The sequence below is a fragment of the Bacillus sp. FJAT-50079 genome, assembly GCF_018343515.1.
Taxonomy (GTDB): Bacteria; Bacillota; Bacilli; order Bacillales; family Bacillaceae_C; genus Lederbergia.
In genome coordinates, this window is record NZ_JAGYPD010000002.1 from 173,015 (window position 1) to 403,700 (window position 230,686).

The 230,686-nt window shown below is 37.5% G+C and carries 234 protein-coding genes, 3 pseudogenes, 1 CRISPR repeat array and 2 riboswitches (2 of these 240 cut by a window edge); of the genes and pseudogenes, 47 read left to right on the forward strand and 190 right to left on the reverse strand.

The genetic code is table 11. From position 1 onward, the window contains the following. Positions 1-1,025, forward strand: the 3' portion of a protein-coding gene (locus KHA95_RS04725) for an MFS transporter (protein ID WP_213136337.1). The gene continues 196 nt to the left of window position 1, outside the view; 1,025 of the gene's 1,221 nt are visible here — the last part of the coding sequence; its start codon lies beyond the left edge, outside the window; it ends in the stop codon at positions 1,023-1,025. Between the two features lie 137 nt (positions 1,026-1,162). Here the strand turns inward: KHA95_RS04725 and KHA95_RS04730 are convergent, their stop codons facing one another. Beyond that, on the reverse strand, positions 1,163-1,591 hold the full coding sequence (locus KHA95_RS04730; protein WP_213136338.1) for a hypothetical protein: 429 nt from the start codon (positions 1,589-1,591) through the stop codon (positions 1,163-1,165). A gap of 564 nt (positions 1,592-2,155) precedes the next feature. Continuing rightward, positions 2,156-3,250: direct repeats of the CRISPR family, unit length 32 nt; unit sequence GTTGCACTCTATATGAGTGCATGGATTGAAAT. Positions 3,251-3,404: 154 nt separating this feature from the next. Here KHA95_RS04730 and KHA95_RS04735 point away from each other — a divergent pair. The 4 genes from KHA95_RS04735 (at position 3,405) to KHA95_RS04750 (ending at position 5,762) form a co-directional block, all read left to right on the forward strand. Then, the gene (locus KHA95_RS04735) at positions 3,405-3,656 is read left to right on the forward strand and encodes a LapA family protein (protein WP_213136339.1); all 252 of its coding nucleotides are present in this window, start codon (positions 3,405-3,407) and stop codon (positions 3,654-3,656) included. Between the two features lie 191 nt (positions 3,657-3,847). Beyond that, positions 3,848-4,633, forward strand: a complete 786-nt coding sequence (locus tag KHA95_RS04740; RefSeq protein ID WP_213136340.1) for a YwqG family protein — start codon at positions 3,848-3,850, stop codon at positions 4,631-4,633. A 141-nt stretch (positions 4,634-4,774) separates the two neighbouring features. Then, on the forward strand, positions 4,775-5,140 hold the full coding sequence (locus tag KHA95_RS04745; RefSeq protein ID WP_213136341.1) for a hypothetical protein: 366 nt from the start codon (positions 4,775-4,777) through the stop codon (positions 5,138-5,140). Next, positions 5,124-5,762 carry an O-methyltransferase gene (locus KHA95_RS04750; protein WP_213136342.1) on the forward strand — a complete coding sequence of 213 codons (639 nt, stop codon included), beginning with the start codon at positions 5,124-5,126 and terminating at the stop codon, positions 5,760-5,762. The genes KHA95_RS04745 and KHA95_RS04750 overlap by 17 nt, the downstream gene beginning before the upstream one ends. A gap of 347 nt (positions 5,763-6,109) precedes the next feature. On the opposite strand, the gene KHA95_RS04755 is transcribed toward KHA95_RS04750, so the two are convergent. From KHA95_RS04755 to KHA95_RS04765, 3 genes are all read right to left on the reverse strand, one after another. Continuing rightward, positions 6,110-6,880, reverse strand: coding sequence for a YibE/F family protein (locus tag KHA95_RS04755; protein WP_213136343.1), 771 nt, complete (start codon positions 6,878-6,880; stop codon positions 6,110-6,112). Continuing rightward, positions 6,877-7,983 carry a YibE/F family protein gene (locus KHA95_RS04760; protein ID WP_213136910.1) on the reverse strand — a complete coding sequence of 369 codons (1,107 nt, stop codon included), beginning with the start codon at positions 7,981-7,983 and terminating at the stop codon, positions 6,877-6,879. Before KHA95_RS04760 ends, KHA95_RS04755 begins: the two co-directional genes overlap by 4 nt. 222 nt (positions 7,984-8,205) lie before the next feature. Continuing rightward, on the reverse strand, positions 8,206-8,499 hold the full coding sequence (locus KHA95_RS04765; RefSeq protein WP_213136344.1) for an RNA polymerase alpha subunit C-terminal domain-containing protein: 294 nt from the start codon (positions 8,497-8,499) through the stop codon (positions 8,206-8,208). 279 nt (positions 8,500-8,778) lie between these two features. Here KHA95_RS04765 and KHA95_RS04770 point away from each other — a divergent pair, with 279 nt between their 5' ends. Beyond that, positions 8,779-9,330 (forward strand): SMI1/KNR4 family protein, encoded by a 552-nt coding sequence (locus KHA95_RS04770; protein WP_213136345.1) that lies wholly within the window; start codon positions 8,779-8,781, stop codon positions 9,328-9,330. Between the two features lie 44 nt (positions 9,331-9,374). Here the strand turns inward: KHA95_RS04770 and KHA95_RS04775 are convergent, their stop codons facing one another. After that, complete coding sequence (locus tag KHA95_RS04775) at positions 9,375-10,223, reverse strand: TetR/AcrR family transcriptional regulator (RefSeq protein WP_213136346.1); 849 nt, start codon at positions 10,221-10,223, stop codon at positions 9,375-9,377. Positions 10,224-10,366: 143 nt separating this feature from the next. Here KHA95_RS04775 and KHA95_RS04780 point away from each other — a divergent pair, with 143 nt between their 5' ends. Together KHA95_RS04780 and KHA95_RS04785 are read left to right on the forward strand one after the other, a co-directional pair. Continuing rightward, entirely contained in the window at positions 10,367-13,456 is a 3,090-nt protein-coding gene (locus KHA95_RS04780; RefSeq protein WP_213136347.1) for an efflux RND transporter permease subunit, read from the forward strand. Between the two features lie 126 nt (positions 13,457-13,582). Then, on the forward strand, positions 13,583-14,107 hold the full coding sequence (locus KHA95_RS04785) for a DinB family protein (RefSeq protein WP_213136348.1): 525 nt from the start codon (positions 13,583-13,585) through the stop codon (positions 14,105-14,107). Between the two features lie 45 nt (positions 14,108-14,152). Here KHA95_RS04785 and KHA95_RS04790 read toward each other — a convergent pair whose 3' ends face one another. Continuing rightward, positions 14,153-14,995: an aldo/keto reductase gene (locus KHA95_RS04790; RefSeq protein ID WP_213136349.1), complete on the reverse strand. Its 843-nt coding sequence runs from the start codon at positions 14,993-14,995 to the stop codon at positions 14,153-14,155. Positions 14,996-15,157: 162 nt separating this feature from the next. On the opposite strand from KHA95_RS04790, the gene KHA95_RS04795 reads away from it, so the two are divergent. After that, complete coding sequence (locus KHA95_RS04795) at positions 15,158-15,538, forward strand: VOC family protein (protein WP_213136350.1); 381 nt, start codon at positions 15,158-15,160, stop codon at positions 15,536-15,538. A gap of 42 nt (positions 15,539-15,580) precedes the next feature. Here the strand turns inward: KHA95_RS04795 and KHA95_RS04800 are convergent, their stop codons facing one another. Next, positions 15,581-16,294, reverse strand: coding sequence for a hypothetical protein (locus KHA95_RS04800; protein WP_213136351.1), 714 nt, complete (start codon positions 16,292-16,294; stop codon positions 15,581-15,583). A gap of 712 nt (positions 16,295-17,006) precedes the next feature. Here KHA95_RS04800 and KHA95_RS04805 point away from each other — a divergent pair. From KHA95_RS04805 to KHA95_RS04825, 5 genes are all read left to right on the forward strand, one after another. Next, positions 17,007-18,332: an MFS transporter gene (locus KHA95_RS04805; RefSeq protein WP_213136911.1), complete on the forward strand. Its 1,326-nt coding sequence runs from the start codon at positions 17,007-17,009 to the stop codon at positions 18,330-18,332. Positions 18,333-18,463: 131 nt separating this feature from the next. Beyond that, positions 18,464-18,835 carry a replication termination protein gene (locus KHA95_RS04810; RefSeq protein ID WP_213136912.1) on the forward strand — a complete coding sequence of 124 codons (372 nt, stop codon included), beginning with the start codon at positions 18,464-18,466 and terminating at the stop codon, positions 18,833-18,835. A 34-nt stretch (positions 18,836-18,869) separates the two neighbouring features. After that, positions 18,870-19,931, forward strand: coding sequence for a DUF1835 domain-containing protein (locus KHA95_RS04815; RefSeq protein WP_213136352.1), 1,062 nt, complete (start codon positions 18,870-18,872; stop codon positions 19,929-19,931). A gap of 164 nt (positions 19,932-20,095) precedes the next feature. Continuing rightward, a complete protein-coding gene (locus tag KHA95_RS04820) occupies positions 20,096-20,989 on the forward strand; it encodes a type II toxin-antitoxin system SpoIISA family toxin (protein ID WP_213136353.1) in 894 nt (297 codons plus the stop codon). A gap of 44 nt (positions 20,990-21,033) precedes the next feature. Beyond that, positions 21,034-21,207, forward strand: coding sequence for a hypothetical protein (locus KHA95_RS04825; RefSeq protein ID WP_213136354.1), 174 nt, complete (start codon positions 21,034-21,036; stop codon positions 21,205-21,207). 272 nt (positions 21,208-21,479) lie between these two features. Here the strand turns inward: KHA95_RS04825 and KHA95_RS04830 are convergent, their stop codons facing one another. Further along, the gene (locus KHA95_RS04830; RefSeq protein WP_213136355.1) at positions 21,480-22,085 is read right to left on the reverse strand and encodes a hypothetical protein; all 606 of its coding nucleotides are present in this window, start codon (positions 22,083-22,085) and stop codon (positions 21,480-21,482) included. A 186-nt stretch (positions 22,086-22,271) separates the two neighbouring features. Here KHA95_RS04830 and KHA95_RS04835 point away from each other — a divergent pair, with 186 nt between their 5' ends. The 6 genes from KHA95_RS04835 (at position 22,272) to KHA95_RS04860 (ending at position 28,237) form a co-directional block, all read left to right on the forward strand. Beyond that, positions 22,272-22,589, forward strand: coding sequence for an ArsR/SmtB family transcription factor (locus KHA95_RS04835; RefSeq protein ID WP_213136356.1), 318 nt, complete (start codon positions 22,272-22,274; stop codon positions 22,587-22,589). 3 nt (positions 22,590-22,592) lie between these two features. After that, complete coding sequence (locus tag KHA95_RS04840) at positions 22,593-22,988, forward strand: SRPBCC family protein (RefSeq protein ID WP_213136357.1); 396 nt, start codon at positions 22,593-22,595, stop codon at positions 22,986-22,988. Positions 22,989-23,006: 18 nt separating this feature from the next. Then, positions 23,007-23,705 carry an FAD-dependent oxidoreductase gene (locus KHA95_RS04845; protein ID WP_213136358.1) on the forward strand — a complete coding sequence of 233 codons (699 nt, stop codon included), beginning with the start codon at positions 23,007-23,009 and terminating at the stop codon, positions 23,703-23,705. A gap of 59 nt (positions 23,706-23,764) precedes the next feature. Then, on the forward strand, positions 23,765-24,163 hold the full coding sequence (locus tag KHA95_RS04850; protein WP_213136913.1) for an SRPBCC family protein: 399 nt from the start codon (positions 23,765-23,767) through the stop codon (positions 24,161-24,163). Between the two features lie 128 nt (positions 24,164-24,291). Further along, a complete protein-coding gene (locus KHA95_RS04855) occupies positions 24,292-27,462 on the forward strand; it encodes an ATP-binding cassette domain-containing protein (protein ID WP_213136359.1) in 3,171 nt (1,056 codons plus the stop codon). A gap of 145 nt (positions 27,463-27,607) precedes the next feature. Beyond that, positions 27,608-28,237 carry a class I SAM-dependent methyltransferase gene (locus KHA95_RS04860; protein ID WP_213136360.1) on the forward strand — a complete coding sequence of 210 codons (630 nt, stop codon included), beginning with the start codon at positions 27,608-27,610 and terminating at the stop codon, positions 28,235-28,237. A gap of 328 nt (positions 28,238-28,565) precedes the next feature. Here KHA95_RS04860 and KHA95_RS23330 read toward each other — a convergent pair whose 3' ends face one another. Then, complete coding sequence (locus tag KHA95_RS23330; protein WP_481748410.1) at positions 28,566-28,775, reverse strand: site-specific integrase; 210 nt, start codon at positions 28,773-28,775, stop codon at positions 28,566-28,568. Positions 28,776-29,183: 408 nt separating this feature from the next. Continuing rightward, positions 29,184-29,263: riboswitch (ZMP/ZTP riboswitch) on the forward strand. 45 nt (positions 29,264-29,308) lie between these two features. Here KHA95_RS23330 and KHA95_RS04870 point away from each other — a divergent pair. The 4 genes from KHA95_RS04870 to KHA95_RS04885 all read left to right on the forward strand — a co-directional run bounded on the left by KHA95_RS04870 (position 29,309) and on the right by KHA95_RS04885 (position 34,118). Then, on the forward strand, positions 29,309-29,923 hold the full coding sequence (locus KHA95_RS04870) for a DJ-1/PfpI family protein (protein ID WP_213136362.1): 615 nt from the start codon (positions 29,309-29,311) through the stop codon (positions 29,921-29,923). A gap of 147 nt (positions 29,924-30,070) precedes the next feature. Next, positions 30,071-30,757, forward strand: a complete 687-nt coding sequence (locus KHA95_RS04875; RefSeq protein WP_213136363.1) for a hypothetical protein — start codon at positions 30,071-30,073, stop codon at positions 30,755-30,757. A 1,081-nt stretch (positions 30,758-31,838) separates the two neighbouring features. Further along, positions 31,839-32,017, forward strand: a riboswitch (Lysine riboswitch). 105 nt (positions 32,018-32,122) lie between these two features. Next, the gene (locus KHA95_RS04880; RefSeq protein ID WP_249316594.1) at positions 32,123-33,571 is read left to right on the forward strand and encodes an amino acid permease; all 1,449 of its coding nucleotides are present in this window, start codon (positions 32,123-32,125) and stop codon (positions 33,569-33,571) included. Positions 33,572-33,746: 175 nt separating this feature from the next. Further along, entirely contained in the window at positions 33,747-34,118 is a 372-nt protein-coding gene (locus tag KHA95_RS04885) for a hypothetical protein (protein WP_213136364.1), read from the forward strand. A 72-nt stretch (positions 34,119-34,190) separates the two neighbouring features. On the opposite strand, the gene KHA95_RS04890 is transcribed toward KHA95_RS04885, so the two are convergent. Continuing rightward, complete coding sequence (locus KHA95_RS04890) at positions 34,191-34,577, reverse strand: hypothetical protein (RefSeq protein ID WP_213136365.1); 387 nt, start codon at positions 34,575-34,577, stop codon at positions 34,191-34,193. A 341-nt stretch (positions 34,578-34,918) separates the two neighbouring features. Here KHA95_RS04890 and KHA95_RS04895 point away from each other — a divergent pair, with 341 nt between their 5' ends. Then, entirely contained in the window at positions 34,919-35,482 is a 564-nt protein-coding gene (locus KHA95_RS04895) for a DUF402 domain-containing protein (RefSeq protein ID WP_481748411.1), read from the forward strand. A gap of 266 nt (positions 35,483-35,748) precedes the next feature. Here the strand turns inward: KHA95_RS04895 and KHA95_RS04900 are convergent, their stop codons facing one another. The 19 genes from KHA95_RS04900 to KHA95_RS04990 all read right to left on the reverse strand — a co-directional run bounded on the left by KHA95_RS04900 (position 35,749) and on the right by KHA95_RS04990 (position 60,331). Then, the gene (locus KHA95_RS04900; RefSeq protein ID WP_213136366.1) at positions 35,749-36,060 is read right to left on the reverse strand and encodes a rhodanese-like domain-containing protein; all 312 of its coding nucleotides are present in this window, start codon (positions 36,058-36,060) and stop codon (positions 35,749-35,751) included. A gap of 34 nt (positions 36,061-36,094) precedes the next feature. Beyond that, positions 36,095-36,967 carry a metal-dependent hydrolase gene (locus tag KHA95_RS04905; RefSeq protein WP_213136367.1) on the reverse strand — a complete coding sequence of 291 codons (873 nt, stop codon included), beginning with the start codon at positions 36,965-36,967 and terminating at the stop codon, positions 36,095-36,097. Positions 36,968-37,216: 249 nt separating this feature from the next. Then, a complete protein-coding gene (locus KHA95_RS04910) occupies positions 37,217-38,230 on the reverse strand; it encodes a LacI family DNA-binding transcriptional regulator (RefSeq protein WP_213136368.1) in 1,014 nt (337 codons plus the stop codon). A 60-nt stretch (positions 38,231-38,290) separates the two neighbouring features. Then, complete coding sequence (gene alsK / locus KHA95_RS04915) at positions 38,291-39,208, reverse strand: allose kinase (protein ID WP_213136369.1); 918 nt, start codon at positions 39,206-39,208, stop codon at positions 38,291-38,293. A 57-nt stretch (positions 39,209-39,265) separates the two neighbouring features. Then, positions 39,266-39,943 carry a D-allulose 6-phosphate 3-epimerase gene (gene alsE, locus KHA95_RS04920; RefSeq protein ID WP_213136370.1) on the reverse strand — a complete coding sequence of 226 codons (678 nt, stop codon included), beginning with the start codon at positions 39,941-39,943 and terminating at the stop codon, positions 39,266-39,268. Positions 39,944-39,973: 30 nt separating this feature from the next. Further along, positions 39,974-40,921: a D-allose ABC transporter permease gene (alsC, locus tag KHA95_RS04925; RefSeq protein WP_213136371.1), complete on the reverse strand. Its 948-nt coding sequence runs from the start codon at positions 40,919-40,921 to the stop codon at positions 39,974-39,976. 13 nt (positions 40,922-40,934) lie between these two features. Further along, positions 40,935-42,449, reverse strand: a complete 1,515-nt coding sequence (locus KHA95_RS04930; protein WP_213136372.1) for a sugar ABC transporter ATP-binding protein — start codon at positions 42,447-42,449, stop codon at positions 40,935-40,937. A 30-nt stretch (positions 42,450-42,479) separates the two neighbouring features. Continuing rightward, positions 42,480-43,463: a D-allose transporter substrate-binding protein gene (gene alsB, locus KHA95_RS04935; protein ID WP_213136373.1), complete on the reverse strand. Its 984-nt coding sequence runs from the start codon at positions 43,461-43,463 to the stop codon at positions 42,480-42,482. Positions 43,464-44,025: 562 nt separating this feature from the next. Next, the gene (gene argF / locus KHA95_RS04940; protein ID WP_213136374.1) at positions 44,026-44,970 is read right to left on the reverse strand and encodes an ornithine carbamoyltransferase; all 945 of its coding nucleotides are present in this window, start codon (positions 44,968-44,970) and stop codon (positions 44,026-44,028) included. Further along, positions 44,958-48,071: a carbamoyl phosphate synthase large subunit gene (locus KHA95_RS04945; protein ID WP_213136375.1), complete on the reverse strand. Its 3,114-nt coding sequence runs from the start codon at positions 48,069-48,071 to the stop codon at positions 44,958-44,960. The genes argF and KHA95_RS04945 overlap by 13 nt, the downstream gene beginning before the upstream one ends. Beyond that, positions 48,064-49,119, reverse strand: coding sequence for a carbamoyl phosphate synthase small subunit (locus tag KHA95_RS04950; protein ID WP_213136376.1), 1,056 nt, complete (start codon positions 49,117-49,119; stop codon positions 48,064-48,066). Before KHA95_RS04950 ends, KHA95_RS04945 begins: the two co-directional genes overlap by 8 nt. Positions 49,120-49,192: 73 nt before the next feature. Then, entirely contained in the window at positions 49,193-50,347 is a 1,155-nt protein-coding gene (locus KHA95_RS04955) for an acetylornithine transaminase (RefSeq protein WP_213136377.1), read from the reverse strand. Next, complete coding sequence (argB, locus tag KHA95_RS04960; RefSeq protein WP_213136378.1) at positions 50,348-51,127, reverse strand: acetylglutamate kinase; 780 nt, start codon at positions 51,125-51,127, stop codon at positions 50,348-50,350. It lies immediately after the preceding gene. 24 nt (positions 51,128-51,151) lie between these two features. After that, a complete protein-coding gene (argJ, locus tag KHA95_RS04965) occupies positions 51,152-52,381 on the reverse strand; it encodes a bifunctional glutamate N-acetyltransferase/amino-acid acetyltransferase ArgJ (protein ID WP_213136379.1) in 1,230 nt (409 codons plus the stop codon). A gap of 22 nt (positions 52,382-52,403) precedes the next feature. Then, entirely contained in the window at positions 52,404-53,438 is a 1,035-nt protein-coding gene (argC, locus tag KHA95_RS04970; protein WP_213136380.1) for an N-acetyl-gamma-glutamyl-phosphate reductase, read from the reverse strand. A 234-nt stretch (positions 53,439-53,672) separates the two neighbouring features. Further along, positions 53,673-54,851 carry a DUF4317 domain-containing protein gene (locus KHA95_RS04975; RefSeq protein WP_213136381.1) on the reverse strand — a complete coding sequence of 393 codons (1,179 nt, stop codon included), beginning with the start codon at positions 54,849-54,851 and terminating at the stop codon, positions 53,673-53,675. 463 nt (positions 54,852-55,314) lie between these two features. Next, entirely contained in the window at positions 55,315-57,750 is a 2,436-nt protein-coding gene (gene parC / locus KHA95_RS04980; protein ID WP_213136382.1) for a DNA topoisomerase IV subunit A, read from the reverse strand. Then, complete coding sequence (gene parE, locus KHA95_RS04985) at positions 57,747-59,714, reverse strand: DNA topoisomerase IV subunit B (RefSeq protein WP_481748418.1); 1,968 nt, start codon at positions 59,712-59,714, stop codon at positions 57,747-57,749. Before parE ends, parC begins: the two co-directional genes overlap by 4 nt. Positions 59,715-59,917: 203 nt before the next feature. Then, a complete protein-coding gene (locus KHA95_RS04990; RefSeq protein WP_213136384.1) occupies positions 59,918-60,331 on the reverse strand; it encodes a CoA-binding protein in 414 nt (137 codons plus the stop codon). Between the two features lie 177 nt (positions 60,332-60,508). On the opposite strand from KHA95_RS04990, the gene plsY reads away from it, so the two are divergent. Both plsY and KHA95_RS05000 read left to right on the forward strand, forming a co-directional pair. Next, a complete protein-coding gene (gene plsY, locus KHA95_RS04995) occupies positions 60,509-61,090 on the forward strand; it encodes a glycerol-3-phosphate 1-O-acyltransferase PlsY (protein WP_213136385.1) in 582 nt (193 codons plus the stop codon). A 27-nt stretch (positions 61,091-61,117) separates the two neighbouring features. Beyond that, positions 61,118-62,245 carry a CapA family protein gene (locus tag KHA95_RS05000; RefSeq protein ID WP_213136386.1) on the forward strand — a complete coding sequence of 376 codons (1,128 nt, stop codon included), beginning with the start codon at positions 61,118-61,120 and terminating at the stop codon, positions 62,243-62,245. A gap of 56 nt (positions 62,246-62,301) precedes the next feature. On the opposite strand, the gene KHA95_RS05005 is transcribed toward KHA95_RS05000, so the two are convergent. The 8 genes from KHA95_RS05005 to KHA95_RS05040 all read right to left on the reverse strand — a co-directional run bounded on the left by KHA95_RS05005 (position 62,302) and on the right by KHA95_RS05040 (position 68,233). Then, complete coding sequence (locus KHA95_RS05005) at positions 62,302-62,589, reverse strand: HesB/YadR/YfhF family protein (protein WP_213136387.1); 288 nt, start codon at positions 62,587-62,589, stop codon at positions 62,302-62,304. Further along, the gene (locus KHA95_RS05010) at positions 62,586-62,918 is read right to left on the reverse strand and encodes a hypothetical protein (RefSeq protein WP_213136388.1); all 333 of its coding nucleotides are present in this window, start codon (positions 62,916-62,918) and stop codon (positions 62,586-62,588) included. The genes KHA95_RS05005 and KHA95_RS05010 overlap by 4 nt, the downstream gene beginning before the upstream one ends. A gap of 1 nt (position 62,919) precedes the next feature. After that, positions 62,920-63,360, reverse strand: a complete 441-nt coding sequence (locus KHA95_RS05015; protein ID WP_213136389.1) for an acyl-CoA thioesterase — start codon at positions 63,358-63,360, stop codon at positions 62,920-62,922. A 216-nt stretch (positions 63,361-63,576) separates the two neighbouring features. Continuing rightward, entirely contained in the window at positions 63,577-63,810 is a 234-nt protein-coding gene (gene tlp, locus KHA95_RS05020; protein ID WP_213136390.1) for a small acid-soluble spore protein Tlp, read from the reverse strand. Between the two features lie 36 nt (positions 63,811-63,846). After that, the gene (locus KHA95_RS05025) at positions 63,847-63,990 is read right to left on the reverse strand and encodes an acid-soluble spore protein N (RefSeq protein ID WP_213136391.1); all 144 of its coding nucleotides are present in this window, start codon (positions 63,988-63,990) and stop codon (positions 63,847-63,849) included. Positions 63,991-64,158: 168 nt separating this feature from the next. Continuing rightward, positions 64,159-64,287, reverse strand: a complete 129-nt coding sequence (locus tag KHA95_RS05030; RefSeq protein ID WP_213136392.1) for an FbpB family small basic protein — start codon at positions 64,285-64,287, stop codon at positions 64,159-64,161. 129 nt (positions 64,288-64,416) lie between these two features. Beyond that, entirely contained in the window at positions 64,417-67,134 is a 2,718-nt protein-coding gene (gene acnA, locus KHA95_RS05035; RefSeq protein WP_213136393.1) for an aconitate hydratase AcnA, read from the reverse strand. Between the two features lie 397 nt (positions 67,135-67,531). Beyond that, positions 67,532-68,233, reverse strand: a complete 702-nt coding sequence (locus tag KHA95_RS05040; RefSeq protein ID WP_213136394.1) for a thermonuclease family protein — start codon at positions 68,231-68,233, stop codon at positions 67,532-67,534. A 127-nt stretch (positions 68,234-68,360) separates the two neighbouring features. Between KHA95_RS05040 and KHA95_RS05045 the strand changes: the two genes are divergently transcribed. Beyond that, on the forward strand, positions 68,361-68,624 hold the full coding sequence (locus tag KHA95_RS05045) for a GlsB/YeaQ/YmgE family stress response membrane protein (RefSeq protein WP_213136395.1): 264 nt from the start codon (positions 68,361-68,363) through the stop codon (positions 68,622-68,624). A gap of 69 nt (positions 68,625-68,693) precedes the next feature. Here the strand turns inward: KHA95_RS05045 and KHA95_RS05050 are convergent, their stop codons facing one another. From KHA95_RS05050 to KHA95_RS05090, 9 genes are all read right to left on the reverse strand, one after another. Then, a complete protein-coding gene (locus tag KHA95_RS05050) occupies positions 68,694-69,326 on the reverse strand; it encodes a lytic transglycosylase domain-containing protein (protein ID WP_213136396.1) in 633 nt (210 codons plus the stop codon). A 110-nt stretch (positions 69,327-69,436) separates the two neighbouring features. Continuing rightward, a complete protein-coding gene (locus tag KHA95_RS05055) occupies positions 69,437-70,135 on the reverse strand; it encodes a 3D domain-containing protein (protein WP_213136397.1) in 699 nt (232 codons plus the stop codon). A 365-nt stretch (positions 70,136-70,500) separates the two neighbouring features. Further along, positions 70,501-70,686, reverse strand: coding sequence for a hypothetical protein (locus KHA95_RS05060; protein ID WP_213136398.1), 186 nt, complete (start codon positions 70,684-70,686; stop codon positions 70,501-70,503). Positions 70,687-70,707: 21 nt separating this feature from the next. Continuing rightward, positions 70,708-73,842, reverse strand: coding sequence for an AAA family ATPase (locus KHA95_RS05065; protein ID WP_213136399.1), 3,135 nt, complete (start codon positions 73,840-73,842; stop codon positions 70,708-70,710). Further along, the gene (locus tag KHA95_RS05070; RefSeq protein ID WP_213136400.1) at positions 73,839-74,984 is read right to left on the reverse strand and encodes an exonuclease SbcCD subunit D; all 1,146 of its coding nucleotides are present in this window, start codon (positions 74,982-74,984) and stop codon (positions 73,839-73,841) included. The genes KHA95_RS05065 and KHA95_RS05070 overlap by 4 nt, the downstream gene beginning before the upstream one ends. Positions 74,985-75,218: 234 nt before the next feature. Further along, positions 75,219-75,425: a PspC domain-containing protein gene (locus KHA95_RS05075; RefSeq protein ID WP_349305439.1), complete on the reverse strand. Its 207-nt coding sequence runs from the start codon at positions 75,423-75,425 to the stop codon at positions 75,219-75,221. A gap of 155 nt (positions 75,426-75,580) precedes the next feature. Then, the gene (locus KHA95_RS05080) at positions 75,581-75,724 is read right to left on the reverse strand and encodes a YvrJ family protein (RefSeq protein ID WP_213136402.1); all 144 of its coding nucleotides are present in this window, start codon (positions 75,722-75,724) and stop codon (positions 75,581-75,583) included. Between the two features lie 67 nt (positions 75,725-75,791). Beyond that, complete coding sequence (locus tag KHA95_RS05085; protein ID WP_213136403.1) at positions 75,792-76,013, reverse strand: DUF2922 domain-containing protein; 222 nt, start codon at positions 76,011-76,013, stop codon at positions 75,792-75,794. Between the two features lie 35 nt (positions 76,014-76,048). Next, on the reverse strand, positions 76,049-76,270 hold the full coding sequence (locus tag KHA95_RS05090) for a DUF1659 domain-containing protein (protein ID WP_213136404.1): 222 nt from the start codon (positions 76,268-76,270) through the stop codon (positions 76,049-76,051). Positions 76,271-76,427: 157 nt separating this feature from the next. Here KHA95_RS05090 and KHA95_RS05095 point away from each other — a divergent pair, with 157 nt between their 5' ends. After that, entirely contained in the window at positions 76,428-76,853 is a 426-nt protein-coding gene (locus KHA95_RS05095; RefSeq protein WP_213136405.1) for a DUF2621 domain-containing protein, read from the forward strand. A gap of 39 nt (positions 76,854-76,892) precedes the next feature. Here the strand turns inward: KHA95_RS05095 and KHA95_RS05100 are convergent, their stop codons facing one another. Beyond that, positions 76,893-77,723, reverse strand: a complete 831-nt coding sequence (locus KHA95_RS05100; protein ID WP_213136406.1) for an MIP/aquaporin family protein — start codon at positions 77,721-77,723, stop codon at positions 76,893-76,895. Between the two features lie 56 nt (positions 77,724-77,779). After that, positions 77,780-78,994, reverse strand: a complete 1,215-nt coding sequence (fdhA, locus tag KHA95_RS05105) for a formaldehyde dehydrogenase, glutathione-independent (protein ID WP_249316596.1) — start codon at positions 78,992-78,994, stop codon at positions 77,780-77,782. A 205-nt stretch (positions 78,995-79,199) separates the two neighbouring features. Here fdhA and KHA95_RS05110 point away from each other — a divergent pair, with 205 nt between their 5' ends. Next, positions 79,200-80,939: a sigma-54-dependent Fis family transcriptional regulator gene (locus KHA95_RS05110; protein WP_213136407.1), complete on the forward strand. Its 1,740-nt coding sequence runs from the start codon at positions 79,200-79,202 to the stop codon at positions 80,937-80,939. A gap of 49 nt (positions 80,940-80,988) precedes the next feature. Here the strand turns inward: KHA95_RS05110 and KHA95_RS05115 are convergent, their stop codons facing one another. The 5 genes and pseudogenes from KHA95_RS05115 to KHA95_RS05135 form a co-directional block, all read right to left on the reverse strand. Continuing rightward, a complete protein-coding gene (locus KHA95_RS05115; RefSeq protein ID WP_213136408.1) occupies positions 80,989-81,699 on the reverse strand; it encodes a cytochrome c biogenesis CcdA family protein in 711 nt (236 codons plus the stop codon). Between the two features lie 188 nt (positions 81,700-81,887). Continuing rightward, positions 81,888-82,415, reverse strand: coding sequence for a signal peptidase I (lepB, locus tag KHA95_RS05120; RefSeq protein ID WP_213136409.1), 528 nt, complete (start codon positions 82,413-82,415; stop codon positions 81,888-81,890). A gap of 102 nt (positions 82,416-82,517) precedes the next feature. Then, on the reverse strand, positions 82,518-83,126 hold the full coding sequence (locus KHA95_RS05125; protein WP_349305440.1) for an RNA polymerase sigma factor: 609 nt from the start codon (positions 83,124-83,126) through the stop codon (positions 82,518-82,520). Between the two features lie 327 nt (positions 83,127-83,453). Further along, positions 83,454-83,531: pseudogene (locus KHA95_RS05130) on the reverse strand (YneF family protein); the annotation flags it as partial. A 369-nt stretch (positions 83,532-83,900) separates the two neighbouring features. Beyond that, positions 83,901-84,068, reverse strand: coding sequence for a hypothetical protein (locus KHA95_RS05135; protein ID WP_213136411.1), 168 nt, complete (start codon positions 84,066-84,068; stop codon positions 83,901-83,903). A 190-nt stretch (positions 84,069-84,258) separates the two neighbouring features. Here KHA95_RS05135 and KHA95_RS05140 point away from each other — a divergent pair, with 190 nt between their 5' ends. Next, positions 84,259-84,618 carry a YhjD family protein gene (locus KHA95_RS05140; protein ID WP_213136412.1) on the forward strand — a complete coding sequence of 120 codons (360 nt, stop codon included), beginning with the start codon at positions 84,259-84,261 and terminating at the stop codon, positions 84,616-84,618. A gap of 61 nt (positions 84,619-84,679) precedes the next feature. Then, positions 84,680-84,832 carry a hypothetical protein gene (locus KHA95_RS05145; RefSeq protein ID WP_213136413.1) on the forward strand — a complete coding sequence of 51 codons (153 nt, stop codon included), beginning with the start codon at positions 84,680-84,682 and terminating at the stop codon, positions 84,830-84,832. A gap of 45 nt (positions 84,833-84,877) precedes the next feature. Here the strand turns inward: KHA95_RS05145 and KHA95_RS05150 are convergent, their stop codons facing one another. The 39 genes from KHA95_RS05150 to yneA all read right to left on the reverse strand — a co-directional run bounded on the left by KHA95_RS05150 (position 84,878) and on the right by yneA (position 115,001). After that, a complete protein-coding gene (locus KHA95_RS05150) occupies positions 84,878-87,253 on the reverse strand; it encodes a phage tail protein (RefSeq protein WP_213136414.1) in 2,376 nt (791 codons plus the stop codon). Between the two features lie 91 nt (positions 87,254-87,344). Further along, positions 87,345-87,641: a hypothetical protein gene (locus tag KHA95_RS05155; RefSeq protein ID WP_213136415.1), complete on the reverse strand. Its 297-nt coding sequence runs from the start codon at positions 87,639-87,641 to the stop codon at positions 87,345-87,347. Positions 87,642-87,709: 68 nt separating this feature from the next. Further along, complete coding sequence (locus KHA95_RS05160; RefSeq protein ID WP_213136416.1) at positions 87,710-88,081, reverse strand: hypothetical protein; 372 nt, start codon at positions 88,079-88,081, stop codon at positions 87,710-87,712. Positions 88,082-88,158: 77 nt separating this feature from the next. After that, positions 88,159-88,680 (reverse strand): hypothetical protein, encoded by a 522-nt coding sequence (locus KHA95_RS05165; RefSeq protein WP_213136417.1) that lies wholly within the window; start codon positions 88,678-88,680, stop codon positions 88,159-88,161. A gap of 26 nt (positions 88,681-88,706) precedes the next feature. Next, positions 88,707-89,096 carry a minor capsid protein gene (locus tag KHA95_RS05170; protein WP_213136418.1) on the reverse strand — a complete coding sequence of 130 codons (390 nt, stop codon included), beginning with the start codon at positions 89,094-89,096 and terminating at the stop codon, positions 88,707-88,709. Further along, positions 89,089-89,616 (reverse strand): hypothetical protein, encoded by a 528-nt coding sequence (locus KHA95_RS05175; RefSeq protein ID WP_213136419.1) that lies wholly within the window; start codon positions 89,614-89,616, stop codon positions 89,089-89,091. The genes KHA95_RS05170 and KHA95_RS05175 overlap by 8 nt, the downstream gene beginning before the upstream one ends. Then, entirely contained in the window at positions 89,609-90,004 is a 396-nt protein-coding gene (locus KHA95_RS05180; protein WP_213136420.1) for a hypothetical protein, read from the reverse strand. The genes KHA95_RS05175 and KHA95_RS05180 overlap by 8 nt, the downstream gene beginning before the upstream one ends. Beyond that, positions 90,001-90,297 (reverse strand): hypothetical protein, encoded by a 297-nt coding sequence (locus KHA95_RS05185; RefSeq protein WP_213136421.1) that lies wholly within the window; start codon positions 90,295-90,297, stop codon positions 90,001-90,003. The genes KHA95_RS05180 and KHA95_RS05185 overlap by 4 nt, the downstream gene beginning before the upstream one ends. Further along, a complete protein-coding gene (locus KHA95_RS05190) occupies positions 90,294-90,659 on the reverse strand; it encodes a hypothetical protein (protein ID WP_213136422.1) in 366 nt (121 codons plus the stop codon). The genes KHA95_RS05185 and KHA95_RS05190 overlap by 4 nt, the downstream gene beginning before the upstream one ends. Continuing rightward, positions 90,652-90,867, reverse strand: a complete 216-nt coding sequence (locus tag KHA95_RS05195; RefSeq protein WP_213136423.1) for a hypothetical protein — start codon at positions 90,865-90,867, stop codon at positions 90,652-90,654. The genes KHA95_RS05190 and KHA95_RS05195 overlap by 8 nt, the downstream gene beginning before the upstream one ends. Positions 90,868-90,930: 63 nt before the next feature. Next, on the reverse strand, positions 90,931-91,752 hold the full coding sequence (locus KHA95_RS05200) for a phage major capsid protein (RefSeq protein ID WP_213136424.1): 822 nt from the start codon (positions 91,750-91,752) through the stop codon (positions 90,931-90,933). 111 nt (positions 91,753-91,863) lie between these two features. Beyond that, positions 91,864-92,502: a hypothetical protein gene (locus KHA95_RS05205; protein WP_213136425.1), complete on the reverse strand. Its 639-nt coding sequence runs from the start codon at positions 92,500-92,502 to the stop codon at positions 91,864-91,866. A gap of 112 nt (positions 92,503-92,614) precedes the next feature. Next, the gene (locus KHA95_RS05210; RefSeq protein ID WP_213136426.1) at positions 92,615-93,565 is read right to left on the reverse strand and encodes a phage minor capsid protein; all 951 of its coding nucleotides are present in this window, start codon (positions 93,563-93,565) and stop codon (positions 92,615-92,617) included. Continuing rightward, a complete protein-coding gene (locus tag KHA95_RS05215) occupies positions 93,565-94,890 on the reverse strand; it encodes a phage portal protein (RefSeq protein ID WP_213136427.1) in 1,326 nt (441 codons plus the stop codon). Before KHA95_RS05215 ends, KHA95_RS05210 begins: the two co-directional genes overlap by 1 nt. Before the next feature lie 30 nt (positions 94,891-94,920). Beyond that, on the reverse strand, positions 94,921-96,555 hold the full coding sequence (gene terL / locus KHA95_RS05220; protein WP_213136428.1) for a phage terminase large subunit: 1,635 nt from the start codon (positions 96,553-96,555) through the stop codon (positions 94,921-94,923). Positions 96,556-96,653: 98 nt separating this feature from the next. Beyond that, complete coding sequence (locus KHA95_RS05225; RefSeq protein WP_213136429.1) at positions 96,654-97,061, reverse strand: nucleotide excision repair endonuclease; 408 nt, start codon at positions 97,059-97,061, stop codon at positions 96,654-96,656. 558 nt (positions 97,062-97,619) lie between these two features. Then, positions 97,620-98,180 (reverse strand): tyrosine-type recombinase/integrase, encoded by a 561-nt coding sequence (locus KHA95_RS05230; protein WP_213136430.1) that lies wholly within the window; start codon positions 98,178-98,180, stop codon positions 97,620-97,622. 171 nt (positions 98,181-98,351) lie between these two features. After that, a complete protein-coding gene (locus tag KHA95_RS05235; protein ID WP_213136431.1) occupies positions 98,352-98,768 on the reverse strand; it encodes a phBC6A51 family helix-turn-helix protein in 417 nt (138 codons plus the stop codon). A 148-nt stretch (positions 98,769-98,916) separates the two neighbouring features. Next, entirely contained in the window at positions 98,917-99,633 is a 717-nt protein-coding gene (locus KHA95_RS05240) for a DUF4145 domain-containing protein (RefSeq protein WP_213136432.1), read from the reverse strand. A 125-nt stretch (positions 99,634-99,758) separates the two neighbouring features. After that, complete coding sequence (locus tag KHA95_RS05245; protein ID WP_213136433.1) at positions 99,759-100,031, reverse strand: hypothetical protein; 273 nt, start codon at positions 100,029-100,031, stop codon at positions 99,759-99,761. Between the two features lie 138 nt (positions 100,032-100,169). Further along, positions 100,170-100,439, reverse strand: a complete 270-nt coding sequence (locus tag KHA95_RS05250) for a hypothetical protein (RefSeq protein WP_213136434.1) — start codon at positions 100,437-100,439, stop codon at positions 100,170-100,172. A gap of 96 nt (positions 100,440-100,535) precedes the next feature. Then, entirely contained in the window at positions 100,536-101,303 is a 768-nt protein-coding gene (locus KHA95_RS05255; RefSeq protein WP_213136435.1) for a phage tail domain-containing protein, read from the reverse strand. After that, positions 101,290-102,570: a hypothetical protein gene (locus KHA95_RS05260; protein WP_213136436.1), complete on the reverse strand. Its 1,281-nt coding sequence runs from the start codon at positions 102,568-102,570 to the stop codon at positions 101,290-101,292. Before KHA95_RS05260 ends, KHA95_RS05255 begins: the two co-directional genes overlap by 14 nt. Before the next feature lies 1 nt (position 102,571). Further along, positions 102,572-102,805, reverse strand: a complete 234-nt coding sequence (locus KHA95_RS05265; protein WP_213136437.1) for a hypothetical protein — start codon at positions 102,803-102,805, stop codon at positions 102,572-102,574. A gap of 277 nt (positions 102,806-103,082) precedes the next feature. Then, on the reverse strand, positions 103,083-103,304 hold the full coding sequence (locus KHA95_RS05270) for a hypothetical protein (protein WP_213136438.1): 222 nt from the start codon (positions 103,302-103,304) through the stop codon (positions 103,083-103,085). 136 nt (positions 103,305-103,440) lie between these two features. After that, positions 103,441-104,553: a hypothetical protein gene (locus KHA95_RS05275; protein WP_213136439.1), complete on the reverse strand. Its 1,113-nt coding sequence runs from the start codon at positions 104,551-104,553 to the stop codon at positions 103,441-103,443. Between the two features lie 43 nt (positions 104,554-104,596). Beyond that, on the reverse strand, positions 104,597-105,166 hold the full coding sequence (locus KHA95_RS05280) for a GIY-YIG nuclease family protein (RefSeq protein ID WP_213136440.1): 570 nt from the start codon (positions 105,164-105,166) through the stop codon (positions 104,597-104,599). 275 nt (positions 105,167-105,441) lie between these two features. Further along, positions 105,442-106,341, reverse strand: a complete 900-nt coding sequence (locus tag KHA95_RS05285; RefSeq protein WP_213136441.1) for a hypothetical protein — start codon at positions 106,339-106,341, stop codon at positions 105,442-105,444. 96 nt (positions 106,342-106,437) lie between these two features. Further along, a complete protein-coding gene (locus KHA95_RS05290; RefSeq protein WP_213136442.1) occupies positions 106,438-106,575 on the reverse strand; it encodes a hypothetical protein in 138 nt (45 codons plus the stop codon). A 267-nt stretch (positions 106,576-106,842) separates the two neighbouring features. After that, positions 106,843-107,358, reverse strand: a complete 516-nt coding sequence (locus KHA95_RS05295) for an NUMOD4 motif-containing HNH endonuclease (protein ID WP_213136443.1) — start codon at positions 107,356-107,358, stop codon at positions 106,843-106,845. A gap of 207 nt (positions 107,359-107,565) precedes the next feature. Continuing rightward, complete coding sequence (locus KHA95_RS05300) at positions 107,566-108,147, reverse strand: hypothetical protein (RefSeq protein ID WP_213136444.1); 582 nt, start codon at positions 108,145-108,147, stop codon at positions 107,566-107,568. A gap of 1,130 nt (positions 108,148-109,277) precedes the next feature. Next, on the reverse strand, positions 109,278-109,424 hold the full coding sequence (locus KHA95_RS05305) for a hypothetical protein (RefSeq protein ID WP_213136445.1): 147 nt from the start codon (positions 109,422-109,424) through the stop codon (positions 109,278-109,280). 49 nt (positions 109,425-109,473) lie between these two features. Continuing rightward, complete coding sequence (locus KHA95_RS05310; protein WP_349305445.1) at positions 109,474-110,382, reverse strand: tyrosine-type recombinase/integrase; 909 nt, start codon at positions 110,380-110,382, stop codon at positions 109,474-109,476. Positions 110,383-110,576: 194 nt separating this feature from the next. Further along, positions 110,577-110,792, reverse strand: coding sequence for a YneF family protein (locus KHA95_RS05315; RefSeq protein WP_213136447.1), 216 nt, complete (start codon positions 110,790-110,792; stop codon positions 110,577-110,579). Between the two features lie 76 nt (positions 110,793-110,868). Beyond that, the gene (gene sirA / locus KHA95_RS05320; RefSeq protein ID WP_213136448.1) at positions 110,869-111,306 is read right to left on the reverse strand and encodes a sporulation inhibitor of replication protein SirA; all 438 of its coding nucleotides are present in this window, start codon (positions 111,304-111,306) and stop codon (positions 110,869-110,871) included. A gap of 169 nt (positions 111,307-111,475) precedes the next feature. Then, complete coding sequence (gene tkt / locus KHA95_RS05325) at positions 111,476-113,479, reverse strand: transketolase (protein ID WP_213136449.1); 2,004 nt, start codon at positions 113,477-113,479, stop codon at positions 111,476-111,478. A gap of 109 nt (positions 113,480-113,588) precedes the next feature. After that, entirely contained in the window at positions 113,589-113,822 is a 234-nt protein-coding gene (locus KHA95_RS05330; RefSeq protein WP_213136450.1) for a DUF896 domain-containing protein, read from the reverse strand. 163 nt (positions 113,823-113,985) lie between these two features. Further along, complete coding sequence (locus tag KHA95_RS05335; RefSeq protein ID WP_213136451.1) at positions 113,986-114,666, reverse strand: YneB family resolvase-like protein; 681 nt, start codon at positions 114,664-114,666, stop codon at positions 113,986-113,988. A 14-nt stretch (positions 114,667-114,680) separates the two neighbouring features. Next, positions 114,681-115,001: a cell division suppressor protein YneA gene (gene yneA, locus KHA95_RS05340; protein ID WP_213136452.1), complete on the reverse strand. Its 321-nt coding sequence runs from the start codon at positions 114,999-115,001 to the stop codon at positions 114,681-114,683. A gap of 162 nt (positions 115,002-115,163) precedes the next feature. On the opposite strand from yneA, the gene lexA reads away from it, so the two are divergent. Next, positions 115,164-115,787, forward strand: a complete 624-nt coding sequence (lexA, locus tag KHA95_RS05345) for a transcriptional repressor LexA (RefSeq protein ID WP_213136453.1) — start codon at positions 115,164-115,166, stop codon at positions 115,785-115,787. Between the two features lie 40 nt (positions 115,788-115,827). On the opposite strand, the gene spoIIP is transcribed toward lexA, so the two are convergent. From spoIIP to KHA95_RS05370, 5 genes are all read right to left on the reverse strand, one after another. After that, the gene (gene spoIIP, locus KHA95_RS05350; RefSeq protein WP_213136454.1) at positions 115,828-116,922 is read right to left on the reverse strand and encodes a stage II sporulation protein P; all 1,095 of its coding nucleotides are present in this window, start codon (positions 116,920-116,922) and stop codon (positions 115,828-115,830) included. A gap of 164 nt (positions 116,923-117,086) precedes the next feature. Next, a complete protein-coding gene (locus KHA95_RS05355) occupies positions 117,087-118,175 on the reverse strand; it encodes an N-acetylmuramoyl-L-alanine amidase family protein (RefSeq protein ID WP_213136455.1) in 1,089 nt (362 codons plus the stop codon). A 160-nt stretch (positions 118,176-118,335) separates the two neighbouring features. Further along, positions 118,336-119,631, reverse strand: a complete 1,296-nt coding sequence (locus tag KHA95_RS05360; protein ID WP_213136456.1) for a purine/pyrimidine permease — start codon at positions 119,629-119,631, stop codon at positions 118,336-118,338. 138 nt (positions 119,632-119,769) lie between these two features. After that, complete coding sequence (locus tag KHA95_RS05365; RefSeq protein WP_213136457.1) at positions 119,770-120,249, reverse strand: hypothetical protein; 480 nt, start codon at positions 120,247-120,249, stop codon at positions 119,770-119,772. Beyond that, a complete protein-coding gene (locus tag KHA95_RS05370) occupies positions 120,239-120,622 on the reverse strand; it encodes a hypothetical protein (protein WP_213136458.1) in 384 nt (127 codons plus the stop codon). The genes KHA95_RS05365 and KHA95_RS05370 overlap by 11 nt, the downstream gene beginning before the upstream one ends. 321 nt (positions 120,623-120,943) lie before the next feature. On the opposite strand from KHA95_RS05370, the gene KHA95_RS05375 reads away from it, so the two are divergent. The 3 genes from KHA95_RS05375 to KHA95_RS05385 all read left to right on the forward strand — a co-directional run bounded on the left by KHA95_RS05375 (position 120,944) and on the right by KHA95_RS05385 (position 123,344). Further along, positions 120,944-121,342 carry a hypothetical protein gene (locus KHA95_RS05375; RefSeq protein WP_213136459.1) on the forward strand — a complete coding sequence of 133 codons (399 nt, stop codon included), beginning with the start codon at positions 120,944-120,946 and terminating at the stop codon, positions 121,340-121,342. Positions 121,343-121,543: 201 nt separating this feature from the next. Further along, complete coding sequence (locus KHA95_RS05380) at positions 121,544-122,251, forward strand: excalibur calcium-binding domain-containing protein (RefSeq protein ID WP_213136460.1); 708 nt, start codon at positions 121,544-121,546, stop codon at positions 122,249-122,251. A 220-nt stretch (positions 122,252-122,471) separates the two neighbouring features. Further along, positions 122,472-123,344 carry an AraC family transcriptional regulator gene (locus KHA95_RS05385; protein WP_213136461.1) on the forward strand — a complete coding sequence of 291 codons (873 nt, stop codon included), beginning with the start codon at positions 122,472-122,474 and terminating at the stop codon, positions 123,342-123,344. Between the two features lie 97 nt (positions 123,345-123,441). Here KHA95_RS05385 and KHA95_RS05390 read toward each other — a convergent pair whose 3' ends face one another. Beyond that, positions 123,442-123,954 carry a hypothetical protein gene (locus tag KHA95_RS05390; protein ID WP_213136462.1) on the reverse strand — a complete coding sequence of 171 codons (513 nt, stop codon included), beginning with the start codon at positions 123,952-123,954 and terminating at the stop codon, positions 123,442-123,444. Positions 123,955-124,186: 232 nt separating this feature from the next. Here KHA95_RS05390 and KHA95_RS05395 point away from each other — a divergent pair, with 232 nt between their 5' ends. The 3 genes from KHA95_RS05395 to KHA95_RS05405 all read left to right on the forward strand — a co-directional run bounded on the left by KHA95_RS05395 (position 124,187) and on the right by KHA95_RS05405 (position 126,052). After that, positions 124,187-124,579 (forward strand): DUF1259 domain-containing protein, encoded by a 393-nt coding sequence (locus tag KHA95_RS05395; RefSeq protein ID WP_213136463.1) that lies wholly within the window; start codon positions 124,187-124,189, stop codon positions 124,577-124,579. A 390-nt stretch (positions 124,580-124,969) separates the two neighbouring features. Further along, a complete protein-coding gene (locus KHA95_RS05400; RefSeq protein ID WP_213136464.1) occupies positions 124,970-125,326 on the forward strand; it encodes a response regulator in 357 nt (118 codons plus the stop codon). Between the two features lie 213 nt (positions 125,327-125,539). Beyond that, on the forward strand, positions 125,540-126,052 hold the full coding sequence (locus tag KHA95_RS05405; RefSeq protein WP_213136465.1) for a DinB family protein: 513 nt from the start codon (positions 125,540-125,542) through the stop codon (positions 126,050-126,052). 607 nt (positions 126,053-126,659) lie between these two features. Here the strand turns inward: KHA95_RS05405 and KHA95_RS05410 are convergent. Next, a complete protein-coding gene (locus KHA95_RS05410; RefSeq protein WP_213136466.1) occupies positions 126,660-126,875 on the reverse strand; it encodes a hypothetical protein in 216 nt (71 codons plus the stop codon). 177 nt (positions 126,876-127,052) lie between these two features. Here KHA95_RS05410 and KHA95_RS23335 point away from each other — a divergent pair, with 177 nt between their 5' ends. After that, positions 127,053-127,127, forward strand: coding sequence for a YjcZ family sporulation protein (locus KHA95_RS23335; protein WP_481748419.1), 75 nt, complete (start codon positions 127,053-127,055; stop codon positions 127,125-127,127). A 303-nt stretch (positions 127,128-127,430) separates the two neighbouring features. Here KHA95_RS23335 and KHA95_RS05420 read toward each other — a convergent pair whose 3' ends face one another. Further along, on the reverse strand, positions 127,431-127,571 hold the full coding sequence (locus tag KHA95_RS05420; RefSeq protein ID WP_213136468.1) for a hypothetical protein: 141 nt from the start codon (positions 127,569-127,571) through the stop codon (positions 127,431-127,433). A 65-nt stretch (positions 127,572-127,636) separates the two neighbouring features. Between KHA95_RS05420 and KHA95_RS23235 the strand changes: the two are divergent. Beyond that, positions 127,637-127,975, forward strand: a pseudogene (locus KHA95_RS23235) (M23 family metallopeptidase); the annotation flags it as partial. 9 nt (positions 127,976-127,984) lie between these two features. Beyond that, the gene (locus tag KHA95_RS23240; protein ID WP_349305446.1) at positions 127,985-128,320 is read left to right on the forward strand and encodes a hypothetical protein; all 336 of its coding nucleotides are present in this window, start codon (positions 127,985-127,987) and stop codon (positions 128,318-128,320) included. A 44-nt stretch (positions 128,321-128,364) separates the two neighbouring features. Here the strand turns inward: KHA95_RS23240 and KHA95_RS05430 are convergent, their stop codons facing one another. From KHA95_RS05430 to KHA95_RS05485, 12 genes and pseudogenes are all read right to left on the reverse strand, one after another. Beyond that, positions 128,365-129,057 (reverse strand): hypothetical protein, encoded by a 693-nt coding sequence (locus KHA95_RS05430; RefSeq protein ID WP_213136469.1) that lies wholly within the window; start codon positions 129,055-129,057, stop codon positions 128,365-128,367. Between the two features lie 213 nt (positions 129,058-129,270). Continuing rightward, positions 129,271-129,993 carry a peptidoglycan recognition protein family protein gene (locus tag KHA95_RS05435; protein ID WP_213136470.1) on the reverse strand — a complete coding sequence of 241 codons (723 nt, stop codon included), beginning with the start codon at positions 129,991-129,993 and terminating at the stop codon, positions 129,271-129,273. Positions 129,994-130,118: 125 nt separating this feature from the next. Then, positions 130,119-130,405 (reverse strand): annotated as a pseudogene (locus KHA95_RS23245) (phage holin). 119 nt (positions 130,406-130,524) lie between these two features. After that, on the reverse strand, positions 130,525-130,704 hold the full coding sequence (locus tag KHA95_RS05445) for a hypothetical protein (RefSeq protein ID WP_213136471.1): 180 nt from the start codon (positions 130,702-130,704) through the stop codon (positions 130,525-130,527). Between the two features lie 102 nt (positions 130,705-130,806). Continuing rightward, positions 130,807-131,577 (reverse strand): hypothetical protein, encoded by a 771-nt coding sequence (locus KHA95_RS05450; protein ID WP_213136472.1) that lies wholly within the window; start codon positions 131,575-131,577, stop codon positions 130,807-130,809. A gap of 131 nt (positions 131,578-131,708) precedes the next feature. Next, the gene (locus KHA95_RS05455; protein ID WP_213136473.1) at positions 131,709-131,960 is read right to left on the reverse strand and encodes a hypothetical protein; all 252 of its coding nucleotides are present in this window, start codon (positions 131,958-131,960) and stop codon (positions 131,709-131,711) included. A gap of 280 nt (positions 131,961-132,240) precedes the next feature. Then, the gene (locus KHA95_RS05460) at positions 132,241-132,837 is read right to left on the reverse strand and encodes a hypothetical protein (RefSeq protein WP_213136474.1); all 597 of its coding nucleotides are present in this window, start codon (positions 132,835-132,837) and stop codon (positions 132,241-132,243) included. A gap of 225 nt (positions 132,838-133,062) precedes the next feature. After that, on the reverse strand, positions 133,063-133,230 hold the full coding sequence (locus KHA95_RS05465; RefSeq protein ID WP_213136475.1) for a hypothetical protein: 168 nt from the start codon (positions 133,228-133,230) through the stop codon (positions 133,063-133,065). A 27-nt stretch (positions 133,231-133,257) separates the two neighbouring features. Continuing rightward, complete coding sequence (locus tag KHA95_RS05470; RefSeq protein WP_213136476.1) at positions 133,258-133,611, reverse strand: hypothetical protein; 354 nt, start codon at positions 133,609-133,611, stop codon at positions 133,258-133,260. A gap of 532 nt (positions 133,612-134,143) precedes the next feature. Then, on the reverse strand, positions 134,144-135,001 hold the full coding sequence (locus tag KHA95_RS05475; protein WP_213136477.1) for a hypothetical protein: 858 nt from the start codon (positions 134,999-135,001) through the stop codon (positions 134,144-134,146). A gap of 431 nt (positions 135,002-135,432) precedes the next feature. Next, positions 135,433-135,642: a hypothetical protein gene (locus KHA95_RS05480; RefSeq protein ID WP_213136478.1), complete on the reverse strand. Its 210-nt coding sequence runs from the start codon at positions 135,640-135,642 to the stop codon at positions 135,433-135,435. Positions 135,643-135,733: 91 nt separating this feature from the next. Next, on the reverse strand, positions 135,734-135,943 hold the full coding sequence (locus tag KHA95_RS05485; RefSeq protein ID WP_213136479.1) for a hypothetical protein: 210 nt from the start codon (positions 135,941-135,943) through the stop codon (positions 135,734-135,736). Positions 135,944-136,350: 407 nt separating this feature from the next. On the opposite strand from KHA95_RS05485, the gene KHA95_RS05490 reads away from it, so the two are divergent. Next, on the forward strand, positions 136,351-136,659 hold the full coding sequence (locus tag KHA95_RS05490; RefSeq protein WP_213136480.1) for a tyrosine-type recombinase/integrase: 309 nt from the start codon (positions 136,351-136,353) through the stop codon (positions 136,657-136,659). Positions 136,660-137,011: 352 nt separating this feature from the next. Continuing rightward, positions 137,012-137,233, forward strand: coding sequence for a tyrosine-type recombinase/integrase (locus KHA95_RS22880; protein ID WP_283248122.1), 222 nt, complete (start codon positions 137,012-137,014; stop codon positions 137,231-137,233). Between the two features lie 106 nt (positions 137,234-137,339). Here KHA95_RS22880 and glnA read toward each other — a convergent pair whose 3' ends face one another. The 8 genes from glnA to KHA95_RS05535 all read right to left on the reverse strand — a co-directional run bounded on the left by glnA (position 137,340) and on the right by KHA95_RS05535 (position 145,453). Continuing rightward, the gene (gene glnA, locus KHA95_RS05500) at positions 137,340-138,674 is read right to left on the reverse strand and encodes a type I glutamate--ammonia ligase (protein WP_213136481.1); all 1,335 of its coding nucleotides are present in this window, start codon (positions 138,672-138,674) and stop codon (positions 137,340-137,342) included. Between the two features lie 101 nt (positions 138,675-138,775). After that, a complete protein-coding gene (locus KHA95_RS05505) occupies positions 138,776-140,050 on the reverse strand; it encodes a methionine gamma-lyase family protein (RefSeq protein WP_213136482.1) in 1,275 nt (424 codons plus the stop codon). A gap of 13 nt (positions 140,051-140,063) precedes the next feature. Beyond that, positions 140,064-141,314 carry a GTPase HflX gene (gene hflX, locus KHA95_RS05510; RefSeq protein WP_249316605.1) on the reverse strand — a complete coding sequence of 417 codons (1,251 nt, stop codon included), beginning with the start codon at positions 141,312-141,314 and terminating at the stop codon, positions 140,064-140,066. A 110-nt stretch (positions 141,315-141,424) separates the two neighbouring features. Continuing rightward, a complete protein-coding gene (gene spoVK / locus KHA95_RS05515; protein WP_213136484.1) occupies positions 141,425-142,369 on the reverse strand; it encodes a stage V sporulation protein K in 945 nt (314 codons plus the stop codon). 408 nt (positions 142,370-142,777) lie between these two features. Next, positions 142,778-143,005, reverse strand: coding sequence for an RNA chaperone Hfq (gene hfq / locus KHA95_RS05520; RefSeq protein WP_213136485.1), 228 nt, complete (start codon positions 143,003-143,005; stop codon positions 142,778-142,780). Between the two features lie 28 nt (positions 143,006-143,033). Beyond that, on the reverse strand, positions 143,034-143,981 hold the full coding sequence (gene miaA, locus KHA95_RS05525; RefSeq protein WP_213136486.1) for a tRNA (adenosine(37)-N6)-dimethylallyltransferase MiaA: 948 nt from the start codon (positions 143,979-143,981) through the stop codon (positions 143,034-143,036). 97 nt (positions 143,982-144,078) lie between these two features. After that, the gene (locus KHA95_RS05530; protein ID WP_213136487.1) at positions 144,079-144,996 is read right to left on the reverse strand and encodes a VOC family protein; all 918 of its coding nucleotides are present in this window, start codon (positions 144,994-144,996) and stop codon (positions 144,079-144,081) included. 202 nt (positions 144,997-145,198) lie between these two features. Continuing rightward, a complete protein-coding gene (locus KHA95_RS05535; protein WP_213136488.1) occupies positions 145,199-145,453 on the reverse strand; it encodes a hypothetical protein in 255 nt (84 codons plus the stop codon). Between the two features lie 225 nt (positions 145,454-145,678). Here KHA95_RS05535 and KHA95_RS23340 point away from each other — a divergent pair, with 225 nt between their 5' ends. Beyond that, positions 145,679-145,762, forward strand: a complete 84-nt coding sequence (locus tag KHA95_RS23340; protein WP_481748420.1) for a putative holin-like toxin — start codon at positions 145,679-145,681, stop codon at positions 145,760-145,762. Positions 145,763-146,537: 775 nt separating this feature from the next. On the opposite strand, the gene KHA95_RS05540 is transcribed toward KHA95_RS23340, so the two are convergent. After that, the gene (locus KHA95_RS05540) at positions 146,538-146,807 is read right to left on the reverse strand and encodes a CotD family spore coat protein (RefSeq protein WP_213136489.1); all 270 of its coding nucleotides are present in this window, start codon (positions 146,805-146,807) and stop codon (positions 146,538-146,540) included. Positions 146,808-147,036: 229 nt separating this feature from the next. On the opposite strand from KHA95_RS05540, the gene KHA95_RS05545 reads away from it, so the two are divergent. Continuing rightward, a complete protein-coding gene (locus KHA95_RS05545) occupies positions 147,037-147,471 on the forward strand; it encodes a DUF2383 domain-containing protein (protein ID WP_213136490.1) in 435 nt (144 codons plus the stop codon). Positions 147,472-147,572: 101 nt separating this feature from the next. On the opposite strand, the gene mutL is transcribed toward KHA95_RS05545, so the two are convergent. From mutL to KHA95_RS05675, 26 genes are all read right to left on the reverse strand, one after another. Further along, positions 147,573-149,438 (reverse strand): DNA mismatch repair endonuclease MutL, encoded by a 1,866-nt coding sequence (mutL, locus tag KHA95_RS05550; RefSeq protein WP_213136491.1) that lies wholly within the window; start codon positions 149,436-149,438, stop codon positions 147,573-147,575. A 24-nt stretch (positions 149,439-149,462) separates the two neighbouring features. Next, positions 149,463-152,039, reverse strand: a complete 2,577-nt coding sequence (mutS, locus tag KHA95_RS05555; protein ID WP_213136492.1) for a DNA mismatch repair protein MutS — start codon at positions 152,037-152,039, stop codon at positions 149,463-149,465. A 220-nt stretch (positions 152,040-152,259) separates the two neighbouring features. Continuing rightward, positions 152,260-152,808 carry an outer spore coat protein CotE gene (locus KHA95_RS05560; protein WP_213136493.1) on the reverse strand — a complete coding sequence of 183 codons (549 nt, stop codon included), beginning with the start codon at positions 152,806-152,808 and terminating at the stop codon, positions 152,260-152,262. A gap of 212 nt (positions 152,809-153,020) precedes the next feature. Beyond that, entirely contained in the window at positions 153,021-153,449 is a 429-nt protein-coding gene (locus tag KHA95_RS05565; RefSeq protein ID WP_213136494.1) for a YlbF/YmcA family competence regulator, read from the reverse strand. Then, on the reverse strand, positions 153,450-154,982 hold the full coding sequence (gene miaB, locus KHA95_RS05570; RefSeq protein WP_213136495.1) for a tRNA (N6-isopentenyl adenosine(37)-C2)-methylthiotransferase MiaB: 1,533 nt from the start codon (positions 154,980-154,982) through the stop codon (positions 153,450-153,452). Between the two features lie 225 nt (positions 154,983-155,207). Next, the gene (locus KHA95_RS05575) at positions 155,208-155,675 is read right to left on the reverse strand and encodes a restriction endonuclease (protein ID WP_213136496.1); all 468 of its coding nucleotides are present in this window, start codon (positions 155,673-155,675) and stop codon (positions 155,208-155,210) included. A 16-nt stretch (positions 155,676-155,691) separates the two neighbouring features. After that, a complete protein-coding gene (locus KHA95_RS05580; protein ID WP_213136497.1) occupies positions 155,692-156,327 on the reverse strand; it encodes a DUF1349 domain-containing protein in 636 nt (211 codons plus the stop codon). Between the two features lie 333 nt (positions 156,328-156,660). Next, positions 156,661-157,629, reverse strand: coding sequence for a substrate-binding domain-containing protein (locus tag KHA95_RS05585; protein WP_213136498.1), 969 nt, complete (start codon positions 157,627-157,629; stop codon positions 156,661-156,663). A 35-nt stretch (positions 157,630-157,664) separates the two neighbouring features. Continuing rightward, positions 157,665-158,672 carry an ABC transporter permease gene (locus KHA95_RS05590; RefSeq protein ID WP_249316606.1) on the reverse strand — a complete coding sequence of 336 codons (1,008 nt, stop codon included), beginning with the start codon at positions 158,670-158,672 and terminating at the stop codon, positions 157,665-157,667. 51 nt (positions 158,673-158,723) lie between these two features. Continuing rightward, the gene (locus KHA95_RS05595; protein ID WP_213136499.1) at positions 158,724-160,205 is read right to left on the reverse strand and encodes a sugar ABC transporter ATP-binding protein; all 1,482 of its coding nucleotides are present in this window, start codon (positions 160,203-160,205) and stop codon (positions 158,724-158,726) included. An 81-nt stretch (positions 160,206-160,286) separates the two neighbouring features. Continuing rightward, the gene (locus tag KHA95_RS05600) at positions 160,287-161,297 is read right to left on the reverse strand and encodes a zinc-dependent alcohol dehydrogenase (RefSeq protein WP_213136500.1); all 1,011 of its coding nucleotides are present in this window, start codon (positions 161,295-161,297) and stop codon (positions 160,287-160,289) included. A gap of 39 nt (positions 161,298-161,336) precedes the next feature. Continuing rightward, complete coding sequence (locus KHA95_RS05605; RefSeq protein ID WP_213136501.1) at positions 161,337-162,497, reverse strand: glycoside hydrolase family 88 protein; 1,161 nt, start codon at positions 162,495-162,497, stop codon at positions 161,337-161,339. Between the two features lie 199 nt (positions 162,498-162,696). Beyond that, positions 162,697-164,166, reverse strand: coding sequence for an aldehyde dehydrogenase family protein (locus KHA95_RS05610; protein ID WP_213136502.1), 1,470 nt, complete (start codon positions 164,164-164,166; stop codon positions 162,697-162,699). Between the two features lie 68 nt (positions 164,167-164,234). Beyond that, the gene (locus KHA95_RS05615; protein ID WP_213136503.1) at positions 164,235-165,368 is read right to left on the reverse strand and encodes an iron-containing alcohol dehydrogenase; all 1,134 of its coding nucleotides are present in this window, start codon (positions 165,366-165,368) and stop codon (positions 164,235-164,237) included. Positions 165,369-165,447: 79 nt separating this feature from the next. Beyond that, positions 165,448-166,212 (reverse strand): enoyl-CoA hydratase/isomerase family protein, encoded by a 765-nt coding sequence (locus KHA95_RS05620; RefSeq protein WP_213136504.1) that lies wholly within the window; start codon positions 166,210-166,212, stop codon positions 165,448-165,450. Next, on the reverse strand, positions 166,205-167,407 hold the full coding sequence (locus KHA95_RS05625) for a CaiB/BaiF CoA transferase family protein (RefSeq protein ID WP_213136505.1): 1,203 nt from the start codon (positions 167,405-167,407) through the stop codon (positions 166,205-166,207). The genes KHA95_RS05620 and KHA95_RS05625 overlap by 8 nt, the downstream gene beginning before the upstream one ends. A gap of 67 nt (positions 167,408-167,474) precedes the next feature. After that, positions 167,475-168,485, reverse strand: a complete 1,011-nt coding sequence (locus KHA95_RS05630; RefSeq protein ID WP_249316665.1) for a LacI family DNA-binding transcriptional regulator — start codon at positions 168,483-168,485, stop codon at positions 167,475-167,477. A gap of 423 nt (positions 168,486-168,908) precedes the next feature. Further along, the gene (locus KHA95_RS05635; protein WP_213136507.1) at positions 168,909-169,637 is read right to left on the reverse strand and encodes an SIS domain-containing protein; all 729 of its coding nucleotides are present in this window, start codon (positions 169,635-169,637) and stop codon (positions 168,909-168,911) included. Positions 169,638-169,696: 59 nt separating this feature from the next. Continuing rightward, the gene (locus KHA95_RS05640) at positions 169,697-171,346 is read right to left on the reverse strand and encodes a DUF4127 family protein (protein ID WP_213136508.1); all 1,650 of its coding nucleotides are present in this window, start codon (positions 171,344-171,346) and stop codon (positions 169,697-169,699) included. A gap of 35 nt (positions 171,347-171,381) precedes the next feature. Continuing rightward, on the reverse strand, positions 171,382-172,722 hold the full coding sequence (locus KHA95_RS05645) for an FAD-dependent oxidoreductase (RefSeq protein WP_213136509.1): 1,341 nt from the start codon (positions 172,720-172,722) through the stop codon (positions 171,382-171,384). Positions 172,723-172,747: 25 nt separating this feature from the next. After that, positions 172,748-173,584, reverse strand: coding sequence for a carbohydrate ABC transporter permease (locus tag KHA95_RS05650; protein ID WP_481748412.1), 837 nt, complete (start codon positions 173,582-173,584; stop codon positions 172,748-172,750). After that, positions 173,574-174,503, reverse strand: a complete 930-nt coding sequence (locus tag KHA95_RS05655) for a carbohydrate ABC transporter permease (RefSeq protein ID WP_481748413.1) — start codon at positions 174,501-174,503, stop codon at positions 173,574-173,576. The genes KHA95_RS05650 and KHA95_RS05655 overlap by 11 nt, the downstream gene beginning before the upstream one ends. A 14-nt stretch (positions 174,504-174,517) precedes the next feature. Next, a complete protein-coding gene (locus tag KHA95_RS05660; RefSeq protein ID WP_213136510.1) occupies positions 174,518-175,204 on the reverse strand; it encodes a hypothetical protein in 687 nt (228 codons plus the stop codon). 54 nt (positions 175,205-175,258) lie between these two features. Beyond that, a complete protein-coding gene (locus KHA95_RS05665; RefSeq protein WP_213136511.1) occupies positions 175,259-176,539 on the reverse strand; it encodes an ABC transporter substrate-binding protein in 1,281 nt (426 codons plus the stop codon). A gap of 100 nt (positions 176,540-176,639) precedes the next feature. Continuing rightward, on the reverse strand, positions 176,640-177,347 hold the full coding sequence (locus KHA95_RS05670; RefSeq protein WP_213136512.1) for a response regulator transcription factor: 708 nt from the start codon (positions 177,345-177,347) through the stop codon (positions 176,640-176,642). Next, complete coding sequence (locus tag KHA95_RS05675) at positions 177,319-179,136, reverse strand: sensor histidine kinase (protein ID WP_213136513.1); 1,818 nt, start codon at positions 179,134-179,136, stop codon at positions 177,319-177,321. The genes KHA95_RS05670 and KHA95_RS05675 overlap by 29 nt, the downstream gene beginning before the upstream one ends. A gap of 430 nt (positions 179,137-179,566) precedes the next feature. On the opposite strand from KHA95_RS05675, the gene KHA95_RS05680 reads away from it, so the two are divergent. After that, the gene (locus KHA95_RS05680) at positions 179,567-180,988 is read left to right on the forward strand and encodes a vWA domain-containing protein (protein WP_213136514.1); all 1,422 of its coding nucleotides are present in this window, start codon (positions 179,567-179,569) and stop codon (positions 180,986-180,988) included. A gap of 656 nt (positions 180,989-181,644) precedes the next feature. On the opposite strand, the gene KHA95_RS05685 is transcribed toward KHA95_RS05680, so the two are convergent. The 43 genes from KHA95_RS05685 to KHA95_RS05895 all read right to left on the reverse strand — a co-directional run. Beyond that, positions 181,645-181,905 carry a stage V sporulation protein S gene (locus tag KHA95_RS05685; protein ID WP_213136515.1) on the reverse strand — a complete coding sequence of 87 codons (261 nt, stop codon included), beginning with the start codon at positions 181,903-181,905 and terminating at the stop codon, positions 181,645-181,647. Positions 181,906-182,045: 140 nt separating this feature from the next. Next, positions 182,046-182,843, reverse strand: coding sequence for a TIGR00282 family metallophosphoesterase (locus KHA95_RS05690; protein WP_213136516.1), 798 nt, complete (start codon positions 182,841-182,843; stop codon positions 182,046-182,048). A gap of 78 nt (positions 182,844-182,921) precedes the next feature. Beyond that, the gene (gene rny, locus KHA95_RS05695; protein WP_213136517.1) at positions 182,922-184,481 is read right to left on the reverse strand and encodes a ribonuclease Y; all 1,560 of its coding nucleotides are present in this window, start codon (positions 184,479-184,481) and stop codon (positions 182,922-182,924) included. Between the two features lie 324 nt (positions 184,482-184,805). Next, positions 184,806-185,849: a recombinase RecA gene (gene recA / locus KHA95_RS05700; protein WP_213136518.1), complete on the reverse strand. Its 1,044-nt coding sequence runs from the start codon at positions 185,847-185,849 to the stop codon at positions 184,806-184,808. Between the two features lie 450 nt (positions 185,850-186,299). Next, on the reverse strand, positions 186,300-186,644 hold the full coding sequence (locus KHA95_RS05705; RefSeq protein ID WP_213136519.1) for a nuclear transport factor 2 family protein: 345 nt from the start codon (positions 186,642-186,644) through the stop codon (positions 186,300-186,302). 59 nt (positions 186,645-186,703) lie between these two features. Next, positions 186,704-187,945, reverse strand: coding sequence for a competence/damage-inducible protein A (locus KHA95_RS05710; RefSeq protein ID WP_213136520.1), 1,242 nt, complete (start codon positions 187,943-187,945; stop codon positions 186,704-186,706). 21 nt (positions 187,946-187,966) lie between these two features. Further along, the gene (gene pgsA / locus KHA95_RS05715; protein ID WP_213136521.1) at positions 187,967-188,545 is read right to left on the reverse strand and encodes a CDP-diacylglycerol--glycerol-3-phosphate 3-phosphatidyltransferase; all 579 of its coding nucleotides are present in this window, start codon (positions 188,543-188,545) and stop codon (positions 187,967-187,969) included. A 52-nt stretch (positions 188,546-188,597) separates the two neighbouring features. Beyond that, complete coding sequence (locus KHA95_RS05720; protein WP_213136522.1) at positions 188,598-189,494, reverse strand: helix-turn-helix domain-containing protein; 897 nt, start codon at positions 189,492-189,494, stop codon at positions 188,598-188,600. A gap of 20 nt (positions 189,495-189,514) precedes the next feature. After that, positions 189,515-190,300, reverse strand: a complete 786-nt coding sequence (locus KHA95_RS05725; protein ID WP_213136523.1) for a DUF3388 domain-containing protein — start codon at positions 190,298-190,300, stop codon at positions 189,515-189,517. A gap of 388 nt (positions 190,301-190,688) precedes the next feature. Beyond that, positions 190,689-190,946 carry a DUF3243 domain-containing protein gene (locus KHA95_RS05730; protein WP_213136524.1) on the reverse strand — a complete coding sequence of 86 codons (258 nt, stop codon included), beginning with the start codon at positions 190,944-190,946 and terminating at the stop codon, positions 190,689-190,691. A gap of 73 nt (positions 190,947-191,019) precedes the next feature. Beyond that, positions 191,020-191,742, reverse strand: a complete 723-nt coding sequence (gene ymfI, locus KHA95_RS05735; protein WP_213136525.1) for an elongation factor P 5-aminopentanone reductase — start codon at positions 191,740-191,742, stop codon at positions 191,020-191,022. Positions 191,743-191,806: 64 nt separating this feature from the next. Continuing rightward, entirely contained in the window at positions 191,807-193,096 is a 1,290-nt protein-coding gene (gene yfmH, locus KHA95_RS05740) for an EF-P 5-aminopentanol modification-associated protein YfmH (protein ID WP_213136526.1), read from the reverse strand. Further along, complete coding sequence (gene yfmF / locus KHA95_RS05745; RefSeq protein ID WP_213136527.1) at positions 193,093-194,373, reverse strand: EF-P 5-aminopentanol modification-associated protein YfmF; 1,281 nt, start codon at positions 194,371-194,373, stop codon at positions 193,093-193,095. The genes yfmH and yfmF overlap by 4 nt, the downstream gene beginning before the upstream one ends. A 252-nt stretch (positions 194,374-194,625) precedes the next feature. Beyond that, positions 194,626-195,576 carry an ABC transporter permease gene (locus KHA95_RS05750; protein ID WP_249316672.1) on the reverse strand — a complete coding sequence of 317 codons (951 nt, stop codon included), beginning with the start codon at positions 195,574-195,576 and terminating at the stop codon, positions 194,626-194,628. Between the two features lie 9 nt (positions 195,577-195,585). Next, positions 195,586-196,626: an ABC transporter permease gene (locus KHA95_RS05755; RefSeq protein ID WP_213136529.1), complete on the reverse strand. Its 1,041-nt coding sequence runs from the start codon at positions 196,624-196,626 to the stop codon at positions 195,586-195,588. Continuing rightward, positions 196,619-198,154 (reverse strand): ABC transporter ATP-binding protein, encoded by a 1,536-nt coding sequence (locus tag KHA95_RS05760; protein WP_213136530.1) that lies wholly within the window; start codon positions 198,152-198,154, stop codon positions 196,619-196,621. Before KHA95_RS05760 ends, KHA95_RS05755 begins: the two co-directional genes overlap by 8 nt. A 66-nt stretch (positions 198,155-198,220) precedes the next feature. Next, entirely contained in the window at positions 198,221-199,312 is a 1,092-nt protein-coding gene (locus KHA95_RS05765) for a BMP family lipoprotein (RefSeq protein ID WP_213136531.1), read from the reverse strand. A gap of 550 nt (positions 199,313-199,862) precedes the next feature. Beyond that, positions 199,863-202,190: a DNA translocase FtsK gene (locus KHA95_RS05770; protein WP_213136532.1), complete on the reverse strand. Its 2,328-nt coding sequence runs from the start codon at positions 202,188-202,190 to the stop codon at positions 199,863-199,865. A 193-nt stretch (positions 202,191-202,383) separates the two neighbouring features. Continuing rightward, on the reverse strand, positions 202,384-202,599 hold the full coding sequence (locus tag KHA95_RS05775) for a YlzJ-like family protein (RefSeq protein WP_213136533.1): 216 nt from the start codon (positions 202,597-202,599) through the stop codon (positions 202,384-202,386). Then, the gene (locus KHA95_RS05780; protein WP_213136534.1) at positions 202,596-203,339 is read right to left on the reverse strand and encodes a ClpP family protease; all 744 of its coding nucleotides are present in this window, start codon (positions 203,337-203,339) and stop codon (positions 202,596-202,598) included. The genes KHA95_RS05775 and KHA95_RS05780 overlap by 4 nt, the downstream gene beginning before the upstream one ends. Positions 203,340-203,495: 156 nt before the next feature. Continuing rightward, on the reverse strand, positions 203,496-204,401 hold the full coding sequence (locus tag KHA95_RS05785) for an AEC family transporter (protein WP_213136535.1): 906 nt from the start codon (positions 204,399-204,401) through the stop codon (positions 203,496-203,498). A 131-nt stretch (positions 204,402-204,532) separates the two neighbouring features. Further along, entirely contained in the window at positions 204,533-206,200 is a 1,668-nt protein-coding gene (locus tag KHA95_RS05790; protein ID WP_283248126.1) for a ribonuclease J, read from the reverse strand. A 140-nt stretch (positions 206,201-206,340) separates the two neighbouring features. Beyond that, complete coding sequence (gene dapA, locus KHA95_RS05795; protein ID WP_213136537.1) at positions 206,341-207,219, reverse strand: 4-hydroxy-tetrahydrodipicolinate synthase; 879 nt, start codon at positions 207,217-207,219, stop codon at positions 206,341-206,343. A gap of 3 nt (positions 207,220-207,222) precedes the next feature. Then, positions 207,223-208,467 (reverse strand): aspartate kinase, encoded by a 1,245-nt coding sequence (gene dapG, locus KHA95_RS05800; RefSeq protein ID WP_213136538.1) that lies wholly within the window; start codon positions 208,465-208,467, stop codon positions 207,223-207,225. A gap of 28 nt (positions 208,468-208,495) precedes the next feature. Next, positions 208,496-209,551 (reverse strand): aspartate-semialdehyde dehydrogenase, encoded by a 1,056-nt coding sequence (gene asd, locus KHA95_RS05805; protein ID WP_213136539.1) that lies wholly within the window; start codon positions 209,549-209,551, stop codon positions 208,496-208,498. 150 nt (positions 209,552-209,701) lie between these two features. Further along, positions 209,702-210,295 (reverse strand): dipicolinate synthase subunit B, encoded by a 594-nt coding sequence (gene dpaB / locus KHA95_RS05810; protein WP_213136540.1) that lies wholly within the window; start codon positions 210,293-210,295, stop codon positions 209,702-209,704. Next, positions 210,295-211,194, reverse strand: a complete 900-nt coding sequence (gene dpaA / locus KHA95_RS05815) for a dipicolinic acid synthetase subunit A (RefSeq protein WP_213136541.1) — start codon at positions 211,192-211,194, stop codon at positions 210,295-210,297. Before dpaA ends, dpaB begins: the two co-directional genes overlap by 1 nt. Positions 211,195-211,554: 360 nt before the next feature. Further along, positions 211,555-211,797 carry a YlmC/YmxH family sporulation protein gene (locus KHA95_RS05820; protein ID WP_213136542.1) on the reverse strand — a complete coding sequence of 81 codons (243 nt, stop codon included), beginning with the start codon at positions 211,795-211,797 and terminating at the stop codon, positions 211,555-211,557. Positions 211,798-212,493: 696 nt separating this feature from the next. Next, positions 212,494-213,726, reverse strand: a complete 1,233-nt coding sequence (locus KHA95_RS05825; RefSeq protein WP_213136543.1) for a M16 family metallopeptidase — start codon at positions 213,724-213,726, stop codon at positions 212,494-212,496. Positions 213,727-213,777: 51 nt separating this feature from the next. Next, a complete protein-coding gene (locus tag KHA95_RS05830; protein WP_213136544.1) occupies positions 213,778-214,758 on the reverse strand; it encodes a polysaccharide deacetylase family protein in 981 nt (326 codons plus the stop codon). Between the two features lie 229 nt (positions 214,759-214,987). Beyond that, positions 214,988-217,105 carry a polyribonucleotide nucleotidyltransferase gene (gene pnp, locus KHA95_RS05835; protein WP_213136545.1) on the reverse strand — a complete coding sequence of 706 codons (2,118 nt, stop codon included), beginning with the start codon at positions 217,103-217,105 and terminating at the stop codon, positions 214,988-214,990. Between the two features lie 281 nt (positions 217,106-217,386). Beyond that, entirely contained in the window at positions 217,387-217,656 is a 270-nt protein-coding gene (rpsO, locus tag KHA95_RS05840; RefSeq protein WP_213136546.1) for a 30S ribosomal protein S15, read from the reverse strand. A 423-nt stretch (positions 217,657-218,079) separates the two neighbouring features. Then, the gene (ribF, locus tag KHA95_RS05845; protein WP_213136547.1) at positions 218,080-219,033 is read right to left on the reverse strand and encodes a bifunctional riboflavin kinase/FAD synthetase; all 954 of its coding nucleotides are present in this window, start codon (positions 219,031-219,033) and stop codon (positions 218,080-218,082) included. Positions 219,034-219,062: 29 nt separating this feature from the next. Continuing rightward, positions 219,063-219,959 carry a tRNA pseudouridine(55) synthase TruB gene (gene truB / locus KHA95_RS05850; protein ID WP_213136548.1) on the reverse strand — a complete coding sequence of 299 codons (897 nt, stop codon included), beginning with the start codon at positions 219,957-219,959 and terminating at the stop codon, positions 219,063-219,065. Positions 219,960-220,104: 145 nt separating this feature from the next. After that, positions 220,105-220,446: a 30S ribosome-binding factor RbfA gene (rbfA, locus tag KHA95_RS05855; RefSeq protein WP_213136549.1), complete on the reverse strand. Its 342-nt coding sequence runs from the start codon at positions 220,444-220,446 to the stop codon at positions 220,105-220,107. 15 nt (positions 220,447-220,461) lie between these two features. Further along, the gene (locus KHA95_RS05860) at positions 220,462-220,740 is read right to left on the reverse strand and encodes a DUF503 domain-containing protein (protein WP_213136550.1); all 279 of its coding nucleotides are present in this window, start codon (positions 220,738-220,740) and stop codon (positions 220,462-220,464) included. Further along, the gene (infB, locus tag KHA95_RS05865) at positions 220,737-223,013 is read right to left on the reverse strand and encodes a translation initiation factor IF-2 (protein ID WP_213136551.1); all 2,277 of its coding nucleotides are present in this window, start codon (positions 223,011-223,013) and stop codon (positions 220,737-220,739) included. The genes KHA95_RS05860 and infB overlap by 4 nt, the downstream gene beginning before the upstream one ends. 14 nt (positions 223,014-223,027) lie before the next feature. Further along, entirely contained in the window at positions 223,028-223,333 is a 306-nt protein-coding gene (locus tag KHA95_RS05870; protein ID WP_213136552.1) for a YlxQ family RNA-binding protein, read from the reverse strand. A 3-nt stretch (positions 223,334-223,336) separates the two neighbouring features. Continuing rightward, complete coding sequence (gene rnpM, locus KHA95_RS05875) at positions 223,337-223,612, reverse strand: RNase P modulator RnpM (RefSeq protein ID WP_213136553.1); 276 nt, start codon at positions 223,610-223,612, stop codon at positions 223,337-223,339. A gap of 11 nt (positions 223,613-223,623) precedes the next feature. Next, a complete protein-coding gene (gene nusA, locus KHA95_RS05880) occupies positions 223,624-224,754 on the reverse strand; it encodes a transcription termination factor NusA (protein WP_213136554.1) in 1,131 nt (376 codons plus the stop codon). Positions 224,755-224,805: 51 nt separating this feature from the next. Further along, on the reverse strand, positions 224,806-225,273 hold the full coding sequence (gene rimP / locus KHA95_RS05885) for a ribosome maturation factor RimP (RefSeq protein WP_213136555.1): 468 nt from the start codon (positions 225,271-225,273) through the stop codon (positions 224,806-224,808). 876 nt (positions 225,274-226,149) lie between these two features. Beyond that, positions 226,150-230,475: a PolC-type DNA polymerase III gene (locus KHA95_RS05890; protein ID WP_213136556.1), complete on the reverse strand. Its 4,326-nt coding sequence runs from the start codon at positions 230,473-230,475 to the stop codon at positions 226,150-226,152. A 67-nt stretch (positions 230,476-230,542) separates the two neighbouring features. Next, positions 230,543-230,686 carry the final stretch of a proline--tRNA ligase gene (locus KHA95_RS05895; RefSeq protein WP_213136557.1) on the reverse strand. It continues 1,557 nt past the right edge of the window, so 144 of the gene's 1,701 nt are visible here — the last part of the coding sequence; the start codon falls outside the window, past its right edge — the gene reads right to left on this strand; it ends in the stop codon at positions 230,543-230,545.

Here is a 230,686-nt window from a genome sequence, read left to right on the forward strand (position 1 = left end):
ACAGATTGAAATCACTTTTGGTAAGCTCTCAATTAAGTAAAACGACTATTTTATTCATCCTAGCATTTTGTCTTAGTTTTCAATTAACAGTTGGAATTTGGCTTATTGTTTATTGTATCCTATTCATCGCTTTCTTTGATGGATGGGCCATGCCGGCAACTAATGCTATGATTCCCAGAGTGGTCAAAGAAGCCGAATTATTGAAAGCAAACAGTATTATTTCAATGATTAATGAAACGGTTCAAATAGGTGGTTGGGCATTGGGAGGAATGCTAGTTACATTAATAAATGGCCAAAATACAATTTGGCTTACCTTTTCCTTATTTATCGTATCTACAATTATGATGATACGGATTGTAGATCATACACCTTTCCAAGTTAAAGTTGAGAAACAAAGAACAGTTGAAACGTTAAAAGCAGGTTGGCTTACGATATGGAAAAATCCGTTCTTTCGAAGCATCCATGTCATGATTTTTATAGAAGCAATGGCGAACGTAGTTTGGGTAGCAGCCATTCTTTATGTATTTGTAACTGAAGTATTAAAGGTAACAGAAGCATGGTGGGGATATATAAACACAGCGTTTTTTCTAGGTTTGCTACTCGGTGGAGTAATCTGTTCGAGATTTTCTGTAAAACTTGAAAAGAACATAAGAAAGACAGTGTTATACTCTTCCTTTGGTGTTTCCATTATAACGTTTTTATTTGGAATAAATTCAATAGCTTGGCTGGCATTAATAATGGTCGCTATAAGTGGATTCCTCGATCAAATAAAAGGGATCACCATACACACATATTTACAAAAGGAAGCATCTGCAGAAGATTTACCAAAGATTTATAGTGTACAATCTTCGATGATTTCATTGGTATTTGGAATATCGACATTAGCCTTTGGAGTAATTGTAGAGTACATGAGTGTCCAACTAACATTTCTCATTGCAGGATTCCTCTTAATTGGATCAAGTATTTATCTACTTGGCATAAAAAAACGATTCCCTAACGATTATATATTGGAAAAGGAAAATTAAGAAGCAAGAGGCTGCATTTGCAAATAAATGCAGTCTTTCGGTTTGTATTATATTGTATCTATTGAAACCGATTGAAGAAAAAAAGAAGCTGCTGCGATTACAAATAATCGAGCAGCTCAAGCAAAACCTTTAAGGCACTATACTACATTAAGTTCTTCAGCCGTAAAGTTAACCGATAATACAACTTCATTTTGTGCAGGTGCTGTCGAACGTGAAATACTTCCAACTAAGTTATAGGTGTATGTTCCTACCCCTGGCTGATCAAAAGCTGTAAAAGTAGTTGTCATTTCATCGAAATCTGTATCCAATACGTTTCTAATTGTAGCATTATTGGAAGTTCGGACAATTAGATATTGAACAGTATTTCCTCGAAGTGGTGAAGTGAGTACAGTTGACGAGCTAGTCTGTGACCAAATTGAAGCCATTAATCTAACAGTATCAGTAGGTTCATGTACAGTAATTGTTACCGTTGAAAGAATCGCTGATGTCCCATCAGAAGGTAGACTAGGTAGAGGGCTATAATTTGTCCCTAACGCAATCCCACAACATTTCCGTCGTAATCCCATGTTATTCCCCTCCTTTCTGATTGAACTACTAAAATAATATGAATTTATTTTTCTGTTGATTGTACAAACTTTAAAATGTGTTAAGGTCGATGGGGAATGGTAGCTATTCATGCTATATGAATAAGTATAATATCTATGAAACAACGATCATACTTTTTAAAAACTTTACAATTCAAAGAATATGGCGAGGGAGGCATAGAGAGTAACTAAAGTACAATTAATGGTAAAACACTGTAATTTAACAGGCAAACATACTATAATGATTAAAACTACCAATTAAGCTATTTAATGAAAGTAAAGCGTTGTAGGGCTCTTGTCGATCAGTTGTGGATTAGCATGTAGCAAATAGAAACAAATCTATTATTCATAGTGAAGAGGTTATTAGTGATACAACACCGCTTTTAGGTGCGGATCAGAAGCACACATGAAATCTCTGGGAGATCCGCACCCTAAAAGTGGATAGATTTCTAAATATATCTTGCTTTTCAGCTTAGCAAATGACATTTAATGGATTTAAACAATGCTAACTAAGAAGTTAATAACCTAAAATACCCTATTTTCGCAGTTGCACTCTATATGAGTGCATGGATTGAAATCGAGGACTATTTGAAGGATTTATTGAGGAAAGAATGTTGCACTCTATATGAGTGCATGGATTGAAATCTCTTGGATTCTCGCTTGCAGCTTGTACAATTCAGTTGCACTCTATATGAGTGCATGGATTGAAATGTCAATTTCCTCAATTTTGATACTTTGCAATTCGGTTGCACTCTATATGAGTGCATGGATTGAAATAAGGGTGTTGATATTTTACTTTATAGCAAGTCTGGTTGCACTCTATATGAGTGCATGGATTGAAATTGTTCGGGTCCAACTGTTAACTGTCACTTCCTTTCCGTTGCACTCTATATGAGTGCATGGATTGAAATCGTCCTGGTCCAAGTATCGACAGTGACCTCTTTGTTGCACTCTATATGAGTGCATGGATTGAAATTACCATCGCCCCATTCTGTTAAACGTGTTACACAGTTGCACTCTATATGAGTGCATGGATTGAAATGAATAATCCTCTAAATTCGCCGAATGTATCTTGAAGTTGCACTCTATATGAGTGCATGGATTGAAATACTTGATGAATGAGATTCTTTTCTAAGTTCTTTTGTTGCACTCTATATGAGTGCATGGATTGAAATTATTCTACCCCCCAACGACTCAACAGCTAATTCTAGTTGCACTCTATATGAGTGCATGGATTGAAATATTTTATACACCTACAATTTAAAAATAGGCATGATCGTTGCACTCTATATGAGTGCATGGATTGAAATATCCGTGCAAGCTGTTAAAACGGCAGTTAATACGTTGCACTCTATATGAGTGCATGGATTGAAATATGCTACCACCTCGAACATTCGTTTGTATTTATTGTTGCACTCTATATGAGTGCATGGATTGAAATATCGTCAGCATCGAAGTAACGCTGCAAAACACCGGTTGCACTCTATATGAGTGCATGGATTGAAATATTGATCTTTGGCAATCAATCAAAGAATCCGGTCTGTTGCACTCTATATGAGTGCATGGATTGAAATGCTGGATCCGTTGACTTGGCAAGCAATGCATGGGAGTTGCACTCTATATGAGTGCATGGATTGAAATTTCAATCCAGCGAGTGTTGCGTCTGATCCATTCAAGTTGCACTCTATATGAGTGCACTTTTCTTTTGCAATTTAATTACAGCGATATATTAATCGATTGAACTAGTAAGAAAATTGCTTTAAAATGACGTTAACACGGATAAACGAGGTGACTTATGAAAGGTCAATGGAACTTAATATTAGCACTACTGATTGCCTTAATCATTGCCATTTTTTCAGTTATCAATGTTGAACCTGTAACAGTTAATTATTTATTTGGTAAAGCCGAATGGCCATTGATCCTCGTTATTATTGGATCAGTTCTATTAGGAGCAATTTTAGTAGGTTTAATTAGTATGATGAGAATTTATCAATTACACCGAACATTGAAAAAGGAGAAAGGGGAAACAGATCACCCTTTAGAATGATGGAAGTCGTCGAAAATATTATATTTTCGACTTAAAGCAATCATTAAACTTTTTAATCATTATTATTCTTCCAAGCTATTTATAGAGCCTGTTTTGATTCATCTTTTTTTCAAAACAAGCTCTTTTGCTTTTTTCTTTAGTTATTAAAGTATCATGCTAGATTGATCAGTAATGAACGAGGGAGTGGAAAGATGAATTTACCGATGCAATTACAGCCGTATGCGGATGCTCTAATAGAGACAAAAAAATCAAGTTTAATTATTCGTGGGAAAATTGGAAAAGCAACACGGCAAGCAAGTAAGTTTAGTGGGGAGCCGTATTGGCTAGAAGCAGATGCTTATCCAACGAGTAAAAATGGCGATCCGCTTCGTTTACTTGCACAAATCAATTTCAACGAAATAGAAGTAGCCATTCCAAATTATCCAACAAAAGGAATTTTACAGTTTTTTGTCGCAAATGATGATGTATATGGTTTAGATTTCGATGATATGACGAATCAAGATACGTTCCGTGTTATTTACCATGAAAAGGTTGAATCCGATCAATCAAAGTGGATGACGGAGTTTCCCAGCTTTGAAAATGACGATGATTTTCCGATAGAGAAGGAATGCACGTTATCGTTTGAGCATTTCGAGGAAATTGTGTCGGGTAGTGATTATCGTTTTAACGCTATTACACAGGCTGATCAATTATTAGAGAATGAAAATTATGAGGCATATGATGAAATGGCCGAGGCGTATTTTGAACTGGCAAGTGGACAAGGTTCTAAAATAGGCGGGTATCCTTTTTTCACACAAGAAGATCCGAGAGCTTACGGGGATTATCCAACATTTGACACACTTTTATTGCAGATCGATACAGAAGATAGCCTAAATATCATGTGGGGAGACTCAGGTGTGGCGAATTTCTTTATCGCAGAAGAAGATTTAAGGAAACGTGATTTTTCCAAAATCCTTTATAATTGGGATTGCTATTAAATCAAAAAGGCTGAATGCAGATTCAGCCTTTTTTCTGTCTATATTTTAAATAAAATAAAAAGTATTGACTGTTCGTATACGAATGTATACAATTTAATCAGATTTATACGTATACATTCGTATACAAAAGGAGGTTTTTTTATGAGAGACGAAAAATTTAAAGAAAGAGGTCATCATCGTGGTGGGCGTTATAAAGGATATGATGGTTCATTGCAACACGGACCTAAAACCTTCCGCCGCGGGAGAGCCATTGCTTTTTTAGAAATGATGTATCTTAAACGTTCAACGATTAAGCACCAATTAGAAAAGCCCGAGTTTCACTCAATTCGACCTATTTTAATTGGCGAATTAAAGGCGATTGACATGGTAATTAATCAATTTATTCAATTATTTGACATACATGAAGGTGAAGTAACAGAAGCGGTTTATCACAAAAACGAAGAGACAGAAACTTCTAGATCAGATCAAAATGAGGAAGGGATGGAAAATGATGAAACAAATGAATAACTATATCGATTCCATGTTTTATAAAGAGGATAGGCTTTTAGAGGAGGTCGTTTTGTCTATAAAGGAAAATGGGATGCCTTCCATTTCTGTATCTCCTTCATCTGGAAAATTATTGACGATGCTTGTATCCATTTCTGGCGCAAAAAACGTCCTGGAAATAGGGGCTCTAGGTGGGTATAGCGGAATTTGCCTCTCTAGAGGATTCGACAAAGATGGCAAATTAACCTCACTTGAATTAGAAGAGAAGTATGCACAACTAGCACTGAAAAATCTAACGAAAGCGGGATATGGTAATCAAGTAACTTATATGACCGGACCAGCATTACAAAGCCTCGAACATTTAGTTGCTGACAAGAAGCGATTTGATTTCTTCTTTATTGATGCAGATAAAGGCAATTATGAAAATTATTTGGAATACTGCTTGCGACTAGCGGAGCCAGCGGCGTTAATCGTTACAGATAATGTACTTGCAGGTGGAAGTGTTGCAGACGAGAGTATAAAGCAAAAACGTTATACTGAATTAATGAAAAATTTTAATGAAGTGGTAGCTAATCATCCTCGATTAGAATCTGTGCTCGTTCCAATCGGTGATGGGATAACAATTTCAAAAGTAATTAAATGAAAATAATCGACTTAATGAAGTGAATGATAGTTAGGCGATAATATTCACAATGAGGCTCTCTATGCAGGTAATTACTGCATGATCGCTCCTAATGTTGGAATCTATACCGCAGGCCACTCTATCGAAGCAAAAGATCGGGATAAAAGTGGGTATGCAATACCCATTAAGTTTGGAAATGATGTTTGGGTTGACGGAAGTTGAGTGATTCTTCCCAGCATGAAGATTGCTAACAACTCTATCGAATCGTAGCCGGACAACCGGCAAAAATTCTCAGAAAGATAGAATGATGTACACGATAAAAAAACGCTTGGAAAAAAGATTCCAAGCGTTTCAAATGGTCGCCAAATTTATTTCGCTACTTTTTCCCGCATCCTTACTAGAAAATAAGCGTTAATCCAAGAAGCGATAGGAATGATTAAGGCAATCCCAATGCCAGCGCAAAGGATTGTAAGTATTTCCTCACTAAATACTTTTGAATTAATCACTTCTCCAGCGGAATAGGCAAGATCTTTAAACAATAAAAGCAAAGCCATATAACCGCCAATAAAAGCGAAAAATAATGTATTCGTATTAGACCCTAAAATATCTCTTCCGATATTCATACCAGATGTAAATAACTCTTTTCTACTAATGCTCGGATGATGGTTAAATATTTCTTGCATTGGCGAGGTAATGGCAATCGCCACATCTGTCATTGCTCCAATTGTACTCATAATGATCATCGCTATCCCAATTTTTACGAAATCGACGCCAATATAAAGGGAGAAGATGCCCAGTTCTTCCATTTCCTCTTCACGAAATCCTTGGATCATCGCTTTATCTGTAACAAGACCAATTAGTACAAATAAAATGAAAATCGTAATCAATGTTGAAATAAAAGCTGTAATTGTTTTACTGTTTACTTCATTAATATAAAATAAATTTATACAGCTAATGATCGTACACGCAATCATTGTTAAGGTAATGGGATTCATGAGCGAGCTTGTCATAAGAATAGTTGTAATAAGAAGCACCCCAAAGTTTAAAAATAAAGCAATAAAAGAACGAACCCCTTTTTTTCCACCAATTACAATCATCAATATGAATAAAATGGCTGCAAGCCATAGTAATACATTCATCCTTTTACCCTCTTTCGCTTAACAAAAAGAATCGAAGTATATAAACCGATCGGAATGGTAATGACAATGCCAATCCCACCGGCCAGTGCGCGCGCTAATTCCAATGAAAGATTGATGGAAAGGGTAAAACCGAGTGGAGAAGCATTTTTAAAATATAAGATCAACATCGGAATCGAGCCGCTTATATAGGCAAAAAATAAAATACTTGTCATCGTACCCATAATATCTTTTCCGATATCCAAACCTGACGCTTTTAATGCTTTCACGGAAATATGTTTGTCTTTTTCGTATAATTCGAAGATAGAAGAAGACATCGTAATCGCCACATCCATTACAGCGCCTAATGAGCCGATAATTAAGCCAGCCATAAATACGGTACGATATGGCCGGGTCAGAAATTGCATCTCTTCATAGCGAAGCCCATTTTCATTCGTAGCCCACAGCACAATATAAGTAATGAACAAGGAGATAAATGTTCCTAACAATGTCGCAACAATCGCAGCATATGTTTTTTCATTCACGCCATTTACAAGCAATAAAGAAATAACTGTAAATAAAATAACGCTAATGCTGCATATTAGGAGCAAACTGATTTGAGAACGATTCACGTACATATCCAATGCATAGGACAATATAACAGCATTAATCACTAAACTGATAAAAGAGAACATCCCATGTTTTTTTCCGACAATGAGTAAAACAAAGATAAAAATCCAGGCAACGATGACGATATATTTATCCCGTTTTACATCATTTATCGTTCCTATTAATTGGTCTGTTTCTTTATTTGGATTAATGGAAACAAATAATTCATTTCCAACAACGTACTCATGATCATATGCGCCAGATGATGAATATTCATTCATTAAGTGAATATGCTGCCCTTTTTCTTTTCCATTTTTGATTTCAGCAATGATCTCCTGAGTAAATAGTCGATCTTTATTATTATACATATCTATCGTTTCAGTCGAATCAATCAAATCGGCTTCAATAACTTTGGCAATCGGACGTTCATAAAAAGAATAATTATTGTAAACAAACAGAAGAGAAGTGACAAAACAAAGTGCAATGATGATATACAAAAGAAGATGTTTTTGATTCATTTTTATTAATCGCTTTACGTTCACATCCAAAATAAAACCTCCAATAGCAGGACGAAAACCAGTATCTAAAATGGGACAGCGCCTTAGCTAACAATGGACATAGAATAACAATAATATATTTGAGCGTCAAGGCAACGAGGGGGACAGGGGAGAGTGAGAAGGAAAATTACAGGTTTAAAATTAATCGCTTGGATCAAAGTGACAATCCAAACGATTGACTGCTTAGTTTCTAAATGATAAGTCTTTTTCTGCTAAGGCAGAGCTTAATTTAGGGATAGAAGCTGGACCCATTCCATGAAATGCTAATATTTCCTTTTCACTGTATTGAGCTAGTTTTTCTAACGTTGTAATCCCATTGTTTTCTAGCGCTCTTCTAGCTGGTGCCGAAAGCATTGAAAGAAATCCACTAGCCGGTTTTCGTTCTTGTTCGCAAGTTGGGCAAGTGGGACAATCAGTACTTTTATAATATGTATGACCATTTAAACAAACCCTTAATGTCTTTTCAGATGCAGTCATTATACACGACCTCCTTAAAATCATACATAATTGTACACTAACCAACGTGAATATGAGAAATAAGAAAGCCGCTTTTTACGAATGTATGAAAATTTGAAAAGATTTTATCCGGATGCAAAAGATAGTGGTAATATAAATGAAAGAACGTGCAAAGTTTGTTCAGCAAAAATCAGTTGAGCTTAGGCATTATCTAATGGGACAAGAATAACTTAGAAATCGACTCATACAAATGGAAAAAGCCGGTGGATGAATGAAAGTTAGCACTTGGAGGAATCTATGATGAAAAAAGAAGGGCGTCTCGTTAAGCAAACGCTGCATTCTTTGAAGAAGCGTTTAGAAGATAACTACCAAATCATTGAATTACAAAACGAGCAAGGGCATGTATTTAAAGCAACATGTACGTTCACCCCTCCTGCAAGCGAAAAGGATATCATCTATTTTGAAAAAGAAACTGGATTTATTTTGCCTGAAGATTATAAAGCTTTTTTACAAATATCAAATGGTTGTCGTTTATTTGATGATGTACAATTTGGTGGTGAAATAGAACTTTTTAGTCTAGAAAAGATCATTGAATTAAATCAAGACTATGATCCGTACGAAGGTTGTTTTGTGATTGCTTACATTTATCAAGACCATATCGTCATCCATTCTAATCTGTACTCACAAAATAGTAGAAATTATCTTTTTTGGAAAAGTCATATTGATCAATTGAAAGAAGCAATACCATTACAAATGAATTTCGAATTGTGGTTAGAACGATTTATCATCAGTCAAGGTGTAAAATTTTGGTGGTGGCCAATATATACTGCCGAAAATGCCTATTACAGTTAATTAAAAAAACAGCGGTAGCAAAAGCTTATGGCTACCGCTGTTAATTATGCTTGATCGATTTTACTTTCAAAAAAACTCCGCAATAAATAAGAAGCCTTTTTACAACTAGGATCATTTTCGATATTTTTGAGCAAGCCTTTTATCATTGCAGCACTTAATGTTGGCTCGATGATTTGTTGTTTTAATAAAACTAACGATTCTTTTTCAATCGATTCATTTAGCTTTTCAACGGTTTGATCCAATACTTCTAATAATTGATCCTCCAGCCCTTCATTATCTTTCGTTTGTTGAAACATTTCAATTAATTCATTGGAAATAAAGGGGATCGTCGTATGTTTTGCCAGCAGGTCTGTTTTTTCCACTAATGATCGTGCAAGTAAATCCAAATCTAAAGGTAGATTATAAAATAAAAATAACTCCGAATAGCTTTTTATAAAACCTTTCATTATATAAGTTAAATCATATTTTGTTTGTCCAATCTCTTCGCCATATAATCGTTGAATCATCGATAAGATGAGTTCTTCTAATTTCTGATCATAGTATCGAATTTTTATAATAAATTCTTCATTAAATGATTGGGTTTGCTCTTTAATGAAAATCTTCGCAAAATCAGAATGCTTTTGAAAAGACTGATACATGGCATAGTAAAAAGTATATAAAAGCTTACTATCATCTTTTGTGTTGTTGACCAAGTAGTCAATATCTGAGGTAAACTTTATCATAAAATGATCAATTAATGCTAAGATCAATTCGTCCTTTGATTTAAAAGATAAGTAGAAAGCGCCTTTGGAAATTCCGCAATGTTCTGTTATTTGTTGAACAGAGGTAGCTTTAAATCCTTGTTTTGCAAATAACTCGATCGCTTTCTCCATAATTAATTGTTTTTTAATCATTTTATTAAATCGCTCCTATTAGTTTATCAACAAAAAAATGACTACACAGTCATTTTTGCGGAAATATATCATTGACAACTGACTAACTAGTCATTATTATAAAGAAGTGAGTTCCATAAGTCAATATAGGGGTAGGTGTAGAAGTGAAAGGTTTAGTTAATTTTGTTTTAAAGAATAAATTAGCTGTTTGGTTGCTTACGATTATTATCGTAGCATCTGGAATGTACTCCAGTACACGAATGAAAACGGAGACGATCCCAAATATATCCATTCCATTCTTAATGGTGATGGACGTGTATCCAGGTGCGACACCTGAGCAGGTAATGGAAGATGTATCCGTGCCTTTAGAGAAAGTAGCGGAAAACCTTGATCATGTAAAAGGGGTATACTCTAATTCATATTCGAATATGGCAAGCATTCAAGTAGAGTATGATTATGGTATTGATATGGACGAGGCAAAACGTGAATTACAATCCGCTCTAGACTCTGTCAGCTTGCCGGAAGGGGCGCAAAAGCCGACAATTACAGCGATTAGCATGAATATGATGCCTGTCGTTGCATTAAGTGTAAGTAGTCATGATGAGGATATCGTTGATCTTACATCAACGGTGGAAGATGTTATCCTCCCGAAAATACAGAAGATTGATGGAGTTGCATCAGCAACGATTACGGGGCAACATATCGAGGAAGTAGAGCTTACGTACAACAAAGAAAAAATGTCTGAGCTTGACATCACTGAAGATGATGTAAAACAAATGATTCAAGCGAGCGACTTAGCCGTTTCACTAGGGCTTTATGAGTTTGAAGAAGGGGAACAAGCGGTAGCAATCGATGGTAAGTTCATGACCGCGAATGAATTAAAGGAAATGCTTATTCCTGTCACTCCTTCAGCAGAAAATCCAGCACCGTTTGTGAAGCTAGGTGATATTGCTACGATTGAAGTGATTGGTAAGGTCGAATCTGTATCACGAACAAATGGTGAAGATGCGATTGCGATTCAAATTATTAAAGGACAACAAGCGAATACGGTTGATGTCGTCAATGATGTGAAGAAGCTTATTGAGGAAGAGCAGAAGAGAATCGACGGTTTAATTATTGATGTAACACTTGACCAAGGTGAACCGATTGAACATTCAATTTCAACAATGATTGAAAAAGCGTTATTCGGTGGTTTAATCGCCGTACTTATTATTCTCCTTTTCTTACGTGACTTCAAATCAACGATTATTTCAATTATCTCGATTCCAGTATCGATTTTCATGGCATTACTCTTATTGCACTGGATGGATATCACGTTAAATATTATGACGCTCGGTGCAATTACGGTTGCGATCGGTCGTGTAATCGATGACTCAATCGTCGTCGTAGAAAATATTTATCGACGTATCCATTTAAAAGAAGAGAAATTAACAGGACGTGCGCTCATACGTGAAGCAACGATTGAGATGTTTAAACCGATTATGTCATCAACAATCGTCACGGTTGCGGTATTTGCACCACTCATTTTCGTTGGCGGAATGGTCGGAGAGTTGTTTATGCCGTTCGCATTAACAATGACGTTTGCACTTGGTGCTTCACTTCTTGTTGCGATTACCATTGTTCCAGCATTATCACATACATTATTTAAGAAAAAACTATATGGTGAAAAGACAGAGATTCGTCATAAAGAAGCTGGAAAAATGGCCAAGGGGTATAAAAAAGCACTCAATTGGTCGCTAAACCATAAAATTATTACATCGATCATTTCGATTGTGTTATTAATAGGAAGTTTAGCGTTAACGCCATTGATTGGTTTTAGCTTTATGGGCAGCGATGAAGAGAAAGTGATGTATTTGACGTACACACCTGAAACAGGTGAACTAATGGATGATACATTAGCAAATATCACCACGGTGGAGGAAGAGTTATTAAAACGTGATGACATTAACATCGTTCAATTATCTGTTACAGAAAATGGCGATGCAATGACCGCGATGATGGGTGGAGGAGCAGGCGGTGCTTTAATGTACCTGATCTTTGATCCTGACATGAAAGACTTCCCGAAAGCTCGTGAAGAAATTGAAGATTATGTGTTTAATATTGGCCAATCTGGTGAATGGAAGAGCCAAGACTTTAGTTCAATGTCAATGTCTACGAATGAGATTAGCTACTCATTTTACAGTGAAGATTTAGATAAACTGAACGAAACAGTTAAAATGGTAGAAGATGTAATGAATGAAAACAAAGGCTTGGAGAAGGTTTCTTCAAGTGCAGAGGATGCCTATGTGGAGTACACATTCAAGGTAGCCCAAGATGAGTTGCTTCAATACGGGTTAACGACAGGGCAAATCCTTATGATGTTAAACCCGACAAAAACAAAAGATGTATTGACGACGATTGAAAAAGATGGAAATACATTAGAGGTCATCGTTCAGCAAGAGCAAGCGAAACAACCAAAATCGATTGATGACTTATTAGCAACGGAAGTGCCAACAGCGCTCGGAACAACGATGCCACTTTCTGAGCTCGTAACAGTCGAGAAAGGCACAACACTAAATACACTTGCTCGTAGTAAAGGGGAATACTACGCAACGGTTTCAGCTACGATTATCGGTGATGATATCTCAAAAGCAACATCTGAAGTAGATAAAGCGATTGAAAAATTAGATTTCCCTAAAGGGGTCACTTTTGATGTTGGTGGCGTTGCTGCCGATATGCAGGAGACATTTACACAACTTGGTGTGGCCATGCTTGCAGCGGTCGCAATCGTCTATTTCATCCTTGTTGTTACATTCCGTGAAGGGGTTGCTCCGTTTGCAGTCTTATTCTCGTTACCATTTGCGGTCATTGGTTCATTTGTTGGTTTATTAATTGCAGGTGAAACAATCTCAGTATCTGTAATGATGGGTCTATTAATGTTAATCGGTATCGTTGTAACGAATGCGATTGTACTTGTAGACCGGATTATTCGGATGGAACGTGATGCAGATATGCCAATGCGTGAAGCCGTCTTAGAGGCTGGGGTAACTCGTTTACGTCCTATTCTAATGACAGCTATTGCGACAATCGGTGCATTAATTCCATTAGCGATGAACTCAAACGGCGGTGGTGGCTTAATTTCGAAAGGACTTGCGATTACCGTTATGGGCGGATTGATCAGTTCGACGTTATTAACATTAATTGTCGTACCAATTGTTTATGAAATCTTATCGAAGCTATTTAAGAAAAATCGTAAAGAATTAGAAGAGAATTAAACGAAGAGCCCTACAAGATGTTTCAATGTCTTGTAGGGCTCTTTTCGTTTTCTTGTCAATTGATCAATAAGTATGCTATAAAAGAAGCGAAGAAATAGTCTTGAAAGATGGAAAAGGGGATTCGAAATGAATTTTAAGATGAACGAAGCGATGGAAATTCTTGAACGAACACCAGAAACATTAGCCGTTTTATTAACAGGCATTTCTAAAAGTTGGTTTACATGTAATGAAGGGGAAGGGACCTGGAATCCATCCGAAGTAATTGGACACCTTATCGAAGCTGAAAAGTATAATTGGATCCCTCGATTAAACATGATAATTGATGAAGGAGAACGTGAAGCTTTTCCACCATTTGATCGATATTCTCATTTACAAAAAAAATCCGCATCTCCAATTGAACATAAACTAGATGAATTTAAATTAATAAGAGCTGAAAATACGAAAAAATTAAAAGCGCGAATACAAACCAAGGAACAATTAGAATTAACTGGTCTGCATCCAGATTTTGGGACTGTCAAATTAAGAGAGTTGCTTTCCACATGGGTTGTTCATGATTTAACACATATCACACAAATTGGCCGCGTGCTCGCCAAACGATACAGTGAAGATGTCGGACCATGGAAAGAGTATTTAAGTATTTTAAAAAAATAATAGCTAAAATCCGCATCACTAAATGTCGTGATGCGGATTTTAAATTTAAAACTCTTCATATGTAGCAGGGTCTTGATTTTTCAATCTACCATCAGAGTGAGATAATCCTGTAATCATTTCCATCTCCGCCTCATCTAAATTGAAATCGAAGATCGATAAATTTTCTAGCTGTCTAGTTGGTGAAGAGGATTTAGGGATTGGAATCGCACCGAGCTGATAATGCCAGCGCAAGATGATTTGTGAGATCGTTTTATTATGATGATCGGCAATTTTTTTCAGCTTTTCATTATCTAGCACTGCATTTGCTCGGGCTAATGGACTCCATGACTCTGTAAAAATACCTTTCTCTTCATGCCATTTTCTTTGTTCCGCTTGGTTAAAAAACGGGTGCAGTTCAATTTGATTGATGCTTGGTATTACACCGGTTTCCTTTTCTAAACGTTCTATATGCTCAGGTAAGAAATTACAAACACCAATCGAACGAATCAATCCCCATTTTTTCGCATCAATTAATGCTTGCCAAGCCTCTACATAATGATTTTGCTTTGGATTTGGCCAATGGATAAGGTATAAGTCATAATAATCTAATTGGGCCCGATATAATGATTCCTGAATGGCTGTAACTGCCTGCTCATAGCGATGATAACGACCAGGTAATTTCGATGTAACCAACAATTCTTCACGTGGAATGGCCGTGCGACGAACCGCTTCACCAACCGTTCCTTCATTTTCATAATTATAGGCAGTATCAAGCAGGCGATAACCATAATCAATCGCAGTTGTGATCGCATTCACACCTTCATTTCCCTTTAAATTATATGTACCTAAACCTATGACTGGAAAAACCAATCCATCATTCAATGTAACAGTTGGAATTGATTGAATCATCTCATTCACCCTTCCTCTCATAATAGCTAAAGATTACCACATTTTTATGATCTTTCATAATTGTTTGATCAATAGTAGACATTACAAAAAGAAGAGTCAAAATGGGGGACAAGTGAGGATCCCTACTGTAATATAAATATACAATTCGTGGAGGTGATCCGTATGATTAAACAAGTTGGACAAATTATGTTATACGTCAACAATCAAGATGATTCAATGAAATTTTGGACGGAAGTAGTTGGATTTCATCTTATTTCTGAAGAAAATAATGGCCAAGGGATGCGCTGGATTGAAATCGCTCCAACAAAGGAAGCAGAGACGAGCATCATTCTTCACAACAAAAAACTCATTGCCGAGATGCAACCGGAATTAAACCTAGACACACCTTCGTTAATGTTTTTCTCCGATGATCTTGATCGCCTTTATCAAGAACTATCTTCAAAAGGGGTTACTGTTGGAGAAATCATCGCTATGCCAGGAGGCAGAGTGTTTAACTTTGCTGATAATGAAGAGCGTTATTTCGCTGTTATGGAAAAAAGATAACATAAAAAAGTTGCTTACTATACATAAGCAACTTTTTTGTTCTTACCATGATACGATCAGCCAACCATCTTCTTGGAAAATTGAATAGCCAACATACTCTTCCAATGTTACCGATACTTCTTCTCCAGTTTCGGCTACGATATCAATATTTTCAACTAACCCTTCATATTCCTCGAAGCCATCGCGTGAAAATAATTGTTTTAAAATCTCAGCATTCTCTACCTCGCTAGCTGCAACACCCGTACTCATATGTACAATCGGTGTCCCATCTTTTACAATCGCGAACACATCACTATATGGAATCGCATATAACTTTGCGCCGTAACGTTCTGCTACTTCAATCCAATGCGAAAATTTATCCTCGTTCACCAACTCATAAACACTGCCATCAAGGGTAAACGTATCCTCATCATTTTGATTTTCAATCGGAGCCTCGCTTTGTTGATCTTCTTTATTCACTATATTTTCATCAGTATTCACAGTAATTGTCGTTGTATCAATTAATGGGACATCTTGTACAGACTCTATTGTATTCACTTCTGTTTGATTGTTCGTACGCATTTCCGTTGGCTGTAACAAGTCATTCTGTTCAAAATAAGAAGTCGCATGATCATGAGTTTCATCCATTACTGTTTTTACATGATCATTCGGAGTTAACGTTGCAGTAGCTTTGCTATGATCCTTATCATAATAAAATCCTCCAACGACCATGATTATTAAAATTGGAAAGATCATCGCATACAGTTTTCTTTTCACAATTAACTCCTCCTTTTAGCCTCTCTTATATATATAGACGATATAGATGAGAATAAGGTTTCATTTTCCTACAAATATATTTCATTTATTACAAAATGATGACAAACAATAAAGCAGTTCTAAAGATAAAAGGCAGCCAACCGATAAGAAATAAAGAAAGACAAGCACGAAGAGGCAAATACAAGCAACACTATGTACTAACAACACGATATGGTGAAATATGGAGCTCGCTCAATATTTTTGATATTCTATATGAATAGTGCACGTAAACCGTCTATAAGGGGTTTGAATGAAGGGGAATAGCAGATCCATTCGTGGAAGTTGACGTATGCTTATATCTTTTATGCAAGCTAAACCTATGAATTTACTAGCACTTGTTTAGGTGCTTTTTTAAAAAGTTAATAATTGACTGGAGAAATAAAGGATGGTATTCTACAAATAATGCATATCACATTTGTTTGTTTACCAAACAAATTAATTAGAAATAGGAGTGATTAAAATTTAGCACTCGAGATGTCGATGCCTCTTTTTTCACTTTATTGAAAGGGATTTCAGTATTTTGAAAATTACCATGACTAGTAAGAGTGCAATGTATTAATTTGTTCATGATTGTAGTAATTGTTAGTAGATTAAAAGTTTTGTAAGCACTCACTTATGCGCTTACTTGGAAAATGTTTGAAAGAGAGGAAAAAAATGATGTCCAGAAAAGAGTATTACAGATAACTTTCTCAAAAATAAGTTAGGCAGGAAATTTGGTCGTCGTCGATTTTTCTTACTAATTGGTTCACCTTTAATGTTAACTTACATCTTGCTGTGGGTAACAGGAATGAACTACTGGTATTACTTAGCTACATACTTACTATTTGAGATTGTCGCGGCACTCGTATTAATTCCGTGGGAAACATTGCCGTCTGAAATGACAAAAGACTTCAATGAAAGAACAAAATTGTCAACGGCTCGGATGTTTTTATCTGGTACAGGTACGTTTTTAGCTACTTTTATTCCTGGTCAATTAATTGCATTTTTTGGCGAAAATAATTCTTATGCTTATTTTATTAATGGTCTGTTTTTTGCTATATTATTTGCTGTATGTATCTTTATTTCGTATCGATCAACTTGGGAAGCTGAACTTACTCCTGAAGAAGAAGCAGCATTATTGGCAGAATCAAATAAACGAAAAACGTTTGGTGAGACAGTAAAATCTCTTGTTGGTGTATTACGTGATTATGTTTCAACATTTAAAATTAAAAGTTTCCGAAAACATTTGGCGATTTATATTTTCTCATTTACGGCAAAAGATGTATTTAACGCAGTATTCATTTTCTTCTGTGTGTACGCTTTAAATACTTCTGCTTCACTTGGCGCAAACTTATTGTCCTTAAGTATTATTGGGGTGCCGATGACGATTTTATCGGGATTTTTGTTTACAAGAATTGGACCTTCAAATTTATTTAAAATTGCTTATTCAATTATGATTGTTTGTTTATTAGGGTTCTGGGGTATTTATTTGATTCAGCCAAGTTCGATGATCATTTCTCTATTTATTATCGCAGGGGTTTATCAAATCGGTAGAAGTATGTTGGAGTTTACTCCTTGGAACGTTTATCCATTTATTCCGGATGTTGATGAAATCGTTACTAGACAAAGACGTGAAGGTCTCTTTGCGGCAGTTATGACATTCTTTAGAAAGACTTCCGTTGCAATTGCAACATTCTTTGTAGGAGCTCTACTAGAATGGGGTGGCTTTGTACAAGGAGCGGAAGCGCAAACACCTGAAGCAATCAAGACGATTGTATATACATTAGTTATCGGAACAATCGTACTACTTCTCATTGCGTTAGCAATCGCTTTAACTTTCAGATTAAACAAAGAAACACATGGAATTTTAGTTGATGAAATTGAGCGTTTAAAAAATAATGGGTCTAAACATGATGTCGATCCGAGAATAAAAGAAGTAGTTGAAGCACTTACTGGATATAATTATGATCAAGTATGGAACGATGATGTAGCAGTTGAAGGGAAAGTAAAAGTCTCTTAAAGCTTATAATTATACAGACTCCTGTCATATGATAGGGGTCTGTTTTTATTTTTGAATAAGGGCGAGAAAGGAACAAATTTCATGTATAATGAAAGTACGTGTTATTAGCACAATAAGGGGAGGGGATTGTCATCGCAACAAAACAAAGGGAAAGTACAGGTTTTTTAATTAAGCAGCGAGCATTCTTAAAGCTATACTTAATTACGAATATTGAAAATGGCAGATGGTACGGAATGAAATTATTGGATGAATTGCGAAAGGAATTTAAACCAATGGGATTCGAGCCACAACACCCTGAAATTTATCGAGCACTCCACGAACTCCTTGAGCAAGGAATATTAAAGCGAGGAAAAATAAAAAAAGAAGGGAGCAAATATCAAGAAATTGCCGTTTATTATATTCGCGATATTGAAAAGGCGAATGCATATAAGAAATTAATAAAACATGATCTAGATCGCGGATACCAACTGATTAAAAAAGCATTAGAAGATAATTACCATTAAAAATATCTGAATAATACATTTATTGAACGGGGTGATGAATATAGAGACGAAGGTAAATGATCCTTTTCTTTATTTTTTCTTTGAACCAAATATTGTGTTTGTTTACGAATTAAATACAGAAAATTATGTAACATTATTAGAGGTGCGTGAATCGGAGAGCTGGAAAACATTCGAGCTTAACGATAAGCAGACGTTCCCAACATTTGATCACCAACTGAGCAACCCACTTGAAGGAAAAGCATACATGCTTGAGCAAGCTGACATGTGCGAGATAGTCAAAATCATCAACCAACATATTCATAAGAACCGTCGTCTATCAAAAAGTCAGGTTCCCGTTCATCTAGCTTCCTCCGAGGCGGCGGCTGGACTGCTGCGATTTTCACTGGCATATCCAAAAACAGTGATCGGATTTCCTGATATGTTTTCAATCGGTCCGCTCTGGCAACTTAGCGAGAAGCGCGGACAAACAGCCAGATCTGAATGGTTGTATGAAAATATTAATTTCGAGGATGACCAGAATGAATATGAAATTAGTTTTATGAATACGTTATTAGCGCTCGAGGATATTCCAGCACATGTACCTATTTATATTTGGTATGCTGAAAATGCTGATGAACAAATCGGAGTTCGTTATATGCTGCATCGATTACGAGAAAAGCTTAATCCCATTTTTCTTATGAATAGCGGGAAACAATATACAAACCAGCTAGAACCGGAATCAATCAAACTTTTATTCGAGCAAAGGAAAGACAATATGCCGTTATCGAAAACAGAACGATGCCAATGGCAAAATAAGTGGCAAACACTCGCTCGATCCAAGGACATTTTGCATATTTACAGCAACGAAAGGATTAAGGGCGTTCCTTCAGCCCAATACGACCCATTGATCATTAATACAATTGAAAAACTTCACAGTGAACAAGACAGCAAAACATTTATTAAAACGAACAGAGTAATTGCAGAAATAATAGAAACGAATGAATATGTAAACATCTATTATTTAGAATATCGAATTCGCTTCCTCATATATAGTGGGAAGCTTGAGTTAAAAGGCATTCCAAAATCAATGCATCATTACTCTGTGAAAACCCGTTGAAACCAGAATCACTGTTATCAGCGGGTTTTCATCCACTTGGAGAAGGGTTTGGCTGCTATTTGCAGGGTACGAACATTTGTTTTATAATAAAGAAAAGGATATAAAACAACCGCTTTAATGATCAAGATGTAATAATGTGAAGTAATGACAAAGGAGGGATGGGATTGGAAGCAAACTGGTATATGATTACGATTTGTTCCCTTCTTTTACTTGGGATTGCCTTTAGCATCGGTTTGTACATATGGAGTCGAGAATTTTATTTAAAGCACCGGATAGCTATTAGGAAAATATATTATGGAACCGTTATTGCCACCTCGTTTTTCTTGTGGGCATTTAATGCGTTTCCTAATGTTGGAGCTGAATTAGAGTATTTAATTGCTCTTGTCGTTAGTATTGTTGCAATTGATTTATTTATTTTTCAAACACCAGATATTACGAAATTCATGTCTAATGAGTTAAAACAAGAAAGCTTAGTCGAAAGTATTAATAAAAACCGAGGAACATTTATTGAATTAAGCGAAAAGTTAATAAAAGTAAATGAGTTGATGCCAAAAAGTGAACAAAAGTGGCATTTGGAAGAATTCGAATTTACTCCAGAAACATATGAAGAATTTGTTCTCTCTTACTTAAGAAATTTCACTTCATCTTTTCATCTTGAGGTATACTCCTATATGGTTGAATCTTCTCCTAACGAAGATCTGTTTCAAAGAAACATAGCGTCCGTTTATGAACAAATTCGGCTAGACCATGATTTTACCCTTAGAGGAGTGGGGATGAGGAAACAGCAAGTAATCAAAACACTCTTAGACGGAGAGAATATCGAAATTCTCGAAAAGGAATGTTCCTCTGTGTTATTCCCTTATTTCGGTGAATATTATAACTTGCTTTTTGTCGTGAGCTCTAGAAAGGGGAATGAAGTTACAGGCGCAGACGCCTCCCTTATGTTAAACATGCTTTATACGTTCGATATGTGGTTACTATCAAAGGAAGATGAGTTTTTAACTGGTGATGAAAGCGAGGAACCAGAACATAGCATAGTAGATGGAAATGGACAATAGGCTATGTTATAATTATATTACTAAGAATAAAGGAGTGTGGAGAAATGTCCGTTCAAATGCGAGCTAAAGATGCAGAAAAAGATCAAGCGAAGAACACATTCCGCCACGGTCAAATGCCTCCTAGAAATCCTAATAAACGACCGACAATTATTAATATGAGTCGTTCCATCGGCCGAATGAAAGCCAATGACAGAGATGCAATCATGCGAGCACGATAGACAAGAGAAGGTAAATCAATGACCTTCTCTTTTTTTATGTTATTTTTTCAAGAAGTCGCATAAGCTATACTGACAAAGCGAAAGGATGTGCCCAAGATTGAAATCAACTCAAAAATCATTAGCGCCCAGAAATCCTAATAAACGACTTTGCGTAGCGAGAAACATTACCTTTGCTGTCCAAAAAGAAAACGAACACTGGCTAAGATTATTCGCAAGGAGGGCGTAAATACCTTAAAGAAAACAACCTAATAAATAGAAAAACCTCATTCGATTTAGTCGTGATCCGTCCATACGACTTTATATAAGAAGGCCAACTCCGTTTCTTCCATGCCCATGGGCAGTTCGCCATTTTCGTTTCCGACAGAACGCAGCTCGTTTTTCGTTGTACCTAGCCACGCCGCTAAATAAACAGGTTTATTTTTCTCTAAAGTGACCTTCTCGCCGATTAGCTTATTAAAAGAGGATACTGTCATCGCATTATTTGAATAATTCGTTGTAACATGCCCAGAAGGTACACCAGCTATTAATTTTATAGGGTGATTTTTATCCATCGTGTTGCTTATTGCAAAAGAAATGATGCTATCATTAAACGTAGCTTCGGGTCCCTTCGAAGTCGTAAGCAACTCCTCCTTAAACTCGCCGTTTTCATATACCTCTACGGAAAATTGTAAATCATCCTCTACCTTTAAAGTACCTGTTAACATAAAAAATTCAATCCATCCCACATCTGTTTTACTTATGAGAAAACTTTCCTTTTCACTCAAATTATATGGCTTAATCGTTAATTTTGATGACGTTTTTTCTTTTTCTGCACCTACACACCCCGTTAAAAGCATGCCGAGCACCGCAAACAAACAAAATAGCTTCACATTTCTCATTTTTCACACTCCGCAAATCATTCGTTCCACTCATTATTTCAGATGATCGCTTTATGCTCAATAAGCTTCTACATAAATTGTCACTTATAAATAACAATAATACTTAGATGGTTGACTAGACACCTTTCAGTGTCATATAATTACGACACTGAAAGGTGTCTAATTCAGAAAAGTGGAGGGAGGATTTTGAATAATACTTACCAGCGTGATGTTTATGTCGCTATTGCAGATCCAACGAGACGAAAATTAATACGATTGTTAGCAGATTCAGATGAGTTACCCCTATACGAATTAACTCCTCACTTTCAAATAGGGCGTACAGCTGTTTCCAAACATTTGGCGATCCTTAAAGAAGCTGATTTAGTAACCAACCGGAAAATTGGTAGAGAAACAAGGTATCGATTAAATGCAGCTCCTTTGCAGGAAATTAAGGATTGGTTATCTTTTTATGAGAAGTTTTGGAATGAAAGAGCGATATTACTAAAAAATATATTGGAGGAATAAACCATGGCGGATTTATCATTAGACTTTCAATTTAAGAGTTCCATCAATAAAGTATGGGATGCTTTAACACATTCAGATACTCTTGCACAATGGGTAATGGAAAATAATTTCAAACCAATCGTAGGATATAAATGTCAGTTTCGAAATGAACAAATAGGCTTAATCGTAGATAGTGAAGTGTTGGTAGTGGACAAGCCTTATAAATTATCTTACACATGGGTAGGTGGACCAATCAACACGATCGTCACATGGACATTGAAACAAGAGGGTGAAACAACTCATTTACATCTTGACCATTCAGGCTTCGAAAAAGAAAATCAAGCATTCCATGGCGCGAAATATGGTTGGGCAAGTAAAGTAAACGAACTGAAAAAAATATTAGCGGAAGAGATGGCTTAATTTAAAGGAGTAAGTGAAATGAGTTTTTTTAAAGATACATTTTCCATATTCAAAAAAAGAGAACTTGCATTTTTAGAAAGGAATAAAGAATCCGACAGTGTGTATACTTTTTTATTCGAAAAAGAAAATGAGTTAACGTGGAGTGCGGGGCAACATGGTTTATTCACAATTACCCATAAGAAGATAAAAAACGCTATACGACCATTCAGTGTAGCATCTTCTCCAACAGAGAATGTTATTCAAATTACTACAGAAATTAGCGATAAGCCAAGTGAATTTAAAAAGGCTTTGCTGGAACTAGAAAAAGGAATGAAAATTAAAATGAGTGGACCAGTAGGATCTTTTTATTTAAAAGATAACAGTCCATCTCTCTTAATTGCTGGTGGCATTGGCATTACACCGTTTCGGGCAATGGTCAAACAATTAGAGGCAGAAAATAATGGAATCGTGAAACAAGTAAAACTACTCTATTTAGATAGTGAAAAACCCTATATATATAAAGATGAACTTGATCAAACGTCAATCAATGTAACTTACCTTAAATCGAGGGATGAATTATATGGAGAAATAGATGCATTTATTACCTCAAATAAACATAATGGCAAATACTTTATTGCAGGTTCGAAGTCAATGGTAGAGTCGATTACCAATCATTTGAAAAATAATAATATCCCAAAACGGAATATTAAGAAGGATTCCTTTTGGGGGATTCATTGATCGCGGATTTTTTTAAAACGTATTAAGTTGAAAGCTACGTAAAAAAATTAGGAGGAATAATCATGGCAGAATTATCAATGGATTTTCAGTTTACAAGTTCGATCGAAAAAGTGTGGAAAGCATTAACTGATTCGGATACTCTTGCAAAATGGATCATGGAAAATGACTTTAAACCAGTCGTTGGACATACATTTCAATTTCGAACAGAACCGACAGAATGGTGGAGCGGGCTAATTGAAGGCGAAGTGCTTATTGTGGACCCACCAAATCGGTTGTCCTATACTTTCGCCAGCGGAGAGGAGCACACGGTTACTTGGACGCTACAAGATGCAGGGGACGGAAAAGTGAATCTCCATCTCGAACAAACCGGAATTTCAAGTGAGCAGGGAGCAGAAGGCGCGAAGTATGGATGGATGAACTGGTTCGAAGGGTTTGAAAAGGTGTTAGAAGATCTGTAAGGTCAAACATATAGAAAAACAAATGGCTCGGTATCCGACCGGGCCGTTTGCTTTTTTTGTATTAATATTAGATTTAAAGTTGTCTACATGGCCATACTTTTATATAGAGATTGGAGAGGATATCAAATATGAAAATCAATCAATTGATTGCCAATAATATTAACCGTTTAGATGCTGGCTTGCCGGAAGATCAATCGTTAGGAATTGCCGGTTTATCCGGTTCTGGTAAAACAACTTTCTGTCAAACGATTGGCGAGGAATCGAAGAAGCGTCTCGTTTCCTTATTGCCTAAGGCGGAATATCAGTATTTATTTCCAAATATAATGGAAACGAATTTTAGCGCCATTAAAATGAAGGAAATGCCTCTCGTTCTCTTTCTCGGCAAATCATCTATTTCTTCCAATCCACGGTCAACGATTGGCACCCATACTGGCGTTTTTAAAGAGATTCGTGAGCGGCTTGCCGAAAAGTTTCATCTTTCTCCAGAAGTTTTTTCTTTTAATAATGAATTAGGCTGGTGCCCTAAATGCAAAGGGCGCGGTACGACCCAAAATGTCGAGTGTAAAAAATGTGAAGGTAGGCGTTATAAACCAGAGGTTGAACAATATAAGATAGAATTATTGGGGCAACCACACCGTATTTCCGATATTAACAACTTAAGTGTTGAATCGATTCTTGCTCTTTCAGATGAATTACATATTAGTGAAGCTAAACAACATATTCTTGAAAACATCATCAATATGAATATTGGTTATTTAACATTAAATCGAATTATGGGAACATTGTCAGGCGGAGAATTGACACGGCTTTACCTGGCTGAATTTATGGCAGCAAGTGAAAATACCGTAATTATTATTGACGAAATCTCCGTAGGACTTGATCACCAAACGCTATTAAAAATTTTAGAAGAGATTAAACAATTGGGATATAACAACCAAATTTGGCTGATCGATCACTCTGACACCGTGTTAGATACAGCGAATGAGCAATTATTTTTTGGGCCCGGAAGCGGTAAATACGGTGGAAAAATTGTCGAAGAATCACCGCGTCCAGAACCAATCTATTGGGAACGTAATCAGGAAGCACCAGCAGAATACTATCAATTTCAGGATCTATATTGCCGTAATATTCAAATGGCCCAATTTCAAATACCTAAGAACAGACTTGTAACCGTAACTGGTGAGTCCGGCTGTGGTAAATCTACACTTGTTAATGAATGTATTGCCAAAGATTTTTTGAAACGATATCCAAAAGATAAGCTGGTCATGGTCGGACAAGATCGAAACCAATCGATTACGAGCCGCTCAACAGTTGCAACATTTCTTGATATTAAAAGGAAACTCACAAAATATAGTGATGAGATTGATGATATTTTTGAGCGCTCAATTGAAGATATTATTGAAGAACTCCCAAATGAAGACATCGCATATAAACGCCTAAGCTTATTAATTAAACTTGGATTAGGTTATTTGACATTAGAAAGAAAAACACAAACCTTATCAACCGGTGAATTCCAATGTGTTCACTTAGTTTCTGAACTATTCGCGAACTTCAGAAACCCACATACGCTGTTTATATTTGATGAGCCTTCAAAAGGATTATCACAAAATATATTAAACCAATTTATTGATAGTATTAGGAACATTCTCCAAGATGAATCTGTCAGCATCATTATGATTGAACATAACGCCTATATGCTGGAAAGCTCTGATTTTATCGTTGATTTTGGCAAAAGGCAGCTTGAGCCTGTTAAACATCTTGCTGCTGTCAGTCACGATGATTATTTTCGTCAAAAACAGGATGCGGATAAAACCGAATCACTGCGTATTTCTTCAGCACTCCAGCGGCAAAAGGGGATTGATTACTTAGAAGAAAATCATATTGGGTACTTTAAACTTGCAGAAAACGTCTATAAGGGTGGCATTTTAAAAAGCTTATCATCCATGGCCCGTTTGATTTACGGCGAGTACGAATCTGAGACGATTGCACCAGTTATCGCCATTGATCTTGAAAGGCATTTGTATAGTCAGTATAGCTTTCTTTATGAGATAGGTGGATTAATCAACCATATCGTAGCGGCGCATCCGACAAATAAAGACACAAGAAGCTTTGATTTTTATCATCAAGAAAATCATTGTCCATCATGTTCGGGACGTCTTAAAATCGAAATCTTTGATAAAGAGCTTGTGATTCAAGACAAAAACCTTCCATTCTGGGATGGTTTATTTTATCCGGAAATCATGGAAGTATTAAAATTTTATCAATATCCTAAATTAGAATTCTTATTTGAAGAAATTAAGAATGAACTTGGTCATGATCTGACAAAAAGCTATAATGAAATGTCCGATGAAGAAAAACACACTTTTTGGTATGGATATTTTGAAAAGTCATTTTATGATAAGAAAGGCAAGGCACGCAGAACATGGGTAGGTTTTAATACGATCCTTGGTATGTATATTGTCGTTTCAAAATCAGTGATTAAAGAGCAGATGAAAGCCTCTAAAGAAATGATTACATGTCCTATTTGTGAGGGGACAGTTTTAAATCACCGTAAACCTCTTACATTTGGAGGCACAGATATTCGTGAAATGATTAACGAGCCGATTGACCAAGTATTGAAAATAGTAGGAGATCTACCAGTACTCGTCAAATTGAAGTCAATTGTAGGTGGCGATATGATTTTAATAGAGGATGTCTCTTTACTATCTAGGAAGACACAAGTCGCGCTGAAAATGCTTGAACTCGAGTTAGCAAGTTTTGTTGGTTATGAAATGGTATTACAAAATGTCTTACCATTCTGGGACACAATCAAAGACAATATCGAATCCATTAGCAGCAAAAACAAAGTGACCATTTGTGATTTTCCAAATATATACGAAACAAGAGAAACAATTATTGATAAATATTTCACAAACGGTAAATACAAAAAACTGACATACGTTTATGAAGCATTTGGCTATAAAAAAATCGTCACCCAAATCAATAAAATTAAAAAAAGCCATCCATGCCCATTTTGTAAAGGGAAAAAGGTGATTTCAGAAGACAATCTCCACGATGGTGTATACAAATTAACGATCCCATGTGTGAGTTGTGAGGCAAGTGGCATCAACGATGAAGGTCGGACCGAAATCGTCGAAGGCGTAGATGTGCAAACGTGGCTAACAGGCAAAGTAAAGGACGTGGTAGATGGAAGCTTATACACAGAAGCGGTTGCAGACATTCCAATTTTCAATCGTATTCGCGAGTTGAATAAACAGGATATGATGGCGGTTTATCAATGTCTCGAGCAGAATGATTAAATTTATTCGCTTCAAGGATTACACTATAAGAAAGATAAAGAAACCATAAAGGGAGACTTTATGGTTTCTTGTAATGTGCCAGTACATTTTAATACAACGGATTTTTTGAAGCGAGGCAATATATATTTATAAAGGAGATCGAGGTATGACAGAATTTTGGGTATCAAGTTTTATTGAAAATCAAATGATGTGGGGGTTTGAACCTTCAGATTCCGCAATGTTAACTAAGGACTTTTTCCTTGAGAAGAAAGTTAAGGATATATTGATTCCTGGTATTGGCTACGGCAGAAATGCCAAGGTTTTTATTGACAACGGAATAAATGTAACAGGTATTGAGATTTCAAAAACAGCGATTGAATTAGCATGGCAGAATGGGCTTGATCTCAATATTTATCATGCTTCAGTAACCGATATGCCATTTGATAACAAACTTTATGATGGTATATTTTGTTACGCACTTATTCACTTATTGAATAAGCAAGAAAGAGAGAAGCTTATTAAAGATTGCTACAACCAATTAAAGCCAAACGGGTATATGGTTTTTATCACTATTTCAAAAGAAGCTCCGATGTTTGGTAAGGGTAAACTACTGGGGAAAGACTATTTTGAGATTATGGAAGGCGTAAAAATGTTCTTTTATGATTCTGACTCGATAAAAGAAGAATTTGGAAATTATGGACTGATAGAAATTTCGGAAGTTGTTGAGCCCCATAAGAATATGGAACATAAGCCTCCATTTAAATTCACAATGGTAAAATGTAAAAAAGAAGGGTAAATGTGTTTGCAATTTATTCTGAAGTAATGAGGGAAGGGAAGCCAAAGGGCTTCCCTTTAAAATTCTCCATTATGCAAATTGTTATCTCAATATAGTTAAAATGGGTGAGGATGAGAAAAAACACGGGGTTACACAAAGAAATTGTTATATCAATATAATTCAACATTAGAGATTTAATCAATAAAAACAATTATGATAGATCATTGATGAAATCACGAGGGATAATATAAAAATAAATCTTTTTAATAGTTAGTAAAGATTTTCGAGCAAAAGGTTATATTTCGTCTGTTGGATAGAGGAATTCACACAAACAAGTTATTTTAAACGATTAAAAAGAACTTAATGAAATTTGATCTTGCATAAAACAACGCACACTAGACGATGCGAGTTCATATAAATCTATAGATCGGTAGTTAGAAGTCAAAAACTCACCGTAAAGCTTTAAATCGAACGCGTAACTAGTTAAGGTGTTCATAGAATAGTTTTTCGCAACTTGTAAATACATAAGATAATCATCCGTAGTTTGAACGTAAATCATAATTATTAGACCTACCGGGAATTATTCAGTCCAACCCAAGACATTAAATTCGAAACCATTTATTATGAGAAGAACCCTGAGTGTTATGAGAATTTTGAATATGATAGTCAACTTGAGCCTAGTTAGGCGACTATAATCTCGATCCTGAAGTTGATTTAAAGATAACATCATATGATACAAAAAGGGCATTCGAAAAAATACTTAAAACTAATCGCCTTACAAAGAGGATTTCGCTGAGGATTACATAAATCCACCCTAGGAGGGCCCTTGTTTAACAAAAATGAATTTTAAGTAATATAAATATGGTTGTTAAAAAGTGTACCTAAACTAACGGGGCAGTTTAATTAAAGAAAGAAAGTATAAGATGTATTATACTGAATATTACGACACAAACCTATTATAGGTGTTTTTGGTATGTATAACTGCCGAAATGTGGATTACCACGAGGGAATACAAACTTATAATAGCCGTACGCCAGGGCAAAGCATTAGAATTTATCAAATGCTTTATATTATTTTAGGGGAGACGATTAAATGGAAAATGTTAAAACTTCCAGGAATGTTGCGATTTTGATTTACGAAAACGTCGAAATTTTAGATTTTACAGGACCATATGAAGTTTTTATCACAGGGAGTAATAGAGGAAAAGATTTCAATGTTTATACAGTGGCTGAAAAAGAACATCCAGTCATTACTTTAGGGAAGCTTAGTATAAATCCTAAGTATTCAATTGAAAATTGTCCACCTCCAGATATTCTTATCATTCCAGGGGGATGGGGTTCCAGAAAGGAAATGAAGAATGAAACAATAATAAATTGGATAAATACAATTTCTACTGAGACAGAAATTGTATTATCTGTGTGTACTGGGGCTTTAATCCTTGCAAAAACAAATCATATAGATGGTTTAAAACTCACAACGAATCGTTTGGCATTTAATGAATTAAGAGAAGTAGCACCTAAATCTTCTGAACTATTGGAAGAAGTCCGATACGTTGACAATGGAAAGTTTATTTTTTCTGCTGGTGTATCAGCAGGTATAGATGCGTCCTTATATGTTATAGAAAGATTATTTGGAGAAGAAAGAGCATTAAAAACAGCAACAATAATGGAATATGAATGGAACAAGAATCACTTTTACTCTTATTAAACTAAAGGGTGGTTTAATTGAAGATCGTTGAGATGCTTAAACGACTCTTTTTTCTTCTTCAACTAAAGGAACAGGTTAGTTAAAGAGTGATGTTTAACTATTGTTAAACAATCCATTGTAAAAATAAGAAAATAATCGAGGTTAATTATGAGTGTATTTTTAAAATCTGATAAAATACGTACTAATAATAGAGTAGGTAAAAAGCAAATAGCATATTCTGTTTTATTTTCATTCATTTTTGGATTTACATTGGGAATCGTTGCTAAAATACTCGATTCACCTATAATTCCTAATGAAGTCTCAATTTTAGGTTACATCGGAAGTAACTGGGGAATGTGGATATTTATTTCCACTTTGATAGCTGTATATTCATACACGCCTAAATTAGCCGCAACACGTGTTTTTATATTCCTTATTTCATTACTACTTTCGTACTATATATATACAATATTGTTTCTTGAACTTTTTCCATTAAAATATATTATTTTTTGGTGCATCCTTGCATTACTATCAACGATTCCAGCCTATATAATATGGTTTTCTCATGGTAATCACTTGATTTCCAATATTATTACGGCGTTACCAATTTCTTCAATTGCATTTGAAGGATATAAAATCTATCGTTCTACGGTAAACTATTATGAAAAATTCATGCAATACGAAAATGTTCTTATGAGTAAGGGAAACTATTTTTATATGCTTGGCACTGAAATATTATATGCTTTAATGATAATTATCATTTTACTTCTGGTTCCTAAAAGGAAAAAGCAATGTTTATATATTATTCCGTTTTCTGTAATAGTATTTTTTGTTTTAGTGACAATAATACCTTAATTGTTCTTATTCTACGAACGGGTGCGATTGTTCAACAGGAGCAGTCGCTTCTTGAGATTATTTCTTGGAATAAGATTGGTACTTTTAAATCCCTATGATCCAGTTAAGAAATGTAAAAATCTAAGCAGATATCATAAAGCAGTTTAATGGTAACTACAGCAAACGAAGCATCAACATAAATGGTTTAAAATGTATATGTAGACAATATTATGTTGATGTTGAGTACAACAGGAATATTAATGAGAGATTAAAGACAATTAAAAATGGATAGGGAGAAATCATCACAATCAACTGTGATTTAATAACGATTCAGAACCGTACGTATTACAATATATAAACGTAGAAAACTTAACGGCAACAAAATAATCAATCAATAAATTTTTTTCACATTTATTGATTGATTACTTTATAAATTGGTTAGATGTATTTCCAACAAAAGAGAACGATGCTGCTGAACTTTATATTTGGCCTGAAGTAATATTCCAAAGAATTTAAAATATCCTAACAATCACTAAAGATTTGTAAGAAGGGGAAGTTTGTGTCGCTAGACAGGAAACTCCTACTTTTACTTTTGTTGTCTTCTAGTTTACATAATATACATTATCGGAAGTTAAATATAAATAACAAATCTTATCTCAATAACTAAGTATACTATTATCATTGAGATAAGATTTGTAAAATCAATTAAATTAATCTTTATTTGCATCATGGATCTTTTATTATTCAAGAAACTTATTCATCATTAACAATGATCCGTCTCAATCGTTTGCGTAGTTTTCTTTGCGCTTAAACAATGAAACTGTTTGCATGCTTTCCGATACTTAACACAAATTATTAATTATATTTCATCACATTCTCACTTCAAAAATTTCTCCTCCCTCTTGTTTTTCCATTACCGAAACAAATGTTCGGACACATTAAATACATCAGATGCTAACTCAAAACCTACACCTCCCCCCCTCTTTTTCGCTTCTACACGCAATCATTAGACAATTTCAAACTTTAGAAAACTAGCATTTACCATTGCTTTATCGCTAATGTTTAGCTATACTTCTACTGTCAATTAAATATTCCCATTTGCCTATGGGATAGAGGCTGCGGTTTGTAAAAGTAGCACGGACGAGATTCAATGACATTTATGACTCCGTGTGAAAGGATAAACTGCCGAAGTTTGGGTATATCATTGTATATTCAAGTTGGTAATGTTTTCGAAAAGGAACATTATTGTCACGTTATTAGACGTGGAGTGCTATCTTCGGAAGGATTAAACGGACTTATCAAACAGCCGTCGATCTTTTTCGATTGGCTGTTTTTGTTTGTCCAAAAACCAGGTAGCCTTTCCGTCATTAAAAGGAGTGTAGAGTTTTGTCACAACAATCACAGTCATCCAACCCCACTCAATTAAAAAGAAAACTTAAAGCTCGGCACCTAATGATGATTTCCCTTGGTGGATCGATTGGAACAGGAATATTCCTTGCAAGCGGTGGTGCGATCCATCAAGCAGGACCAGGTGGAGCATTAGTTGCCTATGCGGCGGTCGGAATTATGGTTTACTTCTTAATGACGAGTCTTGCTGAGATGGCCGCTTTCATGCCTGTCGCAGGTTCGTTCAAGGAATACGCAACGAAGTTCGTTGATCCAGCATTTGGTTTTGCGATTGGGTGGAATTATTGGTACAACTGGGCGATTACGATTGCTGCGGAGCTTGCCGCCGTCGTATTAATAATGAAATTTTGGTTTCCAAACAGCCCTTCATTCATTTGGAGTGCCCTTGCACTCATTATTATGTTTGGCTTTAACTACCTATCAGTCAAAGGGTTTGGCGAAGCTGAATATTGGTTTTCGTGGATTAAAATTATTACCGTCATTCTCTTTATTATCATAGGATTTTTAATGATTTTTGGATTAATGGGTGGAAAAGCGATCGGTTTCACGAATTTCACGATTGAAGATGCACCATTTAATGGCGGTTTCTTTGCAATCCTCGGTATTTTCATGGCTGCTGGATTTTCCTTCCAAGGAACAGAATTGCTCGGTGTTGCCGCTGGTGAAAGTGAAAATCCAGAAAAAAATATTCCTAAAGCGATTAACTCTGTATTTTGGCGCATTTTACTTTTTTACATTTTAGCGATTTTCGTCATAGGAATGATTCTTCCTTATACAGATGCACGTTTGCTAAACGAATCTGTGTCTGTCAGTCCCTTCACCCTCGTTTTTGAACGAGCAGGCTTTGCCTTTGCCGCATCTGTGATGAACGCGATCATTTTAACGGCTGTATTATCTGCTGGTAACTCTGGTATGTATGCATCTACTCGTATGCTGTGGGACTTAGCACGCGATGGAAAAGCACCAAAATTTTTAAGTAAATTAGATAAAAGAGGCGTTCCGGTAAATGCCTTGATCATTACCGCTTTAGTTGGTTCCTTTGCATTTTTAACAACCTTCTTTGGTGATGGTATTGTCTATATATGGTTGCTAAATGCGTCCGGAATGGCTGGATTTGTTACATGGCTTGGGATTGCTATTAGTCATTATCGATTCCGTAGAGCTTATATTGCACAAGGTGGCGATATAAGCAAGTTACCATATCGTGCTAAATGGTTTCCAGTCGGTCCGCTCTTAGCGTTGATACTTTGCACTTTCATTATTTTAGGCCAAAACTATCAAGCTTTTATTGGCGGCGAAATTGATTGGAATAGTGTGTTCATCTCTTATATCGGCCTCCCTCTTTTCTTCATCGTTTGGATCGTTTATAAAGTAAAATACAAAACGAAATTAATTCCTTTAAAAGAGTGTGATTTTGAAGGAAAATAATTCAAGGAGTTGAATGAGATCATTCAACTCCTTATTTATTTTAGAGTCACTAAATTGACCAACAGGAACGAATGTTCTATAATTAAGTTAGAATAATATTAATCAAGACGCCGCTCTACCACACTCAACTTTGAAAATTACTAATGTTCGAATGAATTAATTAGGAGGGTTTTCGATGGTAACAAATAATTTTATTCAAAAGGCATTTTCTGAAGTGATCTTTGCCGAACGGGTTCATCAAGTTGCGTTTAAGAAATGCAACAATGACCCAGAATACCATGCTGCTAGTGAAGAAGTCGGCCGTCTGCTTAGACAATTAGAAGAAACGTTATCTACTGAAACACAAAGTGAACTTCTTAATGATTTAGAGTCTGCATGGGGCTATATGTACTCCTTCTTACTTGAGTATAGTTACTGTCAAGGCCTAGAGGACAGTCCATTTATTCATAATGAGCTTAAGAAATACGGTGTTTCCATGATCAAGGAAAATGTGAAATCTAGTTATTTTCGCCCACCATTCCATGTTTCTCTGATAATGAGTTCTTAATACATTTTCGCCTGCTAAACAAAGTAAAAAGAAGTCCAAATCACTGGACTTCTTTTTTTATTCAAGGAGTAATTAGATTCTTTTCTTTCTTAACAATGCTAGATCAAAAAAAGTTAAGCCTAAGGAACAGCCTAAAGCTGTAAATAAAAATCCGTAATGATCATTTTTTGCTGGCTGAAAAATAAAGTTTAATAAATAATTTATTGTACCAAGTAAAACAAATAAAATAATAAACTTTACAATTCTTTTTCGTACTTCATCCTTATGTAATTTGCCTATATTTTTCATTGCGGCCATTATTAAGTACGTAACATATGCGATAAGATAAATAATAAAACCTATTACAAATGAATGAGCAAATGGAAGAGTAATATTTTGATATACAATTAATAACGTAATGATTAAACCTACGAAAAATAAAATAAACAAGACAATGTTTGCTAAATTGTATTTCTTCATCTTCTCTCCACCATCATCATAAACTGAGCACTCTTTTCAACATCTTAAAGTATAACACACATAAGACCGTTCCCGCTGTGAGGTTTTGAACATATCATACCTTTTGTCTTAAGATGTCTTACTTCTCCCCTTTGTTATCAGCCACTAAGTCTAATGGTATGATTGTCATAAGAATGATTAAGGTGGCGGATAATAATGAACCGTTTCAACATCTTTTTGATCACAGTTGATATGTTGTAAATAAATTAGTTTATATTGAGTAAACATAGTTTGTGCTTAAACAAAAGGTGCAGATTATTTTGTTAATCTATACATAATCATTTAAATGGATTTAGGATGGAGTGAATAAAATTTTGTTTAATTTAACTACACATCAATATCAATGGGATGAAATTATAGAGAGAAAAATACGATATGATTCTAATGTCGTGGAATATAAATGTAAGCTTTTAAATGCACAAGATCAAAAACTTGTGTTATTTCACATTATTGAAGACTCCTTTACAATGTTAGCCGGTCAAAATAAATTAACGATTCCTAAAGGAAGTTATACAATAGCTTATTATTGGGAAAATCGTCCATATAATTTATATTTTTGGAGAGATAATAAAGGGAATTACCTTGGCTCCTATTTTAATATCGTAAAGAATACATGTATAAACGACAATATGGTAACATTTGAAGATTTAATTATTGATATTTTAGCACTTCCAAATGGTAAATACTTTATTTTAGACGAAGATGAATTACCTGAGGCACTGAAGAATTTTGAGAATGGTTCAGTCCAATATGCTCTAAATTTATTAATCGAGTCTATGGATACCGTTCTTTCTCAGATTATTTCAGATTCCGAAGGGATATATAAACATGAAAAGTTTGTTCCATTATTACAAGTAGGCGAATAAGCGTAATTAAACTAAAGAAAACATTGTAAATCAGCACTTGCCTGACCGCCCCCCAGGAAGTGTAAAACTTGCTGCAAAAGATGAGGAAGATCGTTCAATCTATGGAGTCGCACATCTTATCACAAAGGTTTCCACTTTTAAGGTACCTGATGATGCCGAAATATATTTAAATCAACTATCAAAAAATCTTAATAAAGAGATGACCCCAACAGGTAGAGTTCACTCTGCCTGTTCGGGTGCAGTAAAAAGCATTGCTGAATTTTTTACTAACTAATACTCTCTTTCCATGCCGTCATTCCGCCTTCAAGCAATGTAACAGCATACCCTTTCTCTTCTAAAATTTCTGCACATTTGCGTGCGGAATTGCCTGTTGTACAGGTTATAATGATCTCTTTATCATCTGGTAAAGCAATTGGCTGATTCTCAAAGATCATATGTTTAGGTATATTTAACGTTTCGATGTTTTCATTTTTGATATGTTCTTTTTCAAACTTTTCCTTTGCTCGCACATCTAAAATACATATATCTCGACTTTTTTCCATTTTTGCCCGGAGTTCTTTTGCTAATATTGTTTTCATTTTTATCACCTCTTTGTATTTCCCCACTATCAATTTACTGTTCAAGCATTTCAATGTATTCAAATAAAAATGATTGGCCGTTTCGATAAAAACGCGGATCGTAAAGTCCTAGTGTTTCACCGTCATCTACGAGGACGACGATTGGCGCCCACTTATAAAGTGTTTTTGCTTGTGGGAGCTCTGTAAATAATCGATCTACATCCGCTTCTTCATTCGACTGTAATACATATTGAAGCTGCTTTTCCCGAAAGTAGCCATCTTTATATATCGTAACTACATCATCTTTTTTCGTGATCACTGAGTAATTCCACGGAATGAAATCCGCTGATAGTGCGACTTGATCATATGTACCTCCATATTGCTTATATATTCCATATCCTTGCACACTTTGAACAACGACATGAAGGACGATAAGCAGCCATGCGACTTTAAAATAATATGGTGATTTTTCCTTATTTCTTCTCGATAAAACAAATGCAGCGCCGATAATCAACCAAAAGACAAAATCGATGATGGGAATTGTGCCGAACGTAATTCTTATTGCGGAAAATGGCTCTAAGTACCCTGTCCCCCATGCATTGAATAAATCACTTGTAATATGTATAAACACAGCCAGCCATCCGAGCAAAAGTAATTTCATATCCTTTACTTTAAAAATGACCTTGCATATAAAATAAAAGAGTAACGCCCAAATTGGTGTTAAAAAGATGGAATGAGTGATTCCTCTATGCCACATTTGATATTGCCCGCTATGGTCCCACATTTGTGAGATGACATCGATATCTGGAATTTGGCTAGCCCCAATTGCTGTCACAAGATAGGCTGTTTTTTGTTTACGATTCAATGCCCGCTTATCCACGGCCCCATACAAAGCTAATCCAAATAATGTATGTGTAATTGTATCCACACACTCCCCTCCTTCCCTTCTATTATAATCGTTTAGTCGCTGATGGGAAGCGAAATAAGAGGCAAAAGTAAATCATGTAGGGAGCGCTGATTGTTTTATATTGTGTTGTTAGCACATAATGTTATTAGAACTATATTTACTCTCAAGTCATCTGAGGTTCAATTATCTTTAGGTCAAAAAAATTACCACAGCAATGCTGTGGTATGCTTCAATCCTGTTAAAATGCTATCAATTGCTGATGTTCATTCTTCATATGCTAGATGCGGAAATATTTAAAGCCGTTGATTCACGTTCAATTAGTTCAACTGGTAGCGTAATAATACTATTCTTGTAAGACTGATTTTGTTCAATCGATTCAATTAGCTTTTGAGCAGCTTGTTGCCCTAGTAGTTCTTTATTTTGGTTAATTGAAGTAATCGATGCATATTTAACCATGCTAATATTATCATATCCTACAATTTTCACATCTTCAGGGACCTTTAACTTGCGTTCATTTAGAGCTAATAGCGCTCCATATGCTAGCCAATCAGTCGTTGCAAAAATCCCATCATATTTAAATTCATCATTATTAAGTAAAAGTTCAATTGCATTTTTCGCAATATCAATACCCACTTCTACTTTTAAAATATTCTTTTCTTTAAATGTTCGATTTTTTTCGGAGAGTGCTTGAATAAAACCTTTTACCCGGTCTTCTGTTGTAAAAGCATCACGATAATCTCGAATGAGAAGAATGTTATTACATCCTTTTGATACTAATTCATTTCCCGCTAAATATCCGCCTTGAACATTATCTGAAGTTACGATCGTCACTTGGTGCTTTTTCGGCTTTCGATCAATACAAACGATTGGTAACCTCGTTTTTTCTTGTAACAACTGATCACTACCTGATAAATAGATTAAACCGTCAACGCCTTTAATTTCTAGTTCTCGAAAATATTGGAGCTCTTTATTTTCATTCTCTGCTGAATTACAAATAAATACTGAATATCCTCTCGGATCACAATAGTTTTCAATCGCTAATACAATTTTCGCAAAGAACTCATTTGTAATATCAGGAACGAGCACACCAATAGTTTTTGATTTACTCGTTCGTAAACTTTTAGCAACAGCATTCGGACGGTAATCATATTCCTCGACAATCTTAAGCACCTTTTTTCTCGTATCTTCAGAAAATCTACCGTTATTATTTAGCACTTTTGATACTGTTGCACTTGATACACCAGCTAGATTAGCGATTTGCTTAATCGTTACTTTTCTGCCCATGATCATCATGCCTCATCACTGTAATCTTTTTACTTTACTATACTACACTTTACAGTAGACTTACATCTTTAACAGATCATAAATGTGACTTGCTGCTCCGAGAACACCAGCAGCATTTACATCTTCGGCATATTCAATCACTAAGCCTTCCGCTGGAAATGGTCTTCGGCATGATTGACGTATTTTGTCCTCGAGTTTTTGCCGGGGGAAATCATCCATACCAATGACCCCACCGCCAATAATGATAAGATCAGGATCAAAAATATTTGCCTCCGTGGCAATTGGGACAGAAAGTGCTTGAATAAAATCATCGATAATTGGGTGATCACTATATTTTGTGAAGATTTCATGAAACGCTACATCTTGAAAGTATTTTTGATGAAGAGTAACTAACCTCTTTCCTGAAGCAATATTTTCTAGACAGCCAACATTTCCACAATCGCATACATCCATATTTTGATAAATTGGTATATGACCTAATTCGGCAGCGGCGCCATTTTTACCTCGTAAAAATTGGCCATTAATATAGATGGAATTACCAAATCCAGTCCCAATATATAAGCCAATAATAACTTTTTCTTTTGATATATTTCTTTTAGCGATTTCATATTGCAGCAAATGATTGACATCATTATCAATATATATTGGTATGTTTAAAAAGTTTTCCAATGGATCGACGATATTTACATTTGCTAGTGACTCCATACTCGTCGTCGTGTAAATTCGTTTTTTATCTCGGCTTACGACGGAAGGAAAACCTAGACCGATCGCAAGGATTCGGTCATTTTGAATATTGGTTTGTATATAGTTAACTAAGAAATTTTGTAACGATGCAATCGGTTCTTTTTCATCGATAACATCGACTGTTTTTTTCTTTAAAAAATAATGAAGTGTACCATCAGGGGTAACCGCACCAATACGTGTATGCGTCCCACCAATATCAACCCCGATGACATACGTTTTACTCTTATTATCCATGATCTAGATTCCCCTCTTTATATGCTTCATCGTAGGAGATGAGAGGCGCTTGCCTGATTATGATATACCTACTTCTGTTTTAAATGTATCGGTCATCATATCCCATGCTTGATTCAAATCATCATTAAGACTGAATAAACCAGAAGTTCCAACAATTAATACCTCTGCTCCTGCATCCACAAGCTGTTTAAACGTATTCTTATTACATGAGCCATCGATCGTAATCAAATAGTTATAACCATATTTTTCTTTCCATTCTTTGGCCTTTTTAATTTTATCAAGCATTTCTGGAATGTATTTTTGACCGGCAAAGCCTGGGTCAACAGTCATAATCGTTAGTTTATCAACATGATGGATATATGTTTCGATCGCTTCGATCGGTGTTTCAGGATTTAATACGACACCTAATTTCCGGCCTCTTCCTTTTATCTTTTGCATCTCGCGAAATGCTTTGCCATTAATCGTTTCTGCATGGAGACTAATATAATCTGCCCCAGCATCAATCGTCATATCGACAAAGTCTTCTGGATTTTTGACCATTAAATGTGCATCAATCGGTATTTTAGAAATCTTTTTTAACTGTTCAATAAAAAATGGGGAAAGAGTAATATTTTTCACAAAGTGGCCATCCATAATATCTACATGATAAAAATCGGCTCTTTCGTTTAATACGTCTACTTGTTCTTTAAACTTCGTCAGATCCATACACATTAACGATGGTGAAAATTTTTGCATTGTCTATCAACCTTCCTGTTTCATAATCTTCTATTCTTTCTTCCCACCAAACAATCGGTCTAATGATACCGCTCCAATGATCAATGATCCCATTACAATTTGTTGGTAGTAAGTAGAAACGTTCAAAATGTTTAATCCGTTATTAATAACACCGATAATAAGTGCCCCCATAACGACACCGTAAATTTTACCTTTGCCTCCAAAGAAACTTGTTCCACCGATAATAGCTGCTGCAATTGCAAACAGTTCAAAACCAGTTCCAGCAAGTGGTTCTGCTGCTCCTAAACGTGCGGTTAGAACAACCCCTGCTATCCCGGCACAAACTCCAGAAATGATGAATACAACAATTTTATGGAGGTTAATATTGATTCCAGAGAACCAAGCAGCTTGTTCATTCCCACCAAGAGCATAAATATTTCTTCCCATTTTCGTTTTATTCGTTACAAAAGTAAGGACTAAAGCTAAAACGATGGCGATAATGACCGGTATCGGAATGATCCAAATCCAACCGGCAACACCTTGTGTAAACTCAGTTGGTAAACCGTAAACAGGACGCGCATCGGAAATAATTAATGTTAGTCCTCTAAAAATTGATAAGGTACCTAATGTAATAATAAACGGGTGTAAATTGGTTTTTACAACTAAAAATCCATTAATAAATCCTAATAACGCACCAACAGCAATTCCCCCGATTAGTATCGCTAAAATAACAGGCACACCGGCAACAAGTAATTTTGCTGTAATCATTCCAGTTAAAGCCATAATTGAGCCAACTGAAAGGTCAATTCCTGCTATTAAAATGGTAAAGAATTCACCAGCACCAACAATAATATTAATCGAACTTTGTAGGATGACTTGTGTTAAATTCGATACCGTAAAAAAATATTTTGGTGAGAGGATTCCAAGAACAAGGATAATTAATACTAATATTCCGAATGTCCCAAATTTCTCCCAGATTTTATTGAATTTTTTTTGCATGTCTTCCCTCTCCTTAAGATGTAGCTAACGCCATAATTTTCTCTTCGGTTGCTTCGTCACTCATTAAGATGCCGTTAAGTCTCCCTTCATGAAACACAGCAATCCGATCACAAATCGCTAATAATTCTGGAAGCTCAGAAGATACGACTAATACACCTTTATCTTTTTCGGCTAACTCGCGCATAATTTTATAAATCTCACTTTTTGCTCCCACGTCAATTCCTCTAGTTGGTTCGTCAAATATGAATAAATTAGAATCTGCCGCCAACCATCTGCCAATAATTACTTTTTGCTGGTTCCCACCTGATAACTCAGTAATATTTTGATTAACAGATGAACATCTTACAGATAAATTCTCCTTTTGCCGCTCAGCCCAAATCAGCTCTTGCTTACGGTTCACTAAACCAGACAATCCACCAAGTTTTGTATCGTTTAGTAATTTGGAAATCGACACATTTCTCCAAATTTCAAAGTTAGGGAAAAAGCCTGTTTCTCTTCTATTTTCAGTAATATAAGCAATTTTATTTTTCACTGCTTCATACGGATTTTTCAATTTTAGTGACTTACCATTTAAAATAACTTCTCCTTTTTTAATTGGTTCGGAACCAACAATCGCATCCATTAATTCGGTACGTCCTGAGCCAATTAAACCAGCAAAACCTAAAATTTCTCCTTTTTTTAGTTGAAAACTAATATCTTGTACTTTTTCATCTTTTCTCGTTAAGTGTTTTACTTCAAAAATGATTGGAGCGTGTTCAGAATCAAACTGTTGACTACCTTGATATCTCGATTGAAGCTCACGACCAACCATTAGTTTTACCATTTCTTCTGTCGGTGTTGTAGCTATATCCTTTGTCGCGACAAATTTTCCATCTTTTAAAATCGTAATTCGATCACCAATAATTTTAATTTCTTTTAACTTATGAGAAATATAGACAATGCCAACGCCTTCGCTTTTTAACTGTCTCATAATAGTAAATAGTTTCTCAATTTCACCATCGGTTAGAGACGATGTAGGCTCATCCATAATTAGAACTTTCGTATCTGCCGCAAGTGCCTTCGCAATTTCTACTTGTTGTTTTTCAGAAATAGATAATTGACTAACTAGCTCATCAGGTTTGCGATTTAAACCAACACGCAGTAAAAGTTGTTCCGTCGTTTTCTTCATTAAATCATAGTCTACGATTGATATTCCGAAAGCCTTCTTTGTCGGGATTTTCCCGACAAAGATGTTCTCGGCAATCGATAAATCATCAATTACACTTAATTCTTGATATATAATACCAATCCCATTTTCCGCAGCCTCTTTTGGAGATAGTTGTGTAAACTCTTTATCACGAATGGTCATCTTTCCATCAGTCGGTTCATACACACCACATAGTATTTTCATCAACGTGGATTTTCCCGCACCATTTTCCCCTAACAACACATGGACTTCACCAGGTAATAGATTGAAATCTACATCTTGCAATGCGGGAATTCCGGAAAATTCTTTTGTGATTTTTTCCATTTTCACCATGTATTCCATGTTAGACACTTCCTAAACTCGTATTTCGGATTATTCGTTCACTATATATGATGGAACGGTTACAAACTCTGCTTCTTCATCAACGGAGATTATTTTTCCTTCCTTAATCGCTTTTACTAATAATCTTAAGCTCTCTTTACCAATTTCCGCTGAATCTTGAGCAATTGTAGCTGTTAATTCGCCAGCTTTGACAGAGTCAATTGCTTCAGGGGCGCCGTCTGTTCCAACGACAATAATTTGATCTTTTTTACCAGCATTAACAACAGCTTGCTGAGCACCTAATGCCATCGTATCGTTCGCAGCGTAAATCGCTTTCAAATCAGGATATCTTTGAATCATGTTTGTTACTACGTCTAGCGCTTTGTTACGATCCCAGTCAGCTGGCTGACTTGCAACTAGTTCGATTCCTTCCGTTGCATCGAATACACTTTTAGCACCATTTTTTCTCGCTTCACCAGACGCGTTTCCTGCTTTTCCTTCAACGATTGCAACTTGTCCACCTTGAATCGTTTCGACAATAAATTTACCAGCTTGTTCGCCAACTTTTTCATTATCTGTCGTTACAAATGCGTTTACATTCCCACCCGCACTATTTAACTCTTCCATATCTACTCTTTCGTCAATATTAACCGTTGGAATCCCTTTTTTATGTGCATTAACAACTTGAGGGATAAGGTTAACTGGTGATAATGGGGCAAAGCCAATGCCGTCATAGTCTTTATTCAAAAGGTCCTCAAACATTCTTAGCTGCCCTTGTGAATCTTCTTCAGATTGTGCCGCCAATATTTCGACTTTTACACCAAGAGCTTCCGCTTCTTCCTTAATCCCTTCTTCCATTGTTGTCCAGAATGGATTAGATAACGTTTTCAAAATCATTGCTACTTTAATTTCTTCATTGTCGCCTTTTGCTTCCTCTTTTCCACTTGTTTCCGTGCCTGCTGGCCCACTATTACAACCCGCTAACAACACAATACTTAATACGAATGTCATTACAGAAAATAATATTTTTCTCATCTTTTATACCCCTTTTTTGATAGATTCATAATTAAGTTAGAGCAATCTTATAATGAATATTATGATTCGTTAACCTAGTCCTACTCACCTCCTTTAATTAGGGGACGCTGTGCCAAATGGTGACGCTTTCTTAAAAAGCGTAATTTGGTTAATCGATTAACCAATTGGGTTATGTGCAACATTTTAAAAACTTAATACTTAACATAAAAGTTTTTCCGCTTAATTACACATTGTAAAACGCTTACACAGAAACCATTGGTTTTATCGACTATTTCTCCATACGTTATTTAGCTATAAGGTTAATCGATTAACCTTATGTAGTAAACTATATATTATAGACTTTAGTATGATTAATCGATTAACCAATCTCTTAGTTAGGATATTAATTCATTTATGTTTCGTTGTCAATAGATTATTAAATTAATATTTTTTATTTTATAGAAAATTATTAATTTAATAGAAAATAAGTTCCAAACGTATAGATAGACTTGATTATTAATTTTTCATTCTTCCTAAAATAAGCTTAGCCGTCTCGATTAAATTGAGACGGCTAAGCTAGACCCTATTCCATCAAAGCAACCATCAATGCTTTTTGTACATGCATGCGATTTTCCGCTTCTTCAAACACGTATGATTGTGGGCCATCAATCACTTCTGCTGTTACTTCTTCGCCTCTTTTAGCAGGGAGGCAATGTAAAAAGATCGCACCTTCGGCAGCAAAGCTCATTAGCTCGCTATTTACTTGGTATGGTTGGAAGGCTTTTATTCTTACTTCTGCTTCCTCTTCCCAGCCCATACTCGTCCAGACATCTGTGTAAACGGCGTCGGCATTAGCGACAGCCTCTTGTGGGCTGTTAGTTACTTCGATTTTGGCTCCTGTTTGCTTCGCGATTTCTTTCGCTTTTTCTACGACTTCTGCTTTTGGCTCATATCCTTTTGGAACAGCGACAGAACAATCGACACCTGTTTTTGCACAGCCGAGCATTAACGAATGGGCCACATTGTTTCCGTCACCGACATAGGCTAATTTTGTTCCGGCTAGTGTGCCTTTCACCTCATATAATGTGAGTAAATCCGCTAAAGCTTGGCAAGGGTGATAATCATCGGTTAAGCCGTTGATGACAGGAACGGCGGAGTTTGCAGCCAATTGCTCAACTCCTTCATGACTATACGCGCGAATCATAATTCCATCAACATAACGCGACAATACTTTTGCCGTATCCTCGATTGTTTCGCCTCTGCCAATTTGAATATCATCACGACTTAAAAAGAGGGCATGCCCGCCTAATTGGTTCATTCCGACTTCAAATGATACACGTGTTCTCGTTGACGATTTTTCAAAGATCATCGCAAGCGTTTTTCCTTTTAAATAATGATGAGCTTCGCCTGCTTTGTTCATTTGCTTCAGTTTTTTAGCGAAATTTAATATATTCATAATTTCTTCTGTTGAAAGGTCCATTAATGTAAGCAAATGCTTGCCTTTCAAGCTCGTCATTATCGTTTCCATTCGATCACCTTTTCCTTTTTTACGACTTCCTGTTGCCACTCTTGGAGTGATTGTGGACTGCTATGTTGTTCATTCCATGCTGCTAAAAAGACGCGTAGCGTATCTAATTCTGTTATGACGTTTAGTTGTGCAGCAGATGCCATTTTTCTTAGCTCGCTTGATCCATTGATACTGATGAGAAGGGCGTGGCGATGTTGTTTTGCCCATTCGGAAAATGCCAACTCTTCATTATATTTAACATAAGCGATGTTGTATTCGAAAAGCAAGTCTAATAGGACTTGTGATTGATCACCATCAATTAAAGCAGTTAGCTCGTTTTTATGAGCGACTTGGTTATTCCATTTGATCGCTTTAGCAAGCGCTTCTTCATAATGTTGACCAAATGCGATCAATTCTCCCGTCGATTTCATTTCAGGTGTGAGGAGCGGATCTACACCTTCCAATTTTCCAGTTGAGAATATCGGGTTTTTAACTGCGTAATAAGTCGGATTAATTTCGAATTTTTTCACTTCGCTAGCGTTTGTTAGGATTTGAATGCATTCGTCAATTAAATTGATTCCTGTAATTTTACTAATGATTGGAACCGTTCGTGATGCTCGCGGATTCACTTCGAGCACATATACTTGCCCTTCATAAATGACAAACTGAACATTAAAGATTCCTTTAAATTGCAGTTCCTCCGCCATTTGCTTCGCATATTGATGTGCGGTTTCCATATGATTAGCAGCAATCGTTACAGGCGGTGTTACAGCCATACTGTCTCCGGAGTGGACGCCTGCTTTTTCAATATGCTCAAAATATCCTGGGATAAAAATGTCGTTCCCATCTGACAGTACATCGATTTCCATTTCAGATCCACGATAGTAAGCATCGACCAGCACAGGATACTGAACTTGCGGTAGATATTCCCTTAAGTCAGTTTCATTTTGAATAATAATCATGCCTTGACCACCGATCACGTACGACGGACGCAATAAGAGCGGATAACCAATTTCGCTTACTTTTTCAAATAAATCGGCTTCATCGATTGCTGTTACACCAGGGATATGCGGGATATTTAACTGCTGAAGCAAGGAATAAAAACGTTCGCGATCTTCAACGATATCGATTTGATCTTGTGTAATCCCGAGTAACGGAATGCCGTTTTCCTCTAAATCCTTCGCTAAATTAATCGCGGTTTGCCCGCCGAATTGTACAATGACGCCGTCTGGTTTTTCATGATCTAATATGTTTAATACATCTTCCGTACGCAATGGTTCAAAATAGAGTCGATCAGCAATTGAAAAGTCTGTACTCACCGTTCCAGGGTTATTATTAATCATGATCGTTTCATAGCCAGCCTTTTTCAATGCGAGCGTTCCTTGTACCGTGCAATAATCAAATTCAATTCCTTGGCCAATACGAATCGGACCAGATCCAATCATAACTATTTTCGGCTTTTCTGTTTCGATCACTTCATCGCCTTCCGCTGCCCATGTTGAATAAAAATAAGGTGTTTTTGCGGCGAATTCCCCAGCACATGAATCAACCATATGATATACCGGTGCAAGATCGGCCTCTTTTAATTTCTGGCGAAGCGTCTTTAATGGTACTTCCCATGTTTTCGCTAGCCATTCGTCGGAAAATCCGTTATTTTTCAGCTGGGATAGAAGACTTGGCGAAACCGCATCGATCGTTGCTTTTTTCGCTTCATGCTCCATTTCGATCAATCCTTCAACTTGCTTTAGGAAAAATAGTTGAATTTTCGTTTCGTCATGAATGTCTTGAATCAATACACCTCGTCGCAACAATTCTAGGATCGAAAAGAAACGACGATCATCAGGCAATAAGACGGAATGCCATAATTGTTCATCAGTTAGAGCTGATATTTCTGGCATTTCCAATCCGATCGTTTTTAATTCCAATGATCGTACCGCTTTTTGCAAGGCAGCCGGTAAATTGCGTTCAATCGCCATAATTTCCCCGGTCGCTTTCATTTGCGTACCGAGCTTTCGATTCGCACCGTAAAACTTATCAAACGGCCAACGCGGCATTTTCACAACCGTGTAATCGACAACAGGTTCAAAGCTGGCAAATGTACTACCTGTGACAGGGTTGATCAATTCGTGGAGTAAATAGCCCATGCTTAGTTTAGTTGCAATTTTCGCAATCGGATAGCCGACAGCTTTCGACGCCAATGCAGATGAACGACTTAATCTTGGGTTTACTTCAATGAGATAATATTGCGAGCTATGAGGATCTTGCGCAAACTGAATATTGCAGCCCCCGATAATTTTTAATGCACGAATAATTTTCACAGCGGATGTGTAAAGGGCTTCAAACTCCTTGTCGCTTAGAGATTGTTGCGGGGCAATCACAATCGAGTCTCCTGTATGTACACCGACAGGATCAAAGTTTTCCATGCTGCAAATTGCGATACACGTATCATTTTCGTCTCTCATCATTTCAAATTCTAGCTCTTTACATCCAGCAATGCTTTTCTCAATTAAGCATTGGGTAATCGGACTTGCTTCAAGTCCTTGGGCAACGACGCGAATTAAATCTTCTGTCGTATCGACAATCCCACCGCCACCGCCGCCAAGCGTATACGCGGGTCTAACGATGACAGGGAAACCTGTTTGCTCAGCAAACTTGACCGCTTCCTCTACCGTATGAATAATTTCACTTTCAGGAACCGGCTCGCCTAATTCATGCATGAGAGCACGAAATGCTTCGCGATCCTCTCCTTGAATAATCGATTCTGGCGTTGTACCCATTACTTCGACTTGAAGATCTTGTAAAATACCTCGTTGATACAGTTCAACGGTTAAGTTTAATCCCGTTTGCCCTCCAACTGTTCCTAGAATGCCATCGGGTTGTTCTTTTTTAATAATTTCCGTAATGCTTTCTACTGTGAGTGGTTCAAAATAAACGGTATCAGCAAATTGTTCGTCGGTCATGATCGTCGCTGGATTATTATTCACTAATACGACTTCACAGCCTTCTTCCTTTAAGGCGATACATGCTTGTGTACCGGCATAATCAAACTCTGCCGCTTGACCGATCACAATCGGCCCTGAACCAATCACTAACACTTTTTTGATCTTATTTCGTTTAGGCATAAACACGAACTCCTTTGACTTGCTCTAGCTGTTTAATGATCGAACGGAACATTTCCATTTCTAACTTTGTATGCTTCCCATGTGGGTGAAATTGAAAGGTTTGAATTGAATAATGAGTATGAATCAGTCCTTCTATCGCCCCATCTTGTACAGATTGATATGAAGCTTGAAAACCAGTATGCTCCAAACTTTTCTCGTCTATTTCATATCCATGGTTTTGCTTTGACAAATACACTTGATTGGATGCAAGATGAACAATTGGTTGTTTAAAGCTACGATGACCATGTTTCATTTTCTCGATTTTTGCTCCAAAAATGACAGCAAGCATTTGATGACCGAGCCCAAAGCCGATCGTCGGAAAAGTTTTGGCTAATTTTTCATATACAGAGAAATGTTCTTCCCAGTCAAGTGGGTGACCAGGACCTCCAGAAAAGACGATTCCATCTGGATTGATCACTTCTACTTCATCGATCGATACATATGGAGAAGCGACTGTCACCTTCACATCCGCAGCGACAAATGCATCGATTAACGAATGCTTCAAGCCGAAATTCAAGACGAGTACATGCTTCTTTCCGCTTGGATGAACGACTTTATGAAGAAATGAAACATTCTTTGTGTTGTTTTTCGTTTTTACTTGTTCCGTTCCTTGCTCAGTGACAAGCAACTGTGCTGGCATTTCACCACCGTTGCGAAGTCGCTTCATAATCGCTCTTGTGTCAACCCCTGTTAATATCGGCACATTGTGTTCCATGCAATAATGAGCAAGATTTTGTTTATCCAATGTGGCTTGTGGCCATTCCTGCTGGGTAATGATCGCTGCGGCTTGAATGCCATTGCTTTCGAATTGATTTGCTTCAACGATACTATTTAAAACACCTGGATACGTGGAGAGGACAATTTTACCTTTAATTGCCGGGTCAGTTAAAAATTCTTGAAAATTTCCCATCCCCGTATAATGGATTAATTCCCCATAACTCTTTTGTGTTTCGCCATTCCATGTACCAATAAACGTTTCTTCGTTTGCAAGCTTTATGGAGCCTTTCATTTGAACCCTCTCCCGCACAAATTGTATTTTTATATTCACTCATGAATTTTTATACACACGATACAAAAAAATATTACACTAATTGTTTATATTTAAGTAATGTTTTGTTAATGATTTGAATTGCCTCATCGATTTCTTCATGTGAAATCGTAAGTGGAGGTAAAAAGCGGATAACATTTGCTCCAGCTGTCAGCGCTAGTAAACCATTCTCTCTAAGGGCCGTAACAAAAGGATTGACCTCTGAAGAAAATTCGATACCAATCATCATCCCTTTATGGCGTACGCCTTTGCACTCTGGAAATTCGAGAAAGAGTTCCGCTAATCGAATCGCTAAATAATCTCCCTTTGCATTGACAGATTGTAAAAATTCTTCATCAAAAGCAATATCCAATGTTGCTTTTGCCGCTGACATCGCGAGTGGATTCCCACCGAATGTCGAGCCATGACTTCCAGGTGTAAATGCAGCAGCTACTTTCTCGTTGCTTATCATCGCCCCTGTTGGAATACCATTGCCCAAGCCTTTCGCACTCGTAATAATATCCGGTGTAATCGAATAATGCTGATAACCAAACGGTTTGCCTGTTCTGCCAATTCCTGTTTGCACTTCATCGATAATGAGCAATGCGTCATTTTCTTTACAAAGCTTCTCGACAGCGCTTAAAAACTCACTTCCAGCAGGATGAACACCGCCCTCACCTTGAATGACTTCAAGCATCACCGCCGCTGTCTGATCATCGATTTCCTGCTTTAGCGCCTCTATATCATTAAATGGTAAATGAACGAATGTTTCCGGCATCGGACCAAATCCTGTTTTTACTTTATCTTGACCAGTAGCTGCCATTGTTGCTATTGTTCGTCCGTGAAACGATTGATGGAAGGTAATAATTTTATATTTGCCGGTAAATTTTCGAGCAAGTTTAATTGCCGCTTCATTGGCCTCTGCTCCACTATTGCAGAAAAACACCTTTGCACCAGCGGATGATTGAACAAGTTTTTCTGCTACTTCTTCTTGGAGGGAGCTCTGAAATAAGTTGGATACATGCCAAAGCTTTTTCATTTGTGTTTCAACTGCCGCTACGACTGCTTCATTGCAATGTCCAAGATTACAAACGCCAATTCCAGATGTAAAATCAATGTATTCTTTTCCTGTTTGATCGTATAATTTTGCTCCGTTGCCAGAAACAATTTCTACGTCCCATCTTCCGTAATTATTAAACAAATGACTCATTTATAAAACTACCTCCACTTCTTTGCGTATCATTGTGCCAACGATATTCTCCCCGTCCAGCAATGGAGCTGTTCCACTTACAATGACCGCTTCCGCCATTCCACCATCTAGTCCATGGATCGCCGCCATTACTTTCGGGATCATGCCTCCATAAATAACTCCACTATCAATCAAGGCGAGTAATTCATTTTTTGTTGTTTTTTCAATTATTTTCCCATCTTTTAAAACGCCGGGAACGTCGGTGACGAATAATAATTTTTCTGCTCCAACCGCCACTGCAATTTCTCCTGCTGCCGTATCTGCATTAATATTGTAGCAATGCTCTCCATCAACGCCAGAAGCAATCGGGGAGATAACGGGGATGAAATCGAGCGCAAGTAATTGTAAAATCAATTGTTGATTAATCGTTGTAATTTCTCCAACATAGCCAAGTTGGTCACGATCTTTCGCTTTCGCTTGAAGCAATCCGCCGTCCGCTCCATTAATACCGATAGCGGAAATGTCCTTTTGTTGAAGAGTGCGAACAAGCTGATTAGCGATCGAGCCGGTTAAAACCATTTCGACCACATCCATCACTTCATTCGTCGTTTTTCTTAATCCATTGACGAATTCAGATTCGATGTTTAAGTCATTAAGCATTTTATTAATCGCTGGACCGCCGCCATGAACAATAACCGGCTTGTATCCAAGTGATTGCATCTGCTTAATGCTATCGTAAAAATCATCTGTTAGAGACTCGATCATACTGCCACCACATTTTATGACAACAATTCCGCCCATTTTCCGATTCCTCCTGTTAGTTACTCATGTGCGATAACTGGCGTTTATGCGAACATAATCATAGGTTAAATCACAGCCCCATGCTTTTCCCGTTCCGTTTCCTAAATGCAAATCAATCGCAATGATCACTTTTTCATTTTTTAAATAATCGACAAGCTGCTCTTCCTCATATGGAGCTGGTTGGCTTTGGACTAATAATTGGTTCGTGCCAAGTGTAATATCAATCGTCTCTGGATTCAGCTTTGCTCCGCTTTTGCCAATGGCCATCATGACGCGGCCCCAATTCGGATCTGATCCGTATACCATTGTTTTCACTAGATTAGAACCGACAACCGATTTTGCAACGATGCCAGCATCGACATCATTGTCAGCACCTTCGACATGTACTTCGATAAGTTTGGTTGCTCCTTCGCCATCACGAGCAATCATAATCGCTAAGTCCTCACAAACTTGTTTAAGCATCGCTTTAAACGAACTCCATTCTGGATGTTCTGGTGTGAGTTCAGCATTCTCTGCTAACCCACTTGCCATTACGAGCACCATATCGTTTGTTGACGTATCCCCATCAACCGTAATTCGATTGAATGTTTGATCGGTTACATCTCTTAATGCTTGTTGCAAAACAGGATGAGCGATATTCGCATCAGTCGTAATGAATCCAAGCATCGTCGCCATGTTTGGAGCGATCATTCCTGATCCTTTTGCTGCTCCGGCCATTGTAATTGTTTTACCCTCGATTTCAATTTGATAACATGTTGATTTCGGGCATGTATCTGTCGTTAAGATCGCTTCTTGAAAGTCAAGCGCTGCATTTTCGCCGTTGTCTAATGACAAAGATTCAATCCCGGGAATGATTTTATCCATCGGCATAGGTTCACCTATGACTCCAGTTGATGCGACAGCAACGTGATGGGCTTGTAATTGAAAGGTTTCTGCAACTTTATTTCGCATCGATATCGCGTCTAACGTTCCTTGTTTTCCCATGCACGCATTCGCATTACCACTATTAATAATGACCGCTTGAATCTTTCCTTCAGCCGCGATGCTGTCCTTCGTTACTTGCAGAGGCGCGGCTGTAATTTGATTTAATGTATATACTGCAGCCGATTCTGCTGGAACTTCACATAAAATCATTCCTAAATCTTTTCGTTTTCTTTTTACTTTCGTATGGATACCAGCCGCAGTAAACCCAAGTGGGGAAACAATGCTGCCTTCATTGATTTTCTTTAGTTGTTGACTTTGCTTCGTTTGCATTTTGCTCACTCCTCATTGGGTGTTATGGATAAAGCGGGCTCATCGTTAAACCAGCTGTTTCTTCAAATCCTAATAAAATATTTGCATTTTGAATCGCTTGGCCAGCAGCGCCTTTCATCAAATTATCGATGACTGAAACGATCGTTACTCTACCTGTTCGTTCGTCAAGCGTGATGCCAATGTCACAATAGTTGGAGCCAGATACTTCCTTCGTTGCTGGAAACACGCCTTTTTCTCTTACTCGAATAAATGGTTCATTTTCATAATGGTTTTTATACAGTTCATATACATCCGCTTCCGTCATTTCCTTCTTCACGGATCCATAGATCGTCGCCATAATTCCCCGCGTCATCGGAACGAGATGGGTGCTAAATGTAATCGGAGAATGAAGCCCCCAGCTTTGCAGCACTTGCTCGATTTCCGGGATATGCTGATGTTGATTCACTTTATATATTTTAAAATTTTCATTCAATTCACTGTAAATCGTACCTAGGCTCGCTGTTTGCCCCGCGCCTGAAACCCCGGATTTTGCATCAATGATAATCGAGTCTTCAACGAGCAGGCCCGATTGAGCGAGCGGGGCAAGACCAAGCAATGTCGCTGTCGGATAACAGCCTGGATTTGATATAAAGTTTGCCTCTTTCACTTGCTCGCGGTGGAATTCAGGGATTGAATAAATCGCTTTTTCAACCCAGTCGCTTGGAGCTGGTTTTTTCTTATACCAATTTTCATATTCATCTGAATTTTTCAGGCGAAAATCACCAGATAAATCAATAACCGTACAACCTTCTTTAAGCAGTTGTGGTGCTAATTCAGAAGCAATCCCAGTCGGAACGGCTAAAAAGACGATATCCGTTTCCTTCGCAACCTTTCCCGGGTCAATTTCCTCCAATCTTAATGGAACGATTCCTTGTAAATGAGGATAATGTCCCGTAATGAAAGAACCTTGCTGGGAAGAACTGTATACGGATGTTGCTTTCAAGTGTGGATGTGTATGAAGAATTCGCAACAACTCCGCTCCTCCATAACCTGTTGCACCAATAACGCCTGCTCTCATTTTTTTCACTCCTATATAACAATCAATCATTTTTAATTTGAAATTGTAAATAAATACATATTTTTGTATAAACACTGAATAATATATGATGTTTTCTATTATACTTTGAATAAAAATAAATTCAATAGTATATTTATTTATTTTCGCAAAAAGTGAAACATTGGAGAAATTCCTTTTAATCATCAACAGCCACGCTTAGCATAGCTGTTGATTACCATCCCTTTATTTCACCAATTAATCATTCAATAGCGTTTCCGGCACAATTCTAAATCCTTCAATGATTGTATCTTCATCCACTTCTATTAATACACAACGTTTTCCGTTATAATTTACTTGTTTTATATACTTTAAGTCTTGCGGGCTGATTGTAATATTCGCTACTTTTGTTTCTATTTTGATTGATTTTGATGTGTATTTAGGGATAATTCCACTCGCTTTTAATTCATAATTTTCGTCATCAATGATCTTTTGGAAGGCCGTTTCGACTTGATCCGTGTCTATATGTTCTATACCGCTTACCCGTAACACACGTTCCACGTCTTTATAATCCAACGTTGGCACTTCTTTATCTTCATCTTCCTCAACATCCATCATTCGGTTAATTTCTTCATACACATTAGATAATGTATTTGTATCGACGACTTCACCAACCACTTCTTTAACAATTTCCTCGAAAATGGCTTTGTCATCTTGCGCAGTCATGACCTCCTCACCATTAAGTACCGTTTCTATAAAGTGGTAATCTGGTTGATTTACCTTTCCGGATGAATAAAGAATATGATTGACGTCTGAGTAGCCTTCGGTAAAACAAGGAAACAGAAAACCGGCGACAGGTGATGCCAAATTGATGATTGCGTCCACCGACACATTTGATTTAAATTCCTTTTCAATATAATCAAACACAAGCGACTTCTTTGATTGTATTGTTTGGTTAATGCTGCAAAGAATAAATGGTCGATCATACACTTCATCCAAAGCGCTTGTTTCTGCCTCTTCACTGCCCTTTTTTGTCGGTTTAAAATATTGCCCACGAATAAATGTGACAACCATATCTTTTTCATACTGAACATCTTTAAACATTTTTTCCACGATTAAAAGCAGTTGCTCTTTCCAGTCTTCTATATCTTCTTTTTGAAGGCTTTCATAAAGAATGCTCTGAGTATGGTCGACCGCTTCCTTTTGAAACCTGACCTCAAATAATTTTTCATCCACATTCCCGGAAAGCACTTTTTTAAAATTTTTCATAAAAAGTTCTTGCTGCTCCCGATCCAACAGCGAAAATGGCTGGCTCTCCTCATGATAAATTTCACTGCTATCCTGTCTTATGTATACATTAAAAATATCTTTCACTTTTAATAATTCATTGTCTAATTTTAAATGCTTGCGAATATCCGCTATATCCTTCTTATTCATTAAAACGTTCAACTCCATAACAATTTAATATGATTTCACCATTATACATCATTCAAGGAAGGTATTTTATCGAAACATTAAACGATGAATGTCAGTTAATATTTAAGTAGAAATAAATCATTCAGCTAACCGATAATTTCCCCTCCCAACGGACGCTTTCCACGAGCACGCCTTCATTCTCTGACCAACAAGTTGTTGCCAGACGCGGCGGCTTTAGGCCTAGTTTGTTTAAATGCGTTCTTATGGAATCTTCAACTCGCGCTATTCCCGCTGGAGTCACCGCTCTTCACTCTAATCAGAGGAGTGTGAAATCATAACTTCAACTTACCTTAATATAATCCAAAGCTAGCATTAGTAAAAAATTTATATACAACTAAATAAAAAAGACGATTTACATTGAGTTTTTAAGTAAATCGTCTTTTTTATAGGTATTATTGGAAATCCTTATATCCGGGACTCCCTTTTAAGATGATGGTTCATCTTGTTCATTAACCCAAAGCTCAATCGTACGGCCACTTTCCGCTTCATCTAGAATAAACGAACCATTTGAATATCGGTCGTTATAGCGGATCGATGATACATTTACTTGCTCTTGTACTTCTTTATCTGTTTGAATCGTTACGTCCTGATTTTGACCAACGAATTTCATTCCAATAATCCGATGCGGATTGTTTTTCAATTCTCTAAGCATGATGACGCCACGTTTATTGCGTGTCGTTTTTTCAAATTCGCTTAAACGCATTTTTTTCACAGCCCCGCGTTGCGTTGCAATCAAAATCGCCAAATCATCCGCTTCATGGAACACTTCACCATTTATAATAAAATCATTTTCTTTCAAATTCATTGCTTTTACACCAGCCGCCCTCACCCCGACTGCTCCTACTTCTTCTTCAGAAAACCATAGTCCATATCCTAAATGAGTCGCTAAGAAAATATCTTGCTCCCCGTCCGTCACGTGAACATCGACGAGCACATCTTCATCCCGAACATTTAATGCGACGAGTGGTCGAGAATAACGCTGAACTTGGTACAAGGATAGCTCTGACTTTTTAATCATTCCGTTTTTCGTTACAAACAGGAGATACGCGTCTTTCTTAAATTCTTTAATCGGTATCGCTTTAATGATTTCCTCATCCTTATTAATGGCCATTAAACTCGCAACATGCTGCCCAAGATCTTTCCAGCGAATATCGGGTAGCTCATGGACAGGGAAATATAAATAGTTTCCTTTGTTCGTAAATAATATGATCGTGTCAATCGTATTTAACTCAGCTTGCAATAATAGTCGATCGGTTTCTTTCATCGCTAGATCTTGACCATTCGATGCCGTATACGAACGGAGGCTCGTCCGTTTTAAATATCCTTCCTTCGTCACCGTAACAATGACATCTTCATTCGGAATCATTACTTCCATATTAATCTTAATTTCCGTAATTTCATCCTCAATGATCGTCCTACGCTCATCCGAGTACTTCTTTTTAACCTCTTTTAATTCCTTTTTGATGACGCTTAATAATATCTTTTCATTATTTAAAATCGCAGTTAGCGTTTCAATCGTTTTTGAAAGTTCTTCTTGTTCAGCTCTTAGCGCGGTAATGTCTGTATTCGTTAAACGATATAATTGTAGGGAGACGATCGCTTCTGCTTGCGCTTCTGTAAATTGAAAGGCTGCAATTAAATTATCTTTTGCGTTTCTTTTATCCTTGGAAGCACGAATCGTTGCAATTACTTCGTCTAGAACAGATAAAGCTTTCATTAACCCTTCAACGATGTGCTGGCGTTGCTTCGCTTTCTCCAAATTATAACGTGATCGATTCGTCACGACTTCTTTTTGGTGATTGATGTAGGCGTCTAACAACTCTAATAAACTCATTAACTTCGGACGTTTATTTTCAATCGCAACCATATTAAAGTTATAGGCCACTTGCAGGTCACTGTTTTTAAATAAATAGTTTAAAATGCTCTTGGCGTCTGCATCTCTTTTTAATTCGACAACGATGCGCATTCCGGTCCGGTCTGTCTCATCACGTACTTCTACAATGCTTTCGAGCTTTCGATCAAGCCTAAATTCATCCATTTTTTTTACGAGATTCGCTTTATTGACATCATACGGAATTTCTGTAATGACGATTTGCTGGCGTCCGCCACGAATCGTCTCAATCTCTGTTTTCCCGCGAACAATGATTCTACCTTTCCCTGTTTCATATGCCTGCTTAATCCCTTGTATCCCTTGAATAATTCCGCCTGTTGGGAAATCAGGGCCTTTTAACACTGTCATTGCATCGTCGACAGTACAAGCTGGCTTTTCCAGTCTCATAATGACCGCATCTATAACTTCACCAAGTTGGTGCGGAGGGATGTCGGTCGCATACCCAGCGGAAATTCCTGTTGAACCATTGACGAGCAAGTTCGGAAAACGAGCAGGCAAAACTGTCGGTTCTGATGATGTATCATCGAAATTCGGTACAAAATCAACGGTTTCTTTATCGATATCTCGCAATAATTCAGAGGCCACCTGGGAAAGCCTTGCTTCGGTATAACGCATGGCAGCAGCCGGGTCACCGTCCACACTTCCGTTATTCCCATGCATTTCAATCAGCATATTTCTTACTTTCCACTGCTGACTCATCCTTACCATCGCATCGTACACAGATGAATCCCCATGCGGATGATAATTACCAATTACATTTCCCACCGTTTTGGCCGACTTTCTAAAGCCCTTATCTGCGGTATTTCCTTCCATATGCATCGCATATAAAATGCGCCGCTGCACGGGCTTTAAACCATCCCTTGCATCTGGCAATGCGCGCTCCTGAATAATGTATTTACTATAACGACCAAAACGATCGCTAATGACATCCTCCAACGGCATGTCTTGAAAGATTTCTAATGTACTCATGATAACGGATGGCCTCCTTCCGTTATGTAGTGTTCATTATCTAATATGCTATGATCTTCTTCCAGACCAAATTGAACATTATTTTCAATCCACTTTCTTCTCGGTTCCACTTTATCACCCATCAATGTCGTTACTCGTCTTTCTGCTCTTGCTGCATCATCAATTAAGACACGAATCAGCGTCCGAGTCTCGGGATTCATCGTTGTTTCCCATAATTGATCCGCGTTCATCTCTCCAAGCCCTTTATAACGTTGCAGCATATACCCTTTGCCAACCTTCTTCGTCGCACTTTCAAGATCTTCATCTGTCCATGCGTATTCAATCACTTCTTTTTTTCCACTGCCTTTACTTACTTTATAAAGAGGGGGTAGAGCAATATATACTTTGCCTGCTTCAATGAGAGGTTTCATATAGCGATAGAAGAACGTCAATAAGAGGACTTGAATATGAGCACCGTCTGTATCCGCATCTGTCATAATGACGATTTTATCATAATTAATTTCTTCTATATTAAAATCAGGACCTACGCCTGCACCGATTGTATGGATAATCGTATTGATTTCTTCATTTTTAAAAATATCTTGTAATTTCGCTTTTTCTGTGTTGATGACTTTCCCCCGCAATGGAAGCACCGCTTGGAAGCGACGATCCCGCCCTTGCTTTGCTGATCCGCCTGCGGAATCACCTTCCACTAAGTAAAGCTCATTACGTTCTGGATTTCTCGATTGCGCTGGCGTCAATTTTCCCGATAAAAGCGCATCCGTTCTTCTCCGCTTTTTTCCGCTTCTCGCTTCTTCGCGCGCTTTTCGTGCTGCTTCGCGTGCCTGTGCTGCTTTAACTGCTTTTTTGGCAAGCAACGCACTAACTGCATGATTCTCAGCTAAAAAGTATTCCAAATGCTCAGAAATGACCGCATCCACCGCAGATCTCGCTTCACTCGTTCCTAATTTACCTTTCGTTTGCCCTTCAAATTGGAGCATGCTTTCAGGAATTCTTACAGAAACAACAGCACCGAGTCCTTCACGAATGTCAGACCCTTCCAAATTCTTCTCTTTCTCTTTCAGCAATCCGGTTCTCCGAGCATATTCATTAAACACTCGCGTCATCGCTGTTCTTGCGCCAATTTCATGTGTTCCCCCATCCCTTGTCCGAACATTGTTGACAAAGGAAAGCATGTTTTCCGCATATCCATCGTTAAACTGAAAAGCAAACTCCACCTCGATCTCGTGCACCTTGCCTTCAAAAGAGGCAACTGGATGCAATACGTCTTTTTCTTCATTTAAATATTCAACAAATGCCTCAATCCCGTTTTCATAGTAAAACACATCATGATGATCATGACGCAAGTCGATCAACTCGATCTTTAAGCCTTTTAATAAAAACGCTGATTCCCGCAATCTTTCACTTAATAAATCATAATTGTATACGGTTGTACTAAAGATCGAAGGATCCGGTTTAAAATGGATCGTTGTTCCTGTTTCTTTCGCTTTACCGATTTTTTCGAGCGTTGTTTTCGGTTTTCCTCCATTATGAAATTCCTGCTTAAATAGATGACCATCCCGTTTAATCGTAACGGTTAGCCACTCTGACAAGGCATTGACGACAGATGCACCAACACCATGCAATCCCCCACTCGTCTTATAGCCGCCTTGGCCAAATTTCCCTCCCGCATGGAGAACCGTTAAAATGACTTCAACGGTTGAGCGTCCAGTTGGGTGCATTCCCGTTGGCATGCCGCGCCCCTTATCTTCTACACTGATGCTATTATCTTTATGAATCGTAATTTTAATTTCATTCCCGTGACCAGCTAATGCCTCATCTACGGAGTTATCGACAATTTCATATACTAGATGATGCAGTCCTTTTGAGTCCGTAGAACCGATATACATTCCTGGACGTTTCCTCACTGCTTCTAATCCTTCTAGAACTTGAATGGATTCATCATTATATTCAACTTCAACAATATTTTTTGCCACACATATTCCCCTTTCAAACCAAACAACGCTCAACAAACACCCGTTCGCTTTATTATATCATATTTCAGGACACATATATCCCATTTTATATCTGAGCGCCCCCTTTTGGCAAATACGATAAGAAAAACGTGGAAAAAATGAGGAAAAAAACAAGTGCATGCAAACATACACTTGTTTTTAAACGATAAATATTATTTTGTTAATGCATGTTCCACTTTAATACAGCGATCCATCACAACGGTGTAACCTTTGTCTTTTAAATACTCATAAGCCTCTTCATTTTCTACCCCGCTTTGTGCCCAAAACACATCTGCGTCAATTTCCGCAAATTCTTTAGCGATTTCCGGCAGAAACTCTGAGCGACGGAAAATGTTGACGATGTCGACATGCCCTTCAATTTCTTTTAAGGACGAAACCGCTTTTTCACCAAGCACTTCATCAAGTTGAGGATTGACTGGAATAATTGTATATCCGGCCTTTTGCATTGCTTCTGATATCATGTAAGACGTTCTTTCTGGATTTCCGCTTAAACCAACAACCGCAATTCGCTTTGATTTTTTTAAAATTTCTCCTAATTGTTCACGAGTTGGATTTTCAATTGCCATCTTAATATTCCCCTTTCAGCATCATCACTTTATGCTTCTATCGTAGAACAGGATACAGATTGTTGCAAGCTTTCAGATTTTCGACAACTTCTGGCATTTGCTTAAAATATTTTTCCATTTTGGAGAATCTTCGTGGTACAATTGGTTGACAAGATTCAGGCAGGAGGAGCCATTGACATGATGTATGCACTTATCATTTTATTAGCTTATTTATTAGGATCCATTCCATCCGGACTCATCGTCGGAAAAGTATTTTATGGGATTGACATCCGGGAGCATGGGAGCGGGAATCTTGGTGGTACAAATACATTCCGAACACTTGGCAAAAAAGCTGGTATTACCGTAACGCTTGCAGATATTTTGAAAGGAACGTTAGCCACATTTCTACCTGCGATTTTTGGATTGGACATTCACCCGTTATTCATCGGTATTTTCGCCGTCATCGGGCATATGTTTCCTATTTTTGCGGGTTTTCGCGGCGGAAAAGCGGTTGCGACATCTGGTGGGTTGCTTTTAGGGGCTGCGCCCATTCTTTTTTTCGTCGTAGTCGCAGGTTTTCTTATGACGTTAAAAATATCTAAATACGTTTCATTATCTTCGATGATAGCAGGGATTATAGCGGTAGTTTACAGCCTTTTGTTTGGGGACGGACCGCTAATTGCCGTAACGATTGCATTAGCAGCGTTTGTTATTTATCGTCACCGGGCTAATCTAAAGAGAATTAAAGACAAAACAGAACCAAAAGTAAAGTGGATTTAAAAATTCAAAGAAAGTGAATGAAATGAATTGAAAAAGCAAACAGTTGTTTTCGTATTTATTTTATTGATTTTCATTATTGGTTTACTCGTTTTTCAAAAAAATCAAGCAGAGCCGCTTCAGCAGCATGAAGCGCATCTCCATCAAAAGAAAGCGACCAATGTCGGGTTAAAATCATTTTACACAGAGGCAACAATTGGCGGAATCGGAGATATTTTAATCCATGACTGGGTGTATGAGGATGCGAAAACAGATGGTGGCTATGATTTTCATTCCATGTTCTCACCCGTACGTACTTTGTTGCAAAAGCCCGATTTTCTTATCGCAAATCAAGAGTCGATCCCTGGGGGCACTGAAATTGGAATTACGAGCTATCCATCGTTTAACAGCCCCCATGAAATCATCGACGCGCTCATGGATGCCGGCGTTGACATGGTAACAACGGCAAATAATCATACTCTTGATCGAGGAGAACGCGCCATATTAAGTGCGATTGATTATTACGAGCAGAAAAACCTGCCTTATACAGGATCATTTAAAAGTCCTGAGGATAAAGAGGAAATGCGAATCATTAATGTAAGTGGAATACGTATCGCCGTTCTAGCCTATGCAACCCACTTCAATGGCATTCGCATTCCTGAGGGAAAAGATTATCTCGTAAGCGTGCTCGAGCCAAATCAAGTACTTGCGGACATCGAAAAGGCAAAGCAACAGGCCGATGTTACCCTTCTCGCCCTGCACTGGGGAGATGAGTACGTGCGTCAACCGAACGCAACGCAAAAGGAGCTGGCTAAACAGTTTATTGAAGCGGGTGCCGATATTATTTTAGGTCATCATCCGCATGTCCTCCAACCGATGGAGTGGATTGAGCAATCAGATGGAAAGCGTGGTCTAGTCATCTATTCGCTAGGAAATTTTTTATCTGGACAAATATGGGATTATAAAGATGTCGGCGGAATGGTAGAAATAAAAGTTAGAAAAGAAATCGAAAATGGTGAAACGACCACATCGATTGAACATGTGGAGTTATATCCGACGTTTACGGCTAGCAAAAATTTTCGTAATTACGAAATTTATCCTCTAGACGCGGCAAGCGAAAAAGGATTGACTACGCATAGCAACGAAGAAATTAAAGAGTTTTTTCAAACTGTTAAATAGACATCAAAGTTTCTCAAGATACAAATAAAAAGACTGCCCATGTAGGGGCAGCCTTTTTATTTGTATTCGTAAATCGGTCCATCCAAGTTTTCATCTACATCTACAAGTAAATCATGACCATCAAAATACCAAAGGTCTTCTTCCTCAATAAAATAAATAATTCCATTTACTTCATGTTTTATAGCGATATCAATCGGATTTTCTGTCGTAAAGCCAAGTGAGAATCCAGTTTGAATTGGACTTGACCCTCCATATCTTACGTGAAAGCGTAAAAAATCACCTTGATTTAAAGATAATTCTGATTGAAACCACTCTGATGCACGATCGGTTAATTTGATGTTCATTGTAACAGCCTCCAGTTTTCATCCATTTTTATTACAAAAACACCTAATTGCTTCTTTTCTCCTAATAAGCGAAAGATTTCTGTTTGTTTACTTCCAAGAAGATCATAATGTGAGTACCCATCAACTCGATGGTGAATCCATTCTTTTCTCAATCCGTGCCCTTGTCCCCAGCGAGCAAGCTTGTCTAGATCTTTACAACCTACTTTTGTTACTGTGTTCATATTTGGAAAACGGTCGTCTAACCAATAGTGAGTTATAAATGCGAAATGACCTTCATCAATGGCTTGCTTCCAAATAATGATTTCTTTACGAGTAATTCCAAATGCCATGTTATTTTACCCTTTCAGGCTGTGTTTGTTTTTTCGCCTTCTCATATGCTTCATGCCAATTTGGATATAATCTTTTTAATGATACAGGGCGGAAGTTTTCCCTTTTTACACACACATGCTTCGTATAGCCTGTTACAGCAAGATTGCCTTCTCCAGTATAAATTTCATAACCATATGTAACTCGGATCCCGTCATAGTTTTCAATCCATGTTTTTACATGCGCTTTATCACCATATTTCAATGGTTGCTTATATGACGCCTGTACATCAATAACCGGAGCGAGAATCCCATCCTTTTCCATTTCTGCATACGTAAATCCAAGGTCTTCAATTAATTTCGTTCGGCCAATTTCCATCCAAACGAGATAATTGGCATGATAAACGACACCCATCTGGTCCGTTTCCGCATATCTTACAGCAATCGTTGTTTCCGAAATTAACATTTCTTTTTCCACCTTATTCCTTTATGTATACATCCATCTTATCATTTCTCCGAATTTCTCAAAAGAAAAAAGCTTATAGACAAAGCTCCTTGAATTTACGCTTGAATTGGATAGACTTTTTATGAGGCTGTACATTTCACGGTAAGTTTGCGTTCACTAGCTAATATTTTAAATTTCTCGAACGATAAAATAAGAACCGGCAATGCCGGTTCTTATTTATTCATATTGATTTTGTTGTGCAGCTTCATCCTTTATTTCTTCTTTCATTCCTTCGATGCTTGCACGACGTCTTTCATTTTTTTCTTGGATTTGTTCATGCTGTTCAGCACTATCGGAAAACTGCATCGATTCTTCTGCTCTTTCAATGTTTTCAATCGTATTGTGTACCATTTCCTGCAATTTTTCTACGTTATCACTTCGGTTATCTGGCTTTGGTCTATGATTATCCATTGTCAAAAATCCTCCCGTCATGATTTTGATTTACACTTATTCACCTTTCGTTTGAATCACGATTGGCTCCCTACCCGTTTTATCAGCCATTTTCTTTCCGTTATTGCTTTTTGACGCGTATTCCTTTTCTCCAAGATGATCTGGAGTAAAGTTTTGTTGGCTTTTTTTCGGATTGCTCACAAGCCACTCCCCCTTCCTTCTCTCATTATTGCCTCATTCGACCGGATTATCCCGCATGAATAAGAAGTAAATTTCCCATTTAAAGGAAGGTGTGAAGTTTGTGGGACATTTAAGTGTATAGATTGCAGGTATAACGATTAAGCGTCGTTAGCGATAGCAATGAAATAATTATGCATTCCCTTTATGTTTTTCTTCCAGCTTTTCTTCTATCCGTTCCATTGCTTCAGCATCATTTAATAAAGCTTGCTTATTTTCTTGAATAAGCTCTGAAAATGATTTTCTTCCTGGTCTTCTCAACATTTTCACCCCTTACATGATGTCCTATTATTAAGTATTGGCTTAAAGCAGATCGATTAAACCGAATGTTCTAACTTTTTTACACAAAAAAAGAAAACACTTTGCATTTTGCAAAGTGTTCTCCTATTATTACTCAGCAAGCTTACCGCGTAATACCATCGGTAAAATACCACCATTACGGTAATAATCAATTTCGATATCAGAATCAAAGCGAACAAGCACTTCAAATTCCTTTTTATTGCCGTCTTCGTCCGTTGCTGTTACGTTCACAAGATCACGAGGTTTGATGTTCTCATCAATTTGAACATCAATCACTTCTTTTCCTGTTAAGCCAAGCACTTCTGCGTTCTCACCTTTTTTAAATTGAAGTGGAAGCACACCCATCAATGCAAGGTTAGAACGATGGATTCGCTCAAAGCTTTCAGCGATAACTGTTTTGATACCTAATAATGTCGTTCCTTTTGCTGCCCAGTCACGTGAAGATCCCATTCCGTAATCTTTACCAGCTAATACAACAAGACCTGTTCCGTCTTCTTTGTAGCGCATGCATGTATCATAAATTGAATCAACTTCTCCTGTTGGCCAGTAAGTGGAGAATCCACCTTCAGTTCCAGGAGCGATTTCGTTTCGAATACGAATGTTCGCAAATGTTCCACGCATCATGACTTCATGGTTGCCTCGGCGTGATCCGTAAGAGTTGAAATCACGTGGCTGAACTCCATTATCAAGCAAGTATTTGCCTGCTGGAGTATTTTTACCAATTGCACCTGCTGGTGAAATATGGTCCGTTGTAACAGAATCACCGAATTTACCAACAACACGTAAACCAGTTAATGGACTGATCGTGTCTAATTCCGTTGATAAGTTCTCGAAGAACGGTGGGTTCTGAATATATGTTGAATCATTATTCCAAGTATAAAGTGGCTCGTTGCTCGTTTTAATTTCATTCCAACGCTCGTTATCATCGAACACACGCTCATACTCTTTACGGAACAATTCAGGAGTAACCGTTTGTTTCACAACTTCAGCCACTTCCTCTGTTGTCGGCCAAATATCCTTCATGAATACATCATTGCCATCACGATCTTTTCCAAGTGGCTCATTGTTTAAGTCGACATCAACTGTTCCTGCTAATGCATAGGCTACTACAAGTGGTGGTGACGCTAAGTAGTTTCCTCTCACAAGCGGATGAATTCTGCCTTCAAAGTTACGGTTTCCAGATAATACGGATGTAACTAATAAGTCACTTTCTGAGATGGCCTTTTCGATTTCATCTTTAAGTGGTCCAGAGTTTCCGATACAAGTCGTACAGCCGTAGCCGACTAAATCAAAACCAAGCTTAGACAAATATGGCATTAAGCCCGCATCACGCAAATAACCTGTAACAACTTTTGAACCTGGTGCCAACGAAGTTTTTACATAATTAGGCACTTCCAGTCCTTTTTCGACCGCTTTTTTCGCAACTAAGCCCGCACCAAGCATAACATAAGGGTTAGATGTGTTCGTACAGCTTGTAATCGCAGCAATTGCAATCGCACCCGTTTTCATCGTTGCTTCGTCGCCGTTGTTGAACGTTACTTTTACTTCTTTCGTAATTTCCGCTGGCTCAAGACCAAAGCCTTGGTTGCCGATCGGAGCACGCAACGCTTCTTTAAATGCTTTTTGCATTTGTGAAAGTGGAATTAAATCTTGTGGACGTTTTGGTCCGGAAAGATTCGCTTCAATTTCAGATAAGTTAATTTCTACAATATCTTTATAAACTGGGTCTTCTTTATCTACCGTAAAGAACATATCATTTTCTTTTAAGTAAGCTTCAACAAGCTTGATTTGCTCTTCTTCACGGCCTGTAAGACGTAGATAGTTGATTGTTTCATGATCAACAGGGAAAAATCCGCATGTCGCTCCGTACTCAGGCGCCATGTTAGCAATCGTTGCGCGGTCAGCCAATGGCAAGTTCGCAACCCCTTCTCCGTAAAACTCTACGAATTTACCAACAACACCGTGTGAACGCAACACTTGCGTTACTTTTAATGCCAAGTCTGTCGCAGTTGCACCGTTTGGCAATTTTCCTGTTAATTTCACACCAACTACTTCAGGAATTGGGAAATAAGACGGCTGACCTAGCATGCCTGCTTCCGCTTCAATTCCACCAACACCCCAGCCAAGTACACCGACACCGTTGATCATTGTCGTATGTGAATCCGTTCCAACGAGTGTATCCGGATACGCCTCTAGATCACCCGTTGGTGTTTCAATCGCATGAACGACGTTTGCTAAATACTCAAGGTTTACTTGGTGAACAATCCCCGTAGCAGGCGGAACCGCACGGTAATTATCAAATGCTTTTTGCGCCCAGCTTAAAAATTCATAGCGCTCCGCGTTTCTTTCGAATTCAAAATCCATGTTAATTCTTAGTGCTTCTGGTGAACCATAAGTGTCAACTTGAACAGAATGGTCGATAACAAGATCAACAGGAATTTCCGGATTAATTTTTTCAGCATCTCCGCCAAGATCTGACATTGCTTTTCTTAATGAAGCAAGGTCAACAACAGCAGGAACACCTGTGAAGTCTTGTAAAATAACACGAGACGGCTTAAAAGGAACTTCACCATCTGTAACTTCATCTGTCGCCCATTTCGCAAGATCCTCAACATGCTCCTTCGTAATTACACGACCGTCCATTTGACGTAAAACAGACTCTAACAATACTTTAATTGAATATGGCAAATTGGAAACCTTTGCCACACCTGCTTCTTCTAGAGCTGCCAAGCGGTAATAATGATACCGTTTACCGTCGACATCAAAAGAAGAACGAGCGTTGTACACATCGTTTTTTGCTTGTGTCATGCTTTTCCCCTCTTTTCACAATACTTTTTCATTGTTTCATCTCATTTTGTTGATTAGACTCATTCATAACCTTCATTATTATTTTATAATAGTAAGTGATATAAGTAAATAATAAGAAAGTTATCGTTTTTGATAAGATTTCCTTATCAAGGGTTATGTAGTCTAACATCAATTACGCCTCGGCGTAATTGCGTCTAGATTTTTCCGAACTTGTGCCGTAGGATGCGGCAAACTTAGGTTGCCTTCCTTAGCCCCTCTAAAAATCTGTGACATTCACCTGAGGCTTAATTTGAATCAGCAAATCTTTTTGCTGATTCAAGTTAAAATCAACCGCTTTTAATCATACCAAAAAATTCTGATAAAGAAAATGATTTGCCTATATGATACAACTTTTCATTTATCTTTTTGATGCTCGGAATCCGGCTTCTTGCGCTTCTTCCTCGGTACAAAACCATTGTTCTGGGATAACTTGCTCATAATATTGGCCCGACGGCAAATGATAAATTTTTTCCTTCTTACTATTAATATTCCCTTTAATTTTGCACTTTTCGTCGACTTCGCTCACTTGCTTACTTACCTCTTGTTCACTGTCTTTAAACCCTTTATCATGGACGTAATTTTCAATTGACCAAATTCCGACCGCTTCCTGTCGTGCTTTATCTTGGGCTTCTTCGAAGTCGTCAACATACTTAATATCAGGCGGGAAAATAGCGACTCTCGCATATCCTGTTTCAACTAGCAAACGGTTGAAGTTGATCCCCTCGATCCAAACATATGCTAATACCCGACCGTAACGATCTCTTTCAGAAACGTCAAGCTCAAGTTCAATTTTTTTACCTACTAACATCTTTTTAGTGAATTCTGATGCTTCCTCACCAAAGGGCTGGACACCAAGCTGCGGATGCTTCGTTTCCGGAGTATCAATTAAAATCATTCGTACTTTTTCCTTTTCGCCGTTTTTCAATTGAACTTCTATCGTATCTCCATCAACCGCTCGTAAAACCGTAGCACTGATTCGTGAGGAATCATCATCGTTTGAACAAGCAAACAAGAATAAGATGACGGTGATGATTTGGACGATCAACACGCTTTTCTTCATTAAATACACCTTCTTTATTTCTTTTATCCTTCTTTAATCTACATGAAAAAAATGTTTATCCTTTCTAATATCCGGCAATAATAATAATGAGCAACAAAAGAAGCACTCACTAAAGGAGATGAAATACATGGGCTTTCTATTATACCTTATTGTAGGTGGCGTAATCGGCTGGATTGCAGGCTTGATTCTTGGTAAAGATATTCCAGGTGGTATTATTGGTAATATTATTGCTGGTATTATTGGGGCTTGGCTCGGCGGCGCCATTTTTGGCAATTGGGGTCCTGATATTGCTGGTATAGCTATCGTCCCTGCACTGATTGGTGCATTAATATTAGTGTTTGTTTTAAGTCTCATTTTAGGCTCTATGGCCCGCGGACGTCGACACAGTTAATAAAGAAAACGGAGGCAATTTGCTTCCGTTTTTTCTATTGAAAATGTAGCACGTAGTCCACTCAAAATATTACTGGATATTTTGGACATTCACAGTAAGTTCTTCCTTATACATATTTGCAAAGTAAAGAACATCCTCGACATACTTCTCACTATGATTGTACGCATAAACCGCGTCTCTTAGCTTCCCTTCTGCCGCACCATACTTCGATAGAAAATTGGCTGCACTAAAAATCGCATCTTCTATATCCCAGGGATCTGCTTTTCCATCTCCATTCGCATCAACCCCATAACCACCATATTTTTGAATGATCGCAGGATTCACTTTATCTTCCTCTGGAATATCTCCTAATCCGAGCCCACCACAAGAAGGGTGTGACCAACCAACAAACGTACAAGGCATAAATTGCATCGGTCCTTCTGCACCAGCTGGTGAAAGCATTGGATCCATCGTGGAAAAAATCGTTTCAACCCGATGATGAGCTGCAAGTAAATACGCCGGAACGCCAAATTCTCTTTCAGCTGCTTCATAAATTGGAATAAACTCTGATGGGACAAGCGTCTGCTTCACTTCTTGCTTTTCATTATTCGTATCGTAATAAATAGCAATTAATAAGAAAATGATTACGGGTATTAAAAATAAGACGACGCGTTTTCTCGCTGCTTGCTGCTGTTTTTTGCTGTTTTTGATCGCCTTCTTCATTTACATCACCTTTCGACACCATTCATGAATCCATTATGGAAAAGTTAGCGCCATTTCGCAAGTATAAGCAAATATGAAAAAAATCCGGCTATACAAAGCCGGATTTTTACTTATTGTAACACTTTTATTTTTACGGTTTTTACTCCAAATGCAACCGCTTCTTCATGTGATGGAATAAATAAGTCAATTTTATTTCCTTTTATGGCACCACCAGTATCTCCGGCAATCGCTGTTCCATATCCTTCAACATATACTTTGCTTCCTAAAGGAATGACTGTCGGATCGACTGCAATCACTTTTTGATTTGGATTTGTACGCAAATCTTGCCCTGTTGCCGTAATTCCTGAACATCCTTTACAATGAGCCGTATAGGCGGTAGCTGTTACCGTCATTTCTACTCCTTGTTCCTCAGATAGTTGGATAACCTCTTCTTTATTTAAATCTCCATTATTTTGAATGATCAGTGTATCCCCAGGGTGAATCAACGCAGATGTAAGTTGATTCCATTGTTTTAAATCATCTACTGTAACTTCATATTTAATAGCGATATCCCATAATGTATCTCCCTGAGAAACGATATGTTCTTTACTTGCATCCTTCGGTGTTACATTTAATTGCTCGTTCGGATGGATGATATCAGATGGTAGATCATTCCATTCTTGCATTTGTGCAACTGTTACCCCGTACTCTTGAGAAATGTTCCATAACGAATCCCCATTTTTAACTTCGTGGGTCGCTGCCGAAGCTCCACTTGCTGCCATTCCTACAATCGATACCGCCGTCACAAACGCCGTCATTTTTTTTCTCATCTTTTTCCTCCCTTTGTTAGTCAGATTGAAACTAACAGATCCAATCTTAACAAAGGGATATGTCAGGACAATAACAGAGAGATGTTCAATTATTTACAGTTATATTTCACTCATTACTCTAACAAAACTGACATTCAAGTGAAAACATGCTATGGTAATGATGAAAAGGAGTGAAGTGCCATCAGTATGACAATCATTGCTTCGATGTTGTCCGGCATTATGTTCGTCTTGTTCACAGCCGGAATCATTGCATTTATTATGTATAATAAAAATCAAAAAAAGAATGACCAAAAATAAAAGTATAGAAAAAGGAATAACTCCCTTAACAAAGGGAATTATTCCTTTTTTGTATAGCTAACTTCTCATTAAAACGTCCGCTTCCACTTCTTTCGAAAGACCGTATTCATCGCGATTGAAGCAATCATAATCACGATTAAACAAATTCCAATGAATGTATATCCAAGTTGGATGGCAAAATAAGAGAAAACCGCTAAGCTGATTGTAATAAACCAGCTAAAAAAAAGAGTTGCAATAAAAAACGTCTTTTCCAATCAATCCACCACCTTTAGCGATTAACTCGTAAATAAAAACCGCGTTTTACTTCCCGTTTGGCTTGCTATCACTTCTAATTGAGCATCAATTCTTTCCTTTAATTCTGGCACATGCGAAATGACGCCAACGAGTCGGCCGCTGCTTTGGATATCCATTAACGCTTCAATGGCATGATCCAATGACTCTGGATCCAACGTACCGAAGCCTTCATCAATAAACATCGTTTCCAACGACACCCCACCTGCATGCTGTTGAACAACATCGGCAAGACCGAGCGCCAATGCCAATGATGCTTTAAAGCTTTCACCGCCAGAAAGAGTTTTCACATGCCGTTCTTGGCCTGTATATTGATCAAAAATAAGCAATTCCAAACCGCTTTGCACATTTCCTTTGGAACGATCGGTTTTTCGTAAAAGTCGATAGCGACCGCTCGACATTTTTGTTAATCGCCCATTTGCCGCAACGAGAATACCATCTAAAAATGACGCAAGCACATAACGTTCGAAAGTAAGCTTAAACGCATTATCCCCCTTTGTCACATTTGATAATTCACCGATGAGGTTATATTGCTCTTCAAACGTTTTTAATTGACGATTGATTTGCGCAACGGCCTGCTCAATTTCTTCGTTTTGTCTTATTTGCATACTCATTCGCGCATGCTGATCAGATGATTGAGTAAGTTCAAGCTCTGTTTCTTTTAAAGTCTTTTCTAATTCAACGACATCCGGTTTCTCTTTCCCTTTCAACCTTTGCTCATAATCTGCTAGACGATCTAATGTCGAGCGATATTGTTCGTAATACCTTTGAATTGCTTCTTCGATTTGATTGATTTCAGCTTGATCTTTCTTCGCTTCTGCGTACATTTTATACGATTCGAACTCTTCTTCCTGTAACATGCGTACGAAAATGTCACGTTCGATTTTCAATGCCTTTTCGGCGTCGTCAATATGTGTTTGTAAGCTTTCAGTCGCTCCATTTAATTGAGCTAACTTTTTACTTACATCTGTAAATTGATTGCGTGCTTCATTTAATGAAGCATCTAAACTTTTTCGCGCTTGTTCGATTTGTAAGAGCTTTTGATCAAATGCTTCCTTCATTCGCAACGGTTCAGGAATCGTCTTACTTAAACGATTTAGTAATGCGGCAGCTTCTGCATGCTCAATCGCTAACTTTTTTTCAGCATTCATTGATTGCTCGACCAACTCGTTGATTTCTTTTATCGCCACTTCTAGCTGATTCATCTCCGTAACGAGGCGAGGAATTTGTTCGACCTTTGTCAACGCTTCGGTTCTATTTCTTTTAAGCTTCGCAAATTTTTGTTCATACTCTTGATGAAAGAAATCAATTTGCTCAAATGTAAATCCTGGAATGAGTTTCTTCAATTGTTCGATCTTTTTGTTTACTTGTCCTTGCATCATTTCCCATTCTGTTTTTACTTGGAAATATGAGCGTTCCATTTGTTGTAATTCTTTTTCACCTTCGTCGACTGCTCGCTTTGCCGCTTGCAAGTCTTCTTCACTTCGTTCTGATTGTGCTAACTGAGCCGGATTTGGATGATGTTCAGCACCGCATACTGGACAAGGTTCACCATTTTCAAGCTTACTCGCCAAATGAGCGGCCTGCCCTTGCAACCATTGGCTTTCGATCGTCGTTAACGTTGCTTTTGCATCTTCTACTTTGCTTCTTATATTTAGAAGCAACTGATCTTTTGCTCGAAGCTGCTCCTGCCCTTTTCGCGCCTTTTCATCGTCAGCTAAAATATCAGCCAATCCATCAATGATGGTCCCTGCTTCGGCTTCTTGCTTTTCATATTCCATGATCGCTATCCGTAACGGTTCAATCGGCGCAAGCTCCGCTTTTTTCTGTTCAAATTGCTCGTTTATTTGCAGAAGCCTCTGCCGTTCCCCTTCGATTTTCCGGCGCAGCGCTTGTAATCGCTTATTCTGCTTTTCTACGTCAGCTTGCCTTTCCGCAAATGAGTATACATCATCACGCATATGCAGCATATTCGTATGTTCTGTTTGTAACTCTTCACTTCTTTCTTGTTTTCCTTCTTCTAATTCAAGCAGATGTTTCTTTTTTTCTACCTCTTGCTCCACTTGTTCGATCTGTTTCATTTGAGCTTCTAACCTTGCTTTATAACCATCTATATCACGCTTCAACCGTTGGCAAAGTCCCTCTTGATGATGGAGCTTATTCGCTTTATAAGCCAACGCGACATCACGTTTTAACGATTGAAAATGATCCTTTTTTGCTTCCAGTTCATTTTTACTAACCATTAATTGGTCGCGCAAAGTCATTTGTTTTAATAGATCTTCGGCTGCATCCACTTTCCGTTTCGCTTCATCGCGTGCCTTTTGCTGCTGGGTGATGTTTTCAGAAATGGCAACTAACTCTTTATTCATTGTCACTTGAACTTCTTGGAGCAACGCTAAAACTGTCAGATCATTTAACGGTTGTTCCATTAATGCCACTTGTAAGCCCTCATGGCCGTTATGTGCCACTCCTTTTAAAATACGTGAGCGTTCCGCAATTCCAAACTCTACCTCTCTTTTTAACGAGTTCGCCCGATCCTTTAATTGATCTTCGACTTTTTTATATAATTCCGTGCGAAATAAGCGCTGAAGGATTACTTCTTTTTCTTTACTGTTAGAAGTTAGTAATTTTCTAAAATCACCTTGCGGAATCATTAATATTTGACGGAATTGATTCGCATCAAGCTGAATGATTTCATTAATTTTCTCATCAGTTTCCCTAATGTTTGAAGCAATTAGCTTCTGCTCGCCACGCTCATCGATCACATATAATTCCGCCGTTGCATTAACAAGTGTATAGCCATCTCCCCGCGCTTTTTTCTTTGCTTGCTGTGGCGTACGGCGAATAAAATACGTTTCATTTCTAAGCGAAAATTCCAGTGACACTTCTGTGATAAGATCATCTGGAGCAAACTGACTTCGCAAATCAGCACCGACTCGATCGTCCCCACTTGCCCGTCCATAAATCGCAAAGCTAATCCCGTCAAAAATCGTTGTCTTTCCAGATCCTGTTTTTCCGGAGATGACGAACATCTTACGATTGCCAAGTCGAGAAAAGTCAATCACTTCCTTGCGGGCATATGGTCCAAATGCTTGCATCGTTAATAAAATCGGCTTCATACTTTGACCACCTCTTTTTTGGCAAGTTCGATCATTTCAGTCATTAAATCACGCTTTTGCTCTGTGAATTCTCTCGTCGTCATCTCATGATAAAACTGAGAAAACAAGTCAAGCTCTGATTGGCGCTTGCTCTCTGTGAACTCCAATTGCTGCATATTCCGCAGATCAATTTGATCAATTTTTCTTTCTAAATGCAATACATTCGGATACACCTGTCTTAATTTACCGACCGGATCTAAAATCGCTCCTTCATCAAGCAACGTAATTTTAAAAAAGTCATCGGTCTTTTGCTGTCCATAAAAAGCCGGATCAAGCAACTCATCAATAAAGCCAGTGATTTCCCTCATATCTTGCTTAGGCCGTAAATATTTCTCTTCAATTTCATAACTGCCATTTTCATTCATCGTTACAATCGAGACGCTTTTTCGATGATTCACTTCGGAAAATGAATATTTCATTAACGAACCAGAATAGCGAATCGTTTCATGACGAATCGCATCAGGGCTATGAAGATGGCCTAATGCTGAATAAGCGAACGGAGCGAAGCAATCTGCCGATACACAGCCGGATCCACCAACGGAAAGTGTCCGTTCCGAATCACTTGTTTTACCACCAAGGACAAATGCATGACCAACGAACACATTCGGCTCGTCCGGCCGTAAGTTTTGTTCAATTTCACCTATGATTCGCCTCATCGCTGCATCATGTGACGTAATCGTTTGATCATCAAACCATTCACGAACGATGCCTGGCTCGACATATGGAACCGAATAAAAATTCACGCCGTGTAAACGTACCGGCTCAAAACAATTTTCAATACTTCCTTGAATATGTAAATGACGATGTTTATACCAAGAAGATCCAAATGAGAGACGCTGCGCACTATCGTGATTGCCAGCAATAGCAATTACTGGGGTTTCCAATTCAATATTCAATTTATAGAGAACTTCTTCTAATAATATGACCGCTTCAGTCGGTGGAACCGAGCGATCGTATAAATCGCCAGCGATAATGACCGCATCAGGCTTTTCTTCAGCAACGATCTCAATAAATTGATCCAAAATAAGCCGTTGATGCTTCGTCATATATATACCATGAACAAGCTTACCGAGATGCCAGTCAGCCGTATGAATAAACTTCATGAAAACCACTTCCTATTATTCTTTACCTATCATTATAGCAAATTGTTTCCTCGCAAAAAAAGAAACTAGGTATTTTCCAAGTAGTTTAGATGGCAGATAGATAATTCGGGCATTGCTTTGAAGGCTTGAGGGATTGCACGACTTTTATTGTGGCACCATTCTTCCCCTTGAATAATGCACATAAAAAAAACGCAGAGCAATCAGCGCCCTGCGTTTTCCATAATTACGAAACTTTCAAAGTGACGGTTTATCCCTTAGCTCCCATGCTAAAAATAGATACACCCAAATCGAGACGGAGGAAGTAAAAATGAAAATGAGCCTCACAATGAAAGAGGATATTCCGAACAAATTCGCTATTCCTCCACATATTCCTAATAACGCTTTATCCGTTGAGGACTTTGTTAGCTTTTGCAGCATCTTCATCTCTCCTTTACGTTTCATCTGTTTTTTAATCCGTTCTTATCCAAACGTGATCTATCTATTCTTATATACGAGACAAGTCGTTAAATGGTTTCCCTTGGAACATAATTACAAATTTTAAGACGAATCTTCCTACGAATTCGTCTTAAAAATACTTTTTAACTACTCATGATCGCTCATTTTATTTTTCCCATCCGCTCAGGTAAACCTTGGATTGTTTGAATGACAGCTTCGAGCTTCGTTTCGATCCGATACAAAAGATAAAACGTAACGAGTGCCGGAAATCCAACTTCGCTTAAGAACGGGAGAAATTGCTCCATGATCATTCAACTCCTCTCTAATTAAAATTGTCCCAAAAGCGACCCTTTCGCTAATGGGACAATTTCATTACTCGTTGATCTCAAAAACAGTTACATTTCTTTCCACGAGGCGCGCACTTTTGATTGCTTCATACATATACCCATCACTATCAATAAACACACCTGAAGCAATGATACTTTCCATCGACGTTTTGACCAGTTCTGGGTCAACCGGCTCCTGTGGATGATCGATTGAAATTGTCGCTGTTTTCCCCTGCTCACTTTCGAAAATCAGCTCTAATGTCTTCATGTTCTCACCTCGCTTTAACCGACTTTTTCCCTTACTTAATACTCATCAATGCTTGAAAGGTCGTTTCTTTCGATTGCCCATAGCGGCTGTGATGATAACGCGCCAATCGCTTGTGCCGCTTCGTATAATTCACTGGCATCGGCACTGCGACGCACATTTTGAAAAGTTTTGCTTTTAAATATCGGCTTGTTATCCTCATCCATGCCATGATCAAACACAAGTTTAAGTCGTGTTGCTTTTAAATAAGCTTCTGCCATGTCTTCCCCCCCTTTCACCTTCTATATAGGTGTTTCAAGGGGAATCGGACACCCAAAATTCAATTTCTTCATAAAATGATCGCAAGCAAGGAACTTGTCTCGCTTTCAATATCGGCTATAATATAGATAAACTGCCAATGTAATAGGAGTGGAAAAAATGCTGGATGGTTGGTTTTTAGTCTTTATATTATTTTGGGTCGTTATACTAATCTCTCTCATGGCGATTGGCGGATTCTTTATGTTTAGAAAGTTTTTAAAAAGACTCCCTAAACAAGATGGCAAATCAGATATGGATTGGGAAGAATATTACGTAGAGAAAACGAAAAAACTGTGGACTTCAGACGTAAAGGAATTGCTGGAAGAGCTTGTCAGCCCTGTTCCTGAGCTGTTCCGGGATGTAGCAAGACAGAAAATTGCCGGGAAAATCGGGGAAGTTGCCTTGAACGAGAAGGCAAAAAAAATTGATTTAGATATCGTCATTAAAGGATATATTTTAGCCACACCAAAACGCGATCATAAATTTCTTCGCAAAAAACTAGATGAATTAAAAATTGATCTTGCTCCTTATGAGCACTTATTTTAAAAAACAACTCTCAAATGATGAGAGTTGTTTTTTAATGTATCATAACGGTCTCGTTGTCGTTTCTTCCAATACCTTTGTTTTTCCTCCCTTCGTTAAAATATGGGCGCTGATGAATAAAACAATAATGAGAAAAGCAAGAATCCAAAAAAGAATCGTTTGAATTCCATTAAAAACTTGTTGATAAAATAATGCAGCAAATGCCCCTCCAAGCAAGGGACCTACGACTGGGATCCAAGAATAGCCCCAATCTGACGAGCCCTTTCCAGCGATCGGCAAGAAAAAATGCGCGATTCTTGGACCTAAATCACGGGCAGGATTAATCGCAAAACCTGTTGGCGATCCAAGTGATAGTCCAATAGCGAGAATAAGAAGGCCAATGATTAAAGGATGGAGTCCTTCCGTAAATTCATTGGCTCCAATTGCCAAAATACCTAAGACAAGCGCAAATGTACCAATCATTTCACTAATTAAGTTGGCAAGCGGATTTTTGATCGCTGGACTTGTTGAAAATACAACTAATTTAGTTGCTGCATCGTCCGTTTCTTTCCAATGCGGTAAGTAATGTAAATAAACGAACACTGCACCGATAAATGCACCGATCATTTGTGCTATCACATAAGGGAGCACATTCGACCAAGGGAAGGCATCAATCAACGCTAAACCAAGCGTCACAGCTGGATTTAAATGTGCTCCACTAATGCCGCCAACTGTATAGATCGCAATCGCTACCCCAAGTCCAAACCCCATCGTAATCACAATCCAACCAGACTGCTGTGCTTTTGTTTTATTTAATACGACTCCCCCTACTACACCACAGCCAAATAGGACTAAAATCATTGTCCCGACTAATTCACCGAAAAAAGCTGACATATGCAGCCCTCCCAAGAAAGGCATAAATACGTTTTCTTAACCGAATGAATGTTTTCTTATTGCGCAATCATTCCATGTGGGTCGATGACAAACTTCTTCGCTGCCCCTTTATCAAATACTTCATAACCAGTTGGCGCTTCATCTAAACCAATAACAGTTGCATTCACTGCTTTGGCAATTTGCGCCTTGCCGCTTAAAATCGATTTCATTAAGAAATTATGATACTTCATCACTGGCGTCTGCCCTGTGACAAAATGATGCGCTTTCGCCCATCCGAGCCCAATGCGAATTTTCAGTGTGCCAACCTTAGCATCTTCATCAATACCGCCCGGATCACCGGTCACATATAAACCAGGAATCCCTAACTTACCCCCTGCCCGCGTAATACTCATCACCGAGTTAAGGACAGTTGCAGGTGCTTCCCCACTTCCCGGTCCGTGTCCGCTTGCCTCAAATCCAACCGCATCAACAGCACAATCTACTTCAGGAACACCAAGAATTTGCTCAATTTGCTCACCTAAATTATCATGATCTCTAAGGTTAACCGTTTCACATCCGAAGCTTCTTGCTTGCGCTAAACGCTCTTCGATTAAATCTCCTACAATCACCGTCGATGCACCTAATAATTGGGCAGAGTGAGCAGCCGCAAGTCCGACAGGCCCCGCTCCTGCAATATAAACAGTTGATCCAATGCCAACACCCGCACTATATGCCCCATGAAACCCAGTTGGGAAAATATCTGAAAGCATAGCTAGATCAACGATTTTCTCCATCGCTTGTTCTTTATTAGGGAACTTTAATAATTGAAAATCTGCGTAAGGAACCATTACATATTCGGACTGTCCACCGACCCAGCCTCCCATATCGACATAGCCGTATGCAGAGCCCGGACGATCTGGGTTCACATTTGTACAAATATGTGTATCCTGCTCTTTACAATTTCTACAACGACCACAAGCGATATTGAATGGTACAGATACTAGATCGCCCACTTTCATAAATTCTACATCTCTGCCAACTTCAATGACTTCACCGGTTATTTCATGACCTAGTACAAGCCCACTTGGAGCAGTCGTTCTTCCACGAACCATGTGCTGATCACTGCCACAAATATTCGTAGCAACCACTTTAAGAATGACACCATGCTCACATTTTCTCCCTACATTAAAGGGATTTACACCTGGACCATCTCTTAATACGAGATCTGGAAACGAAGTTGTTTCAACCGCTACTTTACCTGGCTCTTTGTACACAACCGCACGATTCGACAATGATATAACCTCCTAAATGATTGTTAATGCTTACACTTTATTTAACATGCAATTTTCGTGCCAACTTAACAACCATTGTTAACATGCATGAATAATAAAAAATTACATAGACTCGTATCATTTTCTAACAATTCAGTGTATAATTTTAGGACAACCAATGCATACAATCACTGCGCATTATATTATTCATGTGAGGTGAATACGTTTGCTGCAACAAAAAGTGGATGAAGAAAAAATGATTCAATTCTCTTGGAAACGCTGTCTTGAATTTGGCCTCAACCCCTCAGAGCTCCCTCAAGATCAAGTTCTTAATGATCAACAAATACGACAATTATTAGCAAAAAACAAAGAGCTAACGGATGCGGCGATTCCGATATTGGAAAAGTTTGCAACTATTTTAACCCAAGCTGGGCATATGGCTTCACTTACTGACAAAAATGGAACGATTATATACACACTTGGTGATGAGTGCTTTAAAAAACAGGCTAGAAAAATGCAAATGCAAGTCGGGGCTAATTGGCTAGAAAATAACCGAGGCACGAATGCGATTGGTGTGGCTTTACTTGAAAAAAATCCGATTAGAGTACATGGAGACCAACATTTTTATATTACAGCCCGCTTTCTCTCATGTGCGGCATCACCGATTTTCTCTCCGTCCGGCCAAATCATCGGTGCGATCAACATTAGTGGAAAAAAAGAGCTATTTAATCCATATCATTTCTTACTCTCGCAAATTATTGCAGATGATATTCGCAACTGTTTGTTGCTTCAGCAATCAAAAAGAGACCAACAGCCTCCGATTGCAGAACTTGAATATACCATTAATAAATATGTTAGTTACCCTTACGTCTCTCTCGATCATGAACAGCGGATTGTGAGGGCGAATCGTCATGCAAAAAAAATACTCGGAGAAAGCTGCATCGGTAAAAAAATCGAGCGCTATCAACATTCATTTACAATCGAGCCTATTATACATGATTCGACCAGCAAGCATTTCATTGCTGTTCAACAAAAGCTGATCAATTATAAAGATTTATATACGTTTGCCGATATTAAAGGGAGCTGTACCAAGATCACACAGTTGAAAGAATTGGCAAAGAAAGTAGCAGCTACCGATATGTCGACATTGCTTTTCGGTGAAACTGGAACAGGAAAAGAGCTGTTTGCACAATCGATTCATACATCAAGCTTTCGAGCGCATCAACCGTTTATTGCCGTCAATTGTAGCGCCATTCCTGAATCACTAATTGAAAGTGAGCTTTTCGGATATATTGGAGGGGCATTTACAGGGGCACATTCAGAAGGAAGGAAGGGGAAATTTGAGGCTGCACACCGTGGAACTCTTTTTCTCGACGAAATTGGCGACATGTCCTTACGTGCCCAAGCTAGCCTGCTTCGCGCTTTACAAGAAGGTGAGATTACAGCTGTCGGCAGTCACATAAGCAAAAAAGTGGATGTAAGAATCATTGCTGCAACGAATAAAAATCTATTAGAAGAAATCAGTTCAGGAAATTTTCGAGCGGATCTATATTATCGCTTAAGAGGGATCCTCCTTTCACTCCCATCATTGAGAGAAAGAAGCGATATCATTGAAATTGCTAAAAGCATCTTAAAAAACAGTGGAAAATATTTATCAGAAGATGCCAAGAACCTTATTTTGTCATACTCTTGGCCTGGTAATATTCGTGAGCTATCAAGTGCGCTTGTGGAAGCAGCATTTTTAGCTGAAGGTGACATCATTTACTCCAAGGATTTCCAATTGGAAAAAGAGGGGGTTCGATCAACTGATGAGCCTTTAATTCAATCGTTAAAAGAAATAGAGAAAGAAACAATTAGGGACTATATAAGACTTGCACAAGGTAATATTTCCCATGTCGCTGAATGGCTTCAAATTAGCCGCAATACTCTTTATCGTAAAATGAAAGAATACAATCTGAAGCTTTAGTTTTCCCATAAAAATAATCCCTCACTTCATTGTGAGGGATTCTCTTTTTTTAAAATCCAGTAAACCCGCCGAAAAGCCCCGACAGAAGGCTGATGATTAACGTCATTGCGTCAAAAAAGAGCAAAATTCCAACTAAGATCATAATCACTCCGCCAATTTTGACGATTTTAACATTATGTTTGCGAATCCAATTCAGCTTGCTTATAAAGAAAGACAATATGAAAAACGGAATGGCAAAACCGAGCGTATAAGCAAGCATATAGATAACACCAGAACCCGGATTAGCCGCTGCTAACGTTAAGACGGCTGCTAAAATCGGACCCGTACATGGTAACCAGCCCGCAGCAAATCCCATCCCAATTAATATCGAGCCAAGAAAGCCCGCTGGACGATTCTTGAACTGAATGCGGCGTTCTTTCATTAGAAATTCCGGCGAAAGAAAACCGGCAACGATTAATCCAAATAAGACGATAAAGATCGCACCAATTTGACGAATTAAATCTTGATAATTGCTAAATAAGCTACCGATAAATGACGATCCAAATCCAAGCGCAACAAAAATAACCGAAAAGCCTAGTAAAAAAAAGAAGGTATGTAACATGCTTCGCCGTCTAAACATCGCATGATCATCCCTTATCTCTGAAACAGACATTCCGGTAATATAGGATAAAAATGCGGGATACAATGGAAGGACACACGGCGAAATAAAGCTTAAAAACCCTGCCCCTAATGCTAAAAACAAATTAATATCCCCAGTCATAAATTACAACTCCCACCACGTATTTATATGTTCAAAAATGGTCAAAAGACAAACGTTCGAAATCCAACTTGGATTCGCGACCATAGCTTTGAACACCCTACCATTCCTCATTCTATCAGATAACGATCGATAAGAACCGTAGAAGGCTTGTGAAACTTTTGTGGCATTTGGAATATAAAGCAATTAATTTATTGCTCTTGCTTATATCCCAACACTTCTCCTACAATCTGCTCAAAATCAATCATCTCTCTAGACCCACGCAACCAATCATCCCCCATTACGAAATATTGATTCTGTTCAAGAGTTAATTCTTCCATCGATGGTTCAAATAGATCAGGATGAAAGTGATCTAACCTTCCAATTTCCTTTAGCACTTGTTCATATTCATCCTTCTCATACCCAAGCCGATGCGCCTTTCCGTAAAAGGCATCAAGTCTACGGCGATCAATAAAGATTTGTCCTTTTTTAATCGAAATCGTTTCACCTGGCAAAGCGATCACCCTTGCTACAAGCACGTCATCATTCTGTTCGTACAAAATCACTTCTCCTCTTTTTATCTTTTTCTGCTGATAAGCAGTTGGATCGATTACAAGCTCATGTGCATAAAAGTCGTGATTACCATAATCCATCGTGTCTAACCGATCATCCAAAATGAGCAAATGTGATTGGTTGGCCTCTATAAATGAAATCGTTTGAGACGTTTTCTCATCTTTCATTACACTATTTCCACTCCAAAAAATCGCTTGATCATTCATTACTGTGAAGAAAAAGAACGCAATGAAGATGGCTGCACAACAAGAAAGAATGATCGGAAGAAATCAAGATCTCTTCTTGCTATGACGCAACTTAATTTTCACTAAGCTGGCGTTTCTAGTAACTTCCGATCGCTCGACATGCCGTAATATTTCAAATTCCTGATTATATTCATCCATCACTTTTCCCCTCCTCAGCATCTCTACCTTCAATGCAGCAAAAGCCCTTGCCATCGTTGACTTCACTTTCGCTTCTGTCCATCCTAATATATAAGCCGTTTCTTTAATTGAATGTTCATTGATTTTTCGCAAAATGATCACAGCTTGGTAATGAGTTTTCAATGTCGATAATGCCTCATACAGCTGTACGATTCGATCATTTTTTACGATCTGATCTGCGGGCAAAATCGCATTGTCATCAACAACATCCTTTTTCCCGAGACGGAAAAAGTGAATTAGCTTTTTTCTTCTTAAATAATCATATGTTACGTTTCTTGCTATTTTTACAAGCCACGTCAAAATGCTCGCTTGATGATTGAACGTATGAATATGTTTAAACGCTCGATAAAATGATTCCTGTGTTAAATCTTCCGCTACTTCCTTTTTCCGAACATGAAATAAAATATAGCGATAGATAAAATCACTATATTTAAAATACACTTGCTCCCAATCCACCACCCCATCTCCTCTTACTTAAAAAGACGAATCATGTTAGCAAAGGAATCGATTTTCTCCCTTATTCTTTTTCATAAAAAATACTCACAATCATTGGGAGGCATAGTATAGAATTATAATTTCTAGATAAGACTTCCTAATTTTTACAAAATAAAAAACCACTCTCCTTGGTATTGTTTCCAATAGAAAAAGTGGTTTTGGATTCGTTTGATGAAAGATAAAGCAATAAATAAGATGTATGTTAAAAATTCACTCTATAAATAGATGAAATAATAATTTATTTCATAAATGCTCATCGATCATACAAAAACTTAACGAGAGTGAAGCTTACTTCATCTGCTTATTCATTGCTTGCATCATTTGATTAATTTTCTTTTGGGATGGTTTCATTCCCATTTGCATCAAATGCTTGGTATATCAACGTTTCTTTCAATTTTAGAAAATTCTATTCATCTATGAAAAATATACCTTATTGGCATTATTTTGTCTAGCGTTATTGATGAAAAATAAATTAATATTTTAATAAAATGGTTTAGCATTCACGTTATTATGATATTGTCCTCTCACTTATAAGAGCCAATAATCCAACTATCGAATAATTTACCCACCACAATAGCAAAAATGAATATAGGATCACCTTGATTTCAAATGTTACGTTAATTAACACTTCTCATTCCAAATCCAATCCATATTCATCTTTTAATGTTTGAACTGTATCACTATATATTTTTTCAAATTGATCAATTTCATTTTTGTTTGGTTTAATATTAGAATTTAGTATATTGATTGCACCGAACAAGTTAAGCAATTCATACTTAAACTTGAAATTATCTTCATTTGTGCATATTCTTCACCTTGGTTATATATTTTTTTATCTATACCAAATGTGTTTGAACAACCAACTAACAATAAAAGTAAAATACCATATAATCGTTTTTTCATGTTACAGCACTCCCTCCAATTTACCTAGCACATTCGACATAAAAGGTGGAAATCCTTTTAAATATTGGTAATTCATAATAATATAATCGACTTCAATTTTACAATGAAAATTAAAAAAGCAACAACAAACACTTGTTCCTATTTTATTTTCATTGTAAAATGAAATCATCTTGTAAAAAGGATGATGAAGATGATGATGATTCCAGATCACGACCAAGATATTATTAATAAAGCCATCTATTTACCTTTACTTATCATTAACTTAAATCGAGATTTACTCATAGTTGAAAATAGTACATTTAAACTAAAAACAGCTTATCTTAATTTAATCGACAAAACTTTAAGATCAATTCAACTTGAGCTTGCACAAGTGAAACGGTACATGTATCGAAATAAAATTAAAGTAGAGCGTCAAGAAACAGATAAAATGGGAACACACTACTTAATTGTCTATAATGGTTATCAACAACCTAGCCTTTATGCGAACAACGTGTTGAAAAGCACATCCGATGAATTGTTAAATGAATACATGAATAAAAATGATGATTGAAACTAAATCAAATTTGGAACGTATAGATTAATAAGACAATTTTATTTAAGGGGGAATTGACATGTCGATTAATAAAACTAGAAGTTTTCTTTATACTCTTGCAAAAATTTTAGGAGATGTAAATGCGGTTAAAAAGGGGAAAGTTGGGAAAAGGATTATGAGAAGAACTGCTGGAAGGGCAACTGGAAAAGCGTTGAGGAAGCTGTTTAAATAAAAAAGAATCGCCTAAAATTAATTAAGCGATTCTATATATTTAAAGTTATTTTCCGAGCCTTTTAAGCCCTGTTAATTGTGCTTTCGCAACATAGTTAGCGATCTTTTTCATTTCCTGATCGCTCATGTTTCCGTCAACGTTAAAGACAAATTCATTATTGATATTAACGTCTTGGTTATTTGTTGTGCCTGTTGATAATGCTTCCATGTTAGCAAATATTTTATCGGCAATTGTACCAAGAATTGGTTTAGTCAAAGGTAAAATGGCTTCTGCTCCTGCTTCGCCACCAACCATTAAGTTGTTGCCATTCATCCCGAAAACAGTAGGATTGAGCATAAGTCCACCTTTAGCAAACCATTGTAAGCCAATTTTCGGAACGCTTGGGGGATTTAACGAGAAACTACCTGTCAATGTAAATCTTGGTAATTTAGGCATCTTAATTGATGGGAAACTTAACGATAGCCCGCTGAAAAAGCCTTTGATTTTATCAATTACGCCACTTATTAAATCACGTGCCTTCGTGAATGGATTGACTGATAACTCTGGGAATTTCAAGCTTAAATTAGTAAAAAAGCCTTTGATTGCTGAAATCACTGCTGATATTACATTTCGTGCTGTTTCAATAGGGTTTGTCATGGCGGATTTTACTAAATTAAAAATTGAAGTTGCATTACTTAGTAAATTCTTAAAATAATTTATGACACCAGAAACTAGATTTTCACTTATTCTAATCGCATCGTCACCAAGACCTTTAAAAAATCCTGTAATACTACTCCACATATTTTTAAATAGATTAATTGAACCTGTACCAAATGATTTGAAGATCGTTAAAATTCTTCCCATCATCATCAAGTTCGCTAGATTCCATATAAATTCGAGTGCTCCCGATAAAAGCTGCTTCGTTCCTTCCCATAAACCTTTCCAGTCACCAGTAAAAAGGGATGCGAAAACCTTTATCAATCCTAAGATTGTGTTTAGCGCTCCATTAATTACACCTTTTACATTATCCATAACCATTTTTATTACAAATTCTATTGCAGGCATTAAAAAATCAACAACTGCCTTTATTGCATTAAAAACATTTGAAAAGGCTTCTTGTATTTGCGCTCCATTTTCAGCCCAAAAATCCTTTATAATTTGCACTTTTTCTTGAAAAAATGCGACTGTTGCGCCAAATAAATTTAAAACAATTTCTTTAACCGTTGAAAAAACTGCATTGACACCATTTCTAAATGTTTCGGAATGGTTATAAGCCAAAATAAACCCTGCTACGAGTGCCGCAATTCCTGCAACAATTAAACCTATCGGGCTTGCAATTGCTCCAATAACTGTGCCTAACACTGAAAAGATTGGGGATAATGCGCTTATTGCTGTCATTAATTTACCAACAATTAACAAAATCGGCCCGATTGCAATTGCTCCCAAACTACCAAATAAAGTTACCTTTTTAATGATTTCTTGGATAGATGGGTCTAAATTATCAAACCATTGTTTAATGTCTTTGATTTTGTCGATAAATCCCCCGACCATAGCGCCGAACTTTTCGCCTGCTTGTTCAGCCTTTGCACCCATTCCGTCTATGTATTCAATGACTTTTGGTATATTTTCTTTGATAGTAGAGAAAAACCCTCCACCTTTACCACCTGCATCTAAAAATGATGCTCCTAAACGACCAACTGCCGCCCACATGTTGGCGATTCCTGCGGTAAATGATTCCTCACCAAACGTTTTTGCCGCACCACCGATATTATTTTCGATGGCGTTCATTAACATTTCGCTTGATATTTTACCTTCGGATGCCATTTTAAAAACCGCATCTGAGGTTACTCCTGCTTCTTTCGCAAGCCACTGATAAACTGGCAAACCTCTATCAGATAATTGTTGTAATTCACCATTATAAGCCTTATTTGATGTTGTAACTTTGTTTAAAATACTACCCATTTCACTCATTGATGAGCCTGCAATAGCCGCCGCATCACCTGTTAAACTTAAATATCTGGTTAACTCTTTTCCTGTATTAACTCCTGCGGCAACTGCATTTGCGGCTGTTGTTGCGGCTTCGTCCATACCAAACGATGTGCCACGAACAGCATCAAGTGCTGATGTCATGATCGCTTCTACACCTTTGGCATCATGACCAAGACCTGTTAATTTTGCCCTAGCTGTATCAATGCCGACTAAACGACTAAACCCTTTTGCTAATGTAATTCCTGCTAAGGCTGTTCCTGCCGCCACTGCGGGCATAGTGATAGATTTGGTTAAACTTGTTCCAACTTTTGTAAATCCTTCACCGATCGACTTGGTTTTTGCGGCAAAATTCTTAGCAAGACTATCTGTCTTTTTACCAACGTCATTTATAGCCTTTGTAAATGAATCTGTCTTAGCTATGATTTCAGCAACTAAACTAAATTGTTGTGCCATTTTCTCACTCCTTTATAATAAAAAAATCCAAAAAAAATAAGGGGACATCCAATTGAATGGACATCCCCTTATTTGATTGAATTTTAGTTTTTTACATATTCTTCAATTGTTCTTTTGCTTTTCTAATGCCTTCAAAATCAGTATTCGTATTTTCAATAAGTTCATGCTCTTGTTCTTTCTCAAAATATTTGAAAAATTCTTCTCGCCCTTTATTATCCATATTTGGATGTGAAAGCAAGGAAATTTGCGCTTGCATTAAATACTCATTCCTTTGAGAATCCCGAATAATTTCTTGATTTAAAATATGTTCATCAAGAGGAAAATCAAGAATCTCATTTCTTGTCCATCCGTATTCTTTCGCATAAAGATTTACTATTGAAAGCATCATCTTTTGATAGCTTGTAAAAAAGCTTTCTTTCTTCTTTTTAGAAAGAGAATCAGAATTAGCCTTTTCGCTTACTTCTGATTCTTCATGAAGTTTTTTAAATATCCTACAATCGTTTCAAAGTTATTAACTGCTAAAACTGATTGAATTAATAAGATAAAATCATCAATTCCACCATCAAGAATTTTCTCTAAATCAATCCCACTTGCAACGCTTAAAAATGGTGGTAGTGTTTCGGATGCGGACATAATCAACATTGGTGCTTTTTCAAGCATCGCTGTCGTGTCTAAATCCCTTGCTTCACCTTCTTCATTCATAAAAATATCTTTAAAAACCTCTGGCAAATTATTTAATGTCATTGCCAATGCTCCAATTCTACGAACTGGAATCTTTTTAACCTCGAACTCTTCACCATTAAAATTTAATTTTACTGAATCTTGCATTTCTCATATCCCCTTTTAATTTGTTTCTGTCTTTAATATTTTTTTAAATTTAGCTAAAATTAAAAAAGAAGAAGATTTTACTCTTCTTCAACCGTTCCTTCTTGTCCAATGCGGAAATAGTTTCCACCTTTTGAGCTGTCACCTGTTAACGGCAACGCTTTAAACTCAACCTCGTATTTCACTACATCTTTACCATAAACACGCTCAAATGCACCTGTTGGGAAAGCTTTAAAGATTGTAAGATCGTAATCTGTATCTGCCCCTGCATCTTTCGGATGAACCTTGATTTCGACTGCTTTATCTCTCATACGTTGATGAATTTTCCCATCGGTTAAACCGATTGTTGTTGCACCATTTTTAATTTCATCCAATGCAGGCAAAGCCATTTTTAATTTATCGAAGCTCTCCTCTTGGAAAACAACTTTCAAACTGACTGCCCAACTGTCGAGATAAAGATCATATAAACCTAACTCATACGTTTCAACATCAAGGTATTGTGGCTCGGCGGTAAAAGTAGCCGCATCGCCTTGTAAGCCCATGTCTTGACCGCCGATAGTTATATCAGCAAGCCCAAAACCTACTTTAATTTCATTGCTCATTTAATTCACTCTTTCTTTTCTTCTTATTATTTTTTAATTAGAAAAACGAGTTCAAGGACAAGTTCCTCATTCTCGTTTTTATCTTTGTACAGATAATTAACATCTGTCCTTGCATAACTATGTAGAACCCTTATTTCACCCAAATGATAATTTTCCTTTGAATGAAAAAGTTCCATTATTTCATTACCTAAAACGCTACCCTCTTCATATGTGGAAGTCCTAAATTTAATTTCGACAACTTTTTCTCTTGTTGGTGCATATAAATCTGGTGGATAGCCACCAAGATCAATCACACTTACAATTAAATCTGGCTCATCTGGATAAAAGTTGATGAATAGATTTTCGCCGAACGTTAAGTTTTCAGCTTTAACATTTTCTGAAATATAATCCTTAACATTATCAAGAAGATTACCCATTAGTAGCACCAACTTTCGACAAAGCTTCTTCCCAATCACCAATAAAGAAATATGAATTTATTAAACTTCCATCAACATGATTTTTAGCCATCTTTCCGATAAAAGTAATTTCAAACATATCTTTTTCCTTTTTAAAGGTTCTTTTAAATCCTTCTTCTGGTGAGATGTAAGCTTCCAAGATACACAAGTCATACTCTTTCGAATCCGTACCTTTTGGATGCACAATAAGCCTTTTACCTTCCATATTCACATTGGAAGCATCATCGTACAAACCATGTTGATGATCTTTTAAAGTTTGCATATGCATTTTTAAAGTTTCATAGGATTGATGCTCAATCGAAACGGTAAAAGTGACTTCGTAGCTTTCAAGTATATATCTTTGGGTTTCTGCCAATGCGCCACCAAACATAGGCTTATATGTAGGAATAGCTGAAAATACACCATCACTTGCCATTGCAGGAAGCTTTATATCATCGTATGTAATTTCGCACAATCCAAATGGAATATTAATACTATTCAAAGCCCTTCACCATCGCTTCAAGTATATGTTTCATATACTTTTCCGAATATGTAAAAAGTGGGGTACTTAAATATTTACGACCTACGGACATACCATCAAATCCACTTTTCCCTCTTGATGTAGCACCTAAATTATAAAAATCTTCGTGCATCTTTAACGCATATTCTTTGTTGTAGCCGACTTTTGCTTTGATCTCTCCACCACTATTGACTGCGGGTTCAACCGTACCATTTTCCATAAGTCCACCTTCATCGAGTGGAGCAAGTTTCTGGGAAACTGAAAGCAAATCCTCTGCCACTTCGTTCACACCAACTTCAATATTGGTAACTGTTTCAAATGCAAATCTTTGCAATTCCTTAGAAAAATCTTCAAGTTTAATATTTTTCATACAAAAATCACCTTTTTCACAACTTCACCAATGGTATTTCGAGTGATTTTCAAAGAAATGATTGTATACTCCAAGCCTTCGTATTCAACTTTATCATCGACTTTTACATCAACATCTGGCGAAATAATAATTTCTAATTGAGAAACAACTTCTTTGGCTGATTTATCTTTCACCAATTGATATTTTTCTTTCACTCTGCATTTAATAAATTGCTCATTCTTTTTAATAGGCTTGCCGTAACCATCCCGTCCAATTTCGTAAATGATAATACAATCTTGATATAACGTGATCATAGGATTTTTCCCACTTTTTTATAGATGTGCTTTTTTAAGAATGTATAAGCAATTGGTGAAATAACAGATTGATTCATTGAAAAAGATAAATCTTCAACTTTGTATGAAGTAACTCCCTCACGTTGAAGTCGTGAGCGCTCCTTATCGAAAGTTGCTAGAAAGATCGCTTGCTCAAATATGGCAAATTGATAGATTTCTAATTCTTCTGTTCCCTTACGCAAATCAAAGACACTATTAATCATCGTTTCAGCTTTGTTTAACAGGCTTTCTCGTTCATCATAAAGTGTTTCATCCCATGCATCGGCTTCGGTGTGACTTCTAAAATATTCATCTGCCTTGTCAATTAAGATTTCATCAATCATCTTTCTTCACCCTCTTATCAGATGAAGGCTTCTTTTTTGTTGCTGTTTTAGGCTTTGTTTTTGGTTTTTCTTCTTTGGGTTTTTCTTCTGCTTCTTCAATATATAAAGAAAATCCGTCACGATCTTTGTATAAGATTTCCCAAGCTTTTTGGGTAACCTTAATTATTTCATTCGCATTGTTTAATACTTTTATTGTTTTTGACTTCATCTTTTCACCTCCAATGTAAAAAGGAGGGAAAAGCCCCTCCAAATTGTTATTAATTACTTTCAATTAAGCTTTTTTAAGAACTGAAAAAGCATCTTCTCTTGTTACAACGTGTGCAAAGTGTGCAATTACACGTAAAGCGACCATATCTTGTTCCGCAAGGTTTAAATTCCCAATTGTCGCTTCTTCAAGTAATTTATATTCAATGTCACCTTTGATTCCAACAACTGAATATTTAAAGTCTCCTGTAATTGCTGTTGTATCAGCACCAACACCAAATGAATATTCTACTGGCTGTCCGTATAGCTCATCGCTCATTTCTTGAGTGATTGCAGGAACATAAAGAGAATTTCCATTTGCATCTTTCAATTTTCTGAAACGGTTTTTAGTAGCATGTTTTGTAAGGAAACCATTTACATTATAGCCATGCGATTCCACCAAACTCATCGCATCGGAAATATCTTCATGTAAGCCTTGACCTGCTGTATCTCCTTCTGCAACTGCTTGCGCTCCTGCACCTGCAACAATGTTAGCAATTGCTTTTGCATCGAATAAACGTGCGAATTGCTCATTAATGTCATCTTTGATTTCTTCGAAAACATCAACGATACTTTCATTAACTAGCTCGCTTGAGAATGGAACGATGATTGCATATTTTTGAGTTTTCAATGTGACTGACTCAAATTCTGCATCTTCGTTTGTACCGATTTTTTCACCTTCACCTACTACATAAGCATTTAAGCCATTCAATACAGGGATGATTTTTTCTCCTGATTTCATGGCTTCAATTTTTGATAGGTTCATAACGGCTGAACCCTTTTGAACTCCTTTTACAACTTCATTGCTTAATTCGGCTTGAAATACGCCTTGTGCATTTTCTTTTAACATTTACATAAACTTCCTTCTCTAATTTTTTCTGTCATTTCTTTGAACGACAAAAAAGCCACCCAATAAAATTGGCTGACTGTTTCCTTTTTATATTTTTTTAATGAAAGTTAATTAAAACTTTCTTCCAAGACTTTTAATAAAAGCCGTATTGTTTATAGGCTCTTGTTCGCTTGGATTATTGCCTTTATTCCCGAAATCTTCAACAACTTGCTTTTTGAATAATCCTTTGGAAACTGCTGATTCAATCCATTTAATTTTGAATAAATCGTCACCCTCTGGGATTAAGTCTTGAAATTCTTCTGGGACTTCATTTAATCGTGATTGAAAAATATCATTGAATGCTGTTTTGTATTTTTCAAGTTCTGCATTTACTTCATTGTTGGTTTCTGTGACATTTTCAACTTCTTCAATTTCATCAACTTTAACATCATCTGTTTTAGGCTCTGCTTGGCTCTCATTTTTATCATTTATTGATTTCTTAATTTCTTCCAATTCAGCTTTAACCTGTTTATATTTATCGTTGATTTCCTTGAATCTTTGATAAGGAACTGCTTTTTCATCTGAATCATCTTCATCCTCATTATCATTCGCATCTTCACCATCATTTGTGTGGTCTTTGTCTGATTCCTCGATTAATTCAGTTTCATTTGAATCATCTTCAACCGTATCTGTTTTTACATCTTCATCTGATGAGTCGGTTGATTCTTGATCTTCTAGTTCCTCAATATTCTCTAAATATTCTTTTGCCATTTTCATAATCTCCTTTGCATTGACATTTATTTACGTGGTTGAGTCCACGAATGCAATTAGTGATAAATTAACTAAAGCTTTTAATGTCTTCATAGTTTTGGACAAAGAAATATCACGCTTTCTTTTTACGTGATTGATACTCAATTTTATTTAGTTCGCTTATGCTCAAACTTTGATATTTTTTATCAACTGTTTCACCTTTACCCCTTAAACTAGAAATATAGGGTAAAAACACATGTTTGCAATTTGGATGCAATGTTGGAAAACCTTGATTTGGTAGGGTTTCAATACTTGGATAGATTTCACTTTTTCCACTAATTGAAAAAACTTTATCCTCGTAAAGCGAACACCAATCGCTTGCACCATGATTAGAAATTTGAATTAGGTCAAGATTTTCATTGTATGTGTCGCTGTTTTCTTGGTATTCTCTCAACCTGTTCATCGTACCTTGATTATATAGAATCCTGCTTTTCGTTCTTATCAACATGTCGCTGTATCGCTCAATAGTCCAATCTTTACGCCCTGCATCAACGAATGAAGAAACACCACTTTTTAATAGTTTTTCTTTCAACTCTTTTTTAATCTTCTTTTGGCTTGTTCCATCCTCAATCATCGCTGTGAGCAACTCTTTAGCATTTTCACGTATAATTCTTTTAGCTTGAACGCTCATAAATTGAGTTCTTTTCGCTAAATCTCTATAAAGATCATTTTGAGCCTGTTTCAAGGCTTGTTTATGGGCATGTTTAGAGCCTTTAATTTTTTTTACACCTTGCAAATCGACTGCTACGGTGTCGATATTTTTTAAAGACAACAAATAATAAGAAGGAAATACATTTTTTACATATTTCAAAGCATCTGCATCAAGCTTTTTCAGATGTGATTGAATCTTTTTTAATAATCGCTGCGATTGCTTTTCATTTAATCCTTGATTAATTTGTTGTTGTAGATGTTTTAAAATTAATGTGTAGGCGATTATATATTTAATGATGAGATTTTCTGTTTCTTTGTCAATTTCTTCAAGGGATTCGTATTCTAAATCATCTAGATTATTAAACTCTGCCATTATTGATCGATCTCGATTTCATCAATATCTACTGATTCACTGTTCATAAACGATAATCGTTGACGCTCGTTTTCTTCATTAATTATTTCAAGAAACTCTTCTTCAACTTCTTGTGAAGTGTAATGAGGATTTAATCTTGCAATTGCTGATTTTATACTAGTTGCGCCCGAAACGATTTTAAGTTGTTCAGTTTGCATCTGGTTATATTCATCGTTTGGCATAGATGCCGTCATTTCAACGGATGGCAAAGCAGGCGTATATTTTGCTCCTGTCAAAACATCAAGTTGTTGAGCTTGGAATAAGACTTTCTTAATCCCTTGTTCGAAATACTTCAATGAATTTTCAATGACTGTTGAGGTTCTGAAAGCTTTCAACTTAATAGATAATGCTGAACTATTGGCTGATTCCTTCGTTAACCCATATAAATTCGCATTTAATGGCGAAACATAATGGATCGCTTTCATGATTACTTCATCAAGAAACTCAAAATTAGCTTTCAATTGTGATTCCCAAGTTAAATATTCTGGTTTTTGCTCGCCATCTTCGACAGGAAGAAATAATGAATTTTCACCTTTTACAAACTTGTAATTTTCATCAAGTAAACTTACACTTCCAACAATTGAAGGGTTCGTATGCTTATCTAGAATTTTACTAATTTGTGAAACCCTGTGATTATACTCTTCAAATAAAGGCTCTAGCCCAAAAAATAAGCTATAACCAAAAAAATCACCATTATGACGACTAAATGGAATGTACGTCAAAGGCGATTCTTTCAAATATGTATTCACTTCTGAAACTTCAACATCTGCGCCAATTTCATTGTTATTGTAGAAACTCTTTTTAGTAATGCACCAATATTCACCGTTACGCTTTTCATAAATCTCTTGATAAAGGAATGTATCTTTTCCTTCAACAACTGGAAAAGCAATTGTTTCCTTTACGATCTTTCTCTGATTAAAGGGATCTAATTGTGGAAAGTAGTATTCTGGTTGAATAAAAGTGATACGACTCTTTCCTTCATCTAGATAGTTTTTTAATACTGCCCCACCTTTTACCGCAACTGTAATCGCCATTTCAGATAGTAAAATGTTAAATTCATTATCAAAAATTAAACGATCAATTGCTGTTGATGCTTCTGGATTGTTTTTTATAATCGCTGAAATATCATCCTTAAATGATAAATCTCTGAACAACTTTGCTATTTCGGCAGGAAGAGGAATTGCAATATATTTTCCTGTTGTTTTCTTGAATTGTGGTTTATTTCTATATAAATCCCACATTCTTTGATAGCGCCTGTGACGCTTATCTTTAAAATTAATGCTCAATTTTTAACCTCCTTTTAAACACAAATAAACCTATAACCAACTTGGTTTAGGTCGAACTTGTTTCGGTTTCTTTACTTTTTCAATCAATTCCCACGCCCCTGTTAGTGAATCTGGTGCATCATCATGACTTGCTTTTGGGTTCCAGTCCTTAACTTGGCTGTTATATTCCTGTGAATCTCGATTAAATTTTATAATCCCATTCGCTATATCTGGCTGTAATTGCATAATCCTAACTTCCTTTTTTGTGCGTGGCTTGACTGGTTTAATGCGAATGTGGAAGATACCCTCAATTTTAAGCCGCTTCTTCAAATCTTCAAGAATATACTCTTGAAATAAAACGCTCTCAAATGCCAAAACATCAATAAAATCTTCATATTGCTTTACTTTTTCAACGATAAGATCAATCAATTTATCTGGTGTAATTCTTCTGATTTCACCATTGACGACATATTTATATCCAGTAATTTTGTGCTTACTTAATATCGTAATTGCGCTGTAATCGCCATTTCTTTTTCCCATTGCAGGGTCAACGAACATAACGCTGTTACATTCATTCAAATCTGGTAAACTATCAAAGTATTTTATGTTATTAAATATGTAATCTTCTGCGCCTCTAGGTTGACACATCATTTCTTTATAAAATGAGGATTCACCATCATCAACTAACTTTTTCATTAAGTGATAATAATTGAACTTTTCTTCCCATAAAACACGAGCGCCTTCTAACATTTCATCTTTATGGGCAATAAAAAAATCATGGGCAGTTTGCTCACGATTTTTATCTTCTAAACTTGTATATAGTTTTCGCCATTCCGCCCACAAATCCGATCTTTCAGCCCAATTTAAAACAGACTGGAAGAATAGTTGTTTATAACCTGTTGTTTCTGGTGAAAGAAGCTCTGAAAGTATATCTTCTTGATGTAACACTGTCCCGACAACTAATGTTCTTGTATTTTCATCTCCTGCATTCAACAATGAATCTTTATATGTATTTGCAAGTTTTTCTCTTGCCGAATCACTCTCTGCAACATCATCTTTAATTAAATCATCTGCTAAAATTAAAGACGGTCTATGCTCCTTGTATCTCACACCTCGAATAGAACCATCAATCCCCCGAATCATCATACATGTATCGTTGTTCAGCCAAATTTCATTAAATGCCCATTTGCTTGATGATTTTAGCTTTCCAAAATCTTCAATAATGGCATCATTTGATGTTAATTCATCTTTGATCATTTGAAGGAAGGGAACTGCAATATCTTCGGTGGCACTAACGAGTAAAATGAATTGAAGTTTTTTATATAAAAGGATGTGTAAGGGGAATAAAAAACTTGATAAAGTTGATTTTCCGAAACCTCGAGGAACACCTACAACCATTCGTTTTCCTTCATTTTCAATCAACCAATTTAATTCTTTCATTAATGATGTATGAAATTGTGAAAATGGTTTATTGAAGTATTTTGGGAAATAGGCTTGTGCTAAATAGGATATGTTGATTTCTGCTAACATTTTTCTTAGTCCATCTTGTCCTGTTAAAGGGTAGTTGTTGATTAGGGTTTCAATTTCTTCACTTGTAAAATGTTTTTCAAGATATTTCATTAACAATTTTAAATCTTGTTCTTTTATGGTTGCTTCCTCCTTTCGATTAAGTTTTTTGAACGACAAATAAGCCCATTCGAACAATCTAAACAAAGGAAAGGGAGAGAGGAAACCTTTGAAGATTGCTCGAATCGGCTTATTTGCTGATTTTTATTTGATTGTTGTTAATTGTGATTATTGCTGTTAGGTAAAGGTTCAACTTTTCTAAAAAACACTTTATCGATATTGTATTTTGCTTCTAATTTATTAATTATATATGACTCATATATCTCTCGGTCTAAAGCGTCTGGTACGAAAAAAACAGCAATTTTATAAACTTCATCGAGATTAAAATTAATTACAGTAGTTCCATTAAAATGACTTCGTATTCTTTGTCTTAATTTAACTGTTTGCCCACAATACAAAAGTTCCCCATTTTTATTGAAAAACATATAGATTCCTGCCACATCTCTAGGAATTTTTCTGTAATCAGTAAAACCATATATACTACTTAGTTTTGGCTCTGAAATATCTCCAAGTTGTTTTTGCTTTAAGATAAATACATCTGTTTTAGGGATTACGATTTTAATCATTTGATTCGCTCCTTTTTATTAAATGTACCATATATGGTTAATTAATAGGATTGAGTCAAAGTTTAGAAAATGGTGCAAAAATTTGTGGGTGGTGGTGTGAGCGAAAATACGTTCGCAAAACTATCCCCCACCCCCTCGATAATCTCTCTTCTAAATTCAGCCAACTTCACAAACACCTCACTTCACCTTATACTTCTTGTGTGTATTGTGTATGCTGTGGCTTGTGCTGTACTTGGCTTATCATGGATGTACTGTATCTCTTGTACGTATACTATGTATGCCTATGTACATGTGTGTGTTATATGTGTATGTACTGTACCTTGTACCTTGTACCTTGCATAGCTTATGTGTAGTATATATGTCCTACACTACACACCACGCACCTGTTACACTACACACATCACCTACCTGTCATAGCTGTATCACTCCACGTACCTTCACACCTACTTCATCTACTACTAATTAAGTAACCCTATAATGTACCTTATAATATACTTCTATAAATGATGCTGTCTGGTGATTTGATTTCAAACTATAACAGATGGGAATTTAATAAAATTAAAGTACAAAATTATTTAAGCTTTTTTCAATTTCCTCATTTGTGATTCCGATATAAGTCAATGTAATTTCTGGATGAGAATGATTTAAAATCATTTGAAGCTGTGCCACATCTTTGAATTGCTTATAATGCCAATAACCAAATGTCTTTCTCATTGTATGAGTACCAATGCTTTCAAGGTCTGCAAACTCGCCTGCTTTAATTAGCTGTCTGTAAGCTTGTGTCGCTGAAATAGGCTTATCACCTTTCCTAGAAGGAAACAACCAATCACTCTCAATTATTTTAATGTAAGCTTGAATTTCATCATAGATGTTACTTAGATTAATTTCTCTTTTTTTCTTGGTTTTACCTTCGTAAATGAGTACCCTTTTCTTTCTTTTCACATCTGATACTTTAAGTTTTAATAAATCACCTATTCGCAATCCAGTATTAATTCCAATGAGAAATAAAATATAATCTCGCTCTGAACAATGTCTCTTCAAACTCCATTTCATATCTTCTAACTGCTCCAAGCTTCTGATTGGCTGAACATCTTTGATTTCTTCTTTTTTATTAATCATGATATTCTCCTTTCGTAAACTCAATAGAATCAACGTTTTGAATGTACGATTTATTTATTAATATAAGTATATCATGAAAATGTTTATAAAACCAATAGAATCAATGAAATGAATGTAAGTTTTTATGTAATATCTTACATTAGATAAAATCAAACTTTTATCAAGTTATTATTAATGCAAAGGTTCTTGATCTTGCTTTTCTTCTCTTTTCTTTTTAAGTAAATCCAAAAGGTAGTTTTTATCATTGGAATCATCGGATTTAATGGTGATCTCTTGCACTTGATTGCTGTTCCAACCTGCATACTGTAATAAAATATTGGCGCAATGGTAGCGGGTCATATCATTTTTCGATGAATCCCTTAATTCTTCCAACACTTTAATGTTGGCTTCTGCATTGCCCTTTACTTTTTCTTTAAGGATATTGTTCTTTAGCTCCTGCATTTCTTGAAGTTTAGCTTTAAAATTATCTTTAGACATCCATGTATACATTGTCTTTCTTGATACCCCAACTTCTTTGGCAATCGCTGTAATTGTATGACCGCCTTCAACAAGCATTTCAATAGCCTTTAGCTGTCTTTCTTCCAACATAATTATCACTTCCTTTCATTAATAATTCATAGTCAAATTTCTGGAAGCTGTTTCCATTTGTGCGGGTTTACTCTACTAAAACCCAAATTCAATCCAAAAATAAAACACCCATTCAACATGGATGTTTTAGTCAAAGATCGAACACATATTAAGAATTAACTTTATTTTTATCCCTTTTCGCTATATGTTCAATAAATCCTTTAGGTAGTCTATGATAAAACTTCTCCGCTTCTTTCACATCTGTAATTAGCTCTTGAACAATAATGTTTAATAAATCGAATAAATATATTACATCTTCTCTCCGTTCATCTAAATTAATACTACTAGGATGAACGCTATTATTTCCATACCATCTAACAGCATCTAATCCTTGTTGTATTTTAGTAGATACTCCTAATTTCACAATTGATTTTATTTTGTCATTTAAGTCACCTTTTTCACCTAGATGCTCTAATAATAATTCAATCGCAAGCCTTAATAGCGCTGATGATGATCTCGGAGAAATATTAAATACGTCAGATGCTTCTGTGTATAATGATTTAACCCCACTGGGCATATCTGCTAATGGCTTAGGTATACTCCCGACAATTGGATAGACCATTTTATCATTATGCCAAAAGGAAATGCCATCACATTCTGGACATGCTGTTGAAGAATACTCATTCTCGTTATTCTTAGTTTCACTTTCGATTGAATCAACTTTAATAAAACCTCGTCGTGCTCCATAATCATAGGTATCTATCCGTGGTATGTTTTCCTTATAGAGTATTCTTTCTAAAGTGTAATGATACTGAGGACAATAAGTATGACAATATGGACAATTATATTTATTCTCTTTTAAAGAAGGAATAGCTTCCTTTTTCATAGAATCACCCCACCTGTAATATGGTTCCATTTTACCATATGTCTTCTATTAATGAGAGATTTCACCTTAACCAACCTTGACCTTTAATCTCAAAAAGTCACACTCGATTGAATGTGACTTCCTAATTAATCTCTAATATTTGTAGCAATTTTAAATTCACTGATTATCTTTTCCATTTCCATTCTCATAAATAAACTCAAATATCCTTTTTCTTGCCCATAAGGAATGCTCTCATCCAAACTAGTAATTACATCAAAAGAAAATTGGGCTTGATACTTGTTTGTTTCTTCATGTTTCCCAATATCAATTTTAACCAACTCACCTGTAAGCTCATCTTTAAAATATTTTTTCACTGCTTCCAAGTCCTCTGTAATAAAATCAACTGCTAAAATAGCCACCTTCAACACCCCCATCAAATATTTACCTACACTTCCAATATTCGACAAGCATGTAAAAAGTCCTCTATTTCCCCAATTCATTATTTAATCATATTTTTAATTAAGTAAATCAGAAAAGCCCCCAATTTAATGGATGCCCTAAACCAATACCACAATTTCCGATACTCTTAATTTCCTTTTTAAATGTCTCTCTTGAAAATTAATAAAGCCATAATCCCTTAATATCTTTAGCATTGCTATCCTTTTGTTCTCAAACTCTTCTAATCCATCTTGCTTGCACAATATATAGTAATCCTGATCTTCTCTATTTGCTCTGACAACCTGATTTAATAAATGAAACTCTTCTCTGTTAAGCATCGGATATTGCGACCAATCTAAAATCCAATTTGGCTCTAAATAAGTTTTCATCAACCATCCTCCTAAACATCGTCTTATAATGACAATATTCTGCAAATGGTTGGAAAGTCCTCTTTATACATAGATGTTTTATGCTATTATGTGATCTTAAAATCTGTATCTGCTCACATACCTAAATCTAATTTCACAAGCACCTGTTACCTTAAATCTATTCGTACCTAAGAAAAGTCTAGGAAACTCACCAATTATTTTATCATAACGATAAACACCAATTGCATCAGTTTCTATTATTTCTCTTTCACAATCTATATAAATATCTTCTAAATCCGTTAAATCACGTATTTCAAATATACTATTTCCGTCATCCAAGCTTTCAATAACGATATTTCCATATCCATTTTTCTTTAACGATATTTCCATAAATGTATCCAGATGACCATTATTTGAGACTGTTATTGTTTTGTTTGTTGTTATTACTTCTAGATTAGTAGTTATTAATGGAGAATATAGGTTTGAGGAATCGCACCTTACAGTTAATGTGAAATATCCCTCATTTAATCCATTATGTATAATTCTTGGTTCACCAATAAATATACAATTATAAACCCTATCTTCTTTCCCTTCGAAATATAATGGTTTATAATGATTTGCAAATAACCACTTTATGATATTATCAATTTTACTTTCCGAAAATTTATCCTCAAAAGCAACAACCATATCAAACTGTATGGGAGAATCTTCTACGCTGTGTAATGCAGGTCTATCGCTTCCCCTAATTCGTGTTTCGTTTAATTCTCTTTCTGCAATAAATGTTTCATCAAACATCCCGCCGTCAAGAACAACATGTATCAAACCATAAGTATCCGACCATATTCCATCGAAATTGAAGCGAATTTTATCTTTAATTGTTGACATTTTTCTCAGTCCTTTTATGCCCCTTTAATTCTTCAATTCTGTTTTCAATTAAGACAACAATTTTATATAGCAGCTTGCTTGAAATTTCATTTTTTCTAATCGATAAAATACCATCAGCATCAACATTAAATAAAATTTTTTCCATAAAATTGTTTTCTTTTTTCTCAATAACCCATTTACTCAAAATCTCGTTCTGTTCATTTAAATTCCCATCATCTTTAAGAATCCCCATAAATTCAGCCCAAAACTTCAATTCTTTATCAATGCTCATTTCACGTAATCCCTTTTTCTCAACAACCGCATAAGCTTCTTCTGTACTATGCTTTAAACGATGTCTCATACTTCCTACTGCTGATTCACTATATGGCTTGCAAGTATCTGGCAATTGGCTGTAAGGCGTTAAATATTCATCATCTCTATCACGTTGAAAGAATTTCATAATATTCAAGAATTTAATTTGATCTTTTGTTAAAATATCCTCATGTGAATTTGAAAACCAATCTAGAAAGTGTGAGTAAAAATAATCATCCTTCATATGAAAATGATTCATTTCATCACTTAAAAATTCAATCAAACTGGAATCCCCATCTTCGCCACTCAAAACAGTGTCAAAGCTCTCAACAACGGGCTTAAGCCATTCAACTTGACCATCTTTTTTAACGCTATAATTATTATTAACTTCGTTTGCATAATTTTTTACATCTGTTTTTATTATTTTATTTACATTATCATGAAGTATTGAATATTCTCTAGTTCCTGCTGTCGAAACCTTTGACCAATCAAAATATTTATCCTTCGGCTGAAATGTCATTACAGTTCTTGTAACCGAAAGCATAATTTCACTCATAAAATCATTTTCCTCATTATTAAAAAGCCACTTATAACTATGCCAAATCGAATATATAAAACTTTTTGATTTCTTAGAATTAGGCTCATGCCTTTTACCCTTTTTCACAAAATATTCTTCAACAAATTTAACTCTATATTCTTTTGTTTCATCTTGTATCGGACTTTCCTTTTCCTCAACCTCTTCAATAATTGGTACTGGAAAATTCTCTGGTAAAATCTCAATTTCATTATTTATGTAATTTCCATTTTCATCAATTACTACATTTTTATAGGTTTTATTAAACCTAATATCTGTGATGGTTCCACGAGAAACCCCAAATTTATCAGCTATCTTCTGTTGACTTATTTTCCCGCCAAAACCTGCTAATAATCTTTTAATTTCAATAACATCTTCTGTACTTAGTTTTGCTTCTGCCAAGTTAATCAACCTTTAAAAATGACAAAAGAAATTCTTCAAGCTTTTGCTCATCCACATCAAAACCAGTTGAAACGGTAATGAATGGATATTTTTGCTCGATTACTTCTGCTAATTTATTAAATTTATTTAAATCATTCTCAACTTCATTTACTTTATCAACAAATTTACCAAAATTAAAATTATCGCTAACTTCTATTTCATATAATTTTCGATATTCATTAATTAAATTTTTCAATTTAATTTGCCCCTTTTTTATTTAGTTGTATATTAAGTTGTAATTTTAAATTAAAAAACACACGAAAAGAGTAAAAGGAAAATTCATGAATTTTCCATATTGATTTTTTGAAGGACTGGCATAATTCTTGAGCAAATGTTTGCCTTTTACTCTGGTTCATGTGTTTTAGGAGGAATAATCATACTAAAAAAATATGATTATTAGCCGTTTCATTTATTTAGTGACGCTAAAACAGCCGATTGTACCTATCGCATGGTAGGTAGTAACGTCAAGATCATTAAAAATTTTCCATTTTCTTTGTTAAATTATTAATTTCTTTTTTTACTTCTTCATAAGCCTTCGCAAGCTCAATATTTTGCTTTCTTAAAAATTCAACTTCCATTCTTAATGAATTGATCTCATTTCTCTGGGATTCGATCAATACTTTTAAATCCCCGATCTCTTCAATTTGAAGAAGAGCTATTTCTTTAAGTTCTTTTAATTTTCTTTTTCCGAACATTTTCTCACCCACTTTTTATAAAATTTTCAACATAAAAAGCGCCTGCATATTTGCAAGCGCCTTGATTATTTATTTAAAAAACCTCTTGTATTTACCCTCTCAATAGACAAAACATCTATGGAAAAAAGATACTCTTTTAACCAATATTCTTTAATTTCCATACCTCTGAAAATACACTTTTCCAATTGTCATAGATTTTATTTTCGATACGCTTTAATGTATTCTTAAAATTCGCTTCCGACATTTCCATTCTTTCAGCAACATATATCTTTTTTAAATAAGCCTTGCCGTCTGGCGTCCACCAGAACGATTCAACCTTTTCATTTTCAATCTCACCTTTAACAATTGAATAAACTTTCAACATAAATTCCTTTTGGCTTTTCGTTAAATATCCATCAAAAGCATCTGCTCCAATAAATTTTAAGCTCTTACCTAAAATCATCATCCACGCTTCATTTTCTGCATCATCACTAAATTTAGGTTTTATGTAGTGGCTTTCTTTGCCATTTCTAATACGTTTCACACCTGTCTCTTTCATTTGCAATTCGATAAATTTAGTTTGTAATGCAAGATTTAAATATTTTACGATTTCCTTTTCATCACGTTCAACATCAATCTTTTTTAATCCATGTTTTAAAGCTTCTACAAAAAATGGAAGCAACTTCTTTTTAGTTTCTTTAAAATCCCTTTTAAACTCTCGGCTGTCTTGGCTTAACTTTCTAAACTTCTTACAAAGATAGAATAATTCATGTGATTGTCCGCCATAATGCCTTTCAAGTTTCCCTTTATTCTTCCAAATTGAATCAAAATTATAGTTTTCAACCTCATCAATATCAACACCTAACCAAGGATTATCTTTTAAATCCTCCAACCAATAGCTTTCAGTATCATCTGCCTTAATTACGTTATAGCCTTCATTGTCGTCCCAATCTTTCAAATTAGCATGTTTATTTTCATCGAAAAAGTAATCCTTCAACTTGTTTTTATTTCCAAACAATGCCTTATAATCTGCTTTGTCCTCTGCATCCGATTGATATTTATATCGGAAATTCCTTTCCCTAAAACAATCCTTTAATAAAGATGCTCGAATTTTAATGGCAATATAAATTAAGCCATCAACATCAAGATTTTCTTTCCCTTCATCGTAGCCATACTTCATTAAATCCATATCAACATATCCCAAAATCTTTTGAATAACATCATTGTTTTTGCCTGCTTTAAAATCTTTAATTAATTCTTTCATACTCATTTTTAAAATTTCCCCTTATTTTTATATTATTTTTTAAAACGAATTAACCAATCTTTACCCATTTACCAAGTTCATAATTGTAGCCCTTGTCATCTTCAAACGCTTCGAGATAATAAATCCAGTAACACTCGATTTGTCTTAGCTCATCAGCATCATCAACAATCTCCAAAACTTCCCATTTAAAATTGCCCCAACCATATTCACGAAACGCTTCGGCAATTTTTGTATTATAATTTAAGCTTTCCGCATCAAAACTTGAATTTTTATGCTTTGTCATCCTTTGTGCCAACGTCTGGGATGTACTGCCAACATATTTTTTCCCATTAATTTTGTTAGTGACGCAATAAACCACACCTTCAACGTAAAAGCTTTCATCATATGGCTTTCTTTGCGAATCACGCATAATCTCTTTATCTCTTTTTGCTCCAACAATATAATAAATACAGTTTCCTTCTTTAGTTTTTTGCACAAAGCCATATTTTTGTATTAGTGTTTTTAAAATTGCTTGCTCGGTCGTTTTAGCAAGAAAACCATATTTTTCAAAATAAGCCTTTTGCTTTTCATTTCCAAATTTTTCAACCAATTGTTTCTTTGTAAATTTCTCTTTTTTCAATTTAAATTTCCCCTTTTTATATTTGATTTTTTTCACACTTCAATGAAAACGCCTTCATTACTTTTAATGTGAAATAGCCCTTCGATAAAATGAGAAGGGTTTGTGTTTGTGTTTTTGTGTTTGTTATTTATAAAGTGTTTTTCAAAAGGTTGGTTTTAGTCTAATATATAATAATATTTATTTACTTAGATATTATAAAATTAAATATAACATTCATATAAATATATTATTTATTATATATTCCCTTATATCCTACCTTTTGGATTTTAAAACTATTAAATTACTTTCTTTTCTTTTACATCTTTTGCTTTAATCAATTGACGTTTGCTATACTTTTTCTCCTCTTCTATATAACTTTCAACGCCATTGCAGATGTAGATGTTTGCCCCTTCACCTTCTTCCGCACCAACAACAAATGGAGCAGGAATGCATTTGATAAGATTATGCCTTTTTAAATAATCCAATGCTTTATCTCTTTTCTTTTCTGTAATTCCTGTTTGCTCTGAAATCTTGCTCAAACCAATTTCAATATTTCCACCTGCTACATCACATTTATGCTTTAAAAAGCTGTAAATGTAAAAAGCAGATGTGCCTAAATTTTTATTTGTTATGCATTGCATAAACACTCTAAAATCAACATGGTGCGTGTTGTCAATATATCCAAAGAATGTTCCAAGACCATGTTCATCATCATCTTCAAGACAAAATATAGGATATTTAAACACCTTTCTATTTGACCATGTTTTTGTTTTTAAGCTATCAGCATAAATAAATTGAAGTATATCTTCATCAAACCCTGCTAAAATTGGTGCTTCCTTGAATGGTAATGTCTTAGTCAATCCCATCTGGTCTAATACACCATTCTTTTTGATTATGTAATCAATTTCCTTGCTCTTAGGTGAAAAGCCTATGACCTCTTTAAATGCCCCTGTATCTGTTAAAGAATCACTTAATTCACCATATTTGGCGTTACGATAAAACCATGACACCAAATACAAATATGTATAAGCTACATCAACATGAGTTGATTTTCTTTCCTTATTTTTTTTCGTCAATGCTTTTTCTTTTGATAGCCTTGCAAATAAATCATTTGGCATAAACACTTTTCCATATTTCCTATTATCAGTTGTGAATTGCAATCTTTCACTTAGTTTCTCATAATTTAACTTTGCCATTTCGATTAACTCCTGCTATATTGATTATCCTTGTTAATTGCTTAACATTGTAGTAATTACCTACATTTATTTCATTTCTTGTAATGCTTGATTCAATTATGGTGTTATATAAAACAACCAAAATTCAACACCTTCTTTAGTGAAGGCTTTTGTGATAAATTCAAAACCTTTATCGTATCGTAAATACTTCATTGTTTTTTTGTTGTAACAAAAGAAAAAATCTTGTGCTGTCATCTTGTAATAAACTCCTTTAATTAACATTTTAGGGGTGTCATTTTGAGCATAATTTATACCCTTTTTGACACTACCTTAATTTAGGGGTATCAAAAAGGGTATTTTTCTTGCTGTTTTTGACACCTCACCAGTGTCATTTTAGGCAATTTTTACGCCCTTTTTGACACAGTATAAATAGATGAAAATACTAAATAGATTAATATGTATCTTCAATCCTTCGCTAACGCTCGTTCAAGTTCAAAACCTTGGGGGCAAGCCCCCATTTTTTTATCTAAACGAATAGTTATCAGTAAGATAAAGCTCCATCAAATTCACTTTCAATGCTTTGTGAATCGTTGTTATACTAACATCATACATTTCTGCTAATCTCTCCATGTTCCACTCTTTGTTGTAAGGAATATATAATTTATGAATTTCAGTAACATCTTCTTCATATAAAATGCTTTCACTTCCGAATAAGCCTATTTCCCAAGCGTGATTGATATTTTCTTTCCTCGTATTCCATTCTAAATTAGATACATGATTATTTGTTTTTTCTCCATCTTTATGGTTTACGTCAATTTTATTTTCTAGATTGGGAATAAAAGCTTCTGCAACAACTCTATGTAAATAATGTGTTCGATACTTTCCATTTTCATCTTGTTTAAGTTTTACTGTTTCATAACCAGAACCATTTACAGTTGGTTTAAGGCAACTACCATCCTTCTTTGCTTTTCTTCTTACACGACCTAAATTGCTAACCTCATAGGCACTTGCACCCTCAATTGTTTTCCATAGTTCCATATTTAATCCATCCTTAATTGTTTTTTTTGAGAAGTAAAATACCCCTCATTAATAAAGCCCATAACTAAACACTTTTTTCCGCATTGAAAATTTTTTTATTTAAACGAAATGTGTAAACAAAATACTCTCCCTAATTATTAGTGCGTTATTTTTCAAAAATAAAAAAGAATGAACATGATCGTTCATTCTTTTAACGTTGCTTAAACATCATTGAACTTCTTTTAATATTGCAAGAACTTGATCAACTTTTTCAAAGCCATCTTCCATCATTGATTCACCTTCATTAATCGTATCTTGATTATTGCCATCTTCAATACCTTCAACTATTTTATAACTTGCAGAAGACATGGTTGAAAATGCATCTATCGAAAGTGAATGTATCTCCTTGAATCTTTCTGGTACATCTTCTTCTTTCACTACTTCTTTAAGATACATAACTAATGTTACGAAATTTCCTGCCTTCAAACTTAAAAGTAAATTAAAGTCTTCCTCCTCAATTATAGTAGGATCAGATTCAACATAAGATACTATCTTATTCATTTCTTCTACATAATCATCAAGATTCGAATAAAGCCCCGAAAGCATTTCTACATACTTAATTTCGTCAACTGTTAGCTCTGCTTTTTCTACTACATCAACTGCTTCTTTATCCACTTCTTGTTCTTCAACATCAACCTCTTCTTTAGGCTGTTCAGCGTCAACCTTTTCATCATTTTCTTTGCAGCCCACAATAACGAATGTAAGCAGCACTAATAATAATGATAATAATATCTTCTTAATTTCCCCCAACTCCTTCCACCTTTGTTAAATTAAGGTTAATAACCTAATCCAAAAGTACCACATTATCCGTATATTATGAATACTTTAAAAATAAATGTTTATTACTTTACATTAATGAAGTTTTAAAACTTCTTTTAAAACTTCATTCACAAAAAAATCAACATTCTTTTAAACATCTTTAAATCCCCTATTGCTTACAAAGCTTGTCAATCGTTTAAATGGGTGTTTAAATTATAATTTAAACGGTTGAAATCGCCAAAAACCCATTAATATCAATGGTTTGCAGATTTCCTTAATCTGCTGACAATATACTATTTACAGAAATTTAAGCAAAAGCCAAAAATCAGATTAAGAGAATGAAAATATCGTTTAATTATTTCAGTTTTCTTTATCACACTTCCAAATCAAACCACCCCCTCAAAAGCCCCTATTCCCCTTCTAAACCATTCCAATATGATTCGTATCCATAATCCATAATATCTTGAAAGCCCTCTAAAGCTCCTAAATTGAGTAATTGGATGCACCTCGCATCTATACATTGCAATTGCATATTTATACATTGTAATTGAATAATATTTTTAAAGGTTTTATGATCTTTGCACTTGACTTTGATTTTCTGTTTTATCAGCGTGGATTGAGCCATGAAACGGCTTGGAGCAAAGTTGCTACCTACATTCAAGATAAAAAAGATTATCAAGAACAAAGATAGCGACTGCAATATCAGCTTAGGCTTATCGCCCTGTATCCGTATTGTTATGCACCCTATTTGCCGTTGGATTGCTCCAAAACAAGCCTACTGCATCAAGTAGCCCTAACAGTTCAGATCAACTTACAATCGTCTATGGCTTGTCCTATACGCTTACAATGAGCGTCTACCCTTCCTAACGACAGCACTAAGGTAGCTTTCACCATTCAGACACGAAACGAAATAGGGAACGTTTTTATGTGTCCTAGTGTTATTTATTGCATCGGCTAACACTTAACCTTTCCAGTTTATTTTCAATTGGTGTAAATTGGCAATCCACCAATGAAACACCCTACCTAAAAAAGGCAATACTTAATAAGCCTTGCAATATCTCATTTTTTTGATAATATTGAAGGTAGGGAAATTCCATATTAAGTTATGGGATTGAAAAGTTTTACATCGGCTTGTTAGTGCTACCAACACTAGCAGGCTTTTTTATTTCATTTAAAAATGCATCCCATCCATAAACATAGATGTTTAACAACGCTAGTCCAATGATGCTGAAAGGGATAAAAGCAACGAGGAAGATAAACGCTCCCATAGGCTTAAAACACCTCCTTTCTGGCTCTTGCATCAAGCCCTGCATACTTTCATGATTTATCTCCCCTTTTATTTAAATTCATGAGTGGGCTTGACGGCATTGCCTTTTTAATGAGTTCAAAATCTTCAAGTGATTGTAAATATCTTTGTGTAGTTGTAACATCCGAATGACCTAGCAACTTGGATAATGTATAAATATCAATTCCGTTTAAAATACATTGGACGGCAAAAAAGTGTCTAAAAGTATGTGGTGATACTCTTTTATTTTTAATTCCTGCCCTTTCACCTGCTTTTTTAACAAGATTATCCAAACCAACATGAGAAAGCATATCTCCTGCATATGACAAAAAATAATAATTATCATTAAAATATTTGCCTCGAAAATATTCGATTCTTTTTCGTTCATATCTAATGAGTATTCTTTTTAGAGCAGGGCTGACAAAAATCATTCTCTCTTTATTGCCTTTTCCATTTACTAGAATGGAAGTTTCATGCACACTTCTTGTTTCAAGTCTCCTGATCTCTATTGCTCTTAATCCACAATCTGCAAGCATCGCAATGATCGCTTTGTTACGGGCTTCAAGATAATTTTTATAAGTGAAGGCATCAATCATGTTTTGAACTTCTTTTATCGTAAATCCTTTTAATAATTTCTTCGGTACCTTTGGCATTTCAACATTTGATGCAATATTTTCTTTCAAATATCCCTCTTTTACACACCAACTAAAAAATGCCTTGATCATCTTAAACATAGAAACAATACTTTGTGGTTGTAATCCATCTTTGTGTTTCGTCCTCACATAAGCTTTTAAATCGTGGGTGCTGATGCTTTCCAATTCTGTAATGCCACGCTTTTCTATTAAAAACTTTTTTAGCTGTTTATGCTCCTGAGCTTTATTTTTCATCGTCTTTTTTGTGTATCTTTTTGCTAAGCAATAATACTCATATTCCCGCAACACGTCTTCAAACAACAAAAAAGATCACTCCTCCCATTGGTTTAGTTTCCAATGAATAGAATGATCTTTTGAATGTAATTTGAAAGATTCACCATAATTTCGTTAAAAATCACGATGAAAGATTCACCAAGCAAGCAAATTATTGATGAGTAATCGAGATTTCAAACCTCTCCAAACCCTTATGTATCAAGGGATTATTACTTCATCTGCTTATTCATTGCTTGCATCATTTGATTAATTTTCTTCTGGGATGGTTTCATTCCCATTTGCATCATCATCATTTTAAGCATTTGTTCGTTGATTGGTGGATTTTTCTTTAGATACGTCATCATGTATCTGCGGGCAATGAAAAATCCGAGTGCAACACCAGCAAGAAGCGCTAATACACCCGTTAAAATATACGGCCACACCATATGAATTTCCTCCTTCAAGTTGTCTACACCTCAGTTTACTAAATACCCGCAAATAATACAATAACACACACCTATTTCATACAAACTTTCTTTCTTTTATTGGCTTTATCCAGCCATATCGATTGTTTTCGAGATCAACGGCTAGGAAACGACCATCAAATTTGCGCAAAGCCTCGAAAAATACTGATTCGGACTCGAAGCCACCATTCGCATTTACTTTTAAGCTCCGCTCCCCAATTAATAATTCAGCATCTTTTTTTCCTTTTGGAATACCAACATAATAACTTTTTCCTTTAATATAAAAATTTTTGCTTTGGACGGAATCAGCAAAATGGCGATGGAGATCTAAATGCGGCAATGGCTTTGTTATGTATTGTATTTGTTTTTTCACGATGTTTTTCATCTCACCGTGCTCGTAGCGATCAGCAACAAATAGTTCATAAAATTTATTCTCTCGACCATAAAAATAATTAGCAAACTCATCTTTTATTAAATAAATAAAGTACGTTCTCATACGCGGTCACTCCCTAGTCGTTTTTTTATCCATATTGACAAGGTTTCATGTAATAATATAGGACCTACTTTTTTATATAGTTCGTGATTTTTTCTAATTTTCCTTCAATTGCGCAAAAAAAAGGAGAAAACTTTATATGTAAAAGTTTTCCCCTTTTGGATGATCGATCTTATTGTAATAAAGATTTCACGCGTGCAACAACGTTTCCAACGCTAAAACCAAATTCTTCAGCAATTTTTTCACCAGGTGCAGACTCTCCAAAGCGATCAATTGCTAATACATCGCCTTCATCACCAACATATTTATGCCAGCCAAGTGATGAGCCCATTTCTAATGCGAAGCGCTTTTTAATTGCTTTTGGCAATACTGAATCTTTATATTCTTGTGATTGCTCTTCAAATTTATCCCATGAAGGCATGCTCACAACCGATACTTGAATATTTTCAGCAGCTAATGCTTTTTGCGCTTCAACTGCAAGACTTACTTCTGAACCTGTCGCTAGTAAAAGTGCATCCGCTTGGTCGTTCGCAGCAGGAGATACAACATATGCCCCTTTGGCAACGCCTTGCTTCGCAGTTTCTGCTGTGCCAGGTAAAGTAGGTAAGTTTTGACGAGATAATACTAGAGCTGTTGGTTTGTCTTTCGACTCTATCGCAGAACGCCATGCAGCCGCAACTTCATTTGCATCGGCTGGTCTAATAACTGAAAGTCCTGGCATTGCACGAAGTGATGCCAATTGCTCAATCGGCTCATGTGTCGGACCATCTTCACCAACAAAAATGCTGTCATGTGTAAATACATATGTCACAGGAACTTTCATCAATGCTGCAAGACGAATTGCCGGACGTAAGTAGTCAGAGAAGACGAAGAATGTTGCTCCAAATGTGCGAAGTCCGCCATGAAGGGCAATCCCGTTCATTGCTGCCGCCATTCCAAATTCCCTTACACCAAACCAAATATTTCTACCAGCGTAGTTTGTTGCGCTGTAATCTGTTTCGCTGCCCATCATTGTTTTGTTTGAGCTCGCAAGGTCAGCTGCTCCACCAAATAAAGTTGGAAGATTTGGTGCAATCGCGTTCAATACTTGACTGCTTGATTCACGAGTAGCAATGCTTGATCCTTCTTCATAAACAGCGACATCTTTATCCCAGCCTTCAGGAAGCTCACCAGAAATCGCTAATTCAAGTTGAGCTGCAAGCTCAGGATGCTCTGCTTTATAAGTAGCAAAAAGTGCGTCCCACTCTGCTTCTTTTTCTTTTCCATTTTTCACAATCTTTTCTTCGAATTCATCGTATACTTCAGATGGAACATGGAAATCTTCCTCAAATGTCCATTTGTAGTAGTCTTTTGTCAGTTTCATTTCGGCTTCGCCAAGTGGTGCACCGTGAGAAGCAGATTTTCCACCTTTATTTGGTGAACCGTATCCAATAACCGTTTTCACTTCAATAAGCGTTGGTTTTGATGTTTCTTTCTTCGCTTCTTCGATTGCTTTTGCGATTTCGTTCATGTCATTTCCATCTTCAACGCGAACGTAATGCCAACCATACGCTTCAAAGCGACCTGCTACATTTTCAGAGAATGATTTATCCAATTCTCCATCAAGTGTAATATCATTTGAATCATAAAGCATGATCAATTTACCAAGCTCTAAGTGAGCAGCAAGTGATACAGCTTCAGATGCAACACCTTCCATTAAATCTCCATCACCACATAGTGCATATGTATAGTGATCAACGACATTCATATTGTCTTTATTGTATACTTCTGCCATATGACGCTCAGCCATTGCCATTCCGACTGCCATTCCAATACCTTGTCCTAGTGGACCAGTCGTAGCTTCAACTCCAGCTGTATAACCGTATTCAGGATGTCCTGGTGTACGGCTTCCCCATTGACGGAAGTTTTTAATATCATCCATTGTCACATCATAGCCAGATAAATGAAGCAGGCTATAAAGCAACATCGAACCGTGACCTGCTGATAATACAAAGCGATCGCGATTAAACCATTGCGGATTTTTTGGATTGTGATTCATAAAACGACTCCATAGTGTATAAGCCATTGGAGCTGCGCCCATTGGAAGACCCGGATGTCCAGAATTAGACTTTTCAATTGCATCGATTGAAAGTGTCCGAATCGTGTTTACTGCTAATTGATCCACTTCTTTAAACATTGACAACAACCTTTCTTTCCTTGATATGTCCTCTTCTATCATAGTTGTTTTTTGTCGATTTAACAACATATTTACGATAATTGTGAAAGAAATCTCATTTTTAACACAATTAATGAAGTCTTTTCTTTTCTTGAATTTCTTTAATTTTCTCTGGCGTTACATCTTCTCCCGCGGCATCGATGACACGGACATTTTCAATCGTTCTTTTTATCGATGAGCGAAATGTTTGTAAATATTCTGCACGTAAGCTTGATTGTTCCTTTGCTTCTTCCGCAGTTAATTTCCGTTCTTTCGCTAATTTAGCCAACTCATTAATTCTTGCCATTTTTTCTTTTGGCAGCATCGCGATAACTCCTTTTCTTTTACTTTCCATACGAAATCGAATACACGGTTAAATATACACAAAAAAAAGACGTATCACAACTGATCCGTCTTTCAGCCTGTTGACAAACGTCGCATCTGTCATAATCCATTTCGCTCGACTTCGCAAAGGCTGACAAGCATTTTTAATCAGCCTGAGGTGATTCCTTTTCATTGTTTATCCTTTCCTGTTCGCGAACGTATTCTTGGTATCTGCGATGAACGGTTGCTTTAGAAACATCAAAGCCAAATCCCCTCATCGTAGCAGCGATCTCTGCGAACGTAAGCTCATTTTTCCGCAAGCGAACAATCTCTTCGATCGGAATTTCCTTGCGTTCACGACCATCCAGATTCCCACGATTTTTCAAGTTCTTTTCAGGTCGATATCCACGCTCAACCGCCCTTTTCATTCCTCTGCGAATTTTAAGATTATGAAGCTTGCGTTGGTATTCTTCCACCATGCTCACGATATTAATAACCATTGAGTCTGTTTCAGACAAATGCAGCTCCCCGTGGTGAGAAAAACTATATACTTTCACCTGTTCTTTCATTAGACAATGCAATAAAGCGATCTTCGCGTTCCCTCGCCCAAGCCTCGTTTCATCTTGAATAAGAATCGCATCAATCGGATGTTGTTGGATTCTTTCGAGCATATCCAAAACCCCTGAGCGATCGAGATCATAGCCACTCGATTGATCGCAAATAATAGAATCAATCTCAAATCCCCATTTACTTGCAGCTTCAGTCAATTCCTCTTCTTGTCTTTTCAGTGAGGTTTCTTGCGTTTCTTTATTTGTACTTACTCGACAATAAATAATGGCTTTCAAAAAACACACGTCCTTTATTCTGTTTGAAAAACGAGATGGTTACTATCTAGCTGATTGATCAGTGACGCAGGAATTTTTAACTCATCACCGCTTTTTAACCATTGATACGTTAATTGATTTTCTTTTTCTATTGTTTTCATGACATCCATCGTTGGAATGCCTAACTGAGTCGCATAATGTTCTGAAATCGACCAGAGTGAATCACCATCTTTGATCGTAATAAAAAATGAGCTATCTTCATTATTGCTGGAACTAAATGATAAATAAAGTGCCATAGCCAACATCAAAAAAAATAAAATAATGACAAAAGAGTACTTTTTCCAAATGAACATCATTGATCATTCCTTCTTTCTCGAATGTTTGTTCTTATTTATTAATTTTATTGTAAGCGAACATTCGTTTGTTGTCAACAATTATTCGAACCTACGTTTGTACAGAATGTAAGATCGTGTTATAATGAAAATAAGACAAAATATAACGATAATGGAGTGTGAATATTGATGAAATTATCAAAGCGGCAACAAGATATTATGGATTTCATAAAAGATGAAGTAAAGACAAAGGGCTATCCACCATCTGTTCGCGAAATTGGTGAAGCTGTTGGTCTTGCGTCGAGCTCAACGGTTCATGGTCACCTTGCTCGATTGGAAAGCAAAGGCTTTATCAGACGTGATCCAACAAAACCGAGAGCGATCGAAATTTTACAAATCGAAGAAGACAATATCCCACGCCAAAAGACGATCAATGTGCCGCTCGTTGGTAAGGTAACTGCTGGTTTACCAATTTCCGCTATTGAAAATATCGAAGAATACTTTCCATTACCAGAGCATCTTGCTTCGAGCGATGAGCAAGTCTTTATGCTCGAAATTGTTGGTGAAAGTATGATTGAAGCTGGAATTCTAAATGGCGATTACGTGATCGTCCGTCAGCAACAAACAGCGAATAATGGCGATATCGTCGTGGCCATGACGGAAGATGATGAAGCAACGGTGAAACGATTTTTCAAAGAGAAAGATTACTTCCGTTTGCAGCCTGAGAACTCCACGATGGAACCGATTATCGTGCGTGATGTTTCCATCCTTGGAAAAGTAGTTGGCTTATATCGTCAAGTCATTCATTGATCGGAAAATTGTAAATAGAGCCTTTCATATAAGTGAGGCTCTATTTATTTGTACTTGCTTCAACCGCTTGCTCCCAGTAATACTCACTGATCACCTCAGCTAAGGCGTCGACTGTTCGATATAACTCCTCTAACGTATTATCGACTCCCCCAATTTCAATGACTAAGCTTTTTTCGTATAAATCTTGGTTATATATTCCGTTATTATATTCATTTCGCGGTTTTTCAAAAACTCCCCTTGATAGAGTAGGATATTTTTTCTCTAGCTTATTATGAAGCTTTTCCGCAAAGGCAATATTTTTTTCGTAATTCGAATGACCTAAGCCGATAACGAAGTATGGTTTTGCGTATGATTGACCATTGATCGTCGTCGTTGTCACATCTTTTCTTTGCGAATCACGATGAAGGTCAAAAATTAATTCAACCTGATCGTTTTTATTCATTGCATCTACGACCAATTCCCTCGCTACATCGTAAGACTGATAATATTGCATGTTTCTTTGCGATAGTATGCTTTGCACATCAGTGGTGTCTACTAATGTTTTGATCCCTTTCTCCTCAAGCTTTTCTCCTAATCTTTTTCCTAGCAATGTGACGTTTTTCTCTTTATTTGAGGCACTATTTGGATTAGTTACACCTGGCAGTAAAGGTAAAAATGATTCGCGTGTATGTGAATGATAAATATATGCTTTGTAATCATCTGTCAGCGCAAGCGTCTCTGCCCTTTGCTTTTCAATATCTTCCTCTGTTTCGTCCCATTCACCAAAATCTGGTGGTGGCGGTGATTCAATCGGCAAATTAGTAAAATCGCTCCCTTCTCCCGCGATTAAAATCTTTGGACTGGACGCATAAAGGCCTGGAATTTCACTAATTAAAAAAGTTTTCATATCGGTTAAATTAATACTTGTCAGCAGCTGCAATGCATCCTTTCCAAGTGAACGCTTCGGATTAAAAGGAAGCACCGAATGCAGGGAACGATTTTCCATGGACATCATGTATAGAAAAGACTCTGTTTTTGTTTCATCGTTACCAATAAAAGAAAAGAAACTAATTTTTAGGCTTGAAAAAGCGATGACCGAAATAAAACAAAAGATTGCAATAATAGAGAGTGAGGATCTTGCTACAATTTTTAACATCGGCTTCCACCCTTGCTACGTTTGTTACTAATCATTTATATGAATGAAAGAAGAGACTATGATAAATAAATAAAACTAGTAGAAATAAACCAAATAAAATACGAGATGGCTTCACAATCGTTTGATTACGATTTTGTGAAGCCATCTCGCATTTATTGAAAATATTAATGAAAATAATTAATTAGACCTTGAACAATGGATTCTGCTACACTTTGTTGAAAATTTTGTGTCTGTATGATCTGAATGTCGTGCTGATTCGTAATGAAACCGAGTTCTAATAAGATCGATTGGTTATGATTGTTTCTCAGCACATAGAAATCTCCGAACTGTACACCACCATTTTTCAAAGTGGATTGAGCTACGAGTTGTTGATGTATAGAGGTTGTTAAATCCCTGTCTGCTGGGTGGTAATAATATGTTTTAACCCCATTTGCCCCCTTATTTTCATGTGCATTATAATGAATACTTATAAACACACTATTTGGAAACGACTGGCTTAAATTAACCCGTTCACTTACATGCAAATGTCGATCCCTAGTCCTTGTCATGATCACATCCGCTCCAGCATTTCTCAATTTTTCTGTAAGTAAATGAGCCATGCTTAAAGTGAGGGTTTTTTCTAAAATTCCGCCAATTCCAATGGCACCAGGATCATATCCCCCATGACCTGCATCAATGATAATTGTTTGACCAGCAAGCGACCCGCTATTATTAACAGACTTCGTGCTATGCGGGCTAGCTGATAGTAAAGTAGATGATGCCGAATTAGAAACAAGCCATCCTGCTATCCAAGCAGATTTCCCATTTTTCATACGTATATGTTGCCATTGGCCTGCTGTTTCAATTAACTGGAAAGTTTCCCCATAAGTAGCGTACCCAATGATTGTAAATTCTGTGCTCGGACCACTTCGTAAGCGAACACCATTAGCATTCACTGTTACTTCCGTTGAAGTCGATATGGGTTGAACCGCCGCTTGTCCAGATTCTTGATAGAGATAGTACGCCGCAATCCAACCAGTTTGCCCACTAAACTCTATTTTCGCCCAATCATATTTAATTTCTGATACATGGACTGTAGTTCCCCTTGGCAATGACGCGATGACATCCGCATAGATAGACGGTTCGGTTCTTACGTTTAATGAACTAGCACCAATCTTGTATGTATCACTAGCATACGCTTCTTCATAAGAACTAAAGTATAATAGAAAGATGATGCCGAATAAAAAAATAGAGAGAGTGTTTCCCTTAGTCATGATAACCTCCTCTTAACAAGAATTACTTTTATTATCTTGTTATTTTAACGAAATGACCATTCGACAAAATTCCTATTTATTATACATGTCGAATAAATAGTAGGAGGTATTAGAAACTTTCGTATGATAACATTGGGATAAATTTGAAAATAATCGATATTTAATGATTTTTGCTATTTTTTTGGTCGAGCTTTTCCTTAGCGATAAATGCTTGTTCTAAAATAATGGCGATGACGCTCCCGCAAACTAGTCCATTATTTACAAGTACCTCAAGTGCAGGTGATAAGCTCTTTGTCGCTTCAGCTGGAATGAACATTAATCCAATTCCAATTAGGAGCGAAACTCCCGCTACTATATATGCACGTTCTACATGTTGAACGCTGCTTAGTTCTTTTAATGCTAAACCAAACATACTGACGAAAATGACAAATGTAACGGCATAACCAATTGGTGCTGGAATCGCTGCAATCAGATTCATTACAAGCGGAAATAAGGATACAGCAATAACAAAAAAGCAACCAATTAAGAAAGGAAGGCGTTTTTTTATTCCTGTTTGTTCAACGAACCCAGCCGCACCCGATATGGGAACCGAACCGATTGCTCCAAACAAGCCGCTAAAAAAATGATTGATCCCTGATACGAAGCTTGCCCGTAAATAGCGATTCGGATCATTTTTGTAATGTACAATGGCAGCCATTAATCGGATTGAGACAATGGCATTCGTTAATAATAATAAAGTTAACAACGCTGAGGTGATGATTGTTCCCATGTCAAAAAGCGGAGGGCCAAAAGGAAGTAATTTCGGAAGTTGAAATAGGCGGTCGGCTTTTTGAATCGGATCTGCTTGTTGAAAAAGAAGAAATAATAGCCAGCCAATAACAATACTAATCATGATTGAATAGCGTTGTAAAAGCATTTGTTTATTTTTCCCTAGCCAAAACGTAATGCAAACGACGATCACGCTTAAAAATAAAATCATCGGCTTTATTTCAATATTTTCAGCCGTAATGCCTAGCATCCCTTTCATAAAAGAGCCGCTTAATTGAAAAATTAAAAGGAATAAGTAAACAAACGTAATCGTCGGTGTAAATAAACGGGCAATCTTATCGATCAGTTTTAATAGCGCCAATAGAATAAAAAATACCCCACTGATGATCATTCCACCGCTTAATGTTTGCAGCGCAATCGTGTTTGAGCTGTATAAAATAGACACTAAGCTTGCATAAATAGTGAAAATTCCCCACCATAACCCGGCTGGACCTTCATGAATCGGTAACTTATGACCAAAAAGTCCTTGAAGGATGCCAGCTAAACCTAATATAAAGATCGTTCTTTGCATAAATCCAGCCGTTTCGACCGGTGATAATTGAAACAAATCGGCAATCGCAATGGGGGCCGCGATCGCTCCTGCTATCATAAATAACATCCACTGTAATCCGGATAAAAGCCATCTCATCCATTCCCCTACTCTCTTCCATTTGTCCTAATGTACGTTTTATTGTCATTTCTATACGTAGTCGGAGTTTTCCTTTATATAAATAAGAAAAATGCAGCCGTAATCGCTGCATTTTCTATGAAAATCTTAAATTTATTGTTATTTAAAAACCGTAGAAATGATTTCATCCACAGTCATTTCACTATCCACTTCATATGTGCCAGGACGTAGTCCATTTGCGAGCCCTTTGTTTTCCACTTCTTTAAAAAAGCCGATTGCACTATCAATGATATTTGCCTTTTGAAGCGCTTCTCCGACATCGATACTCGTCATTCCCGAAGAAACCGTTAGAATCGTTCGGTACACAACCGTTTCTGATTCTTCTTCTTTTCCTTCTTCTTTTTCTTCTTCCTTCGGTTCTTCCGCTTTTTCATTGGCCGCAAGCTGTTCATTCCATTCTTCTTCCGTTAGAATCTTATATCCATTAGCGGCAAGTTTACTTTTCATCTCCGCTTCAGTCAGCTTTTCAACAGTAGGCTCGCTTTTTACTTTTTTAGGACTAAGAAAGTAGGCAGCCCCACACATACTTGTAGCAATAAGCAAACCGATTGCAAAACTACGTATTGAATTAGCCTTCATTTGCTACCATTCTCCCTTCATCCTTTTCTTTCATATAGGGAGAGAGCAAGCTCGTTACTTCATCAACTGTCAACTGCTGCTTTTCAGCGATTGTCTCAATCGAATAGCCTCGTTTATATAAGTATAACAACGTTCGCAGTTGAAGTCGGTACTCCGAATCAATCGCAAGTAAACCAGCCTCTTGTACAGTAATTTCACCATCTATTTCCAGCTTACGAATTTGCTCTTGTAATTGATGTACTTCATCCATAACTGAAAAAGTTAGTTGATCCACTTCCTTGTCCGTTTTTAACGATGATTGCTTCTCCTTCACAAACACCACAATTAAAAGCAAAATCGCTGTTCCAAATAAAATAGCTAATACCCATTCCATCCTTCTATAAACCTCCTAGCAAGAAAAACGTTTAATTTGCGCTTTTATATTATACATAATTTCAATTCTAATTAAATTTAAAACTCAAAAACACTCCAATAGTCTTAAATATGTAACAGAAAAAGGGAGGAACTCGTTCATTTTTTCGACCCACCATTCACACTTTACCTTATAAATCCCTTAACGTCTATTAGAGAAGCAAAACGTAATCAAAATGTAATTTTTCTCATTTCAAAACAGATTGCTAGGCAAAAAGACGGGTTATATTCCTGCATTCTCATTAATAGAATGAAATACTTATTGTTTCAGGAGGGATATCATATGAAAAAAAGCAGTGTTTTAACCGATGAAGCATTAAAAAATTATTATGAGCTTTATAAAAAGAAAAAGGAAATTGACGAAGAAATGGATCATTTAAAAAGAGTATTCCATACTTATTTTGATGATCACATAGGAGCTAATCATAAAGGTGAAATCACATTAAATGGCTATAAATTACAAAGACAAATAAGAAAAATGGAAAAATATCATGATGAGACCACGATTAAAAGACTAGAAGATTTAAACATGCATGAACTCATTCAGACGATTAAAAAACCGGATGCGACAAAAATTAAGTCAGCCCTCAGTCTAGGATTATTACGGGAAGAAGACCTTGATGGCTGTATCATAACAACACTTTCTCCTGCTATCTCTGTTAAACCAACAATTCCTAAATAATGATTTACCGCCTCTATGAATTAGGGGCATATTTTTTTCTTCCAAAAAGAAAATTTCCAATTTTACCATCCGTTTGCTTAATTTGTATGTTTATGGCAAAATAAAGGTACTTTCTACTATGTATGGAGTAACGCCATAACAATTTTTTTGTGATTCGAATAGGCACATAGACCTAATCATAACATTCAACGAGGTGTAGATATGGAAGCTATTATAGTCATTGGACTTCTCCTATTTGTAGGGGCATTATTTTATCTTATCTATCATTTTATTAGAAAGATCAAAAATCGAGAACGGACACTATCTAAAAAAATATTTTTCCCAATTTTGATTGGGGGATTTCTTTTATTTATAATTGGTGTTTTTTCTAATGATTCAGACCTTCAAAATCAATTGAATGAGGCACTCGAAAAGAATCAAGTTTTAACCGCTGAAAATGAAGAGTTTAAATCTACGAATCTAACTCTTGAAGAGGCAAATGAAAAGCTACAAAAAGAATATGAAGAATTAACTTCAAAACTAGCTGACTTTGATAAAATGGAACAAGAATTAAAAGAGCAAGCCGAAGCGTTCCAAAAAGAAAAAGAAGAGCTACAAGCGGCGATGGCTGAAGAAAAAGGGGCACTTGAAAAAGAAGTCAACGATTTGAAAGCATCGAATGCTACTTTGAACACAGAAGTAGAGCGTTTAAAAAATCAAGTCGCAAGTAGGAGCTCGAATTCAACGACAAGTGCCGCATCGACAAGCTCGAATTCCTCCTCGACAGCAAATGCGAGCTCAAGCGGAAGCAATGTCTATTATAAAAACTGCTCAGCTGCAAGAGCCGCTGGCGTCACACCATTATACCAAGGCGAACCTGGGTATGCGAGTCATCTAGATCGTGATGGCGATGGAATCGCCTGTGAATAAAGCTGCAAGTTAAGTACATTTATCATTACTCCATACAAAGATTAGTACTCACTGTCGCTTTTTAGACAGTGGGTTTATTCTTGTAAAAAAATAGAAAACGACGAGTTCCTTTTTTGTATTTGATACAATACATATTAAAATTAGTCCTACAAAATAGTGCACGAGATGTCGGACGTATATCTTTCATTCTTGCTATTCTTTGGATAAAGGAGGTCGTACAATGGATTCGCTTAAACAGATGAACGAGGCAATTAAATATATCGAAGAAAACCTTTCGGGCGAGATTGACTATAAAGAAGTCGCTAGGTTAGCATATTGCTCTGAATATCATTTTAAAAGGATGTTTTCTTTTCTTGCTGGTATTTCACTTTCCGAATATATCCGCCGCAGACGTCTCACTCTTGCAGCATTTGAGCTTAATGATGGCAATCAAAGGATTATTGATGTCGCAATGAAATATAGATACAACTCTCCAGATTCTTTTACGAGAGCTTTCCAGCAATTGCATGGAATTACACCATCTGAAGCAAGATTAACCGGTCAATCTCTCAAAGCCTTTCCACGTATGAGCTTCCAATTATCAATTGAAGGAGGACGCGAATTGAATTACCGTATGGAAGAAAAACCAGCATTTCGCATCGTTGGGATAAAAAAAAGAGTGCCGATTATTTTTCAAGGAGAAAATACAGAAATTACAGCAATGTGGAAAACATTAAACATGGAGAAGATTAATGAATTGAAGGATTTGTCGAATGTAGAACCACACGGCATCATACAAGCGTCAACCAATTTTTCTGAAGGTCGGATGGAGGAAAAAGGAGAGTTGGATCATTATATAGGTATAGCAACAACAAAGGCATGTCCAAAGCATTTCACATATCTAGAAGTTCCTGCTGGTACTTGGGCCGTATTCAAATCCGTTGGTCCTTTTCCGCAAACATTGCAAGAAACATGGGGGCACATTTATTCTGAATGGTTCCCATCCTCAAATTATCAACAATTCGAAGGTCCAGAAATCCTGTCTATTAAAGGTAAAGATTTAACATTGCCGAACGTTAACTGTGAAATATGGATGCCGATATTGAAAAGATAGGGCGAAATTCAATATTGAATCCCATTACATGATAAAAGCATATCCCCCTTTGTTCAAAGGGGGAATTTACATATGATTTACGATTGAGTAATCGGATTTATTTCAACCGTTTTTCTATTTCTGCTGTTGGAAAGTAATCACCGTATTCATTCGATGCTTTTTCTGTTCTTTGCATACTAATTGTTCCGACATCTACATATTCAATCGTCAATACTTCCCAACCCTCATAATCTAATAATTCATCAGAAAGCTGGCTATATCTCGTAACCGCCAAGTCTTCAGCGGAAAATAAGTCGGACGGAGCAACATTGATAACGGCTTTTATTTCACCGTTCTCTAATGACGCACTTACTAACGTGTCCCCCTCGCCCATTCCGTAATATTCAATCGTTTCTTTCAAACCCTCTTCCGTTATCGTTTGGGAGTTGTCCTCTTGCTTCGTTTCTACCGTTGTTTTCTCAGTTGACACTTCTTCCTGACCTTTATCTTCTTTTTGCGTTTTTTCAGAAGTTGTTTCTTGTTTTACATCCGTTTTTTCTTTTGGTTCTTCAGCATTACAAGCTACTAATGCCAAAAGGATTGCTGATAACATAAATACTAACTTTCTCATTTAATTACCTCCAAAATATTATACTGGAATATTGTCTTATAACCGAAAGGGATTTGCAACAATTAAATATTCACTTCGTAAAAGCAATTTGATACGAAAGGAGAAACAAAATTATGATTGCAACTCAAAATCCAACATCTATCTAGCGAGGACTTTGGTCATTCCATATCCTTCTACGTTCTAAGAGTGCCCTAATTTCATATAATGTAGAAAAACCTTGAGGTGTCTCTATATGGATGATCTACAACATCTTTGCCATCAGTATGCCCAGATTGTTAATGGAAAGCCTAAAATAGATCATGGGGTTTGCTCAGTAGAAATCGGACGCAATCTTCATTTGACTATCCAAGGTCGTGTAAGTAGAAGTGCACTACCAGCCGGGATCACCTTTGAATCGTTAGATTATGCAGGAAATGCACTAAATCTTGGGGAAGTAGCAGTTCTACAAGATGAATTACCCTTATTTATTACTATTCTCGTAAAAAATCATTTAATCGTAAGCGCAGTCCATAATCACTGGATTTTCACGAATCCGACTATTTTATATGTTCACTTTCAGTCGGTAGAGCCGCCATTGTCATTCGCACAAAAAGTGGCCGAGGCTTTAAAAGTATTAAAAGGTTAATACGGCATATGTATGAATAATATTTGCTCCGTGGTTCAAATCAAGCCCTTTATTTAATTGTTTCACAAGGCAAACGATACAACTCAAGTGGCTTTAATAACAGGGGCCATACTATTACTAATTGGCAGGATAATAAAACTTGTATTTTAAGTCTGAGCCGGACATTTAGTCTGTTTTTTTATTTTGTTCCTGCTCCATTTCAGCCCCCTCCACCTATTCTCTGCCCAGCAAATGATAATAGGTAATTAAACCCGCATCTTAATTCCTATTAAGTGTGAAGTATGCTAATATCTTAATGGGCAACGCCATGAGTTTAAAACGATCCTAGTTTCATACTAGTTACCGAATGTTCCTCACTTCATTGCTCGTTAATAAGAGAGGGGTGAAAAATTGAATAAAACTGTACTGATTATAGACGATTCAAAATTTATGAGAAACTTCTTAAAAAGAAAACTTGTAAGAAATGGCTTCAAAGTCATTGCTGAAGCAGAAAGTGGAGAAGAAGCGATTAAGCTTTATAAAGCCCACTTCCCATCCATTGTATTATCAGATATTACATTACCGGGTATAAATGGCATTACAACCCTAAAAGAGATTAAGAAATTCAACCCCACCGCCAATGTTATTATGTGCTCCTCTCTCGGTTATCAAGATTTGATCATTGAAGCTTTAAGAAATGGCGCTATTGATTTTATCGTCAAGCCATTCTTTGAGAACCTGATTCCCATCTTAAATAAAATTAAATAAACGATTTCATCTAATCTTTGCCGGGCAAATCCGACCCGGCTTCCTCATCTAGCAATCCTCCCCATGTTATGAATAAGTGCCATATCATTGCTCAAGAATGCCGTTATAATATAGAAGTAGTAATAATAGACTCGTAATAAAGGAAAATACTTTTATCGTAGAGAATATATACAGATTAGGAAAAGTATTCATTCTGCCTAAGGGGGAATTCGCATGTATAAATTAGTAAATAATCTTTATGATACGAGAAATAACCTAGTAAAGGAGATTGCTTTATTAAGCGATACTCAATTAAATAGTAAGCCTGATATGAATAAGTGGAGCATAGCACAAGTTTGCCATCATTTAGTTTTAGTAGAAGAAGCATCTATAAAGGCTATTGCATGGGGGTTAAAAGAGACTAATAGTAATCAATGCGAACGTAAAAATGTTCCCGCAATATTATTGGATAGAACGAAAAAAATGAAAGCTCCAAAAATCGTTGAACCAGATGTAAAACCATTTGAAGTTCAAGAAATAATTGATTTGTTAAACGATTCCAGAAAAAAATTAATTGCTTTTCTTAGTACTATAAAAGATAAATCCATATTGGAGAAAAAATCAGTGAAGCATCCGGCTTTGGGTGAATTATCTCTCGATCAATGGATTGAACAAATATATGTGCATGAACAGCGACATACAGAACAAATAAAAGAGTTAAAATTACTTTTAGAGGCAACCCCCTAAATTTTGCATAGTAAAGCCCGGTTAGCGCCGGGCCTCTATAAAAATAAAAAAAACGACCCGTCCACATTTGAAGTGATCCCTAAAAATTGGACGCGGTTATTGTAAGCAATCGTTGTCGTCCTCTAGATGGCTGGCAGGATCTTTAATTATATTTCAAATCCTTCCTCTCCTTATTCCCGGCTTCATAAGAGATTGATCAACCGCTCAACAGAATAATCACTATAAATAATCACATAAAACATATATGCATAGACGATATCATATCCGATTAAATCGTCAGAGCTAATTTGTGATACATAATTCTTGAAGAATACAGGCATACGATTCTTATTTCATCCAATAAATCATCTAATTTCTTAATAGTATCAATATCCCCAAGGTAATAAGTAATTGTTCCGATAAAGTAATTTTTTTTGTAGTTTCTAGCATGATCAATATCATTTTCAGTAATGATATTGATTTTCTCTACATTTTGTGACGATGCTGTATATTTCATTAACGTTATTTTGTCTTTTGGTATATCTTAAATCATGACTTCTGATTTTCGACCCGAGTGTAATGGAATATGAATTCAGTAAATCCTTTATTCTTACAAATTCATTGACAGCTAATTCCAATGACCAGCAATTCTTGCAAAGTCTCGTCTTTTTTCTGCTGGAATCGAAATTTTCTTTTTCAAGTGGATTCGCTCTAATTCTTTAAGGGCTTTTGCTCGTAATTGGCTAGATATAGCAAGTGGCGCTGATTCTTCATAACCAGCTCTATTATTTAACTTCAATTTTTCTATTAACGATCCATTTTTGGTGGATGGATTTGAATTCACCCTTTACTTTTTTCTAGTTAATACACCCATTTTTCCCTTGACCTAGCTCAATTACCCATAACGAGCATAAGCTGAATTAACAATCGAAAGGCGGTGAAGTTTATGGGATTCTACGGTGGTGGCTGTGGATATGGTGGCTATGGTGGTGGATTCGACGGTGGCTGTGGAGTCGGTGGTATAGGCAGTGGTTTTGCTTTAATTGTTGTCCTCTTTATTCTACTAATTATTGTCGCTTCAGCATTTATTTGTTAGATAATATTTAGCCTCCATGCCAGATCTAGAGCATAACTAGGCCACATTCAAAGCTAATACGTTTCTCCTCGAGAAGAGCGCTTACGCCGGGCACTCTTCTTTACTATTCACTGTTACACTTAAATCGTTTAACGTTGTCACTCTAGGCAAGTCTAGTTGTATCCCGGTGTATTGCGTTTTGATTACTCTTAATGTAATCCCTTATAGTTGCATAATGTTCGAACTACGATTTTATGGTCTCCCCAAATTCGTTCGTGATTGTAAGTGCCACAAACATCTCATCTGGGATTCCTTTCCTCGTTTCTAAAACGCATAGACTTTCTTGCTCTGAGACCACAGCATTCTTTTTAAAACCCATTTTGGCAAAGACATTACATAATTTTCTTCTCCCGCCTTAAAAGTTACCAGTATTTCTCCTTTTTCATTAAAATCAATGTCATTCATTTTTCTCCCCCCCTTATGTCGTCAAGAACTGTGCAACAGGGCAAACCACATGTGGTGGTGGATATGGGAACTATGTTTTAATTAGGCATGACGGCACTAGCTTTACGACTCGTTATGCGCATTTAGAATCTGTATATATGAATGTAAATCAAAAAGTAGAACAAGGGCAAATAATTGGGAAGATGGGAAATACCGGGGACGTATCTGGTCCAACTGGAATACACTTACATTTTGAAGTAATGATCAATGGTGTTCATCAAAACCCTTTGAATTACGTCCAAACAAACAACTATTCTGGATGGGTTGAAACTACATCTAGTTGGATTTACACTAATACTTCAAACGGCCATATACATACTGGTTGGCTGAATAACGGAAATAATTGGTATTATCTTAATCCTTCAACAGGATTAATGGATACTGGATGGGTACAAGTTGCCGGTGTATGGTATTATCTCCATCCACAGAAGCAAACTGATGGTACACCGCAAGGGGCTATGGCTACTGGATGGCTTCAGAACGGAGGACATTGGTATTATCTCGATCCTTCAAATGGAGCGATGAAAAAAGGTTGGATTCAATATGGGGGTAAATGGTATTATTTGACTACGGTAAAAACAGATAAATATCCGGAAGGAGCAATGCAAACTGGATGGATACAAGATGCTGGTTCATGGTATTATCTAAATACTGGCGGAGACATGCATACTGGTTGGCTTAATAACGTTAGTACAATAAATTCAATTTAACCAAAGCCCGGCGCAAACCGGGCCTTTTGTTATTTATCATTTCATTACATGTAAAATACAGTTAGCCAATCATCTTTTATTCTTATTTCGTAACCAGAATGATCATCCCATTTTACACTAACAGTTGCACCTGTTTTTACCACAAAATCAATATTATCCTTAATACCTAAGTTATATCCTTCATCTGTAAGAAGATCTTTTAATAAGCCAACGTGTTGGACTGAAGCGCGGATTTCACCCAAGAAAATATATGCAAGAGGTTTACCATCTTTTACAATAACAAAGTCCTCTCTATAAGCCGCGTACAGTTTGGCACCATGATTTTTTGCAGGAATTATTAACCGAAGAAGGTTTGAATACTTTTCTTCATCCATGGTAAGTGTATATAAGGTACCATCAATTATTATCTCTTCTTCTTTTGATGTATTTTTTTCTGCTGTTACCGTCTCCTGCTTCGATTCTTTATCAACTCCTTTTATTGGTTCCGTGGTTCCCTCTTTTGAAGTAACTGGCTGAATTTCATCATCCTTAATTACATCAACAGGGTTTTCAAGACCGTCCCCTTCTGCTTGTTCAACTTCAGTACTTTCACTAATAGCATCATCGTTAATTTCAATTAATTCATCTTCTTGCTCTTGCGTTGCTGTTTTTTTACTTTGGGTTCCGTCATAGTGAAATGCTCCGACCGCTAATAAGAAAACTGCCATAAAAATAATAAAAGACCATTTCTTTTTCATTATTACATCTCCCCTTTTTATCTTATACCTATTAGACGGGGGATGAATGGAAAAGGTTTCATTTTTTACCAAAATTATTTCATTTGTATTACAAATGTTTCTTTTATATTTCTACAAATGTATTTGGTAAGTTGTAAATGAGGTTTTAAAATGAAGGATAAGAGGTTAATTATAAGAAATATGCCCGGTCATCGCCGGGCCCTTTGTTATTTATCACTTTTTACTAGCTATCCAATGATCATGATAAACCGTCAACACTTTAGCAAACGCAATAAACGTTTCGTAATCGACCTCACCAGGCTTTGGATTTTTTATTTTTTGTGCTTGTTGGAAACGCTGAACACCTTTTTCCCTCCAATGGTCGAAATGCTCCCTCTCAAAATCCTCACGTGAAATATGGCCAAGTGCAGCTAAAAATCCATTAATTAATTTTACTGAATCGTATGTATTGCCTTTTTTGATTGGCAAATTAATCATCCTTTCATCTTTTTTGATATTAAAATATTTACCTGCAATTACATCTTTAAAGTTCCAAGTATCACCCGGACAATTTTTCCAAGAGTAATCAGGACATTCTTGATGTCCAAGAATACGTGTTAATTTCGGCAAAGTGTTTTGCAGTTCTTTTACGAGTAAATAAACCGACTGCATCTGCTCAGTCGTCGGAACTTCCTTTGCACCCTCTTTTCGAAAATCACCAACTACACAAATACCGATTGATCGTGTGTTTGTATCACCTGCATGATAGGTGCGTCGATCAAGATCGTCACACTGGTATATAGTACCATCAGGCATAATTACAAACGGGTAAGCAATTCCCGGCCAACAATTTGTATCAATATGCGTATTTGCAAACCCTTGAGGTGTAGAGCCTCTAAGTTGCATGGCGGTCATCGAGTGGTGAATGACGATTGTATCTTTTACACCAGTTCCCACAAGTGGATAGCGACCGTTTCTGCGAATTGTACTCCGAATATCTTAATATTTTGGCAGATCCTTAATTGCCATGATTTATCCTCTCCTTAATGTAAATAAAAAGAGCAACGAATTTATCGTTACTCTCAAGTAAATTTGCTATCATCCCGTGGTCTGTCGTAACGTAAGGCTTGTCTACTGTCGCCGATCCCTTTGACAGTCGGATCCGTAACAGTATTAAATACACTGATAACGACCAAAGCCAGTAAATATGGATTGCTATACGCTTGTGCGATTAAATCCCACAACGTGCGCCATGTAGTCACATCAGCAAATGACAGTCCTACATAAGCAGGATTGGTGTCAATGTAGCTAATATGATTTGTGCAATAAATACAGGGTTTTTAGCCCTTACTTTCCAGTTTATTTTCATATCAATTACCTCCTAAAATGAATTTTTCTATCAATAAATAAAAGAAGCTACCTCCACCCAATAGGGTAAAAAGTAACTTCCACCAGTTTGATAAGTTAAAATTTTTCTTTGCAAAGAATTCATCTACCATGCGATTGTTTATAGTGGTAAGCATTTCCTTTTTGTTCACTGTTCCCTTCTTTGATCGTACGTTCAACACTGTCCATTTTATTTGTAAGTCCTGACATCGTAACTTCAAGCGTCGTTATTCGTTGTTCGTGATTTTGCCAAATGGGCATGTTGTCCAACTCCTTGGTCATTGGTTACCCCCTTCCTTTATCTAATCTATTTACACAAAAACCAGAGATAATTAATCACTACACTATTCATATAGCAAACTAGATTCTGAAGATTAATTAACTTTAATTTTCCAGTCTTCTCCTCATATTTAAACTACTCGATCTTCCTTTTAAGCTAGTTATATTTTTATTGATTACATAGATTAAAAATGTAATTATAATTAACATCACTAAAGTAAAATAAAATAATAACTGTAATTTTATGTTACCTTTGCAATAGTTAGCCAACAGCAGAATAATCACATAGACTGGCCCAATAATCCTCATCAAAATTTTCTTTTTGTTTGCAATTGATATATATAGCTTTAATAATTTTGGTTTTTTTTCTTGAATAATACTGTAAAATGTTAAATTGTTATAACTATTATTTACTTCCAAAAATTTACAGTTATTGTATTCATCACAAATTAAAATGGTTTTTCTATTAATCCTTCTAGAAATAAACCACATTTTATCCCTAATATTATCTAAATAAATATAATATCTAACCTTAAAGCTAACAAACTCAACAATAAACATAATAATCAAATATAATGGGAAAACAAAAACAAAGGTAAGAGCATAACAATAAAAAAAATAATAAAACAGTTGTTGTATATCTTTTATTTGAATACCTTGAAAAAACATTACTGCAGCGATAATTAGTGAATATACTAAGGTAATAAATAAAATATTGGAAGCTTCGATATAAAATTTTTTTACGTTTGATGTTAATATTTTTTCGACTGGTCGAATATTAATATGATCAACAAACATTCTAAATACGCCAACAATAATCGGCACTATGCCCAAGAAGTTAAAACTAAAATTTTTACTTACTAATAAATCGAACAATAATCTTCATCTCCGTAATAAAAGTAATGTATAGAACATTATACCTAAATTACAGTCTTAGAACAGTTCATTTTACCTATTTCATCTGCAAGTCGTCTTATTTAATTAAAAAGCCCCACATAACAGATGCTCTATCTTCTTAAATAAATTTTTGTAATTTCAGACCCAAAATCTATACGATTAATGATAAGTGGTCCTGAGATAACACTACCATCGCTGAATTCTATTAATGATATTTTTCTTTTTTCCCTTAAGGCTTTTCTAAGAAATACTATTATTTCATCTTCTTCTGTTTTTACAAAGACATTATTTTCATCTAAAATATAAAATCCATCTCCGATAATTTCTTGATTATCGATAACAACTTTAGCAAATTTTTTCACATTACCCCCTCCTCTCGTCTACCACATTCGACAAAAGGAGAAGTAACCCTTCTTTCATAAAAAAGCAATGATGTTTTACCTAAGATATTGAACTATATCTGTTCCAATTTGAGTTAAATTACAGTATGTCAAGTTTTTTTCACCATTGAAGGCTTCTATGAAACCTTGTCTTTGTAATTCAATCACGGAATGCATGACTCTTTTGTAACTTTGTTGATTAGTCATTCCTTTGACTTGACAATATGCACTTGTAAATTCATGATGCCAATCCGATGTTATCTTAGATCTTAGCTCCAATCGAAGTTACAGATTGGAGTGTTATCGGTGGCCATTTTTCATAGTCTGCAATAATCGATAAAGATTGCGGAGTCAATCTCTCAATTTGGGCTAAAGCATATTTATGCTGATCGAACAATTCTTCAAAATCGCTATTAATTATTACAAACTTCAGCACCGACGACAAATGCACCATTAGCTCTTCATCAGGTGGGAAATCTTCAATTATCCTAATAATTTTATTAAAAAGAGTATTTCCCTGCGGATTTGTTATAAATTCTTTCAACATTAATATGGCTTGATCCTGATCATCAATTTTATTTAAATATTGCTCAATAAGATGCGCTTTTTTTGCTTCATTTATTTCTTGATTAACTTCCTCATTCCAATTTATGATAGTTGATATTGCTTCGCCGATATTACCAAATAGAGATAATCCCTTATTTCTTAGAGTTTTCAAGCCTTTCTCTCTTTTTATCTCATCTAATTCTTGCTGTGATAATTCGGTTTGTTGCAATCTTTGGTCTAAGCTTTTGCTTTTTACATGAAGATAACTTTCTGTATTTTTGGCAATATAAATTAATTCTTGATCCCTTTCCATTTAGCCCATCTCCAATTAACATATTAACAGAAAATTTAACATGTTATTGGAAATGAAACAAGTTGCACCTACTTTCATTTATTTTTTTAGTTATAATTTATGGATTTCTTTTAATAATTTGCTCTATTTTTCCTAAGAGCAATGATTCACCTTTACTATTTTTATCCACCGATATCCTCCCCCCCCCCCTTCAAAACAATATAATAACCAACTGACTATCAGCCCCTAGAATTTTCCGTTTCTCGCTCTATCCTGTTCGTTTAACTCTTCGACATCTTTATATACCACCTTCGCTATTTCCTTTCCATCCATTGTTACATTTAGCTGTGGCTTCCCGATTAATTCTAACGCTTTTTTATACCCATCGTTAAAACCTTCTATATATCCCGGCATCGTGAATCCTCCTAATAAAAAAAGCGCCTATTTCGCGCTTAACAGTCCATCAATATAATTTTTGATCTCTTGAATTTTTTCGTCCGTCACCCGTTGGATTTCAGCCGATTTTTCATTAAGTGAATCTTGATAATCACTGTTAAGCTGTTGCTGTAAATACTCCCTTGTCTCTAACTCCAACCTTTCAATTTCCCCTTGGGTTAAATCCGATACATCATTCTTTATCTTTTCACTTTTCCCCGATTGGTAGGCTTCGATTTCTGATTGATAAGTTCCTTTCAACGCCGCTGCTGCATCCTCGATGTGATAGGCTAGTGCAGCTCCTACTCCGGCACCAACAAGAAATAATACAACTGTTGAGATTAGTATTTTTACTTTCATCGCTTTGCCCTCCTTTTATCTAGTATATGTGTTGCGAGATTTCATATTCGTTTATTTACCCTTTCAAGGCAAAATAAAAAAACCTCAAAGGAGGACTTAAAATAATTTATAAATCAAATACACGATTAAAATCAAAATAGGCACAGACATACATAGTCCATAGTCCCCACAAAAGACCTTTTAAAAATTTACTTTCCTTTTCTGTTTTCTCCATGATCTTCCCACCAAGCATTACATCCTTACCTGGATTTTACATCAATAATTGTTCAAACAAGAATACATCATTCTTTATAAGGAATGACATATGATGCAAGTCGAAATAAAAACACCTACTCAGCTAGGTGCCCCATGTCGATCAACGTTTGTTCTTCCCTCAGTTTCTTATAATTTTCTTTGAAAAATCTGTATTGCTCTTCGTTATTGTTAAATCGAAACAGTTTATGATAAAAAGAAGAACTTCCGGTTTAAGCGGTGCGCCTAAATTGTCTTTATGACGATTCATAAACTCAGAAAGTATATTATCTAATTCACCTTATGAATAATCTCCTACGCTTTCTTTATTCGTTATGTTAAGATCGATTAAAACCTCGGAGACCATACTATGAAATGGATACTTATGATGAACTTCTAAATATCCATTTTTTCCAGTAATATCACAAGTGTAATTCGTTGCTTTGAGGGAATCTTCCTTCCAGTCATGTAGCAGTTCCCTTAAGAATTTATTTAAAGTTGTTACTCCTCCTTTCCAGTTATGGTGGTATTCTCCTCGTACGTCTTCGTAACTACAAAGCCGACATCTATGGCCCTTTAAGAAACTTCCGAACGTTGTTTCCGATTCATGACCTCGTTCGCATCTCACCATTATTCCTGATCTATTATTTTCATATTTCTTTGATATAAGTTCGTGCCCAAATGATTCTATATACCACTTAACATATTCGTAGGTATATTTAACGACCCCTGCACAATAAGGGCACCTGCTTTTATTGTTATAAAAATTAATAAAATTTGTTGTGTAGATATGACCCTTGTCGCATTCGATCTTAAGCTTTGATAGATTACTTTGGTAATCGCTATTCAATAATTTGTAGCCTGTTCCACTCTCAAATTCTATGTGGTTTTTGATAAAATCGATAGTATGCCGTTTGTTATCGGCCCTCTTTTGGATTGCACACTGCGGACATCTCCCCCCGTCAAAAAACTTACTCATATCAACTTCATACTTATCGTGAAATTTTTCGCATTGCAGAACAGCTCTTTCTTCCGTTACGAAGTCAACAAATTTATAATTTTCTTTTTTAACCTCTTTTTTAAATCTATTAATTCTATCTTCTCTTCTGCACATCCGACACTTGCTTTCATTTTTCAAAAAACATGACCATTTGGACATCGCATGTCAATCATAGAAATATTCATTCGATATTCAGACAATATTCCAAATCCGTTATAAGTGTTATTTAGATAGTCTCGAATTTTATCGGTAGTCCATTTATTATCACACTTGGAACAAAAGAGACCATCCCTTTTAATCATCTTCCATCTCTTTTGGAGTAGGTGTCCTGAAGGGCAGACTAATTCAAAATATTGCATTTGATTAACGTATTCACTGGTTAATAATTTGTATCCCTCTGACTCGACATGCAATTTTATCTTATCTGCCATTTTCATTTGAATTAAACTTCCTATCAATCTGATGAAAATGCTATTTACCATATTCTGTATCTAAAACAATTTGAATATCTGTTCGATCTTGTTCTGGAGCACCATCTATTGTCCTACGTTAATTATATATCAAACTCGCAAATATACGATGTATCGGCTTTATTTCAAACAATCCCCCCCTCCTATTAACATCATATAAATATCAGCAATCGCTTCTTCGTTATTCAAATCTTCTTTAAGTAATTTTTCGTTTTCCTCTACCAATTCCATAAATGCCATGGCTGTCATTTCAGTTTCTTCTCTTAATCTATCAAATTCACTTGGCTGTGGACTTTCATTTCTTCGCGTTTCTAATTCCTCGTTACCCATTTTCTAAACGTAAAATCATAGACAGGATCACATAAAGAGCCCGTCCATCCTCTGACGACAAGCTCATCGTCTTCCCACTCGCTTAATGCTTCTACGACTTTTCCGCTTCCATCAATTCTGAAATACTGCAAGTTATCACCACATAGAAATAAACTCCATCAAGGCTCACCCAGCCATTAGATCCTTCAAATAATGATATGTCACCATTATTAGCAATAAAAATCTTACCGAAGCCCGTATTAGTTGGAACTGGAAACACGCGAGCATCGGGTGGAATATGCCCACTCGATAGCCTAAACATCGGACGGACACTCCCCTTTAGGTGAACCCAACCTTGACGATCTTTAACAAAGCCTGCTGGGGCATACCCTGATCCACGATTGACCCAGAAGTTCATAAACGAGGGTGAAGTGTATGAATTTTGCGCTATCCTCGCGATATTTAACGTCTCGCCTACCAGTGACATCGAAGGGGACCCGAGCTTGCCGCTGCGATGCCACTGGTGATTGTTATCTCCTATACGATGGTAGTTTTCATCGTCACGCTTAAGGCGCATGTCGCCGCCGCACATCAATCTCACCGTTAGCAAATTTCGTACGTCTCCGAATATGAAGGGTTTAACAGCTTAAGACCCCAGCAAGTGTATTTTTTATAGCAAATTCACTTAGCGTCGAATCTCCCCCCATATCCGATGCGTAAACCCCTGTCTTGTCTAGTTTAAAGGAGGATGATTTTGTAATTGATAGCCATGTTAACCCCTACTTTGGAAATATAGATATTAAAGATTTGAAACCAATGATCTATCAAAAATTCATTAACGATAAAATTGAATCTGGATTATCGACCGAAACAGCAAGGCGAATACACAATTTAATGAATCAAGCTTATAAGCGAGCTGTGTTAAATGGATATTTAGAAAAGAATCCATGTGCAGGTGTACAAATCAAGCGAAGAGAAGTAAAACAGTTAAAATATCTAGAGCCTGAATTCGTTGCCCCCTTCTTAAAACACGCTTAACATCTATGGTTTATTCTTTAAGGTTTTGTTTGAAAGCGGACTGAGAAAAGGCGAAGCCGCCGCTCTTCAGTGGTCTGATATTAACTGGAAAGAAAATACGATAACTATTAAGCATACTCTCGATTTTCAACCAGACGAGGATGAAGAATTATTTGGAGATACTAAGACATATCATTCGAAACGTGTCATACGATGCGGCAATCAGTGATGTCGGATTTACAAGCACATCTCAAATATCAGAATCAACGTAAATTGTATTTAGAGGACGTTGATCACCACAACCTAAATTTAGTTCTTTGTAGGGATGATGGTACCCCTTTGCCAAATATTCCTTTTATAACGCTTTTAAATCTTGTTTAGTTTAAAAATAGATGGTCCAAAGCTTCCGATTCACTCTACACGCCATACACACGCTGTTATGATGTTAGAGGCTGGCGCTGACATGAAAATACTTCAAGAAAGGTTTGGTCACGGAAGTATGCAAATTACATCAGATATATATTCTCACGTGTCAAAACGAATTGAGACAAGGTCAATCGAAAAGTTCGAGACCGATATGAGGGAAATAGAATGAAATTTATTGGTCAATATATGGTCAAGTTGAAATATTTGACCAAAATACTATCCGTTTGTAATATACAAAAACCGCCAGAGCCTTACAGCTCCAACGGTTCTCCTTTTTAATACAACGTCATATATTGCTCCCTTTCCCAAGGGTGTACTTGTGTTCTAAATCGTTCCCATTCGACTTCTTTTGTTTCGATGAAATTGTCAAAAATATGGTTGCCAAGCGCCGCTTTAATGATTTCATCTTGTTTTAATTGTTCTAACGCCTCGTAGAGGTTTGCCGGTAAATCGAAGACCCCTTCTTCACGTCTTTCCCGTTTGTTCATATTATAGATGTTTTTATCTACGGAAGGTGGCGGTGTAAGTCCTTGTTCGATTCCGCTTAATCCTGCTTTTAATAAAACAGCCATCGATAAATAAGGGTTGGCAGTCGGATCGACGCTTCTCACCTCGAGCCGTGTGCTTAATCCACGTGAAGATGGAATTCTTACTAACGGGCTTCTGTTTTGAGCAGACCAAGCGATGTAGCATGGAGCTTCATAGCCTGGTACGAGCCGTTTATACGAATTGACGGTCGGATTTGTAATGGCGGTAAAGCCAGGGGCATGCTCAAGAACGCCTGCCATAAATTGATATGCAGTTTCACTCAAATGTAGCTTTCCACTTTCTTCGAAAAAGGCATTTTGCCCATTTTTGAACAAGGACATATTGAAATGCATCCCTGATCCAGCAACACCGAATAATGGTTTAGGCATAAAGGTTGCATGCAGCCCATGATTGCGGGCAATTGTTTTAACGACAAGCTTAAATGTTTGAATTTGGTCACATGCTGCAATTGCATCTGCATATTTAAAATCAATCTCATGCTGCCCTGGTGCTTCTTCATGATGCGAAGCCTCAATTTCAAAGCCCATTTCCTCAAGTTCTAGTACAATGTCACGGCGGCAGTTTTCACCAAGATCCGTTGGAGCAAGGTCAAAATAACCGCCGTTATCGTTTAATTCCAGTGTTGGTTTTCCATTGTCATCTAACTTAAATAAGAAAAACTCAGGCTCTGGTCCAAGATTGAATTGAGTGAATCCAAACCCTTCCATTTCTTTTAACACTCGCTTTAAATTGCTGCGTGGGTCTCCTGCAAAAGGCTTTAAATCAGAGTTATACACATCACAAATTAAGCGAGCGACTTTGCCTTTCTTCGCTGTCCATGGAAAAATGACCCATGTATCTAAATCTGGATACAAATACATATCCGATTCCTCGATGCGAACAAATCCGTTGATGGATGAACCATCAAACATCATTTTGTTATCAAGCGCTTTTCCTAATTGGCTGATCGGTATTTCCACATTTTTTACCGTACCCAAAATATCCGTAAATTGCAATCTGACAAACTTCACATTTTGTTCTTCAGCAAGTTGTATGATACTTTCTTTCGTAAACATTCCCATCGCCCTGTCATTGCCTCCTAAGTTGAAAAAAAACATAATACAAATTTTACAAAACTTTTTTAAAAAAAGACAGCTTTTTTTTAGCTGTCTGCAAATTTTTTTCAATTAAATGTGATTAAACCTTTTTCTACCAATCTTTCAATAGCGATGACGATGGCAATTTTTACATGGGCGTATGTTAATCCACCTTGGACGTAAGCCGTGTATGGCGGACGAATCGGTCCGTCAGCTGATAATTCGATACTTGAACCTTGAATGAACGCACCTGCGGCCATAATGACTTCATCCTCATAACCAGGCATTGCGCTCGGATACGGCGTGACATACGAGTCAACTGGTGCGGCAGATTGAATCGCCTGGCAAAATTCGATCATGATTTGTGCATTCGGAAACTGGACGGATTGAATTAAATCGGTTCGTTTGGCATCCCAGCTTGGCGTTGTGTTCATGCCAATTTGCTCTAATAATGCCGCAGTGAATACCGCCCCTTTTAACGCTTGACCAGTAATATGTGGAGCAAGGAAAAAACCTTGATACATTTCGAGCAAGCTATATAATGATGCACCTGATTCTGCACCAAGTCCTGGTGATGTCATTCGATAGGATGCCGCATTGACCCACTTCTGCTTTCCAACAATATATCCTCCCGATTTGACGATACCACCACCTGGATTTTTAATTAGCGATCCAGCCATTAAATCGGCACCGACGTGGCAAGGCTCAAGCTCCTCCACGAATTCTCCGTAACAATTATCAACAAAAACAACGACCTTAGGATTAATCTCTTTTACGAAATCAATCATTTCTTTAATTTGTACAATTGTAAACGATGGACGATCCGCATACCCCTTCGATCTTTGGATCCCAATCATTTTCGTATTTGGTTTCATTGCTTGTTGGACAGCTTCAAAGTCGACTTCACCTGACTTTGTTAAATCAATACAAGCATAATCAATGCCGAATTCCTTAAGCGATCCATTATTTTCTTCCCCTCGTAAGCCAACAACTTCCTCCAATGTATCATATGGCTTCCCTGTAATGTATAAAAGCTCATCACCAGGCCGAAGTACACCGAATAATGCGATCGATATTGCATGTGTTCCTGAGACAATTTGCGGACGAACCAAACCCGCTTCCGCCCCGAAAACATCGGCATAAATGTTCTCCAATGTATCTCTGCCGATATCATCATAGCCGTAGCCCGTTGAAGGCGTGAAATGTGTATCGCTTACCCGATGTTTTTGAAATGACTTTAATACTCGATACTGATTGACTTCAATCATTCGATCAATTGCGTGGTGAACTTGAGAAATTTGCTGTTCAATTCCTTCCACTAGTTCACTGATGCGCTCATTTGTTTGTAAAAAAAGACTCATGTTGCTAACTCCTTCAAATTCCATATAATTTTACCGCCCCTAAAACGGGATGGTCTTTTAACACGTATCCCTTACACATATACGCGTCTTTCTCCTCTAAAAAAACGAGCTCTCGCATAATCGTCTCCGTTTTCAAAACGGACAATAATCTTCCTTCTGTTGAGGGGACGAGCATATGATAAAATTCCATTGATGCAACGGCTTGTGCCTCAATTTTTTTCTTTAATTGCTGACGATCTTCTTCTTTAAAAGCGCTCATAATAAAAACATCGCCCGCGCTCGGAACGAACTCATGATGAATTTGGTCCGCTTTATTATACACCGTTAATTGCGGAACGTGGTCAATCTCAAGCTCCTTTAATAATTGTTGGACCGTCTGCTCATGATTTTCATAATCCGGGTTTGAGCTATCGACAACATGTAGCAATAGATCGGCTTCTCTCGCTTCTTCAAGCGTCGAACGAAATGCTGCAATGAGGGCTGTTGGTAATTCTTGAATAAATCCAACCGTATCGGTGATGATTGCTGAATATCCGCTTGGTAAAACTAATTTTCTTGTCATCGGGTCCAATGTCGCAAAGAGCTTGTCTTCTTCATACGAATCTGCTGTCGATATGCGATTAAATAATGTTGATTTTCCTGCATTCGTATAACCAACAATCGCAATTTGAAACGCTCGATTTCGTTTTCTTCTTTCACGATAACGTTCACGATGTTCAACAATAATATTCAATTGCTTTTTAATTTCATCAATTCTTCTACGAATATGTCTTCGATCTGATTCAAGCTTCGTTTCACCAGGACCTCTCGTTCCGATTCCACCGCCTAATCGCGACAGAGCTATTCCTTGACCAGCAAGCCTCGGCAGTAAATATTGGAGCTGGGCGAGTTCTACTTGCAGCTGTCCTTCCTTAGACTTTGCACGTTGGGCAAAAATATCGAGGATAAGTTGTGTCCGATCGATCACTCGTCCCTTTAGCTGTTCTTGAAGATTACGTAATTGACTTGGTGATAATTCATCATTAAAAATGATTAAATCCGATTCTAGTTCTTCTTCAAGTGCTTGTAGTTCTTCTAGCTTTCCTTTTCCAATGTATGTAGCCGGATGATGCTTAACTTGTTTTTGGGTGAGCCTCGTTACAACTTCACCTTGCGCCGTCGCTGTCAATGAAGCTAATTCCTCCATTGAATATTGGAAATGGCGATCGGTTTCATCCGTTTGACTGCCAACTAAAATTGCTGTTTCTTTTTGTGATATCGGCAAATACATCCCCTTCTTTCCGTTAATCCCACTCACATCATAGCAGAAAGCATGAGTGATGACGAGCTTGATGTGTTGACGGCAACCCTTGAAGGACTGCCGTTTTATCTGCATTATTCGGTTTCTTGAAATTGAAAATCGTCGCTTTGAAGGGACGATAACATTTGGCGATCGAGAAGAGGTTCATGGAGCAATCGCATGGACTGGGCACGGATCGCCTTTTCAATCACGTTGCGAATATATCGTCCATTCGCAAAACCGGTTGGATTGATCGCTTTCGCATATAAAAGATGGTCTTTTAATTTTGCTTTTGCCTCCTGGCTTAGCGTATATTCTTTATCGAGAAGCATTCTATTACCAATTTCCATTAATTCATTTACAGTATAATCCGGAAAATTGAAAACGAGTGGAAAACGCGAATGGAGACCAGGGTTTAATTTTAAAAAATGATCCATTTCTTTTGAATACCCAGCAAGAATAAGAATAAACTCGTTTTGTTTATCCTCCATATGTTTGACAAGCGTATCGATCGCTTCTTTACCAAAATCTTTTTCTCCACCGCGACCAAGGGAATAGGCTTCATCAACAAATAAAATCCCACCAGATGCCTTTTTTATCAAATCTCGTGTCTTTTGAGCGGTATGACCAATATATTCCCCAACAAGATCTGCCCTTTCTGCTTCAATTAAATGACCTTTCGGGAGGACATCCATCTTTTGGAATAGCTTACCAATCAGACGGGCGACTGTTGTTTTACCTGTTCCGGGGTTGCCTTTGAACATCATATGGAGCACTTGTTTTCCAGGCTTGAGCCCAGCTGCATTTCTTTTATGATTTATATAAATCCAAGCGTATACTTCTTTCATCATGTTTTTTATTTCGCTCATGCCAACGAGTTCATTCATTTCCGCTTCAATTTCATGTAAAATCGCATGTTCATGTGATAATGAATTCGATGATATTTTTTTCGGTGCGTTCCGTTTTGTTTTTTCCCGTTTGTTTACATTCATCATAATGCTTATCTGTCCATTGTTTTTCATGCGGATTGATTCATCCATCCCCATCACCTCACATTCGAAAACAGTATACGCCCAGATTCGTAAAATGGTTCCAATGTGTGTATCAACTCATTATATTCAGACGTACAACCTGTCATGCCGAGCGATAAGAAAAGCGCAAGCGCCCATTTAGCGACTTACAAACCGCGCATCAAGGGTGTTGCTACGGCAACTGGCCACAGGACGTGGCGATGACCCCTACTCGTCGAGATAAAGGAACACAGTGAGCACGAAAAGAAAGCCGATATTGACTTACCACAATTAGAAGAGTAAACGCTGGACAGCTGGAGCTAGACAGAAATAGCATGCTTTAATAATAATGATTTTAAGGATTTAGTATACTTTTTTTATTTCTGATCAGCAAAAAGCGCGCATATCGAGTGTATGCGCGCCTTCATTTTCTTATCGTTATTCTTCATAATTAATTTGAACGTTTTTTTGAGGTGAGAAAGTAGATATGGCATGCTTATAAACGAGCTGCTGCTTCCCTTCAGACTCAAACAAAACGGTAAAATTATCGAATCCTTTTACTTGACCTCGCAGCTGAAACCCGTTTAGCAAAAATACCGTGACAGAAACGCCTTCTTTGCGAAGTTGGTTTAGGAATTGATCTTGAATATTAATCGGCTGTTTCATTTTATGTCCTCCTCTATAATCTCTATACTTATGTATTCGACTTAATTTGCAGCTTTCCTGCAATAAAATCAATTATTTCCGCTATGTTTATCAATTGTTCCCTTTCTTTGGTCATATCAAACCATGAAGCAGATATTTTATTTCTAAACCATGTGAGCTGGCGCTTCGCATAATTTCGGGAATTCTTTTTTAATAGCTCAATCGCCTCATCAAACGTGATCTCACCGTCCAAATACGCATATAGCTCTTTATATCCAATCGCTTGAACAGATTGGACGTTTTTGATCCCCGCATCGTATAAACGTTTGACTTCTTGTAGAAGCCCTTCGTCAAGCATGATGTCTACTCGTTTGTTAATCCGATCATATAAGATTTCTCTTTCCATCGTTAAAGCGATGATCGCTGCATCATACAACATTTCAGAAGTTTGATGGACTTGCGCATCACTCATCGTTTTTCCTGTTGAATGGTACACCTCCAATGCCCGAATCACTCTGCGATAATTATTCGGATGAATTTTCGCTGCACTATCGGGATCAATCGCTTTTAGTTGTTCATATAATTGGTCTCCATTCCCCTTTTCAACTTGCGCTTCCAGCTTGCCTCTATATTCCAGATCTCCTTCACTATCAGTAAATTGATAATCATACAACACTGCTTGAATATAGAGGCCTGTCCCGCCAACGATGATTGGCATTTTCCCTCGCCCATGTATTTCTGTTATTTTTTTGCGGACAAGGGATTGGAACTCGGCAACGGAAAAAGCTTCCTCGGGCTCCTTAATGTCAATCAGATGATGTGGAATTCCTTCCATCTCACTTTTTTTGATTTTCGCCGTTCCAATATCCATCCCTTTATAAATTTGCATCGAATCGCCGCTTATAATTTCCCCGTCAAACGCCTTCGCCGCATCAATGCTCAATTTGGTTTTCCCGACCGCCGTCGGACCGACGATTACAATCACCTTTTCTTTCATTTGTTTCACTGCTTTCCAAACTATTTTTTTAAGGTTATCGGAGTTGTTTCCTTATTATTTACTATATATTTTTGACCCGATGCTTACAACTAACCAATCATTGCCCATTATATGCTTTCTGCAATACTGCAAGATTGAGTTTTTTCATTTTAAGCACTGCTTGATTTACACGTTCAAATTGTTCCGGTGTGCCATTTCTCATCATCTCGTCCATTCCTCTCGGCACAATTTGCCAGGACACTCCATATTTATCTTTTAGCCAGCCACATTGCTCAGCTTCAGGCACCGCAGATAGCTTCTCCCAATAGTCATCTAACTCTTCCTCTGTATCGCAATATACCATGAATGAGACTGCTTCATTAAAACTGAATGTATGGTCTTCGGCACTATCCATTGCAACAAACCACTGATTCTCAATCATGAAATCAGAAAACATAATCGTTCCTTCTTTATTAGGTTCCATGCCTTGAGGGTAGCGGGCAATATGACCTTGCTTTGCGTTTTTAAATATAGATACATAAAATTGAAGCGCCTCTTCTGCTTTTCCGTATTGTTCACCAACAAACAGTAGTGAGGGAATGATCGCAGGCCGCTCTTCGCCATTTGGATTGGTAAGGATTAACTGCCACGATAATCCATACTTATCTTGAATCCAGCCATACTTCTCGCTGAACGGATATATATCAAGTGGCATTAACACTGTGCCGCCCTCGGATAATTTGTTCCAAACCGTATTTAATTTTTCGAGCGCGTTATTTTCTCGTGATGGGTCAAAATTTACGAAAAAAGACATCGTTGGATTGAATGTGAAAAACGGGCCTCCGTTGATCGCCATGAACTTTTGTCCCCACAATTCAAAAGAAACTAAATCCGCATCGCCTGATGGTGTGTCGTGAAGTGTTGTTACATTTGTAATTCTTGAGTCTGGGAAAATAGAAGTATAAAACGCCGCAGCTTCATTCGCTAACTTGTCATACCATAAATGCGGAATGATGTTTTCATTTATTTTTATCATTGTTAACCCCATCCTTTCACTCAACATTTCCGAATACAATTAAATTCTGCCTATTCGTCTATAAGAATGCTCATAACTTTTCACACGAACCCCTTTTATTATTTCGATCATATCATGTTTATGTCATTGATCAAAATAACATTTAGTTTACATAATAATATTATTGTATATAAATTAAAAAAGCACCTATATATGTAGGTGCTTAATAAAAAAAGATTCCTAGACAAACGATGAACACAACTAACCCAAGAACGATATAAATCCAAGTTAAAGACTTGATATTCGTCTTCAACGAATTTTTTTCATAAGCATGGGACCTTGCTAATTCGTTTTCAAACGTATCGCCTTCCGCCTCATATTGTTTCATTTTCGAGCTTACATCTTTACCAACGAGCAATGTTCCGACAAGAGCCGCAATCCCTGTAATGATCGCAGCAACAATCATATAAGTAGTCATTCTTATTATTCACACTCCTAAAACTGTCAAACGAAGCTATTATTCTATCTATATCGTACAACATTTTAGCAAAAGGAATAGTCGTGAATAAGACAGATTGATGACATTTATACATGATTACTCTCCATCAAAAGAGAACGCTATGGTACACTATTCCTTGTACAATTGAATCGGCTCCTCAAGGGTGGTCTGGCTCACTCCCCCAAGAAAGGGGGGGTGAGAAGTATGACAACATTTCAAGCAATCACGTTGATGCTTCAATTCAGTCTTCTGATCGTTGTCCTGTTGTCATTCCACAAAAAGAAATAGACCTCCCTTGAGTCCTGAACACCTTTAGGGATGGTCCATTTCAATTTACTAATCGAGCGAGCCAGCAATTGTACTTGACCGTTGGTGTTGACGCACCGACGGTCTCTTCTTCATTCTATGCTTTATTATGTAATTATACTATAACACGTTTAGATTGAAATAAACGATGATTATACATTTATTTTATTATTGTATCTTTTTCGATTTTAAAAAGCTTTTATTAAGCGAAAGGCTTATCCTCTCTACACAAAAAGCCACCATATCAACGGTGACTTTTAACATACTTTACGAATTTATTAAAAAACTTGTTGTTCCTATATATCTTAAGACAAATTGCCGCGGTAGTATTCCTCATTAAATACCTAAACGACGTATGCCCTACCTCTCATACATCCTTACGACTCCTTAGTCGATCCAGTGTGATTAGTTCTTAATTATTTTAATCAAGAACGCCAAAAAATTTATTTCATCTTTGATATTTCAAGTTCATTCGATAAGCGTTTAATTATTATAGCATACTTACAAAGTAAATAAAACCCTTAAATATTTAACACTCATTAATAATCAAAATAATGCATTTGTAAACTTCTTTTTCAGCAATTTTGTGTGAATTTGATCTTGAGGCTATTGTTTTAAGACACTATTCATGAATGGATTACTTAAAAACTACTTTATATACATATTCAATTTCACCAGTCTCTATCCATGAAAATTGTAACCACTGCAATGATTTGCTAACAAAAAAAATTAAACAATGATGTGTGCTGCCAATCTCCTATTCTTGACTACCAACGAAGTGAGCGATTTCTTCTACATCGATTATTACAATCGTATCATTGACTTCTCTTTCATTTACTGGATAAAAATGTTCATTACGAACGATCGTTCTTTTCACATTAATTACTTCAGTTGGATAAATGTTTCTTACGATAGTTTTGTTCGTTCTAGTATTTACAACTCTTTCAGTAGGATGCACGATTACATTGTCACTATTTCCATTGCATCCACGGCTCCATAAACCAGCCACATTCTCGTTAAAGAACATATTTTTCACCTCTTGTCCTACCTTTTATGCTGAAATGTAGGACAAGTCTTACGTATATCGATTAATTTATATACCAAATATAATTACAAACGGACATTAAACTAGTGATTTTCAACATATATATGATTGCTAGTCATAATCTAAACATTTTCTAATTAGTTGGTTGAATCGAATATTTTTCCAAAATAGGTGAAGTATATTATTAAAATAATGAAGGAGCCTACTACTTATGAAGAGCGACATCATCAAAGAACTTAATACCTTTCTAGAAGGAAACTATATGGCTATACATGCATATGAAAAATACATTCACCAAGTCAACGATTCTGATATAAAACAAACACTCCAAAATATTCAGCAGAACCACAAGCGGCATGCGGCAATGATTGCCGAACGAATACAAAATCTTAACGGAATACCAGTTGATGGCGTTGGAATCAAAGGAACAATGGCTGTACTTGTTAATAAACTCAAAGGTTCTTCCAACGACCCTACTTTTATTTTAAGAGATGCACTAGAAGGAGAAAATAAAGGTATCGAAATTTCTAAAAAGCTTGTTGATGGCGACTTAGATCCTGAAAGCTTAGCACTTGTCCAAAAAGTTTTGACATACGATCAAAAGCATATTAAGTTACTAGACGAATTAATCGCACAAAAAAGATAAGATTACCTTATAGTATTAATTCTTAACAAGTTACCCATCAAATCATTATAAAAAAACAACAACGTGAAAATCTATATTCAAGGTTTTCACGTTGTTGTTTTTCACATGATTCGTTTAAACATTTTCTCCATTTCACTTACCGAATAATGGATGATGATTGGACGTCCATGTGGGCATGTAAATGGATCATTCGTATGACGCAGCTCATCCAGTAATGCTTGGATTTCGTCGTTTCGCAAATGGTGGTTCGCTTTAATTGCGGCTTTGCAGCTCATCATGATCGCCGCTTCTTCTCGTAGTTTTTTAATATCAACTTTATTCATATCAATTAATTGTTCGATCATACTTTCAATGATTTCTTGCTCTTGTCCCGCTGGTAGCCATTGTGGGTGCGAACGAACAACATAGCTGTTCATGCCAAATTCCTCTAAAAAGACGCCTACTCGTTCAAGTTCCGCCTTATATTCTTCTATTTTCATACATTCATCATGAGAGAATTGTAATGTAAGTGGAACGAGCAGCTCTTGCAGTTCGTTTTCTACTTTTCCGACTTTTTCCTTGTAAAATTCATAGTTAATTCGTTCTTGTGCTGCGTGTTGATCAATCATATAAAGCCCATTTTCATTTTGTGCAAAAATATACGTTCCATGCATTTGGCCGATCGGATACATTTGCGGAATTCGCGGCTCTGGCTTCACAAATTCTTGAGGTTGATTGTCTTCTTCCTCTAGCGTTTCGATTTGTGGCATTGGTGGAGCAAGCTCCGGTTCTTTCGTAATGAAAGTTACAGGTTCCTCCGGTTCAGGATCCGGCTCATACAATGTTCTCATTTTCTCTACTGGCAGAAGTGTTTCTCTTTTGAATGTTGGTGTATACTCAATTCGGTTTTTCTGTTTCTCAGCATTGTTTTCAAGCTGCAAACTTGTTTGCTCTGAAGATGCAACTGTTTTTTTCTTAGGTGCGGTCCCTTCAGGAATTAATACTTGCTTCTTAAATGCCGCTTGGATTTCTGATGTGATCAATTCTTGCACTTCTTTTTCCTTACTTAATCTTACTTCTAGTTTTGCTGGATGAACATTGACATCGACGAGCAATGGATCCATTTGAATGGAAATAAGAGCAATTGGAAAGCGCCCGATCGGCAACAATGTATGATAGCCATCCGTAATCGCTTTGATTAGCGAGTAGTTTTTTACAAAGCGGCCATTGAGCATCGTTGACACGTAATTTCTCGATGCTCGTGTCACTTCTGGCAAGGCAATATAACCGCTTAAATGGAAATCAAGCGACTGTGCTTCAACTGGAATCATCTTTTTTGCAATGTTCACCCCATAAATAGCAGCAAGTACTTGTTGAATATTTCCATTTCCCGTTGTCTGCAGCAGGAGACGTTGATTATGACGAAGGCGAAAGGAAATCGTCGGGTGTGAAAGTGCCAATCGGTTGATCATATCGGATATATGGCCGATTTCCGTATTTAATGATTTCATATATTTTAGCCGTGCTGGTGTATTAAAAAATAAATTCGTTATCGTAATATCTGTCCCTGTTCTCCCAGCTGCCTTTTCGTGGACGGCGACTTTTCCGCCTTCTAGCACTAATCTGGTCCCGTTTTCACCTGAACGAGCAGAAATGAGTTCGAGCTTCGAGACGGAGGCGATACTCGGAAGCGCTTCGCCTCGAAACCCTAATGTTCGAATTCGGAATAAATCATGCTCGTTTTTTATTTTACTCGTCGCATGCCGCTTGAATGCAGAAAGGACGTCTTCCTCTCGAATTCCTTTGCCATTATCAATGACGCGAATTTTATTAAGTCCCGATTCCTCCACGTCAATTTCAATGATCGTACTATTCGCATCGATGGCATTTTCAACTAACTCTTTGACGACAGAGGCAGGACGTTCTACTACTTCTCCTGCGGCTATTTTATTTGATAGAGAATCATCTAATTCAATAATTTCGTGCATCGTTCCGTCCCCCTCTACGCATCATTACTTTCTTAATTTGGTTTGTAATTCGTATAAGACGTTCATCGCCTGAAGTGGATTCATATCAAGGATGTTTAAATCCAATAACTCAGCTGCAATTTTATCCGCCTTACTATTTTCTGTTTTTTTCACAGGTGCTTCGGCGAAGAAAGCAAGTTGCTCTGTGCTTGGATGACTAGTTACTTTGACCGACTTTTTAGCATTTTCCGTTTCTAGCGCCTCTAAAATAACCGTTGCACGTTCAATTAATTCTGTTGGAAGTTCAGCCAGCTCGGCAACATGGATCCCATAACTTTTATCGGCAGGTCCGTTTTTAATTTTATGAAGAAAAACGAGCTTACCATTTTGTTCAATCGCACTTACATGGATATTGATTAACTGATCGAGTTCTTTTTCTAATGCTGTTAATTCATGATAATGAGTTGAAAACAATGTTTTAGCACCAATCCGATCGTGAATGTATTCAATGATTGCTTGGGCTAATGCCATTCCATCATACGTCGATGTTCCGCGACCAATTTCATCGAATAAAATGAGACTGTTTTTTGTCGCGTATGTGATCGCATTTTTTGCTTCAAGCATTTCCACCATAAATGTACTTTGACCAGAGATTAAATCATCGGCAGCACCAATTCTTGTAAACACTTGATCAAAAATCGGTAAATTGGCTTTAGAGGCGGGTACGAAGCAGCCAATTTGCGCCATAATTGCTGTTAAAGCGATTTGTCTCATATACGTACTTTTTCCCGACATATTCGGTCCTGTAATGAGCATCATTTCTTTCGTGTCGTCCATATAACAATCATTCGGTACATATTCTTGGGAACCCATTACTTTTTCAACGACAGGGTGTCTGCCATTCTCTACATTCAGTTCTCTTGTTGAATTGAAATTTGGGCGTGAATAATGTCTTGTTTCACTAACGGTCGCAAAGCTTTGGTATACATCAAGCTCACTAATGATTTTCGCTGCTTTTTGCAGGCGCGGGATATACTCTTTTACTGATTCTCTTATTTGAATAAATAATTCATATTCCAGTTCGATCGACTTCTCATCCGCTTGAAGAATAAGTGACTCTTTTTCTTTTAATTCTGGAGTAATATATCGTTCCGCATTCGTTAATGTTTGCTTACGTTCATAGCGACCTTCTTCGAGAAGGTGAACATTCGCCCTTGTTACTTCAATATAGTAGCCAAACACTCGGTTGTAGCCGACCTTTAGCGATTTAATCCCTGTTTTTTCACGCTCTTCACGTTCTAATTCTGCTATCCAGCTTTTCCCGTTTCGGCTCGCGTCTCGGAATGTATCTAAATCAGAGTCAAAGCCATCTTTAATGATTCCTCCTTCTTTCACCGTAATCGGAGGATTGTCCATAATTGCGCGTTCTAGTAAATCGGTTAGCTGTTCACAAGGATCTAATTGATTGGCTAGTGTTGCGGCTTGTTGATCGCCGAGCTGTAAAACCGTCTGGCGAATCGCGGGTAGTTGTAGGAGTGATTTTTTTAATTGAATAAAGTCCCTCGCATTTGCATTTCCAAATGCGACTCGGCCCGCAAGCCTTTCAAGATCATACACTTCTTTTAGTAATTCACGGAGTTCATGGCGTTCAAAATAATGGTCGATCATCGTTTTCACAATTTGATGACGCCTTTCGATCATCGATTGCTGAATAAGCGGCCGGTCGATCCATTGTTTCAACATCCTTCCACCCATTGCCGTCGATGTCTCATCAAGTAACCAAATCAATGTTCCTTTATTGCCTTTGCCGCGGATCGGCTCGGTCAATTCAAGATTTCGTTTCGAGTAGAAATCAATTTTCATATATTGATTGATTTCGTACAACGAAAATGGCTGTAAATGGTCCAAGCTTCGTTTTTGCGTTTTCAATAAATAGTGAAGCAAGCGTTGAACAGCCGTTTGTAAAAATTCCTCTTTAATATCATTTAGCACATCTGGAAATTGTGAATGGCTTTCCGTGCTTTCTTCATAAGAGATCACTGCACGGCAACGTTCTTCGATCATTTTTATAACCGCTGAAGATAGCTTAGGATCAACAATAATCTCCTTTGCTCCAATAATTGACAGTTCATTTAATAATACGTCTTCCGTTCCAGCTAAAAGCGTCGCTTTACTTTCCCCTGTCGATAGATCGGTGTAGGCAATCGCAAATTGATTCGTTTCATCGATCGTAATCGCCGCAATATAATTATTTTCCTTCTCTTGCAGCCCTTTCCCCTCCATCACGGTCCCCGGGGTAATTAATTGAACGACTTCTCGACGGACGACTCCTTTTGCACTTGCCGGATCTTCCGTTTGTTCACAAATCGCTACTTTATAACCTTTTTGAATCAATTGTTCAATATAGTTTGCTGCAGAATGGTGGGGAACGCCACACATCGGAATTCGTTCCTCTGTGCCGCCTTGTCTGCTTGTAAGTGTAATTTCAAGCTCCTTAGAAGCTTTTAATGCATCTTCAAAAAACAATTCGTAAAAATCACCGAGACGAAAAAATAAAAAGGCATCTTGATACTCTGCCTTTACACGTAAATATTGTTGGATCATTGGCGTATACTGTTGCATATGTAACTTTCCTTTCCGATAAGAAAAGCGCAAGCACCTTGTTCAGCCCCAACAAGTACAATATATGGGTCTCTAGTGCCAAGACACACAGAGTAATGTGAGTTGTGAACTCGATTAGTTTGGCACTTGCGCTAAACATTCTAAAAACTGTAACCCGATTATATCATAAGTTCGTTAGCTTAAACCAAACAAAAAATGGGAAGCAGTTGCTTCCCAGGGTTTAATCTTTTTCATGAGCGACAAGGAAATCAGGGTTAATTTCCTCAAACTCACGATCGTCAAGTTCGTCGCCAAACTCTTCATCGTCATCACATGTGCATTTGCCTTCATGAATGGCGACACATACTTTCGTTTCGCCAATCACTTCAACAATAAATTCACGCTCTGTGCTTACGAGAATTTTATTACCTTTTTTGGAAATAATCGCTTCGACACAATTAGGCTGTTGAAGAACCCTTGTTGCGACTTGTTTGTCATCTAAACAATCTGGATCCTGATATTTTAGTTTGATTACATCTTTATATTCAATTCTTTCAGTGGCCACAGATGTTTTAGAATTATCATGATGGGAAAACCAAACATTAATATCAAACGAACCACTAACTTCGACAGTTTTGCCTACTTTTCGCGCCTCGTATTTATGATTGATAATCCAGCAGCCTAAAATGCTCGAAGGTTGGAACTGTGGGGTGATCGCATGATTAGATTGCGTAAATTTACGCCCCTTAGCCACGACCGCTTTCGTAATAATCTCTCTATATTCTGCCATTCGAGCGAACCCTCCTCATTCATTTTCTCTGTATCCTATGCATTCACCTAGACTAGTGTGCCACTCGGAAAAAGAACAAATAAAAAAAGCGCTAGGCGCCTGGAACTCAGCTAACATCATTATGCAGTTATTAATAGGCTAAACTTTTTTCATTTCTAAACATCAAAAAAGCTAACTCATTTTTTAACTTGAGTTAGCTTTCTATAATGTAATTATACGCAGCTTGTTGGGCTGTTTTTAATCTTCGAGCCAGTTTCGCCAGAAAGCATATCGCCGCCTGTTGATTGGATAATTTCATCGGTTACTTTATTGGAAATCGCTGAAGTGACTAATTGAAGCAAGTCATTGACGTCCACTTGAGATTGCTTAAATTCTTGGACGATTGGAATCTCGTCTAATTCCTTCTCTAAGTTTTCAATTTTCGCTTCCACTAAATTTAATGCACGTTCTTTATCGTAATGTTGGAAATTGACTGCTTGTTTTTGCAAACTTTTAATGCTTGCAATCATTTCTCTTACTTTTTGATTTTCATTAATTTGTGCTTCTGCACGCTTGAAGAAATCGACTTCTTCCGTTTCTGCAATCATCTTTGCAAGCTCGCGAGCTTTTTCAACAATATCATCTTTTGTATATTTCCCCATTTATACCACCTCAGTTGTTTCTTCTATTTCAACCATTTCCCCATCTAATGTCCATGTTTTTGAACCGGTAATTTTCACTTGGACTAATTGACCAATTACATGTTTAGGTCCAACAAAGTTCACTAATTTATTTTCACGTGTGTATCCAGAGAGGACATCTGGGTTATTTTTACTTTCGCCTTCTACAAGTACTTCAACTACTTTTCCTTCGTACTTGCTCATCGCCTCACGTGACATATCGTTCACAAGTGTATTTAAGCGCTGTAAACGTTCCTTCTTCACTTCCATCGGAATATTATCCTTCATTTTTGCAGCTGGCGTGCCATCCCTTGGTGAATAAATGAATGTATACGCAATATCAAAGCCGACTTCACGGTATAATGACATCGTTTCTTCAAATTGCTCATCTGTTTCATTCGGGAAACCAACAATAATATCTGTCGTTAACACAACATCCGGAATCGCCGCCTTAATTTTACGCACAAGCTCAAGATATTGCTCTCTCGTATATTTACGTGCCATGATTTTTAAAATATCACTTGAACCTGATTGAACAGGTAAATGAATATGCTCAACAAGATTGCCTTTTTTAGCAAGCACTTCAATAAGATGATCGTCAAAATCACGCGGATGACTCGTCGTAAAGCGAATTCTCGCAATATCGATCTTTCTTAAATCATCCATTAAGTCACCTAGGCGATAATCCATATCTTCAAAGTCTTTTCCATAAGCGTTAACGTTCTGGCCGAGTAATGTGACCTCTTTATAGCCTTGAGCAGCAAGATGACGTACTTCTTGGATGATATCTTCCGGACGTCTGCTTCGCTCTTTCCCGCGTGTATAAGGGACGATGCAGTACGTACAAAACTTATCACACCCATACATAATGTTCACCCATGCTTTAATATTGCCGCGGCGAACTTTTGGAAGATTTTCAATGACATCTCCCTCTTTTGACCACACTTCAACGACCATTTCTTTCGACATATATGCTTCCGTTAAAATTTGCGGAAGTCGATGAATATTATGTGTACCAAAGATCATATCGACAAACTGATGCTTTTCTAAAATTCGATTGACGACCGATTCTTCTTGGGACATACAGCCACATACACCAATTAAAAGATCAGGGCGCTCAAGCTTAAGCGGCTTTAAATGGCCTAATTCACCAAATACCCGATTTTCAGCGTTTTCACGAATCGCACATGTATTTAATAGAATAACATCTGCAGTTTCCACGGAATCAGTCGGCTTGTAGCCCAGTTCCATGAATATTCCCGCCATGACTTCTGTATCATGTTCGTTCATTTGACAGCCATACGTTTGAATGTAAAAATTCCGGCCTTCCCCCATATTTAAAAACTCTTCTGGAATTTGGAAATCTTTAAACTTGACTTCTTCTTTTCCTCGTCTTTTCGCATCTTTTAAAGAAGGTGGAGTGTAAACGGTTTGAAAATATTTACTATAATCTTTTTCTGGTTTTGAAGTTGTGCTTGTAATTTGTTGACTTTCTAAACGCTGTTTCTCGTTCATGAAAATCCCCTTTCTTTCTAAAAACAAAATCGATCATATCAAAATGCTCAATTTGTCCAAAATTATATCTATACAAAACATAATTATATCGTCTTTCAATTTTGAATACAACTGATCATCCGTTTTGTTGCATAAAGTTCGAAAAGACCTGTCAATATAATTTTGACAGGTCCATTTTCAAATCAAGCGAACGCTTCATGTCCATTCAGGAATCGACTTCACGATTTAATCTTGCTGTTCTTGGAGTCCTTCCAACCATAATTCAACAAGCGTTACTCCATCAATTAATTCCACGTTCAACCCTTCTTCATATTTACTTGTCGCTGGAGTAAATAAACTCGTTGTAACAACGTAGCCACCAATCGCATTCCTCTTCACTATATTCGAATGGATCAAAGCAATTGGGTCAATGGCCAAATCTTCTTTATGGCATTTCACTCGGCCTAAAAATTTGCCTTCTTTCGTATTATCTTCAAAACCAACTTCAAAATCTCCATTTGGTGGTAACCCCCACGTGACTCCTCCTCTAACCCGTTCAATAACATCATCTATAAAGTTTTTAAAAAACGGCGGATCTTCTTTAATGAAAGCAGAGGAGTATTCCGCCTCTTCATCTTCCTTCTTGAACCGAAAATATATACCCATTGCCAACGTCTTTTTTAACTCGTCACTTGCACTAAGCTGCTCATTCATTAACTCAAGATGAAATTTATTTTAAAAATACTTCGGTATCCTTATCAATGGTCTCTATTTTAATAAAGTGAAACTCAGGTTTATATCCTTCTCCTTGGGGACTGCAAGCATAGATACCGACCTGAATTATTTCCTTTTTTTCAAAAAGGCAGGCCATTCTCATTAGATTCCATGAAAACCCATCTAGGGAGCTTTCAGCGTAAAATGTATTTTCTTTTTTTGTTATTCTATAATAAAGAAAATCTTGTTTTCCTGAAAATTTCTGACAAGACCAATCGGAATAACCTTGATTTGTTACAACTGCGCCTAATCTGCTATCACTATCATTTAGATATTCAACAGATGTCTTTAACCAAGTATCACTCGACAATCGTACCATTAAGCCAGCCTGGTCATATAAATTTACTGGTTTGGATTTTACTTTAGTTGTTAATCTAAAGTCACCTCTCATTTCATAGAATAAAAAGTGTCCATTATCGACTTGAAAGTCATAATGAGTTTTTTGCCAAAAATCCGTTCCCTTTTCAGCTTGAAAAATTAACTTTGATTCCTGACGATCAAGTTCCCACTCTTTAGGCGGGGAAAACCATCGTAATTGACTATTTAATTCATTATTATTAAATTCTTCTATCAAAATAATGCTTTCGTTCATAAGTTATCACCTTTGCTTATTATGAATTTTATAATTCTACTAGTTGCAGGCTTGCACTTTCAATTAAATTGACTAGAGCATTTTTTGTAACAATCTATCCAGAAGCAAATATCACATTATCTCCTCAGGATTTATTCTGGCTCTCCCCCCAAGCCAGAATAATAATGGATATTCCAAACCTAAAATGGTTTCATTCTTATTTATTGGATGGGGTAACTGTGAACTCCCAGCGTCATTAAGCAATTATTTCTTATCCAAACACATACAGTCAAAATTGACGTGGTACAAAGTTAGAGCTTGAAAGAAATTATACTTTCAAGCTCTCATTGTTTATTAAATCCCTTTATCGATAAATTCATCTACATTTGTTGGATCTACTCGTTGTGCTTCCAAAATAACTTCGGATTCCAAACCTTCCGTATTGCCAGTCACGATCTTATAAGCGTATTGTGCTGCTTCTGGCGCCGTAGTTGGGTAAATAAATGTAGCAGCTAATTCTCCATTTTTTACCGCTTCAATTGCAATATTCATCCCATCCATACCAATAATTTTAATTTCATCCGCACGTCCAGCCGCCGCAATTGCTTTAGCAGCCCCCAAAGCCATCTCGTCATTATGTGCATAAACCGCTTGAATTTCACCTTTGGGGAAACGCTGTAACATATCTTCCATATAACTCATTGCAGGCTCTCGAAGATAGTCAGCGTACTGAGTGGAGATCACGTTTAATTCTGTACCTGCGATTGCCTCCTCAAAACCACTATGTCTTTCTTCTGTTGCAGAAGCTCCTGCCGTTCCCTGAATTTCAATAATATTACCTTTCCCACTCAATATTTCAGTGAGATACTTGCCTGCATCCACACCCATTTGTTTATTATTCGCACCAATATGAAGAGTAACCGGAGTGTTTACTTTTCGATCAAGCGTAATAACTGGAATACCTTTGTCCATAGCAACTTTAGCTACTGGTGTAAGTGCATCCTCAGTAAGTGGACTAAGAATTAATGCATCTATATTTTGGGCTAATAAAGACTCTACATCAGTTACTTGCTTACTAGATTGGTTTTCTCCATCTGTAACTACCACTTTTACATCCGGATTATTTTCTTTAAAATATTGTTCATTCCCTTCCACCATCGCCACACGATAAGGATGATTCATTGTCCCTTGCGAAAATCCAATCGTATATCCTTCTTTTCCTTTAGTAGCACCAGAAGCTTTCTCATCTGTACCAGATGAACAGCCTACGACTACCAAGAGTAGAAGCATAGATATTAATAAAGCAAACATTTTTTTCATCATAAAATCCCCCACCTTTTTAAAATTTATTACTAGAATTATAATTTCCTTCTACGAGTTTCCAGATATACTGCTAAGACAATAATAGCCCCTTTAACAATTTGTTGAGTAAATGGATTAACCCCCATTAAATTTAAAATATTAGATATTAGAGCAATAATGGCGGCACCAAATACCGTACCTATCACTCCGCCCTGCCCGCCTGCTAAACTTGTTCCACCGATAACAACCATAGCAATTGCGTCTAATTCATAACCTGTTCCAGCTGTTGGTTCTCCGACTGTTAATCGAGATATAAGGATTAGAGCCGTAATGGAAGATAAAAACCCACAGATTGAATAGACTGAGAATTCAGTTAATTTAACATTTATACCAGATAAGCGTGCTGCTTCCTTATTATCACCAACTGCATAAACATTTCTACCAAATGAAGTATATTTTAAGACAATGATGGAACTAAAAACTACAAGAATAAATATCCAAACTGGAACTGGTAATCCAAGAAAGCTTCCTCCACCTAGCCAATAAAAAGATGTCGCTGCTTTACCTAGGCTGATTGGCTGTCCATTTGCAAGTGTTAATGCAAATCCAGTTGCTGCGACCATAATTCCTAACGTCATAATAAATGGAGGAATATTCCATTTCGCTACACCTAATCCGTTTATCCCACCTATTAAAGCACCTAATAAAGCACCAAGAATTAGCACTAAAAAGATGGGAATACCGGCTGCTAAAAGCTGGGCACTCACAACTGCCACTACCGCTACAATCGAACCTACTGATAAATCAATTCCTCCAGTAAGAATAACAAAGGTCATTCCAACTGCAATTATACCTACAATAGAAACTTGTCTTAATATATTGATGATGTTATCAACTTGTGTGAAATTTGGTGAAACTATTGATGCAATGATAATAAAAAGTAGTAAGACCCAAAATAACCGGGATTGTTGAATTATATTTTTATTTAATAATTTGAAACTCTTTTTTGAACTAATAGAGCGATCAGTTTTCATTAAAGATTCTGCAATATTTCTATTATTCATAGTCGTTCAACCGCCTATCCCTTCTTAGTTTTTAAATACGGGAAATATTATTCAATTCGCAGCTAAAGCCATAATTTTCTCTTCTGTTGCATGTTGCCCCTCCATTTCCCCAGCAACCATTCCCTCTTTCATAATTAATATTTTGTCACTCATTCCCAAAATCTCAGGAAGTTCGGAAGAGACCATGACGATGGCTACACCTTTTTCCGCCAATTCAGCTAAAATTCGATATATTTCCTTTTTAGCTCCAACATCGACCCCCCTCGTCGGTTCATCTACTAATAAAATATTTGATCCAGAAAAAAGCCATCGTGCAAACATAAACTTTTGCTGGTTGCCCCCACTAAAGTTTCCAATATGTGTTTTTACATTTGGTGGTCGGACATCCATCTCTTTAGCCCAATCAGATGTTATTTTCTTTTCTAACTTAGGATTAATAAAGGAAAACTTCTTTACTTTTGATAAACTTGAAACCGATACATTAAAATATCCGGGCTGATGTAAAAATAATCCGCTTACTTTCCTTTCCTCTGTTAAAAATCCTAAACCGAGTTTGATTGCTTCTCTTGGAGATTTTATTTTCACTATTTTTCCATTCATTTTAATTTCGCCACTATCAATAGAATCCGCACCAAATATTGCTCTTAGTATTTCTGTACGACCCGATCCTGCTAAACCGGCAATACCTAAAATTTCACCTTTCCGTACAGTTAAACTAATATCTGTTAAAATACCTTTGCGAGTAAGCTTGTTCACTTCAATTGCTATTTCACCAAATTGCTGATTTCTTTTTGGATAAATATCACTTACTTCTCTTCCCACCATCATTGTTACTAATCGGTCAATTGATAAATCTTCGATATTTTTGGTACCTACATGCTGACCATCCTTTAAAACAGTTACCCTAGAGGTTAATTCGAATAATTCTACTAATCGGTGGGAGATATAGATAAAAGAAATCCCCTCTTCGGATAATTTTCTTACTACATTAAACAACTTTTTCACTTCAGCATCGCCTAATACAGCCGTTGGCTCATCAAGTACGATAATCTTCGCATCCCTTGATAGCGCTTTCGATATTTCAATCATCTGCCTATCGGCGACACTTAGGTCTTTAATCTTAATACTGGGGTCAAGCTCCAATCCTAGTTTCGCTAATACCTGAATGGCATCGTTATTTAATTTTTCCCAATTAATTTTTCCTATCTTTGTTTTAGGAAGCCTTCCTAAAAATATATTTTCAGCAACGGATAGATTAGGTGAAAGAATCATTTCTTGATATATTACGGCTATCCCAAGATCAATCATTTTCTTCGGAGTTACTTCTTTAATCTCGAGACCATCAATTTTAATGATTCCACAATCCTTATCATAGGCACCAGATAAAATTTTCATTAATGTGGACTTCCCTGCACCATTCTCACCTATTAGGCCAAGAATTTCCCCACGTTTCACGTTAAGGGAAACATTTTGTAACGCCTTTACTCCGGGGAAGGATTTGTTTATTTCCACCATTTCAAGGATATAATCCATAATTCTCCTCCTTTAATCAGTTATAAGTAAAATTGTCAAAAAGCAATTACTAAAATTTCTTTTATAATCGACAATTAAAACCTACCTGAGATCCAATAAGATCTTCATTACCTTTCCTCCAGATACCATTTGCTTAAAGGCATCTTCCGCTTTTTCAACTGGCAAAATAGTGATTAACTTATCCAAAGGCAATTGAGCTGAGTCAGTTAGCCTTATAGCATGTTCAAAGTCTTCACTTTCGTAGACCCTTGCCCCTAATAATTCTAATTCTCTCCAAAAAAAGCGATGAAGATCGACTTTTACAGGTTCGCTAAAAATACCAACAACTACAATTTTCCCCCTTGTACGTGGGAGCTTTGTCATTGTTTCCGCACCTTTTATAGTGGAGGTAACCTCAAAAACGACATCAGCACCTGCACCATTCGTTTTATCAATCACGTATTTTTCCAATTCTTCTAATGGATGAATGACGTTTATTCCTAGTTCTGTTAAAAGTTTTATCCTAAATTGATTAATCTCTGAAACGACTACTTGCGCTCCTGCTTGTTTAGCCACTAATGCTATTAACGTTCCAATTGGCCCTCCCCCGATTACAACAATAAAGTCACCCTTTTTTACTTCTCCTCTTCTAACATCATGGCAAGCTACCGCTAGTGGTTCGATCAATGCCCCATGCTCTAAAGATAATCCCTCTGGAAGAAGATGAACGGCATATTCAGGAACGGTCCAAAATCGCTGGAATGCTCCCGAAGTCTCAATACCCAAAAACTTCAAGTTATGACATATATGTGTATGCCCTCCAATACAAGCTGGACAATCCATGCATGGTCTTAATGGTCTTACCGTTACTTTATCTCCAACTTTTACATTTGTAACACCCTCGCCGATAGCGGTTACATAACCGGACATTTCATGTCCCATTATTTGTGGCAAAGTTACTCTTTTATCCATATGACCTAGATAAATATGTAAATCGGTCCCACATACCCCACTATATGCTACCTGAATTTGTACTTCATTTTGTTGTGGAGAAACAGGTACACATTCTCCTATTCTTAACTTTTTATCTCCCTCATAGTAAATAGCTTTCAATTTAGATCAATCCCTTTATAGTAATCGATTTACTAAGAATTAATATAGAAGATCTAACAATACCTTATTATCTTCATTGATTAGTCGGAAAATCGCTTCGATAAAATAATAATCACCATACATCGTTGATTCATTAATTCCGGAGTTTCTTGGTTTATCAACGGTTGCCTTTTCAACAATCCCATACTTTTCAATATCACTATACATACAGTGCTTTACGAGGCCATTTAAGATTAATTCCGCCCTTTCTTTCCACATTTGAGCTAAGCCGTTTTTATTATCCCGCTTCAATAGATCAGATAATAGTAACATTCCAGAAGCAGCGATCGATCCAGCAGAAGCGTCATATGGTTCTTCCTCTTTGTTTTTAAAGATAAAATCCCATCTTGGCAGATTCGTTTCATCATCTAGATGGTTCCAAAAATACTCGGCTACATTCATGGACATTTCTAAGTATCTAGGCTCCTTTGTGTACCTATATAGATTGGCAAATCCATAAGCTGCCCATGCCTGACCTCTTGACCAGCAAGTTTCTTTTGAAAAACCTTGGTGTGTATATCTATCAACTACATTGAAATCCGTTGTGTCCCAACGTACAGCATGATATACAGAGGAATCTTCACGAATATGATGTTGTATAATGCTTTTTGCTACATCTTCTGCGATTCTATGAAACTCCGGATCATTGCTTTTACTTGCAATCCAAAACATTAATGGCAAGTTCATAATTGTATCGACAATGGATACTCCTTCATATCCCGGCTCATCCCATGCTAATATAAATCCTGAACGTTCTTCATATAAATCTTTCATATTATTAGCACCTGCCTGCGCTAATGAGAATAGTTCTTTATCATTGGTTAAGTGAAATCCTAGCACACAACTTGGCCCAAATATAAATCCTTGATCATGGGTTTTATTGTCATTTATACGAGCGGAGAATTTCTTTGCCCACGCCAATGCTGTATTAGATGTAAAATCCTTGTCCCCGTTTAAAATCGCCTCTATCCAAAGAAGCCCAACCCAAAAGCCTCCTGTCCAATGTCCGTTCTCATGAACTAGCCATTCTCCATTTTTTGTAGTATGGGGAAAGGCGGTTAATTTTTCTTCCATTTTCGCTACTTTGGCCATGCCTTTTTCTAAAATTTCATACCATTCCTCTTTAGTAATCGTACTTTGATTTTGTTTTTTTAATTGCATTTCGATATATTCCCTCCATTATCATCTATGATCTCTCTATTTTTGTTTTTTCGCTTGATTCATTGTCCGCATCTGCATCTTTGGCGTCCGGCCTAGGCTACTTTAATTCCCTGAGTACACTGGTTTTCCAATAGCCTAGTGACTTCCACAATAATGCTATTTCTACTAGAAATCTGTATAATCAACAGAACAATATGTTTTACATAAAATAGTGATTACGCTTTCCTGTAAAAATATTAATTGATTTTATTTGGGTAAATTCCTCCATTCCTTCTTCGCCCATTTCTTTTCCGAATCCACTCGCTTTATATCCTCCCAATGGCAATTGGGCGGGGCCGTCGATGATTGTATTGACCCAGACCGTACCACTCTTAATCGCTTTAGACATCGTTAGTGCCTGGTTAATATTTTTCGTCCAAATGGAGTTAGCAAGACCATAGACGGTATTATTCACCTTTCTAATTGCATCTTCCACACCGTTAAATCTGATTACGCTTAATACTGGACCAAAAATTTCCTCTTGAAAAATACGATGATTTTCTTGGACGTGATCAAATATTGTTGGTTCAATATAGCAAGAAGACCCATCAACTTTAATTTGCTTTCCTCCTGTTAACAATGTAGCTCCGTCCTCTTGTCCAAACTGAATATATTCTAGTACCTTGTTAAGATGCTCCTGATGAATGAGTGAACCTAAGTCCGTTTCTTCACTAAATGGGTTTCCGACTTTTAAGTTTTTCACTTTAGTCACTAATTTTTGCAAAAATTCGTCTGCAATACTTTCTTCTATAATTAATCTAGAGGTTGAAACACAGACCTCACCTTGGTTGAAATTGATACCGAACACAACTCCATCGACGGCATCATCTATGTCTGCATCCGCGAAGACAGTAATAGCTGATTTCCCGCCCAATTCAACAGCAACAGGTTTAATCGTTTCAGCAGAATTACGAATAACGCTTTTTCCTGTTCTTGTCGAACCCGTAAAGGACACTCTATCCACCTTTTCACTTGTTACAAGACCTGATCCAACTGGATCGCCATATCCAGTTACTACATTTATAACCCCTTTAGGAATCCCTACTTCTTCTGCCAATTTACTCATTTCAAGGGCTGTACCTGAAGTAAACTCGGAAGGTTTAACGACAACCGTACAACCCGCAGCAAGTGCAAACGGCACTTTCTGACAAAATATAAGTGCTGGGAAGTTCCAAGGTACAATTAAACCAACAACTCCAACAGGTTCGCGTAAAGTTAAGCCGGTATACTCATCTCCAAAATTAGAAAATGATTTTCCATGTACGGTCTGTGCAAGACTTGCTGCATATTCAATTAAACCAATGGAACCTTCTATATCACCGCGAGCATACTTAATTGCTTTTCCTGTTTCTTCTACCTCTATCTGTATTAATTGCTCTTTGTTCTCACTAATTTTATCTGCCCATCTTCTTAAATATTGACTTCTTTTATTCCCAGACATTTTTGGCCATAATCCATCATCAAATGCTGCCCTTGCACTGTCAATTGCCATTTCTAGTTCATTGTTTGTTCCATTGGCAAATGTAGCGACTGCTTGTCCAGTAGCTGGACTCATTCTTTCAATTATATGTTGACTGCCAACCCACTCACCGTTGATTAAATGCTTATAAGCTCGAATGTTTTTACCCATACTAATCTCCTTAATTTCTCTAGAATTTGTTAGCTTTGAATGTGAATACGCTTCACTTATTATTAAATTTAGAATGCACTACGAGTAATTTCTTCGATTTCTTTTACCGTATTTTTTCTTGGATTCGTTGGGCGATCAATGGCATGGAGTGCTTCTTCTGCGATAGTAGGAATCGCTTCCTCTTTAACCCCTACATCACGCAAACGCGTCGGAACTCCAACATCACTCATCAGATTTTCTACTTCAACAACAGCCTGCAAAGCAGCTTCTCTTTCTGTTAGATCATTTGTATTGACGCCAAGTGCTTGTGCGATGTCAGCAAATTTACTGAAGTTTGCTATTAAATTAAATTTCATTACATGGGGTAAAATAATGGAATTTGCCACTCCGTGATGGACTGGGAAATGTCCTCCAACTGTGTTTGCAATCGCATGAACTAATCCTAAGCCGGCAATATGGAATCCAGCACCGGCAATACTTGCAGCGATTAATGATTGGTATAAATCATCTGGATTGCCTGCCGTCGCTCCTCTCAAGTGTTTCTGAATCAATCGAATTGCCTGTAAATTCAATCCATCAGTAAAGGGATTCGCATTTTTTGAAACGTATCCTTCGATAGCGTGGGTCAATGCATCAATCCCAGTCGCCGCACAGATAGGTCCTGGTAAATTAGCTACCATTCGCTTATCCAGATATGAAGCAATCGCATATAATCGTTCCGAGGCCACAACTAATTTTGATTTATTTTCTGGATCTGAAATAACAGCCCCCATTGATACTTCACTTCCAGTTCCAACCGTTGTCGGAACGTTAAATTGTGGGATAGGATCTTTTTCGAATTTATCGAATCCGTCATAATCCGTAATTTTCCCACCATTTGTAGCAATTACGCCAACTGCTTTAGCAGTATCAATCGGGCTTCCTCCACCTACCGCAACTAATACATCACATTCATTACTAATAAAGACATTCGTTGCATCTTCTACATTTTTTACAGTCGGGTTGCTAACGACTTCATCAAAAATAATAAATTGGACACCATATTCTGTTAATGAATCAATAATTGGTTCAACTAAGCCATTATTAACAATTCCTTTATCTGTTACAATCAAGGCTTTTTTTCCGTATTCTTTTACATCTCGGCCAATTATTTCAATAACTGTTTCTCCCATTTTCACTTTTACAGGTAATTGATATTTCATGATGTTTCCTCCTCTTTGTAATCGCTTGCTATTTATCATAAAATTGAATTGTGTTTGTTTTTTGTAATGATGAAAAAACTTATTGGAATTTTGGTTCTCTCTTTTCAAGAAATGCCCTCACACCTTCTTGAAGATCTTCCGTCTTAAATATTTTTTCACTTAGTTCTAATGTTTCTTGAATGGCTTCTTCTTGGGATATTTCCAATGAGCTCCGAACAGCCCTTTTAATCACTGTTAAACTATGCTTTGGCCTTTTCGCCCACTTTCCGGCAAGTTCTTTCGCTAATTCTAGAGATTTTCCTCTTTTAGTAATGTAATTTACGAGACCTATTCGATACGCTTCTTCTGCCGTTATCGGATCACCGCTATACATTAACTCTAAAGCCTTAGACATCCCAATCATTCGTGGTGTTCGATAAATTCCACCACTCCCCGGGAAAGCACCTAATTTAATTTCAGGCAAACCTATTTCTGCATTTTCTGCCGCGATGCGAATATCACAAGCTAAACTGATTTCACATCCTCCTCCAAGTGCATAGCCATTTAAAGCAGCAATTACCGGTTTCGAGAACCTTTCTATACTTAACATTGCTTTGTTTTCTTCTTTTAGCTTCTTTTCAACTACTTGATCCCGTACTTCCATAAACTCATTAATATCGGCTCCCGCACAAAATGCTTTTTCTCCTTCGCCAGTAATAATTAAAACACGAACATCATTATCGTATTCAAGTTCACTCATTAAGGAAATAATTTCTTGAGTCATTTTCAAGGTCAATACATTTAAAGGTGGATTATCTATGTATAAAATACCGACCCTATTTGCAAGTTTCTCAAGTCTAACCAATAGATTTTGCCTCCCTTTCATTCGATACAGTAATTTCCCTTTCTATTAACCTATCTATTTCTATATCTGAGTAACCTAAATATTGCAAAATTTCACGTGAGTATTCACCTAATAACGGTGGATGTAGACGATGTTCTGGAGCTTTACCATTATATTTAACTGGATGGTTTACTAACCTAACTTCTCCGGCTATTGGATGCTCAAGGGTGATAATCATTTCATTATGTTTTACTTGTTCGTCATTAATAACCGCATGATAGTCATTAACCGGCGCAAACCATATATCATTCTCCACAAAAAATTCGATCCATTCGTCTGTACTTCTTTCCTTCATAATAGAACTGAATACTCCGTCTATTTGATCACGCTTACTCATTTGATCAGCAGAGGTAAACTTCGCTAATTCCTCCGAGTGCAATATTTGTGATAACTTTTCGACTGGAGTATTTGAGACGGTAATATAGCCATCTCTCGTTTGATAAACACCATATGGAGCTTGGTGAAACCGAGTAGCTAAACCGGAATTACTTCTTTCCCATAACTCACCTTTATTTAAGTGATAGGCCAACGACTCAATTTGCAAATCCAATGCTGCGTTTAACAAATTGCTCTCAACCTTCATACCTTCTCCTGTTCTTTCCCTATTAAATAGAGCGGTTACAACTCCAAACGCTGCAAGAACTGCGCCGTGTTGGTCAACCACCGCTGTCCCCACAGGAGTAGGCGGGTCATTTTTCCTACCAGATAGTGACATTAGTCCACTCATAGATTGTAAAAGCAAATCTTGACCTGGACGCTTATAATATGGTCCCGTCGAACCATAACCTGAACATGAGCAATAGATAATCTTTGGATTCAATTCCTTTAAATGCTCGTATCCCAATCCCAATCGCTCCATTGCTCCTGGGCGGTAGTTTTCTACAACAATATCAGCCTCTTTAACGAGTTGATAGATAATTTCTTTCCCCTCTTCTGAGCGTAGGTCAAGTGCCAAACTCTTTTGATTCCGGTTTGCCAAAAGAAAGAATACACTAACTCCATTCTTATATGCGTCTAATCCAGACCAATACCGTTCATAAGCACCTTTCGTTTGCTCAATTTTAATAACATCCGCGCCAAGATCAGCTAACATTTGAACCGAGGAAGGACCTTGCAAAAAGTGTGTAAAATTTAGAACCTTTATTCCTTTTAGCATTTTTCCTATCTCCTTTTATATTCATTTAAACGATTAGATATCCGACCTGAACATACTAAGATGAAATCTAATCGGAATTTCTCATTAACATTGACCCACATGTTTTTCTAATCACTAATTGAGTTGGCAAAATGACTTCGATTGGACTAGGTGACTTTTTACCTTCTATTCTATCGATTAAAATTTTGGCAGCTTGGTATCCAATTTCATATCTTGGAACACGAACACTTGATAATTGTATAGCTCTTGTTCCTGGAATAAATATGTCATCGTAACCAATTATAGCCAGATCATCTGGAACCTTTAATCCATTGTTTTGAAGGGCGTCTAATATACCGAACGCCACAACATCATTAATGGCAAAGATTGCCGTTGGCCTCTCATTTTTAGGCAGTTTTATAAATTCGGAAGCCATATTATACGCAAGTTCATAATTGCTTCGTGTATTAAATAGAATTGGTTCAACCCCATACTCATTTAAAGCTTTTAAAAACCCATTTTTACGTTCCGTATTTACGATCGACTCATCTATACCTGTAAACATGGCAATTTTATGATGACCTAATGATAGGAGATAACGTGAAGCATCGTAGGCTCCATTCATATTATCTGTCGCAACGGTATCCATCTGCAATCCCGCAATTGATCTGTGAGCAAGCACGATGTGATGCCCTTCTTTTTGTAATTGCTCTAATAATAATTTGTCATGTTTTAATGCACTCGCAACAATGAGTCCATCCACTTTTCCTTCGCGAATGAGAGACGATGCATTATGCATTTTTTCCTCTTGCTCATTCGTATTAACAATAATCAAGGAATATCCGGCTTCTCTTGTTGCATCTTCACTCCCTTTAGATAAATCTGGATAAAATGGATTGGTAATATCCGATAGTATCAACCCTAAAGTTCTACTCGTTTTTGATCTCAACCCCCGAGCAGCCGCATTAGGAACATAATTAAGTTCTTTCACCGCGCGTAAAACGCTTTCCTTTTTTTCAGGACTAACGTATCTTGTATTATTTAACACATATGATACGGTCGCTACGGAAACACCAGCTTTTTTCGCGATATCCTTCATAGTCGTCAATTTTGTCACCTCCCTCTTATCTAATCGTTTAGATATTTATCTTTAAAAAATGCATTTCCAGCTGTTTCATTAGTATTTTTTATCATTTTTATTAATAAACTTACATTATCTTAGATGTTAAGGTCGTTTAAGAATGTATAATATTTAATCGTTTAGATGCGTTAATTAGGATGATAATATAATCTTCTGAAAAAGGCAACATATTTTTTATTTTTTGTAAAACTTATTTTCCTCATATTTAAGAATAGCTTATTCTCATTTTGAGAAGTATGTAGTTTAGTGGGGATAGAATGACCAACATTTTAGATATTCTAATAGTTCCAAGTGCCTTCAACTCTATCCCTCACTATCGATAGTAGGACTTACTTTTTTGAAAGACAAATTAACTTCGTATACTCACTCTAATAAAATCATTTACCATTCAATTCTTCCACTATGCTTCTCCATCAAAGTTTGATTATGTTCATCTTTCCCTTCAAGATTCGCACTTATGAAGATCGGAGGGTTTACCCCACTTTCTGCTAATTGGACAATGACTTCTGCCATCACGGCATTGATAATCGTTGCACCAATGACCGTCGATGTAGGAGAGAACGATCCAACTACTTTTTCATGTGACAAGCAAGCATCGCCAATGTTTGCATGATTGTCTATCACAAGGTCGACAACTTCATGCAAGCACCTTCCTGATGGGTGACGTGAAGGTTGGCTATTTGCGTATGCGATGGAAGTCATTCCTATCACAAAGGCGCCTTTTTCCTTTGCGATTTTCGCTACATCGATCGGTACCGAGTTACGTCCAGATGTTGAAATGACAATCATAACATCATTCTTTTGGATGTCCTGTTCATCCATAAATGATGCTGCGTAATCATTCTTTCGCTCCAATTCAGAGGAGAGCATCGCTCCCTCGTGAAGCATGAGCGGTTCGTAAAGAATTGGCTTTATCGGTACAAGTCCGCCTGCCCGATAAAACACTTCCTCCGCCAGCATATGAGAGTGCCCGCTCCCAAATAACTGAACGATCCCACCGTTTGTAATTGATTGAGTAATGGCCATAGCTGCTTTTTTCATCGTTGCTTGTTCGTGTTTTAATACCGTCTTTAATCGTTCTTCAATTCTATTAAAATAAGAATGAATCATTCTTTCAACCTCCTTACTCATTCATCGGAAAAAGGCTGGGGATTCCAGCCTTCATTCCATTACTTCAACTCCAGTTCCGGTTCCAACTCGGCTTCAAAAATTCTTGGCCATGGAAGTTTAACGTATACATCTTTTAAGGATGTGATCGTCTGATAGAAATCCTTATTTCCCCGTGAACCAATATATACCTTCTTTCCATCAAAATATTCATACCATTTTTCTGTTTCATTTGTTAATTGCTCATCGACAAAGGCATTGACTTGCTCATAATGATTACCTAGATCCCACTCACTTGCGCCAATGCTCGTTATGAAGTTTCTGGCGGCTGGATGGACGATATTTTTATAGCCTTGATCTTTCGCAAAACGATGAAGTAAAAACTCGTAATGTGCCTTTGCTGCTTGTTCGTATACAGGTACACCGAAGCCAGATTTCTGCTTCGTAAATGCGGATCGGGAAGCGGCATGACCGACTGTGATACCAAGTGCATTTCCAGCAGTATTCCAACCACTATATGAAAGCAATTTTGTTAAATCGACTCTCTCAGCAAGTTCGAGGACGAGCGCTTCATCTGCTTTGTTGACGATCAGCACATCTCCGATCGCTACTTGTTTCCCCGCTTCGATGAGCTCCTCTGTTCTCTTCACTAAATGTTCAATATCTGCTTCTCTGTCCTCTGCACGTGCGGAAGGTGTATTGAGCAAAAGATGAATATCGGCATGTTGTTCACTCTCAGCAATTCCACCACCAGCTGCGATGATATGTTTCCTCACATTATAATCAAATGTCGTATCCTCATATGGTGCAATCCAGTCTTTACCATCTATCCCTCCATATTCAATATGAAAAGACGGAGAGGTGCCAAACAAACGATTCACATATCGCGAGACGAGGACAACATCCACTTCATCCGCTCCCGGAAAAACGGCTACTTTCTCCTCTACTCCTTGTTCGTTCACTTTTTCAATGAGTAATTCCCTCTCTGCTCGATGAAGTCCATAAGGTGCGGCATCATCTTGGGATAATATCAAATAATCAATATACCCTTTGTCAACCCAATCGATCATTTGCTTATTGATCGTATGATTTCTAGCTCTGGCCTTTTTATAATCCTCCAAGACCGAAGCCGGGATGATTGATTCTAATTCTTCCAATCTTTCCTTTCCAGGCATACTTAAATTCACAACTTGATCATATAAAATCGCCCATTCACTAATTTGCGAATAGTATTTTACATATTCATCATTAATCGCTGTCACAGCTAATCGTTGAATCGTATCGTATACGTATACTGGTTTATGTGGATACTTCTCCTTCAATTTCTTAATGACTTGAATATCAGCAGTCGCATCCTCTAGTGACTTCGTACCCGTACGCGAGGCAACTAACCCTCCATAGGCAAGCATGCTCGTTGAAATGATAAAGGCATCCGCTTTTTTTCCATTGTCTAAAAGCCATTGACTAATCTTTTCTCCATTACCAGGCTCGGTAAAATGTCCGATCATTTCATTTGGTGGGGTTACGACCTCAATTGCCGCAGCTTTCCCAACTTGCTGAGGAAAATAAAGATTCGCTGGTCGATCATCCAAAGGAACCATGAGGACCGTAGCCAATGGTTTCTTTATCGGGGTCGCCCCTGCCATTCCGGCCGAACTATAAAATAAAAGGAGCGTTAAGCTTACGATTACATACTTTCTCCATCGTTTCATTCCACATCCCCCTCATCGATCTGATTACGATAGACTTATAACACAACGCCACTTTCTACTAATTGCTTTTGCAGCTTGGTGACATCTAGCTGTCTAGGTGTCACTTGATCTTGAATCGCCAGTGCCGCCGCGGTGCCAGCTGCTTGCCCGGTAGCCATACAGCTTGGTGTCAGACGAGTGGTAGCGAGCGCTTCGTGGGTGGTCGAGATACATCTCCCCCCCATGAGCAAATTGTCAATGACTTTCGGTACGAGGCAGCGATAAGGAATGCCATAGCTTCCATCCCCCTCAATATCATTCGCTTGCACACCTTTTCCGGTTGGGTCGTGAATATCAATTGGATAGCCGCTTAACGCAATCGTATCGTCGTACTTTTTTCCGTAAACGGCGTCTTCTAATGTCAATGCATATTCCCCGTTGATTCTCCGTGTTTCCCGAATGCCAATTTGTGCTCCTGCAGCGGAGATTGAAGCTTTTTCGAAGCCTGGAATGTTCGCTTGGAGAAATTCTGCAATCATAAACATCTGTTTTCTGCCTTCCTTCTCCCCCTTTGAAAGATCGAACACATTCGTTCCGTCTAAACCTTGGACTCTCGTGCAATTGACTAATACCTCGTCATCTTCAGGCCCTGCAAAAAATAATACTTGATCGCGATTAATCGGAATGCCCGCTTCGTTCCATTCTTTATAAAATCCCTGAACTCCTGTCAATGGGATTTCATCCAATTCATCGATTGGTGTTTTTCGATAAAAATTATCGGGATTTGCTTTCATTTCTTCCTTTATTTTTTGTAAATCTACCCCTCGCATTCTAAATTTCATTGTCATTGGCTGTGTTTGCTGATCACTGTCACGCCCTTGCAAACATGGCGCACCAGATAAATACGCTACATCGGCATCACCTGATGTATCAACAAATTGCTTTCCAAATACACGAATCGCACCAGATTTCGTTGTTAAATGAATGGAGCAAATCTTATTTTCTTCTACTTCCACTTGATCGACAAAACTATGAACTAATACATCGGCTCCGGCTTCTTCCAACATATCAAGAGCGACAAGCTTATATTTTTCAGGATGATAGGGCGTAACGGAGTATGTGAATCCAACCGTATCACGCAAATGCCCTGGAGAACCATCAACCGTCATTAATCGCTCAACAATTTCTTGGGCAATCCCTTTAATTACCTGATTTCCGCTGTTTGTATGGAAGGTCATCCATGGATAGACAAGAGCGGCGGTGGACATTCCTCCTAAAAATCCATAGCGCTCAACGAGCAACGTCTTCACACCAGCCCTAGCTGCAGCAATCGCTGCATTAATGCCTGCCGGTCCTCCTCCGACAACGACCACATCATAAGTTAATTCTCTTTTCAAAATAAACACGTCCCTTTCCAAAGATTTACTTGCTGCCAGTCATTGCAATCCCTTCGATAAATTGCTTTTGAGCAAAGAAAAATACGATTAGCAATGGTACCGTAGCCATTACTGAGGCACTCATTAATAACTCCCATCTCGTTCCCACTTCATCCGTAAACAAGGCCAATGCTACGGGCAAAGTCATAAGCTCCTTGGAATTAATGTAAATGAGCGGCTCATAAAATTCATTCCAGCTCGTTAAAAAGGTAAAGATCGTTAACGTTGCAATCGCTGGTTTAGCCAAAGGGAGCATAATATTCCAATAGATTCGAATATACGAGCAGCCATCTAATTTCGCCGCTTCCTCCAATTCTTTAGGCACAACCAGGAAAAACTGTCTCATCACAAAAACGCCGAAAACGCCCGCTGGTCCCAAAATCGGAATCGCAATTAACGGAACATGCGTATTAATTAATCCTAAATCCCTCATAAATAAAAATAACGGGATCGTAATCACTTCAACTGGAATCATCATCGTACTTAATAAGCAGAGAAACATAATCGAACTGCCACGAAATTTCAATCTCGCAAACGCATAGCCAGCGAGCGATCCTAAAAAGATCGTCCCAACTGTGACTAAAGCTGCGATATATAAGCTATTAAAATAAAAGAGATGAAATGGAGTGGACGTTAGCACATCGATATAATTTTCCCAGCGAAAAGGACTAGGAATGAACTGAAAACTAAAGATTTTTGTTGAATCCTTGAAGGATGTATTGATCATCCATAAGAATGGTACGATCATTACGAGAGAAATCGTCGTCAAAACACCATAAAAAGAAATACGTGAAATAAGACCATTCTTCATCTTATTGTTCATGAAACACCCACCTTTTTCTGCCCCACCACTGAATCAAAGTGAAAAATAAAATAATAATAAAGAGGACAATTGCAACTGCCGAGGCATATCCAAACTCATAGAGCTTAAATGCACTTTCCCAAATATAGTAGACGAGTACTTTCGTGTGATTTCCTGGCCCGCCGTTTGTCATGACGTATATTTGTCCAAATACCTTCATCGACCCAATCACTGTTAATATGATTGTTAGAAAAATTGTCGGTGTAATCATTGGTAATGTAATATGCCGAAAACGATTCCATTTATTTGCCCCATCCAAATAAGATGCCTCATAAAGATTTTTATCGACTTGTTGCAATGCGGCTAAAAACAAAACCATATTTAATCCAACGTTTTTAATCGCACTAACAAAAATCACTGCCCCCATAGCAAGGTTAGGATTGTATAGCCAAGCTGGCCCCTCAATCCCGAATACTCCAAGCACTTGATTAATGAATCCCTCATCTGTTCCAAACATATATTTCCAAATAATCGACCAAACGACAATCGAGGTCATAACAGGAATGAAAATCGCTGTACGAAATATCCCCATTCCTGGTAAATTACGCTGTAATAACATAGCAAGCCATAAAGCAAGAATGATATTAATCGGAACAAGCCCCGCTGAAAAAAGAAATGTATTTTTCAAGACGATGAAAAACTCTGGATCATTAACCATTTGCTGATAATTGGCCGTTCCAATAAAATTCGGGTCACCTAGCAACTGCCAGTCTGTTAAACTCATATAAATCGAATACACTAACGGAAATAACATGACGAGCAAAAAGCCACCCATCATCGGACTAACAAAAAGATACCCGTAAAAGGCTTCACTGCCTACAAATTTCCGTCTTTTTTTCAGCGCTGCTAGAGGTCTGTCTGTCTTTACATTCGTATCCAAAATTAGTACCTCCCTTACAGCTTTTCGATTTCATTTTTAAAAGCGAATACGGTTTGTTCTATACTTTCCTTCGTTTGTCCAACGACGACAGCTCCTAACATAACGGACTTTACTCCGGCTTGATATAAAAGAGGAATGTCCGCCGCAATAAGTCGGCGCTGCGATGGAATAATGATTGGAACATCTGTGCTTTGAACGATCTGACGGTAAGTAAGGACATCCTTAAACGTAAGCGGACTCCCATACTCTTTTGCGGGAATAATCGATGCTTCAATCGCAGCAATTCCCAAATCTTTTACTTTTCGTATGCAATCAAGCGAATCATTCCCTGTAATCGCAAATGTTTTTTCGAACGTATCCAAATCCAACAGCCATGATGGCATATGATGGGCATAGATTGAAAAATAATCGAACCCAAAGTCAGCGAGCTTTTCTAATTGATTTCTTTCAATCGCTTCAAACGAGCCGCCTGGAACGATTCCTAATGGACCCGAAAATCGCTCCCTAATTTCACGAAATTCATTTTCATAGACATTCGCATCTCCAAACGAGTTACCTGAAGCCCAGTGATCGACATTTACATGCATTTTTATGACATCAGCCCCGGCGTCCATTGCTGCCCTAGCTAATTCTGGTTCATTTTTAGGGATACTAATGGCTAACGTCATTTTTTTCTCATCCAATAACTTCTTTAACGACAAACCTCTCACCTCTTTATTAAGAAAAGACGGTTAAGCTTAACCGTCTCTTCCTATTCACTTTAATAACGGATTGATTTTGCTTTCCATCCCTTCAAGGATTTCCTCTGGTTCTTTTAATTCCCCAAATAATTCATCGAAGCCGAATTGGATTGCATTATCGATTTTTTGCCAGTTCATATGGCCAGCCTGCAGGCGTGCATTATCCATTTCGTCCAATACTGCTGTTTGAATGCTTTCTCTAGGTGGATTATTCGGTTGATTAATAAATTCATCTGATGCGAGTACGGATTCACGAGGCGGAACAAAGAACGTTGATGTCGCGGTTATTCCTTCCTGACTCGTAAAGAATTTTAATAGCTCCTCCGCCTCCTCTGGATGCTTCGAATCCTTAAAGATCGAGTATCCTGCTTGCCCTAACATTGGATATCTTCCCTCAGGTCCTTCTGGAAGCGGGGCAATATCAAACTTGAAATCTTCAATTTCTCGCGCTCTTGAAACATAGCTATACACGTCAAAAAACATACCAATTTTCCCAGATTCAAAGCTTACTTGCTCCCCAGCTTTTGGATGGGATTTGTCTGCAAACATCATTCGGTCAAGCAGTTTTAATGTCTCGACACCTTGTGGGGAATTCCATGTAAACTCCGTTTGCTCCTCATTGAATAAATCTCCACCATATCCCCACGTATGTGATAATAATGAAATCCACGTATTCCAGTCACGGAAGAAATTAGCGCCATACACACCTTGACCTGAAATCGCTTTGGCTGATTTTTCAAACTGCTCCCAGTTCCAAGTGCCAGCAGCTACATGCTCATTTGGCGTTTGCTCACCAGCGTTCACAAATAAATCTTCGTTATAGAATAACACCGTTGGCGGAGTCGAAAATGGAATTCCGTATAAATGATCGTCCTTTTGGAACAGCTCTAATGTAGATGGGAAAAAGTCATCCATATTATAATCGCTGTCCTCTTTAAAAGATGATACATCTGCCAAAATATCATTTTCCATAAACTGTGGAACCATCCGCTCAGCAACCCATCCGACATCCGGAAGTTCCTTGCCGGCAGCTAATACCGTGATTTTTTGTTGATAATCTGGAAATGGCACACTTTCCATCTTCACCTTAATATGCGGATGCTGTTCAGTAAATTTTTGAATCAAACCGTTATATACTTCTTGATGTGCTTCATTTCCCCACATCATAAACGTCAATTCAACGTCTTTTTTCGTTGCTCCTTCTTTATCTCCTTCGCTGGTTCCCGCCTTATTGCTACATGCCGTTGTAAAAATTAATAGCATCATCGCCACAAATAGTACGAACCTCTTTTTCATCTTTTCCCCTCCCCTTTGAAGAGATTATATAATGATATCGCTTTCAATAAATATCCTCTGAGTAAAAGAAAAGGTTCGTCAAACATAGATTTTTTCATTATTAGGAAAAATTGCGATACTGAACCGGCGTCTTACCGACCTCCTGTTTAAAGACGGTCATAAAATGCTTTGGGCTTTTATAGCCTGCTAAATGAGCAACCTCGTATACTTTTAACTGCGTCTGCTTCAATAAATCCTTTGCTCTTTCCAATCGTTTCTCTGTGATGTATTCCGTAAAAGATTGATTAAGCTCAGATTTAAATAATTGACCGATGTATTGTGGGTGAAGATCAACATGCTCTGCAATCTGCTTTAATGTGATTTCCTTACTTAGATGATCTTGAATATACTGCAATATGTTTTGAAATTGCCTCGACGATGTTGGATTCTCTACTTCTATATCAGTCGTACCAAAAATTCGTGAAAGTACTTCCGAAAGCTCTGTTCGATTCACTGGTTTAAGCAAATATTCAGAAATTCCATGTCTTAATGCCGTTCTTGCATATTCAAAATCATTGTATCCACTTAAAATAATAATCGGTATTTGCTTTGACACCTGCTTGACCTTCGAAATAAAAGTTAGCCCATCCATACCACCCATCCGGATATCTGTAATGATCAAATTTGGCAGCTCATCCCTTACATAAAGCAAGCCCTCTTCACCACTTTTCGCCTCCACGACTCGAAACCCACCTAATACATCTTCCAAAAGGACCTTTAGCCCTTGTCGAATGATCTTCTCATCTTCTACGACTAATACTTGCTTCAATCGATTCTTCCCCCTTTTGCTTCCTCGGTAATTTCAATGTAACAGTAAAGCCTTTCCCCTTTTCACTTTGCAGCTCCATCCCATAATGACAGCCGTATAAAAATTGAATTCGTTCATTAATGTTGACGAAAGCAATTCCATTTTGACTTTCAGAAGGTATTCGTTCCATCGTCTGTATACATTCTTTTAGCTCCTCAAGCTTTTCTTTGACTACTCCTTTTCCATTATCAGAAATAAGGATGTGCATTTCTCCCTCACGTTCCTTCACACGCAAATAAATTTTGCCGCCCTGTCCAGAGAGGCCATGAATGATCGCATTTTCAACTAATGGCTGTAAAATCATTTTTGGAATCGATACACGAAGCAAATGAGGATCAATCTCTTCTTCAAACTGTAAACTGTCTCCCATTCTCATTTGTTGAATCATAATATAGGAACGAATAAATGATAGCTCTTCTTCTAATGTTACGATTTTCGTTGATTGATCGATCGTATACCTTAATAGTTTGCCTAGTGAGCTCACCATATCTGATACATCCAGGTTCCCTCTCGTAATCGCAAGCATATTAATCGATTCCAACGTATTATAAAGAAAATGCGGGTTCATTTGACTTTGTAGCGCCCTAATTTCAGCATCCTTTTCACGTAAGCTCGTCTCATATACTTCAATGACAAGTCTTTCAATTTCGTCAACCATATGATTGAACCCTTCGCTTAGTTGACCGATTTCATCATGATAATGATTTTTTACCCTTTTTGATAAATGCCCTTTTTGAACGTCCGCCATCGCCCTTTGTAAACGATGAATCGAACTAACTAACGGTTTGGATAAAATAAAACCTAAAATGAAAGAAATCAATATCCCGAGTAAAACGACGAATAAAAGTAAAAGCCGTAATTGAATCACTTCACTTAAAATTGCATCAAACGGTGTTAACATAATCACTTTTGCTCCAGAGTAATCAGATGCATGATGAGTCATCATGTACGATTTACGATCATTCGTCATCGTTAAATCTGACCGATCCTCCATATTGGCAAGTTGAGGCATAATCGCTTGAAATAACCGCGTTTCATACATCTTTGGATAAATAAGCCGATTATTTTCGTCTAAAATAAAAATATTATTCTCTGTACTAATAAATCCATCAAATAGCTCCTGTTTTATATCAATTTTTATAATCCCAAGATGCTTATTCGTAGATGGTTCCCGAATTAATCTTGCTACGGAAAACACTTCGGTATCCTTATTCAAATAATAGTTCGCTTTATGAAGGGGCAGCAGCACCCATTCCCCATCAGCCTGTTTAATTTGCGATATTTCTTGATTATTTAAATCAAGAAGCTTTAACCAAACGGTATTTGAGTCCAAATTACTAAAAATCGTCCCATCATTTGCCATCATATGTATTCCTTTAATTTCATTACGTCCATGAATCAAACTAGAAATATAGCGCCACATCTCAATCCTTTCCTCAGCAGGTGGATAAATAGTAGAATCAGCAGAGTCTTGATGCTTGTTTAAAATACTTAATACTTTTTCATCGTATAATGGCGAAAGTGAAATGATTTGCATTTCCTTTAAGTAACGATCAAAGTTATGGCTGATCTGATCCACAAGTTGAATCTGATAATCTTTTGCTTCCCGTTGGCTGGCACCAGCAAAATGATAGTAGGTAATACCGCCAAGGATGAGTGCGGTCAATACAATGAGAAGCAAGAAGACAAATATAAGCTTAAAACGGTATGGCAAGGATAAAAGTTTGGATTGTACATTCCGTATGTTCATTGGCATTCCCCCTTTCTCTAATACTCTCATTTTCAGTCCCCTTCTAAAAAATATCATAGAGCGCTTTCATTTATCCATGAAAAATGTTCTATGATGTTTCATAATTAGTACTTTAGTATTTTCCCAACACGATGTATGCAAAGTTCCTCGCATTTTGCCATACATTCTAACATATGTATTAGTTTCTCATTGAGAAGTATACGATATTCCCCCTGCTTATTAATGTTTTTTAGCGAGAAATTTATTTATTTAAAACTAGCTTAACTAATTCGAATGACATATACCATCTTATTTTTCCATGTATCTTTCGGCCTTCAAACGAACAAAAACCACAGGTCTTTTCTATCATTCAGGCGATTTTAACCCAACCACTTATTCGAAAATGCTACAATTTTTCATAGATTACGTTAAATGAGTGAAAGGAGCATATATGAAAATAAGAAATTTGTTTTTATGTTTATCTATTTTCTTCATTCTGGCCGGTTGCGGTGGAAAAGAAACAGCAGATGAGAAAGGAACTCTTTCAAATGAAGCGATTGAACTTGCTGAATCAAAAGAAACTAATACGGAGCAACAGGATGAAATGATAGATGATGAGGATATGATAAAGGATGAAGAAAAAGATAGTGAAGAAGTGGTCGTTCAACCATTACCGCAAACTCTCGCTGAATTAGCAGAGCGTCTTCCAGGAAAAACGGAGTATGTTGGGATTCTTAGAGAAGAAGAACAAAAGGAAATGGATGAACTGACGAAACATTTACCCGATATTTCTGGCGAACCTTCCAAGCAACAATTAGATGCTTATTACAGTGAGTTACTGGCTATTTTCCAACAAGATTTTCATGGTCCCGAGGAGCTAATTGCTTCATTGAGATTTCAAGCGATTGGTAGCCCGGACATTGACAATCCCCGTATGCAATTTAAAGAAAATCTTAATGTACTCGTTTTGCTTGACGCATCGGGAAGCATGAATGCGAATCTTGGCGGCCAAACACAAATGGAAGCTGCCAAGACAGCAATTACCAACTTTATGAAAGAATTACCGATAGATACGAATGTTGGGCTACGAATATACGGACATGAAGGAACTGGCAGCGATGCCGATAAACAATTATCATGTTCGAGCAGTGAACTCGTTTATCCGCTAACCCCCTACACTCAAGCGGACTTTCAAGCGGCCTTGGATAAAATAAAACCGGCAGGTTGGACACCGATTCAGCTTGCTTTAAATGAGGCTGAAAAAGATCTAGCCCCATTTAAAGGTGAAGAAAATACAAATATCGTCTACCTCGTTAGTGACGGGATTTCCACTTGCGACGATGATCCAGTCACAGCCGCTAAATCCCTTTACAATTCAGATATTACTCCGATCGTAAATGTAATTGGTTTTAATATTGATCATGAAGGGCAGAAACAATTGAAAGAAGTGGCAAAAGCAACGGAAGGATCTTATCGGGATGTACAAAATGCTGAAACTCTCCAAGATGAGTTGAATCAAGCGAGCGAAGTCGCTAAAAAGTGGGAAGACTGGAAAAAGAAGCAGGGTGTTAGTTTAGAACATGATCGGATTCGCAATTGGCTTGCCATTTTCGGTTATGATACGGATGAAGAAAGAAAATGGATCGATGAACGTCAACAAGTCGGATTCGCCTTGCAATATTTACAGCAAGATAAAAAATTAATGTCTCAGGAAAGCCGTCAGTATTTAGCCAATAAAAATCGCGAATACCACGACTGGATTGAAGCAGAATATAAAAAGCTAAAAGCCGAGTTGCATGCACTCAATGATGGACAAATCAATGATGCGATCCAAATGCTTGAAGAAAAATACCGAGATAACGCACCAGAATAGATGGGGCTGTCCAATAAGTCCTTAAAATGAGACAGGTGGAAAAAAACAAAACTGAAAAATTCCTCCTAATTCAGGATCTATTCATACTATTGATTTCCGCTCCAGGCGGACGCTTACCGCTCCAATCAACGGAACCTGCCAAAAATTAACATTCAGGCTAATGGAGACAGGATTAAAAAAGGGATAATTATTGTATACATTTTAAATGGGTATATACTATGATTCAAAAACTACAATCAATGATTCTCAGTCCCTATATGGCGATTTATGATTTAGTTTATTCAAGAGATCATCTGTTACGTAATATTAACGATTTGGTCAACTTCTTCTATTTTCACTGATTGAAGATTCCAGCATTCTAGTTGGTTGTTGCTTGCAGTGCAGGCGCCGACTCTTGCGGGAATGACATGAGCCTTGAGATCCCGCAAGGCGCAGCGACTGAGGAGGCTCAAGCCATGCCCCACGGAAAGCGTGCGCCGGAACGGAAAGCAACAGACCGGTGACATCGTTCGAGTTTTTCGTTGATGTAATCTTTCTTTATATCCTTTTTTTGATCTTCCATCAAATTTTTTAAAAAGCAAATGGGGAAAAACGATGCGTTTTTCCCCATTTGCTTTTTAAGCACGATTCAATTAGTCCCTATTCCTTTATTCTTTTCATCTTGGTTCAATGATGAGCTTAATCGCCGTTCGTTCCTGACCGTCGATTAAAATATCTGTAAATGCAGGGATACAAATTAAATCAACACCGCCAGGGGCGACAAAGCCTCTTGCAATCGCGACTGCTTTTACTGCTTGATTTAATGCTCCTGCCCCGATCGCTTGAATCTCTGCGTTGCCTCTTTCACGGAGAACTCCTGCCAGCGCGCCCGCTACGGAATTAGGATTGGACTTTGCTGAAACTTTTAATATTTCCATTTCATGTTCCTCCTTGTCATTTCCCCATAGCGATTGCCTTCATCAGCTACAATCGCGTGAAAACCTTCCATTGCTACTATATTCAGGAGGAATATGAACTATTCCGGTTTGTCCGCAGGAGTGAAGAAATCGTTTTTTTATTATTCAAAAAATGGGTGATCATCGTTGATGACGATCGTTTCAATTGATGACGCTTTGCCAGATTGGTTATCCACACGAATCAAGCAAGCACATAATTGTTTTCTTCCTGCTTTTGGCACTTCAAATCGGACAGGAAGTGCTGTTAAAAAGCGCTGAAGCACTGCGTTTCTTTCCATTCCAAGAATCGCATCATACGGACCCGTCATGCCGACGTCTGTCATGTAGGCCGTTCCGTTCGGTAAAATGCGCTGATCCGCTGTCGGTACATGTGTGTGTGTACCGATCACCGCTGTCACTCTTCCATCTAAGTACCAGCCCATCGCCTGCATCTCACTCGTTGCTTCCGCATGAAAATCAACAAAAATGATATTCGTTCGTTTCTTCGCTTGTTCAATGAGCTGATCGGCTTTTTTAAACGGACAATCGAGCGGTGGCATGAATGTTCTGCCTTGTAAATTAATGACCGCTGCTTCGATTTCGTTTATTTTAATAAAAACCAAGCCTGTACCTGGCGTATCTTCAGGGAAATTAGCGGGTCTTACTAAATATTTCGCTTGATCAATAAACTCAAAAATTCCTTTATTATCCCATGCATGATTTCCAAGGGTAATCGCATTCGCACCGGCTTCTAAAAATTGTTTATAAATCGCTTCTGTGATCCCTCTGCCGCCAGCCGCATTTTCACCGTTAATGATCGTTAATTGCGGACGATATTTTCTTTTTAATTTTGGTACATATTCTTTAATCATTTCTCTTCCAGGTGAGCCAACGACATCACCAACAAATAAAATATCCATGGAAAATCCTTTCCGTTCAACATTAGTTTTTTCATCTTATTTTACCGCAGAAAAAAGCGGTGCACAATGCACACCGCTTTATTTTGCGTATTCGACTGCTCTCGTTTCACGAATAACCGTCACTTTAATATGTCCTGGATAGTCAAGATCGTCCTCAATCCGTTTACGAATATCACGCGCAAGTCGATGAGCTTCCAAATCATTGATTTGCTCAGGCTTCACAATGATTCGTACTTCTCTTCCTGCTTGGATTGCAAATGACTTCTCAACTCCGTCATAGGACTCAGAAATCTCCTCGAGCTTCTCTAGACGACGAATATAGTTTTCGAGTGTTTCACTTCTTGCACCTGGTCGCGCCGCTGAGAGAGCATCGGCAGCTGCCACAAGGACCGAGATAATCGATGTCGGTTCTGTATCGCCATGATGTGATGCAATACTATTAATAACAACTGGGTGTTCTTTGTACTTAACCCCTAGTTCGATTCCGATCTCTACATGACTACCTTCCACTTCATGGTCAATCGCTTTTCCGATATCATGAAGAAGTCCTGCGCGCCGTGCAAGTGTTTCATCCTCGCCAAGCTCCGCTGCGAGCAATCCGGATAAATAAGCAACTTCAATGGAGTGCTTTAATACATTTTGACCGTAGCTTGTCCGGTATTTCAAGCGACCGAGAATTTTAATTAAGTCAGGGTGTAACCCATGAACCCCCACTTCGAAAGTTGTCTGCTCCCCAACTTCACGAATATGCTCGTCTACTTCTCGTCTTGCTTTGTCCACCATCTCTTCAATACGAGCCGGATGAATCCGACCGTCTTGAACGAGCTTATCAAGCGCAATTCTCGCTGTTTCCCGCCTAATTGGATCAAAGCCTGAAAGAATCACTGCCTCTGGAGTGTCATCAATAATTAGATCAATACCAGTAAGTGTTTCAAGTGTACGGATATTTCGGCCTTCACGTCCGATAATCCGTCCCTTCATCTCATCATTTGGCAAGTTTACAACAGATACGGTTGTTTCTGCTACATGTTCAGCTGCACAACGCTGGATCGCAAGCGATAAAATGTTTTTTGCTTTTTTATCCGCTTCTTCTTTTGCCCGCGTTTCACTTTCCTTAATCATTAAGGCTGTATCATGAGCAAGCTCTTTTTCTACGCTAGCAAGAATGATGGATTTCGCTTCATCCTTTGTTAAACTTGAAATACGTTCCAATTCAGTCTGCTGTTTACGGATTAATTCCTCCACTCTGCTTTCCATCTCTTCAATATGTTGTTGTCTTTCATTAAGAGATTCCTCTTTCTTTTCAAGAGTATTTTCGCGCTTGTCAAGCGTGTCATCTTTCCTGTCGAGGTTCTCCTCCTTTTGCAATAAGCGATTTTCCTGTTTTTGCAGCTCATTTCTTCTTTCACGAAGCTCGCGTTCAGTTTCAATTCGAAGTTTGTGATTTTCATCTTTTGCTTCTAACAGGGCTTCTTTCTTCAAAGCATCCGCTTCTCGTACCGCATCTTCAATAATCTGTTCAGCGGACATTTTCGCACCTGTGATTTTTGCTTCAGCAATTTTCTTGTAAATGAAATAGCCAACAACTACACCGGCGATTAGGGCAAGCAAAATGGAGATGATGTCAATGGCATCCATACTTTCACCCCCTCTTGCTTTCAACTTGTATCATGCTTCTAACATGTCGGCTAGTACATTGTTGTAATATACAGAGCCAAGCTCAATTATTCATGCTAAAAAAATGGAAAATATACATGTTAATTTTATAGTTGTAGGGATTTATTGTCAAGGGAATAACCTTTTTCTTATAGAGAAAACAACCTTTTATCAGTGGAGAATGGAAAATACCTCATTTGATAAAAAAAGATTCTGTAAATTAGACAAAAATCGAACATCATTATAATATGAAAAAGGTTCAAATCGTTACGATTTGAACCTACTTTTCATCTGATTCTTTTACACTTACTCTTCTAATAAGGATAACTCTTCTTGTTCCTCGTCTTCTTGAGCAAACTGTTCTTCATCCAATCCGTAATGGGCACGAATTTTAACCATAATATCGTGTTTAACATCGGGATTTTCCTTTAAGAAAATTTTGGCGTTTTCTCGACCTTGACCAAGGCGTTCTTCATTATACGCATACCACGATCCGCTTTTTTGAACGATGTCAAGTTCGGAGCCTATATCAATAATTTCTCCTTCACGAGAAATTCCTTCTCCATACATAATATCAACTTCCGCTACACGGAATGGTGGAGCGACTTTATTTTTCACAACTTTTATTTTCGTTTTATTTCCGACAATGTCTTGGCCTTGCTTCAATTGCTCGGCACGACGAACTTCAAGGCGAACGGAAGAGTAGAACTTCAGCGCACGTCCTCCTGGTGTTGTCTCAGGATTTCCAAACATAACTCCAACTTTCTCACGAATTTGGTTAATGAAAATAGCAATTGTGTTTGATTTGTTAATAGCACCTGATAGTTTACGAAGAGCTTGTGACATCAGTCGCGCTTGAAGCCCGACGTGAGCGTCACCCATTTCCCCCTCAATTTCCGCTTTAGGAACGAGTGCGGCAACTGAGTCAATAACAATGATTTCAATTGCTCCGCTTCGTACTAACGCCTCAGCGATTTCAAGCGCCTGCTCACCCGTATCGGGCTGAGAAAGGAGAAGCTCATCAATATTTACTCCTAATTTTTGAGCATACACAGGATCAAGCGCATGTTCGGCATCGATAAACGCCGCTGTACCGCCATTTGCTTGTACTTCCGCGATTGCATGAAGTGCAACTGTCGTCTTACCCGATGACTCTGGGCCGTAAATTTCGATGACCCTTCCACGTGGATATCCACCTACTCCAAGGGCAACATCCAATGCAATCGAACCACTTGGAATTGTTGAAATTCTGCGATCCGTTTGTTCACCTAACTTCATAACGGAACCTTTACCAAACTGCTTTTCTATTTGTTTTAACGCCATATCTAATGCTGCTTGACGATCACTCACAATTTTTCCTCCTTCAATAAAGTTATCACTATAAAAACTAACTGATTTTGCACTCACATAAGTTGTCTCATTACAAAACCTATCTTTATTATACCGTTATTCATCGATATTGCAAGCAAAAAGCGAACGTTTATTCGTTTTATTTCCAAAAAATAAGACTAGTATATTTTCACTTTTATTACAAAAAAATAGAGAGCCATCGGCACTCTATTTGTATTGTTTGTAAGTTGTTTAGCTATTGAAATACGAGACGGCCGCCGCTATAAAGAAATTCACATGGCGGTAAACGTGAGACCCCATAGGAGCTCATTTAAAGGAACGAAGCCTAAACGTGTAGCCGACAGCTTCGTAGCCAACATCCTGTTGGCCCGAGACTCACGTGCCCCCGAAAAGCGTCCGCCTGGAACGGAAATCAACGGTGTTTACTTCCCAGATTCGATTTATTTCAACTTATATAGACCTTGTACCTTGATGAAAATAAAGATACCATCGTGTATGTTCATAACGCCAAATAGAACTTCTTAATGATTTGGAGCCATTAGATTTTGATTCTGTATGATACGTTACATGGGCACTGTGCTGTGATAATGATTTTACATGGAAACTCGTAATAATATAAGGATTTTCAACTTTTCCCTCATCGTCTATGAGACTTAATTGTGCGTTCTTATCATATACTTTACCCGATGTTCCAAATTCACAAAATTCCTCTGACAATATCGTTTTATAATCCTTTAGTCGAGCATGCATCAACTGTTTTTCTAATGTTAAAAGCGTGGCTTCCAACTCTCTCAATAATTTCACCCGCGCAACCGTGATATTGATCATATAAAAGCATCGATTAAACCGATAATCTATTTATCAAGTAATTCCTGTAATAAAAAATGGCAACCGTATTTAACAGAACGTTTTCTATTTCCATTTCTAGCTCCTGCAAGCTTTAATAAACGAGCTTTAGCGGGCTCGCCTTTAAAGGAGATACCGATCCAAACTGTTCCGGCTGGTTGGCCTTCAAGCGGATCTGGTCCAGCCGCACCTGTAAAGCTAATGCCGATATCTGTTCCAAGCTTCTTTCGAATATTTTCTGCCAGTTCAAGCGCACATTGCTCGCTGACAACTCCGTGAGTTTCAATCGTTTCTTTTTTTACATCGCACAATTCTATTTTTGAATGATTTGAATAGCAAACGACACCACCGATAAGCATCGTGCTTACACCGGTAACAGCTGTCATTTCCGATTGAAACAAACCTCCGGTAAGGCTTTCAGCAGCTGCAACCGTTAGCTTTCTTGCCTCTAATATTTTTAATAGCTCTTTCATTAGCGATGTGTCATTATATCCATAGAAAAATTGACCGACTCTTTCATTGATCTTCTTTTCTACTTCTTTAATCATTTCGAGGGCTGCTTCTTTATTTTCGTGCCGAGCAGTAATTCGTAGTGTCACCTCTCCGTCTTCCGCTAATGGGGCCACCGTCGGATTAGACTGTTCTTCTAGAATATCTATGATGACCTCTTCTAGTTGTGCTTCACCAATTCCAAAATAGCGCAGGACGAGCGATTCGATTCTTTCAGTACTTTCCATTTCGTTCATAATCGCTGCACGGCCATATTTTCGGAACATCGGCTGCATTTCATGCGGAGGTCCGGGGAGCAACATAAAATATGTATTCTCTGTGGATATAAACATTCCTGGTGCCATTCCGTGCTCATTTGGTAACACTTTGGACCCTTCCACGACAAGTGCTTGTTTTTTATTATTTTCGGTCATTTCACGTCCAGTTTTTGTAAAATAATCTAATATCGTTTTTAAAGCAAGTTCGTCAGCAACAAGCGTTTTTCCAACATGTATAGCAATCGTTTCCTTCGTTAAATCATCTTTCGTTGGCCCTAGTCCACCGGTAAAAATGATTAAATCAGCACGTTCTTCCGCTTGACAGATCGCCTTTTCTAATCGTTCCGGATTATCGCCAACGACTGTATGATGATATACATTTACTCCAATTTCAGCGAGTCGCGCCGAAAGATATTGTGCATTTGTATTGGCAATTTGCCCTAATAAAAGTTCTGTTCCAACCGCAATAATTTCAGCATTCATCATGACAAGTCCTTTCGCTATTTACTTTGAGTTCTTAAACACATCTCGATTTTTATGGAAATATTCATAGCCAGACCAAACTGTAAAGATCATTGCAACCCAAAGAGCGATCATCGCAAATGGGAAGCCAATTGCCTCAAAGGGCGCATTTTTAAGGAGTAATGCCGCAATCGCGATGATTTGTGCCCACGTTTTAATTTTGCCAAGCATATTTGCTGCAACGACTTCTCCTGTCCCTGCCAAAATCAGCCGTAATCCGGTAACAGCAAACTCTCGGCTAATAATGATGATCACGATCCAAGATGGAGCAAGCTGCATTTCGACAAGAACAATTAATGCAGCTGATACGAGTAATTTATCGGCTAATGGGTCAAGAAACTTTCCTAAATCGGTCACTAGTTGATATTTTCTAGCAAAATATCCATCAACCCAATCTGTAACTGAAGCAAAAATAAAGATTAACGCCCCAATAAAATGAGCGACGTCCATATCCGTACCTAAAAATTGAAAGCTTCCCCAACCAAATGGTGCAAGCATCATGATTAAAAATACAGGTATGAGTAAAATGCGTGATACAGTAATTTTATTTGGTAGATTCATCGTTCTTCCTCCTGAAAAAATAACCGCCGACAAGCGGCGGAAGTCAATCAAATTATTCCTCAGTTTGCAACATGATTTTAACATACTGCGTAATGTTTTGCTGTGGAGCAAGCTCATATTCCAAGCGTTCGCCATTGATATAAATTTCGGCATCCGGTGCCTTGCCAATGGTTATATACGTTTCTGATTGTCCAGTCAGATCAACCGATTCTGTTTCTCCATTTTTCAATTCTCTGGAAAAAACACTCTGATTATTCTCGTTTTTTATCTCGAACCACGAGTTTCCAGGGTCTGTCGCCTTTACTTCAATGACAAATTCCTGCGCTTGAGCAAGTGAGTAGGTCGTCACATTACCAGCAACACTCTCTGCTTTTAACACTTGTGCTGGTGGCTCAGGCTGCTCATCCGTCTGTTCGTCTTCTGTGTCAGCATTTTCATTCATCTCATCTTCATTGCTTTTGGCTGGATCTTCTTTTTGCTGAGCAGCCTCATTTGATTCCGTAATATTGACGGGGTCTTTTCCTTGATTTGTTCCCGTCTTATTACTGAAATTATAGTTTTTTATAACGATAAAATAAATGAAAACAATGAGTGCTAAAATAGCAATTCCGAAAATAATTTTCGGGAAAAGTTCAACGAGCTTTGAATAATTTGTACTAACAGAACTGCGTGATTGCACACGAGAAAGCTGCTCGGGCAGATCATCCTCATATGCGGGCGGAATATCACTTTTAAATTCATCAAATAATTCTTCGGGATTTAATCCAACTGCTTCCGCATATTGCTTAATAAAAGCACGCGCATAAAACTTACCCGGCATAATCGAATAGTTTCCTTCTTCGATTCCGATTAAATATTTCTTTTGTATTCTTGTCATCCGCTGAAGCTCATCCAAGGAAAGGTTTTTCTCTTCCCTCCTTGCTCGCAGTCGGCTTCCTAGCTCCGTCAATGAACACACACCTTCCCTTCCTAAAAATCAAAACCAAATCCTGGTTCACTAAATTGATTCTGTTCTACAATTTCATATGTAATTTCTTCTTCCGGACTATTGCGAAGCTCGATAATATAATCGAAATCTTCGATTGAATATTCCGAGTGCTCAACAAAAATATCTGGATGTTCAATCACTTTTACCGCAGGCAATCGCATAATTTCCCTCACAAGTTGCCAATGCTGTTCATCAGCGCGATGCCTTGACACAATTCCATCGATAATAAAAATGTTTTCGGAACTATATTCATCACGAATCAACTGCTTACGAATCGTTTGTTTTAATAAAGTCGATGATACAAATAACCATTTCTTATTCGCACAGACGCTAGCCGCAACGACTGATTCTGTTTTACCAACGCGTGGCATCCCGCGAATTCCAATTAATTTATGCCCCTCTTGCTTAAATAACTCAGCCATGAAATCAACGAGCAATCCTAATTCATCCCTAGCAAAACGAAAGGTTTTTTTATCATCCATATCACGCTGGATATAACGACCGTGTCGAACGGCAAGACGATCCCTTAGCTTTGGCTCACGTATTTTGGTCACTTTGATTGTGTCAACCGTTTCTAGGATCGATTCAAGGCGGAGGATTTGTTCTTCATTGCGAGCACGTATTAATAAACCGCGTCGACCACTGTCTAAACCATTGATACTGACAATATTAATCGATAACATCCCTAATAAGGAGGATATATCTCCTAATAATCCAGGGCGGTCAATCGTAATTTCATATTCCAAATACCATTCTTTTCTTTCCATGCAAACCTCTCCCTAAAAGTGCGTGTTCTAAAAAGAGGATAAAAAGGACCGAAAAGTTCGAAGCGGCACAGCCTTGAGCAGCACAGCGTATGCAATTTAATACGTAGGCTTCAAGCCTGTACAGGATGTACATTCCGTATTGCCCAAAGGACATGGGGGATTTAACGGAAGTTCCCTCTCGCCAACGAGGAGATTCGATGTGTCATTTTTACCGGACTTTTTGAACATCCTTTATAAAGGTATTCCTTGCCGAACTTACATATTCTCATGTTGTCTAGCTTATATGATAGCTGATTTCGGATCAAGAAGAAAGAAAAATATCCCATAAAAAACATGGCTATATATAAAAAAGAGAGGAAAGAATCCTCTCAATATTCGCAAAAGTAAATTAATGCGTACTATTATTATCTACTAGCTTGACCATTGCACTCGCAATCGCACGTTGTTCATCCTCCGATGCAACGGACCAAAGGTCTGATAATACTCTTTCTTGTTCATTTTTAGGGTCGACTTTCTTCGCTAAATAATCCCCTACTTGAAATGCCAATTGATTAATGATCTTTTGTGACATTCCTTGATCCTCAGCACCATCAATTCGATCTCCAAGAAAGTTCTTCCATTGATCCCAATTATTTAAAACTGACATCCAATTCACTCCCTTAATTTAATGTTCAAATTTATTATGTGCTTTGGAGAATTCATTATACATCTGATAAAAATTAAGTATACATACCGCCATTAACCGCTAACACTTGCCCAGTAATATAATTGGATTTATCAGAGAGTAAAAAAGCGGTCGCTTCCGCAATTTCTTCAGGCTGTGCCAAGCGCCCAACAGGGATTTCGGATTCAAGAGCGGCCAACTCTTCATCCGACAACCAGTCGATCATTGCTGTTTTCACCGCGCCTGGTGCGATACAATTAACACGTACACCTGATGTCGCAACTTCTTTGCTTAATGCTTTCACAAAGGCAATTTGTGCACCTTTTACGGTTGAATATAACACTTCACACGCCGCACCGGTTTGTCCCCAGATTGAGCTAATCATGATGATTTTCGCCGATTCATTCCGCATTAATTTGGGCAAAAGCTTTTGCGTTAATGTGAGCGGACTTTTCACATGAAGCTGGAGCATCCGATCAATTGTTTCTTCACTCATATCGATTAATAATCCATATGGAGCATCCCCGCTTGCATACACAATCGCATCGAGCTGAAAAATATTTTCACAAAGTGTTGTTACACCTTTTCTCGTTGAGAGATCAGCTTGGATGGGTATCACTTCGATTGAATCGCCCCGCAATTCATCGTGTAAGGTCTTCATCCTTTCTTCCCCTTGATGATAATGTAAATATAAATTCCATCCTTCATGTGCAAGCAGTTTGGCAATTGCTTGGCCAATTCCGCCGCTTGCTCCCGTAATTAAAGCAAATTTCCCCATTGATTCACCTTCTCTTTATGAATGAAAAGAGCCCCGGCAATCGATACCGGGTGCTCGGATATGTTTATTTTTTCGGTACAACATGGCATGTTGTCATTCGATCCTCAGTAAAGAAATGACTGGCCATATCAGTTAAATCACTAAACGTTAGCTGTTCGAGTGTTGGCACAACATCGAATAAATTCATCTCATTGAAAGCATAGCGTGTAAATTGGTTGGCGATATATTCAGGTGAATTAATTGCCCGTAAAAATCCGCCGATCCGCTTTTTCTTTGCTCTTTCCAAGGCCTCTTCTGAAAGATGCATTCCCGTTTTTGCCTCAAGCATAATCGATTGAAGCTTTTCGGTAAGCAAATCCGGATCTTTCGTATCGCTGCCAACCATCGCAAAACCAAATCCTTGCTCTTGCGTATAGTCAAACTGGAATGTATCATCTATTATTCCACTATTGTAAAGCTCTTCATATTTTTTCGAGCTTTTGCCAAACAATATATCCATCAATAAATGAACTGTTAACTCGTTTTTCAGCATTTCCTTGCCACTTATATCCGTTTTCTCTGCTTTTACGCCGACGAGACATTTCGATGTTTGTACATTCATTTCTAATACTTGCTTTTTCGTCGCCACTTCCTTTGGCTCCTCTTCAAAATGACGAACGATCGGCCGAGCTTGCTCATCATCTCGTTTGCTCTGCTCAGTTCGAATAAACTCCATCATCTCATTCGGTTCAAACGGACCTGTAATAAATAAAAGCATATTGCTTGGATGATAAAACGTGTAATAACATTCATAGAGCAAATCAGCTGTAATATGAGAAATCGATTCAATTGTTCCAGCAATATCCGTTTTGACTGGGTGATGATGGTACATATTTTCAATCACACCGAAATAAAGCCGCCAGTCAGGATTATCATCATACATTGTAATTTCTTGCCCAATGATGCCTTTTTCTTTTTCAACCGTTTTTTCTGTGAAATACGGTTCTTGAACCATATTAAGCAAGGTCGTAATATTCTTTTCTGTGTTCGATGTACTGGAAAATAAATAAGCCGTTCTTGTAAAGGAGGTAAAGGCGTTCGCTGATGCCCCTTGCTTTCCAAATTGTTGGAAAACATCTCCATTTTCCTTCTCAAACATTTTATGCTCAAGAAAATGTGCGATCCCATCCGGAACCCTTTTAAGCTCCTTTCCATCTTTCGGAATAAACTGATCATCAATGGAGCCGTATTTCGTTGTAAATGTGACAAATGTTTTATTAAATCCCGGCTTTGGTAATAAATAGACTTGCAAGCCATTTGTTAATGTTTCATGATAGAGCGTTTCGTTTAATTGGCGAAATTCAATTTCTTTCATGCTTGCCCACCGTCCTCTCCAGCAAGGAAATAAATCGTATCTAATTGAATTTTTTTACCAACGTTAATGATTTCCTCCCGCGTCGTTTGGGCAACACGATCTAACCAATCGGAAACTTGCACGTTCGTTCCTGCAACAACGTTATGATAGAACACTTCTATTAATCCTCTCGCAGAGTCAACGGTTTCCAAAAACTGGTTTTGAATAACCGCTTTCGTCTGCTCTATTTCTTCATCGGTAAAATCTCCAGATTTCATTAAATCCATTTGTTCTTTTATAATTGCCACTGCTTTTTCATACTTTTGATTTTCGATTCCCGACATGACCATTAGAAGGCCTTTATGACTTTCCACTCTGCTCGCCGCATAATAAGCGAGGCTTTGCTTTTCTCGAACATTGATAAATAATTTGGAATGTGGGAAACCGCCATAAATGCCATTAAACATTTGCAAGGCAAAATAATCAGCATCACCATACGTAATATTCGTTCGATATCCGATGTTCAGCTTCCCTTGCTTCACTTGTTGAACTTCCTTTACTTCGTTGACCTTATCAATTTGTTTAAGCGGAGTTTTCGCCATTGCTGGAGCTTCCGTTTTATCAAATTGGAATGGTTGGCAATATTGTTCAACCTTTTCCATCTCTACATCACCGATAATGTATAAATCAAGTTCATCTTCACGTAACGCTCGTTCATAATAATCGTATAATGTTGCTGCCGTTATCGAATCAACTTGATCTAATTCGCCATTAACTGGGATGGCATAGCGTTCACCAGCACACATTTCCTCTACGAGACGTGTACTAGCATAACGCATTTTATCATCATAAAGTGACTCAATTCGCTGCTTTAAATTTCGTTTTTCCTTTTCGACTGTTTCTTCATCAAATAAACCGTTTTCGCTGTTAGGGTGTAGCAATACTTCCCGTAAAAAATCAATTCCTTTTTGAAGAAGAGGAGTTTGCTCTTGCAAAAATTTCTCATTTGCAATTTCGATAGTAAACGTAATAATATGATATTCCCCTTTTTTTCCTAAATCTGTATAAAAAGCAGTTCCATATAAATCATCAAGATAGGAGCGAAGAGCTGTTGTTGTTTGATAGTTTTTTGTGCTGCTTTGTAATACATGAGGTAAAAGGGCTCGATATGTAACCGTATCCTCTTTAAGCGGAGATTTCATCTTTAAAACAAGTGTATTTGTTTTATATTTATCTGTTTTAATTACGTGCAACGTATAACCTTGTTTTTTAACGACTTGTTCATTTACAAGTTGCATGTGGCACTCCTCCAATTTAAAACATATTCACTATTATGTTTACTATACATGCTTCGGTCATTATAGGGCAATGATTTCCAACCGATTGCCCGTTCATTCATTTAAAAACATGATTCGTTTACTCTTAATCCGTTTCACTTTATATTATGTTGAATCAAACATCTTATTCAAAAAAAGGACCAGACATTCAAGAAAATGTCAGATCCTTTAAGCTTAGTAGCTAGCATCATTCAGGCTTTTTCTTAGCTTGAATTATCTTTTTCCTTTTATATATGGTTGTCCCAATGCTTTTGGTGCATCAGCACGACCGATAAATCCGGCCAATGCCAAAATTGTTAATACATACGGAGCGATAAGCAGGAATACAGATGGTACGTTTTCTAAAAATGGAATCCGTGAGCCGACGATGCTTAAGCTTTGTGCGAATCCAAAAAATAACGCCGCACCCATTGCACCGAGCGGATGCCATTTTCCGAAAATCATGGCAGCTAACGCCATAAACCCTTGTCCAGTAATCGTTGAATAACTGAAATCAAGTGTAATCGACTGTGCATAAACAGCACCACCTGCGCCTCCGAGTACTCCTGATAGGAATACACCGATATAACGCATCAATGTAACATTAATCCCCATTGTATCAGCTGCCATCGGATGCTCGCCGACGGACCGTAACCGTAAGCCAAAAGGCGTTTTAAACAAAACATACCAAACGACAAATGCGGTAATGATCGCTACATACGATACGTAGGAAACATTGCTGAAAAATAGTTTTCCGATGATCGGAATATCACTTAAAAATGGAATATCAATCTTGCGGATATTTGTAAGAATCATTTCCGTTTGCGCTTTTCCGTACATCTTTTTCACAAGGAAAATCGATAATCCTAATGCCAGGAAGTTGATGGCGACTCCACTGACGACTTGATCCGCCCGAAAGGTGATTGAGGCAAGACCATGAAGCAATGAAAAGATGCCCGCAATGATCATCGCGAATAAAATCGATATCCACGGTGTGGCTGCACCGAACATATCGGCTGTTCCTAAGTTAAACACAATGGCACTAAAGGCACCAATCACCATTAATCCTTCAAGTCCAATGTTGACGATACCGGATCGTTCTGAAAAGACGCCTCCAAGTGCCGTGAAAATAAGTGGTGCAGCTGCCATTATAGATGAGGAGATGATGATAGCTAAAAGTGTCATAATATCCACTTATTTCACCCCCCTTTTGAAGCGATTAATCAGCCATTTAATCATATAGCTTGAAGCAACAAAAAAGATAATTAACGCAATGACGATTTCAACAAGTTCCTTTGGAACATTCGCTTCTGGCATCATGAGCGCACCTACTTTTAACGCACCAAATAAAAATGCAGCTAGCACAACGCCGATCGCCGTATTTGCACCGAGAAGGGCGACAGCAATTCCGTCAAAACCGACGCCAGAAAAACCTGAATGAATAAAGGCATTGCCAAATGTCCCAAGTCCTTCCATCGCGCCAGCTAGTCCAGCAAAGGCACCTGAAATAACCATGGACAAAATAATATTTCGATTGACACTCATCCCCGCATACTCAGAAGCATGCTGATTAAAACCAACGGAACGCAACTCAAAGCCTGTTTTCGTTTTTTCTAAAATAAACCACATAATAATTGCAGCAATAAAAGCTAAATAGATTCCGTTATGCAAGGTAGAATAATCGGTGATGTTTTCAAAAAATGGAGACCATAATGACGCCGATCCATGAATGGCCGGAGTTGAATCTTTCTGCTCTGATAACACATAACGAATAAGATAATTTGTCATATGCAAAGCAATGTAATTCATCATAATGGTCACAATGACCTCGTGTACACGAAGCTTTGCCTTTAAGAAGCCTGGGACAAATCCCCAAATGGCACCAGCCGCAGCTGCGACAAGAATGGCTAATGGAAGATGAATAAATTTTGGGAGTTCGAACGCTAAGCCGACCCAAACGGATGCAACCCATCCTACGAGCAACTGCCCTTCTACTCCAATATTGAATAAACCCGTGCGAAAAGCAAAGGCGACCGCTAAGCCGGCAAATATGTACGGCGTCATTTGTCGCAATGTCTCACCAAAATAATATGATTCACCGAAAGCGCCTCTCCATAATGCTGCATAACCAGCGATTGGATTATATCCGCTAATCAACATAATGATTGCGCCAACGAGTAAACCTAGAATGACGGCGACGACCGGAATTAATAAATTTGAAAATCGATTAGACATGCGCATTTTCCCCCGCTTCCACGCGCTTCGACCCAGCCATTAGTAACCCAAGTTCTTGCTCCGTCGTTTCCTCCGGTTTGACGATGGCTACGATCTGCCCTTCATAAATAACCGCGATTCTGTCACTTACATTCATAATTTCATCCAGTTCAAACGAGATCAGCAGGACGGCCTTGCCTTTATCCCGTTGTTCGATAAGCCGTTTATGAATAAATTCAATCGCACCAACATCCAATCCTCTCGTCGGCTGCGCAGCAATTAGTAGATCAGGATCTCGATCGACCTCTCTGCCGATAATCGCCTTTTGCTGATTTCCTCCTGATAAGGCACGTGCCGGCGTAAATTCACTCGGAGTTCGTACATCGAATTCTTCAATGAGCACATTCGCTCTCTTATAAATTTCCTTAAATTGCAGGATGCCTGCTTTTGAAAAAGGCTGCTTATAATATGTTTGCAGCACCATGTTTTCACCAATTGGAAAATCAAGTACTAAACCATGTTTATGGCGATCTTGAGGAATATGCCCGAGTCCGGACTCAGTGATTTTTCGCGGCTTCATATTTGTAATATCATTACCGTTTAAATGGATTGATCCACTCTCACTCTTACGTAATCCCGTAATCGCTTCAATCAATTCGCTTTGACCGTTTCCATCAACACCAGCGATTCCGACAATTTCACCTGCCTGAATATGTAAATTTAAGTCACGAACTGCTGATACACCGCGTGCATCATGAACGACTAAATCATCAATGGCTAGAACGGTACCTTCAGGCTTTGCAGGCGTTTTTTCGGTCGTAAATACAACTTCCCTACCGACCATTAAATTGGCAAGTTCATTTGCATTCGTTTCTTCCACATTCACCGTTCCAATCCCTTGTCCTTTTCTCATTACCGTCACGCGATCGCATAATTCTATAATCTCTTTCAATTTATGTGTAATTAAGATGATCGATTTCCCTTCCTTAATGAGCGCCTTCATAATTTCCCCCAGCTCTTTAATTTCCTGCGGGGTTAATACAGCTGTTGGCTCATCAAAAATGAGAATGTCAGCACCTCGGTATAATGTTTTTAAAATTTCCACCCGTTGCTGCATTCCGACAGAAATATCCGCGATTTTCGCTCGGGGATTTACCTCTAAACCATATTTCTCCGATATTTCTTGAACATTTTTTTCTGCCTTCTTTATATTGATGGCCACACCTGACTTTGGCTCCTGACCAAGAATAATATTTTCCGTAACGGTAAAAGTGTCTACAAGCATAAAATGCTGGTGAACCATACCAATCCCTAACTGATTAGCAATTGTTGGGCTAGAAATCGTCACCTTTTTTCCATTTACTTTTATTTCCCCTCGTTCAGGCTGGTATAAACCAAATAAGACATTCATTAAGGTCGATTTCCCTGCCCCATTCTCACCTAGAAGGGCATGGATTTCACCTTTTTTTAGCTGCAATGTTACATTATCGTTAGCTACAATCCCTGGGAATTCTTTGCGAATATGTAACATTTCGATTGCGTAATCCATCATTGCCCACTCCTTACGTTTGATCATTTTACAAAGGTCCGACCACAAAGCCGGACCTTATCGTTATCATTTCTTTAATGTAGTTGGGACTTCAATTTCACCATTTTTAATTTTTCCCTCGTATTCTTTTACTGCGTCTAATACTTCTTGTGTTAAATGTTCATCAGAATCAGAAATCTTAATCGCGTTTTCTTCAAGTCCATATTGAACATTTTCACCTCCAGGGAAGTTTCCTTCTTTGGCGGAATTCGCTAAGTCTTTCACCGCTACATCGACACGTTTAACCATTGATGTTAATGTAATGTTTTCCGTTTTATCGCCGACTTTTACATCGCCTTCTGGATGCTGATCACGGTCAACCCCAATGACCCATACATCCCTGCTTGGATCTTTTTGCTTTAAGTTTTTCGCTTCTGTGAACACACCAAGCCCAGCTCCACCTGCTGCATGATAAATAATATCTACCCCTGAACCATATTGCGCAGCCGCCATCGATGTTCCTTTTGCTGCATCTGTAAATGTGCCTGCAAATTCAATTTGCACCGTTGCATCTTTATTTACCGCTTTTACCCCTGCTTCAAACCCAGCAGCAAATTTATTAATCAAATCACTTTCAATTCCACCGATAAAACCGACTTTATTTGTTTTCGTCATTAATCCAGCGACAACACCGACGAGGAAAGATCCTTCATGCTCCTTAAACGTAAGACTAGCTACATTGTCCTTACCTTCAATTACATCATCAACGATAACGAAATGATTATCCTTGCGTTGATCGGCAATTTTTGAAATCGCATCCGTTAATTTAAAGCCGACTCCATAAATAACGTTGAAATGATTTCTGACAGCAGTATTCAAATTCGTTGCATAATCCGCATCTGTTTTTGATTCGTAGTAATTAAAACCTTCTGTTCCTTTTTCCAAATTATGTTCTTTACCGAACTCCTGTAATCCTTCCCAAGCAGATTGGTTAAATGACTTATCATCAACTCCGCCTTCGTCTGTCACCATTGCAACTGTAAAGTTCTTATTTTCGTTTGCACCTTCTTTTTCGTTGTCCTTTCCACCTTGCTTATTTCCGCTTGTCCCACACGCTCCAAGAATTGTACCCGCAGCCAAAATGAGTGATAGCGTGAAACCAAGTGTCCGCTTTTTCACTTAGAGAACCCCCTATTGTATTAGATTTAACAGAAAATTCATTAGATATGCGATGCATCTCTATATATCATTCCTGCTAATCGAAAATACTATAACACTTTTTTTATGATAAATAAATTATTAAGTATAGGTCCTTCCTCATAAAAAAAAGCGCAAGCGCTCGTTTAGCGGCGTACAAACTGAGCCAACAGGATGTTATTGTATCGGCGTTGCCACAGGACGTGGCGATCCTAGTCGACGATCCTTAAAGGAAACACGACGAAAAATTTATTCTTTCCTTTCTTTTGGAAGGGGCTATCACAGAAAGTAGGTGAAAACTGACTTTCTGTGATAGCCCCTTTTTCATGTTTGAAGATATAAAGAAAGATGACATCAACGAAAAATTCGAACGATGTCACCGGTCTGTTGCTCTCCGTTCCGGCACACGCTTTCCGCGGTAAGCGTGTGCCGGGAGGGAAATCAACTGGATGAATAGATCCTTGAATGAGAGGACTTTTTCAGTTTGTTTTTCTCCACCTGCTTCATTTTAAGGACTTATTGGGCAGCCTCTTTAAGATGTATGCTCTTCAGCTTGCTTTGGTACAAGTACTGTTCTTGGCTTACTTCCTTCATATGGGCCAACAATTCCTCGCGCTTCCATTTCATCAATGAGACGGGCTGCTCTCGTATAGCCAATTCGAAATCGACGTTGTAACATTGAAACGGATGCGGTTTGCATTTCAGCAATTAACTGAACCGCTTCATCGAACAATTCATCCTCTGCTTGTCCAGTAACTTCAGGAACATCATCAGGAATCATCTCTTCTTGATATTGCGCTTTTTGTTGGGAAATAACAAAGTCGACAACTTCTTCAACTTCTTGATCAGATAAAAATGCCCCTTGTACGCGAATCGGCTTCGTTGCTCCAACTGGTTGGAAGAGCATATCGCCTCTTCCAAATAGTTTTTCAGCACCGCTCGTATCAAGGATCGTACGTGAATCAATTTGCGAAGAAACAGCAAAGGCGATTCTTGATGGAATATTCGCTTTGATTACACCCGTAATGACATCAACAGATGGGCGCTGTGTCGCAATGATTAAATGAATACCGGCCGCTCGTGCCATTTGCGCTAATCTTGTAATCGAGTCTTCGACATCATTTGATGCGACCATCATTAAGTCGGCCAACTCATCAACAATTACGACGATGAATGGTAAAAGTGGCTGTTTTTCATCGTTTTCATGATTTAATCGCATCATATATTCATTATAACCTTCGATATTTCTCGTTCCGGTATGGGAGAATAACTCATAACGTCTTTCCATTTCATTGACGACTTTTTTCAATGCTTGCGATGCTTTTTTAGGATCTGTTACAACAGGAGCAAGCAAATGAGGAACACCGTTATATACATTTAATTCAACCATTTTCGGATCGATCATCATCATTTTCACTTCATGTGGTTTTGCCCTCATTAATATACTAGTAATGATCCCGTTAATACATACACTCTTTCCGCTTCCCGTTGCACCAGCAACTAATAAATGGGGCATCTTATTCAATTCAGCAACGACAGCTTGACCAGTAATATCCCGACCTAAACCAATCTGCAACTTCGCTTCTGGCTTATCATGTTCTTTTGAATCAAGCACTTCTCGAAGCGAGACAATCGCAATTTCAGAATTCGGCACTTCGATCCCAATCGCCGATTTTCCAGGAATTGGTGCTTCGATCCGAATCCCCTTCGCAGCCAAAGCAAGAGCAATATCATCGCTCAAACTTACAATCCGACTGACCTTCACTCCAGCTTCTGGATGTACTTCATATTTTGTTACCGCTGGACCTAAATGGACTTGCGTAACTTTTGCCTTTACACCAAAGCTATGGAATGTGCGTTCAAGCTTAGCGGCATTTTCATGAATCATCTTATATTCGCTGCTTTGATCCGTTGTTTTTGAACGTGTTAACAAGGAGAGTGGAGGAAGTTGATAATCTTTATTTTCCAATTCAGTAAACGTAATTGCCGGAACAAGTTCATCTTCTTCGATGATTTCTTCTTTTTCGGTATTTTTGGTCACCTTTTCTACTTTCGGTTCATCGATGGGATAAGCCGTTTCAGTAAAGCTCGAAATAATTGGCTCTGAAATAAGCGGCTCTTCCGGTTCTTTGGTCGCATCTTCTTTGATGAAAGCTCGTTCACTTTGCTCGATCTTTTCATCCTTTTTCCGAGCTGTGTTTTTCTCCTTTCTTTCCTGTTTCCATTCTTTTATATCTTGTTTAACCACTTTCCATTGCTTGGAAAAAAACGGTGCTATTTTTTTCCCGATCACGATTAGTACATCACCAAGCGATCTTCCAGTAATTAAAATAAGCCCAATTAATACGAGAAAGAAACTTAAAATTTTTGCTCCTAAAGAATCGAACAAAAAATACGTAAAAATAAGCAAAATAGCTCCTGTTATGCCACCGCCAAGATCAGCGACCGCTTCACCTACTTTATGATGTTGATAGTTTTGGATAAACTGCGAATGAGTAATATTCCAAATGCTATTGCTTTCAATATCACCGCTAGCTATTTTCAAATCTACAAATTTTATGTGATTTAATAATAGAATACAAGCAAAAATTAAATAGATTCCAATTAATCGACGGTTTAATAGTTTAGGCCATTGGCGTTTAACAATCATAAAGCCTGCTAAAGCGATCACGCCTAATATTCCAGCCATATACCATTCACCGAATAAATAATAAAATGGAATCGCAAAGGAAAATAGCTTATTGCCACTTACAATCGCAATAACGCTTAGTGCAATTAATATAAGTCCAATAATTTCAATTTTTAGCGTTTGATTCGTTTGCTTTGAGTGACGGCCTCTTCTTCTTTTTCTCTTAGCCATATTATCACCTTTATCATTCATATTTAGATCCATTTTGCTGCATAGGCACTTAGAATATTATACCATATTGACTTCCGTAAGAAATGTGTTGCGCATTAAGAAAATTGAGGACCTTTTAATCGTAACGATTTGATTAAAATGAGAAAAGTAGGTGAGAAAAAATGTTTCTTCACCTACTAGTTTGTTTAAGCGTTTATTTTTCGGTAATTGGAATATAAGAGCCTGGAGATAGGTCATTTCTTAAAAAATCGGTCGGGTTACTACTCATAATACGGACTACTTTATACATATCGCCATTTTGTTCCACGATCATTGGAATTCCGTTTCTCATCACTGCCTTTTGTTCAGCAAATCGATCGGATTCATTTGGAAAAATGAGCTCAAGTGGGACGATCGTATGAAGAATCATTGGATCAGCTCCTCATTATTTCTTTGCTCTTTATTGAATTGAATCATTTCATTTAGCTTTTTTAATGCTTTTCCTAAGCCCCCAACCTCGTCAATAAGCCCATATGTGACAGCATCCACTCCAATGACATTCGTTCCAATATCTCGGGTTAAATTCCCTTTGGCAAACATTAAATCTTTAAATGTATTTTCTGTCACTCGCGAGTGCTTTGTAACAAATTTTACGACCCGTTCTTGCATTTTATCCATGTATTCGAATGATTGTGGTACCCCAATGACGAGCCCTGTTAACCGTATCGGATGAATCGTCATTGTTGCGGTCTCAGCAATGTAGGAATAATCACAAGACACGGCAATTGGGACACCGATCGAATGTCCCCCTCCGAGCACAATAGAAACAGTCGGTTTGGATATGGTCGAGATCATTTCTGAAATTGCTAAGCCGGCTTCCACATCTCCACCAACCGTATTTAGAACGACGAGAAGCCCTTCTATGCTTGGGTTTTGCTCAATTGCAACAAGCTGAGGAATAATATGCTCATATTTCGTCGTTTTATTTTGCGGGGGAAGCTGCATATGACCTTCAACTTGTCCGATAATCGTAAGACAGTGAATATTTGTATCTGCCGGCATCTGAGGTACATTTGTTTGACCAAGTTGTTGGATTTTTTCAATGATACCTGAAGCTTTCTCCTCATTCGGTTCGTTTGGCTCTCCTTCTACATCGCGCTGACTAACCATAACTACCTCCTCCGAAAACCATTAATGATTATAGTATGAACGGATCGTGAGGAATCATGCAAAAGTCAGGAGAAACACTCGTATCAATTACGTCAGATTTTTTCAAGTTCGCTCAAAAAAAAATCAGGATCACTGATTAGTAAATCCAGCTTCAAGTTAAATAAAAAACTGAGCAAACAAATATAAAATGATCATACTAACGACAATCGTCACATTGGAAATAATTCCGACTAAACGTAATGTATCATATTTAAATTCAACAGCGAACGGCAAACCTGATAATCCGACCGGAAGCAATAAACCAATTAAGACAGTATACTTAAACATCGGTTCAACCGGCATTAAAAAATAAAAGGCTATACCAAATAATAGACCGAATCCATAGCGGAACAATAAAAATTTCATCACAGGTTTTATATATTGTTTTTCAAATGTAAAATTTAAATAGATGCCTAATAATATTAACGATAAAGGAATATTCGCTTTCGATATCGTTGTCGCCACATCAATAAAATCGGCCGGCAATTGAATGCTGCTTAAATTCAATATACTCACAATAATATATGTCATTAATGGAATCGATTTACTAAGCTTTAAAAGAATGCCCATTGGTTTTAAGGTCAATCCATCCTTGGAATAGTAACTGCCGATGACATAGGCTATTCCAAAAACAATGATCGCATTCCCAACATCAAACATGCCAAAATAAGTAAGTCCCTCAGATCCCCAGATCGCATGAACAAGCGGAAAGGCAAATAATCCAACATTATAGCCTGGACCAAGCATCATTAATGTTCCTTTTAGTTCGCGTTCCTCTTTACGAAAAACAAAGTAGCCTAAAAAGATCGAGATGATTCCATACATAAGGACGAATGCTGGTAGCATGATAAGCGAGTATTCAATTTTTGCTGAATGAAACGTAACGATAATTAATGATGGGAGGGTAATATTAAAAATAACTCTTGCGATGGCTTCTCCATCTTTTTCTTTTAATATGTTGATTCGTTTTAAAATGTATCCAATCGCAATAATGATAAGTATATGTAAAAATGCTTGATTCATCGATGATAAACTCCTTATCTTTAAGACTCAGTGGATGACTGGAGCTAGACATGCACATTCAATTCATATGAAAAATAACCATATTCATTAAAGAAGCTGTTCCTTTAACAATTAGGAACAGCTCTTGACGGTTAAACTTCCATAATTATTGGCAAAATCATTGGTCTTCTCTTTGTTTTTTCGTATAAAAATTGATTGAGGCGATCGCGAATTTCCTGTTTAATGCTTGACCAATCAAAAGAATCACCAGAGACTGATTCTTCGACGATTGATTTGACAATATGAGCCGACTCATCAATTAAATGCTCGGATTCTCTCACATAAACAAATCCACGTGAAATGATTTCGGGACCAGAGGCAATGCTTTTCCTTTTTTTATCTAACGTCACTACAACGGTAAAAATACCATCTTGTGATAATAGTTTACGGTCTCTAAGCACGATATTACCGACATCGCCGACACCAATTCCATCGATTAATACATTTCCAGCTTGCACGCGATTCCCTGTGCTCATTTCTCCGTTTTTATATTCAATGACTTCCCCATTGCCTGGGATGAAAACTTGTTCTTCCGTAAGACCGATTTCGTAAGCGACTTTTGCATGGGCAACAAGCATGCGATATTCTCCTTGAATCGGAATAAAGTACTTCGGCTTCATTAAATTAATCATTAATTTTAAGTCTTCTTGACCTCCATGTTCGGAGATATGTACTTTTCGATTGATTGGGCTCACCTCTGCACCTGCTCGATAAAGCAGATCAATGGTTTTATAAACCGAAGTTTCCAAGGCAGCGGAAGGTGTTGTCGTCATAATGACGGTATCTCCCTCTTTTATCGTCACTTGCTTATGATTTTTCTCTGCCATTTTTCTTAATGCTTCAATCGGTTCCCCCATTGCTCCCGTACAAATAATGACAATCTCGTTATCTTCATACTTGCCAATGTCTTGAATCGAAATCATTAGTTCTTTATCCACTTGTAAGTAACCAAGCCTTAAGGCAATATCTAAGCTACGTTCAATGCTCTTACCGACGAGCGCTACTTTTCTTCCGTTTTCTGCAGCTGCATCAAGTGTTTGTTGAATGCGAATAAAATTGGATGCATAACATGCCACGATTAGTCTTCCTTGAGCAGCACGAAAATCGGCCGATATTTCACGTGCAATAACCGATTCAGATGTTGTAAACCCAAGATGTTCAGCTTCTGTACTATCAGATAATAGACAAAGCACTCCTCCATCACCAATGCTCGCCATTTTCCCAATATCAGACCGATAGAAACCTGTTGCAGCTTGGTCGAATTTAAAATCTCCAGTATGAACGATTCTACCTTCTGATGTATGAATACATACGCCAAGTGAATCTGGAATACTATGTGTTGTATGGAAAAACGAAACGGTGACAGTATCAAATCTTAATTTCGAATTCGAACGAATCGTTTGAAATTTAACATCTGTCTTTAACCCATATTCCTTCATTTTTTCCCTTGCCAGCGCAATTGTTAATTTAGATCCATATACTGGCGCCTTAATTTTTTGAAGTACATATGGAAGGGCACCAATCGCATCCTCATGACCATGCGTTAAAAAGATCCCTTTAATTCGCTCCTGTTGCTCTTCCAACCAAGAAACGTCGGGGATAACGATGTCAATGCCAAGCATTTCATTTTCGGGAAACATCAGGCCTGCATCGATAATAAAAATTTCCGAATCAACTTCGATGACGTACATATTTTTCCCGGTTTCCCCCACACCTCCAAGTGGAATAATTTTAATTATTTCATTTTTTATCTTTGTCAAAATTTCTCTTCCTCCCATGTGGTATTCCCGATCTTCATCAGTTAGGTTCATTATACTAGAATATGAAATCGCTGTTCAACCTTTATATAAGTGAAAAGCTGATTCCAACTGGGGGAATCAGCTTTTCATTTTGTCCATTATTAAGATTTCACCGTTTGAAGCAAGGCAGATAATTTAGATCTTTCTTGTTCGGTTAAAGGTACGAGCGGCAATCTCACACTGCCAACATCTAAACCGTTTAATTGCAATGCTGTTTTTACAGGTGTTGGGTTTGGTGCTTCAAACAATCCTTTAATAAGCGGCAATATTTTGCGATGAATGCTGCTTGCTTGCTCATGATTTCCTTGCAGGAAATGGCGAATCATCTCTTGTAATTCAGGACCAATCACATGGCTAGCAACTGAAACGACTCCATCACCGCCAATCGCCATAACAGGTAATGCTAATCCGTCATCCCCACTATAAAGCTTAAAATCATCGGCAGTTTCTGCGATGATTTGCGCCATTGCATTTAAATCGCCACTCGCTTCTTTTACCGCGATAATATTATCAATTTTAGAAAGCTCAATCATCGTTTGTGCTTCAATATTCACGGAAGCTCTTCCTGGAATATTATAAACCATAATCGGCAATGTTGTTGATTTAGCAATGGTAGAAAAATGTTTATATAATCCCGCTTGATTCGGTCGATTATAATATGGTGCGACGAGCATGATCGCATCGACACCCATTTCTTCCGCTTGCTTTGTTAATTCAATTGATGCATACGTATTATTACTTCCTGTTCCTGCAATGATAGGCACTCGACCATTCACCACTTTGACGACATGCTTAAATAAAGCAACTTTTTCTTCCGTAGAAAGCGTCGGCGATTCTCCAGTTGTTCCAGCAACAACGAGTGAATCCGTTCCATTATCGATTAAATAATCGACTAATTTTGTCGTCTTTGAGAAATCAATATTACCTTTATTATCAAATGGAGTTACCATTGCAGTTGACACACGGCCAAAATCAATCATTATTTACACCTCAATCTTATCTTTCATATCCAATTCTTCTTGAAGCCCAAACACATCGTGAAGAGCATTTACTGCACCTACTAATTCATCTCCGCGCACGAGAACCCATATCGTCGTATGGCTATCGGCGGATTGTAATATGCGGATATCTTGACTAGATAAGGCAGTAACAATCTTGGATGTAACGCCCGGAACACCAGAAATCCCCGCTCCTACAACCGAAACCTTTGCACAATTTTTCTCTACTTGCGGCTCATAACCCCGTTTTTTCAACACTTCTATTGCGCGATCGGACGCTGTTTCTGAAACTGTGTAAATAACACCGTTTGGAGAAATGTTAATAAAGTCAACGCTAATATTTTCAGTAGCCATCGCTTTAAATACTTCGGTTTGAAGATTGTATTCTCCTTCTTTTGCCATTACTTTAATTTGAGAAACATTTGGAACGTAGGCGATTCCCGTAACGAGGCGCTCGCGGATGCTCACTACTTCATTTTGATTTTCCTTCGAAGTAACCAATGTACCAGGTGAATCCGAATAAGTCGAGCGAATTCTCATCGGTATATTCGCTTGCATCGCAATTTCTACCGCGCGCGGATGAATCACTTTTGCTCCTTGATACGCCATATTCGAAACTTCGTTATACGTCACGACGCTAAGCGGCCTTGCATTGTTGACGATCCGCGGATCAGCTGTCATCATCCCATTCACATCCGTAAAGATATCGATAGAATCCGCTTTTAATGCCGCTCCTAAAGCGGCTGCTGTTGTATCACTTCCACCTCTTCCAATCGTCGTCACATCTCCGTTTTTAGCCGCTCCCTGGAAGCCAGCAACAACGATCGCATCGTTGGAAGCAAGTTCGTTTAATAAGCGAGAACATTTCATTTCCAGTATTTTCGCGTTCGTATGGTCATCATTCGTTAAAAAGCCAGCCTGTGCTCCGGTCATAGCCGAAGCACAAACCCCTTGTTCATTTAACGATTGTGCAAAAACAACCGATGAAATAATTTCTCCGCAAGATAATAGCATATCTTGCTCTCGTTTATTTAAACGCGTATGTTCTCCACCTATTAACGATAATAACGTATCAGTCGCATAAGGGTCTCCCTTTCTTCCCATTGCAGAGACAACAACAACGACTTTATATCCTTCATCAATCGCCCTTTTTATGTGGTTTATTGCATGGTGGCGGGTTTCTTGGCTTTGTACAGATGTCCCGCCGAATTTTTGGACGATTACTTTCATCTTAACACCCCATCTACCATTAGCGATTCTACTTTGCAGTAACGACTCCTAATTTAACTAAGCTTTCTGCAATTTGGATTGTATTAAGTGCGGCACCCTTAATTAAATTATCAGAAACGATCCACATATGGAAGCCATTTTTTTCATCTAAGTCATTTCTAATTCTTCCGACAAATACATCGTCTTTGCCCTGTGCCATCGCCGGCATTGGATACACTTGATTTTTCGGATCATCTTGAAGCGTAATTCCAGGCGCTTCTGCTAAAACGTTTTGGATTTGAGCAACATCAATGTCTTCGCGATCGACTTCAATATATAGCGATTCCGAATGACCTGTCTCTACTGGGAGACGCACACATGTTGCGGCTACCTTTAATTCAGGCATTTCCATAATTTTTTTCGTTTCATTGATCATTTTCATTTCTTCTAATGTATAGCCATTATCCGCAAATTGGTCAATTTGTGGAATCACATTAAACGCAATTTGATAATGTTGATCCGCGCTTCCTACTGGTAAAATTTCCGGCTGGAACGGTTGATCGTTTAAGATCGCGCTTGATTGCTCCTTCATTTCATTGATCGCTGCCGCCCCTGCACCAGAAACCGCTTGGTAAGTGGAAACGACAATTTTATTTAAGCCAAAGGATTGTCTAATTGGCTCTAATGCTGCAACCATTTGAATTGTTGAACAGTTCGGATTAGCAATGATTCCTTTATGGTCAAGAATGGCTTTTTCATTTACTTCAGGAACAACTAAAGGTACTTCAGGATCCATTCTAAATGCGCTTGTATTATCAATGACGATCGCTCCACGCTTTACAGCTTCAGGCGCGAATTTCTCAGAGATACTTCCACCAGCACTAAATAGAGCAATTTCGACCCCTTCAAATGCTTCTGGTGTTGCTTCCTGAACGACGATCGTTTCTCCCTTAAATGTAATTTCTGTACCTGCTGAACGTGCAGATGAGAGCAATGTTAATTTTCGGATTGGAAAATTTCTTTTTTCCAAAATCGTTAAAATTTGTTGACCGACAGCTCCTGTCGCTCCCATTACAGCAAGATGATAGCCTTCTATTTTCGACATATTTAATTTCCCCTTCCAACCAACCAATAGTACTCTTGTTGATAATTGAATTTCATTAATAATTCCTATTTTATCACATTTAGCAAGGCTATCGTTATTATTTTATTAAAAAGCTGATGTTTCCTCTATGAATATTGAGTTTTTCTTTCCTTAATAGCGAAATTTCTCGATAATCACCGGCTGAAATTGCTTTCCTTCTAAAGCTGCGCTAATCGTTTCCGGGAGGTACGTCATTTGCGCAACCATCGAAGTCGGTTTTTTCTCGGGGTCATCTTGCCCAAATGGAATGAAATAAATATTTCTTGCTGCCATTAATCGCATTAAGTTCACACCATTTAATCCAAGTGCATCATTAGTCGAAATCCCAAGTACGACTGGATTTCCATTTCGCAATGTCGCTTTCGTAGCCATTAAAACTGGAGAATCTGTTAACGCATTAGCAAGCTTGCTCATTGAATTTCCTGTTAAGGGGGCAATGACCATGCAATCTAGCGGTTCTCTTGGACCGAGCGGCTCTGCTTCAACGATAGATGTGATCGCTTTCCTGCCGGCTGCTTTCTCAATTTTTTCAAGCCAATCTGCACCATCGCCAAACTTTGTATCGGTCGTTCTTAATGTATATGTGACGACAGGAACTAACTCAGCCCCCATCTGTAATAACTTCTCAATTTCAGGCATGACCGCATCATATGTGCAATGTGAACCCGTCAGTCCAAACCCGATTCTTTTTCCGGATAAACTCATCATCCATTCTCCTTCCTTTGATCAAAATCATCTGATAGAAGCTGAGACAATACATTGGCAAGAATTTTCCCTGCTGATTTTGGTGCAACAATTCCCGGTAAGCCAGGCGCAAGCAATGCCTTAATTCCTCTTCTTTCTGCATAGCGGAAATCTGTCCCCCCAGGCTTTGAAGCAAGATCGATAATAAGGGCGCGTGCTGGCATTTTCGCGATGACTCCCGCATCTAAAATGAGATGGGGAATTGTGTTTATACAAATATCGATATCTTTCACTTCTTCTCTTAATTGTTGAAGATGAAATGGATAAAGCCCCATTTCCGTTATACGTGCGAGGTGCTCGCTCTTCCTTGCTCCTACTTTCACCTTTGCCCCCAATAGAGAAAAAGTTCTCGCTACGGTCATCCCAACTCTTCCTAAACCGAGTACGGCTACCTTTGATTGATGAATCGTAATATCGGTATTTTGAATCGCCATCATAATTGTTCCCTCAACCGTCGGGATCGAATTGTAAATAGCTACGTCATCTCTTTCAAATAATTGAATTAATTTACGTTCCGCTTTTTTGGAAATATCGTCTAAATAACGGTTGCTAATCCCAGAATAAATTGTACAATGTGCAGGTAATTGCTGTAACATTTGCTCGGTTAAGACGATCTTTTCACTGGAAAATACCGCTTCTATTTCTCCATCAAGACTTGTTCCTGGGACAGGAAGGATAACAGCATCCATAATAGAAAAATCAATGTTTTTAATTTTTTCTTTCACTATACCTGGAATTGATTGATCTAATTGTTCAAAACCAATTAAATACAGCTTGGCATCTAGTTCAGATAATTTATTAATGATTTCTATTTGTCTTGCATCTCCGCCAAAAATTGCGATATTCATATCCGTCAACATCAATGTTTTCACCTTCTTCATACATCGAAATACAATCGCATGATCATTGTATGTTGGAGGGATTGGGCACGTGAAACGGTCACGTTACTTTTATTTAAGAAAAGCGCAAGCGACAGTTTAGCGACTTACAAACTGCGCCAATAGAATGTTGGTGCGTCGACGTTGCCACAGGACGTGGCGACACTCGACGATCTTTAATAGGTAACACGGCGAAAAATGAGCCGATGTTGACTTATCGTACAGCTAGTCGCCGGGCGACTGGAGCTAGACAAGAATAAACTACTTCAAAATGAAAACAACGAAAAATTTATGCATTCTTTTCTTTCAAAATAAAAAGAGCGACACAGTCGCTCTTTTACGTTATTTATTTTCCGGCACTTCCAAAATAATCATATCGGTCCCAATCGTTCGTATAAAATGCCAAGGAACCTTTATTTCATCTGCTCCTTTTCGCATTCCCATCCATTTTCCTCTTGGAATAATTAGATGATTAATTTCCCCTGTACTCGAATTTATTTCCAAATCCGTTTGCCCTAGTATGCCGAGTCTCTCTGCTTTTCGGTAATCGACGATCTCCTTTCCCCCAAGCTCACTTAAGCGCATCCTCGCTCCCCCTTTACATATACTACTTCATATATAAGGAGGGAAATCCGTTTTTAGAATCAAAAAACAATTTTTGAAAGAAAAAATGGGACGAGAAACGTGGGGTGCACTAAAAAAGTCCATAATTTTCGCTCCAATCAACTATGTTGATACGAGTTTTAACAAAGGCAAAGCGGGAATACGTAAGAAAGTGATGCTTTTTTCCAATAATCGTATCCATTTTAAATGCTGTCTGTAATAAAGACGGAATTAAAAGGGCTTATATGCATAAAGAGGAAATCAAATTTTAGGAGATTAAGTATTTAAAGATTCGTCTATGCTAGGATATAAAATTGAAGCCAAAAATAGTGAAACATAGACACGGATATATTATTGTGAAAATCACGGGATTATTACGTATGGAAATGTAGAGGCAATCGTCATAATTAACTGTAAATATTAAGTGAATACTATAAAGGAACCTGTTTTTTCACATAAAAAGCGACCCATCTTTCAACTTGAAAGATTAGAGTCGCCTTTTTTATCTACTACAATTTAAGCTTTTCGTTACCCTCGAAATATGCCATTTGAATATAAATATTGATCTACATTACAGGCACTCCGCTTTTCGTTCTATTGATCGGGCTTACTAATAAACAACATACAGGCTGAGCGGAAAGGGTCAATTAAAAAAATCTGTACATTAGAGTAGAAAGATTAACGAAGTGGCAAGCGGTTATCAGGTCCGATTAATGCCATTGTATAGTTATCCGTGAAAATTCGTTTCGTTAGACGATTCACACTATCAATTGTTACTTTATCAATTTCTTCGACGATATCGTCAAGGGTGCGATGTTTACTAAGCAGCAATTCATTTTTCCCATTACGGCTCATTCGACTGCTCGTACTTTCCAAGCTTAACATTAGATTTCCTTTAATTTGTTCCTTACTATTTTTTAATTCTTTTGCTGTAATACCATCACGCTTTAAGACTGATAATGTATTGTTGATTGTTTCACAAAGTTCATCCAATTGCTTTGCTCCTGTACCTCCGTAGATTGTTACTAAGCCGCTATCTTGAAAGGATGAATGATAGGAAAACACAGAATAAGCCAATCCTTTTTCCTCTCGCACTTCTTGGAACAAGCGTGATGACATGCTTCCTCCAAAAATATTATTCATAACAATCAAGTCATAGACATCATCATGGCCAATTGGCAATCCTTCAAATCCGATACAAATATGAGCTTGTTCTGTTTCTTTTTGCTTTGCTGTTTTATTCGGATGGAAAGCAGGTGAAACATTTGTCGCTTGATTTCTCCCTCTTTCGAAAGAGCCAAAAAGCGCGTCAATTTCATGAATGAACGATTCACTTATATTTCCAGCTACCGAAATGACGATATTTTCAGGTGTATACATTTGATGAACATAGTCCATTAATAAGTCACGATTAAATGTCGTTAATGTTTCTTCTGTCCCTAAAATCGGGAAGCCGAGCGGATGATTTTCATATGCTGCTTGGCTTAATAAATCGTGGACAATATCATCTGGTGTATCCTCATACATTTTTATTTCTTCTAGTACGACATTTTTTTCTTTGTTCAACTCTTCTTGATCAAAGGTAGAGTGAAAAAACATATCTGCTAAAACATCTAATGCATATGAAGCATGATTATCTAATACTTTCGCATAATAACACGTATATTCTTTTGATGTGAAAGCATTCACTTGTCCCCCAATAGAATCGAATGCTTCGGCAATGTCTCTAGCGTTTCGAGTTTCTGTCCCTTTAAAGAACATATGCTCTATAAAGTGAGATATTCCGTTATTTTTTTCATTTTCGTCACGGGAGCCGATGCCTACCCAAATGCCGATTGCAACGGATCGCATCGTCGGAATTTCTTCTAATACAACTCTTACTCCGTTTTGACATGTATATTTCTTGATCATTCCATTTCCTCCTGTTCATGGTGCAAAGAACATCTCTTATTCTAACTTAAATTAATATGAATGTGGTTCATCTTGTCGTTTCATCACTCGTTCTTCATCGAGTAATTTTGATACAGAACCGATTCGCAATTGTTTTGCTTTTAACGAAACAATTAATTCGTCTAGCGCCTTCGATGTTGGTTCTGTTGGATGCATTAAAATCATCGCCCCTGAATGAATTTTAGACATGACTCGCTGAATTAAAACATGGGGAGCAGGTTTTTGCCAGTCAATCGTATCAACAGTCCACATAATCGTACGCATTTGGAGCGAATGAGCAATTTCGACCGTTTTATTATTATATCCCCCACTCGGTGGACCGAACCATTCGACCTTCTTACCGGTGACCGCCTCAATCACCTCGTTCGTTTTGATTAATTCTTCCCTCACCTGCGCCTCACCAAGCTGTTCCATTTTTGGATGACTATACGAATGGTTGCCAATTTCATGTCCGTGTTCCGCAATCATTTTAGCTAGATCTGGATTGTTTTTCACCCATCTACCTTCTAGAAAAAATGTTGCTTGTACACTATGTTTTTTCAATGTTGCAAGCATATCAGGGATATATTCATTACCCCAAGCAACATTGATTAAAAAACTAACCATCGGTTTCTCCTGATGTCCCCGAAAAATTGGCGCCGGGGGCAATTCTCGCAAGTGTACTGCGGGAGGGATCTGAATAAATACAAGCTTCCGTTCATCATATTGCTGATCTTTTTTCATCATTTTATATGATGCCTCCACATCCACTTGTAAACCGTTGTATCCCGGCATTGCATACCAGACACGATCGATTTTTGCATCCTCCGGCGGGATATTGTATTTTTCAGCAGCCTGCTCAATTTTATTTAATAGCTCATTCGGCTTATTATTTACATTCATTGCATTGTTTTTCAATCCAAGCATATACTTGTCCGTATACGGATTAAAAACAGCCAATAATGATAGAATAACAACCAGAGTAATTCCTATCAAGTTTTTTGTATGATTCATCCATCATCCCCCCTCAAACTAATGTATGCGGAAAGAGGAGAAAACTAGAACAAGATCATATGTACGCGTAAAAACGTTTAACCGTTTTTTATGTAACCGCTTTACTAATTGTGAAGCGGTTTCTGTATACAAAATAAGAAGGAACACACTCTAAAATCATATGAACCGAGTGTGTTCCTTTCATCAATCTTACTATTACGATGAATCCGGTGAGATTTCCTTATACTGTTTATTTCTGCTCTTTTTGTTCTTTTTGTTCCTTTAGAACAGCTTTTCTGGAAATATTCACTCTTCCTTGATTATCGATTTCAATTACTTTGACAAGAAGCTCGTCACCAATGGAGACTACATCCTCTACTTTGTTGACTCTTTCCTCAGCAAGTTGGGAAATATGAACAAGTCCATCTTTTCCAGGGAATAGCTCAACGAATGCACCAAATTTCTCGATTCGTTTTACTTTACCAAGATACATTTGTCCAACTTCAACTTCCCTTACAAGATCTTCGATGATTTTTTTCGCTTTTTCGTTCATCTCTTCATCTGCTGAAGCGATAAATACTTTACCATCTTGCTCAATATCGATTTTTACGCCTGTTTCCTCGATAATTTTATTAATTTGTTTACCGCTTGGTCCGATAACATCCCTAATTTTTTCAGGTTTAATATTCATTGTAAGGATTTTTGGTGCATATTCAGACAAGCGTTTTTCCGGCTCAGCAATCGTTTGATTCATGGATTCAAGAATATGCATTCTTCCATGTTTCGCTTGCGCCATTGCTTCTTCAAGAATTTCACGTGATAATCCTTCGATTTTAATATCCATTTGCAATGCGGTAATGCCGCTAGCTGTTCCAGCTACTTTGAAGTCCATATCACCTAAATGGTCTTCCATTCCTTGAATATCAGTTAAAATCGTATAATGCTCGTCCGATTTTACAAGCCCCATCGCAATTCCAGCAACTGGTGCTTTAATTGGCACACCTGCATCCATCATCGCAAGTGAACTTGCACAAATACTCGCTTGTGAAGATGAACCGTTCGATTCCAATACTTCCGAAACAAGGCGGATCGTGTACGGAAAATCAGTTTCACTTGGAATGACTGGCTCTAGCGCACGTTCTCCAAGTGCACCATGTCCAATTTCACGACGGCCTGGCGCACGAATCGGACCTGTTTCACCAACACTAAAATGAGGGAAATTATAATGATGCATAAATCGTTTTGACTCTTCAATTCCAAGTCCATCCAAAATTTGCACATCACCTAATGCCCCGAGCGTACAAATGCTAAGCACTTGCGTTTGACCGCGCGTAAATAACCCTGATCCATGTGTTCTTGCTAATAAAGAAACATCTGATGAAAGTGGACGAATTTCCTCTGGTTTACGACCATCTGGGCGAACTTTTTCAACCGTAATGAGACGGCGAACTTCCTCTTTAACAAGATTGTTTAAAATTTGTTTCACTTGTTTAATTCCATCATCATCCATGTCCTCGCGCTCAGAATAAGCAGCAATCACTTCAGCTTTTGCCGCTTCAATCGCATCTTCACGTGCATGTTTTTCTTCTACTTGAATCGCTTGGATGAGCTTTTCTTCACACATACCGCGAACTTCTGCTTCAAGCTCCGCGTCAACTTCATATAAACTAATTTCCATTTTTGTCTTGCCGACTTCTTGTACTACTTGCTCTTGGAACTCAATTAGTCGCTGAATCTCTTTATGCCCAAGCATAATTGCCTCAAGGATCGTTTCCTCGGACACTTCATTTGCTCCGGCTTCAACCATATTAATCGCATCTTTTGTACCAGCAACGATTAAATCAATATCACTGTTTTCCATTTGTTCAACCGTCGGATTAATGATGAACTCTCCGTCCACTCTTCCAACAACGACACCCGCAATCGGGCCTTCAAACGGGATATCCGAAATACTTAAAGCTAAAGATGAACCGAACATCGCAGCCATTTCAGATGAACAGTTTTGATCAACGCTCATAACGATGTTAATAACTTGAACGTCATTACGGAATCCGTCAGCAAATAATGGGCGAATTGGACGGTCAATTAGACGGCTTGCCAAAATCGCTTTTTCACTCGGACGACCTTCCCTTTTGATGAAGCCGCCTGGTATTTTTCCAACCGCATATAAACGCTCTTCATAATTGACTGTTAACGGAAAGAAGTCAACTGCTTTTGCTTCTTTTGAGGCTGTAACAGCACTTAATACAGCTGTATCGCCATATCTTACGAGCACAGACCCATTTGCCTGCTTTGCTAGTTGATCCACTTCAACGGTTAAATTACGCCCCGCCCAATCAATGCTAAATATTTTTTTCTCATGCTCCATACGTAAATACCCTCTCTTTCATGGACGAAAATTAAAAATCGTCTCATCTATATATTGTTCAAAAAAAGTAACATAATTGCCGATTGCACACTGAACATTAGATCTACTTACGATTTTTAAGCGATACGGACACCTGTACTTTTCTTATCATACACAGATCCAATGTTCAGTTCTGCCACATTTTTGTGACAGTCCTTAGCAGTATTGCCGCAATTGGCAATTATGAAACCTAATAAAAAAGCGGGATAAATCTCCCGCTTTTTCAATTGACCCCGTGTAAATTAACGACGTAGGCCAAGTCTGTTGATCAATTCACGATAACGTTGTACATCTTTATTACGTAAGTACGTTAAAAGATTACGACGACGGCCAACCATTTTCATTAATCCACGTCTTGAATGATGGTCCTTTTTATGCGTGCGAAGATGATCGTTTAAGTTGTTAATATCTTCAGTTAAAACCGCAATTTGAACTTCCGGAGACCCGGTATCACTTTCGTGAATTTTGAATTGGTTGATGATTTCGTTTTTACGTTCTTGAGAAATCGCCATCCTATTTCACCTCCTGTAATTTACAATCCCCTATTACCGAGCAAGCGTCGGTGATTCGCCTTGCCAAGCAAAGGTTCTTGATACTTTTTAAGAATACAACTTTCCACATAAAAAATCAAGTTTAATGTTCCTTTAAGTTTACCGTTTATCATCTTAGCTAAAGGATTTTTCAAGAGATAAACCATTAATTGTAGATGTAAAGTCGTTGCTGAATTGAGGTGAGGCTTATTTTAGACATCTTCAAATAAACGTACGGCTAGATGCATTAAAAAAAATGGTTGATGTAGCTGTGGGTGTTGATTTCCGTTCTGGCCGGTGCGTAAATCATCAGTATTCTGGAGTAGACTTAAAACAGGCATCCAAAAATTCATTGTTTTGGATGCCTGTTTTCATATAAAGGTCAAGTTTTATTGATAGTTAAACTTAAATAATGTTCAATTCGTCGAAGTATTGTATGGCGGTTTGTTTATCTTTATTAATTTGTGTTTTTAACTCGTCGATTCCGTTAAATTTTCGTTCATCACGAATTCGAGCATGCCATTCGAGCGTCACTTCTTCACCGTAAATCGATGTTGCAAAATCAAATATATGGACCTCGATCGAGAGGCGAGCTTGCGTTGGATCATTGAATGTTGGCTTATAGCCGATATTGCATACCCCTTCCCGCCAGTCATCAGCCACTAGGATGCGAATTGCATACACACCATTTTTAGGGATGAAATAATCTTGGTGCTGAGCGATGTTTGCCGTTGGAAACCCAATCGTTCGCCCTCTTTTTTCACCGTGTATGACTGTTCCTTTTGTCGTATAAAACCGGCCAAGCAAGTGTTTCGCCTCGATCATTTTCCCGTCAGTCAGCAATGCCCGAATCGATGTTGAACTTATTTTTTCCTCATCCTTTTCTAGTTTGCTGACCGTTGTTACATCGAACCGTCCTTGAGCATGCTCAGACAATGTTTCCATCGTTCCCTTACCGAATTTTCCATATGTATAATCAAATCCAGCAATAACATGCTTAGCATGAAGACCAGCGATGTATTTTTGTACGAACTGCGCAGGCTCAAGACTAGCGAATGCCGAAGTGAACCGGATCACAAATAAATAGTCTACCCCTAACTTTTCTATTAAATTGATTTTGTCTTGAAGTGGGGTAATGTAACGAATTGATGTATTTCCTTTTCCTAAAACAACCGAAGGATGCGGGTCAAATGTCATTACAGCACTTGCATAGCCCTTTTCCTTTGCAATTTCAATCGCTGTTTGGATCACCTTTTGATGTCCTTGATGAACGCCGTCGAAAAATCCTAATGCTAATGCAAGTGGCGGAAATTCATCTTTTTGAAATGTGTGTGGATGATGAATCATTATTACTTTCATTTTATGTCACCTAATTTCAAACAAATAATTTAATCAATTTTTAATACTTTTACCGGTTTAATCATACCATGTTTTTCTGGATGAGTCTGATAAATAGCAATGACTTCCCCTTGATGTTTCATCGCTACATGCCCACTTGGCCAATCCATCGGTATATCCAATACCATTCCATTTTGCACCTTTTTTGCTAATATTTCATCTAACTGGAATTGAGGCAAATGGAAGATGCCCTTTTCTAATGGATAGACAAAAGTTTCGATCGTATCTGTATTTTCAAGCTCGGTAAACGTCACACAATCATCAGCTGTAAATGTCGCTGATGCGGTGCGAACGAGCTTCGACATGTGAGCTGGATAGCCTAATATCTCTCCAAGCATCACTGCTAGCGTGCGAATGTATGTCCCTTTGCTACAATGAACTCGAAAACGGAAGGAAGCAAGTCCATTTTCATTCGTAATCGCCGTATCTAATAAGGTAAGTTCATAAATATGGACCTGTCTCGCTGGCCTCTCTACTTCAATACCAGCACGCGCATATTCATAAAGCTTTTTCCCTTTCACTTTTACTGCCGAATACATCGGCGGAATTTGGGTGATTTCACCTGTTAAAGCGTCTAACGCTTGCTTTACTTCCTGCAAGCTAATTTCTTTCTCTACATGTTTTTCGGCCACCTTCTCACCAGAAGCATCCTCAGTTGTTGTTGAATAACCGAGCGTCACTTCCCCTTCGTACACTTTCCCAGCATCGGTAATATATTCAGCAATTTTCGTTGCTCTACCAAGACAGATCGGAAGAACGCCTTCTACATCTGGATCAAGTGTGCCGGTATGACCGACTTTTTTCATTTTTACAATTTTACGGATTTTAAAAACACAATCATGCGAAGTTAACCCTTTCGGCTTCCAAAGTGGAATGATTCCATCCATATTCGCATCCTACTCCTTGCTGCTATATTAAAGTGAAATGTCAATCAGGGGCTTTTAGTCTCCCCCACTTCGAAGAATACTTTATATGTAAGATAAAGTGAAAAAAAGGATAGACAAAATGTCTATCCAAATATGCTACCAGCGGTCAATCTTCTTTAATTTGTTTTAAAATCGTTTCAATTTTATTTCCATATTCAATCGATTCGTCAAATTCAAAACTGATCTCTGGTGTTTTACGCAATCGAATTCTTTGACCGATTTCCGATCTGATAAATCCTGTTGCTTTTGCTAGACCTTTTAATGTATTTTCCTTTTGTTCGTCATCGCCAAATACAGAAATATAGACCGTGGCTTGCTGAAGATCGCCGGTTACTTTTACATCTGTAATCGTAACAAAGCCAATTCTCGGATCTTTTATTTTTCTCGTAATAATTTCACCAAGTTCTTTCTTCATTTGCTCGCCTACTCGATTAGCACGTAAGCTCATCGTACACACCTCTCATTACAGCCATTCAAATGTTGTCGTTCCTCTTTCCCACTCTGGAAAAGAATCAAGAAATTTAATGACATGATCAAGTTCACGCTCCGCTGCCTGCTGTGCGTTGGCAACCGTTGCAATCGCAAATTTCGTCAGTTGCCATACATCATGATGATCCACTTCGGCTATGGAGACATTAAATTTTTGCTTCACGCGCGTTAGTGCTCGCTGAAGGATCGCTCGTTTTTCTTTTAAAGATTGAGAATCGTAAATTTTAAATTCACATTCACAATATCCGATCAACTACGCTCCACTTCCTGCATTACATACGCTTCGATGATATCTCCTTCTTTGACATCATTGAAGTTCTTAATCGTAATTCCACATTCATATCCTTGACTTACTTCTTTAACATCATCTTTAAATCGTTTTAATGCATCGATGACGCCTTCATAAATGACAATGCCGTCGCGAATTAAACGAACACCACTATCTCGAGTAATCTTACCATCGATCATATATGATCCGGCAATTGTACCGATGCGTGATACTTTAAATGTTTGTCTAACTTCTGCTTGCCCGATGATTTTCTCTTCAAATTCTGGATCAAGCATCCCTTTCATCGCCGCTTCAATTTCTTCAATTGCTTTATAAATAACGCGGTGTAGACGAATTTCAACTTTTTCTGAATCAGCCGCACGCTTCGCATTAACATCCGGACGAACGTTGAAGCCGATAACGATGGCGTTTGATGCAGCAGCAAGAGTAATATCCGATTCGTTAATCGCTCCAACCGCCGTATGAATGATTTTAATGTTTACACCTTCTACATCAATTTGTCGTAAAGATGCAGCAAGTGCTTCAGCAGAACCTTGAACATCCGCTTTAACAATGACATTAAGATCTTTCATTTCCCCTTGTTTCATTTGTTCAAACAATGTATCAAGGCTGACGCGAGAGCTTTCGTTACGAGCAGCTTGCACCGCTTCTTGTGCACGTACTTCCCCAATTTGACGCGCTGTTTTTTCGTCGCTAAACACAACAAAACGGTCACCTGCTTGTGGAACATCGCTTAAGCCTGTAATTTCAACAGGAGTTGATGGCAATGCCTCTTTGACACGACGGCCAATATCATTCACCATCGCCCGTACTCTTCCAAACGTATTCCCAGCTACAATCGGATCTCCTACTTTTAATGTTCCATTTTGTACTAAAAGTGTTGCAACAGATCCCTTACCTTTGTCAAGCTGTGCTTCAATAACAGTTCCCATCGCAAGTCGGTTTGGATTTGCTTTGAATTCTTCGACTTCACTTACAAGTAAAACCATTTCAAGCAAATTATCGATTCCTTCGCCTTTTAAAGCTGAAATTGGAACAAAGATTGTGTCTCCGCCCCAATCTTCTGGAACAAGTCCATGCTCCGTAAGCTCTTGCATAACCCGATCTGGATTTGCTGTTGGTTTATCGATTTTATTTACCGCAACAATAATTGGAACTTCAGCCGCTTTCGCATGGTTAATCGCTTCAACCGTTTGTGGCATGACACCGTCATCCGCTGCAACGACAAGAATCGTAATATCTGTGATTTTCGCTCCGCGTGCACGCATCGTTGTGAAAGCAGCATGTCCTGGTGTATCAAGGAACGTAATCTTTTTGTCATTCGACTCAATTTGATATGCACCGATATGCTGTGTAATCCCGCCTGCCTCACCAGCTGTCACTTTCGTATTGCGCAGTGAATCGAGCAATGTTGTTTTACCATGGTCAACGTGTCCCATAATCGTTACGACAGAAGGTCGTTCAATTAAATTTTCTTCTTCGTCTTCAGTGAAATACACTTCGAGATCAGTTGTGTCAATTTGAATTTCCTCTTCAACTTCTACTCCATAATCTGTACAAATTAATTCAATCGCATCCGCATCTAAATCTTGATTGATCGTCGCAATCACTCCGAGCATAAAGAGCTTTTTAATAAGTTCCGATGGTTCTCTGTGGAGCTTCTTAGCTAATTCTGCAACAGTTAGCGATCCGCTGAAAACAATTTTTTCTGGTAGTTCTCTTTGTTTTGGCGGTGCTGGCTGATGCTGTTGTGGCTTTTGTCTTTGATTTGTGTTTCGATTCGCATTGCCTCTTCTGTTCTTATTAAAGCCTTTATTGCCGCCTTTTTGATTTTGTGGCTTGTTTTGTTGTTGGTTTGATATACTATTTTTCATATTAGGTTTACTTTTCCCCATCTCATTATTACGTTGATTGCCACCTTGGTTCGCTTGTGGTTTATCTTGTTTATCTTGTTTATGCTGTGGTGCCGATTGTTGATTGAATTTCCTATTGGGTTGCTTGTTTTGTTCATTTCCTTGATTCTTTTTTTGCGGGTTTCGAGGCCGCTCATTCGTTGGATTACTACTTTTTTCAGCAGTTTTTCCACTCATTAGCGAGTCTAATTTAACCGCAGTTTCCTTATCGATTGTCGACATATGATTGGAAACCTCAATATTCATACTTTTTAATTTCTCAATGACTTCCTTACTTGATACGTTTTGTTTTTTTGCATATTCATATACACGTAATTTACTCATATGGTCACCCCCGTTTATTCATCGAGCATTGAAGCTAGCTTTTTCGCAAAACCTTCCTCCGTAATTGCGACAACGACCCTAGCTTCTTTTCCAATTGCGTGGCCTAGTTGTTCTCGTGATTCAACAAAGAGATATGGGACGTTGTAAAAAATACATTTATCTTGTATTTTTTTCGACGTATTGTCAGAAGCATCTTTCGAAATCAGCACAAGCTTTGCCCTTGCTTGTTGGATTTCTCTTATAACTAAATCTTCGCCCGAAATCGTTTTTCTTGCTCGAGTTGCCAATCCAAGCAGGGACATCCATTTTTCTTTTTTCATGCTTTATTTTTTCTCTCCATCAATCATTGCAAGCAATTCATCATAGATGGACTCATCAACATGAGCTTGTAACTGACTTGCAAATGCATTTTTCTTTTTAGCTGCGATAATTGCCTCACGATCTTTCGAGACATAGGCCCCTCTGCCTGACTTTTTCCCTGTTGGATCAATGGATACTTCGCCTTCCTTAGAGCGAACAACCCTAATCATCTCTTTTTTTGGCTTCATTTCACCAGAAGCTAAACATTTTCTCATTGGAACTTTTTTTCGAACTGCCATTTCTCTCACCTCTATTCGATTTCTTCCTCTTCTAAATCGAATGATTCCTCTAATTCAGTATCATCATCAAATAATGAGATGAAATCTTCTCGAGGATAAATGCCAGCTTCACGTGCATCAGTTTCACTTTTTATATCGATTTTCCAGCCTGTCAGCTTTGCAGCAAGACGAGCATTCTGCCCACGCTTTCCAATTGCTAATGAAAGCTGATAATCCGGGACAACAACGGTCGTTGCTTTGTCTTCCTCATTAACAGCTACATCTAATACTTTTGATGGGCTTAATGCATTGGCAACGAAAGTTACTGGATCAGCTGACCACTCAACGATATCAATCTTTTCCCCTTTAAGTTCGTTGACAATCGCCTGCACCCTCGTTCCTTTCGGACCAACACATGATCCGACTGGATCTACTTCTGGGTTTTCAGTACTAACTGAAATTTTCGAACGATCGCCCGCCTCACGTGCAACCGACTTAATCTCAACGGTACCATCATAAATTTCAGGTACTTCAATTTCGAACAAGCGCTTCAATAAGCCCGGATGTGTACGTGACACATAAATTTGTGGACCTTTCGTCGTTTTTTCGACTTTTGTAATATACACTTTAATGCGATCATGCGGCTTGTACGTTTCGTTTGGCATTTGCTCACTTTGTGGCAATAATGCTTCTATTTTACCTAAGCTCACATAAATGAATCTAGGGTCTTGGCGCTGAACGATTCCAGTCATAATATCGTCTTCACGATCAACAAATTCGGAATAAATAATTCCGCGCTCTGCTTCTCTTACCCGTTGCGTTACAACTTGTTTTGCCGTTTGCGCTGCGATTCTTCCAAAATCTTTTGGCGTTACTTCCAACTCGACGATATCACCGATTTCGTATGAAGGGTGAATGATTCTCGCATCTTCAATTGAAATTTCCAGCCTTGAATCGAATACTTCTTCAACAATTTCCTTGCGGGCGAATACTCTCATTGTGCCTGTGCCTAGATTTAAGTCGACACGGACATTCTGGGCTTGGTTAAAATTACGTTTATACGCTGATACAAGCGCTGCTTCAATTGCTTCTATTAATACATCTCGAGAAATTCCTTTCTCTTTTTCTAAAATAATCAGAGCATCTAATAATTCTGAGCTCATGAACATGTCATCCCCTTTGCAATTGCAATCCTTTATTTCAGTCAGGGTTTCTTAAAATATAACCGCTAGCCGAGCCTTTGCTACTTTGTCTAATGGTATTTCCACTGTTTTTGTTCTCGTTTTAATTTTGATTTCAATCGTTAAAATGTTTTCTTCAAAGCTGAGCAGCTTGCCTTCAAATATTTTCTCTCCATCAATCGGTTCATACGTACTAATGTGCACATTTTTATTTACTGCTTTTATATAATCAGCTTCTTTTTTTAAAGGACGTTCTGCCCCCGGCGAAGATACTTCTAAAAAGTAGTTATGAGGAATCGGGTCAATTTCATCTAGTTGCTCGCTAAGACGCTCGCTAACAATCCCACATTCTTCAATATCTACACCATCTTCCTTGTCAATAAACAGACGAAGAAACCAGTTTTTCCCTTCTTTCACATATTCAATATCAACAAGTTCTAATTGCATATCTTCTAATATGGGTGTGACTAGTTCTTCAACAATATTCGTAACTTTACTCATCATAACCTCCTGGATAAGAGTTTCAGTGGTTGTATACCAGATTATCCGCAACAATACGAAAGAGTGGGGGGCGCCCACTCTTTTGTCAACAGAGAGTTATTCACAGTATTTCCATTAAAAATATAACATAGTCATATGTCTTTTGCAAACAAACACGACTTGTACGTGCTTGTTAAGGAAATGATAAGCCGATTACAAGTGAACAACCGTTTATGAATTTCAACCACATCCAGCAATTAGTCTACTTTCTTTGTAAATGGTTGGTCGTCTGGTGAGACGGGGGATCTCCGTTCTGGCTGGACGCTTTCCGTGGCCTCAGGCCAACAGGGATGCTGGTCGCGAAGCCATTGCCACACAACGTGGCGATTTTAGACTTCGTTTCTTTATAAGCTCCTGCGGAGTCTCACTCAAGTTGCACGCATATCCCGCAGGACATTGAATAAGCTTCCTTGAACCTACAGCGCACGAAGGAAATGCGCAGCATTTTCGAGGAGCCGCCAGCCGCCACTCCGATCAACGCGTTTCAAAATAAGTTTCTAAATCACTAGAATTAATAACCTTTCGTATTCATCTTTTCATTCGAAGTTGGAACGCATATTGAATGGATAGATAATGACTCAGTAGTAATTAACGGGCGTACACTTAATGTAACTAAAAGAAATTCGACTTTAAAAATCAATGATGGAAATAGCTCAACCTCTTTGTTGTGCTATTTTTTATGCACTTCTTATCATTTCAACAGTTGTATCGTTAGATTTTCGAAACAGATAGAACTAAAAAACATTGATTATTGATTTTGTATCATAATAAGCGCCGCTTAAAAATTGATACTATAATTATACAGATAGTCAACGGCCGCTTAAGCTTTCTTTCCTATTAAAATAACGATAATTGGTTTTGCTCTGGCAATGATTCTAAACAACCGTGATTATCAAGAAACTCAATGACTGTTTTCGATACTCGTCCACGCTGCTGCAAATCTTCCTTCGAAAGGAATTCCCCATCTTTTCGCGCATTCACAATATTGATGGCAGCGTTCGTGCCAAGACCTGGGATCGAATTAAACGGCGGGATTAATGTGCGCCCATCGATGATAAAGTCTGTTGCACTTGACCGATATAGGTCGACACGTTGAAATTGAAAATCACGTTCACACATTTCAAGAGCGATTTCAAGCACGGTTAATAAGTTTTTCTCTTTCGTTGATGCTTCAAGCCCCTTACTATTGATTTCTTCGATTCTTGCCCGAATCGTTTCCGAACCGCGGACCATTGCATCAACATCGAAATCCTCCGCTCTTACCGTAAAGTATGCAGCGTAATAGAGGAGCGGATGATGAACTTTGAAATAGGCGATTCGCACGGCCATTAAAACATAAGCTGCCGCATGCGCCTTCGGGAACATATATTTGATCTTTTTACACGAATCAATATACCATTCAGGAACACTGTTTTTGCGCATTTCAGCTTCCATATCATCGCTCAAGCCTTTACCTTTACGTACTGATTCCATAATTTTAAAGGCAAATCCAGGCTCCAGTCCTTGGTAAATTAAATAAACCATGATGTCATCACGACATCCGATTACTTCACTTAACGTACATGTTTTATTATGAATAAGCTCTTGGGCGTTTCCGAGCCATACGTCGGTTCCATGTGAAAGTCCGGATATTTGCACAAGCTCTGAAAAAGTAGTCGGTTTCGTATCCTCAAGCATTTGACGCACAAATCGCGTTCCAAATTCCGGAATTCCATATGTCCCCGTCTTACAAAGAATTTGTTGTTCTGTGACTCCTAACGTCTCTGTTCCGCTAAATATTTTCATAACTTCCGGATCATCTGTCGGGATTGTTTTTGGATCGATACCACTTAAATCTTGTAGCATCCGGATGACAGTTGGATCATCGTGACCGAGAATATCAAGTTTTAATAAATTATTATCGATCGAGTGGAAATCAAAATGGGTCGTTCGCCATTCAGAGTCTTTATCATCCGCCGGAAATTGAATCGGCGAGAAGTCGAAAATTTCCATATCGCCTGGAACAACGATGATTCCACCGGGGTGCTGTCCAGTTGTACGCTTCACTCCTGTACAGCCTTGAACAAGTCGATCCACTTCAGCATTGCGGATCATCAAATGGTTGTCTTGAGCATAGCCTTTTACATACCCATAAGCGGTCTTCTCGGCAACTGTTCCAATCGTACCAGCACGATACACGTAATCTTCACCAAATAACTCCTTCGTATAATGGTGAGCTCTTGGCTGATATTCACCGGAAAAGTTCAAATCTATATCAGGAACTTTATCCCCTTCAAAGCCAAGGAACGTTTCAAACGGAATATCATGTCCATCTTTTTTATACGCTTCTCCACATTCTGGACAATCTTTATCAGGCAAGTCAAAACCCGAACCAACTGATCCATCATTGAAGAAATATGAATGTTTGCAGTTAGGACAAACATAATGTGGTGGAAGTGGATTTACTTCGGTAATTTCAGTCATTGTTGCAACTAAAGATGAACCGACTGATCCCCGTGAACCTACTAAGTACCCATCATCCAGTGATTTTTTTACGAGTTTATGAGAAATTAAATAAATAACGGCAAATCCATGACCAATAATACTCCGCAATTCTTTTTCCAGACGTTCTACGACAATTTCAGGCAGCGGTGTTCCGTAAATATGTTCAGCCATCTCATAGCTCATGGAACGAATTTCTTCTTCCGCCCCTTCAATTTTCGGTGTATATAAATCATCTTTAATTGGTTTGACATCTTCGATCATTTCATTGATCTTATTCGTATTTTCCACAACAATTTTATATGCTTTTTCTTTGCCAAGGAAAGAAAATTCGTCGAGCATCTCGTCGGTCGTCCGAAAATGAACATCGGGCAATTCGTGACGATTTAACGGGTTCGCTCCCCCTTGGGAGTTGATTAATATTTTTCGATAAATCTTATCTTCTTTATGCAAATAATGGACATTCCCTGTCGCAACAACTGGGATATTTAGTTCCTCACCCATGTCGACAATGTTTTTTATAATGTCCTCTAAATCATGATGATCTCTCACTAGTTCCATTTCAATTAATGGTTGATAGACAGGTTTGGGATGGACTTCGAGATAATCGTAGAAGCTCGCTACTTTTTCCGCTTCGGCACGGCCTTTTTGCATCATCGCCTCAAATACTTCACCTTTATCACAGCCGGCTCCGATTAAAATTCCTTCGCGATGTTTTTCTAGTAATGATCTAGGTATGCGCGGCACTCGATAAAAATAGTTCATATGCGAAATCGAAACGAGCTTAAAAATATTTTTCAAGCCGATTTCATTTTGTGCCAACAAAATACAATGACTCGGTCTTGCTCGTTTATATGCATCACCTTTGCCCATATTATCATTGAGTTGATCGTGATACTCAATGCCCTTCTCTTTGGCATCTTTTAACATTTTCAAAAATAAATAGCCAGTCGCTTCAGCATCGTAAATAGCACGGTGATGTTGAGTGAGTTCAATATCAAAGCGCTTCGCCAATGTATTTAAGCGATGGTTTTTAAACTCAGGATAAAGGAACCTTGCCAGCTCAAGCGTGTCAATCACTGGATTTTTCGTTTTACCAACGCCCATTTTTTGCAGTCCTGTATCTAAAAAGCCCATATCAAATGAAGCATTATGAGCAACGAAAATACCGTCCCCGGACCAATCATAGAATTTTTGCAGTACTTCACTTACTTCAGGGGCGCCGCGTACCATATCATCGGTTATCCCCGTTAATTCAATTGTCGTTGCGGATAAACGGTGATGTGGGTCGGCAAAGCTTTCAAACGTATCAACGACTTCTCCACCGCGAATTTTAACCGCTGCAAGCTCGATAATCGTATCGTAAATTGCCGATAAACCAGTCGTTTCAACGTCGAATACGATGAACTCTGCTTCCTCGAGAAGGCGATGACTGCTATTATAAGCGATGGGCACACCATCATTGACTAAATTTGCTTCCAATCCATATAACACTTTAATTCCATTTTTTTTGCCTGCACCATATGCTTCCGGATACGATTGAACGACAGAATGGTCAGTAATGGCGATTGCCTTATGTCCCCATTTTTTCGCTTGAGCAATATAGCTAGAAATAGATGAAACGGCGTCCATTTGACTCATCGGTGAATGTAGATGGAGCTCAACTCGCTTCTCGCCTTCTTTGGAAAGATCTACTCTTGATTTTGGCTTAATTTCATTAATGTCATTCGCCATCATCACAAGGTCACGAACGAACGTATCCATTTGAATGCTTCCGCGTACACGCGCCCACATACCTTTTTTAACAAGCTTTAATATTTCTGCATCTTCTTTATCGCGAGAGAACATTTTCACTAAAATCGAGTCTGTATAATCGGTAATTTTAAATGTTAATAATGTCCTACCACTTCTTAATTCTCGCGTTTCCGCATCGAAAATATATCCTTCAATCGCGATCCGGCGTTCTTCATCATTGATTTCTTCCAACCGTTTAAAATCTTCGTCATTTTTAATGGTAATTCCAATTGTGACAGGTCCTGTATAAGCATCACCATTACTTTCCCTAGCTGACTCTTGTTGCTGCATTTCAACTAGCGCCTGCCTTGCCCGTTCTTCATCTTCCTTTTGCTTGGCTGCAATAAATTGCTCATAATCATGTTGAGAATCCGACTCATTACCGACTTCTGCATCAAGTGTAAGCGCAGGAAAGCCAAAGCTTTCATAAATTTGCTGAATGATCGCATTGTATTTTGTTTTCAACGTCATTGCTTCTGTGTTATTTCTTGTCTGAACGATGATTTTATTACCTTGGATTGCTGGTGTTTGTTCATTTAATAATGTGAGCAGCATCGGAGAGATGCCGTCGATCTCTCTGATGCATAGGCGCCAGTAGTCAAGTATTTGTGCTTCCGTATAGGACTGATCGGTAATCGAAATCGAATATTGCACCGTTGCAATATGCTGAAACGACTGCTTCAAACGTTGTACAAATTGTTCATACAGACTGGAAGGGATTATTTTTTCAAATTGAAAATAAAAATGCCATTGTTGACTTTGTCGATCGACGATTAATTTTTCAATTGCACTATTTTGTAATTGTTGAACGATTGCATCCTCAGTCATTTGTAATTGCTGAAGAAGGAGCATAAACCGCTCCTTTTGTTCAGCGTGACGACTCGTCATCTCTCTACCTCCCATCAAATTCATCTAAAATCGAATGAAGGTACCTAAAATAAGGTACCCTTCACTTTTATACTAATAGGTTTGTAAGCTGAGCAAGAAGCTCCTCTCTCGATAATTCAAACATCTCGCCTGTTTTTCGTACTTTTACTTCAACGATTCCTTCTCCCGCTTTTTTGCCAACCGTCACTCGAATCGGCAAGCCAATTAAATC

Excerpts from the sequence above, each read along its gene's own strand:
- KHA95_RS04730 (WP_213136338.1), bottom strand. The coding sequence starts at position 1,591 with ATGGGATTACGACGGAAATGTTGTGGGATTGCGTTAGGGACAAATTAT.
- KHA95_RS04735 (WP_213136339.1), top strand. The coding sequence starts at position 3,405 with ATGAAAGGTCAATGGAACTTAATATTAGCACTACTGATTGCCTTAATC.
- KHA95_RS04740 (WP_213136340.1), top strand. The coding sequence starts at position 3,848 with ATGAATTTACCGATGCAATTACAGCCGTATGCGGATGCTCTAATAGAG.
- KHA95_RS04745 (WP_213136341.1), top strand. The coding sequence starts at position 4,775 with ATGAGAGACGAAAAATTTAAAGAAAGAGGTCATCATCGTGGTGGGCGT.
- KHA95_RS04750 (WP_213136342.1), top strand. The coding sequence starts at position 5,124 with ATGAAACAAATGAATAACTATATCGATTCCATGTTTTATAAAGAGGAT.
- KHA95_RS04755 (WP_213136343.1), bottom strand. The coding sequence starts at position 6,880 with ATGAATGTATTACTATGGCTTGCAGCCATTTTATTCATATTGATGATT.
- KHA95_RS04760 (WP_213136910.1), bottom strand. The coding sequence starts at position 7,983 with ATGAATCAAAAACATCTTCTTTTGTATATCATCATTGCACTTTGTTTT.
- KHA95_RS04765 (WP_213136344.1), bottom strand. The coding sequence starts at position 8,499 with ATGACTGCATCTGAAAAGACATTAAGGGTTTGTTTAAATGGTCATACA.
- KHA95_RS04770 (WP_213136345.1), top strand. The coding sequence starts at position 8,779 with ATGAAAAAAGAAGGGCGTCTCGTTAAGCAAACGCTGCATTCTTTGAAG.
- KHA95_RS04775 (WP_213136346.1), bottom strand. The coding sequence starts at position 10,223 with ATGATTAAAAAACAATTAATTATGGAGAAAGCGATCGAGTTATTTGCA.
- KHA95_RS04785 (WP_213136348.1), top strand. The coding sequence starts at position 13,583 with ATGAATTTTAAGATGAACGAAGCGATGGAAATTCTTGAACGAACACCA.
- KHA95_RS04790 (WP_213136349.1), bottom strand. The coding sequence starts at position 14,995 with ATGATTCAATCAATTCCAACTGTTACATTGAATGATGGATTGGTTTTT.
- KHA95_RS04795 (WP_213136350.1), top strand. The coding sequence starts at position 15,158 with ATGATTAAACAAGTTGGACAAATTATGTTATACGTCAACAATCAAGAT.
- KHA95_RS04815 (WP_213136352.1), top strand. The coding sequence starts at position 18,870 with ATGAATATAGAGACGAAGGTAAATGATCCTTTTCTTTATTTTTTCTTT.
- KHA95_RS04825 (WP_213136354.1), top strand. The coding sequence starts at position 21,034 with ATGTCCGTTCAAATGCGAGCTAAAGATGCAGAAAAAGATCAAGCGAAG.
- KHA95_RS04830 (WP_213136355.1), bottom strand. The coding sequence starts at position 22,085 with ATGAGAAATGTGAAGCTATTTTGTTTGTTTGCGGTGCTCGGCATGCTT.
- KHA95_RS04840 (WP_213136357.1), top strand. The coding sequence starts at position 22,593 with ATGGCGGATTTATCATTAGACTTTCAATTTAAGAGTTCCATCAATAAA.
- KHA95_RS04845 (WP_213136358.1), top strand. The coding sequence starts at position 23,007 with ATGAGTTTTTTTAAAGATACATTTTCCATATTCAAAAAAAGAGAACTT.
- KHA95_RS04855 (WP_213136359.1), top strand. The coding sequence starts at position 24,292 with ATGAAAATCAATCAATTGATTGCCAATAATATTAACCGTTTAGATGCT.
- KHA95_RS04860 (WP_213136360.1), top strand. The coding sequence starts at position 27,608 with ATGACAGAATTTTGGGTATCAAGTTTTATTGAAAATCAAATGATGTGG.
- KHA95_RS23330 (WP_481748410.1), bottom strand. The coding sequence starts at position 28,775 with ATGATTTACGTTCAAACTACGGATGATTATCTTATGTATTTACAAGTT.
- KHA95_RS04870 (WP_213136362.1), top strand. The coding sequence starts at position 29,309 with ATGGAAAATGTTAAAACTTCCAGGAATGTTGCGATTTTGATTTACGAA.
- KHA95_RS04875 (WP_213136363.1), top strand. The coding sequence starts at position 30,071 with ATGAGTGTATTTTTAAAATCTGATAAAATACGTACTAATAATAGAGTA.
- KHA95_RS04885 (WP_213136364.1), top strand. The coding sequence starts at position 33,747 with ATGGTAACAAATAATTTTATTCAAAAGGCATTTTCTGAAGTGATCTTT.
- KHA95_RS04890 (WP_213136365.1), bottom strand. The coding sequence starts at position 34,577 with ATGAAGAAATACAATTTAGCAAACATTGTCTTGTTTATTTTATTTTTC.
- KHA95_RS04900 (WP_213136366.1), bottom strand. The coding sequence starts at position 36,060 with ATGAAAACAATATTAGCAAAAGAACTCCGGGCAAAAATGGAAAAAAGT.
- KHA95_RS04910 (WP_213136368.1), bottom strand. The coding sequence starts at position 38,230 with ATGGGCAGAAAAGTAACGATTAAGCAAATCGCTAATCTAGCTGGTGTA.
- alsK (WP_213136369.1), bottom strand. The coding sequence starts at position 39,208 with ATGGATAATAAGAGTAAAACGTATGTCATCGGGGTTGATATTGGTGGG.
- alsE (WP_213136370.1), bottom strand. The coding sequence starts at position 39,943 with ATGCAAAAATTTTCACCATCGTTAATGTGTATGGATCTGACGAAGTTT.
- alsC (WP_213136371.1), bottom strand. The coding sequence starts at position 40,921 with ATGCAAAAAAAATTCAATAAAATCTGGGAGAAATTTGGGACATTCGGA.
- KHA95_RS04930 (WP_213136372.1), bottom strand. The coding sequence starts at position 42,449 with ATGGAATACATGGTGAAAATGGAAAAAATCACAAAAGAATTTTCCGGA.
- alsB (WP_213136373.1), bottom strand. The coding sequence starts at position 43,463 with ATGAGAAAAATATTATTTTCTGTAATGACATTCGTATTAAGTATTGTG.
- argF (WP_213136374.1), bottom strand. The coding sequence starts at position 44,970 with ATGGAAACGATAATGACGAGCTTGAAAGGCAAGCATTTGCTTACATTA.
- KHA95_RS04945 (WP_213136375.1), bottom strand. The coding sequence starts at position 48,071 with ATGCCTAAACGAAATAAGATCAAAAAAGTGTTAGTGATTGGTTCAGGG.
- KHA95_RS04950 (WP_213136376.1), bottom strand. The coding sequence starts at position 49,119 with ATGAAAGGCTCCATAAAGCTTGCAAACGAAGAAACGTTTATTGGTACA.
- KHA95_RS04955 (WP_213136377.1), bottom strand. The coding sequence starts at position 50,347 with ATGAGTCATTTGTTTAATAATTACGGAAGATGGGACGTAGAAATTGTT.
- argB (WP_213136378.1), bottom strand. The coding sequence starts at position 51,127 with ATGGGCGGAATTGTTGTCATAAAATGTGGTGGCAGTATGATCGAGTCT.
- argJ (WP_213136379.1), bottom strand. The coding sequence starts at position 52,381 with ATGCAAACGAAGCAAAGTCAACAACTAAAGAAAATCAATGAAGGCAGC.
- argC (WP_213136380.1), bottom strand. The coding sequence starts at position 53,438 with ATGAGAGCAGGCGTTATTGGTGCAACAGGTTATGGAGGAGCGGAGTTG.
- KHA95_RS04975 (WP_213136381.1), bottom strand. The coding sequence starts at position 54,851 with ATGAATAAGAAGGATATAGCGGATATTCGCAAGCATTTAAAATTAGAC.
- parC (WP_213136382.1), bottom strand. The coding sequence starts at position 57,750 with ATGAGTACATTAGAAATCTTTCAAGACATGCCGTTGGAGGATGTCATT.
- KHA95_RS04990 (WP_213136384.1), bottom strand. The coding sequence starts at position 60,331 with ATGGCAATTGAAAATCCAACTCGTGAACAATTAGGAGAAATTTTAAAA.
- plsY (WP_213136385.1), top strand. The coding sequence starts at position 60,509 with ATGATGTATGCACTTATCATTTTATTAGCTTATTTATTAGGATCCATT.
- KHA95_RS05005 (WP_213136387.1), bottom strand. The coding sequence starts at position 62,589 with ATGAACATCAAATTAACCGATCGTGCATCAGAGTGGTTTCAATCAGAA.
- KHA95_RS05010 (WP_213136388.1), bottom strand. The coding sequence starts at position 62,918 with ATGGCATTTGGAATTACTCGTAAAGAAATCATTATTTGGAAGCAAGCC.
- KHA95_RS05015 (WP_213136389.1), bottom strand. The coding sequence starts at position 63,360 with ATGTTAATTTCGGAAACAACGATTGCTGTAAGATATGCGGAAACGGAC.
- tlp (WP_213136390.1), bottom strand. The coding sequence starts at position 63,810 with ATGGATAATCATAGACCAAAGCCAGATAACCGAAGTGATAACGTAGAA.
- acnA (WP_213136393.1), bottom strand. The coding sequence starts at position 67,134 with ATGACACAAGCAAAAAACGATGTGTACAACGCTCGTTCTTCTTTTGAT.
- KHA95_RS05040 (WP_213136394.1), bottom strand. The coding sequence starts at position 68,233 with ATGAAGAAAAGCGTGTTGATCGTCCAAATCATCACCGTCATCTTATTC.
- KHA95_RS05045 (WP_213136395.1), top strand. The coding sequence starts at position 68,361 with ATGGGCTTTCTATTATACCTTATTGTAGGTGGCGTAATCGGCTGGATT.
- KHA95_RS05050 (WP_213136396.1), bottom strand. The coding sequence starts at position 69,326 with ATGAAGAAGGCGATCAAAAACAGCAAAAAACAGCAGCAAGCAGCGAGA.
- KHA95_RS05055 (WP_213136397.1), bottom strand. The coding sequence starts at position 70,135 with ATGAGAAAAAAAATGACGGCGTTTGTGACGGCGGTATCGATTGTAGGA.
- KHA95_RS05065 (WP_213136399.1), bottom strand. The coding sequence starts at position 73,842 with ATGAAGCCGATTTTATTAACGATGCAAGCATTTGGACCATATGCCCGC.
- KHA95_RS05070 (WP_213136400.1), bottom strand. The coding sequence starts at position 74,984 with ATGAAGTTTATTCATACGGCTGACTGGCATCTCGGTAAGCTTGTTCAT.
- KHA95_RS05075 (WP_349305439.1), bottom strand. The coding sequence starts at position 75,425 with ATGAAACGTAAAGGAGAGATGAAGATGCTGCAAAAGCTAACAAAGTCC.
- KHA95_RS05080 (WP_213136402.1), bottom strand. The coding sequence starts at position 75,724 with ATGGAGCAATTTCTCCCGTTCTTAAGCGAAGTTGGATTTCCGGCACTC.
- KHA95_RS05085 (WP_213136403.1), bottom strand. The coding sequence starts at position 76,013 with ATGAAGACATTAGAGCTGATTTTCGAAAGTGAGCAGGGGAAAACAGCG.
- KHA95_RS05090 (WP_213136404.1), bottom strand. The coding sequence starts at position 76,270 with ATGGCAGAAGCTTATTTAAAAGCAACACGACTTAAACTTGTGTTTGAT.
- KHA95_RS05095 (WP_213136405.1), top strand. The coding sequence starts at position 76,428 with ATGCTGGATGGTTGGTTTTTAGTCTTTATATTATTTTGGGTCGTTATA.
- KHA95_RS05100 (WP_213136406.1), bottom strand. The coding sequence starts at position 77,723 with ATGTCAGCTTTTTTCGGTGAATTAGTCGGGACAATGATTTTAGTCCTA.
- KHA95_RS05115 (WP_213136408.1), bottom strand. The coding sequence starts at position 81,699 with ATGACTGGGGATATTAATTTGTTTTTAGCATTAGGGGCAGGGTTTTTA.
- lepB (WP_213136409.1), bottom strand. The coding sequence starts at position 82,415 with ATGAAAGATGAGAAAACGTCTCAAACGATTTCATTTATAGAGGCCAAC.
- KHA95_RS05135 (WP_213136411.1), bottom strand. The coding sequence starts at position 84,068 with ATGAAAAAACGATTATATGGTATTTTACTTTTATTGTTAGTTGGTTGT.
- KHA95_RS05140 (WP_213136412.1), top strand. The coding sequence starts at position 84,259 with ATGATGATGATTCCAGATCACGACCAAGATATTATTAATAAAGCCATC.
- KHA95_RS05145 (WP_213136413.1), top strand. The coding sequence starts at position 84,680 with ATGTCGATTAATAAAACTAGAAGTTTTCTTTATACTCTTGCAAAAATT.
- KHA95_RS05150 (WP_213136414.1), bottom strand. The coding sequence starts at position 87,253 with ATGGCACAACAATTTAGTTTAGTTGCTGAAATCATAGCTAAGACAGAT.
- KHA95_RS05155 (WP_213136415.1), bottom strand. The coding sequence starts at position 87,641 with ATGATGCTTTCAATAGTAAATCTTTATGCGAAAGAATACGGATGGACA.
- KHA95_RS05160 (WP_213136416.1), bottom strand. The coding sequence starts at position 88,081 with ATGCAAGATTCAGTAAAATTAAATTTTAATGGTGAAGAGTTCGAGGTT.
- KHA95_RS05165 (WP_213136417.1), bottom strand. The coding sequence starts at position 88,680 with ATGAGCAATGAAATTAAAGTAGGTTTTGGGCTTGCTGATATAACTATC.
- KHA95_RS05170 (WP_213136418.1), bottom strand. The coding sequence starts at position 89,096 with ATGGGTAATCTTCTTGATAATGTTAAGGATTATATTTCAGAAAATGTT.
- KHA95_RS05180 (WP_213136420.1), bottom strand. The coding sequence starts at position 90,004 with ATGAAAAATATTAAACTTGAAGATTTTTCTAAGGAATTGCAAAGATTT.
- KHA95_RS05185 (WP_213136421.1), bottom strand. The coding sequence starts at position 90,297 with ATGATCACGTTATATCAAGATTGTATTATCATTTACGAAATTGGACGG.
- KHA95_RS05190 (WP_213136422.1), bottom strand. The coding sequence starts at position 90,659 with ATGATTGATGAAATCTTAATTGACAAGGCAGATGAATATTTTAGAAGT.
- KHA95_RS05195 (WP_213136423.1), bottom strand. The coding sequence starts at position 90,867 with ATGAAGTCAAAAACAATAAAAGTATTAAACAATGCGAATGAAATAATT.
- KHA95_RS05200 (WP_213136424.1), bottom strand. The coding sequence starts at position 91,752 with ATGTTAAAAGAAAATGCACAAGGCGTATTTCAAGCCGAATTAAGCAAT.
- KHA95_RS05205 (WP_213136425.1), bottom strand. The coding sequence starts at position 92,502 with ATGGCAAAAGAATATTTAGAGAATATTGAGGAACTAGAAGATCAAGAA.
- KHA95_RS05210 (WP_213136426.1), bottom strand. The coding sequence starts at position 93,565 with ATGGCAGAGTTTAATAATCTAGATGATTTAGAATACGAATCCCTTGAA.
- KHA95_RS05225 (WP_213136429.1), bottom strand. The coding sequence starts at position 97,061 with ATGATTAAAATCGTAATCCCTAAAACAGATGTATTTATCTTAAAGCAA.
- KHA95_RS05230 (WP_213136430.1), bottom strand. The coding sequence starts at position 98,180 with ATGATTAATAAAAAAGAAGAAATCAAAGATGTTCAGCCAATCAGAAGC.
- KHA95_RS05235 (WP_213136431.1), bottom strand. The coding sequence starts at position 98,768 with ATGTTGGAAGAAAGACAGCTAAAGGCTATTGAAATGCTTGTTGAAGGC.
- KHA95_RS05240 (WP_213136432.1), bottom strand. The coding sequence starts at position 99,633 with ATGAAAAAGGAAGCTATTCCTTCTTTAAAAGAGAATAAATATAATTGT.
- KHA95_RS05250 (WP_213136434.1), bottom strand. The coding sequence starts at position 100,439 with ATGAAAACTTATTTAGAGCCAAATTGGATTTTAGATTGGTCGCAATAT.
- KHA95_RS05255 (WP_213136435.1), bottom strand. The coding sequence starts at position 101,303 with ATGTCAACAATTAAAGATAAAATTCGCTTCAATTTCGATGGAATATGG.
- KHA95_RS05270 (WP_213136438.1), bottom strand. The coding sequence starts at position 103,304 with ATGTTCGGAAAAAGAAAATTAAAAGAACTTAAAGAAATAGCTCTTCTT.
- KHA95_RS05275 (WP_213136439.1), bottom strand. The coding sequence starts at position 104,553 with ATGAGTATGAAAGAATTAATTAAAGATTTTAAAGCAGGCAAAAACAAT.
- KHA95_RS05285 (WP_213136441.1), bottom strand. The coding sequence starts at position 106,341 with ATGGCAAAGTTAAATTATGAGAAACTAAGTGAAAGATTGCAATTCACA.
- KHA95_RS05290 (WP_213136442.1), bottom strand. The coding sequence starts at position 106,575 with ATGACAGCACAAGATTTTTTCTTTTGTTACAACAAAAAAACAATGAAG.
- KHA95_RS05295 (WP_213136443.1), bottom strand. The coding sequence starts at position 107,358 with ATGGAACTATGGAAAACAATTGAGGGTGCAAGTGCCTATGAGGTTAGC.
- KHA95_RS05305 (WP_213136445.1), bottom strand. The coding sequence starts at position 109,424 with ATGGGAGCGTTTATCTTCCTCGTTGCTTTTATCCCTTTCAGCATCATT.
- KHA95_RS05315 (WP_213136447.1), bottom strand. The coding sequence starts at position 110,792 with ATGGTGTGGCCGTATATTTTAACGGGTGTATTAGCGCTTCTTGCTGGT.
- sirA (WP_213136448.1), bottom strand. The coding sequence starts at position 111,306 with ATGAGAACGTACTTTATTTATTTAATAAAAGATGAGTTTGCTAATTAT.
- tkt (WP_213136449.1), bottom strand. The coding sequence starts at position 113,479 with ATGTTTAAAGAAGTGGATCAATTAGCAGTAAACACGATTCGGACACTT.
- KHA95_RS05330 (WP_213136450.1), bottom strand. The coding sequence starts at position 113,822 with ATGCTGCCAAAAGAAAAAATGGCAAGAATTAATGAGTTGGCTAAATTA.
- yneA (WP_213136452.1), bottom strand. The coding sequence starts at position 115,001 with ATGATGTTCATTTGGAAAAAGTACTCTTTTGTCATTATTTTATTTTTT.
- spoIIP (WP_213136454.1), bottom strand. The coding sequence starts at position 116,922 with ATGTTAAAAATTGTAGCAAGATCCTCACTCTCTATTATTGCAATCTTT.
- KHA95_RS05355 (WP_213136455.1), bottom strand. The coding sequence starts at position 118,175 with ATGACTAAGGGAAACACTCTCTCTATTTTTTTATTCGGCATCATCTTT.
- KHA95_RS05360 (WP_213136456.1), bottom strand. The coding sequence starts at position 119,631 with ATGAGATGGCTTTTATCCGGATTACAGTGGATGTTATTTATGATAGCA.
- KHA95_RS05365 (WP_213136457.1), bottom strand. The coding sequence starts at position 120,249 with ATGAAGGCTAATTCAATACGTAGTTTTGCAATCGGTTTGCTTATTGCT.
- KHA95_RS05370 (WP_213136458.1), bottom strand. The coding sequence starts at position 120,622 with ATGGAATGGGTATTAGCTATTTTATTTGGAACAGCGATTTTGCTTTTA.
- KHA95_RS05375 (WP_213136459.1), top strand. The coding sequence starts at position 120,944 with ATGAAAAAAAGCAGTGTTTTAACCGATGAAGCATTAAAAAATTATTAT.
- KHA95_RS05380 (WP_213136460.1), top strand. The coding sequence starts at position 121,544 with ATGGAAGCTATTATAGTCATTGGACTTCTCCTATTTGTAGGGGCATTA.
- KHA95_RS05385 (WP_213136461.1), top strand. The coding sequence starts at position 122,472 with ATGGATTCGCTTAAACAGATGAACGAGGCAATTAAATATATCGAAGAA.
- KHA95_RS05390 (WP_213136462.1), bottom strand. The coding sequence starts at position 123,954 with ATGAGAAAGTTAGTATTTATGTTATCAGCAATCCTTTTGGCATTAGTA.
- KHA95_RS05395 (WP_213136463.1), top strand. The coding sequence starts at position 124,187 with ATGGATGATCTACAACATCTTTGCCATCAGTATGCCCAGATTGTTAAT.
- KHA95_RS05405 (WP_213136465.1), top strand. The coding sequence starts at position 125,540 with ATGTATAAATTAGTAAATAATCTTTATGATACGAGAAATAACCTAGTA.
- KHA95_RS05420 (WP_213136468.1), bottom strand. The coding sequence starts at position 127,571 with ATGAATGACATTGATTTTAATGAAAAAGGAGAAATACTGGTAACTTTT.
- KHA95_RS23240 (WP_349305446.1), top strand. The coding sequence starts at position 127,985 with ATGGATACTGGATGGGTACAAGTTGCCGGTGTATGGTATTATCTCCAT.
- KHA95_RS05430 (WP_213136469.1), bottom strand. The coding sequence starts at position 129,057 with ATGAAAAAGAAATGGTCTTTTATTATTTTTATGGCAGTTTTCTTATTA.
- KHA95_RS05445 (WP_213136471.1), bottom strand. The coding sequence starts at position 130,704 with ATGACCAAGGAGTTGGACAACATGCCCATTTGGCAAAATCACGAACAA.
- KHA95_RS05460 (WP_213136474.1), bottom strand. The coding sequence starts at position 132,837 with ATGGAAAGGGATCAAGAATTAATTTATATTGCCAAAAATACAGAAAGT.
- KHA95_RS05465 (WP_213136475.1), bottom strand. The coding sequence starts at position 133,230 with ATGCCGGGATATATAGAAGGTTTTAACGATGGGTATAAAAAAGCGTTA.
- KHA95_RS05470 (WP_213136476.1), bottom strand. The coding sequence starts at position 133,611 with ATGAAAGTAAAAATACTAATCTCAACAGTTGTATTATTTCTTGTTGGT.
- KHA95_RS05475 (WP_213136477.1), bottom strand. The coding sequence starts at position 135,001 with ATGTCCAAATGGTCATGTTTTTTGAAAAATGAAAGCAAGTGTCGGATG.
- KHA95_RS05480 (WP_213136478.1), bottom strand. The coding sequence starts at position 135,642 with ATGGGTAACGAGGAATTAGAAACGCGAAGAAATGAAAGTCCACAGCCA.
- KHA95_RS05485 (WP_213136479.1), bottom strand. The coding sequence starts at position 135,943 with ATGTTTAGGCTATCGAGTGGGCATATTCCACCCGATGCTCGCGTGTTT.
- glnA (WP_213136481.1), bottom strand. The coding sequence starts at position 138,674 with ATGGGAATGTTTACGAAAGAAAGTATCATACAACTTGCTGAAGAACAA.
- KHA95_RS05505 (WP_213136482.1), bottom strand. The coding sequence starts at position 140,050 with ATGAGTCTTTTTTTACAAACAAATGAGCGCATCAGTGAACTAGTGGAA.
- spoVK (WP_213136484.1), bottom strand. The coding sequence starts at position 142,369 with ATGGATGAATCAATCCGCATGAAAAACAATGGACAGATAAGCATTATG.
- hfq (WP_213136485.1), bottom strand. The coding sequence starts at position 143,005 with ATGAAACAGCCGATTAATATTCAAGATCAATTCCTAAACCAACTTCGC.
- miaA (WP_213136486.1), bottom strand. The coding sequence starts at position 143,981 with ATGAAAGAAAAGGTGATTGTAATCGTCGGTCCGACGGCGGTCGGGAAA.
- KHA95_RS05530 (WP_213136487.1), bottom strand. The coding sequence starts at position 144,996 with ATGATAAAAATAAATGAAAACATCATTCCGCATTTATGGTATGACAAG.
- KHA95_RS05535 (WP_213136488.1), bottom strand. The coding sequence starts at position 145,453 with ATGACTACTTATATGATTGTTGCTGCGATCATTACAGGGATTGCGGCT.
- KHA95_RS23340 (WP_481748420.1), top strand. The coding sequence starts at position 145,679 with ATGACAACATTTCAAGCAATCACGTTGATGCTTCAATTCAGTCTTCTG.
- KHA95_RS05540 (WP_213136489.1), bottom strand. The coding sequence starts at position 146,807 with ATGTTCTTTAACGAGAATGTGGCTGGTTTATGGAGCCGTGGATGCAAT.
- KHA95_RS05545 (WP_213136490.1), top strand. The coding sequence starts at position 147,037 with ATGAAGAGCGACATCATCAAAGAACTTAATACCTTTCTAGAAGGAAAC.
- mutL (WP_213136491.1), bottom strand. The coding sequence starts at position 149,438 with ATGCACGAAATTATTGAATTAGATGATTCTCTATCAAATAAAATAGCC.
- mutS (WP_213136492.1), bottom strand. The coding sequence starts at position 152,039 with ATGCAACAGTATACGCCAATGATCCAACAATATTTACGTGTAAAGGCA.
- KHA95_RS05560 (WP_213136493.1), bottom strand. The coding sequence starts at position 152,808 with ATGGCAGAATATAGAGAGATTATTACGAAAGCGGTCGTGGCTAAGGGG.
- KHA95_RS05565 (WP_213136494.1), bottom strand. The coding sequence starts at position 153,449 with ATGGGGAAATATACAAAAGATGATATTGTTGAAAAAGCTCGCGAGCTT.
- miaB (WP_213136495.1), bottom strand. The coding sequence starts at position 154,982 with ATGAACGAGAAACAGCGTTTAGAAAGTCAACAAATTACAAGCACAACT.
- KHA95_RS05575 (WP_213136496.1), bottom strand. The coding sequence starts at position 155,675 with ATGAATGAGCAGCTTAGTGCAAGTGACGAGTTAAAAAAGACGTTGGCA.
- KHA95_RS05580 (WP_213136497.1), bottom strand. The coding sequence starts at position 156,327 with ATGAACGAAAGCATTATTTTGATAGAAGAATTTAATAATAATGAATTA.
- KHA95_RS05585 (WP_213136498.1), bottom strand. The coding sequence starts at position 157,629 with ATGATGAAAAAAATGTTTGCTTTATTAATATCTATGCTTCTACTCTTG.
- KHA95_RS05590 (WP_249316606.1), bottom strand. The coding sequence starts at position 158,672 with ATGAATAATAGAAATATTGCAGAATCTTTAATGAAAACTGATCGCTCT.
- KHA95_RS05595 (WP_213136499.1), bottom strand. The coding sequence starts at position 160,205 with ATGGATTATATCCTTGAAATGGTGGAAATAAACAAATCCTTCCCCGGA.
- KHA95_RS05605 (WP_213136501.1), bottom strand. The coding sequence starts at position 162,497 with ATGCAATTAAAAAAACAAAATCAAAGTACGATTACTAAAGAGGAATGG.
- KHA95_RS05610 (WP_213136502.1), bottom strand. The coding sequence starts at position 164,166 with ATGGGTAAAAACATTCGAGCTTATAAGCATTTAATCAACGGTGAGTGG.
- KHA95_RS05615 (WP_213136503.1), bottom strand. The coding sequence starts at position 165,368 with ATGAAATATCAATTACCTGTAAAAGTGAAAATGGGAGAAACAGTTATT.
- KHA95_RS05625 (WP_213136505.1), bottom strand. The coding sequence starts at position 167,407 with ATGCTAAAAGGAATAAAGGTTCTAAATTTTACACACTTTTTGCAAGGT.
- KHA95_RS05630 (WP_249316665.1), bottom strand. The coding sequence starts at position 168,485 with ATGAAGGATATCGCGAAAAAAGCTGGTGTTTCCGTAGCGACCGTATCA.
- KHA95_RS05635 (WP_213136507.1), bottom strand. The coding sequence starts at position 169,637 with ATGATTCATTCTTATTTTAATAGAATTGAAGAACGATTAAAGACGGTA.
- KHA95_RS05640 (WP_213136508.1), bottom strand. The coding sequence starts at position 171,346 with ATGAAACGATGGAGAAAGTATGTAATCGTAAGCTTAACGCTCCTTTTA.
- KHA95_RS05650 (WP_481748412.1), bottom strand. The coding sequence starts at position 173,584 with ATGAACAATAAGATGAAGAATGGTCTTATTTCACGTATTTCTTTTTAT.
- KHA95_RS05665 (WP_213136511.1), bottom strand. The coding sequence starts at position 176,539 with ATGAAAAAGAGGTTCGTACTATTTGTGGCGATGATGCTATTAATTTTT.
- KHA95_RS05675 (WP_213136513.1), bottom strand. The coding sequence starts at position 179,136 with ATGAACATACGGAATGTACAATCCAAACTTTTATCCTTGCCATACCGT.
- KHA95_RS05680 (WP_213136514.1), top strand. The coding sequence starts at position 179,567 with ATGAAAATAAGAAATTTGTTTTTATGTTTATCTATTTTCTTCATTCTG.
- KHA95_RS05685 (WP_213136515.1), bottom strand. The coding sequence starts at position 181,905 with ATGGAAATATTAAAAGTTTCAGCAAAGTCCAATCCTAATTCCGTAGCG.
- KHA95_RS05690 (WP_213136516.1), bottom strand. The coding sequence starts at position 182,843 with ATGGATATTTTATTTGTTGGTGATGTCGTTGGCTCACCTGGAAGAGAA.
- rny (WP_213136517.1), bottom strand. The coding sequence starts at position 184,481 with ATGGATGCCATTGACATCATCTCCATTTTGCTTGCCCTAATCGCCGGT.
- KHA95_RS05710 (WP_213136520.1), bottom strand. The coding sequence starts at position 187,945 with ATGAATGCTGAAATTATTGCGGTTGGAACAGAACTTTTATTAGGGCAA.
- pgsA (WP_213136521.1), bottom strand. The coding sequence starts at position 188,545 with ATGAATCTACCAAATAAAATTACTGTATCACGCATTTTACTCATACCT.
- KHA95_RS05725 (WP_213136523.1), bottom strand. The coding sequence starts at position 190,300 with ATGGAAAGAAAAGAATGGTATTTGGAATATGAAATTACGATTGACCGC.
- KHA95_RS05730 (WP_213136524.1), bottom strand. The coding sequence starts at position 190,946 with ATGTCAGTTTTAAATAATTGGGATCAATGGAAGAACTTTCTTGGAGAT.
- ymfI (WP_213136525.1), bottom strand. The coding sequence starts at position 191,742 with ATGGGGAAATTTGCTTTAATTACGGGAGCAAGCGGCGGAATTGGCCAA.
- yfmH (WP_213136526.1), bottom strand. The coding sequence starts at position 193,096 with ATGAAAGAAATTGAATTTCGCCAATTAAACGAAACGCTCTATCATGAA.
- yfmF (WP_213136527.1), bottom strand. The coding sequence starts at position 194,373 with ATGCAACTTGTAAATGAACAAGTCGTTAAAAAACAAGGTTATACGTTG.
- KHA95_RS05750 (WP_249316672.1), bottom strand. The coding sequence starts at position 195,576 with ATGACACTTTTAGCTATCATCATCTCCTCATCTATAATGGCAGCTGCA.
- KHA95_RS05755 (WP_213136529.1), bottom strand. The coding sequence starts at position 196,626 with ATGTCTAATCGATTTTCAAATTTATTAATTCCGGTCGTCGCCGTCATT.
- KHA95_RS05760 (WP_213136530.1), bottom strand. The coding sequence starts at position 198,154 with ATGGATTACGCAATCGAAATGTTACATATTCGCAAAGAATTCCCAGGG.
- KHA95_RS05770 (WP_213136532.1), bottom strand. The coding sequence starts at position 202,190 with ATGGCTAAGAGAAAAAGAAGAAGAGGCCGTCACTCAAAGCAAACGAAT.
- KHA95_RS05775 (WP_213136533.1), bottom strand. The coding sequence starts at position 202,599 with ATGATTCTTCATACGATCGTCCCACTTGAGCTCATTTTTCCAAATGAA.
- KHA95_RS05780 (WP_213136534.1), bottom strand. The coding sequence starts at position 203,339 with ATGGTTAGTCAGCGCGATGTAGAAGGAGAGCCAAACGAACCGAATGAG.
- KHA95_RS05785 (WP_213136535.1), bottom strand. The coding sequence starts at position 204,401 with ATGAATCAAGCATTTTTACATATACTTATCATTATTGCGATTGGATAC.
- dapA (WP_213136537.1), bottom strand. The coding sequence starts at position 207,219 with ATGATTGATTTTGGCCGTGTGTCAACTGCAATGGTAACTCCATTTGAT.
- dapG (WP_213136538.1), bottom strand. The coding sequence starts at position 208,467 with ATGAAAGTAATCGTCCAAAAATTCGGCGGGACATCTGTACAAAGCCAA.
- asd (WP_213136539.1), bottom strand. The coding sequence starts at position 209,551 with ATGTCGAAAATAGAAGGCTATCATCTTGCTGTAATGGGAGCGACAGGA.
- dpaB (WP_213136540.1), bottom strand. The coding sequence starts at position 210,295 with ATGAGTTTATCCGGAAAAAGAATCGGGTTTGGACTGACGGGTTCACAT.
- dpaA (WP_213136541.1), bottom strand. The coding sequence starts at position 211,194 with ATGTTGACGGATATGAATATCGCAATTTTTGGCGGAGATGCAAGACAA.
- KHA95_RS05820 (WP_213136542.1), bottom strand. The coding sequence starts at position 211,797 with ATGCGCTTAAGTGAGCTTGGGGGAAAGGAGATCGTCGATTACCGAAAA.
- KHA95_RS05825 (WP_213136543.1), bottom strand. The coding sequence starts at position 213,726 with ATGATCAAGAAATATACATGTCAAAACGGAGTAAGAGTTGTATTAGAA.
- KHA95_RS05830 (WP_213136544.1), bottom strand. The coding sequence starts at position 214,758 with ATGAATCATACAAAAAACTTGATAGGAATTACTCTGGTTGTTATTCTA.
- pnp (WP_213136545.1), bottom strand. The coding sequence starts at position 217,105 with ATGGAGCATGAGAAAAAAATATTTAGCATTGATTGGGCGGGGCGTAAT.
- rpsO (WP_213136546.1), bottom strand. The coding sequence starts at position 217,656 with ATGGCGATTTCTCAAGAACGTAAAAACGAAATCATCAACCAATTCAAA.
- ribF (WP_213136547.1), bottom strand. The coding sequence starts at position 219,033 with ATGAAAGTAATAATGATTCATCATCCACACACATTTCAAAAAGATGAA.
- truB (WP_213136548.1), bottom strand. The coding sequence starts at position 219,959 with ATGGATGGAATCATTCCACTTTGGAAGCCGAAAGGGTTAACTTCGCAT.
- rbfA (WP_213136549.1), bottom strand. The coding sequence starts at position 220,446 with ATGAGCTTACGTGCTAATCGAGTAGGCGAGCAAATGAAGAAAGAACTT.
- infB (WP_213136551.1), bottom strand. The coding sequence starts at position 223,013 with ATGAGTAAATTACGTGTATATGAATATGCAAAAAAACAAAACGTATCA.
- KHA95_RS05870 (WP_213136552.1), bottom strand. The coding sequence starts at position 223,333 with ATGAAAAAAGAAAAATGGATGTCCCTGCTTGGATTGGCAACTCGAGCA.
- rnpM (WP_213136553.1), bottom strand. The coding sequence starts at position 223,612 with ATGGCAGTTCGAAAAAAAGTTCCAATGAGAAAATGTTTAGCTTCTGGT.
- nusA (WP_213136554.1), bottom strand. The coding sequence starts at position 224,754 with ATGAGCTCAGAATTATTAGATGCTCTGATTATTTTAGAAAAAGAGAAA.
- rimP (WP_213136555.1), bottom strand. The coding sequence starts at position 225,273 with ATGAGTAAAGTTACGAATATTGTTGAAGAACTAGTCACACCCATATTA.
- KHA95_RS05890 (WP_213136556.1), bottom strand. The coding sequence starts at position 230,475 with ATGACGAGTCGTCACGCTGAACAAAAGGAGCGGTTTATGCTCCTTCTT.